Source organism: Sphingomonas adhaesiva, from assembly GCF_036946125.1.
Classification (GTDB): Bacteria; Pseudomonadota; Alphaproteobacteria; order Sphingomonadales; family Sphingomonadaceae; genus Sphingomonas; species Sphingomonas adhaesiva_A.
Genome location: NZ_JAQIJT010000002.1, coordinates 382,555 through 613,240 on the forward strand (window position 1 = coordinate 382,555; position 230,686 = coordinate 613,240).

Sequence of the window (230,686 nt, forward strand, 5' to 3'; positions counted from 1 at the left end):
GTCGCCGCGCGCCAGCGCGACCACCGACCATTCGAGCCCGGTCAGGCGGCCTTCGTCATCCGCGACCGCCGGCGGGGCGACCGGGAAGGTGGCGGTGTGGAGCGGGTCGCCGGAGAAATCGACATAGGCCATGGCAGGCTTCCTTGGACGGTGCGCGCGTCTCCGCCTCGCGATCCCATCCGGATCGCGACGACAGCGGCGCGGAATGACGGACGCAGCGACCCCGGGGCCGCGCGGCGCGGGCGAAGGGGTGACGGCGGTTCGGGGGGTAAGGCGGACGTGCGGGGCGCGCGGTCACCTGGTGTTGGATCGACGGACCGGATGGTGTTGCATGAACTCCCTCCCTTCGAGAGCGACGGGGCGCCGCGGCTTGGCGTCTCTTCTATACTGATCGGTATAGAAGCACCGGACGGTCGGCGTCAACGACTTTCTGTACCGCCCGGTAGATTATTTCACCGGCCCGGCCACATCGACAGGCTGGTGTCGACGATGCGCGTCAGGTCGGCCCGCGTCGCGCCCGACCCGGCCTGCACCGCCATGCCCTGGAGGATCGCGTAGAGATAGCTCGTCAGCCCGGCGACATCGACGTGCGCGGGAAGGTCGCCCTCGCGCTTGGCCTGTTCGAACCGCTCCACCAGTGCGGCCTGCGACGATGAGCGGCGCTGGATCACGTCGGCCTTGATCGACTCGGCCTCGGCGCCGCACGCGGTGGCGCTGATGACGCCCAGGCACCCCTTGGGATCGCAATTGCTCGTCTGCGCGTCGATCGCGCCGCGCATGAAATGCTCGGCGACGGCGCGTGCGGTGGGCTGCTTCAGCGCCTCGCGCGTATATTGCAGCTTCTCCGCCTCGTAGAGGTCGAGCGCCTTGTGGAACAGCGCCTCCTTGTTGCCGAAGGCGGCGTAGAGGCTGGGTTTGGTGATGCCCATCGCCTCGGTCAGATCGGCCATGGAGGCGCCGTCATACCCCTTGGCCCAGAACACCCCGAGTGCGGCGGTCAGCGCCCGATCGACACAGAATTCGCGCGGGCGGCCCTTGCTGGCGGTGGCGGTCGAGGTTTCCATAACGGTCGGTATATAATGGCGGTTCGCGTGCGGAGCAACTCGGCGTGACGCCGGCCTTAGTTCAAACGCCGGCCCTCATCCAAACGGGGTATGTTCATCTGGGGTTAACCGTTTAGTCCGGTCGACGCGGGGTTCGATGGGCGGAGCGGACCCGCGCGGAGCGTCCGCAGGTGGCATGGACGGGGACGACGACACGGCCGCATCGGGGTGGGGGCATGGTGGCGGTGCGCATTTCGCCGGGGACATGGTTGGGCGCGGCGTGCACGGCGTCGCTCGTGGCGGGGGGCACGGTGCTCCCGGTGCCGGCGTCGGCGCAACAGGTTCCCCCTGCCAATCAGGGACTGCCGACCCGCGAGGAGGTGACGCCCCCGCCCGCGGCGCCGGTCGCGCCGGAGCGTCCGCGGTTGCGCGTGGACGGCGATATCGAGCGATCCTCGTGTCCGCTGGCCGACCCGGCCTATGCCGCGGCGCGCGTGACGATCACCAACGCGACCTTCGTCAACCTCGGGCCCGTGTCGCCCGCCGATCTCGCCCCGGCCTACCGGGCGTATCTGGGCAGCGATCAGCCGGTCAGCGTGATCTGCGACATCCGCGACGCCGCGGCGACGGTGCTGCGCCGCAGGGGCTATCTGGCCGCCGTCCAGGTGCCGACGCAGACGATCCGGGACGGCACGGTCACCTTTCAGGTGCTCTATGCGAAGCTGGTGGCGGTGCGGGTGCGCGGCGATGCGGGACGGGCCGAGCGGCTGATCGCGGGATACCTCGACCGGCTGACGCGCGACCCCGTGTTCAATCGCTTCGATGCGGAGCGCTACCTCCTGCTGGCGCGCGACCTGCCCGGCTATGACGTGCGGCTGGCGCTGCGTCCGACCGGCAATGCCCCGGGCGAACTGATCGGCGACGTGACGGTGGTGCGCACGCCGTTCGAGGCCGATGTCAACCTCCAGAACTATGCCGCGCGCGATACGGGGCGCTTCGGCGGGCAGGTGCGGGGGCAATTCTACGGCCTGACCGGGATGGGCGATCGCACCACCGTGGCGTTCTACTCCACCGCCGACCTGAAGGAGCAGCAGATCCTTCAACTCGGTCATGATGTCCGGGTCGGGGGCGAGGGGCTGACGCTGAGCGGCCGGTTTACCTATGCCTGGACGCGGCCCGACATTCCCGCGGCGGCGGCGCTCACCGCGCGCACCCTGTTCGCGACAGCGGAGGCGAGCTATCCCTTCCTGCGCAGCCAGCGCGCCAACGTGCGCGGTGCGCTCGGCATCGACTACGTCAACCAGAAGGTCCGCTTCGCGGGGGCGCCGCTGAGCCGGGACCGGCTGCGCGTCGCGTATCTGCGCGTCGATGCCGATGCGGTGGACGTGCGCGACCGGCCGGCGCCGGGGTGGCGGCTGGCGGGGTCGGTGGAGGTGCGACGGGGGCTCGACATCTTCGCCGCCTCGCCGCGCGCGGTCGCCGGCGCGGTGGGGCCCAGTCGGCGCGACGGCGATCCGGAGGGGACGCTGATCCGCGCCGGCGCATTGGGAGAGGTGGCGCTGACGCCGAGGGTCACCTTCTCGCTGGCGCCGCGCGTGCAATATGCGTTCGATCCGCTCCTCAGCTTCGAGGAATATGCCGCCGGCACGTACACGATCGGGCGCGGCTACGACCCGGGCACGATCATCGGCGACAGCGGAGCGGGCGCGTCGGCGGAGCTGCGGGTGAACCGGGTCGCGCCCTTCGCGCGGACCGACCTGTCGCTGCAGCCGTTCACCTTCGTCGACAGCGCCTGGGTGTGGAACCGGAACACGCCGGGCAATCCGCAGCGCCTCACCTCGCTCGGCGGCGGCGTCAGGGCAAGCTTCGCCAGTCGCATACGGCTCGACATGACGCTGGCGGTGCCGACCAACCGCGCCGGCCTTCAGACGCAGCGGGGCGCCGCCCGCTTCCTGATGTCGCTCACCACCAAGCTCTATCCGTGGGGTTCGCGCTGATGTCCGTTCGTTCGACCATGCTGCGGCGCGGATCCGCCGGGACCCTCTGCTCCGTCGTCGCGCTGGCGACCGCGCTGGTCGCCGGGCCTGCGCAGGCGCAGCAATCGTACAATCTGGCCGGCAATCCGACCGTGACCTCGGGTACCGTCACCGTGGACCGCGGCATCACGATACCGGGGACGGAGGTCTATACGATCGGCTCCGCGACCGCGGTGATCGACATGGTGCCGGCGGATACGGCGACCGGCGGCGGCGTCATCAATTTCCAGAATGCGAACACCACCGCGCTCTACACCAGCACCCCGGGCGGGCCGGCCTTCACGGTGCTCAACCGGATCGTGCCGGCCGACCCCGCGCGGCCGATCGCGTTCAACGGCAATGTCGTCAGCCAGTTGCAGAGCGCCGCGGGGGCCGCGGCGCGGGGCGGCAGCGTCTGGTTCTACAGCCCCGGCGGCATCGTGCTGGGGGACGGCGCGGTGTTCGACGTCGGCAACCTGCTGTTGTCCACCGGCGATCCCGCGGGCGGCGGCACCACGATCGCATCGACCCGCTCGTTCAACCTGACCAGCACGGCCAACGGCGGCGGCATCGTCAACATCCTGTCGGGGGCCAGGATCAACGCGACGAACCCGGGCAGCTACGTGGCGCTGGTGGCGCCGATCGTGTTCCAGCGCGGCACGGTGAACGTGAACGGCGCCGCCGCCTATGTCGCGGCCGAGCAGGCGAGCCTGACGTTCGACCAGGGCCTGTTCGACATCAACGTGACGGTGGGGTCGAGCGCGGCGGGCGGCTTCCCGTTGCAGCATCTGGGCACCACCCGCTTCCAGAACGTGGCGACGCCCAGCCGCGCGTATCTGGTCTCCGTGCCGAAGAACGATGCGATCACCCTGGTCATCGGCGCATCGGCCGACATCGGTTTCGACGTGGCCACCACGGTGGGGGTGGAGAATGGCCTCATCGTGCTGGGGGCGGGGTTTCGTAATGTAGGGGGGACACCGGACGTCTCCGTTTCCAGCGGGTTCGCCAATCCGTCTGCGCAGGCGCCGGCGTACCTCGGGTTCGATGGAGGGGGCAGGTTCAACGCGGGCCTGGTCGCGCGCGCGCGCGACGACCTGTCCGCCGTGGTCAACGCGAGCACCTATTTCGGCAGCAATGTATCCCTGCGCGGCGGCGGCAGCGGGTCCGTGGTGCAGGCGGGCGCCAGCGGCGCCGGAACCGTCCTGACGATCCGGGGCAACCTGACGCTCGACGCGACGGCGCCCGGCATCAACTCCGCCGCGGCGCAAACGGCGGGCATCGCGTCGTTGACCGCGCTGGCCGGCGGCACGACGCAGATCGGTGGCAACGTACGCATAGATGCCGGGCAGCGCGGCAATTTCCTGATCGCCGGGGCGAACGGGGCCAGCACCGGCGGCAACGCGAGCATCGTGGCCCAGGCCGGCAACATCTCCATCGGTGGGAACGCCGATGTCCTTGCGACCGGGTTTTCGGCCAGCACCGCCACGGGCGGCGTCGCATCCGCCACCACCGGCGCCGGTTTCGCGCTGACGGTGGGGGGCAACCTGAACATCAACGCGTCGGCCACCGGGCTGGACGACACGGCGGCGATCGGAAACGCATCCGGCGGCAACGCGACCGGCGGGACGGCGAGCATCACCTCGGGCGGCAATCTGCAGGTCACGGGGCAGATCGGGGTTCTGGGCGACGCGTTCGGAGGACGCCGGCTGGGAGCGGGTGCCGGCAGCGGGGGCAGCGCGACGGGGGGCACCGCGACGATGACTGCGCTGGCCGGAGGTCGCATCGCGAGCGACACGATCCGCGTTTCCGCCTTCGCGGCGAGCGGTGGCACCGCGGGTGACGGTACCGGCGCCGCTGCGACGGGTGGCACCGCCTCGCTCTTCAGCGTCGGCACGACGGCGGCGGGCCGCCTCTTCGTCGTGGGCGACGCGACCAGCGGCGGCAGGACAGGCGGAACCGGCGATGTCGGCACCGCCGTCGCGGGAACGGCCGTGGCGGAGGCGAACGGCGGCGGCGTCCTGACCGTCGCGCAGGATACGCTCGTCTCCGCGGTCGGGACCGGGGGCAGCGTGACGGCGGGGATCGGGTCGGGCGGGGCCGGCCAGGGCACGACCGCGCGGCTGACCACGAGCACCAGTGGCGAGATGACCCTGGGTTCCACCACCGTCGTGGCCAGCGGTTCCGGCGGAGCGGGCGCGGGCGCAGGGGGCGCGGGCGGCCTGGCCACGGGGGGCCTGGCCACGCTTCAACAGGGCTCCAGGGGCACGATCGGCGTCAACGGCGTGGCCCGCGTGTCGGCAGACGGGTTCGGCGGGGCGTCGGCCGCTGCGGCGGGCGGCAGCGCGGCGGGCGGCGAGGTCAGCGTGGTCGCGAACGACAGCAGCCTCGCTATCGGCTTAAACGCGCAACTGTCGGCGCGGGGCGCGGGCGGGAGCGGGGTCGCCGGCGGCGCGGCGAACGGCGGGCGTGTCGCCTTCCTCGCCGGTAATGGGCAGGCGCTCGTCATCCTGACCGCGGCGCTGGATGCGTCGGCCATCGGCGGTCTGGGCGTCACGGGCGACGGCGGTGCGGCGACGGCCGGGACGGCGCAGCTGGGGACCAACGGCACCGGCTCGCTCACGCTGGGCGGCACGGCGGCGATCGCCGCGGGCGGCGTCGGCGGCGCGGGCGCGAACGGGGGATCGGGCACCGGCGGGACCAGCGTGCTGTACGCGCTGAAAGGAAGCCTGACCGTGGCCGGCGGTGTGCTGATGACGGCATCCGCATCGGGCGGTGAGGCCACGGGCGCCGGCACCGCCGGCTCGGGGACCGGCGGTCTGTCGTATATCACCGCCGATGCCGGCACGGTCCAGCTTTCGCGTGATGTCTCGCTGGCCGCGGTCGGCACCGGGGGGGCGGCGTCCGGCGCGGTCGGCAATGCCGGCGCGGCGATCGGCGGGCGGACCCAGCTGTCGGCCTTCGACAGCGGTCAGGGCGGCGGTGGCGGGATCACGGTCGGCGGTACCGCGACCATGAACGGGTCGGCGATTGCGGGAAGCCTGTCCGCCGTCGCCACCGGCAACGGCGGCGCGGCGAGCGCGGGTACGGCCGAAATCTATGCCACGACCGGCGCGATCACGGTCGGCGCGCTGGACCTGCGCGCGGGCGCCGCCGCCTCGATCGGAGCGGATCCTTCGGTGGCCAGCGCGACCGGCGGCGCGATCTTCCTGAACGCGAACGGTGCGGACATCGTGGCGGGCCGCGTGACGATGAACGCCGATGCCGGCGGGGGCACGATCGACGCGGGCGTCTCGACGCCGCGCGACGGGGGCGCCGCGACCGGCGGGCGGATATCGGTGACGGCCGCGACCGGGCGGCGGCTTGCCGTGGCGCAGACCCTGATCGCCAGCGCCACCGGCACCGGCGGCGAGACGCTGGACGGCGGCGATCGCATCGCGGGGGCGGGAACCGGCGGCTCGATCGGCATCAGCGCGAGCGGGACGATCACCGCCGCGGCGATCACGGCGGAGGCGAACGGCTTCGGCGGCAACGGCAGCGGCGCCACCCTGTCGGGTGGCCCGAACGCGGGCGGTCTGGGCACCGGAGGGTCGGTCGACGTGTCCACGACGGGGGGCTCGATCCGGTTCGCCGATCTTGCGGCGTCCAGCCGCGGGCAGGGCGGCGCCGGGGGGGCAGCGGGCGATGGCGGCAACGGGCTGGGCGGCTCGTCGATGCTGGGCGCCTATGCCGGCGGCACCGTCGTCGCGACCGGCACGACCACGATCGATGCGCAGGCCTTCGGCGGATCGGGCAGCCGGACCGGCATCGGCGCGGGCGGGCGCGGCGACGGGGGCGGCTCCAGCGCCGCGCCGGACGGCTCCGCGACCATCGTGGCGAGCGGCGGCACGATCGTCCTGGGCTCCGGCCTGTCATGGGTCAGGGCGAGCAGTTCGGGCGGCGCGGGGCATGGCGGCGCGACGGGCGGCGCGGCCGCCGGCGGCATCGCCGATGTCTCGGCGTTCGACGGCACCGTCGATGCGTCCGCCGGCCTCCTGAGGGTGTCGGCCAACGGGATCGGCGGAGACGGCATCACCGACGGCAGTGCGGGGGGCGCGGGCGTCGGCGGCGGCAGTTCGGTGGTCGGCGGAACCCGCGCCGCCTCGGCGGCGCAGGCCGGCCGGATCGTCCTGGGCGATGTGAGCTTCGCCGCGACCGGCATCGGCGGTGCGGGCGCAGCCGGCGCGCCGGGCCAGACCGGCGGGGCGGGCGGCGCGGGCAGCGGCGGGCGGATCGACCTGTTGGCGCAGGCGGGCAACGGCTTCGTCACCGCGACCGGCACGGCGACCATGCAGAACAGCGGCTTCGGCGGGGGTGGCGGGGCGGGCGGCGTCGCCGATGCCGGCGGCGTCGCGGGCCGCGGCGGTGCGGGCGGCGCGGGTACGGGCGGGGGAGGCAATGCGGGCACGGTCAGCCTGCCCGCGAGCAGCTTCGTCACCGGCGCCGCCACGCTGGGCAATCTGAGCGTCCAGTCGATCGGGTTCGGGGGCGCCGGGGGCCCGGCCGACCTTCCCGCGCTCGGCGGTGCGGGCGGTGCGGGCATCGGCGGCACCTACTCGGTGCTGTCGCGCGGCGCGCCGGTGACGCTGGCTTCGCTGTCGCTGCAGGGCATGGGCATCGGCGGCGACGGTGCGGGCGGAGCGGGCGGACGCGGCGAGGGCGGGCAGATGGCCGTGCTCGTCACCAATCGCTTTCAATCGACCGCCCGCGGCAGCCTGAGCGTCGGGCAGCTCCTCACCGATACCAGCGGCACCGCCGGCGCCGGCGGTGCCGCGACCGTTGCGGGGATCAGCAGCATCCAGGTCGGCAACGGCGACGCGCAGTTCGGCACCGTGAGCATCACCACCGCGGGCGATGCGCCGTCGGCGATCGGGCCGACCAACCTGAACGTCTCGGGCGGGACGCTGACGATCCGGTCGCTCAATATCGGCGCGGTCGGCGACATCGGCTTCTACACGACGGGGACCGGCCTGATCGACGTCGCCGGCGCGACGCTCGACGCCACCGGCTCGCTGCGATTCGGCGACGGCATCACGCCGTCGAACCTCATTCCGGGCGACATCGAGGTGGGCGATCTGTTCGCCTCGCTCGGCGGCGACGTCATCCTCGACGACGATCTGGCACTCGACGGCGACCTGGTGCTGGAGGTCCGCGGGCGCATCCAGACCGGCGCGATCGCGACGGCCGGGGATACCGACCTGACCGGCGGGGCCGGTATCGCGACCGGCAGTATCGGGGCGGGCGGCGGCATCTTCGCCTCCAGCGACGGCGATATCCGCACCGGGGCGCTGGCCTCGGCGAAGGAGATCGCGGTGAGCGGCGGCGGCAGCGTGAGCACCGGCGCCGTCACCCTCACCGCCTATACCGGCGGCACCGGCCCGTTCGGGGTCGAGATCGCGGCCGGGTCCGGCCTGGCGACCGGGGCGATCGATTCGATCCAGGGCATCGGCCTGATCGCCCGCACCGGCGACGTGGCGACGGGCCCGCTGGCGGCGCGGAGCGGCGATGCTGTCCTGCTGGCGGGCGGGTCGGTGGCGACCGGCGGCATCGCGACGACGACGAGCGGCAACGTCGTCATCGGCAACGCCAGCCAGTTCCGCGCCGATCCGGTCACCGGGGATCTCGACCCCGCGCCGATCCTCGCGGGCGTGCCGGTGCGCGTCGGGGGGGCGATCACGCTGTCGGGCGATGTGGAGACCGGCACGTTCCGGTCCGCCAGCACCGGGGCGACGACCGCGCGGGGGATCACCGCCGCCGACACGCTCTTCGTCGACACCGGCGCGGGGGCGACGCTGGGCGCGCTGACGGCGGGGCAGACCGCCTATGTCGGCGGCACGGGGGCGATCTCCGTGACCGGCGCCACGGTGACGCGCGGACCGCTGAGCGTGGATACCGCGGGCAACATCGCCATCGGCATTACGCGGGCGGGCGCGGACGTACGGCTGATCGCCACGGGCGGGCGGATCGACGCCAGCGGGCCGATCACCGCCGGGGCGAGCATCGCCTTGCTGGCGGACGGCGGGATCGCCAGCGGCGCCCTGAGCGGCGGGCGCGGCGACGGCGCGTTCGTCTATCTGGCGGGTGCCGGCAACCGCGCGCGGATCGGCGCCGATGGGGCGTTCCCCGCGGACTTCGCGACCGGCGCGGCGACCCCGGTGGCCGGGCCGGTCGCCGTCGGCGGCGCGATCAGCGGCGGCCTCGTCCGGACGGCGGTGGACGGGTCGAGCCGCTTCGACGGCGTCATCGACGGCGCGCGGCAGGTGCGATTGTCCAGTCGGGGTCTGACGCTCGGCGGGTCGGTGACGGCGCCGGCGATCGAGATGCTGTCGACCGACATCGCGCTGGCGCGCGGGATCACGGTGGGGGACGCCACGACGCAGTCGCTCGCGCTCGGCACGCTGAGCACCGCGGCACCGACCATTCTGGGCGGCACGGGCGGCGACGCCGCCGGCGGCTACGTGCTGGATGCGGCCGAACTGGCGCAGCTGCGCGGCGGCGCGATCAGCTTCGGGCAGACGACCTCCTATGGCGCGGGCGATCAGCCGCTGGTCCTGCGCGACCTCACGCTGGCGGGGGCCAACGCCGGACAGAACTCCAATCTGACCAGCGCGAACGGCGCCTTCACGATCACCGCGCCGGGCGACATCCGGCTGCTCGGCAACGTCCGGTTGAACAATGCCGCCGCTGGCAATGCGCTCGTCTTCGATGCGGCGGGTGCTTTCCGGCTGGTCACCGATACGGGATCGGTCGGCGTCTTCGATGCGGGCGATACGCTCGCCGGGCGGCTGGCGATCGGCGCCGCCCGGATCGCGTCGGGCGAGAGCCAGCTGCTCGCGACGATCGATGCCGGCAATGTCACGGCGGCGGCGGTCGGCGCGCCCGCCGCGCGCACGCGGGCGGAGGGGTTCATCCAGGCGGGACGGCTGGAGCTGAGCGCGCGCGACTCGATCGTGATCCAGAACAGCGGCACCAGCGCGCTGTCCGGCGGCTTCACCGCGGGATCGGGCGGGTTGCGGATCACCGGGCTGCGCGGCGGCGGGGCGAGCGGCGGGGCGGGCGGCGGCGGCACGGCGTTGATCGCCTATGGCCGGGTGCAGGGCGCGGGCGGGGCGTTCGTCACCAATGCCGGCACGCGCGGCGCGATCACCTTCGCCGGGGCCGATGCGCAGGGCGAGCCGCTGACCGCCTTCTCCGCCACGTCGGTGGTGAACGGGTGCGCCCTGCTGCCCACCGTCGCGTGCGGCGAAGGCACGACCGCGCCGCCTGTCGGCGAGGTCGCGGAGGTCACGATCGGCACCGACGTGCAGGGTGTCGCGAGCGGCCCGCTGTCGCTCTCGCTATCGCCGGCGCTGTCGCCCGCGCTGGCGCAGGCCAGTGCCGAGGACGGCGGCGTGGCGGCGGTGCCGGCGGTGCGGCTGACCACCATCATCGACGCCGCCGCGCTGAAGACGGACACGATCGTCACCGATCCGATCGGCAGCGGCGGCAATGCCAGCCTGTGGGAAGGCGGCGATGCCGATGGTGCCGCGAGCCGGCGCGACGAGGATGCGCCTCCGCGAACCACGCGCGGCGGGGAGGGCGGCCGATGAGCCTGCGTGGACGCCGTCCGCTGGCATCGGTGCTGGCCGCGCTGGCCGTCATCGTCACCGCCCTTGTCGCCGCGACCGGCGCGGGGATCGCGGTGCGCGACAGTTTCCGCATCGGCTCGGCCGGCGCGCTGTGCACCGCGCAGATCAGGCCGGGCGATCCGGTGCTGAAGAGCATGTTCGATCGCGGCTATGGTATCACCTGCCGCGATGCCGCGGCGGCGGTCGGCTCGCTGTACGCGCTGCGCGATGTCGCGGCCGACCGGCTGGCGGCGCTGATGGAAAGCCGGCCGGGCAAGCGGACGTGCGAGGCGGCCGCTTCCACGACCATTGCGGGCATCGGCACGGTATCGACGATCGCCTGCACCGGCACCGAGACGCGCGTGACCTACCGCGGCTATGCCGTGACGCGCGGGCGCACGACGTTCCTGGCGGAGGGGCTCGGCGGGTACGATTCCGCGCTGCGGCTGGGGTTGCGCACGCTGGTGGCGGATCGGCCGGTGCAGGGGACGGTGGAGGTAGCCACCACCGATGCGGGCGATCCGGCGGCCTTCGCCCGGGTTCAGGCCGGCACGCTGGATCCCGAGGCCGCGCTGGCGCAGGCCTATGAGCGCAGCAATGCGGGCAGCTTCGCCGAATCCGCCGAATTCTTCGAGGCGCTGGTCGAGCGCGGCGCGGGGACGGCGGCGGCGGCGGGGCGATCGGGCGAATATCTGATCGGACAGGGCATCCAGCAGTCGAACCTGGGCAATTTCGCCGCCGCCGACCGCTCGTTCAAGGCGGCCGAGGAGCGCGGCGCGGCCAGCGATCCCGTCGCCGGGCGGCTGTTGCGCAACTACCGCGCGATCCATCAGCTGAACCAGCGTCACGCGGCGGCGGCGCTGGCGGCACTCGATGCTCCCGTGGCGGCGGTCGCCGGCGAGGGGACGGACGGCGGCGTGTCCGGCGGCGTCATCAGCGCGTCGCTGGCCGAGCAGATCAACCGCCAGAACGAAGCGATGGAGCGGCTGGGCGGCGTCGACCGCCGCTTGCGGCCGGCGGAGCGCGCGGCGATCCTCGACGGGCAGGCGATGCAATTGCGCGGGATCGCGCTGCGGCTGCGCGGGCGGCTGCCCGAGGCATTGGCCAGCCTGGAGAAGGCCGGGCGGATGCTCGCCGCCGTGCGGCAGGGGCAGGTGGCCTCCGCTTCGTTCATGCGATCCGAAGGCTATGCCGAGATGGGGCTCATCGCCGAGGCGCGGCGCGACGATGCCGGTGCCGAGCGCGATTTCACCCAGGCGCTGCGTATCCTGGAGAGCGATTATCCGCAGTCCGCGGGCGCCCTGGCCGCCAAGGCACGGCTGGCGGCGTTCCTCGCCCGGCGGGGGCAGGATGAGCGATCGCTGGCGCTGTACGCGCAGGTCGTCGCGGAGAGCCAGCGGCTCCCCGGATCGGCGGCGTCGATGCGCAACCTGCTCGCCCCGTATTTCGCATTGCTGGCACCGCGTGCGAACGACGATCCGGCGGCGGCGGCGGCGATGTTCGCCGCGGCACAGATACTGGTGCGACCCGGCGTGGCGCAGACGCAGGCGGTGTTCGCGCGCGAGCTGTCGGCGGGCGACGATGCCGCGGCGGCGCTGTTCCGCCAGTCCGTGACCCTGTCGCGCGACGTGGCACGGATCAGCGGGGAGGTCGCCCGGCTCGCGGCGGACGATCCCGCGCCCGATACCCCCGCCGCCCGCGCGCTGGCGGCGGCGCGCGCGCGGCTGGCCACCGCCGAGGGCGAGCAGACGGCGGTGCAATCCCGCCTCGCGGCATATCCGCGCTACCGCGTGGTGGCGCCCGCGGCGCTGGAACTGACGGCGTTGCAGGCCGCGCTGACGCCGGGGGAGGCCTATTACCTGCTCCGGACGATCGGGGAGGATGTGTACGCCATGCTCATCACCCCGAAGGACGCGCGCGCGGCGAAGGTATCGACCACGGCGAAGGCGCTGGACGCCGATGTCGCGACGCTGCGCGCCAGCGTGGTGACGATGGAGAACGGCGTACCGCAGGTCTATCCGTTCGATCTGCCGCTGGCGCGAAGGCTGTATGTCGAGCTCTTCGCCCGCTTCGGCACCGCGCTGTCGGGGGTGAGGCACCTGATCGTCGAGCCGGACGGCGCGATGCTGCAACTGCCGGCCACCATCCTGGTCACCGAACAGGCCGGGGTGGATGCCTATACCGCGCGGATCGCGCGGCCGAAGGGCGACGCCTTCGACTTTCGCGGCGTGGCGTGGCTGGGGCGGGATCGCGACGTGACCACCTCCGTGTCGCCGCGCTCGTTCGTGGACGTGCGGGCGATCGCGCCGTCGCGCGGGAAGATGGCCTATCTCGGGCTGGGGCATAACGCGGTGCCCAACCGGACGGCGCAGCTGCTCCAGGCGTCGGCCCCGCCGCCCGCGGAATGCGACTGGCCGCTGGAGGTCTGGGAGCATCCGATCCAGCCGACCGAATTGCTGCTGGCCAGCCAGATCATGGGCGAGGGGCGCAGCGAGCTGCTGACCGACGCCGCCTTCACCGATACCGCCTTGAAGACGCGTACCGACCTCAACCAGTATCGCACGCTGCATTTCGCGACCCACGGACTGGTCACCGCCCCGCGTCCGCAATGTGCGGCACGCCCTGCGCTGGTCACGTCGTTCGGCGCAGCGGGATCGGACGGGTTGCTCACCTTCCGCGAAATCTACGACATGAAGCTCGACGCGGACCTGATCGTGCTGTCGGCCTGCGACACCGCGGGGATGGCGACCATCGACGCCACGCGCGAGGCGGGTATCACGACGGGGGGCAATTTCGCGCTCGACGGCCTGGTGCGCGCGTTCGTCGGGGCGGGCGCGCGAACGGTACTGGCGAGCCACTGGCCGATCCCGGACGATTATGACGCGACCAAACGGCTGATGCGCGCCTTCTTCACCGTCCCGCCGGGCACCCCGATCGCCGCCGCCCTGCGCGGCGGGCAGCGGGAGCTGATGGCGGAGGCGCAGACATCGCACCCGTTCTACTGGGCGGCGTTCGCGGTGATCGGCGACGGCGCGCGCCCGCTGGCGGCCCGCTGACGGGTGATGCGAGGCGTGCGGCGCGGCGCGCAACCCGGCCGCGGCTGAACCCGGTTAGCATGCGCCGGACGATCCCGCCCGCGTCTATCGGCGCGCGAGCCCCGCGCGGACCGCCTCGGCCAGGAAGCGCCCCTGCGCGGCGAAGGCGGCATCGGTTTCCGGGCAATCGGCAAAGGCCCAGAAAGCATGCGGCATCCCCTCATAGACCAGCAGCTCGACCGGGACGCCGGCCGCCCGCAAGGCGAGGTGGAAGCGCACCGTCTGGCTGAGCAGGATGTCGCGCGTGCTGGTCATCAGCAGCGTCGGCGGCCATCCCTCCAGCGCGTCGTGGATCGGCGACACCAGCGGATCGCGCCGATCCGCCGCGCCCAGATAGGGGGCGAGCGTCCGGGGGACCGATTGGCCGGGGAGCAGCGGCGGAAGATACCCCTCGATATCGCCGGGCAGCTCGGTGTCCGCGGAGCCGGAGAAGAAGCCCATCGCCGCCGGCAGCGGCAGCTTCTCGCGGCGCAGGCGCGCGATCAGTTGCGCGCACAGTCCCGCACCCGCGGACGTGCCGAAGATCGCGATCTGCGTCGCCGGCCGCGTCTCCAGCGCAGCGCGATAGGCCGCCAGCGCATCGTCGACCGCCGCGGGAAAGGGATGCTCCGGCGCGAGGCGATAGAGCAGGGCGACCACGGGCAGGTCGGTCATTTCGGCGATCGGCATGCTCTCCGCCAGCGAGCCCGAGTCGACCTGGAAGCCGCCGCCGTGAAAGTTGAGCAGCAGCGGCCCGTCCTGTGGCAGCGCACCGTCGCGCGAGACGATATGGGCGGGGACGCCCCCGAACACGCCCGGCGTCACCACCACCTTCTGCCCCGGCGCGCGGCGCTGCACCACCGCGCCCATCATCGCGCCGGCAAACGCCCGCATCTGCTCGATCGAAAGTTCCGGCCGCGGCTGGTCCAGCGAGGCGAGCAACGGCGCGAGCGCGGCGCGGGCTTCCGGACTGACCGTGGGGGCGAGCGGGGGTTGGGGGAAGGTGGCGTCCATGAGGGGGTGGTTCCTGACAGGCGATAATCGGCGCGGCGATGACTTGCGTCGGCTATGGTATCGATGTCAATAAGGTTGAAGGCCGATGCTGACGGGGGAAGCGATGCAGACTGACACGATCGACGGGGCGTCCTCCTTCCTTGCCGGACTCCCGGCGATGCGGGAGGACATGGCGCGGCAGGGGCGGGCGCTGCCGGCCCCGGCCGTGGCGGTGAGCGATCACGTGGCGGGCGGCGTGCCGGTGCGGCTCTACCGGCCGCCGACCGTCGATCGGGACGGCGCCGGCCCGCCGCTGCTCGTCTTCCTCCACGGAGGCGGCTGGGTGCTTGGGGACCTCGATACGCACGACGCCTGCTGCCGCTGGCTGTGCGTCGAATCGGGCTGGGCGATTCTGGCGGTCGGCTATCGGCTGGCGCCGGAGCATCCCTTCCCCGCGGCGCTCGACGACGCGACGACGGCATGGGGCTGGGCCACGGCCGAGGCGGCAGCGCTGGGCTGCGACCCGCGCCGGGTCGCGATCGGCGGGGAGAGTGCCGGCGCGAACCTTGCCGCCGCGATGACGCTCGGGCGGCGCGGCACCGCGGCGACCGCGCCGCTGGTCCAGCTGCTGGTGCATCCCCCCACCGACCTGTTGCTGGAACAGCCGAGCATCGACGCGGTCGACCTGCCGGGGCTGTCGCGCGCGATGCTCGACGCGTGCATCGCGGGCTATGTCGGCGGCCATTCGCGCGCCGATCCGCTCGTCTCGCCGCTGCGCGCCGCGGATCTGGCAGGGCTGCCGCCCGCGATCGTCGTCACGGTCGAGCACGATCCGCTGCGCGACGATGGCGAGCATTACGCGCTGGCGCTGGCGCGCGCGGGGAACGAGGTGAGCCTGCAGCGCCTCCCCGGGCTGCCGCACGGCTTCCTGTTCCTCCCCGCCACCGATCCCGCCGTCGCCGCCGCGTATCGCTTGATCGGCGAGCGGCTCGCGCGGTACGCGGCCGCGGCATGACGAAGGGCAGCCCTTTCGGCGCCGGCGGGGCGCCCCGGCCGACGATGGAAACGCTCGCGCAGCTCGCCGGCGTGTCCAAGATCACGGTCTCGCGCGCGCTGCGCGACAGCGACCTGGTCCGCCCCGAACTGCGCGAGAAGATCGCGGAGATCGCGCGGGCGGCCGGCTATCGCATGAACGGTGCGGCGCGCGCGCTGCGGACGCGGCGCAGCCGGACGGTCGCGCTGGTGATCGAGCGGCTGGTCGCGGGCGATCGTCCGATCTCCGATCCGCTGGTCCTGTCGATCATCGGCGGGCTGCTGGAGACGCTGACCCCCGCCGGGCAGGCGATGCTCGTCACCTCCAGCGACCATTTCCTCGACAGCCAGGTGGTCGATGCCGACGGCATCGTGATGGTGGGGCAGGGTGCAGGCGGCATGCGCGCGAAGACGATCGCCGCGTCCGGGTTGCCGATGGTGCTGTGGGGCGCGCCGCTGCCGGGCAGCGACCATGTCGTGATCGGCAGCGACAACCGGCTGGGCGGCAGCCTGAGCGCGGGTCATCTGGTCGACGGCGGGCGTCGGCACCTCGTCTTCCTCGGCGACGTGCAGCATCCGGAGGTCGCCGCACGGCTCGAGGGCGTGCGCGACGTGGTGGCGGCGACCCCGGCGACGATCGCCGCCGCGGTGCCGTGCGATTTCTCGCGGGTGGCGGGAGCGGCGGCGGTGACGCGGCTGCTCGACCAGGGCGTGCGGTTCGACGCGATCGTCGCGGCGAGCGACTTCATCGCGGCGGGTGCATGCGACGCGCTGATCGACCGCGGGCTCGGCGTGCCCGCGGATGTGGCGGTCGTCGGCTTCGACGACATCGCCGTGGCCGCCAACCACCGCCCCGCGCTGTCCTCGGTCCGTCAGGACTGGTCGCAGGCGGGGCGTGTGCTGGGCGAGGCGATCCTGGCGCTGATCGACCGGCCGGAGGCGTTCGTCGCGCCCGACATGCTGCCGGTGGAGCTGATCGTGCGGGAGAGCAGCCGCCCGGCCTGAGCGCGTCAGGCGGACAGATGCTCGCGGAAGAAGGCGCCCATCAGTTCATGCGTCTCGCGCGCCTCGGGCAGCGTCACGTCGACGTGATGCGCATGCCACATGCCGTCGAACAGCACGAAGCGCGCATCCACCCCGGCGGCCAGCAGACGGCGGTGCATGACCGCGACGCTGCTCGCGGCGAAGTCGCGCGTGCCCGAGATGAGCAACGACGGCGGGAAGGCGGCGAGCATCGACCTGTCCTCGCCGGGGAACACCAGGGGATCGGTCGCGGAGGTGCCGGCGAAATAGGGCAGGTCGTGCAGACGGTCGAGGTCCGCCGCGGCGGGCGTCCCGTTGAGGTGCGCGGCCGTGGCGAGCGAGTCGCCGCCGACATCGACGCCCGAGCCGTGGAGCATCGCGATCGCGCGCGGCGGGGCGAGGCCCTCCGCGACCAGCCGCGCGACGACCTGCGCCGTCAGCACGCCGCCCGCGGAACAGCCGTAGATGCCGATCGGCGCGTCGCCGTCGCGGCGCAGCGCCGCGACGACCGCCACCACATCGTCGACCGCGGCGGGAAAGAGGTGCTCGGGCGCGAGCCGATACTCGACCGCGAGCACGCGCATGCCGGCGGTCGCGGCGACGGGCACCGCTTCCAGCAGCGCACCGGCGCCCGCGCCCCACAGGAAGGCGCCGCCATGCAGGCACAGCAGCGTTCCCGGCCCCGGATTGGCGGGCGTCACCGCATGAACCGCGACCCCCGCGATCGTCCGCGCGGACACCGTGACGGGATAGAGGTGCCGTGCCTCCTCCAGCCGCGCGCTGTTGATCGCGTCGTAATGCGCGCGCTGTGCCGCGACGTCGCCGACCGGGGCGGGTGGCTGCGCCGACAGCCGCGCGAAGAAGGTGCGCGAGTCGTCGCTCACCCAATGTTCGTGCGGCGGTGCGGGCGGCGAAGAGGTGCTGGTATCGATCACATCACCTAAATGGCGCAGGTGTATACCGCTGTCCATAGGTTACGGATGGTCGGTTGACATCGATAACAAAAAAAGTCAGAGGTCGTGGCAGGGGTGGCGATCAGGGGCCGCCGACGTGGGAGGATGTTCGATGCAGGCGCGGTGGTGGGCGACGACGAGTTCGCTGGTGATGATGCTCGCCGTCCCGGCGCGGGCGCAGGAGGCTCCCGCCGCCGACGCCGCGACGCCCGCGGCCGACACCTCCGGCACCGCGCCCGCCGATGCCTTCGCCGCCGATGCCTTCGCCGCCGATGCCTTCGCCGATGTCGTCGTGACCGCGCGGCGTCGCGAGGAAAGCCTTCAGGCGGTGCCGGTCGCGGTCACCGCCTTCACCCCGGCCGCGCTGACGCAGAAGGCGATCACCGACCGCACCTCGCTCGCCGACAACACGCCGTCGCTGTTCACCATCAACGGCGGCTATCCGCGCGAATTCGCCTTCTTCGCGCTGCGCGGGCAGGGGCCGGCGTTCGGCTCCACCCCCGGCGTCATCAACTATTTCGCCGAAGTCCCCAACGCGACCAGCATCGACGGCCGCGTCGGCACCTATTACGACCTCGCCAACGTGCAGGTCGTGTCGGGTCCGCAGGGGACGCTGTTCGGCAAGAACGCCACCGGCGGCAACATCCTGTTCGAGCCGGCCAAGCCGCGCAACGCGTTCGAGGGCTATCTGCGCGCCGAATACGGCAATTACAACGACGCCCGCCTCGAAGGCGCGCTGAACGTCGCGGTCGTGCCGGACAAGGTGCTGCTGCGCGTCGCGGGCGAGGTGGGGCGCCGCGACGGCTATACCCGCGACGTCGGGCCGAACTTCGCGGGCAAGGATTACGACAACCTCGCCTATCAGAGCGTCCGCGTCGGGCTGACGATCCGGCCGTTCGACGGGGTCGAGAACTATACCGTCGCGCGCTACTACAATTCGGACAACAACGGCGGCGGCACCGTGCTGGGCGCGGTCAATCCCGCGTCGACGGCGCTGATCGGGGCATTCTACCCGACCATCGGGTCGCAGCTGTCGGCGCAGCAGGCGCGGGGACCGCGGCAGGTCAGCTACGACCTGAACCAGGCATCGAAGACCGACTACTGGCAGGTCGTCAACCAGACCGCGATCGACCTGTCGGACACGGCGAAGCTGCGCAACATCGTCAGCTATGCGCAGTTCCGCAGCAAATACACCTACGATTACGACGCGACCCCGCTGCCGCTCGCGGGGCAGGCGAGCCGTGCCATCCCGGTGCTCGCACCCAATACCTTCACCGAGGAACTGCAACTGCAGGGCACCGCCGCGGACAAGGCGATCAATTACTCGCTGGGCGGCTATCTCGATCGCCAGACGTGGAGCGGCCCGGCGGGGATCGAGGAATTCACCCTGTTCCCGGTCGGCACGCTGATCCCGCCCGTCCCCTTCTTCCAGGAACTGACCAGTCACAGCGAGGCGGTGTTCGGGCAGGCGACGGTCGACCTCGGCCTACTGGCGCCCGCGCTCAGCGGGCTCAGCGTCACCGGCGGGCTGCGCTACACCTGGGAGCACAGCTTCACGTCGACCACGCTGATCGCGCCGCCCGCCACGACGGGCACGTTCGACGACCAGTATCTCAGCTATACGGCGACGATCGACTATGACGTGACCGATGGCGTCCACGTCTATGTCACCTCGCGCGACGCGTACAAGTCGGGCGGCGTCAACGGTCCGGTGCCGGCGGGTTCGGCCTTCCGCACCTTCCCCGCGGAGAAGCTCTCCGACATCGAGGCGGGCCTGAAGGCGCAGTTCGACCTGGGGTCGATGAAGGGACGCTTCAACCTCGCGGCCTATCGCGGCAATTACGACAACATCCAGCGCACCACCGCGGAGGAGGTCGGCGGCGTCGTCCTGAACGTCACGCGCAGCGCGGCGAAGGGGCGCGTGCAGGGCGTCGAGGTCAATGCCGCGCTGATGCCGGTGACGGGCCTGACGCTGAACGGCAGCTATTCGTACATCGACGCGCGCTATACCCGCGTCGCGGACGCGAGCGCCGGCGCGATCCTGAACGGGGCACCCTTCCCCTATACGCCCAGGCACAAATATTCGCTCGGTGCGGCGTACGAGGCGCCGCTCGGCCGCGCGGGCGACCTGGTCGTCAACGCCAATTACGTGCGCCAGACGAGCGTATCGACCGCGCAGACCAACCAGGCGTTCTACCGCGAGCTGCCCGGCTACGGCCTGCTCAACGCGAACGTCGGGCTGAACAATGTCGGCGGGCGTCCGCTGAGCATCACCGCGTTCGGCACCAACCTGACCGATGTGGCGCGCCCGGTCGGTGTCATCGACCTGTATGCGGGCGGCGCGGGCGTGGTCGGGCTGACCTATACCGAGCCGCGGATGTACGGCGTGCGCGTCGGCTACCGCTTCGGCCAGTGATCGGGGCGATGCGCGCGCCGGGGAAGGCGGTGCCGACGCCGGTCGAGCGCTTCGGCCCGCTGTTCGAGCAGGTCCAGCTGCGCCGCCTGTTCGCGGACGGGAAGACGTTCGTCGACGCGGTGCCGCGCCGGCCCGCGCCCGACGTGATGGCGGCGTTCGCGGACCGGCCGATGGGCGACGACGACGACCTGCGCGCCTTCGTCGACGCGCATTTCGTCCTCCCCGCGCCCGCCATGGTGCACGAGGCGGTGCGCGAGACGGACCTGAGGCGCTACATCCGTTCGCTCTGGGCGGAGCTGATCCGGCCGCCGCATGCCGCCACGCCCGATGCGTCGCTGCTGGCGATCGCGGAGCCCTATGTCGTCCCCGGCGGGCGCTTCACCGAGCTCTATTACTGGGACAGCTATTTCACGATGCTGGGCCTCGTGCGCGACGGGCATGAGGGGGTGGCGCGCGCGATGCTGGAGACCTTCACGCAATTGATCGAGCGCTACGGCCATATCCCCAACGGGACGCGCAGCTACTATCTCAGCCGTTCGCAGCCGCCGCTGTATTTCATGATGCTGCGCCTGTTGCCGCAGGCCGATCCGGCGCGGCAGCGGCGGCATCTGGACGCGATGCTGGCGGAACATCGCTTCTGGATGCGCGGCGGGCGCGCGGTCGCCATGCCGGACGGGGCGTTGCTCAACCGCTTCTGGGACGATCGCGACACCCCGCGCGAGGAATCCTATGCCGAGGACGTCGCGACCGCCGCCGCCGCCGCCGCCCCGCCGGCGGAGGTCTTCCGCGCGCTGCGCGCGGGCGCGGAGAGCGGCTGGGACTTTTCCTCGCGGTGGCTCGCCGATGCGCGCGCGCTGGAGACGATCCGCACGCCGCAGATCGTGCCGGTCGACCTCAACGCCCTGCTCTACGGTCTGGAGACGACGATCGCGGAGCAGGCCGCGGCGCTGTGCGCCGATGCCATCGCCGCCGACTTTCGCGCGCTCGCCCGGGCGCGGCGGCGCGCGGTGCGGCGCTGGCTGTGGTCGCGCGCAGGTTGGTTCGGCGATTTCGACCTCGAGCACGCGCGCCTGTCGGGCCAGCCGACCGCGGCGACGCTCGCACCGCTCTTTACGGGGATGGCGACCGCGGGAGAGGCCGCGGCCATCGCGCGGACGGTCGGCGACTGCCTGTTGGGCGCGGGCGGGCTGCGAACGACGCTGATCGACACCGGGGAGCAATGGGACTGGCCCAACGGCTGGGCGCCGCTGCAATGGATCGCCTTTCAGGGCCTGCGCCGCTACGGCCATGCCGCGCTCGCCGATACGATCGCGACGCGCTGGATCGCGACGGTCGATGCCGAATTCCGGCACAGCGGCGCGATCCACGAGAAATACGACGTCGAGCGCGGCGGGCGCGGGCAGGGGGGTGAGTATGTGCCGCAGGTCGGCTTCGGCTGGACCAACGGCGTGACGGCCGCCTTCATCGACCTGGTCGGCGCGGGCGACAGGGAACGGGCGGGAGAGGCTGGATGCTGACGATGGGCGCCGCGCCGGTCGACGACACGATGGCGGCGGGCGGCGGGCGGTCGTCGCTCGCGGTCCGCACCTCCGCGCTCTACGCGGCGCTCTACCTCCATTACGGCTTCTTCCTGCTGATCCCGCTGTGGCTCTCGCACGAGGGCGCGACCCCGTCGGAAATCGGGACGCTGATGGCGATTCCGCTGCTCCTGCGCCTGCTGACCGTCGCGCCCTTCGCCGCCTGGGCGGGACGTCACGGCCGCGTCAGAACGGGCATCGCGGCGACCGCGCTGGCGGCGGCTGGCCTCGTCGCGCTGCTGTCGCAGGCGGATACCGCGGCGCAGCGCTTCGCGATCGTCGTCGTCTTCTCGATCGTGTGGGACCAGATCCCGGTGCTGGTCGATGCCTATGCCAGCATGGCGGTGCGCGCCCGCTCGCTCGACTTCGGCCGCCTGCGCGTCTGGGGCTCGATCGGCGTCGTCGTGTCCACCGCCGCGGCCGGCTGGACGGTGGGGCGGACCGGCATCGGCGCGGTGCCGCTGCTGATCGCCGGGTTCCTGCTGCTGACGCCGGCGGTGACGCTGTTGCTGCCGGGCGACCGCATGCTGGCGGCGACCGAGACAGAGGTGCGCGGCGGCTGGCGCGACCTGTTCGCCGACCGCGCGCTGATCGGGGCGATGGTGGCGGCGTCCTTCATCATGGGCAGCCACGGGGTCGTCAACAGCTTCGGCGCGATCCAATGGGCGGCGAACGGCGTGTCGACGACGCAGATCGGCTTCCTGAACGCGGCCGCGATCGCGTCGGAAATCCTGGCGTTCACGCTGGGCGGCGCGCTGCTGGGGAAGCGCGACCCGCGCATCCTGATCCTCCTGGCCGCCGCCGCGGCGGCGCTGCGCTGGTCGATCATGGCGACCGACCCGGCGCTGCCGGTCCTCTATCTCGCGCAATGCCTGCAGGGGCTTTCCTCGACCGGACCGCTGCTGGCCCCGATGATGATGATCGCCCGACGCGTGCCCGCCCATCTCGCCGCGAGCGCGCAGGGACTGAACGCGGTCTTCATCGGCGCCGTGCTCGCCGCCGTCACCGCCTCGTCCGGGTTCATCTGGTCCGGGGGGCCGGGGCGCGCCTATGCGGCGATGATCGTGGTAAGCCTGCTGGGATTGCCGCTGCTGTTCGCACGGGGCCGGAGGATCGCTCCTGCCGGACATTCGGCGCTATGACGGGTTCATGATCGCCACCGCCCTGCTCATCGCCGCGATCGCCTGCTTCCACGCCTTCCTGCGGGGTTACGGCGGTTCGCGCATCCGGCGACGCTTCGCCCGCCGTGCGGTGCGGCACTGGCTGTGGTTCGGGATGCCGGCGCTGCTGATGCTCGCATCGCTCGGCCGGATCGAGGCGCTCGCCGGCCTGCCGCCGGAATTCGTCCCCGCCCGCATCGCGCTCGCCCGGCTGATCGGCGGAACGCTCGCGCCCGGCGATCTGCTGCGGGTCACGGCCATCGGCGTGGTATCGGGCGGCGGCGTCCTCGCGCTGGTCGAGCGGCGACGCCGTCGTCCGCTCGGCGTGGGCGATATCGAGGCGGTGCTGCCGCGCACGCGCCGCGAGCTGCCGTGGGGCGTCCTCACCTCGATCAGCGCCGGCGTCAGCGAGGAGCTGTTCTTCCGCCTGCTGATCCCGCTCCTCGTCGCCGGGGTGCTGGGGTCGGCCGCGCTAGGCTTCGCCGTCGCGACCGTCCTGTTCGGCTGGGCACATCGGTATCAGGGGCGCATCGGCATGGTGGCGACCGCGTCGGCCGGGGCGTCGCTGGCGGCGGCGTACCTGCTGACCGGCGCCTTCTGGATCGCGGTCGCGCTGCACGTCGTGATCGACCTCAACGCGCTGGTCCTGCGCCCCGCCCTATCGGGGCGGCTGCGCGCCCAGGCCTAGCGCTCGGCGTCGGCGCGGCGCTGCGCCACGCGGCGCAGGATCGCTTCCTTCTCGATCCTGTCGGCGCTGCTCCAGCCTGCGATCTCGCCGATCGTGCGGTAGCAGCCCAGGCACCAGCCCGTCACCGCATCCATCGTGCACACCAGGTTACACGGCGATTCCGGGCCGCGGTCCGCACCGCTCATGACGTCAGTTTGACGCTCAGGAAGTCGGGAATCGGGCCGTTCCAGCCGCCGTCGGTATCCGGCGTTTCGTCGCGATCGTCGCGGTAGCGCGGCGCGTCGCGCCGGGGACCCTCGTCGCGGCGCGCACCTTGTCGGGGCGCGACGGCATCGCGGCGCGGTTCGTCGCGGCGCGTGCGCTCGGAGGCACGTCCCCGCCGCGGCTCCGCGGCGGCGCCCTGCCGCGGCGTCTCGGCCGCGGGGCGCGTGCGCTCGCGGCGGCGCGCGCCGCGCTCCTCGCGCGCAGGGGCGTCGGGCACCGCGTCCAGCCGGGCGATGGTCTGTCCGGTCAGCTTCTCGATATTCTCGATATTCTCGGCATCGTCGGGCCCGACCAGCGTATAGGCGACCCCGGTCGCCCCGCCGCGCCCGGTACGCCCGATGCGGTGGACGTAATCGTCCGGGTGCCACGGCGCGTCGAAGTTGAAGACGTGGCTCACGCCCTTGATGTCCAGCCCGCGCGCCGCGACGTCGCTGGCGACCAGGATATTGATGTCGCCCTTCTTGAACCGCTCCAGCTCGGCGAGGCGCTGCGGCTGCTCCATGTCGCCATGGATCTCGCCGCTGGCGAGGCCGTGGTTCTTCAGGCTCTTGTTGAGCTCGCGCACCGTCGTCTTGCGGTTGCAGAAGACGATCGCGGTGCGCACCTCCTCCTGCGACAGCAGGCGGCGCAGCGTCTCGCGCTTCTCGAACGCCGCGCCCTTCGTCGGGACCAGCCACTGCGTGATGTTGATGTTGGTCGAGGCCGGGCGCGCGACCTCGATCGTCTTGGGATTGCTCAGGAAGCGGTCGGCCAGCTTCTTGATCGGCGGCGGCATCGTCGCGCTGAACAGCAATGTCTGGCGCTGCGCGGGCAGCTTGATGCAGATCTCCTCGATATCGGGGATGAACCCCATGTCGAGCATCCGGTCCGCCTCGTCGATGACCAGCATCGAACAGTTCGTCAGCAGGATCTTGCCGCGCTGGAACAGGTCCATCAGCCGCCCCGGCGTCGCGATCAGCACGTCGACGCCCTTTTCCAGCGCCTTCACCTGGTCGCCCATCTGCACGCCGCCGATCAGCAGCGCCATGCTGAGCTTGTGATACTTGCCGTATTTCTCGAAATTCTCGGCCACCTGCGCGGCGAGTTCGCGCGTCGGCTCCAGGATCAGGCTGCGCGGCATGCGCGCGCGGCTGCGCCCGTGCGCCAGGATGTCGATCATCGGCAGCACGAAGCTGGCGGTCTTGCCCGTCCCCGTCTGCGCGATGCCGATGATGTCGCGCATCATCAGCACCGGCGGGATCGCGCTCGCCTGGATCGGCGTCGGCTCGGTATAGCCGGTGTCTCCGACGGCGCGGAGAAGTTCGTCGGAAAGGCCGAGGTCGGCGAAGCTCATGCAGATGTCCGGTTGGCGGGGGCGCGCGGCACCAGCCGCAATATCCCGTTTCTGCCTTGGCGCGCTCTGCGATCAGGCGCGCAAAGTCAAGAATTATGCGCTCGCCGCGGCGGAAATCAGCGTTTCGGGACCAATGTCCTGAACGCGGTGATCGCACAGCGCGCGCCCGAGCGGGTGCGGATCGAATCGCGGCGCGCGCACATCTTTCCGTCGCCGGTCGGCTTCAGGTACAGGCCGGAGTAGAAATCCAGCGTCGGGCAGTCCGCGTTCAGCTTCGCGCGCACGCGCTTCACCCCCTCCACCACCAGATCGACCTCGCCCTCGCGGTCCAGCATCGCGCCGGTGATGTCGGTCATCGTGACGCAGCGCGGGGCCTTGCGCTCCTGCCAGATCACGGGCGTGAAGCCGCGCGCCGGCGCCACCGCGCCGCGCGGCATCCGCGGGATGCGGATGATGAGGCGTTCGTGGATCGTCATCTGCGTCCAGCGCACGGCGGGCGGCGGCGGCGCGCGCTCCGGCGCACCCCCCGACACCGCCAGCGGGGCGGCCAGGGCGAGCAGCAGCGGGGGCAGGGAAGACAGGGTGACGGACATGACGATGGCATCCTTCCTGCCGCCGGGCGATTGAACAATCCATGAATTGTCGGCAGGACACCGCGATGACACCGGCGCTCTCCCGCCTCGCCGATCGCCTCGCCGCGCACCTTCCCGCCGCCGCGATCGTCACCGACCGCGAAACGATCGCCCCTTGGGAGACCGACTGGCGCCGGCGCTATCACGGCCACGCCCCGCTGATGCTCGCCCCGCGCGACGTCGCGCAGGTGCGGGCGATCGTCGCCCTGGCGCGCGAAGAGGGCGCGCCGCTGGTGCCGCAGGGCGGCAACAGCTCGATGGTTGGCGGCGCCACCCCGCCGGCGGACGGCAGCGCCGCGATCCTGTCGCTGCGCGCGCTGAACCGCATCCGCTCGCTCGACCCAGCCGCCGGGCTGGCGGTGGCGGAGGCGGGGGTGATCCTCGCGACGCTCCACGATGCGGCGCTGGCGCAGGGGCGGCGCTTTCCGCTGTCGCTGGGGGCGAAGGGATCGGCGACGATCGGCGGGCTCGTCTCGACCAACGCCGGCGGGGTGCAGGTGCTGCGCTTCGGCACGATGCGCGGGCTGGTCGCCGGGGTGGAGGCCGTGCTGCCCGACGGATCGCTCTACGACGGGCTGTCGGCGCTGCGGAAGGACAATCGCGGCTACGACCTGACGCAGCTGCTGATCGGGGCGGAGGGGACGCTCGGCATCGTCACCGCCGCGACGCTGCGGCTGGTGCCGGCGGTCGGCGCGCGGACGGTCGCCTGGGCGGGCGTCGCCTCGCCCGATGCCGCGATGGCGCTGCTCCACCGTTTTCAGGCGCGCGCGCCGGGGCTGGAGAGCTTCGAGCTGCTGCCCTCCGAATCGCTGGACGCGGTGCTGCGCTACCTGCCCGGTGCGCGCGCGCCGGTCGCGGGGGCGTATCCCTGGCACGTCCTGCTGGAGGTCACCGCCGCGCCGGGCGAGGCGGACCCCCACGCGCTGGTCGAGCAGCTGCTGGCGGACGGCTTCGCGGCGGGGGAGGCGGCGGACGCCACCATCGCGGCGAGCGAGGCACAGGCGGGGGCGTTCTGGCGCCTGCGCGAATCGATCTCCGATGCGGAGCGCGCCACCGGCCCGGCGGCGCAGCACGACATCTCGGTCCCGCCCGCGACCATGCCGCGCTTCATGATCGAGGCGGCGGCGGCGTGCGAGGCGCGCTTCCCCGGCACCCATGCCTCGGGCTTCGGGCATCTGGGCGACGGCAACGTGCATTTCCACGTCCGCGCCGCCCCCGGCACCGACCCCGCGCACTGGTATGCCGAACAGGTGCCCGTCGTCTCGCGCTTCGTCCACGATCTGGTCGTCGCCGCCGGGGGATCGATTTCCGCCGAGCACGGCATCGGCCAGATGAAGCTGCGCGAGCTGGAGCGGCTCGCCTCGCCCGCCCGGCTGGCGGCGCTGCGCGCGATCAAGCAGGCGTTCGATCCGGGGGAGCTGTTCAATCCGGGGAAGCTCGTGACGCTTGCGCCCGGCCACGCCACGCAATAGGCCCGGCGACCGTCCGGGCAGCGACAGGACGCGACGCGCCCGCCAGAGACACGATCCACCACGTCCGGTACGGAGATTACCATGGCCAGCGCGCCGCAGCTTCCGATTTTCTACAACGGCCTCGAGCCGCTTTCGAGCGAGACCCACGCCAATTACAAGGTGCGCCCCGCCAACACCGCGCCGTTCCTGGCGGGCCAGCATGCGATCCCGGTCACGGTCGAGGAATTCCCGCTGATCCAGCGCTACATGCCGATCGTCTTCTCGGCCGGTGACGATCCCGTGCCGATCGCGCTGATGGGCCTGAACGAGGGCGTCAACGTCTTCGTCGATGCCGGCGGCGCGCTGGTCGACGACAACGTCTACATCCCCGCCTATGTCCGCCGCTATCCCTACATGCTGGCGCGGCTGCGCCCGGATGCGGAGGAACTGTCGCTCTGCTTCGACCCCACCTCGCCCACGATCGGCGATTTCGAGGATGGCGAGCCGCTGTTCGCCGATGGCCAGCCCAGCGAGCTAACCCGCAACATCCTGCAATTCAACGAGAATTTCGAGCAGGCCGCGGCCCGCACCAACCAGTTCATGACCGAGATCCGCGAAATGGGTCTGTTGATGGACGGCGAGGTGACGATCCAGCAGGAGGGCAACGACCAGCCCTTCGTCTACCGCGGCTTCCAGATGGTGGACGAGGCGAAGCTGACCGACCTGCGCGGCGACCAGCTGCGCAAGATGTCGCAGTCGGGGATGCTGCCGCTGCTGTATGCGCACCTGTTCTCGCTGTCGCTGATGCGCGAGATTTTCGCGCGCCAGGTCCGCGCCGGCCAGATGCCCGCGCCGATGCCGATGTGATCCCGCGGGGGGGGGCATCGTCTCCTCCCCCGTACGCGTCACCCGGGGCGTGTTCGAGACATCTGCGAAATTCAGTTCCTTGTTCCCCGGCGAAGGCCGGGGTCCAGTTGGGGAACGGTGCTAATAGCCGGAAAGCCCACGCCAACTGGGCCCCGGCCTTCGCCGGGGATCGGCGAAATTGTCGAGCGATCCACGACTTTCGCAGAGGCCCGGTCAGGCCCGGGGTGACGAAGGGCGGGCCAGGCCACACCGTTCGCCGCCCCTTACCAACATTTCATCGTCGCGCGTGGACGGGGCCTTGCAACCCTTCGCGGGGTTCCTATGTTGGTGGCGTACGGTTTCGTGTCCCCCCTTTCGCGAGACCGTATGACACGCCTCTGGCGTGTCTCCTCCCTGAACCTCGGCCACCGCGTGCTTTCGCACGCGGTGGTTTTTTTGGTCGCTATTCCGCCGCCTGCTGGACGGGGGGAAGGCCGGCGAAGGCCTCGTCGGTCAGCGCGGCGATCATCGCGCGCACCAGCCGGATCACCGCGGCCATCCCCGGACCCGGCGCATCCAGCGCGCGGTCGAGGTACAGCGAGCGGTCGATCTCCAGCTGGATGCCGTGCACCCCGCGGCGCGGATCGGCATGGCGCTCCAGGATATGCCCGCCGGCATAGGGGGTGTTGATCGCATAGCCGATGCCGTGGGTGCGCGTCTCCTGCTCCAGCCGGCGGACGAAGCGCTGCGCCGCGGCGCGGCCGAAGCGGTCGCCGATCACCACGCGCGCCGCATTCCCCGCGATCGGCGGCATCGAATGCACGTCGAAGAGCACCGCCACCCCGAACCGCGCCCGCGTCCGCTCCAGCACGGCGGCGAGCGCGTCGTGATAGGGGCGGTGGTCGCTCGCGATCCGCTCCTCCACCTCGCCCCCGGCGAGCCGCCGCGACCACAAGTCGCCCGCCGCCGCGGTGCGCCTGGGGATCAGCCCCAGCCCGGCGCGCACCTTCGCGGTCAGCGGCAGCCCGCGCGCGCCGTCATCGATCAGCGGGTCGCGTTCATGCTCGCCGCGGTTCAGGTCGATCCAGGCGCGCGGCCGCGTCTGGATCAGCGCGGCCTCCCGTCCCCGTGCGGCCAGCGCGATCGCATCGACATGGCGGTCCTCCAGCGTGCGCAGGCTGGCCGGCGGCGCGCGCAGCGCGTCGTGCAGCGCGGGGGGGTAATCGCGCCCGGCGTGGGGAACCGACAGGACGACCGGGCTTTGCGGATCATCGGCACCGAGGAGGACGAACGAATCCGGCATCGTGCGCCAGCCTATGGGACGTATCGCGCAGGGGCAACCGCCCGCCGCACGACGGGCCGATGGCGGCTGTCTGGTTAACGTGTCGCTATGCTACGCTCGTTCACCATTTCCGCTGGTGGAAAGTTCAACGCAGGCAGGGCATAGGCATGGCGACGGGAGTAAGCGACGACATGATACGTATTCTGCTGGCCGAGGATGATTCCGTGATGCGCGAGTATCTGACGCGCGCGCTGGAGCGATCGGGCTATGCGGTCACCGCGGTGGATCGCGGCACCGCGGCGCTGCCGCTGATCGAGACGGAGCAGTTCGACCTGCTGCTGACCGACATCGTCATGCCGGAGATGGACGGCATCGAACTGGCGCAGAAGGCGCAGGAGATCGCGCCGGGGATGCGCGTGATGTTCATCACCGGCTTCGCCGCGGTGACGCTGAAGGCGGGCAGCGCGATGCCGCAGGCGCGCGTCCTGTCGAAGCCGTTCCACCTGCGCGACCTGGTGCTGGAGGTCGACCGCCTGTTCGACGTCGGCACCGCGAACGAGTTCATCTGAAAAAACGCGTCGCGGACGGCGGAATAGCGCTTGCGCCCCCCGCCAACCCCCGCTAGACGCGCCTCCTCCGGCGGGCGTGTAGCTCAGTGGTAGAGCACTGTGTTGACATCGCAGGGGTCGCAAGTTCAATCCTTGCCACGCCCACCACTTCCAAAAACCCCACCTTCCCATCCGGGCCGGTGGGGTTTTTTCGTCAGCCCGCATTCGCCTCGAACTGCGGCACGCCGTCCGGCACCGCGACCCACGCCACCTTCGACCGCGTGAACACGTGCAGCGCGGGCGCATAGGGGTCGGGATCGTCCAGCGTGCCTGCCTTCACCGCGGCGATGCCGGGGCTGGCGTCGATCAGCGACCGGATCGGGGAGCCGCAGGTGCCGCAGAACTCGCGCTGCACGCCCGCGCCGCTGGTCGTGTCGCGATCGGTGAAGCGCGACAGGGCGCCCTCCACCGTCATCGCCGCGATCGGCACGATCAGGTTGACCGAAAAGGTGCCGCCCGACTGCCGGCGGCACCGCGTGCAATGGCAGGCGGCGACCGTCATCGGCTCGCCCTCGATCCGGTAGCGCACGCCACCGCAATTGCATCCGCCCTCGATCATGCCCGCTCTCCTCGTTCGTTGACGCGAGCGGGCAGGGTGGGCGATCAGCGCGCCGGGGTCCAGCGCTGTGTCTGGCAGAAGAAGGCGATGCACCCCTTCACCGTCAGCGATCCGTCGCCCTCGCGCACCACGATCGACTTGTAGGTCTTGCCGTTGCGCGGATCGTAAATCTGCCCGCGCCAGTCCTTCCCCTTGTCCACGAAGCCCGACAGGATCGGCATGCCCAGGACCGGGCGCGAGCGCAGCGCCGGGTCGCTGTTGTTGACGTCGGTCTTGGGCGCGCCCGGCGTCGCCTTCAGGATCGTGACCAGCCGTCCGCAGACCGTCGCGCCACAGGGCCCCACCTGGATCACGCCCGATCCGTCGGCGGTGACATAGCGTCCCGCGATCGGCGTGGCGGCGCTGGCGGGAAGGGCCGCGAGACAGATCGCGAGCAGGGCGGCGGGGGCGAGGATATGACGCATGCCGGCAAGGATGCGGTGGCTGCGCCGGGCGCGCAAGCCGCTTCATTGTAAGCAATCGCGACAGCGCGGTTGAACTCGCCCGCCCGCTCCCGCATGCAGGCGCGTGATGACCGCCGGCACCCGTTCGCTCGAAGACAGTTTCGCCACCGTCCCCGTGCCGCAGGGCGCCGGCTTCTGGCGTCGCCTCGCCGCCTTCGTCGGCCCGGGATGGCTGGTGGCGGTCGGCTATATGGACCCGGGCAACTGGGCGACCGACATCGCGGGGGGCTCCGCCTTCGGCTATGCGCTGCTCAGCGTGGTGCTGCTGTCGAACCTGATGGCGATCATCCTGCAATCGCTGTCCGCGCGGCTGGGGATCGGCGCGGGGCTGGACCTGGCGCAGGCATGCCGCCGCCGCACCTCGCGCCCGGTGGCGATCGTGCTGTGGGTGCTGGCTGAGGTGGCGATCGTCGCCTGCGACCTGGCGGAGGTGCTGGGCACCGCGATCGCGCTCAAGCTGCTGTTCGGGCTGCCGCTGGTATGGGGTGTCGTCATCACCGGGCTGGACGTGTTCCTGATCCTCGCGCTCCAGCGGTTCGGCTTCCGCCGGCTGGAGGCGTTCATCGCCAGCCTGCTGCTCATCATCGCGGGATGTTTCGCGCTGGAGCTGTTCTGGGCCGGGCCCGACTGGGCGGCGGCGGCGGGGGGTCTGGTGCCGCGCGCGGAGATCGTGACGAACCCGGCGATGCTCTACATCGCGATCGGCATCCTGGGGGCGACCGTGATGCCGCACAACCTGTACCTGCATTCGTCGATCGTCCAGACCCGCGCCTATGGCAGCAGCGAGGCGCAGCGGCGCGACGCGCTGAAGCTGGCGACGATCGATTCGACCGTCGCGCTGGGGCTGGCCTTCTTCATCAACGCCGCGATCCTGGTGCTGGCGGCGGCGACGTTCCACACCGCGGGGCGCACCGACATCGCCGAGATCGAGGATGCGCACCGCCTGCTCGCGCCGATGCTGGGCGTGGGCGCAGCGAGCGCGGTGTTCGCGATCGCGCTGCTCGCCAGCGGGCAGAATTCGACCGTCACCGGCACGCTGGCGGGACAGATCGTGATGGAGGGGTTCCTCGACATCCGGCTGCCGGTGTGGCTGCGCCGGCTGGTGACGCGCGGGATCGCGATCGTCCCCGCTGTCCTCGTCGTCGCGGCGAGCGGCGATCGCGGCGCCACCGACCTGCTGGTGCTGAGCCAGGTGGTGCTCAGCCTGCAACTGCCCTTCGCGGTCATCCCGCTGGTCGCCTTCACCGCCAGTCGCGGGCTGATGGGCGCCTTCGCGGCGCCGCGATGGCTCGTCGTCCTGGCCTGGGCGATCACCGCGATCATCGTCGCGCTCAACGGCTATCTGATCCGCGGCTATATCGCCGGCTAGGTTCGGGTCGTCGCTGCGGGCGCGGCCCGTCGGCGGCGCGCGGGCGGCGATACGGCCCGTTCGGTGGCTATCGTCGCGGTCGATACCTGCTACACCATGCCGAGCGAGGTCGCGGCCGCGGCCCCCCGGAGAGAGAGATGACGAAGACGATCGTTGAGGATCCCTATTACTCGATCGTCGTCGATGCCCGCCAGCGCCTGGTGGTGACGACGCCGCGCGGATTATGGGACTTTGCGATCGCGGCGCGCTTCCTGGTCGCGCAGGTGGCGGCGCTCGACATATTGCCGCGATACGGCTGCCCGCTGGGGCAGCAGGTCACGTTGATCGACTGTTCGGAGTGGATCGTGCAACCGCAGCAGATCGCGACGATGATGGGCGGGATGCTCGCCGACCCCCGGCTGGCGTCGCGCCGGATCGCCATCCTGGCCCCCGCGCCGCTGCTGGCGATGCAAGCGCGTCGCGTGGCGGGCGGCCAGCGATTCTTCGCCGATCGTGCGGAGGCGCTGGCCTGGCTGCTGGCGCCGGAGGACGATCAGTCGCCCTGATATTTGATTTCCAGGAAGCGCCCGCGCGTCTCCAGCGCGTCCAGATCGCCCTGCGCCAGCCGCTCGCTCATCTCGCCCACTTCGCGTTCGATCACGCCCAGCCCGTCGACCAGCTGCTGGTCGGGCGTCTTGCCGTTGCGCGGGGTGGTGCGCAGGTCGGCGGGCACGCGCTGATAGTCGCGGACGAAATCGGGCAGCTGCTCGCCGACCAGCCGCCGCACCTCCGCCGCCGCGGGGCTGCTCTCGTCCAGCGCGGCCAGCTGAACGCCCAGCGTATCGAGCCGGCGGTCGAGCCGGTCGAGCACGTTCAGCGCCGGGGCGGGCAGCGCGGGCCGCTGCGCCTCCAGCCAGCGCGCCGTCTGCATCGGCAACGCCTTCAGCTCGGCGCGCGCGATCCGCTCGGGCGTGGGCACCGGCGTCGCGGGCGCGAATGCGATCAGCAGCGTGACCGCCAGCATCAGCAGCATCACCGCCAGCGCGCCGAACATGCCCAGCGGCATGACGACGCCGCCCACGATCGCCGCCACCAGCAGGATCGCGGCATTGGCGACCGCGATCGCCGCGACCCGCGCCTTCACCCCGCCCCGCCCGCGCCGGGGCTTGCGCGCCAGCGGGATGAGCGCGTCGCCGCGCCGTCGTGCCGCGGCGGCACGGGCGTGCGCGATCGTCTCGTCGACATCCGTCCCCATGCCCGTCACAGCGACTCCAGCCGGAACTGGTCGGCCGGGCCGGACACCGCATTCTGCGTCGCGCCCTCCGCGCGGGCGATATAGCCGCGCGACTTCTCCACCTCGTTGCCCAGCGTGTCGACCGTCGCCTTCATGCTGTCGAGCGCCTTCAGCTTGAACGTGTCGATTGCGTCCATCGTGTCGTAGATGTTCTGGAACGCGCGTTGCAGCGTCTCCAGCGGGATCGTCGCGGCGGCGGCCTGCTCGTGGATCTGCGCGGTGTTCTGGCGCAGCAGCTTGCCGGTCGAATCGATGATGTTCGCGGTCGTCGTGTTCAGCTGCGTGATCTGCTCCAGCACCAGCTTCTGGTTGGTCAGCGCCTGCGCCACCGTCACCGCGGTGCGCAGCGCGGCGACCGTCGTCGTGCTGGCGCGGTCGACGCCCTTCACCAGTTCGACGTTGTTCTTCTTGACCAGGTCCAGCGCCAGATAGCCCTGCACCGTCACCGCCATCTGCGTCAGCAGGTCCTGCGTGCGCTGGCGGGTGTAGAACAGCGCGGTCTCGCGGATCGCCTTGGCCTTGGCGGGGTCGCTGTGGTCCAGCTCGCTGGCCTTGTCCTCCAGCCGCGCGTCCATCGTGCGCGACAGATGGATCATCTGCTCCAGCCGCCCCATCGCGGTCCACAGGTTCGCGCGCTCGGTATCGATCGCGGCATTGTCCATCAGCAGCTCGTCCTTGCCCGACGACAGGCTCTTCAGGATCGAGGCGATATGCGTCTGGCTCGACTTGTAGCCGTCGAAGTAATTCCGCATCCTGTTGCCGAACGGCAGGATGCCGAACAGCTTCTGCGGCGCGGTCAGGTTGCCCTTCCGGCCGGGGTCCAGATCCTCGACCACGCGGCGCAGCTCGGCCAGGTCCTTGCCGACGCCCGTCTCCTGATCCATCGCCTTGACCGGGCGATCGAGGAAGCGGTTGGACTGGCCCGCGGCGTCGCGGATCTCCTTCTGCCCCATCGCGGTGATCGCATCGACGCGCTTGCCGAAATCGGGGCTGTTGACGTCCTGCGCGATCAGCTCGTCGACGAACTGGTCGACGCGCTTTTCCAGCTCGCTCTTCGTGCCGCTGTCGACCGGCACCAGCCCGGCGGCCTTTTCCGCGGCCAGCTGCGGCACGGGGGCGGGGGGCGTGAGCACCAGCGCCGGTTCTGCGGTCGCGGTCTCGGGAGTGGAGGCCATCGTCATCATCCTTCGGTTGCGAAGCGCACGTGCCCTGTTTCCACCACGCGCGTCCGCCGATCAACTGTGTTGCCGATGTAAGACGGCGCGGGCGCGAAGTCGAGAGCGACACGGATGTGTCATCAACCGTCGCTAGCGCGCCGATAACGTTCGATAACAAAGGGGAAAAATTCATGTCGCGCTTCATCCGCGGCAGCGTCGTCGCGCTGCTGTCGCTCGCCGTGTCCACGCCCGTGCTGGCGCAGGCGATGGTCCAGCCGCAGGGGCCGGCGGCGGGGGCCCCGGACGACATCATCGTCACCGCGCAGAAGACCGAGCAGCGGATCGAGGACGTGCCGCTCACCGTCAGCGCGGTGACCGGGCGCCGCATGGCCGACATCGGCGTCAACTCGCTGGCGGAGGTGGCGATGTACGTCCCCGGCCTGCGCATCCAGGAGCAGAGCGCGAACAACCCGGGCTTCGTCATCCGCGGCATCACCTCCGACAGCGGCTCGGCGCAGCAGGGCGCGCGCGTCACGCTCTATTACAACGGCGTCGACATCTCGCGCTCGCGCGGCGCGTATCAGGACCTCTACGACGTCGAGCGGGTCGAGGTGGTGAAGGGGCCGCAGGCGACGCTGTTCGGCACCGCCGCGGCGATCGGCGCGGTATCGATCATCTCCGCCAGGCCGCAGCCGGGTTTCTCGGACGCGATCCAGGCGTCCTACGGCAATTACGACCGCGCGCAGGTGTCGGGCTTCGTCAACGCCGGCAACGACACGATCGCTGCGCGCCTCGCCTTCGGCGTCAAGTACCGCGACGGCTATGTCCGCAACATCGCCGGCGATCCGAACGTCCCCAACCAGAACCAGGGCCGCGTCGACCAGGACGATCTCTACGGCCAGAAGCAGGCCGGCGCGCGGCTGTCGCTACGCTACGTGCCGACCGATGCGGTCACCGCCGACCTCGTCCTCACCTACGACGGCCAGCGCAACACCGGCACCCCGTTCAAGAGCCGCGCCTTCGCCCCCACCGGCGGGCAGACCGGCGACTTCGGCGATGCCGAACTGTCGGGCTCGCCGTTCAGCCGAGAGGTGCTGGGCCGCCGCAAGCTGGGGCTGACGCGCGACGTCTATGATGCGAACCTGACCGTCTCGGTCGATCTCGCGCCCGGCGTCACCTTCACCACCGTCAACGGCTATCGCCGCTTCGACAGCCTGGAGGTGTTCGACGCCGACGGCGGTCCCGCCTGGTATCTCGAATTCGCGGAGGACGCGCGCGGCGACCAGTGGAGCCACGAGGGCCGCTTCAATGTCGAGGGCGACCGCGCGCGCGCCGCGTTCGGCTGGAACGGCTTCTTCGAGAACGGCGTCCAGCGCGTGCCCTTCTCGACCGAGGAGGGGACGTATCTCGCCTGTTCCGTCTCCGCCGCCTTCGCGCCGATCCGCGCGGCGCTGAACGGTGCGGGCATCCCCACCGGCACCGCCTGCGTCGCCGCCAACGGCACCATTCCGGCGACGCGCGCCACCGCGATCCTGACGCGCGGCGCGGCGACGCAGCTGCCCTATGCCTCGGTCTTCGCCAACGACGGCCGCAACGCCGCCTATTCGGTCTTCGCGGATGCCACCTTCCTGCCGACCCCGCGCGTCGAGCTGACCGCGGGCGCGCGCGTCCTGATCGAGAAGCGCCGCTCGGGCTATGTCAACGACCAGCCCAATTCGCGCATCCTGGCGGGGCTGGGGATCGCCACCAGCCTGCTCGGCACCCCCAACACCAACAACGTCCGCTACGTCGCGCAGCAAAGCTATTCCGCGGTCCTGCCGCGCTTCAACGCGCTGTTCCGCATGACCGATGCGCTCAATCTCTACGCCACCGTGTCGAAGGGTCGCCGCTCGCCGGTGGTGCAGCTCGACGCGCAGACCGTCGCCGGCTCCGTCGTCCCGCGCCTCCAGCTGGTGCCGGAGGAGAACGTCTGGAACTACGAGGCCGGCATCAAGGTCGCGACCGCCACGCTGACCGGCGCCATCTCCGCCTTCTATCAGTCGTACAAGGGCTTCCAGGTGTCGGTGCAGAACGGCGACGGCACCAGCACGACGCGCAGCGCCGGCGCGGCGTCCAACCCCGGGGTTGAGCTGGAGGCGACGTGGCGCCCGGTCCGTGCGCTCCAGCTGTTCGGCGCCTTCGCCTTCATCGACGGCAAGATCGACCGCAACGCCGCGCTGGCCGCCACCTTCTCGGGCGCGCGCTTCCGGCTCCAGCCGAAATATACCGCCTCGGGCGGCGCGACGCTGCGGCTGCCGGTGGGGGAGGGGGCGACCTTCTACGCCACGCCGTCCGCCACCTATCAGAGCAAGGTGTTCTTCGAATTGCCCAACAGCGAGGCGATCAGCCAAAGCGGCTACACGCTCGTCAACCTGCGCGCGGGCGTCGAGCTGGCGCAGGGGCGCTACACGATCGGCGGCTTCGCGCGGAACCTGACGGACAGGCGCTACCTGCTCGACGCGGGCAACACCGGCGGCGGCTTCGGCGTGCCGACCTATATCGCGGGCGAGCCGCGCTTCTACGGCGTGGAGGTGTCGGCGCGGTACTGAACCAAGCCCACCACCGTCACCCCGGATCACGTCCGGGGTGACGGGCCAGCCCCCACGCTGCACCCGCGAACACGCCGCACTGGCGCGGCGCGCAACTTTCCGCTATGCGCGCCCCCGAACAGCGCCTGCGCCAACCGCGGGCCACCCTCAGGAACCCGTATGAACCTGCGCAACATCGCCATCATCGCGCACGTCGATCATGGCAAGACGACCCTCGTCGACCAGCTTTTCCGCCAGTCCGGCACGTTCCGCGACAACCAGCGCGTCGAGGAGCGCGCGATGGATTCGAACGATCTGGAAAAGGAGCGCGGGATCACGATCCTCGCCAAGCCGACCTCGATCGAGTGGGAAGGCACGCGGATCAACATCGTCGATACCCCCGGCCACGCCGATTTCGGCGGCGAGGTGGAGCGTATCCTCTCGATGGTCGACGGCGTGATCCTGCTGGTCGACGCGGCCGAGGGTGCGATGCCGCAGACGAAGTTCGTGACCGGCAAGGCGCTGGCGCTGGGGCTGCGCCCGATCGTCGTCGTCAACAAGGTCGATCGCTCCGACGCGCGCATCCAGGAGGTGCTCGACGAGGTGTTCGACCTGTTCGTCGCGCTGGAGGCCAATGACGAGCAGCTCGACTTCCCCGTCCTCTACGCCTCGGGCCGCAACGGCTACGCCTCGGAGGACATGGACCGGCGCGAGGGGACGCTGACGCCTTTGTTCCAGAAGATCGTCGACCACGTGCCGCCGCCGTCGCTCGATCAGGATGCGCCGTTCAGCTTCCTGGTCACGCTGCTCGACCGCGACAACTTCCTCGGCCGTATCCTGACCGGCCGCGTCCAGTCGGGCGTGGTGAAGCTCAACCAGCCGATCCACGCGCTCGACAACCAGGGCAATGTGATCGAAACCGGCCGCGCGTCGAAGCTGATGAGCTTCCGCGGGCTGGAGCGCGTGCCCGTCGAGGAAGCGCGCGCGGGCGACATCATTTCGCTCGCCGGCCTGACCGTCGCGACCGTTGCGAACACCATCGCCGATACCACGGTCAGCACGCCGATCCAGGCGCAGCCGATCGATCCGCCGACGCTGTCGATGCGTTTCGCGGTCAACGATTCGCCGATGGCGGGGCGTGAGGGCAGCAAGGTCACCAGCCGCATGATCCGCGACCGCCTGATGCGCGAGGCGGAGACCAACGTCGCGATCAAGGTGACCGAGGCCGCCGACCGCGACAGCTTCGAGGTCGCCGGCCGCGGCGAGCTTCAGCTGGGCGTCCTGATCGAGACGATGCGCCGCGAGGGCTTCGAGCTGGGCATCAGCCGCCCGCGCGTGCTGTTCGGCGAGGACGAGAACGGCAGGAAGACCGAGCCGTACGAAACCGTCATCATCGACGTGGACGAGGAGCATTCGGGCACGGTCGTCGAGAAGATGAACCTGCGCAAGGCGGAGATGACCGACATGCGCCCGTCGACCGGCGGCAAGACGCGCATCACCTTCTCCGCGCCGTCGCGCGGCATGATCGGCTACCACGGCGAGTTCCTCAGCGACACGCGCGGCACCGGCATCATGAACCGCCTGTTCGAGAAGTACGGCCCCCACAAGGGCAATATCGAGGGCCGCAAGAACGGCGTCCTCATCTCCAACGGCGCGGGCGAGGCGCAGGGCTATGCGCTCGGCCCGCTGGAGGATCGCGGTATCCTCTTCGTCGGCCACGGCGAGGCGCTGTACGAGGGCATGATTATCGGCGAGAACGCCAAGACGGATGACCTGGAGGTCAATCCGATGAAGGCGAAGCAGCTGACGAACTTCCGCGCCTCGGGCGGCAAGGACGATGCGATCCGCCTGACCCCGCCCAAGAAGATGACGCTGGAACAGGCGATCGCCTATATCGACGATGACGAAATGGTGGAGGTGACGCCCAAGTCGATCCGCCTGCGCAAGCGCCACCTCGACCCGCACGAGCGCAAGCGCGCGAGCCGCGCCAAGGCGGCGTAAGGCGAGGCGGCGACGCGGGCAGCTATGCTGCCCGCGAGCAATAGCCGGGCCGGCCGGCGGCGCCCCGGCGCCGTCCGACGACGCGGGCTTCGCCCGCGGCGGGCCTCCGTACGGCTGACGCCACCCCGGGGCCCGGCTTCTTCGTCAAGGCGCGCAAGGCAGCGGGACCCCGGACCAAGCCGAGACCCCTGCGAAACCCAGTTCCCCGGCGAAGGCGGGACCTTGGCAAGAGTCTCCACCGTGCTCCTGCGAAGGCAGGAGCCCAGGGTTGCCGGTCCCTACAGGCGTCGTTCTGCCTGACCCCGGGGCTCCTGCCTGCGCAGGAGCACGATCGGTACGCGGCGCTGTTGCATCCATCTTGCAAAGGCCCCGCCTTCGCCGGGGGCCAGCTGGGGGACGGTGGTAACAGACCGAAAAGCCACGCCAAATGGGCTCGGGTCTTCGCAGGGGAACGGCGACATTGTCGAGCGATCCACGACGTTCGCAGAGGTTTCGACCAAGTCCGCGGTGACGCGGCGCTGTCACCGCCCACGGCTCACCCCCGTCATGCCGGACCCGTTCCGGCATCCACCGCGCCGCAACCTTACAAGCCATTCATCGCGCCGGGCTGGACCCCGGAATCAGTGGGAGCTTGGCAAAAGTCTTCATTCCCCGGCGACGGCGGGACCTTTGCAAAAGGCTTCGTTCCCCGGCGACGGCGGGGCCTGCGCAAAACAGGTGCAACGGCATCGAGCCCACGCCGTGCTCCTGCGCAGGCAGGAGCCCATAGCCAAGCAGAACAACGCCTTATGGGACCTGCAACCCTGGGCTCCTGCCTGCGCAGGAGCACGGTGTAGCCTTTTGCAAAGGTCCCGAATCAATCCGGGTGACGATCCTTCGCAGGCTTACGAGCGGCCTTTGCCGAAGCCTCGCCGAATCCGGGCGACGCGCCTATGCACGGTCCCACGGTCCCACGGTCCCACGGTCCCACGGTCCCACGGTCCCACGGTCCCACGGTCCCACGGCCCCCGCCACGCCCGCCACGCCCGTCACCCCGGGCTTGACCCGGGGTCCCGCTTCTTCTCCATGGCGCGCAAGGTAGCGGGACCCCGGCCTTCGCGGGACCTTTGCAAGATGGATGTAGCAGCACCGCGTACCGGCCGTGCTCCTGCGCAGGCAGGAGCCCAGGGTTGCCGGTCCCTACAGGCGTCGTTCTGCCTGACCTTGGGCTCCTGCCTGCGCAGGAGCACGGTGGAGATTGTTGCGAAGGCCTCGATCAAGGCCGGGGCGACGATCCCTCACAGGTTCATGGGAGGCTCTTGCCCAAGCCCCGCCAAAACCGGGTGAAGCGCTGTTACGACCGCCCCGTCACCCCCGCCACAGCCGCCCGCCTAAGCCTCCCGCCACGACAGCGCGTCGTCCCGCGACGCCACATGGACCGCCGCCGCCGGGCGGGCGGGAACGGTCGCGGGCCATCGCGCCGTCACCAGCCGCTCGCGCGCGATCCAGGCGAGCGACACGCTGTCCGACTGGTTGCCCCCCAGGATGCGAAAATCCCCCGTCGCCTGATCCTCTCCGGCATAGAAGCCGACGTGCCCGAACGGGCTCGCCGCACCGCGCGGGCCCCCCGCGACCTCGCGCCAGAACACCATGATGGCGCCCGGCATCGGCGCTGTCGGGATACCGAACCGTTCGTAGGCGCGCGCGCGCAGCAGCCCGGCGGGCAGCGGTTCGTCGCGCAGCGTCGCGGCGATGCAATGCGCCGCGAACAGCCCGCACCAGGGCACGTCGTCGCCGGGATAATGCGCGTCCAGATCGTCGGCCCAGTCGAGGATGATCGGATTGCTCCCCGCTCCGGGGCGTTCCTTCGTCCCCAGCAGACGGCGCGCTTCCTGGAACCACACCAGCCCCGGGTCGTCGAATGCCGGCGCCGCACCCAGGAAGCCCAGCCGCTCCTGCGTCATCGGCCCCGCGATCCCGTCGACCGGGAGGCCGCTGTCGGCCTGGAACGCGCGCACCGCGGCGGCGGTCTGCGGGCCGAAGATCCCGTCGATCGGCCCGGTGCGATATCCCCGCGCCGCCAGCGCGGCCTGTATGTCCCTCATCGTCATCGTCGCTCTCCCCCGGTTCAGCCCTGTCTAGGGTGCGCTCGCGGAGGGCGTGTGTCGCGCCGTATCGCGTCCGTTTCGGATATAGGTCGCCGGCGCGAGGGGCTGTCCTACACCCGTGCGCTTCTGGTAACGGGGCGGCGCAATGACTGACCTGTCCCTCTTTGCCGTCGCGTGCTCGTCGCCGGTCGTCGCGCCGGGGGCGATTCCGGGCGTGACGTGGCGTCAACTTCGTCAACTTCCGGCGTTGGCGGGGGCGTTGGCGGTGGCGGGGCGATGACGCGACGGGCAGGGCAGGGCGTGCCGATCGATCTCATCTGCCTCGATGCCGACGACACCTTGTGGCACAACATGCGCTTCTTCGCCGCGGCGGAGGAGGCGTTCGCCGCGCTGGTCGCGCCCTATGCCGATGACGCGGCGGCGCGCGCGCGGATGCAGGCGATCGAGATCCGCAATTTGCGGCGCTACGGTTACGGCGCGAAGAGCTTCACGCTGTCGATGATCGAAACCGCGCTCGAACTCGCCGGCGACGCGCTGGCGGCGGCGGACGTGGCGCGCATCCTCGACATCGGGCGCACGCTGCTGGACCATCCGGTCGAGCTGCTCGACGGCGTCGGCGATACGCTGGAGGCGCTGGCGGGGCAGGGGCGGCTGGTGCTGGTGACGAAGGGCGACCTGCTGCATCAGGAGGTGAAGCTCGCCGCGTCGGGGCTGGGCGCGCTGTTCACCGGCGTGGAGATCGTCAGCGACAAGCGCGCCGATACCTTCGTCCGCGTGTTCCGCCGCTACGGCTGCGCGCCGGAGCGTGCGGTGATGGCGGGGGATTCGATGCGCTCCGACGTGCTCCCCGCGCTGGAGGCGGGGGCGTGGGGCGCCTACATCCCGCAGCCCGGCGCCTGGAGCCACGAGGTCGCCGCGGCCCCGACCGGGCACCCCCGCTTCCGCCAGCTGGCGCGGCTCGGCGACCTGCCGGCATGGATCGCACAGATCAAGGCGCCGGGTCGGCCACTGCGGACGTGAGCGCCCCTTGCCGTGCTCCTGCGACTATCGATCGCGCAGATCGGGTCGTCGGATCCGTCACCCCGGGATTGACCCGGAATCCCGCTTCCTCTTCCATAGGGCACGACAGCGGGACCCCGGCTCACGGCGAGACCTTCGTAAAACGGGCGCAACAGCGCCGGGCGCATGCCGTGCTCCTGCGCAGGCAGGAGCCCAGAGCCAAGCTGCACAACGCCTTATCGGACCTGCAACCCCGTGCTCCTGCCTGCGCAGGAGCACGGGGAGCCTTATGCAAAGGTCCCTTTCACGGCCGGGGAGACGTCGGCTCAGCCCGTCGCCCGCGCCTTCGCGATCGCCTCGCGCAGCCGGTCGATCGGCAGCGCACCCGTCAGCACCTGATCGCCGACCACCCAGCTCGGCGTGCCGTTGATCCCCAGCTTCGCCGCGGTTTCCATGTTCTCGCGGATCACGGCGTCGGCATCCGCCGGGACCTTCGCCACGTCGACCCCGCTCGCCTTTGCCGCCTGCGCGATCGTCGCGTCGCTGACCGGCCCGGCGGCATAGAGCGCATCGTGAAAGGCCTTGAACCTGCCCTGCGTCGCCGCCGCCAGCGCCGCGCGCGCCGCCACCCGGCTTTCCTCGGACAGCACGGGCAGCTCCTTGAACACGATGCGCAGGTTGCGGTCGCCCGCCACCAGCTGGTCGATCACCGGCAGGCTGGCGCGGCAGAAGCCACAGTTATAGTCGTAATATTCGACCAGGGTCACGTCGCCTTTGGGATTGCCGATCCAGGCGCCGGCATAGGGCTCGGTGATCGCACCGCGCGATGCCGCCACCGCCCTGGCGGCGTCCTTCTCCTGCAGTTTCTGCATGGCCTGCGGGATCAGTTCGGGGTTGGCGAGCACATAGTCGCGCACCACCCGTTCGACCCGCGCACGGTCCGCGCCGTTCAGGTCGCCGGGCGCCACCCGCCCCGCGATCCACATGCCGGCGGCGCCGAACAGCGCCCCCAGCACGACCATCCCCAGCAGGAGCGCGCGGTTCATCGCTTCTTCTTCCGGCTCTTGTCGACGTCGTTCTGGCTGGTCATCGCGATATCCTGTGCCCGAATCCAGTCGGCCGAGTTCCTGGGCAGCCCTGCCATGGCGAAGCGGGCACGGTCCACCGCGGTGCGATGATCGCCGGTCATGCTCGCCCGCTCCGCACTCGCGAGCGCAGCGCGCGCCTCGTCCCCGGTCAGTTCGTAGACGGTGCCCAGCTGGAACCAGGCGAACGGATTCTCGTCGTCGCGCTGGACCGCGGTGCGCAGCACGCGCTTGGCCTCGTCGTAGTTGCGCGCATCCTCGGTCGCGATCAGCGCATGGCCATAGGTGGTCGCGATCAGCGGGTCGGAGCGCGTCCCCTCGGTCGCGCGCTTCAGCGGGGCGAGCGCCAGCCTGGGCTTGCCCGCCTCCAGCAGGATCTGCCCCATGATCTCCTGGAAATACGGGTCCTCGGGCTTCGCCGCGACCAGCGCCTCCGCCTCGGCATCCGCCTTGTCGGGGTATCCGGCGCGGTGATAGGCATAGGCGCGGGCGTAGTGCGCATACAGCGACTGGTCGCTGTCGGGATATTTCTGGAGCGCCTGCGGCGGCGGCATCAGATAGCCGTCCAGCTTCGCCTTCACGCGGCGGAACCGTTCCTGCAGCGCGGCATCGGCGGGCTTGTCATAGGCCCTGGACGCCTGGACATCCGCGCTCAGCGTCGCGATGCGCGTGCCCGACAGCGGATGCGATTGCATGAAGGGGTCCATGTTCTTCATGCCGTAGCGATATTCCTGCTGCTGCAACTTCTTGAAGAAGCTCAGCATCCCCTTGCCGGTGATCCCGGCGGTATCGAGGTAGCGCACCGCGGAGGCATCCGCGGTCGCTTCCTGCACGCGGCTGAACGACAGATACTTGCCCATCGCCGCCTGTTGTCCGGCGGCCAGGATGCCCGCGCCCGCCTCGCCCCCGCCCGCCGCCATCGCGGCCAGCCCCAGCACCATCGAAAGCAGGTAGATGCCCATCGCGGGCTTCGTCCCCTGTTCGCTGGTGATGACATGGCCGTCGGCGATATGGCCCAGCTCGTGCGCGATGACGCCCTGCACCTCGTTGGCGTTGTCGGCGGCCTGGATCAGCCCGGAGTGGATGTAGACGATCTGCCCGCCCGCGACGAAGGCGTTGATCGAATCGTCGTTGATGAGCGCGAACTGCACGTCCGCCGGGCGCAGCCCCGCGGCGGTCACCAGCGGCGCGGACATGTCGCGCAACAGCGCCTCCGTCTCCGCATCGCGCAGGATCGACTGCGCCTGCGCCGGCTGCGCGGCGAGCAGGATCGCGGTGGCGGCGGCGGCGAACCAGCGGCGGGGTGCGGGAAGGCGAATCATGGCGGCGTCATACGCGTTGCGCGCCGGTCGCTGAACCGGGGGTGAAGTGCGGGACCGCAGCCGCCACCTCGCACCGGCTCGGGGCGCCGACGTGCCGCGCATCGGGGAGCGGTGGATGCGGGGACGAGCCCGGCACGACCGGGCGGCCATGGCGGGCGAGGGCCGAACGCGATCCGGGTTCCGCGGCGAGGCACGCGCCGGTCGCCGGGTTCCGCCCACCGCACCACGGCGCGGTGGGCGGAACCCGGAACGGCTGCGATCACCCGAAGGTGCGCTGCCACCAGCCGCGGCGCGGCGTCTCGCCGGATTCGGCGGCGGGGGCCTCCGCCGCGGCGGCAGGCTCCTCGGCCGTCGCGGCCTCCGCCTCCGGCTCGGGAGCAGGCGCGTCCGCGGCGACCGGCTCGGCCTTCTTGCGGCGCGGCGCGCGCTTGGGCTTGGGCGCGGACTCCGCCGTCTCGGGGGCGGGCAGGCCGTCGCTGACCGGCGCGGCATCGCCCGCCTCGACCACCGTCTCGGCCTTCTTGCGACGCGTGCGCTTGGGCTTGGCCGGGGCCTCCTCTGCCGCAGCCTCGGCCGGTGCCGGTGCCGGTGCCGGTGCCGGCTCCGGCGTCGCGACCTCGGCAGCGGGTGCCGCCGGGCGCGCGCGCGGGCGACGCCGCGTCTTGGGCGCAGGGGCCTCCGGCTCCGGCGCCACCTCCGCCTCGGCCTCGACGGCGCCCTCGACCGCGACGGGGGCCTCGACCTCGGCGTCCGCTGCCGGCTCGGCGGGTGCCTCGGCCTCGCCCGGCTCGCCCTCGCTCACCGGACGATCGCCGTCGCGACGACGACCGCGGCGGCCGCGGCGGCGGCGACGGCCGTTCTCGCGCTCCGCCTCGCCATCGGCGGCGACCGGCTCGGCCTCGCCATCCGCGACCTCGTCGGCGGTGTCGGCCGGCTCGGCCTCACCCTCGACCTCGTCGCCTTCGGCCTGCTCGGCGCCGTCCTCGGGGCGGTTGCGACCGCGACGACCGCGGCGGCGGCGGCGGCGGCGGCCGCCCCGGTCGCCCTCGTCACCCTCGTCGCGCGAGCGTTCGGGACGCGCCTCGGAAGCGGTCTCGTCGGCCGCTTCCTCCTCGGCCTCGTCCTCTTCCTCGACGTCGTCGATATCGTCCTCGATCTCCTCGATCGGGCGGTCGAACTTGGGCGCGTGCGCGGGCGGCGGGCCGCTGGCCTCGACCGACATGCGGGCGCCCTCCTCCTCGTCGCCGGGGACGATCTCGACCAGCACGCCGTAGCGATCCTCGATCTCGGCGATGTCGGCGCGCTTGCGGTTCAGGACATAGAACGCCGCCTCCTGGCTGCACCTGAGCGTCAGCAGCGAGCCGCGCCCGCGCGCCGCCTCGTCCTCGATCAGCCGCAGCGCGGACAGGCCGGACGACGACGCGGTCCGCACGAACCCGGTGCCCTCGCAATGCGGGCAGGGGCGCGTCGATGCCTCCAGCACGCCGGTGCGCAGCCGCTGGCGGCTCATCTCCATCAGCCCGAAGCTGGAGATGCGGCCCACCTGGATGCGCGCGCGGTCGTTCCTCAGCGCCTCCTTCATCGCCTTCTCGACCTTCCGGACATTGGAATTGTTGTCCATGTCGATGAAGTCGATGACGACCAGCCCCGCCATGTCGCGCAGCCGCAGCTGGCGCGCGATCTCCTGCGCCGCCTCCAGGTTGGTCGCGGTGGCGGTCTGCTCGATATTGTGCTCGCGGGTGGAGCGGCCCGAGTTGATGTCGATGCTGACCAGCGCCTCGGTCGGGTTGATGACCAGATAGCCGCCCGACTTCAGCTGGACGACCGGGTGGTACATCGCCGCCAGCTGATCCTCGACCCCGGCGCGCTGATACAGCGGCACCGGGTCGCTGTAATGCTTCACCTTCTTGGCGTGCGTCGGCATCAGCAGGCGCATGAAGTCCTTTGCCTGGCGATAGCCGTCGTCACCCTCGACGATCACCTCGTCGATGTCCTTGTTGTAGATGTCGCGGATCGCGCGCTTCAGCAGGTCGCTGTCGCCATAGACGAGCGCGGGCGCGCTCGACGTCAGCGTCTTCTCGCGGATCTCGTCCCACAGCCGCGCCAGATAGTCGAAGTCGCGCTTGATCTCGGTCTTCGTGCGTTGCAGCCCGGCGGTGCGCACGATGCAGCCCATCGACGAGGGCAGCGCCAGCTCCGCCATGATCGACTTCAGCCGCTTGCGGTCGCCCGCGTTGCTGATCTTCCGGCTGATCCCGCCGCCGTGCGAGGTGTTGGGCATCAGCACGCAGTAACGGCCCGCCAGCGACAGGTACGTCGTCAGCGCCGCGCCCTTGTTGCCGCGCTCTTCCTTCACGACCTGCACCAGCAGCACCTGACGGCGGCGGATGACGTCCTGGATCTTGTAGCGGCGGCGCAGGTTCATGCGGCGCTGGCGCAGATCCTCGACCTGATCGTCGTTGCCGCCCGACTTGCCGCGGCGCGCCGGCGGGGCGCCTTCCGCCGTTTCGCCGTTCCCGTCGTCCTCGTCTCCGTCGTGGTCGTCGTGATCGTGGTCGTCGGCGTCGTCGTCCTCGCCGATGTCGCCCTCGAACCCGTCCTCCCCGTCTTCGTCATCCAGCGCGTCCTGCTCGGCGCGCAGCGCGGCCTCTTCGGCGGCGTGCTCCGCCTCCTCGCGCAGCAGCGCGTCGCGATCCTCCTTGGGGATCTGGTAATAATCGGGGTGGATTTCGCTGAAGGCGAGGAAGCCGTGGCGATTGCCGCCGTAATCGACGAAGGCCGCCTGCAGCGACGGCTCGACGCGGGTCACCTTGGCGAGGTAGATATTGCCCTTGAGCTGCTTGCGCTCGGCACTTTCGAAATCAAACTCCTCGATCCGGTTTCCCTTGACGACGGCGACGCGGGTTTCCTCCCGGTGGCGTGCGTCGATCAGCATACGCGTGGTCATTGATTGGTCTCCGCGCGCCGCATCCGCCGACGAAGGGCGATGAGGCGCGGTGATAGGGCGCTGCCGGCCGCCCCGTGGGGCCGGCGGCGCGGATGGTGATGGGTGCTGCTGTCGCCGGCCGCGGAATGCCGCGAGCCCGGATCGTCCGGGGCATCAGCGGCCTGGCCACGACCGCGCTGCCGCCGGCGTGGGCCGGGCGGGACAGCGGTCGGGCGGAATACGGCATGGCGAGCGTCAACCTGATGGCCCGGCACCGGCGGAACTGCCGGGCGGGCGGTTATACCGTCGCAAGTTGCGCGCCAGGGCGCACGTCTGGTCCGGTAACCCGAGCAGGTAGCATCCCGCGCGCGCCGCTTCAACCGGCACGATTCGGCCGTCGCGGCACCGCATTGCCGGCTGCTCCCTGCGCCGTCACCCCGGGTTTGACTTGGGGTGACGAGGGGCGCGCTGCGACCGGACACCAATCCTCTGGTATCCCCCTTAACCATTTGTTAACCATGCGCGGTAACCATGTCACAGGCGGGCCGCGCTACGGGTCCGCGCGAACATGGCGGTCAGGGGCGGCATTCGGATGCAGCGGGGAAGCACGGACTCGACGATCGCGCGCACGCGGCCACGGCCGCGCGGCATGTCGTTCGCGTTCGTCATCGCGCTGCTCGCCACGCTGTCTCCCGCGCGCGCCGATACGGTCGAGCGCGTCGAGGTGGGCGAGGGCAATGTCGTCATCCGCTTCGACAGCGCGGTCACGCGTGCCTCGGGCTTTCTCCTTCCCGCGCCCGACCGGATCGCGATCGACGTCGACGGCATCACGCCCGGCGCGCGTATCCCCGGCAGCGGCGCGGTGGCGCAGGTGCGCCAGGGCCGCCGCGACAGCGGTACCCGCATCGTGCTCGACCTGGCGCAGCCGATGGTGATCGAGCAGGGCGAACTGCGCGACGAGGGCAGGTCGCTGGCACTCACGCTGCGCCCCACCGACAAGCGCGGCTTTACCGCCGCGGCGATGGCCGGCGCGCGCCGCTTCCTGCCGTGGAACTGGGGCAGGGACACCCCCGTCGCGACCGCCGCCAGCTACAAGGTCACGGTTCCCGTGCCGCCGCCCGCGCGCGCGGCGCCGCTGCCGAAGGTGCAGGGCGACGACGATCGCCCGCTGGTGGTGATCGATGCCGGGCACGGCGGCAACGATCCCGGCGCGATCAACCAGGCGACGGGGCTGCGCGAGAAGGACGTCACGCTCAGGATCGCGCGCGCCATCCGCGACAATCTGATCGCCGGCGGGCGCGTCCGCGTCGCGCTGACCCGCAACGACGACCGCTACATCCTCCACCGCGAGCGTTTCGGCATCGCGCGCCGGCTGAAGGCGGACCTGTTCATCTCGATCCATTGCGACAGCGTCGGCACCGGCCTCGCCAGCGGGGCCACCGCCTATACCCTGTCCGACGTCGCCTCCGACAAGGAAGCCGCGCTGCTCGCCGCGCGCGAGAACAAGTCGGACGTGATCGCCGGCGTCCGGCTCGATCGCAATCCCGACGTGTCCTCGATCCTGATCGACCTGACGCAGCGCGAGACGATGAACGCCTCCGCCGGCTTCGCCCGCCTGCTGGGACGCGAGGCGAAGCCGTTGATCCCCACCAAGCCCAACTTCCACCGCACCGCCTCGCTGCTGGTGCTCAAGGCGCCCGACATGCCCTCGATCCTGTTCGAGACCGGCTATATCTCGACGCCCGAGGACGCCGCCTTCCTCGACAGCAAGGCGGGCCGCGAGAAGATCGCCGAGAGCGTCCGCCGCGCGGTCGAGATCTATTTCGCGCGCCGGCTGGCGACGCGGTAAGCCTGCCCCCCGCTGAACCCTCCGTTCGGCCTGAGCGACGTCGAAGGCTATGCGCGACGGCGGCCGTGTTTCGACTTCGCTCGGCACGAACGAAGGTTTATCGGTACGAACGGAGCCGGGTTGCCACGGGCCTGCCCACCCTCTAACAGCCCGCCCGCGCCTTCGCCTCTTACGGGTTTCCGGCCCGGCGCCTCCCACCAGAGCCCGCAGTTTCAAGGAGATCGCGCGATGGCGTGGCTCATCCTCGGCATTGCCGTGGTTACCGAAATCGTCTGGGCGCTGAGCCTGAAATGGGCCGCGACGGCGGGCACCTGGCTCGCGTCCGCGGTCCCGATCACGCTCAGCTTCGTCAACATGGGGCTGCTCGCGCTCGCGATGCGCGGACTGCCCGCGGGGACGGCCTATGCGGTGTGGACCGGGCTGGGCGCGGTCGGGGTCACGATCTTCGGCATGATCCTGTTCGGCGAGAAGGTGAATTTGGTGCAGGGCGGCTTCATCGCGCTCATCATCATCGGCGTCGTCGGCACGAAGTTCTTCGCGCCCTCCCTCTGATCGTTGGCGCCTGACCTTTCCTGTGCCGCAGGACATGCTACACGCCAACCCGAGATGGCGTCCGAACCTTCAGAGCCGCGTCGCGTGACGCTGTGGAGCCGCTGGTGGGTGCGCTGGTCGACCTGTCTGGTCGCGCTCGCGCTGGTGGCGTTCGGCGTCTTCTGGCTGGTCTTCGCGCGCGACCTGCCCTCGGTCGACAAGCTCAAGGCGTATCAGCCGCCGCTGCCCACCAACGTGCGCGCGGGCGACGGCGCGCCGATCTATTCCTATGCGCGCGAACGCCGAGTCCAGCTCGCCTTCGCCGAATATCCCCCGCTGCTGGTGCGCGCGTTCCTGGCGGCGGAGGACAAGACCTTCTTCGAGCATCACGGCGTCGACTTCCCCGGCCTGGCGGGCGCGGTGATCGATTACGCGCGCAAGTTCGGCACCGGGCAGCGCGCCAAGGGCGGCTCGACCATCACCCAGCAGGTTGCCAAGAACCTGTTGATCGGCAACGAATATTCCCCCACCCGCAAGGTGCGCGAGGCGCTGCTGGCCTATAAGATCGAGCAGACGCTGACCAAGCAGCAGATCATCGAGCTGTACCTCAACCAGATCTTCCTCGGCCGCAACGCCTACGGGGTGGAGGCGGCGTCCCACGCCTATTTCGACAAGGAGCTCGACGAGCTCACGCTCGGCCAGCTCGCCTATCTCGCCATCCTGCCCAAGGGGCCGGCGAACTACGATCCGTTCCGCAGCACCCGGCGCGCGCTCGACCGCCGCAACTACGTCCTGCGCGAGATGGTCAGGAACGGCTTCGTGACGCAGGCGCAGGCGAGCGCCGCCGCCGCCGAGCCGATCGGCGCGATCGCGCGCCGCACGCCCAAGTTCGAGCGCGTCGGCGGCTATTTCGTCGAGGAGGTCCGCCGCCGGCTGATCGACAGGTTCGGCGAGAGCGCCGACGACGGCCCGAACAGCGTCTATGCCGGCGGGCTGTGGGTGCGTACCTCGCTCGACCGCAAGGTGCAGGCGGATGCGGCGGAGGCGCTGCGCAACGGCCTGCTGCGCTTCGACAGCGGGCGCGGCTGGTCGGGGCCGCTGCGCCATCTCGACCTGGAGGGCGACAACTGGCTGGCTCCGCTGCTCAATACCAACATCCAGCTCGACTATTCCGACTGGCGCGCGGGTATCGCGATCGCGCGGGAGGGCGATGCGTGGCGGCTGGGCTTCGCCGACGGCTCGACCGGCACGCTGCCGCGCTCGGCCGCGCAGATGCCGCAGCGCGGCACCGGCACCCCCGGCTTCGCCGCGATCAGGGCGGGCGACATCCTCGCGGTGGCGCCGTCCGGCGGCGCCTTCGCGCTGCGCTCGATCCCGCGCGTGTCGGGCGGGATGGTGGTGCAGGAGCCCGCCTCGGGCCGCATCCTGGCGATGCAGGGCGGGTTCGATGCCAGCGTGCAGTCGTTCAACCGCGCGACCCAGGCCAATCGCCAGCCCGGCTCGACGATCAAGCCGATCGTCTATTCCGCCGCGCTCGAACACGGCATGACCCCCGCCTCGATCATCGTCGACGGCCCGTTCTGCGTCTATCAGGGTGCGCGACTGGGGCAGAAGTGCTTCCGCAACTTCGGCAATTCGCGCGGCGCCGGGCCGCACACGATGCGCTGGGGCATCGAGCAGTCGCGCAATCTGATGACCGTGCGCGCCGCGGCGCAGACCGGCATGGGCAATGTCGTCCGCCTGATGAAGGCGATGCAGATCGGCGATTACGCGCCGTACCTCGCCTATGCGCTGGGCGCGGGCGAGACGACGGTGGAGAAGATGGTCAACGCGTACGGCGTGCTCGCCAACCAGGGCCGCTGGCACGATCCGTCGCTGATCGACTTCGTGCAGGACCGCGGCGGGCAGGTCATCTGGCCGGAGAACTGGCGCGCCTGCGACGGCTGCAACGCCCCCGACTGGAACGGGCAGGCGATGCCGCGCCCCGCCCCGCGCGGGCGCCAGGTGCTGGACGCGATGAGCGCGTATCAGATGGTCCACATCACCGAAGGCGTCATCCAGCGCGGCACCGCGACGCAGCTGCGCGACCTGAACCGTCCGATCTTCGGCAAGACCGGCACCAATTCGGGCCCCACCGACGTCTGGTTCATCGGCGGCACGCCGCAGATGGTGGCGGGGCTGTACCTGGGGTACGACAGCCCGCGCTCGCTCGGCGGCTATGCGCAGGGCGGGACGGTCGCGGTGCCGATCTTCAAGGAATGGGCGCAAAAGGCCTATGCCGGGCTGCCCGCGCTGCCGTTCCGCGCGCCGCCGGGGATCCGCATGGTCCGCATCGACCGCGCCTCGGGCAGGCCGGTCTACGGCACCTGGCCGACGATGGACGATCCCAGGCCCGCGGTGATCTGGGAAGCGTTCAAGCCGCAGAGCGAGGCGCGCCGCGCGCGCCGCACCGCGCCCACCGCCGCCCCCAGCGCCGCTCCGACCGCCGCCGCCACCCGCGCCGCCGGCAGCGACAGCGACTTCTTGCAGAAGCAGGGGGGCATCTACTAAGTCCGCCGATCATCGTCTTTCCGTCATCCCGGGCGCATCCGGGTCTGAGAGCCCGGCCGCGCCGGCATGACGACACCTGGAGAATGTTATGCGCGCCGAAGCGCAGGCCCATGCCGATACGATCAACGAGGCGCTGGCGCTGTTGCGCCGCTTCCTCGACTGGGACCGCGCGCTGCGTCGCCTCGACGAGCTGAACGCGCGCGTCGAGGACCAGTCGCTGTGGAACAACCCCAAGGCCGCGCAGGAGGTGATGCGCGAGCGCCGCCGCCTGGACGAGGCGATCACCGCCACCCGCGCGATCGAGCGCGACCTGAACGACACCGTCGAGCTGATCGAGCTGGCGGAGGCCGAGGGCGATCAGGAGATGGCGGCCGACGGCACCGCCGCGCTCGCCGAACTGGCGACGCGCGCGCAGGCCGACAAGGTGAAGGCGCTGCTGGCGGGCGAGGCCGACGCCAACGACAGCTATATCGAGATCAACGCCGGCGCCGGCGGGACCGAGAGCCAGGACTGGGCCGAGATGCTCCAGCGGATGTACACGCGCTGGGCCGAGCGTCGCGGGCTGAAGGTCGAACTGATCGACTATCACGCCGGCGAACAGGCCGGGATCAAGAGCGCGACGCTGCTGGTGAAGGGCGAGAACGCCTATGGCTATGCCAAGGTCGAGAGCGGCGTCCACCGCCTCGTCCGCATCAGCCCCTACGACAGCTCGGCGCGTCGCCACACCAGCTTCTCCAGCGTGTGGGTCTATCCGGTCATCGACGACAATATCGAGGTCGAGATCAACGAAAGCGACCTGCGCATCGACACCTATCGCGCGTCGGGCGCGGGTGGGCAGCACATCAACACCACCGATTCGGCGGTGCGCATCACCCATTTGCCGACCGGCATCGTGGTGCAGTGCCAGAACCAGCGCTCGCAGCACAAGAACAAGGCGGAGGCCTACAACCAGCTGCGCGCGCGCCTGTACGAGCGCGAGCTGGCCGAGCGCGAGGCCGCGGCCAATGCGGAGAACGCGACGAAGACCGACATCGGCTGGGGCCACCAGATCCGCAGCTACGTGCTCCAGCCGTATCAGCTGGTGAAGGACCTGCGCACCGGCCACACCTCCACCTCGCCGGGCGACGTGCTCGACGGCGATCTCGACGACTTCATGGCCGCGGCGCTGTCGCAGCGGGTGAGCGGCGAGACGGTCGAGGTGGAGGACGTCGACTGATGGGCGCGCGCGCGGGCCTCGTCGCGGCGATGGCGCTCGTGCTGGCGGCGTGCGACGGGTCGCAGCCGCTCATCAAGCCCAAGGCGAAGGAACCCGGCCCGTTCCCCGCCGCGGATCGTCCCGTCGCCAACATCGTCTCGTCGCGCTGGTCGACCGAGGAGGCGCGCGACCGGCTGGACGAGGCGGCGCGCGTCATGGACATGGCGGACATCCGCCCCGGCATGACCGTCGCGGACCTGGGCGCGGGCGAGGGCTATTACACCACGCGTCTGGCGGCGCGCGTCGGCAAGGACGGCCGCGTGCTGGCGGAGGACATCGTCCCCGCGGTACGCGACGCGCTGGCCGAACGCGTCGCGCGCGAGCGGCTGGAGAATGTCAGCGTCCGTCTGGGCCTTCCCGCCGACGCGCGGCTGCCCGCCAACAGCTTCGACCGCATCTTCATGGTCCATATGTATCACGAGATCGCGCAGCCCTACGAATTCCTCTGGCGGCTGCGCCCGGCGCTGCGCCCCGGCGGGCTGGTGGTCGTCGTCGATGCGGAGCGCTCCACCCAGAACCACGGCACCCCGCCCGCGCTCCTGCGCTGCGAATTCGCCGCGGTCGGCTACGCGCAGGTGTCGTTCCGCGAGATGCCCTCGGCCGGGGGCTATTTCGCCACCTTCCGCGCCGCCGGCGAACGCCCCGAACCCGCGGAGATCCGCGCCTGCCGGATGGAAGCGCAGCGGTAGTCGCGTGTCTGCCGTCCTTCCCGCGCCCCCACCGTCATTCCCGCGCCCCCACCGTCATTCCCGCGCCCCCACCGTCATTCCCGCGCCCCCACCGTCATTCCCGCGAAGGCGGGAATCCATAACCTCTGACGTTTCCCCTCTTGCGAAGACCTGCGCGTCTGGATCCCCGCCTCCGCGGGGATGACGGCAAAGGCGGACGATGCACCCGCCCACACCGTCACCCCGGCCCCGAGCCGGGGTCCCACTTCTCCCTCCACCGACGCAAACAAGCGGGATCCCGGGTCAAACCCGGGGTGACGGGCAAGGGGCGAGCCGCCGCCCCACCCACATCGTCACCCCGGACTTGTTCCGGGGTCCAGAGTTCCACGCGCTCACCGACGCGGAGGTGCGCGGAACCCTGGATGCCGGAACAAGTCCGGCATGACGGGAAGCGAGCCCGGAACCGCTCCCGCGCCTGTGCCGCGCGCAAAGCCCTGTCCTACAACCGTCCCCTCGTGCCATAACCCGCCCCGTTCTTTCGCATCGTCGTCATTCCGCACCACCATCGCCAACATCGGCGAGAAAACCGCGTTACATCAACACGCTACCCGCCACCCCACGACACCTTCCACCGCGCGAAACGCCGACATTCACCCGCTCGCGCCGACAAACCGCCACCTTCCGCCAACATCCGACACCCGCTATCCTCGCCCCCGTGCAGCAATATCTCGACCTCATGCGCCGCGTGCTCGATTCGGGTGCGCCCCAGATGGACCGCACCGGCACCGGCACGCTCAGCGTCTTCGGCCACCAGATGCGCTTCGATCTCGCGGACGGCTTCCCCGTCCTCACCACCAAGAAGCTGCATTTGCGCTCGATCATCGTCGAGCTGCTGTGGTTCCTGCGCGGCGACACCAACGTCCGCTGGCTGCAGGAGCGCCGCGTCAGCATCTGGGACGAATGGGCCGATGCGAACGGCGATCTCGGCCCCGTCTATGGCAAGCAGTGGCGCGACTGGGCGACCGCCGATGGCCGCCACCTCGACCAGATCGCGGAGCTGGTCGAGCAGATCCGCACCAATCCCGCCTCGCGCCGCCAGATCGTCACCGCCTGGAACCCCGGCGACCTGCACGCCATGGCGCTCGCGCCCTGCCATTGCCTGTTCCAGACCTATGTCGCGAACGGCCGCCTCTCGCTCCAGCTGTACCAGCGCTCCGCCGACATCTTCCTGGGCGTCCCCTTCAACATCGCCAGCTATGCGCTGCTGACGCACATGCTGGCGCAGCAATGCGGGCTGGAGCCGGGCGAGTTCATCTGGACCGGCGGCGACTGCCACCTCTATTCCAACCACCTGGAGCAGGCCCGCACCCAGCTGGAGCGTACCCCCGGCCCGCTCCCGCGGCTGGAGATCGCGCGGCATCCCCCCTCGCTCGATGCCTATGAGGCGGAGGACTTCGTGCTCCACGGCTACGAGGCGCAGCCCCATATCAAGGCCCCCGTCGCGGTGTGACGTTCATCCCGCGTTCAGCCGATCGATTACAGATGTAATCGAAAGCTGACGAGGGAGGCGATGATGCGGGATTACCTGTTGTTGATCGTGGTCGCGACGCTGTGCGCGCTGGCGCTCCAGGTCGTCCACGCGTAGCACGCTGGGCATGATCGTCCTCGTCCTCGCGCGTGCCGACAACGGCGTCATCGGCGTCGACGGCCGCCTGCCATGGCACCTGCCCGCCGATCTGAAGCGGTTCAGGGCGCTGACCATGGGCAAGCCGATGGTGATGGGGCGCAAGACCTTCGAGAGCTTCCCCGCGCCGCTCCCCGGCCGCCGCCACATCGTCCTCACCCGCGATACGAGCTGGAGCGCGCAAGGCGCTGAGATCGCACGTAGTCCAGACGAAGCGCTGGCGCTGGCGGGCATGGTTGGAGGCGGGGGGGAGGTCGCGGTGATCGGCGGGGCGGAGGTCTTCGCGCTGTTCCTCGACCGCGCCGACCGCATCGAACTGACCGAGGTCCATGTCGCGCCCGCCGGCGACGCGATCGTCCCCCCCATCACCGGCTGGCGCGAGATCGCGCGCGAGGCCCACTCCGCGGACGGCGACCGCCCCGCGCACGATTTCGTCACGCTGGTACGCTGACCGATTGCCCCGCCCGCCGCGCGCCCCTAGAGCCGTGCGCATGGAGCGGCTGGACGGCGGCTCGGCGGTGCCCGCGCATCTCGCGGGCGGGATCGTCGCGCTCGGCAATTTCGACGGTTTCCACCTCGGGCACCAGGCAGTGGTGCGCCGCGCGGTGGCGCGTGCCCGCCGCGAGGGGCGCCCGGCGCTCGTCGCCACCTTCGATCCGCACCCGGTGCGCTATTTCCGTCCCGACACGCCGCCGTTCCGCCTCACCACGCTCGACCAGCGCGAGCGTCTCTTCGCGGAGGCCGGGGCGGATGCCATGGTCGTCTTCGCCTTCGACGACGCCTTCGCGCATCTGACCGCCGAGGCCTTCGTCGCCGAGCGGCTCGTGGCGGCGCTCCGTGTCGGCGGCGTCGTCACCGGGGAGGACTTCACCTACGGCCTGAAGAAGGGCGGCAGCATCGCCACGCTGCGCGCCGCGGGGGAGCGCGACGGCTTTTCGGTCGATACCGTCGGCGCGGTCATGCTCGACGGCGCGCCGGTGTCCTCCACCCGCATCCGCGAGGCGCTGCGCGACGGCGATCCGCGCACCGCGTCGCGGCTGCTCACCCGGCCGTTCGCGATTCAGGGCCGCGTCCAGCACGGCGACAAGCTGGGCCGCACGATCGGTTATCCGACCGCGAACGTCGATATGGGTAATTACCTGCGCCCCGCCTATGGCATCTACGCGGTGCGCGCGCGCCTGGCCGACGGGCGGCAGCTGACCGGCGCCGCCAACCTCGGCATCCGCCCCACCTTCGATCCGCCCAAGGAGTTGCTGGAGCCGCATTTTTTCGATTTCAGCGGCGATCTCTACGATCAGCTGATCGAGGTGTCGCTGATCGACTATCTGCGGGCCGAGGCGAAGTTCGACGGGCTCGACGCGCTGGTGGAACAGATGGACCGCGATTGCGCGCGGGCACGCGAGTTGCTGGCGGAATAAGGTCGCGCTAAGGCCGGTCTTCCATGGCCGATGCATCCGATACGCCGCGCGACTGGCGCGATACCGTCTTCCTGCCGAAGACCGACTTCCCGATGAAGGCGGGGCTGCCGCAGAAGGAGCCTGCGATCCTCGCGCGGTGGCAGTCGCTCGACCTCTACCGCCGCCTGCGCGAGGCGCGCGCGGGGCGGGAGACGTTCATCCTCCACGACGGCCCGCCCTATGCCAATGGCGACATGCATATCGGCCATGCGCTCAACCATATCCTCAAGGACATGGTGGTCCGCACCCAGTCGCTGCTGGGCAAGGATGCGCCCTACGTCCCCGGCTGGGACTGCCACGGCCTGCCGATCGAGTGGAAGGTCGAGGAGGAGTATCGCAAGAAGAAGCGCAACAAGGACGAGGTGCCGGCGGAGGAATTCCGTGCCGAATGCCGCGCCTATGCGCAGAAGTGGGTCGATACCCAGCGCGCGCAGCTCCAGCGCCTCGGCATCAACGGCGACTGGGACAAGCCGTATCTGACGATGGACTTCGCGGCGGAGGCGACGATCGTCGCCGAGCTGATGAAGTTCGCCGAAAGCGGCCAGCTGTACCGCGGGGCCAAGCCCGTGATGTGGTCCCCGGTCGAGAAGACCGCACTGGCCGAGGCGGAGGTCGAGTACGAGGACGTGACCTCGACCCAGATCGACGTCGGGTTCGAGGTGATCCAATGCCCCGAATATCCGGGGCTCGCGGGCACGATCGCGGTCATCTGGACCACCACGCCCTGGACGATCCCGGTCAATCAGGCGCTCGCCTACGGCCCGGCGGTCGATTACCTCCAGTTCGAAAGCGGGGGCAAGCGCTACCTCGTCGCCGAGCCGCTGTTCCCCGCCTTCTCGAAGCGCACCGGGCTCAAGCTGGAGGGGATCGTCGCGCTGGTGAAGGGCCCCGTGCTGGAGGGGGCGACCGCGCGCCATCCGATGCATCATCTGGGCGGCTTCTTCGCCACCCCGCGCCCGTTCCTGGAGGGCGAGTTCGTCACGACGGACGCCGGCACCGGCCTCGTCCACATGGCGCCCGATCATGGCGAGGACGATTTCGACCTGTGCAAAAGGCACGGGATCGAGCCCGTCTTCGCGGTCGATGCGGCGGGCATGTACCGCGACGACTGGCTCTGGCTCGGCGGGCAGGGCAGCGTCATCAACAAGAAGTTCGTGGCGAGCGACGGCCCGATCTGCACCGACCTGCGCGAGGCCGGGATGCTGCTGGCGGCGTCGGACGACTTTCAGCACAGCTATCCCCATTCGTGGCGGTCGAAGGCGAAGGTCATCTTCCGCTGCACCCCGCAATGGTTCATCCCCGTCGACAAGGCCTTGGCTCCCTCTCCCCTCGTGGGAGAGGGAAGGGGCCCGCTCGCGCAAGCGAGTGGGAAGGGTGAGGGGGATGATATCGGCGCGCCGGGCTCCACTCCCCCTCACCCTTCCGCGGCTTCGCCGCTCCCTCCGTCTCCCACCGGGGGAGAGGGAGACACGCTGCGCCAACGCGCGCTCGCCGCCATCGCGGCGACCCGCTTCGTGCCGGAGAAGGGCCGCAACCGCATCGGCGCGATGGTCGAGGGGCGCCCCGACTGGGTGATCTCGCGCCAGCGTGCCTGGGGCGTGCCGATCACGCTGTTCGTCGATCGCCGTACCGGCCAGTATCTGGTCGACCCCGCGGTCAACGCGCGCATCGTCGCGGCGGTGGCCGAGAGGGGCGTCGACGCCTGGAGCGACGAGGCGACCGCCGCGCTGCTCGGTCCCGATCACGACCCCGCTGATTACGAGCGCGTCACCGACATTCTCGACGTGTGGTTCGATTCGGGCTGCACTCACGCCTTCGTCCTCGACAGCGGGCGCTGGCCGGAGCTGCGCTGGCCCGCGGACCTGTATCTGGAAGGGTCGGACCAGCATCGCGGCTGGTTCCAGTCGTCGCTGCTGGAGAGTTGCGGCACGCGCGGGCGCGCGCCGTACGACGCGGTGCTGACGCACGGCTTCACGATGGACGCCAAGGGCATGAAGATGTCCAAGTCGCTCGGCAACACCATCAACCCGCTGGACCTGATGCGCGACTATGGCGCGGACATCCTGCGGCTGTGGGCGCTGTCGGTCGACTTCACCGAGGACCATCGCATCGGCAAGGAGATCCTGGCCGGCGTCGCAGACCAGTATCGCAAGCTGCGCAACACGTTCCGCTACCTGCTCGGCGCGCTCGACCGTTTTGCGGAAGAGGAGCGGCTGCCGGTCGCGCAATGGCCCGAGCTGGAGCGCTACATGCTCCATCTCACCCACGCGCTCGATGCGCAGCTGAAGCGCGCGATCGCGGACTTCGACTTCAACGGCTACGTCCGGCTGCTGACCGATTTCGCCAACGAGGACCTGTCCGCCTTCTTCTTCGATATCCGCAAGGATTCGCTGTATTGCGACGCGCCGGCCGACGCCCGGCGTCGCGCCTACCGCACGATGCTCGACGTGCTGTTCCACGCCATGGTGCGCTGGGCCGCGCCCGTGCTGGTCTTCACCGCGGAGGAAGTGTGGCAGTCGCGCTTCCCGGACGCGGACGGCTCCGTCCACCTGCTCGAATGGCCCGAGCTGCCGGCCGAGACGGGGGAGGACGTGGCACCGCGCTGGGCCGAGGTGCGCGCCTTGCGCGAGCGCGTGACCGAGGCGATCGAGCCGCTGCGGCGTGAGAAGACCGTGCGCTCCAGCCTGGAGGCGGACGTCACCGTCCCCTACATGCCGCTCGGCGCCGACGAATTGGCGGAGGCGTTCATCGTCGCCAAGGTGACGCCCGCCGCGACGGTCGACGTCGCCCGGACCGACTTCCATAAATGCGGCCGCTGCTGGCGGCACCTGCCGGAGGTCGACGCCGACGACGGCCTGTGCGCGCGCTGCGAACAGGTGGTCGCGTGACGCGTCTGCGTGCCGGGCTGCTGATCGCGGGCGTGGTGTTCGTCGTCGATCAGCTGGTGAAGTGGATCGTCACCGGCCCGATGGGGATCGATTTCCTGGGCGCCTACAGGACGATCCTGCCGGTCTTCGACCTGCGCTACACCCGCAACGAGGGGGTGTCGCTCGGCATGCTGCGCGCGGAGACCGAGACGATGCGCTGGCTGCTGGTCGCCTTCACCGGGGCGATCGCGATCGGCGTCGCGGTGTGGATGACGCGCGAGGAGAAGCCGGTCGATCGCGCCGCGCTCGGCCTCGTGCTGGGCGGGGCGCTGGGCAATATCCTCGATCGGATCCGGCTGGGCTATGTCGTGGATTTCGCGGATCTCCACTTCGGCGAGTGGCGCCCGTTCCTCGTCTTCAACGTCGCCGATGCCGCTATTACCATCGGCGTGCTGATTCTGCTGGTGCGCGCGCTCCTGATCCGCGAGAAGCGCCCCGATCCTTCGGAGAATGTCCATGCGTAAGTCTGTCGTCGTGGTGGCCTCGATCACGGCGCTCGCCCTGCTGGCCGGTTGCGGGAAGCGCGGGTTCGACCGGGCGCGCCCCGACGAGTTCGCGGTGGCGCGCCAGGCGCCGCTCATCATCCCGCCCGATTTCGCGCTGGTCCCCCCGCAGCCGGGTGCGGCGCGGACGCAGGGCACCAACCCCCAGGCGCAGGCGCTCGACGCGCTGTTCGGCGGTACCGCACCGCGCAGTGGCGCGGAGGCGGGCGTGATCGACCAGGCCGGCGGCGCGTCGTCGGGTCAGCCCGGCATCCGCTCCGCGGTCGGCGACCCGCAGACCAACGTCATCGACAAGGGCCAGACGACGCGCGACATCGTCGCCGCGCCGCAGGGCGACGGGCAGAACGCGCGCGCCTCCACCGCCGCGCCGGCCGCGACCGCCACGCCGCAGCCGTAAGGCCGGCGTCACCCCGGGCACGACCCGGGGTCCCGCTTCTTCTCCGGTGTCGCGATGGAAGCGGGACCCCGGCTCCAGGCGCGACCTTAGCAAAATGGATGCAACAGCGCCGCGTACCGGCCGTGCTCCTGCGCAGGCAGGAGCCCAGGGTCAGGCAGAATAACGCCTGTAGGGACCGGCAACCCTGGGCTCCTGCCTGCGCAGGAGCACGGTGGAGACTTTTGCTGAGGTCTCGCTCAAGGCCGGGGTAACGGCTCGCTCGGTCCCGTCCAACCCCGCACATACACCTCGCGCTGCGCGAAGGGGATCGCGATCCCCGCTTCCCTGAACGCGACCCACAGCCGGTTCAGCACGTCCGACTTCACGTTGCCGACCCCGCTCTCCGGATCGCTGATCCACGCCAGTATCTCATGCTCGACGCCGTCCGTGCCGAACGCGGTCAGCCACACGTTGGGCTTCGGGCTGTCGAGCACGCGCGGCGAGTCGATCGCGGCCTTGAGCATCAGCGCCTGCGCCACCTTCAGGTCGCAATCGTACGGCACGCGCACCGGAATGCGGACCCGCACGTTGCGATCGGAATAGGACCAGTTCTCGACCTCGCGGGTCATCAGGTCCTCGTTCGGGATCAGATGCTCCTTGCCGTCGCGGGTGACCACCGACACCGCGCGCACGCCGATCTTGTTGACCCAGCCGAAGCTGGTGCCGACCGCGATGACGTCGCCCGGTTTGATCGATCGATCCATCAGCAGGATGATGCCCGCGATCAAATTGCCGATCGTCTTCTGCATCCCGAAGCCGACCGCCAGTCCGAACGCGCCGGAGAAGACGGCGAAGGCGGTGAGGTCGATCCCCAGCAGGTCGATCCCGAAGAAGAAGGCGACCACCACCGCGGCGATGCCGGCGATCTTCTGCGCCAGGATCTTCTGCGTCGGGTCGAGCGCGCGCGCGCCCTCGATCGAATGACCCAATACGCGATTGGCGAGGCGGACCAGCGCGATCAGCACGACGACGGTCACCAGCGTGCTGACCAGCGCCAGCAACGAGAGCCGCCGCGATCCGACCGTGACGCCGATCGCGTCCAGCGTGCGCGTGATCGGCTCCAGTCCGCCGACCGCGCGGCTGACCAACGTGACGAAGACGATCGCCTCGACCGTCCACGACGCCCAGCGCGGGATGCCGACGCCGCGCATCACATGGTGGACGGTCATGGCGGCGGCGGCACCGAGCGCGATGCCGATCGGCACCCCGGCCAGCGCGGACCAGGGATAGGCGACGAGCAGCAGCGCCAGCAGCAGCGCGGCGGTGCCGTGACGCAGGATCGCGCTCAGCCGCGGGCGCAGTACGCCCGCGGTGCGCCCGGCGTGCGCCTTCCACCAATCCGCCAGCCGCGGGCCGAGCGTCCGCGCGGCAGCCAGGCCGACCGCCAGCATCAGCAGGACGAGGCCCCCGGCCACCGCGGCCTCGATCGCATCGGCGCGATCGGGCACGGCGATGCCATACCGCGTCAGCCAGTCGGTCGCGACGGTCATCCGCGTGCGCGGCGGAAGGCGTCGAGCCCGCGCGCCAGATCCGCGATCAGGTCGTCGGGATCCTCCAGTCCGATCTGCAATCGCACCAGCGGGCCGGCGAACTTGGGCGTGGTGGCGCTGCGATAGCGGTGCGGATCGACCGGCAGCGCCAGGCTTTCGAACCCGCCCCAGCTGTAGCCGATGCCGAAACGGTCGAGCGAATCGATCAACGCGGCGCGCGCGCGCTCGTCGCCGCCCGCCAGCGCGAACGAAAACAGCCCGGACGATCCCGCGAAGTCGCGCCGCCATATGTCATGGCCGGGGCACGACGGCAGCGCGGGATGGCGTACCTCGGCGACGTCGGGCTGCTCGCCCAGCCAGCGCGCGATGTTCAGCGCGCTCGCTTCGTGCTGCTTCAGCCGCACCGCCATGGTACGCAGGCCCCGGCTGCCCAGCCACGCATCGTCGGGGCTGACGACCTGACCAAGTTGGAAACTGGTATCGCGCAGCGCCGCGAATCGACCCGGCGCGGCCGTGACCGAGCCGAGCATGACGTCGGAATGGCCGACGACATATTTGGTGCAGGCAAGCATCGTGTAATCGACGCCGTGCGCGATCGCCGGAAACAGCAGCGGCGTGGCCCAGGTGTTGTCCAGGATCGTGGCGATGCCGCGCTCGCGCGCGATGGCGGTGATGGCGGGGACGTCCTGTACCTCGAAGGTCAGGCTGCCGGGGCTTTCCATGAAGATCGCGCGCGTGGCGGGGCCGATCACCTCGGCGATACCGGCGCCGATCAGCGGATCGTAATAGCGCGTCGTGACGCCGAAGCGCCCGAGCAGCCCGTCCGCCATCGACCGCGTGGGATCATAGGCGCTGTCGACCAGCAGCAACTCGTCGCCGGGCGACAACACGGTCAGCAGCACCGCCGCGATCGCCGCGACCCCGCTGGGATAGAGGAAGGTGTTTTCCGCGCCCGGCTCCAGCTCGGTCAGGGCGTCGGCCAGACTCCACTGCGTCGGGGTACCGCGGCGACCGTAGAAGAGGCGGTGGTGCGTGTCGCGTCCCCCCGCCGCGCGCAGGTGCGCGACATCGTCGTACAGGATCGTCGAGGCGCGCCACACGGGCGTGTTGACGATCCCCTGCGTCCATTCGCGGCGTCGACCCGCGCCGACCACCTGCGTCGCGGGCTTGTCGGAGCGTTCGCTCATGCCGCCGCTCCCGTCGCCTTGGGGGTGGTGGGGTCCGTGCCCCATTCGGTCCAGCTGCCGTCGTAGACCGATGCGTCGCGGCCCAGCAGGTGCGCGCCGAACGCGAGCACGCTCGCGGTGATGCCGGAGCCGCACGTCATCGTCATCGGGCGGTCGAGGTCGACGCCCGCCGTGCGGAAGGCCTCCGCCAGCGCGTCGCCGCGCTTCCATGTCCCGTGGGGTTCGAACAGGCGACCATAGGGCAGGTTGCGGGCCCCGGGCATGTGGCCGGGGGCGACGCCTGCGCGCGGGTCCGCCTCCTCGCCGGTGAAGCGCGCGGCGGAGCGGGCGTCGACCAGTTGTTCGGCACCCCCATCCAGCGCCGATCGGACCTGCGCCATGTCACGCAGCCCGACGCCGACCTCGCGCGGGGTGGCGTGACGGGGACGGGGGGTGACGGCACCGCGGTCGAGCGGCAGGCCAGCTGCCTTCCACGCGGCCAGCCCGCCGTCCAGGATCGCGACATCGGTGAAGCCGAACGCACGCAGCATCACCCAGGCGCGCGCCGCGGTGCGGTGCGCTGCATCGTCGTAGAGGACGATCCGCGTCCCGTCGCCGAGCCCCAGCTTGCCCATGCGGCTGGCGAACTGCGCCGGCCCCGGCATGGTCGAGGGCAGCGGACTGGCGGTGTCGGAAAATGCCGCGAGGTCCATGAACACCGCGCCGGGGATGTGCCCGGCGGCGAACTCCGCCGCGGCATCGCGCACCGGCTCGCCGGCCAGCGAGACGTGGTAGCTGGCATCGGCGATGCGCAGGTCGGGGGCATCGGCATGGGCGGCGAGCCAGGCGGGGGTGACGAGCGGTTCCATCCCGCCTCCATAGCCGCCCCGCCGGGCGGTGGAACAGGTCGCATTTCCGCGTCGCCGCGCCTATGTGGCGCGGATGACCCCCAAGCATCTAGGCCAGTCGACGCCGCTTCCCGCCTCGCCCGAGCAGGCCGAGCTCGACTATGTCCCCAATCCGCGCCGCGACCAGCTGTACCTGGTGCGCTTCACCAGCCCGGAATTCACCTCGCTGTGTCCCGTCACCGGCCAGCCAGACTTCGCGCATCTGGTGATCGACTATGCGCCGGCGGAGACGATCGTCGAATCGAAATCGCTGAAGCTGTTCCTGGGCGCGTTCCGCAACCATGCGGCGTTCCACGAGGATTGCACCGTCGGCATCGGCGAGCGGCTGTTCCGCGAGATGACGCCGCGCTGGCTGCGTATCGGGGGCTATTGGTATCCGCGCGGCGGCATTCCGATCGATGTCTTCTGGCAGTCTGGCGCCGCGCCGGAGGGATTGTGGCTGCCGGATCAGGGCGTGGCGCCGTATCGCGGGCGGGGATGAGCCCGCGATCGTCACCCCGGCGCGCGGCCGGGGTGATGCATGTCAGGAAAACACCCGGTCGAAGATCGTGTCGACATGCTTGAAGTGATAGCCCAGATCGAATTTCTCGTCGATTTCCGATGGTGACAGCGCCGCGGTGACCTCGGGGTCGGCCTTCAGCAGTTCCTGCAGCGACAGCTGGCCGTCCGATTCCCACACCTTCATCGCGTTGCGCTGCACCAGCCGGTACGAATCCTCGCGGCTGACGCCGGCCTGGGTGAGTGCCAGCAGGACCCGCTGCGAGTGGACCAGCCCACCCATGCGGTCCAGGTTCTTCTGCATCCGCTCGGGATAGACGAGCAGCTTGTCGATCACGCCGGTGAGCCGCACCAGCGCGAAGTCGAGCGTGATCGTCGCGTCCGGCGCGATGTAGCGCTCGACCGAGGAGTGGCTGATGTCGCGCTCATGCCATAGCGCCACGTTCTCCAGCGCCGGCGTGACATAGCCGCGCACCATCCGCGCCAGCCCGGTCAGATTCTCGGTCAGCACCGGGTTGCGCTTGTGCGGCATCGCCGACGAACCCTTCTGTCCGGGCGAGAAATACTCCTCCGCCTCCAGCACCTCGGTGCGTTGCAGGTGTCGTACCTCGGTCGCGACGCGCTCGATCGAGCCCGCGATCACGCCCAGCGTGGCGAAGAACATCGCGTGACGGTCGCGCGGGATGACCTGTGTGGAAACCGGCTCGATCGCGAGGCCCAGCTTGGCGGCGACATGTTCCTCGACCCGCGGATCGACGTTGGCGAACGTGCCGACGGCGCCGGAGATCGCGCAGGTGGCGATGTCCTCGCGCGCGGCGGCGAGGCGGGTGCGGTGCCGGCGGAACTCGGCATGCGCCTGTGCCAGTTTCAGCCCGAACGTCACCGGCTCGGCGTGGATGCCGTGGCTGCGCCCGATCGTCGGCGTCAGTTTATGCTCCTTCGCACGGCGCTTCAGCACCACGAGCAACTGATCGATGTCGGCCAGCAGCAGGTCGGCGGCGCGCGCCAGCTGGACCGACAGCGTGGTGTCGAGCACGTCGGAGGAGGTCATGCCCTGATGCATGAAGCGCGCCTCGTCGCCGACCTGCTCGGCCACCCACGTCAGGAAGGCGATCACGTCATGCTTGGTCACCGCCTCGATGGCATCGATCGCGTCGACGTCGATCGCGGGGTTGGTCGCCCACCAGCGCCACAGCGCCTCGGCCGCGCTCTTGGGCACCACGCCGAGCTCGGCGAGCGCGTCGGTCGCATGTGCCTCGATCTCGAACCAGATGCGGTAGCGCGCCTCGGGGGTCCAGATCGCGGTCATGTCGGGACGGGCGTAGCGGGGGATCATGCGGGAGTGTTCCTGGGCGATTGCGCGGTCGGCCGCGCGGGTAGCAGCGCCGGCGCATCGGGGCAAATCGCCCGGAATTTGGGAACCGGGCGTAAGTCTGATACATTAGTTGCTCGAAGATCGCCGTTGCCACAAATCCGGCGGCGGCCCGCGATAGACGCAATGTCACGCGGACAATGGAGAGGATCAATGCTGAAGTACATCGCCGCAGTCGCGGTCATGACCGTCGCCGGCCCGCTTTACGCTCAGGGTAGCGCACAGGAAACGGATGCTTCCCACGCGCGTGCGGATGCTCCGCAGAAGGCCGCCACGCCGGACAAGGCGGTGCCGGCAACTACGACCCCGGGTACGCCCAGTGCCGTTCCGCCGGCGCAGACCTCCAAGTCGGCGGCGGCGACGACGGCCACGCCACCCGCGGCGCCGGTAAAGACGATCGAGGGTGTTCCGCAGACGCCGGCGCGTCAGGTGGCGGCGATCGTCAGCCGCGAGTTCGCAGCCTATGATGCGAATCGGTCGGGCCGGCTGGAAAAGGAAGAGTTCGCCAGGTGGATGGCGGCGTTGAAAGCGCATGCTCCTGCCAGCGAGCCTGGCGAATCGGTCAGCAAGCCGTGGACCGAGGCCGCATTCAAGCAGGCGAATACCAGCGGCTCGGGTGCGGTGTCGCGCGAGGAACTGACCGCGTTCTTTATCGGGGCGAAGTCCACCACCGCGGGCGGTTGACCGGCCCTAGATCAGGCCCTTCGCGCGCAGGCTGACCTGTCCGCCGACCCCGACGATGATATGGTCATGGACCGTTATGTTGAGTGGCGCGCCGGCGGCGATGATCGCGCGAGTGACGTCGATGTCGGCGCGGCTGGGCGACGGGTCGCCGGAGGGATGGTTGTGGACGAGGATGAGCGCGGCCGATCCCAGATCCAGTGCGCGGCGGATCACCTCGCGGACATGGACCGGCGCCTCGTCGATCGTGCCGCGCGACATGGTTTCGTCACGCATCAGCATGTTGCGCGTGTTGAGGTGGAGGACGTGGAACTCCTCGACCGTGTCATGTGCCAGCGCGGCATGCAGATAGTCGGCCAGCGCCTGCCAGTTGGCAAGCACGGGGGCGGCGCGCGCGCGCGCGCGGATCATGCGCAGCGACGCCGCGTGCACGATCTTGACAGCCGCCGTGCTGATCTCTCCCATGCCCGACACGCGCGCGAGCGCTTGAGGATCGGCGGCGAGCAATCCGCCGATCCCGCCGAATTCGTGCAGCAGCCGCTTGGCGAGGTCCTTCGTATCCTGCCGCGGCAATGCGACCGCGAGCAGATACTCGATCAGCTCATGGTCGTGCAGGCCCTCCGCGTCCGCAAACAGACGTGCGCGCAGCCGGGCGCGATGGCCCCTGGCGTCGGTGACGGGCGTATCGGCGTCGAGCATCGTGGATGATGCTAAAGCGACGCCCGGCCACCTGCAATTGCGCCCGGCGCGTGGCAGAGGCTATGCCACGTCCGTAATGACCATTTCTGGACGACGCGAGTGACGGCACCCGACGAGCGGCCACGGCGCGGCGTTCGGCGTCGGCGCGTGGCCGTGGCGGTATCGGTTCTGGCGCTCGCGGCGGCGGGGGGCGTGTGGCTGTCGCGCGTTCCCATCGCGACGCGGGTCATCGATCGCGAACTGGCACGTCGCGGGGTGCCGGCGCGGTATCATATCACCGACCTGGGGCTGGGGCGCCAACGGCTGACCGATGTCGTGATCGGCGATCCTGACGCACCCGATCTGGTGGCGGACTGGATCGAGACGGCGACCGAGATCGGACTCGCGGGGCCGCGCGTCGTCGCGATCCGGGCCGGCCATGTCCGTGCGCGCGCGAGATGGCGCGATGGCACGCTGTCGCTGGGGGCGATCGACCGGCTGATTCCGACCGCAACGGGCGGCGGGCCCTTCGAACTGCCGGCGATCGATGTGGACGTGGCCGATGCGCGGGTGCGGGTGGACGGCGACGGCGGCGTGGTGGGCCTGCGCCTGAGCGGTCGCGGGCGGCTGGACGACGGCTTTTCGGGCGATGTGGCCGCGGTAGCGGAGCGGTATGTCATGGGCGGCTGCACGATTCGTGCGGCGCGCGTGGCGCTCGACGTGATCGTCCGGCGCGGCGCGCCGACAATAGCGGGGCCGTTGGCGGCGCAGGAAGCGACCTGCGAGCAGGGAGTGCGGGTCGTCGCCCCGGCTGCGCGCGTGCGCGTCGCCCTGAACCCCGCGCTGAATGACTGGCGTGGCGAGGTGCGGGCACTTCAGGCGCAGTCGCTCGCCGCGGCGGGGGCGCGTTTGACGGGGCTCGGTGGAGACGTGTCGTTCGCGGGAACGGCCTCCGGCACGTCGGGGACGGGACATCTGTCGAGCGGCGCGATCGTGATACCGCAGGCGCGCGCACGCGGCGGGCTGGCGAATGGCCGCTTCGGCATCGATCGCAACGGCCTCGCGCTCGACGGCATCGTGTCCGCGCAGGGTGTCGCGCTAAATCCGGCGGGGCGGCGGCGGATGGCGGGCTTCGCGACCGCGGGGGAGGGGACGCCGCTGGCGCCCTTGATCCGACGCGCCGTCGGCGCGGCGTCGCTGGCGGCGGGCGACTTCTCGGTCGAGGCGCAGGTCCAGCGAAGCAGCGCGGGCATCGCGGTGCCGCGGGTGTCGGTCGGCGCGACGAATGGCGCACGGTTGGCGATGGCCGGCGCGCCGATCCGGTGGGGCGAGGTGACCTTCGGCGGGCAGTGGCAATTGGGCGGCGGTGGCCTGCCTGGCATCGACGCGGATCTGCGGCAGGATCGGTCGGGCGCCATCGGCGGCACCGCGCGAGTCGCACCCTATGCCGCCGATGGCGCACGGCTCGACCTCACGCCGATCCGCTTCGATTCGCGCGGGCTCGCGACGGGAGCGACGCTCAGCGGGCCGCTCGGCGACGGACGGGTCGAGCGGCTGACCGTGCCGGTCGCGGTACGCTGGCGCGGCGGACAGGTGTCGATCAATCCCGATTGCACGCCTGTTCGCTTGTATGCGCTGTCGGTGTCGGGCCTTCGGCTCGGGCCGGCGCAATTCCGGCTGTGTCCGCTCGGACAGGCATTGGTTATCGTGGCGAACGGTCGGGTGGGTGGCGGGGGGCGCCTCGACGCTACCGCCGTGGCAGGCGCGATCGGTGGGACCCCGCTCGGGGTCGCCAGCGCCGGCGGCACGGTGCGGCTGGCGACGCGCGACTTTGCGCTGGATGATGTGCGCGCCACGATCGGCGCGCCGGGCCGTGAGACGCGGATCGATGCGATGCAACTCGCGGGGCGGCTCACCCCGGCGGGGGTGGTCGGGACGTTCCGGGGTGCTGCGGGGCAGATCGCCAACGTTCCCCTCGTGATGAGCGAGGGGGCGGGCGACTGGGCGCTGGGCGCGCGCGGGCTGACGCTGTCGGGCGGACTGCGGGTCGCCGATGCCTGCGCGCCGCCGCGGTTTCAGTCGATGGCGGCGCGCGACGTGACGCTCGCGCTGCGGGATGGCGAGATCGCGGCGACCGGGCAGCTGCTGGAGCCGACCACCGTCACCCGCGTCGCCGATGTCGCGATCACCCACCGGCTGAGATCGGGCGCGGGCCATGCGCGGCTGGCGGTCCCCGGCATCACGTTCGGCGACAAGCTCCAGCCGGAACTGCTGACGCGGTTGACCTTCGGGGTGATCGCGGATGTGCGCGGCACCGTGAGCGGGCAGGGGGACATCCGCTGGGATTCGCAGGGCGTGACCAGCACCGGCACCTTCACCACCGCCAAAACCGATCTCGCCGCCGCGTTCGGTCCCGTCACGGGAATTGCCGGAACGATCCGGTTCACCGACCTGCTCGCGCTGGAAAGCGCCCCCGGGCAGGTCGCCACCATCGCCTCGATCAATCCGGGCGTGCCGGTGACCGACGGGCGCATCGTCTATCAGACGCTGCCGAACACGCGGGTGAAGGTGGAGAGCGGCATCTGGCCGTTCGCCGGCGGGACGCTGTCGCTGGACCCGACGCTGCTCGACTTCGGCGCCGCGGACGCGCGCCGTCTGACCTTCCACGTCACGGGAATGGACGCGGGCAAGTTCCTGCAACAGTTCGATTTCGAGAATCTCAACGCGACCGGCACGTTCGACGGCGTGCTGCCGATGATCTTCGACGCGAACGGCGGGCGAATCGAGGGCGGGCGGCTGTCCGCGCGGCCGGGCGGGGGCGGGATCGCCTATCTGGGCGAACTGACCGAGAAGGATCTGGGGGTCTGGGGCAATCTGGCGTTCCAGTCGCTGCGCTCGCTCACGTATCGCAACCTGGACATCGAAATGGACGGGCCGCTGGCGGGCGAGATGGTGACGGGGGTCCGGTTCGCCGGGATCAGCCAGGGCAAGGGGGCCAGGAGCAACTTCCTGCTGCGGCGGCTGACGCGATTGCCGATCGTGTTCAACATCACGATCCGCGCGCCCTTCCGCGGGCTGATCGATTCGGCGGCGTCCTTCTACGATCCGCAGCGGCTGGTCGCGCGCAACCTGCAGTCGCTGATCGACGAGCAGAACCGCCAGACCGCAGCGGAACCGCGCGACGTTCAGCCGCGCGCAAGCGACACTGTGCCACCAGCGAAACGGGATTGACGAACGTGATGGGCGACACGACCTCCAGCGACATGAGGAATATGCGGATCCTGGCGGCGCTGCCGCTGCTGTTCGGGGCGGGATGCGTCAACATCTCCGCGCCGGACAAGCCGATCCAGATCAATCTCAACATCAACGTGACGCAGGAAGTGGTCTATCGCCTCGACAACGAGGCGAAGTCGCTCATCAAGCAGAACCCGGGGATTTTCTGATGACTCGCAAGCATATCATGACGATCGCCGCCGCGGTGGTGCTGGCGGGTGTATCGGGTGCGGCGCTGGCGCAGCGCGACCCCGCCTATGCCGCGGCGCGGGCGGCGGGGCAGGTGGGCGAGCAGCCCGACGGCTATCTGGGTGTCGTCGGGGCGGGCAACGCGGACCTGCGCGCGCTCGTCAGCAACATCAATATCCAGCGCAAGGCCGCCTACACGCAAAAGGCGCAGGCTTCGGGCGCGACCGTCGAGCAACTCGCCTTCACCAGCGGCTGCAACCTGATCGCGCAGACAAAGCCGGGCGAGAAGTACAAGGCGCCCAGCGGTGCGTGGGAAACGCGCGGCAGCGGTCCGGCCGAGCGCGATTCGCGCTGCGTGTGACGCCGTGCGCGGCCGTGCCGGTGCCTGATGGCGGTCGTCCCGCGGGGGAGGGGCGCGGTCGATTGACGCAGGTCATGCGGGTGTCCGCAACGGTTGACACCCCTGATACCCCCCGCTAACCGGACGGCGCCTTGGCGGGGCTGCTCGCCGCCCGCGCGCATTCTCCCTTCGGTTCGAACGATCTCGGGATGAGGATGCGCACATGGCGGAGGACAGGCCCGGACAGGATTTCCACGACGCGGCGGACCCGCGGCTCGCTTCCCTCGATCGACGGCTGGAGCAGGCGCGCAGGGACGAGGCGGTTCGCACGGGGGGCGTGCACGAACAGGGTGATGCCGGCTATCAGCTGGGCAACCGCGTTCTTGCCGCGCTCATCGGAAGTCTTGTCGGTTCGGCGCTGATCGGCTGGCTCGTAGACCGCTGGTTCGGCACCTCGCCGTGGGGACTGATCGTGCTGCTGTTCCTGGGAATAGCGGTGGCGTTCAGGCAGATCATTCGCCTGACGACCAGGCGCCCGGACCAACCGGACGCTTGAACGCCAGGCATTTGACGTATTCGACGTAACCGGGGACCAACACGTGGCGGCAGAAGGCGGCAAGATCGATCCGATGCACCAGTTCCTGATCGAGCCGGTGCTCGGTCAGCGCTGGGTGGTGGCGGGGTACGACCTGTCCTTCACCAATTCCGCGCTGTGGATGGTCATCACCCTCGTCACGCTGTGGCTGTTCATGCTGGGGGGCATGAAGCGCGAGCTAGTCCCCGGTCGCTGGCAGGCCGCGGTGGAGGGGTTCACCGGCTTCGTCCAGAACATGCTGACGTCGAACATCGGGCCGGAGGGCAAGCGCTTCGTTCCGTACGTCTTCTCGCTGTTCATGTTCATCCTCTTCGCCAACATCCTGGGGCTGATGCCGGTCGGCATCGTGCCGGGCTGGCACCCGTTCACCGTCACCAGCCATCTGACCGTCACCGGCGTGCTGGCGATCATCAGCTTCTCGATCGTGCTGATCGTCGGCTTCGGGCGTCACGGCTTCCACTTCTTCAGCCTGTTCGTGCCGCACGGCACGCCGGTGGTGATGATCCCGCTGATCTTCGTCGTCGAGCTGATGAGCTTCCTGGTGCGGCCGTTCTCGCTGGGTCTGCGACTGTTCGTCGCGATGACCGCGGGGCACATCCTGCTCAAGGTGCTGGCGGCGTTCGTCATCAACGGCGTCAACCTGGGGCCGGGCTATGTCGCGATCGTGTCGCTGCCCAGCTTCGTGCTGATGATCGGCATCACGCTGCTGGAGCTGCTGGTCGCCGCGATCCAGGCCTATGTCTTTGCACTGCTGACCAGCGTCTATCTGAACGACGCGGTCAACCTGCACTGAGTTTTCGTTTCCAACCTAATGATTTCAACGGGAGTATTCAAAATGGACGCAGAAGCCGCCAAGCTGCTCGGTGCTGGTCTGGCCGCCATCGGCATGGGCATCGCCGCGCTGGGCGTGGGCAACGTGTTCGCCGCCTTCCTCGAGGGTGCGCTGCGCAATCCGGGTGCCGCCGACGGCCAGCAGGGTCGCCTGTTCATCGGTTTCGCGGGTGCGGAGCTTCTGGGCCTGCTCGCCTTCGTGACCATGATCATCCTGGTGTTCGTCGCGTAACCACGCCGACGAACCGGCCCCGCCCGGCGCGGGCGGGGCCCCTGACCTAGGATAGCGGACCACCATGCCTCAAATCAGTCAGATCGCCGCCACCTACGCGTCCCAGATCTTCTGGCTGCTCGTCACCTTCGGCATCCTGTACTTCGGGATCGGCAAGATGATGGTGCCCAAAGTTCAGGGCGTGATGGACCTGCGCGATGCACAGATCGCACAGGATCTCGCCACCGCGGAAACCGCGCGCGGCGAGGCGGACACGACCGAGGCGGCATGGACCGCGCAGATGGACGCCGCGCGCGCCGCCGCCCAGGCCGAAGTGGCCAAGGCGAAGGCGCAGGCGGCGGCCGCCGCGGAAGCGCAGATGCGCTCCGCCGATGCCGACCTCGCCGAGCGCGTGGCGCATCACGACATTGCGATCGCCAACGCGAAGGCCGCGGCGATGGTCAACGTGCAGACGATCGCGGCCGAGGCTGCGCAGGAGCTGGTGCAGCGCCTGTCCGGCGTCGCCGTCACCCCCGAATCCGCCAACGAGGCGGTGCGCAGGCAGCTCAATCATGGCTAATCCCGGCATGACCGCCACGGCGGCAGATGCGCAGGTCGCGCAGAACCTGGCCGACGCCACCACCGCGCAGCCGCTCGAGCCGCGCGACGTCGCGAACGGCAGCGGGCTGACCGGCGAGGTGCACGAGGGCGCCGCGCCGCACGCCGCGCCCTCCGCGCTCGGCTTCAACGACACCGGCTGGGTGGGGCTGGCGGCGCTGGTCGTGCTGCTCGGCATGGTGCTGATGAAGGTGCCGGCGGCGATCGGCGCGATGCTCGACAAGCGGATCGGCGAGATCCGCCGCCAGCTGGACGAGGCCGCACAGCTGCGTCGCGAGGCCGAGGCGCTGCGCGACGAGTATCTGGCGAAGGCGCGTTCGGCCGAGGCCGATGCGGCGGCGATGCGCGAGAATGCGCATCACGAGGCAGCCGCTATCGTCACCAAGGCGAAGGCGGACACGCAGACGCTGATGGATCGCCGCGCGAAGATGGCGGAGGACAAGATCGCCGCTGCCGAGCGCGCCGCGATCGCCGAGGTCCGCGTCCGCACGGCCGAGGCGGCCGCAGCCGCGGCGGCGGCGCTGATCGCGGAGCGTCACGATGCCGACAGCGACCGGGCATTGGTCGACCGCGCGATTGCGGGGGTCGGTCGCCTGAACTGAGCGAAGCGGCTTTCGCCCGCCTCCCCGGCCGGGAGGCGGGAGTGATCGAACCGCGCAATCACCTAGCCGGTGATCGCTCATCGTTTTCCGCCGATCCCGGAGGCGGGATGGCGTCTGGCCGGCGATGTCAGCCTGATCCTTCGTTCCGCGACCCTGTCTCGCCTGCACGGGACGGCGCCGCGGCTTGCTTCAGGTAACATAATGTTGCCTTCCGCTACGGCGGGATACTGAGCGGAACCAACGCCCGACCGACCGATTGGATGTGCGCCAGCCACGCATGATGCGATGGCGCGGGAGAGGACATCCGTCGTGTTGCACCGCATCGCCTTCGTCGCCGCCCTGAGTGTCGCCAGCGCTTGCTCCGGCGAGGATACCGCGACACCCGCGCCGACGCCCAGTGCCTCGACGCCGGCGCCGACTCCGTCCGCCACCTCCGGCGCCTTGCCCTTCGCTACCGCGGCGGTGGCCGATTTCGATCAGCCGTGGGCGATGACCTTCCTGCCCGATGGCCGCATGCTGGTGACGGAGAAGCGCGGCGACCTGCTGCTCGTATCGGCGGATGGACGCACCCGCCGCACCGTGGCGACGCTCCCCGTCGACGCGGCGGGACAGGGCGGGTTGATGGACGTCGTCCTGGCGCCCGATTTCGCGACGAGTGGGCGTGTGTACTTCAGCTATTCGGCCGCCGGAGAGGGCGGCAAGGGCGTCGTGCTGGCGCGCGGACGGCTCGACACGTCCACGGCGGGTGGCGAGCGGTTGCAGTCGATCGAGGCGCTGTGGCGCGCATCGCCGCTGGTCGACGGAAACGGCCATTATTCGGGGCGGATCGCCTTCTCCCCCGATGGACGATATCTGTTCTTCACCGCGGGCGATCGGCAGAAATTCACACCGGCACAGGACAAGGGCGGGACGCTGGGCAAGGTGTTGCGCCTGACCCCGGATGGTCAGCCCGCGCCCGGCAATCCGCTCGCCGCGCAAGGCTTCAAGCCCGAGGTGTGGAGCTACGGCCACCGCAACCTGCTCGGCATCGCATTCGATGCGCAGGGGAACCTGTGGGAGCAGGAGATGGGGCCCAAGGGCGGGGACGAGGTCAATCTGATCCTGCCGGGACGTAATTACGGCTGGCCGAACGTGTCCAACGGCTCGCATTACGACGGGCGCGACATTCCCGATCATGCTGCGGGCGACGGCTATGAAGCGCCCAAGGTCTGGTGGAATCCGGCGATTTCCCCCGCCGGGCTGATGATCTACTCGGGCAACCTGTTCCCGCAATGGAAGGGCGATGCGTTCATCGGCGGGCTGTCGTCGCAATCGTTGGTGCGCGTCGATGTGAACGGTACGTCCGCGACCAAGGGCGATCAATGGTCGATGGGCGCGCGCATCCGCGAGGTCGAGCAGGGGCCCGACGGCGCCATCTGGGTATTGGAGGACGGCGCCGATGGGTCGCAGGGACGGCTGCTGAAGCTAACGCCGCGCGGCTAGGCCGGTGGAACAGAGGTTCGGTTCTTCTCCCTAACCCCGGGCCGTTCGATTTCGCTCGGGGGAGCCTTGACCCGGGTCCCACATCTTTCGCACCGTGCCGAAGGTAAGCGGCATCCCGGCTTTAGCGGGACCTTTGCAAAAGTCTTCGTCCCCCGCGAAGGCCGGGGCCCAGTTGGGGGCCGGTTTCAGCATCTTACGAGCGTGCCGATGCTGGGCCCCGGCCTTCGCGGGACCTTTCAAAGGCTACACCGTGCTCCTGCGTAGGCAGGAGCTCAGGGTTGCAGGTCCAATAGAGCGTTTCTCTGCTGGGCCTTGGGCTCCTGCCTGCGCAGGAGCACGGCATGGGCTCGGTGCTGTTGCGCCCGTTTTGCAAAGGTCCCGCTCTAGCTTGGGATGACGATATCAAAGAGCCGAACTTCGGATTTTGGGGGACTAGGCGGCTGCGTCGTCGAGCGTCATCGCTGCCAGTCGTGCGCGGAAATCGTCGGGGATGCCGCCATCGGCGGGATGCGTCATGACGATCGTCGTGTCGCAGGTGGCGATCGCGCGATCCTTCTGGTGCATCACCGCCAATATGTCCCAGGAACGGGTGCCGATCCGGCCGACGCCGGTCGCGATCTCCACGTCCTCCGGATAGCTGCCTTCCGCGAGGTAATTGACCTCGTTGCGCGCCACGACCGCGCGGAAGCCATCGCCGCGGTTCAGGCGTCCGAGCGACCAGTTGAAGCGAACGCGCGCATCCTCGAAGAGCGCGGCGAAGGCGACGTTGTTGATATGACCCATCGCATCCAGATCCTGGAAGCGGGTCGGGATGACGATGCGGACCGGATATCGGTTCAGCGGCAGCCGGTCGGAGGTGGGGCGCGCCATGGGTCGGCCTGTGGTAGGAGGGCGGGGCGCATGGCCCCGCCCGATCGGGATCAACGCGGCGCCATGCGGATCGCGCCGTCGAGGCGCACGTCCTCGCCGTTGAAATAGCAGTTCTCGATCATCGTGAGCGCGAGGCTGGCGTATTCTTCCGGATTGCCCAGACGCTTCGGAAACGGCACCTGCGCACCCAGCGCGTCCTTCACGTTCTGCGGCGCGGCGGCCAGCAGCGGCGTGTTGAAGATGCCGGGCAGGATGGTGTTGACGCGGATCGCCTCGCTCATCAGGTCGCGCGCGATCGGCAGGGTCATGCCGACGACGCCGCCCTTCGACGCGGAATAGGCGGCCTGGCCGATCTGGCCGTCCTCCGCCGCGACCGATGCGGTGTTGACGATCGCGCCGCGGTCGCCGTCCTCGGTCGGGTCGAGCGTCATCATGCCGGCTGCCGACTTGGCGATGCAGCGGAACGTACCGACCAGGTTGATCTGGATAATCATGTTGAAGGCATCGAGCGGGAAGTGCTTGATGCTGCCGTCTTCCTTGCTGCGGCTGGCGGTCTTGATCGCGTTGCCGGTGCCGGCGCAATTCACCAGGATGCGCTCCTGACCGATCGCGGCGCGCGCCTTTTCGAAGCCGGCGTCGACCGACGCTTCGTCGGTCACGTTGACCTTGCAGAACACGCCGCCCAGTTCCTGCGCCAGCGCCTCGCCCTTTTCCTCGTTCAGGTCGAACAGCGCGACCTTCACGCCCTTGGCGGCGAGCACGCGCGCGGTCGCGGCGCCGAGGCCGGAGGCGCCGCCGGTGATGACGGCGGAAACGGTGTTGTCGAGCTTCATATTGTTCCTTTCCAGATAGAGAACCGTTCGTGCCGAGGAGCGGCTGAGCGCAGTCGAAGCCGCGTCTCGAAGCACCGCCCTTCGAGACGGCCCTTCGACAAGCTCAGTGCCTCCTCAGGACGAACGGGGTGAAAACCGGCCGCCGTCAGGCGTCGACGTTCTCGATGATCGTGACGTTGGCGACACCGCCGCCCTCGCACATCGTCTGGAGCCCGTACTTGCCGCCGCGACGGCGCAGTTCGTGGACCAGCGTCGCCATCAGCTTCGTGCCCGAGGCGCCGAGCGGGTGGCCGAGTGCGATCGCGCCGCCGTTGACGTTGAGCTTCGACGGATCGGCCTTGGTGTGGTGGAGCCACGCCATCGGCACCGACGCGAACGCTTCGTTCACCTCGTACAGGTCGATGTCGTCGATCGTCAGGCCCGCCTTCGCCAGCGCCTTGTCGGTCGCGAACAGCGGTTCCTCCAGCATGACGACGGGGTCGCCCGCGGTGACGGTGAGCGACTTGATCCTCGCCAGCGGCTTCAGATCGTACTTCTTGAGCGCTTCCTCGCTGACGATCAGCACGGCGGAGGCGCCGTCGCAGATCTGGCTGGAGGAGGCCGCGGTCAGCACGCCCTCTTCGGACAGCTTCTTCACGCCGGCCATGCCCTCTGCGGAGGCGTCGTAGCGGATGCCCTCGTCAGCGGTGTGATGTTCCTTGCCCTCGGGCGTCTCGACCTCGATCGGAACGATCTCGTCCTTGAACTTGCCGCCCTGCGTCGCGGCGACGGCCTTGCGGTGCGAGTTGAGCGAGAAGTCGTCGAGCTGTTCGCGGGTGAAGCCGTACTTCTTGGCGATCATCTCCGCACCGGCGAACTGGTTGAAGTTGATGCCAGGATACTTCTCCTCCAGCCCCGGCGACTTGTTCTTGCCCAGACCGGCATCGTAGAACAATTTGTAGGTCGAGCCCATCGGCACGCGGGTCATGCTCTCCACGCCCGCCGCGATCACCACGTCCTGCGTGCCCGACATCACCGCCTGCGCGGCGAACTGGATCGCCTGCTGCGAACTGCCGCACTGACGGTCGATCGTGACCGCTGGGACGCTCTGCGGCAGCTTCTTGGCGGCGAGGACGGCGTTGCGGCCGACCTGGCCGGCCTGTTCGCCGCCCTGGCTGACGCAGCCCATCACCACGTCCTCGACCGCTTCGCCCGGAATCCCCGAGCGCTCGATCACGGCGTCGAGCACCTGTGCCGCCAAATCGACCGGGTGCACGCCGGCGAGTTTGCCGCCGCGACGTCCACCAGCCGTGCGCACCGCTTCGACGATATAGGCTTCGGCCATCTTCCGACTCTCCATAACAACTGTTATCCCTGCCCTGATCGCGCAGATTGACGCGAACGGCAAGAGGCGGAGAGGCAAATGGATGTAGCAACGGCCATTCAGGCACGTCGATCGGTGCGCGGATACGTCGACAGGGAGGTGGAACCGGCGCTGTTGCGCGAGCTGGCGGTCGCGTCGGCGCGCGCGGCGACGGGCGGCAACATCCAGCCGTGGCATGTCGACATCGTCCACGGCGAGTCGATGCGGCGGCTTAAGGAGATCATGGCGGGCAAGATCGAGCGCCGCGAGAGCGAGACGCCCGGATACGACATCTATCCCAAGGAGATGGACGACCTGTATCGGCAACGCACCTTTGCGATCGGCGAGGAGATGTACGGCCGGCTGGGCATCCCACGCGAGGACAAGAAGGCGCGCGCGATCTGGTTCGCGCGCAATTTCCAGTTCTTCGGCGCGCCCGCGGCCTATTTCGTCACGGTGGATCGTCGCATGGGGCCGCCGCAATGGGCGGATCTGGGGATGTATCTGCAGAATCTGATGCTGCTGGCCGTCGAAAAGGGGCTGGCGACGTGCCCGCAGGAGTGCTGGGCGGTGTTTCCGGAGACGGTCGAGCGCTTCCTGGAGGTGCCGGCGGAGCGGATGTTGTTCTGCGGCGTGGCGATCGGTTACGAGGATACCGCGGACAAGGCCAATCTGACGCGGTCGGCGCGCGCGCCGGAAGAGGAGTGGCTGCGCGAAATGGCATGAAGGGGGCTGGGTGGAGGATCGCATCGGGGTCGGGCTGGTCGGTTACGGCTATGCCGGGCGGACGTTCCACGCAGCCCTGATCGCCGGGGTGACCGCGCTCGACCTGCGCGCGGTGGTGTCGCGTCGCGCGGACGAGGTCCGGCGCGACTGGCCGGCGGTGACGGTCCACGCCGACATCGACGCCATGCTGGCCGACCCGGCGATCGGGCTGGTCGTGGTGGCGACGCCGAACGACACGCATGCCCCGCTGGCGTGCGCGGCGCTCCGGGCGGGCAGGCATGTCGTCGTCGACAAGCCGTTCGCGCTGGATCTGGCACAGGCGCGCGCGGTGATCGAGGTCGCGGAGGCGGCAGGGCGGCAGCTGTTCGTCTTCCACAACCGGCGGTGGGACAGCGACTTCCTGACCATATCGGCGGCGATCGCGGAGGGCGTGATCGGCGAGGTGCGGCATTGGGAGTCGCATTTCGACCGCTTTCGCCCCGCGGTACGCGATCGCTGGCGCGAGCATGACGCGCCGGGGGCGGGGGTGTGGTTCGACCTGGGGCCGCACCTGATCGATCAGGCGCTGCTGCTCTTCGGTCTGCCCGACGGCGTGCTGGCGTCGCTGGCGCGACAGCGCGACGGCGCGGCGGTCGACGACTGGGCGCATGTCGTCCTTCTGTATGGCGAGCGCCGCGTCGTCCTGCATGCGGGGTCGCTGGTGGCCGGCGGCACGCACCGCTTCGTGGCGCACGGGACGCGCGGCAGCCTGGTCAAGCACGGCGCCGATCGACAGGAGGCGCAACTGGTCGCCGGGGCGCGCGCCGGCGGCGCGGGTTGGGGCGAGGACCCCGATCCGCTGATCGTCATCGATTCCGAGGGGGAGAAGCGGGAGCGCGCGGCGGTGCCGGGGGATCAACGCGCCTTCTACCGCGCCGTGGCGGGGGCGATCGCGGGACAGGCGACGAGCCCGGTCCATCCGGTCGAGGCGCTGGCGGTGATGGCGGTGCTGATCGCGGCACAGACATCGGCGCGCGAGGGGCGGGTGTGCGCGCCCGACCTGCTGGCGGACGAGCGGAACCGATGGGAGCAGCGCGGCGTCACGCCTTGACGCTGCGCTGCACAATGGCCAGCTGAGATTCCATAATCATACGAGGAAGAGCCATGGCCACCGCCATCGCCGACCGGACGCAGGTGCCGGTCGGCCTGATCCATGTGTCGCTCGCCGTCGGCGGTTTCGCGATCGGGACGACCGAATTCGCGACGATGAGCCTGCTGCCCGACCTGGCGCGCGACCTGAGGGTGGACGCGCCGACCGCGGGGCACGTCATCAGCGCCTATGCGCTGGGTGTGGTGGTCGGTGCGCCGGCGCTGGCGGTGCTGGGGGCGACGATGGCGCGGCGCACGCTGCTGATCGTGCTGATGGCGATGTTTGCGTTCGGCAATGCGATGTCCGCGCTGGCGCCGTCCTATGGCATGATGCTGCTCTTCCGGTTCCTGAGCGGGCTGCCGCATGGTGCGTATTTCGGGATCGCGACGCTGGTCGCGGCCTCGCTGGTGGATCAGGGGCGGCGGACGCAGGCGGTCGCGCGCGTGCTGCTGGGGCTGACGGTGGCAACGGTCGTCGGGGTTCCGGTCGCCAACCTGCTGGGGCAGTCGGTCGGCTGGCGTGCGTCGTTCCTGGTGGTGGCGGGGCTGGCGGCGTTGACCGCGACGCTGGTGGCGCTGTTCGCGCCGCGCGACCGCGCCGATTCGTCGGCAAGCCCGCTGCGCGAGCTGACCGCGCTGCGCCGGCCGCAGGTGTGGCTGACGCTGGGCATCGGCGCGATCGGGTTCGGCGGGCTGTTCGCGGTCTATACCTATCTGGCGGATACGATGCTGGCGGTGACGGGGGTGGGACCGCGGACGGTGCCGTTCGCGCTGATGCTGTTCGGCGTCGGGATGACCGCGGGCAACCTGATCGTGCCGAAGCTGGCGGACCGCGCGCTGCTGCCGACCGCGGCGGGGCTGCTGGCGTGGAGCGCGGTATCGCTGGCGCTGTGGCCGCTCGCCGCGCCGCATCTGGCGACCGTGATGGTGGCGATGGTCGCGATCGGCATGGGCGGCTCGCTGGGGACGGTGCTCCAGACGCGACTGATGGACGTGGCGGGCGATGCGCAGGGGCTGGCGGCGGCGCTGAACCATTCGGCGTTCAACACCGCCAACGCGCTGGGGCCTTGGCTGGGCGGGCTGGCGATCGCGGCGGGCTATGGCTGGACCTCGACCGGGTGGGTCGGGGCGGGGCTGGCGCTGGGCGGGCTGTCGATGCTGGCGGTGTCGTGGGGCCTGGAGCGGCGGGGGTGAATGGGTTCGCTCGAAGACGCGAAGCCGCGAAGATGTCCTTCTTGCCGCGATCGCGGCCTTCCTGTCGTGAGGGGGTATGGCGTGCTGCCGCGCGCGCGTCATCTTCGCGGCTTCGCGTGCATCATGCGGATGCTTCCGCGGGCGATTGACTCCCTTCGCAGGCGCGATAGAGCGGCGGGGTCGATGCCGGGCGACCGGCATGGGCAGGCGCGGGAGAGCGCGGGGCACCTTTCAGGCGCATCCGCCGCCGAAGGAGCAACCACCCCGGAATCTCTCAGGCACCAGGGACCGCGCCGGCCTGCTCGACACTCTGGAAAGCGGCGGGCCGTTCGCGGGTCGCCCACCGAAGGGGTAACCCGCCGATCGGCCGGGGAAAGCTCTCAGGTTCCGTGACAGAGGGGGAAACGGATCGCATCGTGCCGGGCAGCGTTGCCCGCGCGGATCGTATCCGCCCTCGTGCTGACGGAAGACCTGTGATGAGCGACGCGGCCACCGACCCCGACGACGGCTTCGAACCGATCGAGATCCTGACGCTGCCGCTGGACGCGTGGCACCGCGCGCGCGGCGGACGGATGGTCGAGTTCGCCGGCTATCACATGCCGGTCCAGTACGACGGCATCATGGCCGAGCATCTGTGGACGCGCGAGAGCGCCGGGCTGTTCGACGTCAGCCACATGGGGCAGCTGACCGTCACCGGCGAGGGCGTGGTGGCGGCGCTGGAGACGCTGATGCCCGCGGACATCGCCGGGCTGGCGATGAACCGTGCGCGCTATTCGCTGCTGCTGGACGACAACGGCGGCATCCTGGACGACCTGATGCTGACGCGGCAGTCGGAGGAGCAGGTCTATATGGTGGTCAACGGCGCCACCAAATACGACGACATCGCCCATATGATCGATCGTCTGCCCGACGACGTGACGCTGAACCTGATGGAGGACCATGCGCTGCTGGCGGTGCAGGGGCCGCAGGCGGTCGCAGCGGTCGCGCGCGTGATCCCCGGCGTCGAGGCGATGGTGTTCATGCAGGCGGGCGCGTTCGAGTGGAACGGGCATGCGCTGTGGATCAGCCGGTCGGGCTATACCGGCGAGGACGGCGTCGAGATTTCGGTGCCCGCGGACGCCGCGGAGGCGCTGGCGGACGCACTGGTCGCGCAGCCGGAGATCAGGCCGATCGGCCTTGGTGCGCGCGATTCGCTGCGGCTGGAGGCGGGGTTGCCGCTGTACGGCCACGACCTCGACCCCGAAACGACGCCGGTGATGGCGGATCTGGGCTTCGCGCTGTTCAAGCGGCGGCGCGAGGCGGCGGATTTCCCCGGCGCGGAGCGCATTCTGGCGGAACGCGAGCAGGGCGCGGTGTCGAAGCGCGTCGGCCTGCTGGTCGAAGGGCGGCAGCCGGTGCGCGAGGGCGCCAGCGTGGTGGACGGCGACGGCAGCACCGTGGGCCGCGTCACCTCCGGGGGATTCGCCCCCAGCGTCGGCGCACCGATCGCGATGGCCTATCTGCCCGCGGCGATGGCCGTGCCGGGCACCACCGTTCAGTTGGTGCAGCGCGGAAAGGTCCATCACGCGACCGTCACCGCGATGCCGTTCGTTCCCCACCGTTACTTCCGAGGAGTGAAGTGAGATGAGCCGCTATTTCACCGAGGATCATGAGTGGATCGACGTCGATGGCGACATCGGCACCGTCGGCATCAGCGATTATGCGCAGGGCCAGCTGGGCGACATCGTGTTCGTCGAAGTGCCCGAGGACGGCCGCCGCATCGCCAAGGGCGACGAAGCCGCGGTGGTGGAGTCGGTGAAGGCCGCCTCCGACGTCTATTCGCCGGTGTCTGGCACGGTGCTGGAGGGCAATGCCGCGCTGACCGACGAGCCGGCGCTGGTGAACAGCGATCCCGAGGGCGAGGGCTGGTTCTTCAAGATCACGCTGTCGGACACCGCCGAGCTGGAAGAGCTGATGGACGAGATCGCGTACGAGGCGTTCGTCGCGAAGCTGTAATCTGATCTACTCCCCTCCCTTCCAGGGAGGGGCTGGGGGTGGGTGGCGTGCTCGCGATACCGCGCCGGTCTCGCAACTGCCAACCGTACCACCAGGCATCGACCCACCCCCGGCCCCTCCCTTGAAAGGGAGGGGGGAGTTGATTTGTCATGCGCTACCTGCCTCTCACCTCCACCGACCGGACCGACATGCTTTCGGTCATCGGCGCGTCGTCGATCGACGACCTGTTCGTCGACGTGCCCGAGGCGGCGCGGCTCGACGGGCCGATCCGCGATTTGCCGATGCATGCCAGCGAGATGGCGGTGGAACGCCACATGACCGCGCTGGCGCGGCAGAACATGGTCGCGGGCGAGGTGCCGTTCTTCCTGGGGGCGGGCGCCTATCGCCATCACGTGCCCGCGAGCGTCGATCACCTGATCCAGCGCGGCGAGTTCCTGACCGCCTATACGCCCTACCAGCCCGAGATCGCGCAGGGCACGCTGCAGATGCTGTTCGAGTTCCAGACGCAGGTCGCGCGCCTGCTGGGGACCGACGTCGCGAACGCCAGCATGTACGACGGCTCCACTGCGTGCTGGGAGGCGATCGGCATGGCGCGGCGGATCACGCGGCGCGGCAAGGCGATCCTGTCGGGCGGGCTGCACCCGCATTACGTCTCGGTCGCGAAGACGATGGCGAAATACACCGGCGACGTGCTGGACACCGCGCTGCCGGTGCTGGACGCGGAGACGGATATCGACGCGCTGATCGCCAAGATCGACGGCGATACCTCGTGCGTGGTGGTGCAATATCCCGACATCCTGGGGCGTATCGCGGACCTGACGCCGCTGGCGGACGCGTGCCACGCCAGCAAGGCGCTGCTGATCGCGGTCGTGACCGAGCCGGTCGCGCTGGGCGCGATCCGCGCGCCCGGCGAGATGGACGCCGATATCGTCGTGGGCGAGGGGCAGTCGCTGGGCGTCGGCCTGCAGTTCGGCGGACCCTATGTCGGCCTGTTCGGCTGCAAGGAGAAATACGTCCGCCAGATGCCGGGGCGGCTGTGCGGCGAGACGGTCGACGCCAACGGGCAGCGCGGCTTCGTGCTGACGCTCTCCACCCGCGAGCAGCATATCCGGCGCGAGAAGGCGACCAGCAACATCTGCACCAATTCCGGGCTGTGCGCGCTGGCCTTCTCGATCCACATGACGCTGCTGGGCGAGGCGGGGCTGCGGCGGCTGGCGGCGATCAACCACGCCGGCGCGTGCCGCGCGGCGGACCGGCTGGCGAAGGTGCCGGGGGTGACGGTCGTCAACGACACCTTCTTCAACGAGTTCACGCTCGACCTGGGGCGCGAGGCGCGGCCGATCGTGCGCGATCTGGCGGATCGCGGCGTGCTGGCGGGCGTGTCGCTGGGGCGGCTGTACCCGGGCGAAGATGCCCTTGCGAACGGGCTGGTGGTCGCGGTGACCGAAACGACGACGCAGGACGATGTGGAGGCGCTGGCGACCGCGCTTCAGGAGGCACTGGCATGAGCATCAACGCAAGCGGCTGGAAGCCGACCGCGCCCGTGAAGGGCGAGAACGGCGTACCGACGTTCACCGGCAACAAGGCCTTGATGCTGGAAGAGCCGCTGATCTTCGAGATCGGCTCGACCGAGACGACGGGCGTGGACTTCGCCGAGGGCGATGTCGCGGGCTCGCGGCTGGGCGACCTGACGCGCAAGGCGCCGATCGGGCTGCCGGGGCTGTCGGAGCAGGAGACGGTGCGGCATTACACGCGCCTCAGCCGGCAGAATTACGCGATCGACCTGGGGCTGTTCCCGCTGGGATCGTGCACCATGAAGCACAACCCGCGCCTGAACGAGAAGATGGCGCGGCTGCCCGGCTTCGCGGACGTCCACCCGCTCCAGCCGGTGCACACGGTGCAGGGCGCGCTGGGCGTCATCAACGAGCTGGCGGTGTGGCTCATCACGCTGACCGGCATGTACGGCGTCGCGATGAGCCCGAAGGCCGGCGCGCACGGCGAGTTGTGCGGCATCCTGGCGATCAAGGCGGCGCTGGAGAAGCGCGGGGAGGGCCACCGCAAGGTCGTGCTGGTGCCGGAGAGCGCGCATGGCACGAACCCGGCGACGGCGGCGTTCGCGGGCTTCGCGGTCGAGGACATCCCCGCCACGCCGGACGGGCGCGTCGATACGGCGGCGCTCAAGGCGCGGCTGGGACCGGACGTCGCCGCGGTGATGATTACCAATCCGAACACCTGCGGGCTGTTCGAGCGCGATTTGAAGGAGATCAGCGACGCGGTCCATGCCGCGGGCGGCTACGTCTATTGCGACGGGGCGAACTTCAACGCGATCGTCGGGCGCGTGCGGCCGGGTGACCTGGGCGTCGATGCGATGCACATCAACCTGCACAAGACCTTCTCCACCCCGCATGGCGGCGGCGGTCCGGGATCGGGGCCGGTGGTGCTGTCGGAGGCGCTGGCGCCGTTCGGCCCGCTGCCCTTCACCGCGCGGATGGCCGATGGCCATATCCAGCTGATCGAGGAAGAGACCGCGGGCGACGATCATCCCGACACGTTCGGGCGGATGGTCGCGTTCCACGGCCAGATGGGAATGTTCACCCGCGCGCTGACCTATATCCTGAGCCACGGTGCGGACGGCCTGAAGCAGGTCGCCGAGGATGCGGTGCTGAACGCCAATTACGTGCTGCGCTCGCTGGAGGACGTACTCGACGCGCCGTTCGCGGGCGCCGGGCCGTGCATGCACGAGGCGATCTTCTCCGATAAGGGGTTCGCCGCGGGCTTCTCGACGATCGACGCGGCCAAGGCGCTGATCGACGAGGGCTTCCACCCGATGACCATGTATTTCCCGCTGGTGGTGCATGGGGCGATGCTGGTGGAGCCGACCGAGACCGAGAGCCGGGCCGCGCTGGACCAGTTCATCGGTGCGCTGCGTTCGGTGGCGGAGCGGGCCAAGGCGGGCGATCCGTCGCTCAAGACCGCACCGCACTTCGCCCCGCGCGCCCGGCTGGACGAGACGCTGGCGGCGCGCAAGCCGGTGCTGACGTGGAAGCCGCCGGTCGCGCCGCAGGCGGAGGCGGCCGAGTAGTACTTTGCCTTGTCCCCATCCCGGCGAAGGCGGGACCTTTGCAAAAGTCTCCACCGTGCTCCTGTAAAGTCAGGAGCACGGCCGGACCTGGCGCTGTTGCATCCCTTTTGCAAAGGTTCCGTCTTCGCCGGGGTGGAGCCTCAGGGGTTCAGACCAGTCCCTGCGCGGTCGCCTGGAGCGTTTCCTCGCGGCGGCGGACGTGTTCACGCCAGACGATATAGAGCCCGGACAGGATGATGACCGGCGCGCCGATCCAGGTCGCGGGCGCGGGCAGGCGGTCGAACAGCAGCCAGCCGAGCAGCGTCGCCCACATCAGCGAGGTATAGTCCATCGGCACGACGGTGGAGACCGGACCGTAGGTCAGCGACGCGGTCATCGCGAGCTGCGCCACCCCGCCCAGCAGCCCGACCGCGATCAGCGTCGCCCACATCGCCGCGGTGTGCGCCTGCGCCGTCATCGCATAGGCGATGCCGAGCGGAACGAGCGACAGCGTGGAGAACCAGAACACGGTCGTCAGCGTCTTCTCGGTGCGGCCGATGGTGCGCAGCAGGATCGAGACGGTCGCGGTGCCGCCCGCTGCGGTCAGCCCGGTCAGCACGCCCAGCAGCGGGATATGATGCCCGGAGCCGAACGGCTGCGTCACGATCAGGACGCCGGCGAACCCGGTCGCGACCGCGGCCCAGCGTCGCCAGCCGGTCGGCTCCTTCAGCACCAGCGCGCCCAGGACGGTCGCGAAGATCGGCATCGAGAAGCCGATCGTCGTCGCCTCCGCCAGCGGCAGCAGGATGAGCGTGGTGAAGGTGAGCGCCATCGCGGTCAGCCCGATGACGGTGCGCAGGGTATGGGCGCCGAACCGTTGCGTCCGCAGGCTGGCGAAGCCGGGCCCCGCGGCGACGATCGCGGCGACCAGGATCGCGGCGCCCGCCTGTCGCCAGAACAGGATCTCGGCCAGATGCGCGCCGCCCTGTTGCGCCAGCTTGATCGTGGCGCTCATCATCGCGAGCAGCGCGACCGAGGTCAGCCGCAGCGCGACGGCGAGGAGGATGCGATCCTGGGACACGCCCTTGCCCTTGCCGCACCCGGGGCGCGGGCGAAACCCCCGTGACGATGGACGACCATGCGCGGGGGATGTAGGGCGCTGCGCCATGAAACACGCTCTTCCCGTCACCCGCGAGGCCGATTTCTCCGCCTGGTATCAGTCCGTCATCACCGAGGCCGATCTGGCCGAGGAATCCGGCGTGCGCGGGTGCATGGTGATCCGGCCGTGGGGCTATGGCATCTGGGAGCGTATCCAGCGGCTGCTCGACGATCGTATCAAGGCGACGGGGCACGAGAATTGCTATTTCCCGCTGTTCATCCCGCTCAGCTATTTCGAGCAGGAGGCCGATCACGTCGAGGGGTTCGCCAAGGAGATGGCGGTCGTCACCCATCACCGGCTGGTCGCCGACGGGAAGGGCGGGCTGATCCCCGACCCCGCCGCGAAGCTGGAAGAACCGCTGGTCGTGCGCCCGACCAGCGAGACGGTGATCGGGCACGCCTTCGCGCGCTGGGTACAATCGTGGCGCGACCTGCCGGTGCTCATCAACCAATGGGCCAATGTCGTGCGGTGGGAGATGCGGACGCGCATGTTCCTGCGCACCGCGGAATTTCTCTGGCAGGAGGGGCATACCGCGCACGCCACGGCCGATGAAGCGCGCGAGGAAACGCTCAAGATGCTGGAGGTCTATCGCAGCTTCGCCGAGGACTGCATCGCGCTGCCGGTGGTGGCGGGCGAGAAGCCGGAGAACGAGCGCTTCCCCGGCGCGGTCGGCACCTGGTCGATCGAGGCGATGATGCAGGACGGCAAGGCGCTTCAGGCAGGCACCAGCCACTTTCTGGGGACGAACTTCGCCAAGGCGCAGAACATCCGCTTCCAGAATGCCAGCGGCGAGCTGGAGCTGGCGCAGACCACCAGCTGGGGCGTGTCGACGCGGATGATCGGCGGGCTCATCATGGTGCACGGCGACGACGACGGGCTGCGCGTGCCGCCCCGCGTCGCGCCGTGGCAGGTGGTGATCGTGCCGATGCTGCGCGACGCGCCGGAGGATGCGGCGCTGGTTGATTATTGCAAGACGCTGCAACAGGCGCTGGCGGCGCAGACCGCATTCGGCGAGCCGGTGCGCGCGCTGCTCGACCTGAAGGCGGTGAAGAGCACCAACAAGCGCTGGGGCTGGGTCAAGAAGGGCGCGCCGGTCGTGATCGAGGTCGGCGGGCGCGACATGGCGGCGGGCAACGTCTCCGTCATCCGCCGCGACCGGCTGTACCGCGCCGATGGGAAGCTCGACAGCGTCGGTACCGGAAAGGAGGCGTTCGCGAGCGGCGTCGGGGCGCTGCTGGAGGACATTCAGCAGGCGCTCTTCGCCGAGGCGAAGGCGCGGCTCGACGCCAATATCGCCCCCGCGATGCAGTGGGCGGAGGTGGAGAAGCATTTCGCGGAAGGGGTGAAGAACCCCGGCTGGCTGGAGGTGCAATGGTCGCGCCCGACCGGACCCGCGCTCGACCGGGTTGTGGAACGGCTGAAGTCGCTGAAGCTGACGCTGCGCAACGCGCCGATGGGGCAGGCGGCGGCGGATGGCGCCTGCATCTTCACCGGCGACGCGGCGGTCGAGCGCGTGCTGGTCGGGCGATCGTATTGAGGGCGCCGTCACCCCGGGTCAAACCGAGACCTCTGCGAAAGTCGTGGATCGCTTGACAATTTCGCCTTTCCCCGGCGAAGGCGGGACCTTTGCAAAAAGGGCTACACCGTGCTCCTGCGTAGGCAGGAGCCCAGGGTTGCAGGTCCCATAAGGCGTTGTTCTGCTGGGCCCTGTGCTCCTGCCTGCGCAGGAGCACGGCGTGGGGTCGATGCTGTTGCGCCCGTTTTGCAAAGGTCCCGCGCAGGCCGGGGCCCAGTTGGCGTGGCTTTTCTGTCTGTTATCGCCGTCCCCCAGCTGGGCCCCGGCCTTCGCCGGGGAACGAGGAACTGAGTTTCGCAGAGGTTTCGGTCAAACCCGGGGTGCCGTGCCTCTACAACCCGAACCGCGCCGTCACCATGACCGTTCGCGGCGTGCCGGGCATGTTGAGCAGCGGCGAGGTGCCGTGGCCCGACACGATGTAGCGGCGATCGAACAGGTTGTAGCCGTTCACCTGTAGCCGGACCGGGCCGATGTCGGCCCATGCCAGCGCATCGGCGGTGACGAAGCCGGGCAGCACCGTGGTATTGGCCGGATCGGCCCAGCGGTCGCCGACGTAATTGCCGCCCGCGCCGATGCCGAAGCGCTGCGCGATCGTCTGTGTCACGAACAGGTTCGCCTGATGTTGGGGCGTCAGCGTGGCGCGCTTGCCCACCAGCGACGGCGTGGCAGAGGCGACGACGGTCGCATCGAGATGGGAATAGCCCGCGATCGCCTTCGTCCCGGTGGTCAGGTCGAGCTGTGCCGAGAGCTCGACGCCGCGGGTGCGCTGGGTGCCGATCGGCTGGATCCGGTTCGTGGTGGGATCGGTGCCCTTGATCCCGGTGCGCTTCAGGACGAAGCCCGCGGCCTGCACGTTCAGCCGCCCACCCAGCAGCGTATATTTCGCGCCGATCTCGCGGTTGACGGTTTCCTCCGGGGCGATGTCGGTGTTGTTGGCGGCGAGGCCGAACTGCTCGGCGGAGGGCTGGAAGCTGCGGCTCCACGACGCGTAATAGGATTGCGCGTCGTCCGGCTGGAAGACGAGCCCGGCGCGCGGGCTCCAGTTGCGGTCGGTGCGGGCCAGCGGCGTCTGGCCGGGCAGGCGCTGCTCGGTGCGCTGGCGATAGTCGTCGTAGCGCAGGCCGACCAGCGCCTTCACGCCATGGCCGAGGTCCGCCATGTCCTGAACGTAGAGGCCGGTGGTATCCAGCCGGTTGAGCTGGCTGGCCGACAGAATGGTGAAGGTGGCGTTGTCGACCACGGGGTTCACGGGGCGCACCAGCGCGGTGGTCGCCACGATGCGCGTGGCGATCGTCCGGGCGTCCTTCACCTGCCGCGCGATCTCGATCCCGTACAGCACGGTATGGCGCATGCCGGCGAGGCGGAGCGTCTGGGTCAGCTCCGCCTGGTTCGACCAGCCTTCCTCGTCGCGGTCGATCCCGCCGTGGCTGAGCGTCACGGTGCCCGCGGCCGCATTCACCGCGCTCGGCTGCGTATTGCGGCGGCGCAGGCCGTAGTCGTAGCGGCGGAAGCCGTTGCGGAAGCTGAGATCGGCGGAGAAGCGGTGGAGGAAGGTCACCGCCTGCGACAGCACCTCGGAGCGGACCGCATCGGCATCGCGGGCGTTGGCGGCGCCGTAATAGGTCGACGGATCGACGTTCACGGGGCGGCCGTTGACCGCCGGTATGCCGAAGTCGTTGACGCGGCGGTCGACCAGATAGTCGGCCTGGATCAGCAGCGACGTGTCCTTGCCGCGGCCGAAGACGAACGAGGGGGCGAGTGCGGTGCGGCGCAGCACGCCCTGGGCGCGGAAGCTGTCGCTTTCCTGATGCGCCCCGGTGACGCGAACGCCGATCCCGCTGTCGGCATCCAGCCGGCCGAGGTCGAACTCGCCGCGATAATTGTCGTAGGAGCCGGCGGACAGGGTGACGCTGGTCACGTCGCCATCGGGCTTGCGGGTGACGCGATTGATGAGCCCGCCCGACGAACCGCGGCCATAGAGGACCGCGGCGGGCCCCTTGATGACCTCGATCCGCTCCACGTTGGACAGGTCGCGGAAGTAGAGGCCGTCGTCGCGGAAGCCGTCGACGAACTGGTCGGCGATCGCACTGAAGCCGCGGATCGTCACCTGATCGCGCTGGCCGTCGCCCGAGGAGAAGCCGACGCCGGGGACGTTCTTCAGCGCGTCCTGTACCGACAGCGCACGCTGATCGCGCAGCACCTCGGCCGTGACGACCGCGATCGACTGCGGCACGTCGCGCAAGGGGGCGGGCACCTTCGCCAGCGCGGTGTCCTGCGGCACGTAACCGTCGCGGTCGCGCAGGCCGGTGACGACGATGTCGGTCTGCGCCGGTTCGGGCTCCGCCGCGGAGGCGGAAGGCGCAGGATTCCCGGCCGCGGCCACCAGGGCCGCAGCGATGACGAACGATGACATTGATCCCCCAACGAACGATGCTGTTGAGAGTCGTTATCAGGGGAAACAGATTGTTGCAATCATTGCCGTGACGGTAACGAAATAAAAAGCCGCCGCCCGGCATCCCGGGCGGCGGCTATTTTCGCTAAAGCCCTGAACGGGCGGGCGATTACTCGCCCGCGTCGTTCAGATACTCACCCGCATCGGCGTCGGTGCCGGTGCCCGACGGCACCACCGCCGCGAGCGGATCGCTGCCGGTGCCGGCGTCGTCGCGGGGCGAGCGCGCTTCCTCGGCGGCACGCACCGCGGGTGCGCTGCCGCTCAGGATCATCGCTTCCTGCAACTTGCGCTGCTGGACGCGAAGCGCGGCGTCACGCGACGAGGCGGCGACGCGCAGCCGGTTCATGCCCGCACCCGTACCCGCCGGGATCAGGCGCCCGACGATGACGTTCTCCTTCAGGCCCATCAGCGTGTCCTGCTTGCCCTGGACCGCCGCCTCGGTGAGGACGCGGGTGGTCTCCTGGAACGACGCCGCCGAGATGAAGCTGCGGGTCTGCAGCGACGCCTTGGTGATGCCGAGCAGGACCGGCTTGCCCTGTGCGCGCGCCTGGTTCTTCTCCAGCTTGTCGTTGGTCGCGTCCATCTCCTCGCGATCGACCTGCTCGCCCTTGAGCAACGTGGTGTCGCCGCCTTCGGTGATCTCGACCTTCTGCAGCATCTGACGGACGATCGTCTCGATGTGCTTGTCGTTGATCTTCACGCCCTGGAGACGATAGACTTCCTGGATTTCGCTGACGAGATATTCGGCCAGCGGCTCGATCCCCATCGTCTCCAGGATGTCGTGCGGGTTGGGCGACCCGCCGATCAGATTGTCGCCACGCTTGACGTAGTCGCCCTCCTGAACGTCGATGACCTTCGACTTGGGCACCAGATACTCGACGACCTCGCCGCCATCCTCGGGCTGGATGCCGATCTTGCGCTTCGCCTTGTAATCCTTGCCGAACACCACGCGGCCCGAGACCTTCGCGATGATCGCCGCCTCCTTCGGGATGCGGGCCTCGAACAGCTCCGCCACGCGCGGCAGACCGCCCGTGATGTCGCGGGTCTTGGCGCTTTCGCGCGCGACACGCGCCAGCACGTCGCCGGCCTGGACGGTGGCATTGTCCTCCACCGACAGCACCGCGCCCGGCGCCAGCAGGTAACGCGCGGTCTCGCCCGACCCCTCGTCAAGCAGGGTCATGCGCGGACGCAGATCCTCCTTCGACTTGGTGGTGACGCGGTATTCGGTCACCACGCGCTGCGCGATGCCGGTCGCCTCGTCGACCTGCTCGGTGAGCGTCTTGCCCTCGATCAGGTCCTGGAACTTCACGATGCCGCCCGTCTCGGTAATGACGGGCATGGTGAACGGATCCCACTCCGCCATGCGGTCGCCCTTGCTGATGATGTGGCCATCATCGAACATGACGTACGCGCCGTACGGGATCTTGTGGACCGCGAGCTCGCGCCCGTCCATGTCGACGATCGCGATCTCGCCCGAGCGGCTGAGCACCACGCGGCGACCGCGCTGGTCCTCGATCAGGCGCAGGTCGCGGAACTCGACGGTGCCGTCGACCGGCGCCTCCAGGTTCGACTGTTCGTTCAGCTGCGCCGCGCCGCCGATGTGGAAGGTCCGCATCGTCAGCTGCGTGCCCGGCTCGCCGATCGACTGCGCCGCGATGACGCCCACGGCCTCGCCGATGTTCACCGGCGTACCGCGGGCGAGGTCGCGCCCGTAGCACTTGCCGCACACGCCTACCTTGCTCTCGCACACCAGCGGCGAGCGGATCTTCATCGCCGGGATACCCAGCGCCTCGATCTGCGCGACCATCGGCTCGTCGAGCAGCGTGCCCGTCGGGATGACGACCTCGCCGGTCTTCGCATCGACCACGTCCTCCGCGGTGGTGCGGCCCAGGATGCGCTCGCCGAGCGACGCGATGGTCGAGCCGCCCTGGACGATCGCCTTCATCTCCAGCGCGCGCTCGGTCCCGCAGTCCAGCTCCACGATGGTGCAGTCCTGCGACACGTCGACCAGACGCCGGGTCAGATAACCCGAGTTCGCCGTCTTCAACGCCGTATCCGCCAGGCCCTTGCGCGCGCCGTGGGTGGAGTTGAAGTATTCGAGGACGGTCAGACCCTCCTTGAAGTTCGAGATGATCGGCGTCTCGATGATCTCGCCCGACGGCTTCGCCATCAGCCCGCGCATACCCGCCAGCTGCTTGATCTGGGCGGGGCTGCCGCGCGCGCCCGAGTGGGCCATCATGTAGATCGAGTTGATGTCCTTCTCGCGGCCCTTCATCGGGCCGTCTTCGTAATAACGGACCGCCTTGATCTCGTTCATCATGGAGTTCGCGACCTGGTCGCCGCAACGGCTCCAGGCGTCGATCACCTTGTTGTACTTCTCCTGCTGCGTAATCAGGCCGTCCTGATACTGCTGCTCGAAGTCCTTCACCTGCTCGCGCGTCTCGTCGACCAGCTTGTCCTTGTCCGGCGCGATCAGCATGTCGTCCTTGCCGAACGAGATGCCGGCGCGGAACGCGTGACGGAAGCCGAGCGCCATGATCGCGTCGGCGAACAGCACGGTCTCCTTCTGCCCGGTGTGGCGATACACCTCGTCGATGACCTCGCCGACGTCCTTCTTGGTCAGGACGCGGTTGACGGTGTCGAACGGCACCTTGTGGCTCTTGGGCAGGCACTCGCCCAGCAGCATGCGGCCCGGGGTCGTCTCATAGCGCTTGAGATACTGGTTGCCGTCCTCGTCGGTCTGCGGAACGCGGCTGACGATCTTGGTGTGCAGCGTGACGGCCCCGGCGAAGAGCGCCTGGTGCACCTCCTCCATGTCCGCCAGCAGCATGCCCTCGCCCGGCTCGTTCTCCTTCTGGAGCGAGAGATAATACAGGCCCAGCACCATGTCCTGCGACGGCACGATGATCGGCTTGCCGTTCGCGGGGCTCAGGATGTTGTTGGTCGACATCATCAGGACGCGCGCTTCCAGCTGCGCCTCCAGCGACAGGGGCACGTGGACGGCCATCTGGTCGCCGTCGAAGTCGGCGTTGAACGCGGAGCAGACCAGCGGGTGGAGCTGGATCGCCTTGCCCTCGATCAGCACCGGCTCGAACGCCTGGATGCCCAGGCGGTGGAGCGTCGGCGCGCGGTTGAGCATGACCGGGTGCTCGCGGATCACCTCGTCCAGGATGTCCCAGACTTCCTTGCGCTCCTTTTCGACCCACTTCTTCGCCTGCTTCAGGGTCATCGACAGACCCTTGGCGTCGAGGCGCGCGTAGATGAACGGCTTGAACAGCTCGAGCGCCATCTTCTTGGGCAGGCCGCACTGGTGCAGCTTCAGCTCCGGACCCGTCACGATAACCGAACGGCCCGAATAGTCGACGCGCTTGCCGAGCAGGTTCTGGCGGAAGCGGCCCTGCTTGCCCTTCAGCATGTCGGACAGCGACTTCAGCGGACGCTTGTTGGCACCCGTGATCGTGCGGCCGCGACGGCCGTTGTCGAACAGCGCGTCGACCGCCTCCTGCAACATGCGCTTCTCGTTGCGGACGATGATGTCCGGCGCACGCAGTTCCATCAGCCGCTTCAGGCGGTTGTTGCGGTTGATGACGCGGCGGTACAGATCGTTCAGATCCGACGTCGCGAAGCGGCCACCGTCCAGCGGCACCAGCGGGCGCAGCTCGGGCGGGATGACCGGCACGACCTCGAGGATCATCCACTCCGGACGGTTGCCCGATTCCAGGAAGGACTCGACGACCTTGAGGCGCTTGATGATCTTCTTGGGCTTCAGCTCCGACTTGGTCGTCGCCAGCTCCTCGAGCAGCGTGACCTTCTCGCCCTCCAGGTCGAGGTTCTCGAGCATGATGCGCACGGCCTCGGCGCCGATGCCGGCGGAGAAGGCGTCCTCACCATATTCGTCCTGCGCCTCGAGCAGCTCGTCCTCGGTGAGCAGCTGATACTTCTCCAGCGGGGTCAGGCCCGGCTCGATGACGATATACGCCTCGAAGTACAGCACGCGCTCCAGCTGCTTGAGCTGCATGTCGAGCAGCAGGCCGATGCGGCTCGGCAGCGACTTCAGGAACCAGATGTGCGCGACCGGGGCGGCGAGCTCGATATGGCCCATCCGCTCGCGGCGGACCTTCGAGACGGTGACCTCGACGCCGCACTTCTCGCAGACGATGCCCTTGTACTTCATGCGCTTGTACTTGCCGCACAGGCACTCGTAGTCCTTGATCGGACCGAAGATGCGCGCGCAGAACAGGCCGTCACGCTCGGGCTTGAACGTGCGATAGTTGATCGTCTCGGGCTTCTTGATCTCGCCGAAGGACCAGCTGCGGATCTTGTCCGGCGACGCGATCCCGATCTGGATCTGGTCGAAGGTCTCCGGCTTCGCGAGCGGATTGGCGAAATTGGTCAGTTCGTTCATTTCTATGTCCCTGCCTCATCTCCCCTCCCTGGAAGGGAGGGGCCGGGGGTGGGTGGGTGGCTCACGCAAGCGATCCGCGTGCGGCCACCCACCCCTCGATCCCCTCCCTTGAAGGGAGGGGAGGGTAGACTGATTTACTCCGCGGCCTCGGCCATGCCGTCGCCATCGAGCTCTTCCATCGACTTCAGGTCGACGTTGAGCCCCAGCGAGCGCATTTCCTTGACGAGCACATTGAAGCTCTCCGGGATGCCGGCCTCGAACGTGTCGTCGCCCTTGACGATCGCCTCGTAGACCTTGGTGCGGCCGACGACGTCGTCGGACTTCACCGTCAGCATCTCCTGGAGCGTGTACGCCGCGCCATAAGCCTGGAGCGCCCAGACCTCCATCTCGCCGAAGCGCTGGCCGCCGAACTGCGCCTTGCCGCCCAGCGGCTGCTGGGTGACGAGCGAGTAGGGCCCGATCGAACGCGCGTGAATCTTGTCGTCCACCAGGTGGTGCAGCTTGAGCATGTAGATGATGCCCACGGTCACCTTGCGGTCGAACTTGTCGCCGGTGCGCCCGTCGTACAGGTCCGACTGGCCCGACGGGTCGAGGCCCGCCAGCTCCAGCATGTCCGCCACGTCCTTCTCGACCGCGCCGTCGAACACCGGGGTGCCCATCGGGACGCCGGGCATCAGGTTCTGCGCCAGCTCCACGATCTCGTCGGCGTTACGCGAGTCGATGTCGTCGAGGTAGTGCTCGCCGTAGACCGCGCGCAGGCGCTCCTTGACCGCGTCGGGCATCTCGCCCCCCGTGGCGTCCGGGTTCGCCTCGCGCCAATCCTCGAGCGCGTGCTTGATCTGCTGACCCAGGCCGCGTGCGGCCCAGCCCAGATGCGTCTCGAAGATCTGCCCGACGTTCATGCGGCTCGGCACGCCCAAAGGATTGAGCACGAGGTCGACCGGCGTCCCGTCCGCGAGGAAGGGCATGTCCTCCTGCGGCAGGATGCGGCTGATGACGCCCTTGTTGCCGTGACGGCCGGCCATCTTGTCGCCCGGCTGCAGCTTGCGCTTCACCGCGACGAAGACCTTGACCATCTTGAGCACGCCCGGCGGCAGCTCGTCGCCGCGCTCCAGCTTCTCGCGGCGGTCCTCGAACTTGTCCTTGATGCGCTTCGCGGCCTCGTCATACTGGCCCTTCACGGCTTCTAGGTTCGCCTGAACGGCATCGTCCTGGACCGCGAACTTCCACCATTCGTGACGATCGACGCTGTCGAGCACCTCCATGTCGATGGCGCTGCCCTTCTTGACGCCCTTGGGCGCCGCGGTCGCGACCTGACCCAGCAGCATCTCGCGCAGGCGGCTCCACGTCGCGCGGTTGAGGATCGTGCGCTCGTCGTCCGAATCCTTCTTCAGGCGCTCGATCTCCTCGCGCTCGATCGCCATCGCGCGCTCGTCCTTGTCGATGCCGTGGCGGTTGAAGACGCGCACGTCGACGATCGTCCCGGCGACGCCCGGCGGCAGGCGCAGCGACGTGTCGCGCACGTCGGACGCCTTCTCGCCGAAGATGGCGCGCAGCAGCTTCTCCTCGGGCGTCATCGGGCTTTCGCCCTTCGGCGTGATCTTGCCGACCAGGATGTCGCCCGGCTCCACCTCGGCGCCGATATAGACGATGCCCGCCTCGTCGAGGTTGCGCAGCGCTTCCTCGCCGACGTTGGGGATGTCGCGGGTGATGTCCTCCGGCCCCAGCTTCGTGTCGCGGGCCATCACCTCGAACTCGTCGATGTGGATCGACGTGAACACGTCGTCCTTCACGATCCGCTCGGAGATGAGGATCGAGTCCTCGTAATTGTACCCGTTCCAGGGCATGAACGCGACGAGCGCGTTGCGGCCCAGCGCCAGCTCGCCGAATTCGGTCGAGGGACCGTCGGCGATCACGTCGCCCACGTTCACGACGTCGCCCACCTTCACCAGCGGACGCTGGTTGATGCAGGTCGACTGGTTCGAACGCTGGAACTTCATCAGCGTGTAGATGTCGACGCCGGACTTGCCCGCGTCCACCTCACCCGTGGCGCGCACGACGATGCGGCTGGCGTCGACCTGGTCGACGATGCCGGCACGACGCGCCGAGATCGCGGCGCCCGAATCGCGCGCCACCGTCTCTTCCATCCCGGTGCCGACGAACGGCGCCTCGGCCCGGACGAGCGGCACCGCCTGGCGCTGCATGTTCGAGCCCATCAGCGCGCGGTTCGCGTCGTCGTTCTCCAGGAACGGGATGAGCGACGCCGCGACCGACACCAGCTGCTTCGGCGACACGTCCATCAGCGTGATCGTCTCGGGCAGCGCCATCAGGAACTCGCCCGCCTGACGCGCCGACACCAGCTCCTCGGCGAAGCTGCCGTCCTCGTTCAGCTCGGCCGAGGCCTGCGCGATCGTGTGCTTGGCCTCCTCCATCGCGGACAGATAGACGACGTCGTTGGTCACCTTGCCGTCGATGATCTTGCGGTACGGCGTCTCGATGAAGCCGTACTTGTTGACCCGGCTGAAGCTGGCCAGCGAGTTGATGAGACCGATGTTCGGGCCTTCCGGCGTCTCGATCGGGCAGATGCGGCCATAGTGCGTCGGGTGGACGTCGCGGACCTCGAAGCCCGCACGCTCGCGCGTCAGACCGCCCGGCCCGAGCGCCGAGACGCGACGCTTGTGCGTCACTTCGGACAGCGGGTTGGTCTGGTCCATGAACTGCGACAGCTGCGACGAGCCGAAGAACTCGCGCACCGCGGCGACCGCGGGCTTCGCGTTGATGAGGTCGTTCGGCATCACCGTCGACACGTCGACCGAGGACATGCGCTCCTTGACCGCACGCTCCATGCGCAGCAGCCCCACGCGATACTGGTTCTCCAGCAGCTCGCCGACCGAGCGCACGCGGCGGTTGCCGAGGTTGTCGATGTCGTCGATCTCGCCCTTGCCGTCCTTCAGGTCGACGAGCGTCTTGACGACCGCGAGGATATCCTCGGTACGCAGCGTCGTCACCGTGTCCTCGGCGTCGAGGTCGAGGCGCATGTTGAGCTTCACGCGGCCGACCGCGGACAGGTCGTAGCGGTCCGGATCGAAGAACAGGCCGGCGAACAGCGACTCCGCCGTCTCCAGCGTCGGCGGCTCGCCGGGGCGCATGACGCGGTAGATGTCGCTGAGCGCCTGCTCGCGCTCCTCGGCCTTGTCCGCCTTCAGCGTGTTGCGGATCCACGGCCCCGTCGTGACATGGTCGATGTCGAGCAGCTCGATGCGGTCGATGCCCGCCTTGTCGAGCTTCTCGAGATTATCGGGGCCGATCTCGTCGCCGGCCTCGACATAGATTTCGCCGGTGCCCGCGTTGATGAGGTCGTAGGCGCTGTAGCGGCCGTAGATCTCCTCGGTCGGGATCAGCAGCGTCTGCAGCCCGTCCTTGCCCGCCTTGTTGGCGGCGCGCGGGGTGATCTTCTGACCGGCGGCGAACACCACCTCGCCCGACGATGCGTCGATCAGGTCGAACGTCGGCTTCACGCCGCGCCAGTTCTCGGCCGCGAACGGAATCTGCCAGCCGCCCTCACCACGGACGAACGTCACGCGGTTGTAGAACTGGTTCAGGATTTCCTCGCTGTTCAGCCCGAGCGCATACAGCAGCGCAGTCACCGGCAGCTTGCGCTTGCGGTCGATGCGGACGTTGACGATGTCCTTGGCGTCGAATTCGAAGTCGAGCCAGGAGCCGCGATACGGAATGACGCGCGCCGCGAAGAGATACTTGCCCGAGGCATGGGTCTTGCCGCGGTCGTGGTCGAACAGGACGCCCGGCGAGCGGTGCATCTGGCTGACGATGACGCGCTCGGTACCGTTGATGAAGAAGGTGCCGTTCTCGGTCATGAGCGGCATGTCGCCCATGTAGACGTCCTGCTCCTTGATATCGAGGACCGAGCGGGTCTCCGTCTCCGGATCCACCTCGAACACGATCAGGCGCAGCGTGACGCGCATCGGTGCGGCATAGGTGATGCCGCGCTGGCGGCATTCCTCGACGTCGAACTTCGGAGGCTCCAGCTCGTAGTTGACGAAGTCGAGCTCCGCGGTGCCGGCGAAATCGCGGATCGGGAAGACGCTGCGCAGCGTCTTTTCCAGGCCGGAGACATAGCCGATCGACGGGTCGGAGCGCAGGAACTGCTCGTAGCTCTCGCGCTGGACCTCGATCAGGTTCGGCATCTGCACCACTTCGTGGATGTTGCCGAACACCTTGCGGATGCGACGCTTGCGCGTGCCCGCCATCTTGTCGGAGCGCGCGGAGCCCGCGTCGATCGGATTGGTCGCCATAAAAGCTTGTGCCTCGTCAGCCAGTATTCACGGGCGCATGGAGACAGGAACGGAAAAAGGCCGCACGTCTGATCCCGAACGATGCGGGAGACGGCAGCCTTCAGCGTCCTGTCCTCCCCAACCCCCATACGTACGGCGCGCTGCGCGACGGCGCGTCATGTCCCGAGGCTGTGGAAAGTTCCGCGGATATAGGCCCAGCCCGGCACAGCGTCAACCATCTCCCCCGCTTTACGGCGACGTGGCGGCGGGGGTAGGGCGGGCGGATGCTGCGTTTCCTGCTGTCCGCCGCGGTCCTGGCCGCCGTTCCCGCCGCTGTACAGGCGCAGGAGGTGTTCGTCGGCGTGATGGCGCACGGGGTAAATACCCCGCTGACGTTCGATACCGGGGAGCGCGGGACCGACATCCAGCTGGGCATACGCGGCAAGCCGGTCGCGAACGCCGGGGTGGCCTCGCTGCGGCCCTATGCCTTCGTGTCGAAGAACCTGCGTGGCAACACCAGCTTCGCGGCGGCCGGCGTGGCGCTGACGGTCGGGCTGCCGGGGTTCTTCGTGCGGCCGGGCGTCGGCATCGCGGTGCACGATGCGCCGTCGTACCGGGTCGGCGCCAACGGCTTTCGTACCGATTACGGCAGCCGGGTGCTGTTCGAGCCGGAGCTGGGGGTGGGGTTCACGCTGCTGCCGCGCGTCACCGCCGAGGTGAACTGGACGCATCTGAGCCATGCGCAGCTGTTCGGCGCGCAGAATCCGGGGCTCGACATGATCGGGACGCGGCTGACCCTCCGTCTGCCGTGACGCGGTACGGGGACGGTTGACGTTCAGATTGGACCGGGTAGCGCGGGGGGCATGCGTTCGCGTTTCCTTGCCTGGCCGCTCGGCGGCCTGATCCTGGCGGCGACTCCGGTCGTCGCGCAGCAGGCCGCGCCGGTGGCCACCGCCACGACCCTGCCGCCCGAGGCGGGCGCGGTGCCGCCGCCGATCAGCGTCGCGCCGGTGCTGCCGACACCGGCGCCGACGGTCGCGGTGCCGGCCGCGACGCCGCGCGCGGTGCCCGGGCCGCGTCCGACGGCGACGCCGACGCCACGCGCCGCGGAGACGCCGCGGCCGGCCGAAACGCCGCGTGCCCGGCCGACGGTGGCCGTGACCCCCACGCCATCGCCGAGCCCGACCCCGGTGGAGGTGCCTTCACCGACGCCGACGCCGGTGGCGACGGTGCCGGTCGCGGTGCCGACCCCAGCGCCGATCCCGCCGGCCGCGGAGGAGCCGCGTGCGAACACCTGGCTGTTCCCGGGGGCCCTGGTGCTGGTGCTGGCAGTCGTGGCCGGCGTATCGCTGGCGCGCCGCCGCAAACGCGCCGACGACGTGCCGGTCGAGGAAGAGGTGGTGCCGATAGCGCCGCCGGTATCGCCGCCGCCGGCCGTGGCCGTGGAACCGCGCGCGTGGCTGGCGTTCGAGCTGCGCCCGCGCCGGGCGGGCGTCAACCTGCTGACCGCGACGCTCGACGCGCAGCTGACGGTCCGCAACGAGGGCGACGCCGTGGCGGACGACGTGCGCATCGAGATACGGCTGCTGAGCGCGCGAGACGGGCAGGACGACGAACTGGCGGCGGTCTTCGCCGAGCCGGGCGGCAGGCCGGCCGCCGCGCCGTTCGCGCTGGCACCGGGCGAGGAGCGCGTGGTCGATGTGCTGGCGACGCTGTCGCGCGAGGCGATCAACGTGCTGAGCGCGGGCGGACGTCCGATGTTCGTGCCGGTCGCGGCGGTCAGCGTGCGCTATGCCAGCGGCGCGGTGCGCGGCCAGACCGCGGGGGCGTTCGCGATCGGCGTCGAGCGCGAGGGGGCGGCGAAGCTGCTGCCGTTCTGGCTCGACGGGCCGGGGCGGATGTTCGACTCGGTCGCGGCGCGCCCGCATGGCGCGACGGTGCGACGCTGAGACTCGCGGAAGTTGACAAAGTTGACGCCACGTGGGGGCTCGGAAGGGGGCCCGCACGGGGTGGCCGGGGCCGGGCGGGGGCTGTGAGGCGCGACGGTGAGATAGAGCGTCGCGGAGGATGGCAGGTTCGGGGCGTGTAGGACAGGGGTGATGTGGCGCTGGTTGTCCGGGGCTGGGTCATGCGCCGCGTCGCTGTGGCAGGAGTCGGTCGATACGGTAGATCGGCTTCTGCGCAGGCAGGGGCTGAGGGTTGTTGCGCGTGGCGGTCGTTGTCCTGCTTGGCTCCGGGTTCCGACAGTCGCGAGCCTTTTGCAAAAGGCTACACCGTGCTCCTGCGCAGGCAGGAGCCCAGCGTTGCACGTCCCATAAGGCGTTGTTCCACTTGGTCCTGGGCTCCTGCCTGCGCAGGAGCACGGCATGGGCTCGGTGCTGCTGCACCCGTTTGTGCAACGGTCTCGCTATCGCTGGAACACGAGCAGGAATGGCGAGGTGGTGGCCGCTGGTCTTATCGCCGGGGGGATGATGTGCATCGCTGCGTCGGGGTCTGCGGATCTAGGATCGCGCGGGAATGACGGGTGGGGTGGATTGCGGACGCGAAAAGGGGCGGCTCCCGGTGTGGGAACCGCCCCTCTTTCTGTCGCTGGCCGTCATGGGAGAGCGGAAGGTGAACGATGCCCCGCATCGTTCAGATCATGCCGGGGGCATGATCGACCTTCCGCTCCCATGACGTCGGACGGGTGGCGGGGCCACCCGCCGGCCGGCCTTGCGGGAGTGCGGCGGGCTGGCCCGCCGTCTCTCCCGCTGCGGCTTACTTCAGCTCGACGGTCGCGCCGGCTTCTTCCAGCTGCTTCTTGACCTTCTCGGCCTCGTCCTTGCTCACGCCTTCCTTGACGGGCTTCGGCGCGCCCTCGACCAGGGCCTTCGCCTCGGTCAGGCCCAGGCCGGTGATCGCGCGGACTTCCTTGATGACGTTGATCTTCTTGCCACCGTCGCCGGTCAGGATCACGTCGAACTCGGTCTTCTCTTCCGCCGCCGGCGCACCAGCGCCGCCGCCGGCTGCCGGAGCCGCCGCCACCGCCGCAGCGGCCGAGACGCCCCACTTCTCTTCGAGCAGCTTCGAGAGCTCGGCGGCCTCGAGGACGGTCAGTTCGCTCAGCTGGTCAACCAGCGCGTTCAGGTCTGCCATGATCTTACTTCCTATCTAGACGGGGACAGGGCCCCCATTCAAAAACCAGTGGATGCCGCCCGAAATCAGGCCGCCTCCTTCTCCGCATACGCTGCCAGCACGCGCGCGATCTGCGCGGCCGGGGCCTGCGTGATGGTCGCCAGCTTCGTGGCGGGCGCCACGATCAGGCCGACGATCTTCGCACGCAGCTCGTCCAGCGACGGCAGCGTGGCCAGGGCCTGCACGCCCGCCACGTCGAGCGGGGTCGAGCCCATCGCGCCGCCGACGATCTCGAACTTGTCGGTCGTCTTGGCGAATTCGGCGGCCACCTTCGCGGCCGCGACCGGGTCGGTCGAGGTCGCGAGGCCGACCGGGCCGGTCAGCATGTCGCTGATCGAGCCGTAGTCGGTGCCGTCGAGCGCGATCCTGGCAAGCTTGTTCTTGGAGACCTTGTAGACGGCGCCGGCGTCCCGCATCCGGTTGCGCAAGTCGGTCGACTGCGCCACCGTCATCCCCAGGTTGCGGGTGACGACCACCACGCCGACCTCGGAGAAGGTACGGTTGAGCTCGGCGACGGCCGCGGTCTTCTGACTACGATCCATGCCATTCTCCACACAAAGGGAAGTGCCGCGCGACATGCGCGACCCTTCCGGGTACGAACCGCGACGCTCGCACGCCGCGATACTGTCCAGCGATGGGGAATGGGGGTGCACGGGCCGTTGCAGCAGGTGCATGGCCGAATACATCATCCTGTCCCCGTCTCGGCGGGAAATTAAGGCACCGCTGGCGCCACCCACTGTCTCGGACGGTGTGCCGGACGCAAAGGCCCGGCGACCGCGCGCTCATAGCGGATTTCCGCCGCGGGTCAAGACGGTGGGGCGGGGCGGTGGCGGGCTGTCGCGAAGCTGACATGTTAGTGTCGCGCGATCGTCGTCATACCTTCATCGCGCTGCCTTTTGTCGCCGCCAATGGCGTGCCCGACACCGTTTGCGGGGGAAGAGCACGTGACCGATTTCGATTATCAGGCCGCCAGGGACCATGACGGCGACGTCGACGCCAATCCGTCGACCACCGTCACGCTGGGCGAGCTCGTCGAGCAGCGCTACTCGCGCCGCCAGCTGATGGGCGGGATGAGCGCCATGACGACGGCGGCGTTCGGGGGCGCGCTGTTGACCGGATGCGCCGAGGACGATGCGTTTCAGGAGACGGTCAGCGTCGCGGACGGCACGACGGTACAGGCGCAGGGCGGGCGCGTGGTGACGCTGACCTCCACCGCGAGCAGCAACGCGACCTCCACCACCTGGACGCAGGTGAGCGGGCCGACCGTCGCGCTGACGATCAGCGGCACCTCGGTCAGCTTCGTCGCACCCAACGTCGCGACCGCGACCGACATCGTGCTGCAGTTCACCGCATCCGGCCCGCTGGGGTCCAGGAGCGCGCGCTCGACGGTGACGGTCAGCCCGGCGACGCTGGCGTTCACCGCGGTGGCGAAGAACAGGAACGACATCGTGACGGTGCCGAGCGGCTATACCGCGAGCATCCTGTACCGCGCGGGCGACCCGCTGGCGGCGGGCGTCCCGGCCTATGCCAACGACGGCACCGATACCAATTTCGCGCAGCGCGCGGGCGACAACCACGACGGCATGAGCTTCTTCGGTCTGGCCGCCAGCGGCAACACGCCCGACGCGGGCAGCAACACGCGCGGCGTGCTGGCGATCAACCACGAATATATCAATCCGCAATATCTGCACGTCGGCGCGCCGACGCAGACCCCGGACGCGAGCGGCGTGTCGCGCCGTCCCGAGGGCGAGGCGACGAAGGAGATCGACGCACACGGCGTGTCGGTGGTCGAGGTGTCGCGCGCCGGGAACACGGGGGCGTGGAGCTATGTCGCGAACAGCGCGCTGAACCGCCGCGTGACGCCGAGCACCCCGGTGGTCTTCAACGGACCCGTCCGCGGCGATGCGACGCTGCGCACCGCCTATTCGAACGACGGCACGACCGGGCGCGGCACGATCAACAATTGCGCGAACGGCGCGATGCCCTGGGGCAATTACGCGACGTGCGAGGAAAACTGGGCGGGCTATTTCGCGCGGTCGTCGACCGATGCGGGCGTGCGCACCGCGGCCGGCAATGCCAAGCAGGTGACGTCGCTGTCGCGCTACGGCGTGGGCACCAGCAGCCGCTACGGCTGGGAGACGGTCGCCGCGGCGACCGCGGGCAGCACGATCTTCTCGCGCTGGAACGCCTCCGCCATCGCCGCCAACCCGGCCGACGGCAGCGCCGATTTCCGCAACGAGCCCTTCACCTTCGGCTGGGTGGTCGAGATCGATCCGTACAATCCGTCCGCGACGCCGCGCAAGCGCACCGCGCTGGGCCGCATGGCGCATGAGGGCGTGATGGCGGGCCGGATGATCGCGGGCGTGAGGCCGGCGTTCTACATGGGCGACGACGGGCGCAACGAATATATCTACAAGTTCGTCTCCGCGACCGCCTGGTCCGCGGCGGATGCGACGCCGGCCGATCGTCTGGCCACGGGCGACAAATATCTCGACACCGGCACGCTGTACGTGGCGAAGTTCAGCGCCGACGGCACCGGCCAGTGGCTGCCGCTGGTGTTCGGACAGAACGGGCTGGACGCGAACAACACGCGCTATCCCTTCGCCAGCCAGGCCGACGTGCTGGTCAACGCGCGCCTCGCCGCGGACGCGCTGGGCGCGACGCCGATGGATCGCCCGGAATGGACCGCGGTGAACCCGGTCAACGGCGAGATGTATTGCACGCTGACCAACAATTCGAACCGCCGCGGCGTGGCCTCGGGCAGCAGCACGCGCGCGATCGATCCGGCCAATCCGCGCGCCTATGTCGACACCCGCACCGACGGCGGCACCAACACCGGCAACGCCAACGGCCATGTCGTCCGCCTGCGCGAGGCCAACGACTCCACCGAGTCGCTGACCTTCGGCTGGGACGTCTATGCCTTCGGCGCGCGGGCGACCGCGGACGCGGCCAACGTCAACCTGTCCGGGCTGGACGACACCAACGACTTCTCGTCGCCGGACGGGCTGTGGTTCGGGCTGCCCACCAATGCGGGCGGTCAGGCCGCGCCGCTGCTGTTCGTGCAGACCGACGACGGCGCCTATACCGACGTCACGAACTGCATGATGCTGATCGGCATGCCGGGGCGCGTCGGCGACGGCACCACGAAGACCGTGACCAGCTCGTTCGGCGGCACGGCCACCACGACCGCGCGGATCGGCGCGGCGCCGGGCGCGAAGCTGAAGCGCTTCCTGGTCGGACCGAAGGAATGCGAGGTCACCGGCATCACCTCCACCGCGGACGGCCGGACGATCTTCATCAACATCCAGCACCCGGGCGAGGACGGCAATTTCGCCAACATCACCTCGAACTGGCCGCAGACGCAGGCGACCGGAACCGGCACCGGCCGCCCGCGCTCGGCGACGGTGGTGGTGACGAAGAACGACGGGGGCGTGGTGGGGCTGTAAGGACCCTTGCGGCACTGGGGGTGGGGCGTCCTCCCCCCCTTCCGTTCGTGCTGAGGAGGCATCGAGCGAAGTCGAGAGGCCGTCTCGAAGCACAAGCGTCACGCGTTCCCTTCGAGACGGGTCCTCGACAAGCTCGGCCCCTCCTCAGGGCGAACGGAGGTGATGGCAGGTGAGGGACCGGGACGCGGCAGACTAGCGCCGCCGGGTCAGCAGCGTGTCGAGGGCCTGCAGGAAGGTAGAGCGGTCCTTCGCGGAGAACGGGGCGGGGCCGCCGAGCTGGTCGCCGCCCGCGCGCAGGTCGGCCATGATCGCGCGGGTCGCGATCGCGCCGCCGATCGAGGCGGTGGTGAAGGGCTTGCCGGTCGGGGCGAGCACGTCCGCGCCCGCCTTCAGGCAGCGGTCCGCCAGCAGGATGTCGGCGGTGACGACCAATGCGCCCGGCCCCGCGGCCTCGGCGATCCAGTCGTCCGCGGCGTCGAACCCGGCATCCACCACCACGCGCGTCACCAGCGGATGCTGCGGCACGCGCAGCCAGGCGTTGCTGACGATCGTCACCGGCACCGACAGGCGCCAGGCGACCTTGTAGATCTCGTCCTTGACCGGGCAGGCGTCGGCATCGACCAGGATGCGGCGCGTGCCGGGCGCGGCCGTCATCGACGCGGGCGCGGGGTGCGCTGCGCGGTATAGGGCCGGCGCTGCTGCACGGGCGCGCGGGTGGGCGCGGGGGCGCCGTCGAGCGGCTCGATGCGCACGCCGCTCTCGTCCTCGCCGTCCGCATTGGCGGTGGCGCGCACCGCCGCGGCGAAGCGCTGGGCGAGCGCGCGCGGGACCTGGAACTGCGTCTCGCCCTGTCCGATGCGGATCGCGCCGATCTCGGCCTTGGTCACGTGACCGCGGCGGCACAGCAGCGGCAGGATCCAGCGCGCATCGGCGTTCTGGCGACGGCCGATGTTCATGCGGAACCAGACGACGTCGTCGAAGCCGGGGCGATGCCCCTTCTGCTCGGCGGGCGCGCGCTCGATCATCTCCTCGGGCGCGGGCAGCGAGGCGCGCTGCGCGGCGACGAGCGCGGCGGCGATCTCCTCGGGCGTGCGCTGCGCCAGCAGCTCGGCTGCCAGCGCGCGGTCGTCGTCGTCGACCTCGACGGGGGCGAGCAGGCGTTCGAGCAGGCGCTCGCGGTCCTTGGCGCGGATCGCCTCGACCGAGGGGACCTCGCCCCATTCGGCGGCGATGCGCGCCCCGCGCAGCATCCCCTCGACCCGGCGGCGGCGCGGATAGGGGACGATCAGCACCGCGGTGCCCTTCTTCCCCGCGCGCCCGGTGCGGCCGGAGCGGTGCTGGAGCACCTCCGCATCGCGCGGGATCTCGACATGGATGACGAGGCTGAGCGTGGGCAGATCGATGCCGCGCGCGGCGACGTCGGTCGCGACGCAGACGCGCGCGCGGCGGTCGCGCAGCGCCTGGAGCGCGTGGTTGCGCTCGTTCTGCGAATGCTCGCCCGACAAGGCGACCGCCGCGAACCCGCGCTCGACCAGGCCGGCGTGGAGGTGGCGGACATTGTCGCGCGTGGCGCAGAACAGGATCGCGGTTTCCGCCTCGTAGAAGCGCAGCAGGTTGATGACGGCGTGCTCGATATCGGACGGCGAGACGGTGATCGCACGGTAGGTGATGTCGCCGTGGCCGCGCTGCTCGCTGACGGTCGAGATGCGCAGCGCGTCGCGCTGGTACTTCTTCGCCAGCGCGACGATCGTCCGGGGCAGGGTGGCGGAGAGCAGGAGCGTGCGGCGCTCGTTCGGGGTCTGGTCGAGCAGCGCCTCCAGATCGTCGCGGAAGCCCATGTCGAGCATCTCGTCCGCCTCGTCCAGCACCGCGGCGCGGATCTGCGACAGGTTCAGCGCCCCGCGCTCGGCATGGTCGCGCAGACGGCCCGGCGTGCCGACGACGATATGCACGCCCTGGTTGAGCGTGCGGCGCTCGCGGCTGGCATCCATGCCGCCGACGCAGGTGGCGATGCGCGCATCGGCGTAGAGCCAGGCGAGCTCCTTGGCGACCTGAAGCGCCAGTTCGCGCGTGGGGGCGATGACCAGCGCCAGCGGCGCGCCCGGCGGGGGCAGCGTCTCGCCCTGTGCCAGCAGCTGTTCGGCGATGGCGAGGCCGAAGGCGACGGTCTTGCCGGACCCGGTCTGCGCGGAAACGAGCAGGTCGCGGCCATGCGCCGCCTCCGCGGTGACCTCCGCCTGGACGGGGGTGAGCGCGGCATAGCCACGCGTCTCAAGGGCGCGCGACAGCGCGGCGGGAAGGTTCGTGATCTCCATGAAGCGTCCTTTATGGGGTAAAGGGCGCGAAAAAGCCAGAGGGAAGCGGTAGTGGTGACGATTGCGGTCACCTTGTTCCACGTCCTGCGCCGGGAAGCGGCGACGTTACCAGCGGTAGTTGAAGCTGATGCTGATGCGGGCGTCCTTGGCGGCGCTGGGCATCACCTCGTGGCGCAGCCAGCTTTCCCAGAGGAAGACGGTGCCGGGGTGCGGTTCCATGTAGACGAAGGTGCCGTCGCGCTGCGGCGCGGCCATCATCATCGGCAGGCGCGGATCCTCCAGCTTGAGCGCGCCCGAACCGGGGGGCACCGCGACGTAGAAGGTGCCCGAGACGGTGCTGTGCGGGTGGAGATGCCCGGAATGGGTGCCGCCGGACTTCATGACATTGACCCACAGGCTGTCGAGCCGGAGCCTTTTGCCCGCCAGATCCATCCCGACGTCGCGCGCGAAGGCGGCGACGTGGCGGTCGAGATGGCGCTTCAGGTCGGCGAAGGCGGGGTCGCGCAGCGGCAGATCGTCCAGCGAGGCGTAGCTGGTGTAGCCGCGGTAGCCGTTTTCCCTCGACCAGCGGCGCCCGGCGGCGTCCTCCGCGGCGAGGGACAGGCAGGAATCGTGGAGGTCGGCGAGCAGATCGGGGGCGTCGATCGCCGCGTCGTAGAACATCGTGGGGAAGAGCGGGCGGGTCGGCATGGGTGGGGACTCGGTTCGGGACGTCATGGGCGTGGTGTGTTCCGGCAAATGCGGGACGTTTGCAAAAGGGATGCAACAGTGCCACGTACCGGCCGTGCTCCTGCGCAGGCAGGAGCCCAGGGCCCAGCAGAACAACGCCTTATGGGACCTGCAACTCTCGGCTCCTGCCTTCGCAGGAGCATGGTGTAGCCTTTTGCAAAGGTCCCGCAAATGCCGGAACCCAGGGCCCAGCAGAGCAACGATCCCGGCGTCTCGCAACCCCGGTGCTCCTGCATGCGCAGGAGCACGGTGGATCACCCCAGCCGCAGCGCGATGTCGTTCATGAACCGAGTGTCGTCCCCCGCCGCCAGCCGGTCGGCCTCCGCGGCGATCGCGCCGAGCAGGTCGGAGAGCGGGTCCATTTCGGCCTTGGCGTAATTGCCGAGCACATGGCCTGTGACGCGGTCCTTGTGGCCCGGGTGGCCGATCCCGATCCGCACGCGGCGGAAGTCCGCGCCGAGATGCTGGTCGATCGAGCGCAGGCCGTTGTGCCCCGCGGTGCCGCCGCCCTGCTTGACCTTCACCTTCATGGGGGCGAGGTCGAGCTCGTCGTGGAAGACGGTGAGCGCGTCGAGACCGAGCTTGTAGAAGCGCATCGCCTCGCCGACCGAGCGGCCGCTGTCGTTCATGAACGTGGCGGGCTTCAGCAGCAGGACCTTGTGGGGGCCGATGCGGCCCTCCTGCAACCAGCCCTGGAATTTCTTTACGGGCGCGGCGAAGTCGTGAACCGCGGCGATCGTGTCGAGCGCCATGAAGCCGACGTTATGCCGGTGCATCGCATATTGCGCGCCCGGATTGCCCAGGCCGACCCAGAGTTGCATCGTGCGTCTTTCCAGTGTTGCACTTACGACATCGAGACCAGCGCGACGCCGGTCCGTGCCGAGCGAAGGCGGAGCACAGCCGTCAGCGCATGGCCTTCGACTTCGCTCAGGCCGAACGGAAGGTGTATCCGGTGCGGCAGCCTTCGATCGACTTCGCTCAGGCCGAACGGCAGGATGTGCCGGATGCGCGCGCTCGTGCTCTCGACCCGAAAACGAAAGGGCAGGGGAGCGTCGCCGCTGCCCTGCCCCCGAACGAAACCGCCGTGGCGGCCGGCGATTACTCGCCCTTGTCCTCGCCCTCGGCGTCGTCGGCAGCCGCCTCGGCTTCCGCGGCTGCTTCGGCCGATGCGGCCTCCGCCAGCGCGGCTTCCTCGGCGGCCTGCTCCTGCGCCTCGGCGAGCATCGCCGAGGGGGCGACCAGCGTGGCGACGGTGAAGTCCGGATCCTCGATCGTCAGCGTCGCGCCCTTGGGCACGCGCACGTCGCCGATGTGGATCGTGTCGCCCACGTCCTTGCCCTTGACCGAGACGGTGATCTGGCTGGGGATGTCGGCGGCGTCGACGGTCACTTCCAGTTCGGTCGCGACCAGCGTCAGCACGGCGCCCTTCTTCACGCCGGGCGATTCTTCCTCGTCGACGATCACGACCGGGACCGGCACGGTGACGGTCTCGTGCGCGGCGATGCGCAGGAAGTCGACGTGCAGCGGACGGTCGGTGACCGGGTGGAAGGCCACGTCCTTGGCCAGCGTGCGCTTGCCGTCGACCATGATGACCGAGTTCATGAAGTGACCGGTCATCAGCGCCTTCACCAGCGCCTTCTCCTCGAGGTGGATCGAGGTCGGCTCCTTGTTCTGGCCGTAGATCACGGCGGGGACGCGGCCGTCGCGACGCAGTGCACGGGAGGCTCCCTTGCCAACCCGGTCACGCGTTTCGGCTGCGAGCGTGATGGTGTCGCTCATTGATATGCTCCGAAATACGGGTGATGTTCGTCTTCCCGACACGCCTCCAGGGATGACCATGGCGGGAAGCGGGCGCGCTTAGCGGGGGACGGGGGAAAAGGCAAGGTGGGCCAGGCAGGTCGTCATCCCCGCGAAGGCGGGAAGCCGGATACGCTGAGGTCCGAGAAGGAAGCGCGATGGCAGCGCGTCTGGATCCCCGCCTACGCGGGGATGACGATTCAATAACGGACCCGCACCGCCTTCAGCCTGTACGCGCCGAGCTGCTGCTGGACGCTCTGCGTGCCGGCCAGATGGCCTGCGCCCACCGCGATGAAGACGGTGCCGGGGCGCTTCATGCGCTCGGCGATCCACGCCGCCCACTTCCGGTTGCGGTTGACCAGCAGCGCCTGCGCCACCTCGGGCGAATCCTTGAGCGAGTCGTTCATCTCGCTCGCGACGCCGTCGGGATTGCCCGCGGCCCAGGCATCGACCAGCTTGCGGAAGGTGGTATCGGCGGTGGGCAGTTCGTCGAGCGTGCTCTCCAGCAGCCTGACCTGCGCCGGTTGCGAGATGGCGTCGAAGATGCCCAGCTGCCCCTCGAACGTCTCCAGCCCGACGATCGGCTTGCCGGCCTGGCGCGCGGCGTCGGACAGCACCTTTTCCGGGCCGTTGGCGGGGTCGTAGCCCAGCTTCTGCACCGGCAGCAGCGACAGCGTGATCGCGGCGAACCACGGGCGCATCCGATCATAGGCGGCCGGCGGCAGCCCGCCGTCCGCCATCGCCTTCTGAAACGCCGGGCGGTAATTGGGCGGCAGCTGCTCGGTCAGCGGGGTGCCGGCGGGAGCGAATGCCTTGGACGCGACGACGCGCTGCTGGGTCTGCGCGTCGGGCTCGACCATCTCCAGCACCAGCGTCTGCGAGCGGTCGAACGCCGTCTTCACCGCCTCGTCGAACCAGGACAGGCCGGGGCGCAGCACGTGGATCGTGCCGAAGAGATAGATGGTGGTGTCCCTGTCCTTCACCACCCACAGCGCCGGGTCGGCGTCGGGGGAGGCCGCCGCCTTCGGCCGGGCACAGGCGGGGAGGGGCAGCGCGAGAAGCAGCGCGAGCGGGGCGGCGAACCAGCGAGTCATGACGGGCAGCCCTAGCGCGCCCCTTGCGGGAAGGCGAGGGTTCGGCCAGAGGTCGCCGCCGTATGGACCAGCCCCTTTCCTTTCAGGCGATGATCCTGCGGCTCCACCAATATTGGTCGGAGCGCGGGTGCGCGATCCTGCAACCCTATGACATGGAGATGGGGGCGGGGACGTTCCACACCGCCACCACGCTGCGCGCGCTGGGGCCGGACGCGTGGAACGCGGCCTATGTCCAGCCGTGCCGCCGCCCGACCGACGGCCGCTATGGCGAAAACCCCAACCGGCTCCAGCATTACTATCAGTATCAGGTGATCCTGAAGCCCAGCCCGCCCGACCTGCAGGATCTGTATCTGGGCAGCCTGGCGGCGATCGGGGTGGACATGAGCATCCACGACATCCGCTTCGTCGAGGACGATTGGGAAAGCCCGACGCTGGGCGCCTGGGGACTGGGCTGGGAGGTCTGGTGCGACGGGATGGAGGTGACGCAGTTCACCTATTTCCAGCAGATGGGCGGGTTCGACATGAAGCCGGTCGCTGGCGAGCTGACCTACGGGCTGGAGCGGCTGGCGATGTACATCCAGAACGTCGACAATGTGTACGACCTGCGCTTCAACGATGCCGGCGTGAGCTATGGCGACGTGTTCCTGGAGAACGAGCGCCAGATGTCGACGTGGAACTTCGAGGTGGCGGATACCGAGACGCTGTTCGACCAGTTCCGCAAGGCGGCGGCGGAGTGCGAGAACTGCCTGGCCGCCAAGCTGCCGATCCCGGCATACGAGCAGGCGATCAAGGCGAGCCACACGTTCAACCTGCTCCAGGCGCGCGGGGTGATCTCCGTCGCGGAGCGGCAGGCGTATATCGGGCGCGTGCGCGATCTCGCGAAGGCGGCGTGCGCGGCGCATATGGAGAAGCACGGGTGGGCGGAGCAGCTCAAGGTTCCGACGACGTGAAGCGTCGTTGGAATAGCTGCGGAGGGGGCGTGATGAGGTTCACGCGAAGCCGCGAAGACGCGAAGGTTTATGGTTCGCGCAGAGCACGCGGAGGACGCAGAGGTGTTGTGCCTTGCCGCGTCAGCGGCTCTCGAACATCTCGCGTTGGCGTGACCCGGTGCGCTACCGCGCACGAAGCCTCTCTGCGTCCTCTGCGCGCTCCGCGCGAACATCATCTTCGCGGCTTCGCGTCTTCGCGTGAATCCCAATACACGGCCGATATCGCATGACCGACTTCCTGCTCGAACTCCGCTCCGAGGAAATTCCGGCGCGCATGCAGACCAAGGCGCGCGAGGATCTGGCGCGGCTCTTCGCGGGCGAGCTGGCCAGGGCCGGGCTCGCCGCGGCGGAGACGGTGAGCTATGCCACGCCGCGGCGCCTCGCGCTGATCCTGCGCGGGCTGCCGGAGGCGACCGAGGCGGTCAGCGAGGAAGTGAAGGGCCCCAAGACGAGCGCGCCGCCGCAGGCGCTGGAGGGGTTCCTGCGCAAGACCGGGCTGACGCGCGAGCAGCTGGTCGAGCGCGACGGCGTGTTCTTCGCGGTGAGCGAGAAGCCGGGGCGGGCGACCGCCGACGTGCTGGCCGACGCGATTCCGGCGGTGATCCGGGCGTTTCCGTGGCCCAAGTCGATGCGCTGGGGCGCCGCGTCGGCCTCGACCGAGAGCCTGCGCTGGGTGCGGCCGTTGCAGGGCATCGTCGCGCTGTTCGGCGAGACTGTGGTGCCGGCGAGCATCGCGGGCGTCGAGAGCGGTGCGGCGACGGTGGGGCACCGCTTCCACCATCCGGGCGCCATCACGATCGGCTCCGCGGCGGATTATGTCGAGAAGCTGCGCGCGTGCCACGTGATCGTCGACCAGGCCGAGCGCGAGTCGATCATCGCGCTGGGCGCGACGATGCTGACCGCGAAGGCGGGGCTGACGTTGGTGCGCGACGAGGGGCTGCTGGCGGAGAATGCCGGGCTGACCGAATATCCCATTCCGCTGCTGGGCCGCTTCGACGCGGCGTATCTGGACGTGCCGCCCGAGGTGATCCAGCTGACCGCGCGCGTGAACCAGAAGTATTTCGTCTGCCGCGACGCGGAGGGGAAGCTGGCCAATGCGTTCGTGTGCACCGCGAACATCGACGCGGCGGACGGCGGCGCGAAGATCGTCGAGGGCAACCGCAAGGTGCTCGCCGCGCGGCTTTCCGATGCGCGCTTCTTCTACGACACCGACCTGAAGGTCCCGCTGGAAGAGCAGGCGAAGAAGCTGGACCGGATCGTGTTCCACGAGAAGCTGGGTACGGTCGCGGACAAGGTGGAGCGGGTCGCGAAGCTGGCGCGGTGGCTGGTGGAGAGCGGTGTCGTCTCTCCCCTCCCCGCAAGGGAGGGGCCGGGGGTGGGTAATGAGACCCACCACGGTTCCGCGAAGATCACACCCACCCCCGACCACTCCCTTCCAGGGAGGGGAGAGCTGGCGGATCAGGCCGGGCGTGCCGCACGGCTCGCCAAGGCCGATCTCGTCACCGGCATGGTCGGCGAGTTCCCGGAATTGCAGGGGCTGATCGGGGGCTATTACGCCGCCGCGCAGCGCGAGGATGCCGCGGTCGCCGAGGCGATCCGCGATCACTACAAGCCGGTGGGGGCGGGCGACGACGTGCCGACCGCGCCGGTGACGGTCGCGGTGGCGCTGGCGGACAAGCTGGACAGCCTCCAGCAGTTCTTTGCGATCGGGCAGGCGCCGACCGGGTCCAAGGATCCGTTCGCGCTGCGGCGGTCTGCGCTGGGTGTCATCCGGCTGCTGACCGAGAACGGGCTGCGGTATCGCGTTCCCGGTGAACTGCTCGACTTCTTCGCCGACCGCCTCAAGGTCCAGCAGCGCGAGGCGGGGGTGCGGCACGATCTGATCGATGCGGTGTTTGCGCTGGGCGGCGAGGACGATCTGGTGCGACTGCTCTCGCGAGTGAAGGCGTTGCAGTCGTTCGTCACCACCGACGATGGGGCGAACCTGCTCGCGGGGTACAAGCGCGCGGCGAATATCCTGAAGAAGGAAGGCCGGGTGGCGCCCTCCACGACCGATCGTCACCCCGGCCTTGAGCCGGGGTCCCGCTTCTTGGACGCGGAGGATAGCGGGACCCCGGGTCAAGCCCGGGGTGACGAGACGACGGCGTATGCGCCGGAGCCCGCCGAGGCGGCGCTGGTCGCGGCGCTCGATATCGCCGAGCCGGCCGCCGCGCAGGCGGTCGCGCGGGAGGATTTCGAGGGTGCGATGGCGGCGCTCGCCACATTGCGCGCGCCGATCGACCGCTTCTTCGACGACGTGACCGTCAACGACGCCGATCCCGCCAAGCGCGCCGCGCGGCTCGCGTTGCTGGCGCGGGTGCGCGAGGCGGTGCATGGCGTCGCGGACTTCTCGCGGATCGAGGGGTAAAGCCGGGCTGTCCCGACCCTGCCGCAGAATCGTGTTGCAATCCGCGCCCCGACCGTGTGTTGCGGTGCACAACGATACGATAGGACAGGAGACGTGACGATGGCGACCGCGGCACAGGCAGGGACCGACACGCGATACGTCTATCGCTTCGGCGGTGGCGTCTCCGACGGCGGCAAGGGCGACAGGAACCTGCTGGGCGGCAAGGGCGCGAACCTGGCCGAGATGGCGTCGATCGACTTGCCGGTGCCGCCGGGCTTCACCATCTCCACCGCGATGTGCGCGCGCTATTACGAGGAGGGGGAGCGCTTTCCCGAGTCGCTGAAGGCCGAGGTCGCGGACGGCATCGCGCATATCGAGCAGGTGACCGGCAAGCGCTTCGGCGATGCGGCCGATCCGCTGCTCGTCTCGGTCCGCTCGGGCGCGCGCGTGTCGATGCCCGGCATGATGGACACGGTGCTGAACCTGGGCCTCAACGACGAGACGGTCGAGGGGCTGGCGGCGGCGAGCGGGGACGAGCGCTTCGCATGGGACAGCTATCGCCGCTTCATCCAGATGTATGCCGACGTGGTGCTGGAGCTGGACCATGGCGCGTTCGAGGAAGCGCTGGAGATCGCGAAGGAAGACCGCGGCTTCACGCTGGACACCGAACTGTCGGCGGCGGACCTGAAGGAGCTGGTCGCCGAGTACAAGAAGCTGGTCGAGGCGGAGTGGAACAGGCCGTTCCCGCAGGACGTGCACGATCAGTTGTGGGGTGCGGTGGGCGCGGTGTTCGGATCGTGGCAGTCGGAGCGCGCCAAGGTGTACCGCCGGCTGAACGACATTCCCGGCGACTGGGGCACCGCGGTCAACGTGCAGGCGATGGTCTTCGGCAACATGGGCGATACGTCGGCCACCGGCGTCGCCTTCACGCGCGACCCGTCGAAGGGCGACCGCGCCTATTACGGCGAGTTCCTCATCAACGCGCAGGGCGAGGACGTGGTGGCGGGCATCCGCACCCCGCAATATCTGACGAAGACGGCGCGCGAGGAGGCGGGCGCGAAGCCGGCGTCGATGGAAGAGGCGATGCCCGAGGTGTACGGCGAGCTGGCCGCGGTGTTCGACCGGCTGGAGACGCACTACCGCGACATGCAGGACATCGAGTTCACGGTCGAGCGCGGCAAATTGTGGATGCTCCAGACGCGCTCGGGCAAGCGCACCGCGAAGGCGGCGCTGAAGATCGCGGTGGAGATGGCGGACGAGGGGCTCATCACGCGCGAGGAAGCGATCGCGCGGGTCGAGCCGCAGGCGCTCGACCAGCTGCTCCACCCGACGCTGGACCCGAACGCGCCGCGCGACGTGCTGACCAAGGGGCTGCCCGCGTCGCCGGGGGCCGCGAGCGGCGCGACGGTGTTCGACGCCGATACCGCCGAGCGCTGGGCCTCGGACGGCAAGGCGGTGATCCTGGTGCGCACCGAAACCTCGCCCGAGGACATCCACGGCATGCATGCGGCCAAGGGTATCCTGACCGCGCGCGGCGGGATGACCAGCCACGCCGCCGTGGTGGCGCGCGGCATGGGGCGGCCGTGCGTATCGGGCGCGGGCACGCTGTCGATCGACGCCAAGGCCAAGGTCGCGCGCGTCGGTGGGCGCGAGGTGCGCGAGGGCGACATCCTGACCATCGACGGCGCTACCGGCGAGGTGATGGTGGGCGAGGTCGCGACGATCCAGCCCGAGCTGGCGGGCGATTTCGGCACGCTGATGACATGGGCCGACGAGGTCCGCCGGCTGAAGGTGCGCGCCAATGCGGAGACCCCGCTCGACTGCCGCACCGCGCGCGACTTCGGCGCGGAGGGCGTCGGGCTGTGCCGGACCGAGCACATGTTCTTCGACGCGGCGCGGATCACCGCGGTGCGCCAGATGATCCTGGCGGAGGACGAGGCCGGGCGGCGCGCGGCGCTGGAGAAACTGCTGCCCGAGCAGCGCGCCGACTTCACCGCGATCTTCGAGGTGATGGCGGGGCTGCCGGTCACCGTCCGGCTGCTCGACCCGCCGCTCCACGAATTCCTGCCGCACGAGGAGAACGAGTTCGCCGAGGTCGCCGCCGCGGCGGGGATCGCGGTCGACCAGTTGAAGCGCCGCGCGGCCGAGCTGCACGAGTTCAACCCGATGCTGGGGCATCGCGGCTGCCGGCTGGGCGTGACGTACCCGGAAATCTACGAGATGCAGGCGCGCGCGATCTTCGAGGCGGCGATCGATGTCGCGGAGAAGAGCGGGGAAGCGCCGATCCCGGAGGTGATGATCCCGCTGGTCGCGACCAGGCGCGAGCTGGACCTGATGAAGGCGGTGGTCGATGCCGCGGCGAAGGACGTCTTCGCCGAGCGCGGGCGCACGGTCGACTATCTGGTCGGCACGATGATCGAGCTGCCGCGCGCGGCGCTGCGCGCGGGCGAGATCGCGGAGGCCGGCGAGTTCTTCTCCTTCGGCACCAACGACCTGACGCAGACGACGCTGGGGGTCAGCCGCGACGATGCCGCGCGCTTCCTGGGCGCGTATGTCGAGAAGGGCATCTACGCCAAGGACCCGTTCGTCAGCCTGGACGTCGAGGGCGTGGGCGAGCTGGTGAAGCTGGCCGCCGAGCGTGGGCGCGCGACGCGCCCCGACATCAAGCTGGGCATCTGCGGCGAGCATGGCGGCGATCCGGCGTCGATCGCCTTTTGCGAAAGCGTGGGGCTGGATTACGTCTCCGCCTCGCCCTACCGTGTGCCGATCGCCCGGCTGGCGGCCGCCCAGGCGGCGCTGAAGGCCAGGGGGTAGGAGGAGCGGCGGGATGAGACCTTGGGCGCGGTATCTGACGGGCATCGCGCTGGGGCTCATCGCCGGGATCGGTTATGCCACCTGGACCGTGCGCACCGGCGCGATGGGATCGGGCGTGCGGATCGGCGCGTGGGAGACGGGGACCGATCTGGGCACCGCCGACCAGAGCGCGCGGACCCGCGCGGTGGTGGCGCGGCGCGGTCTGCTCGCGCTGCCGGCGCGCGAGGCGCGTTACTATACCGCGAGCACCGACGATGCCGGGCGCCCGCTGGACGGCACATGCCGCTATCGCATCACCGGCGGGGCGCTGCCGGCGAAATGGTGGAGCCTGACGCTCTACGACCGCGACGGCTATCTGGCGGGTGACGGACCCTATTCGATCGGCAGCGCGGCGCTGTCGCCGGCGGAGGCGCAGCGCTGGACGGTGCTGATCGCGCCGGAGCGTCAGCCCGGGCGCTGGCTGCCGAGTGCGGGGCTCGACCGTTTCGAGCTGACGCTCCGCACGTACCTGCCCGCGGACGAAGGGCGGACCAGCCCGGCGCGCGATCAATTGCCCAGCATCCGGCGGGAGGCGTGCGCATGATCCGCGATCGTCTGCGCCCGTGGCTCCGCTCGTGGATGGGGCCGGCGCTGCTGGCGCTGGTGGTCGCGCTGGTCGCCTGTCAGGCGACGCTGCGGCGGACGCCCGACGTGCTGATGGCGGCAGCCGAGCGGCGGCTGGCGAAGGCGGGCGGGGTCAACGCCTTCGCGCACACCCCGCTGGCGACCAGCCGCTCGCGCGCGGTGGTGCGGCCGAGCCCGGATCTGGCCTATTCGGCCTGCGTGGTCGACCTGTCGAAGGGGCCGGTGACGGTCGACGTGGCCCCGGTGCCGGCGCGCTACTGGTCGCTGTCGGTGTTCGACGCGCGCACCGACGTGGCGTTCGTGCGCAACAATCTGGAGGCACAGGGACAGCCGATCCGGGTCGCGCTGGTGACGCCGGGGCAGGCGGCGCCTGCCGGGTATGAGCCGGTGGCGGTGCGGGGCGGACACGGCGTCGCGCTGATCCGCATCCTGGTCGACGACCGCGCGCAATTTCCCGCGATCGATGCGGCCCGGCGCCTGTCGCGCTGTGCAGCGGTTGCCGGCCGGCGCGCAGGCTGATCGCGGCGGAGCGAACCGCGCCGAATTTGTCGAAAGGGCTTAAATCTTTAGAGAAAGGCGCTGCGGGGCGTAAGGCGACCAGCCGTTTTTAACTTAGGTTGCCTTTGGTTACAGCCTATTAACGTTCATATTCTATTGGTGCCCGCTCATCACATGAGAAGCGATGGCATGGATAACCTTCGGATCATCAAGAAGCTGGGTGCTTGTTTCGCGATCCTGTTCCTCGTCCTGATGGGCGTCGGCGCGACAAGCCTTCACAATCAAGGAAATCTTGGTGATGCCGCCCAGGAATTGGGGGTGGATCGACGCGAGAAGCTGGAGGCCGCTGCCGCGGTCAACGCCGCCGCGTCCAACTACCGGGTCGCGGAGGCTTCGCACATCCTGGCCAAGGACGAGGCGGTCACCGCGCAGGCGGAAGCGGAGCTTCGCAAGCAGCGCGGGATCATCAAGGATCGCCTCACGTATCTCGATCAGCACGTCAGTATACCTGCGGTGCGCGCCCAATTCGAAGAGCTGAAGAAGCTGTACGCCGAATATGAGCGCGCTTCCGAAGCCATGCTGAACCTGTCGCGCAACAACGAGGATCAGGAGGCGCTGGAGCAATTTCGCGCCAATCGCATCCGCTTCGGCGAACTGAGTGCGGCTGCGACCGACGTGCAGAAGCGTCAGGCCCAGGTCATGGCCGAAGGCGCCTCCGATGCCGCCGCCACCGCCGAGACGGGCCGCAACGTCACGATCGTCGCGCTGGTCGTCGCTGCCGCGGGCATGCTCGCCATGCTGCTGCTGCTGGTCCGCGGAATCGCGACGCCGCTGGGGCTGATGACCAATGCCTTGGCGCAGCTGGCGAACGGCAAGCTCGACGCGGAGGTTCCGGTCCGCGAGCGTGCGGATGAGATCGGCGACCTTGCCGGTGCGATGAAGAAACTGCGCGACCAGCTGCTCGCGGCGGAACGTGCCAAGGAAGAGCAGACGACGCTGATCGTCGAGAGCATCGGATCGGGCCTTTCGGCGCTGGCCAGGGGAGACCTGACCGCCCGGATCGATGCCGATCTGACGGGCGCCTTCGCCACGCTGAAGAGCGATTTCAACAACGCCATGACCTCGGTCGCCACCACGCTGAAGGCGGTAACGGCCAGCGCGGAAGGGATCATGAACGGATCGAGCGACATCCGTCAGGCCTCCAACGACCTGTCGCAGCGCACCGAGCAGCAGGCGGCCTCGCTGGAGCAGACCGCTGCGGCCATGCACGAGATCACGACGACCGTGCAGGGCACCGCCGAAAGTGCGGCCCGCGCCAACGCCGCCGTCAAGGAAGCGCACATCGAGACGCAGAAGTCGGGCGATGTCGTCACCCGGGCGGTCGAGGCGATGCATGGCATCGAGCGATCGTCGACCGAGATCAGCGAGATCATCGGGGTCATCGACGGTATCGCATTTCAGACCAATCTGCTGGCGCTCAATGCCGGCGTCGAGGCTGCGCGCGCCGGTGACGCAGGCAAGGGCTTCGCGGTGGTGGCCAGCGAAGTGCGCGCACTGGCGCAACGTTCCGCCGATGCCGCCAAGGATGTGAAGACGCGCATCACCGTGTCCTCCGAACAGGTGGCGCTAGGCGTCGAACTGGTCGGTGAAGCGGGACAGGCGCTGTTTCGCATCAACGGTCGCATCGGCGAGATCAGCGGACTGGTGGCGCAGATCGCCGACTCGGCCGAGCAGCAGGCGACCGGCCTTCAGCAGGTCAACACCGCCGTCGGTGAAATGGACAACGTCACGCAGCAGAACGCCGCGATGGTCGAGGAGGCCACGGCCGCCGCCCGATCGCTGGCCGACGAGGCGCAGACGATGACGGTGGAGGTGTCCCGCTTCACGCTCGGCAACACCGGAACGGTGCCGAACCGCGAATCTCGCCCGGCCGGCGGATCGCCGGTGCACCAGCTTCAGGCGCGTGCCGCCGCCGTCGGCAAGCGCGGTCCCGGCGTGGTGGCGTCGCGCGGCAATACCGCTCTCGCGGTCGCCAGTGACGATTGGTCGGAATTCTAGGGCCCGTCCGGCAGCCCGCACAACCGTCCATCAAGAAAAGGCTTGCGTGTCCGATGACGCTTTCTGCTTTCCGCCGACGCGCGTGGCGGCTCTCCGCGATGCTCGTCGCGTCGTTGCCGATGATCGTCGCGTCCTTCCCGTCGGTCGCCCAGGAGCGGACGGACACGCGGGGATATTGCGCCGCCCGTCCCGGTATGGGGACGACCCCCTGCACGATCGCGCCGGGGCGGCTCTCGGTCGAGATCGCCGGCGTCGATTGGGAGCGCGACCGCAGTGCCGGACAGCGCACGGACTCGCTGCTGTTCGGTGATGCCGCGCTTCGATTGGGTGTGACCGACACGGTCGAGGTGTTGGCGCAAGCCACTCCCTTCGGCGTCTCCCATACGCGCGACGCCGATGGGAACCGATCGACCGGACGGGGGTCCGGCGACGTGACCCTCGGCACCAAGGTCAACCTGAAGAACCCGGACGGCAGCGGCTTCTCGTTGTCGGTGCTGGCCTTCGGCACCTTGCCCGTCGGCAGCAAGACGTTCGGAGCAGGCGATTGGGCCGCGGGGCTGCTGGTGCCGATGTCCCTTTCCGCCACCGACACGATCAGCCTTCAGCTCACCCCGGAATTCGACCTGGCGGCGGATAGTGACGGCGTCGGGCGACACCCGGCGTACAATCTCATCGCCGGTGCCGGCTTCTCGGTCGCGGATGGCGTATCGATCACCCACGAGCTGGCGGTCGGTCGCGACATGGATCCCGACGGCGAGAGCACGCAGGCCTTCTACTCGACGTCTCTGGCCTGGATGCCTCGCGACGATCTGCAACTCGACGCCGGCACCGTGATCGGCCTCAACGACGCTGCGCCGGATGTGCGTTTCTATGTGGGTATAGCCCGTCTCTTCTAGGTGACGTGCCCTCCATCGTCGCCGGATCATGGCGACGGCGGGGTGTATCACGCCGACGAGATGGGCGGTGCGGCGGGCGCAGCGCGTGGCGAGGCGACGGACCTGCCGGCGGCGACCGACGCATCCCGCGATCCGGTTGCGATGCCGACTGCAATGGGTGAGGGGGCCTTCTGGACCATGGTTCTGACCGCGGCCAACCAGAGGAAATCAAGAGGGCAAAACGAACGGCCTCAGAATCTGGCAGGAGAAGCCGTGCATTTTCAAGTTGGTGACCCCTACGGGAGAAATCGCCATGGTATCGAAAGATAAGAAATTCAGACATTTAGGTCGTGCGTCCCCAAAGCCTTTATACCAGGGGCCGCGACCAATTTTTATACCTGCTCACCGTCCGCACCCCGACGTCGTCGAGGTATGTTCGGTATAGGCCCTCATCGCCTGTCAGTCAGCCCGTACGATGGTTTGTCGCCGAACGACTTAGGTTCGGGACTCGTTGATCAGAGCCAGAAGATGACTGTGGCGGCAAGGGCGACGCTCATATCGTTGTGGCCAAGGCCATTGCTCTTGCGTCGGGCACCACGTTCCTCCGGTCGACCAATCGTCGCACAGGTGGCGTCGAACCTAGGCGACGAGCCATCGACCCGCCGGCGGGCTGTTTTGGCCTATCACCCGTCGGACGGCCTGCGGAGCAGATGGAAGAACAGCTTCTCGGGCGTGTCGATCTGCTCGATCGCCATCTCTCGCGGGATGATGATGCGGACCTTCTCACCTTCCCCCCGGGTATCGCCGAGTTGATGCTCTTGACCTCGATGCGGATCGGCACCTCACCGCTGGGTAGGAAGAAGGACTCGAAATCGGCGGCGGCAGCTCGAGCGAGGTCTTCGCCAGTGACAATCGGCGGAAAGGTGGGAGGGGGATTGCGCAGGATGCTCATTCGACGATCTCGTTATGGGCGGTAGGGATCGAAGCTGAAATATGCGCCATCGACGAACGTTAAAGGCGTTCTTTCCCTGATGGCCGAGGCGTAATCACTGACCCCGCCGGTCAATGTGTTTCATGAGCGTGCTTCCCCCGTGTTGAGAAAACATCATGTACGAAGGTCCATGGCCAGGCAGCTGTGTGCTGCGTTACTTGGGAAGTTCTGAAGCCTGGGCCTGAAAATAGTTTCGAGATGTCCTGAGTTATCCCGCGCCGTACCGCCTGTACGCCAGGCAAGCCGCTGTCGAATTCGTCGTAGCTGGCAAGGGTCAGTCGACTTCGTGGCGCAGTGGCTGTGCCGGGAGTTGACCATGACAGGGCAAAACGAGATGAAATCACGTCGCAGCCGTTCCGATCTCCCCGGCCTGGCTCAGCCGTGCGCGAAAATCGGCGAGCCACGCCTGCACCATCGCCGAATACGGCGCTGGCACCCGCGATGCGATCGCGGCCGGTCCACACCTTTTGCAGGGCGGACGGGCGATCCCGCTCCACCGGGCGCTCGCGGCCGAGGGCGGGAAAGGGCCGCGCACCGCGTTCGGCCTGTCCGCCGACCGGCGACGTGCATGGATCGTGGTTATCGACGGCCGGCAAAAAGGCTATAGCATGGGTGCGGACAATAACGCGCTGGTCGCGCTGTTCCGCAGCCTTGGCGCCAGCGATGCGATGAGCTTCGACGGCGGGGGTTCCTCGACGCTCGCGGTCGCCGAGGGGACGGGCGCAGCCGTCCTCAACCGGCCGATGCATACCGCTGTGCCGGGGCGGGAACGCCCGGTCGCCAACGCGCTGCTGGTCTTCGCCGCGCCGCTTTCCGCGACGAAACGATGACCCACTCCACCGGCCGTCAGCGCTCCTTCAGCCGGTAAAAGGCGATGACCCCTGTGCCGCTCTTGGGACTGCCGTCTTCCCTTCTCGGCATATGAGTCAGCGCGCCGGTTCGGGTTGGCTGGCAGCCCAGCCCCTCACTTCGCGGCGCCGCGCAGAGTTTCATCTGCCTCGCTCTTCTTCAAGAGCGAGGCCCTGGCAGGTCATTTGGGAAGTCACCTCAACCTACAATGTCGCTCGCCGCTTTGAGCCCCGGCGTGGGTCCTCGCCTTACGAAGCGATCTGTAAAGCATGGACAGACGACCCAAGCCGGTTCCTCTCAAACCCGCACGATCAGTCGCCGGGACCCAAGAATTAGTACCGGATCGTCAGCCCCATGAACGCCCGCGTCGCGCGGGGATCCAGGCCGGCGAGGCGCCGTGCCTGGACGTCACGGGTCAGCGGCTGCGCGACCTCGGCATAGCCCGAGACGTGGCCCGACAGAGCGAAACGCACACCGCCGCCCGCCGAGGACAGCGAATTGGTGCGCGATTCCCCTGGCAGCACTACCTCGTTCGACACGGTGCCGACATCGTAGAAGCCATAGAATTGCGTCCCCAGCTGCGCCGCGGCGATGCCGGTATAGTATTGCAGCTCGACGCGGCCCGCGATTCCCTTGTCGCCGATGATCTCGGACGGATCGTAGGCTGTGCCGATCATCGCGCCACCAACGCCGAATTGCTCGGAGGAGAAGAGCGAGCCGCCGAACGACGTCTGCGCCTTCACCACGCCGTACAGCGCGAGCCCGCGGCCAATCGCATCGAGGTTTTGGCGACGTGACAGTTCCACGGTCAGCTTGTGGAAGCCGTTTTGCGCGCGCGGGCGCGACGGGTTGGAGCGGTTCTCGCTCAGGCTGCCGAGCACCGACAGGCCCTGGCTGTATTCTGCCACCAGCAGGTTCTGCCCGCCGGCGCGATCCGCGATGTCGTAGCTGGCGTTCAGGCGCAGCGCGCGGATGCGGTCGTGCGACGAGGGCGTCAGCGACGGCGCGTCGTTGATGACCGAGCGGCTGTCGAGATAGTGAAACGCCAGCCCGACGCGCAGCGTCTGCGCGCGCGAGCGCAGCAGCGGATAGCCCAGTCGTGCCCCCAAAGTGGTGCCGTCCGCGCGGGCGTTCAGCGGTTTCAGCACGAAGCCGGGGCGCGAATGGCTGTAGCCTGCGCTGGTGCTCAGCAGCAGGCCGTCGCCGCCCAGCGGCACGTCGACCTGGCCGCTGACATATTGCAGCTCAGAGGTCGGCGCGGCGCCGGCATAATTGAGCGCGATCCGCTCCCCCAGGCCCAGCGCGTCGTTGGTGGCGACGCCGGTATAATATTGGATCGGGCCGATGTAGCGGCTGCCGTGATTGTCCATCCCCGCATAGGCGTCGACCGGCTTCTGCGTGGTGACGACCTTGACGAGCGACCCGCCCGGCACGTCGGGCGCGGGCGAGAGAACCGCGCGCGCCTCTGCCCCGGCGAGGTCGTTCATCAGCAGCAGATTGCGTTCCAGCACCTTGCCGCGCAGCGGGCGCGAGGCGGTGAGCGCATCGGCATAGCGGCGCAGGACACGGCTGGCCTTACCCTGCACCTCGACCTTGCTGACGAAACCCTCGACCACCTGCAGCCGCAGCACGCCGTCCTCGACGCGCTGCGCGGGCACGATCACGCGCGACAGCACGTAATCGTCACCGCGATAGCGCGCGGTGATCGCATCGGCGAGGCGGAAGGCGTCCGCCAGCGTGATCTCGCGGTTCAGCAGTGGGCGGATCAGGTCGTCGAACGCGCCCGCGGGATAGACGGTGCTGCCCTCGACACGGATGGCGCGCACGGTCAGCCGGACGTTGGCGGCGGCCTCCGGTGCGATCGTCTCCGGGATGTCGGGCGTGACGATCTCGGGGGCGGTCCGCGGCTGCGGCGGCGGGGCCAGCTGTTGCTGGACGCGACCGGGATCGACCTGCGCTGGCGGCGGGACGACCTGGGCGGCGGCCTCGGTGGCGAGCAACAGGGTGCCCGTCAGGCAGGCGGCATGAGCAAGGCGCTTCACTTGCGCGACTCCAGCTTGAGCGAGGAAACGAAGGAATTGGCGTAGTCGTTCGCACCCTGCACGCTGCGATCCTGGATCGTCAGCGTCGCGTTGGCGTCGCCGACGGTCATCGGCACCGCGGGCGCGACCGGCACGAAGGCGGTGGCGACGCCGGTGCTGATAGCGACCTCTCCGGTTGTCGACGGCGTCGCCACCGGCGTGGCGGCGAGCGCCTGGAGCGGCTGTGTCGCGACCAGTGCCTGCAACGGTACGGGGGCTGGCGCGGGCGTGACCGTCATCGTGCCGGGACGATAGGTGACGACATAGTTCGCCAGCTGGCTGCCCGCGACGTTGATGGCGTCGCTGCCCGCGGGCGATTGCATCGTGGCATCCGTCGACAGCGTCGGCGCAAGGCCGGTCGAGGCGACCGTGTCCCCGCCGACGAAGCCGCTGTAGCTGGCGGTCAGTACCGGCATCGGATCGCCCGACATCCGCGTCTTGTCGTCCGCGCGCACCAGCAGCGCAGCGGGCAGGATCGTCCCCGCCGCGCTCGCGACGCTGCCGGTAGGCAGCGCGTAATTGGCGAGCGACGTGCCGTTGCCGGCGACATAATCGCTCGCCGACAGGAGCACGGAGACGGGCAGCGACCGGCCCGCATTGGCGGCGGCGAAGGTGCCCACGGTCTGCGCGATGCCGATCGACTCGCCGGCAACGACGCCCTGGATGCGGTAGCTGGCCGAGGTCAGCGCCGCGGTCGCGGTGCAATCATAGGTCTTCGACACCGAGCCGGCGACCAGCGCGACCGACAGGCGGGCGGGGTCGATCACGACCGACAGCCCGCCGGGCTGGCCGGCGAGCGCGTAATTGCCCGCGTCCGCGCCGTTCAGCGCATAGCCGCTTGCGGTGACCGCACGCGTGCCGACATCCTTGCTTGCGGCGTTCCCGGTACCGGCGGTGACGCCGACCGCATCGCCATCCACCACGCCCGACAGCACACCGCCCGACAGCGCGACCGCGGTGGTACCGTCATAGGCGCGCGCCTGTGCGGCGACGCCGTCGAGCGTCAGCTGACGCGCGGAAACGGTCGCGGTCAGGCCGCCGGGCTGTCCGGTCAGCACATAATTGCCCGCGTCCGCGCCGTTGAGCGCGAAGCCGGTGACGGTCACCGCCTTGGCAACGCCGATGTTGCGGTCGCCGAGGCTGCCGAGGCCGGTGACCAAGCCGACGGCGTCGGGGCCGATCACGCCGGACAGCGTGCCGCCGGTCAGCGCGACGTTGGTCGTGCTGTCATAGCTGCGGTCGAGCGCGGTGACGCTGACCGCCTTCGCAGCGATGTCGACCGACAGCGTGCTGGGTACGCCGCCCAGCGCGTAGTTCGCTGCATCCGCGCCATCGAGCGCAAAGCCCGTGACGCTGACGATCTTGCCGGTGCCGATGTCACGGTCCGCCATGCTACCGGTGCCCTGCACCAGCGAGACCGCGTCGCCGCCCAAGAGGCCCGTGACGCTGCCATCCGTCAACGCCACCGCAGTCGTCCCGTCATAGCTGCGGTCGATGGCAGTGACACCCGAGAGCGATACCGCGCGCTGCGCGATCGTCACTGACAGGCCGCTCGGCTGACCGGCGAGCGCGTAATTGCCCGCATCCGCGCCATTTAGCGCAAAGCCGCTCGCGCTGACCGCTTGCGTGCCGGCGTTGCGGCTGGCGGCGGTCCCGGTGCCATTGGCAACGCTCACCGCGTCGCCGTTGAGGACGCCGGACAATGCGCCACCCGACAACGTCACGGCGGTGGTGCCGGCATAGGCGCGCGCCTGTGTCGTGACGCCGCTCAGCGTCAATTGGCGGGCGGTGACCGTCGCGGTCAGACCGCTCGGCTGCGCGGAAAGCACGTAATTGCCTGCGTCCACACCGTTGAGTGCGAAGCCGGTAACGGCGACCGCCTTCGCGATGCCGACGTTGCGGTCGGCGAGGCTGCCGGTGCCGCTGACGAGGCCGACGACATCCGAACCGATCACGCCGGACAGCGTGCCGCCGGTCAGCGCGACGTTGGTCGTGCCGTCATAGCTGCGGTCGATCGCGGCGACGCCAGTCAGGTTCAGCATCTTGGCGGCGATATTCACTGACAGTGTGTTGGGTACGTCGCCCAGCGCATAGTTCGCCGCATCCGCGCCATTGAGCGCAAAGCCCGTGACGCTCACCGTTTTGCCGGTGCCGATGTTGCGGTCCGCCATGCTGCCGGTGCCCTGCACCAGCGACACCGTATCACCGCCCAGCACGCCCGTGACGCTGCCATTCGTCAGCGCCACCGCGGTGGTGCCGTCATAGCTGCGGTCGATGGCAGTGACACCCGAGAGCGATGCCGCGCGCTGCGCGATCGCCACCGACAGGCCGTTCGGCTGGCCGATCAGCGCGTAATTGCCCACGTCCGCACCATTCAGCGTAAAGCCGCTCGCGGTGACCGCCTGGGTGCCAGCGTTGCGGCTGGCGGAAGTGCCGACGCCGACGCCGACCGCGTCGGACCCGATCACCCCCGACAGCGTGCCGCCCGACAGCGCAACCGCGGTGGTGCCGTCATAGGCGCGTGCCTGGGTGATGACGCCGGTAAGTGCGAGTTGCTTCGCGGTGATGGTGGCGGTCAGCCCGAAGCCGGTGAGCGACACCGCCTTGGCGACGCCGACGTTGCGGTCGGCTAGCGTGCCGGTGCCGGCCGTCATGCCGACCGCATCGCTGCCGATCACCCCCGACAGCGTCCCTCCGGTCAGCGCCACCGCCGTCGTGCCGTCGTAGCTGCGGTTTACCGCGCTCACGCCTGACAGCGTCACCGCCAGCGGCGTGATCGTCGCGGACAGGCCGGCCGGCAGCAACGCGAGCACGTAATTGCCCGCATCCGCGCCGTTGAGGGCGAAACCGCTCGCCGACACCGAGTGCGTGCCCGCATTACGGCTGGCCGAGGTGCCGGTGCCGCCCGCCACACCCACCGCATCGGACCCGATCACGCCAGATAGCGTGCCGCCGGTCAGCGCGATCGCGGTCGTTCCGTCATAGGCGCGCCCCTGCGCCACCACACCGCCCAGCGCCAGCTGCTTGGCGGCGACGGTCGCGGTGAGGCCGCTGGGCTGCGTGAGCGTGTAATTGCCCGCCGCCGTGCCGGTCAGCGTGAAGTTCGACAACGACACCGCCTTCGCGACGCCCACGTTGCGGTCGGCGAGCGTGCCGGTGCCGGCATTGACCCCGATCGTGTCGCCGCTCAGCACGCCCGACAGCGTGCCGCCGGTCAGCGAAACCGCGGTGGTCCCATCGTAAATGCGGTCGACCGCCGCCAGTCCTGCCAGCGTCAGCGGGCGAGGCGTGATCGTGCCGATCGTCGCGGAGGTCGATCCCGTCGGCAACACATAGTTTGACAGCGACGTGCCCGCGCCCGCGGTGAAGTCGCCCGCCGACAGCGCCGCGGTGACGCTGAGCCCGGTGCCTACGTTCGCGGTGCCATAGGTACCCGATGTCGCGCCGATCGAGATGCTCTCGCTGCCGTAGAGGCCGGTCAGCTGGAAGTTGCCCTGCGCCAACGTGGCCGAGGTGGTGCGGTCGTACTGCTTGGCGACCGACCCGGTCAGCGCCAGCGTCAGCACCTTCGGCGTCACCGTCACCGTACCGTTGACGAGGTTGATCGCATACCCCAGCGGCGAGGCGAGCGTGCCCTGTCCAATCGTCAGCGCTTAGCTGCCGCCGACCGCGTCACCCGCGTGGTAGCTGGTGCTGGTGGCCGCCGCCCCGGACAGCGCGGTGGCGCGCGTATCGCCGTCGATGAAGCCGGTGACGGTGGGGGTGACGTTGCCCGCGGCATCGCCATAGCCGACCGTGGTGTTGCCGGTGACGGTCAGGACCGGCACGACGCTGTAGAGCAACAGGTCGTCGCTCGCCGACAGGCTGGAGGGCGGGTTGGTGACGAGCGTGCGGCCGTAGAATTTGCCGTCCGCGGTGAGGCCGCCCAGCGTGTTGTTTCGCGGATCGGCGGAATAGACCAGGAAGCGTCCCGCGCCGGGTGACAGCGCCGCGGCGCCGCCGTTGTTGACGAACGCGCCGCCGGTGGCCAGCAGGATCGAGGTGTTGGCGCCGGTGGCGGTGATCGCGCCGTTCAGCGTCAGCGCGCCGCCCGCGGAGCCCAGGTTGCGGACGTCGACGGTGCCCGCATTGATGGTGCCAAGCGCAATGTCGCCGGCGCCATTGTTGGTCTTGTCGGTGCTGGCCGCCAGGGTGATCGAGACCGCGCCCGCGGTGGCGATCGACGTGCCGGTAAGCGTGATCGCGGCATTGCCGCCATCGCGATATGCATCGACGACGCCATGGGCCAAGCTGTTGTTTGCGAGCAGCGTCAGTGCGCCGGCACCCAGTCCGATGTTAGCATTGGCGACGATGCTGCGCCCCGCCTCCAGCGTCAAATTGCCGGTCGCGTTGGCCGAGGTGGCAATCGCATCGTTGATGGTGATGTCGTTGCTTGCCTGCAGGATCAGCAAGGTGCCGTTGTTCAGCGACCGTTCGATCAGCGACGGTGCGATCGTCAGCTGCGACTGCGCCGCGCGCGCATAGGTCCAGCCGGTCGGATCCGCGAAGCCCAGAGTGACCCGGCCCGACCCCTCCGCGTTGAAGTTCATCAGCAGCATGCCGGCCGCGGCCAGCTTATAGCCGAGCCCGGAGAACGACAGCAGTGACGCATCGCCGTAGAAGCTGTTGCGCAGGCTCATCGTGCTTGTCAGCGGCGTGGTGCCGTCGTGATAGGTGATCGCTCCCTGGCCGCCGCTCGCAAAGGAGCTGCTGATGATGTATCGGTTGTTGGGCAGCAGGATGGCGCCGTTGGCACCCAGCGCATCGCCCGCCCCGGCACCGACCAGCGAATTGGTCGCATCCAGCGTGCCGGTGAAGGCGGCGCCCGCCGCCAGCTCGGTCACGGCGCCGGCGGTGCCGACGGCGTTGATATTAACGAACAGCGTCTTGCCGTTGGTCAGTTCGTAGGTGTTGTAGGTGCCGCCATAGCCGACCTGGTCGCCGGCCACGGTGCCGACGGCGCTGTTTCCGGCGGACACCGCCCCCACCAGCCCGGTCGTGCCGTTCATCAGCGTGGTGGCACCCAGCGTCCCCGACCAATTTGGGCTGAAGATCGCGATGCGGCCATCGGCCAGCACCTTGTAGCTATCTGATCCCAACCGATCGCCGTTGTACCTGAGGCTGTAATTTTCCTGCGTCAGGTCGGACGGGGTGTAGAGCGTGCTGGCGGTCGAGCCGATCAGGCTGTTGGCAGCGCCGACCTGCCCGGCGAAGACGCCGCCCCCCGCGAAGGTGCCATCGCTCTTGCCCAGCGTGACCGAGCCGGTGCGATTGTGCCAATTGTTGTTGATCAGCAGGAATCGGTCGTTGCCGATCAGATCGACCGGGGCCGACGCACCTTCCGGAATGCTGCCGACCTGATCGCCGCCGACCCAGTAGCGCTGACCGACGGTGTTGCCGTAGCGACTTTTGCTGCTGACGTAGCGGGTCGCCGCCTGCGTGCCGACCAGGCTGTTCGCGGCCGAGATCGAGCCGGTCGTCGAGGCGGTGCCGTCGACCAGTGCGCCGGTGGTGCCGTTGATGAATGTGATCGCGCCGCGCTGCTGCGACCACTTCGGGCTGGCGAGCAGGACGTTGCCGTTGCCCAGCACGGTGACGCCGCCGCTGCCGACATAGTCTCCGCCGAACATGTCGGGGGTGCCGTTGACGCAGCTGGGGCAATAGATCGCATTGCCCTCCGCGCCGGTCGTGCCGACCAGGCTGTTGCTGCTGCTGATCGTGCCGGTGATCGTTCCGCCCGCCGCGACGAAGGTCACCGCGCCGCGCGTCTTGTTCCAATTGGGGCTGAGGATCAGATAGGCGCCGTTAGGCAGCGCGGTGACCGCGTTACCGACGTTGTCGCCACCCAGCGGGCTCGTTTCATATGGGGTGGTGCCGACCAGGCTGTTGGCCGAGGATACGGTCGCGGCCATGCCCGCGGTGCCGCTGACGCGGGTGACCGCGCCCTTGCCGCTGCCCCATTCGCGCGCCGTGGCGATGACGTCGCTGGTCCCCGCCAGCTTGACGATGCCGAGGCCGACTTTGTCGCCCGCGCTGCCGCCTACCAGGCCGTTGCTCGCCGACACCGTGTCGCCGCTCGATCCGTTGCTGCCGGTCAGCGTATGGCCGGTAGTGCCGTCCAGCACCGTCACCGCCCCGCGCGAGCCGTTCCAGCTGCTGCTGGCGACGACATAGTTTCCGTTCGCCAGCGCGGTCACCGCGCCGACGGCATCGCCGCCGGAGATGCTTTGGGTGTGGATGCTGTTATAGCCGGTCGCCGTGCCGGCGGTCGTGCCGGTCAGGCTGTTCGACGCACTGATCACGCCCGACAGCGCGGTCGTGCCGCTGGCATAGAAAGTGGTGGCGCCACGATTGGTCGACCAGTTCGGTCTGGAGATGACGAAGCCGTGGTTGGCGAGTTCGGTGACGCCGCCGCTGCCGACATTGTCGCCGCCATACCAGTCGCGCTTGCCGGTAAAATCGGTGAAGTAGGTTTCGGATCCGCTGCTGGTATCGCCGGTCCCCTTCGTTGCGCCGACCAGGCTGTTGCTGGCGGACACCACGCCGGTCAGCCCGGCTGCGCCGCTGGCGTAGGTGACCGCGCCACGGCCGTGACCCCAATTCGCGGCGATTACGACGAGGTCGCCGTTCGACAATTGGGTGATGCGCGCTGCCGACCTGATCGCCGTTATAGAAGTCGTAAATGGGTGCCGGACCACCCTGAGCGTATTGATCGGTCGCGGTGTAGGTGAAACCGGCGTTGCCGACCAGGCTGTTGCCGCTGCCCAGCACGCCCAGCGCCGGCAGCCCGGTAGTGGCCGAAACGTAGGTCAGCGCACCGCCCTTGCGGGCCCAAAAGGGGCTACGGACGACGACGTCGCCGTTGGCCAGAGTGACGACATCTTCGCTGCCGACCGAATCGCCGCGCCGCCCGTTGCCGTTGGTGGCGGCGGTGATCGTGCCGACCAGGCTGTTCGTGCCCGACACCGCGCCGACGACCCCGGTCGTGGCATTGATGAAGGTCAGCGCGCCGCGCCCGCCGCCCCAATTGGGGCTACGCACCAGCACGTTGCCGCTGGCCAGCACGTCGAACGTCGTGTTCGATACAGCATCCTTCGACCCGACCAGGTCGCCCGCGCTTGACCCGACCAGGCTGTTGGTCGCGCCCAGGATGCCGCTGGCCATGCCGTTCGACGCGACCCAGGTCAGCGCCAGGTCTCATTTGCCACTCCGATCGTGGGTCGCAATACGCAGCTGGTCCCTATGTCGACCATCTGACGGCGATGGGTGCGGTACCCTCGATGAGCCGTGCCGGCAATTGTTACGACAATGCCCCGATGGAGAGCTTCTTCCACACCCTCAAGGTCGAACTGGTCCATCAGTGCCGACGGACGACGCAGGCCGAGGTGAGGCAGGCGCCGTTCGGATACATCGGGGGCTACTACCACCGGCACCGCATACATTCGGCCATCGGGTATCTCACGCCCGACCAAGCAGAGCAGCGCATGATCGGCTAACCCAGCGTGTCCGCCGAAACGGGGGGCAAAGATGACAGTGGCAGCTGGGGCGACGGTTGAGGGAAGGGGAGTGGGTAGGGGGAGTGGCGCGTGGCGATGCTGTTGCGACGCCAGCGCGAAGCGGCGAACGATGATCGCTACGCATCTGGACATGACGGAATATTGTTTTGCCGCCCGCACCCCGGCTGGCACGCAGACGGGAATGGTGCGCGCGCCGTACCGGCACGACATCGACATCCTGGGGGACCGACCATCATGCCCATCGCCCTGTTCCGCCGTCGCGGCATTGCGCCCCGGATCGGCACTATGTTGCTCGGTACCCTGCTGGCGATGGCGGCGCCCGCCATGGCCGACCCGGGCGACCGGATCGACGGATCGCCGGTGGTCGAACGGCTCGACCTGGCACGCCTCCCCGCGGGCAAGACGCGGCTATGGGTGCGGATCGACGACAATGACGTCGGACAGGGCTATTTCGTGCCGGTCGTGGTCATCAAGGGCGCGAAGCCCGGTCCGCGCTTCCTGCTGACCGCCGGCATCCATGGCGACGAATTGAACGGGATCGGCGTGATCCAGCAATTGGTCGAGGATATCGATCCGGCGACGCTGTCGGGCACGCTGATCGCGGTGCCGGGGTTGAACGCGCCCGGCCTGCGCAACTCGACGCGCGCCTTCACCGGCGGCCACAACGGCGGGGGCGACAATCTCAACCGCCTGATCCCACGCGATATCCATGCGCATGGCGACGAGGGCAACGCGGCGAAGCGCTATGCCGGACGGCTCTGGTCGCGGATCATCGTCGGCAATGCCGATTTCGCGATCGACCTGCATACCCAGTCACGCGGCGGCACCTATCCCGCCTACGTCTTCGTCGCGACGCCCGCCGCCAGGCGGATCGCCGACCTGCTGCGCCCCGACAGCGTCTATATCCAGACTGGGATCGACGGGGCGGTGGAGGATATGCTGGTCGCCAACGACATCCCCGCCGTCACCTATGAACTGGGCGGCGCAGAGGTGTTCGACGGCGCGATGATCGAACGGGGCCTGCGCGGGATACGCAACGTCATGGTCGATCGCGGGATGCTGCCCGGTCGGCCCGACCTGCGCGATCCGGCGCCGTTCCTCGGCAACCTCGTCACCAATGTCGACAGCCCGCGCGGCGGTTGGGCGCAGGTGCGGGTGAAGCTGAACCAATTCGTGAAGAAGGGCGATGTGCTGGCGGTCGTCACTGATCCGTTCGGCCGCCCGGTCGCCACGCTTACCGCGCCGCTCGACGCACGGGTCGCAGGGTTGGGTACCGATCCGCGGACGCAGCCCGGCGACATGGTCGTGCGCCTGCTGTCGTGGGATGCCAGCCTGCCATGTCTGCGCACTGGTTGCCCCCCAGCACCGCCCAAGCGCGATGCGAACGGGAAATAGTCGCCCCCTCTACATTCCATCTGCGCATGAACAGATGAGGCCATTGCGTTTGTCGCCTCGTCCGAATTGGCCGATAGGACAGGCCGGTGACATCGCAGGCGGGTGATCAATTTCGCCGGTTGATGCCGCCTGCGAATATAGGAGTCCGCTTATGACCGATCCGCTGATGAACCTGTACAACCGGGCGCCGATCGCGGTCGACCATGGCGAGGGCGTGTGGCTGACCGATACCGAGGGGCGGCGCTACATCGACTGCGTGGCCGGTATCGCCACCGACGCGCTTGGCCATGCGCATCCCAAACTGGTCGCGGCACTGACCGAACAAGCGCAAAAACTGTGGCACGTCTCCAACATCTTTCGCATCCCGGGGCAGGAGGCGCTGGCGCAGCGGCTGGTCGACGCATCGTTCGCCGATGTCGTGTTCTTCGCCAATACCGGCACCGAAGCCGTCGAATGCGCGATCAAGACCGCGCGCCGTCATCATCACGTGGACGGACAGCCCGAGCGGATCGACGTGATCGGCTTTGCGGGGTCGTTCCACGGCCGCACCTATGCCGCGATCAACGCGTCGGGCAATGCGGGATATATGGAGGGCTGCGGCCCGCGCCTGCCCGGTTTCGTGCAACTGTCGCTCGACGATGCGACGGCGATTGAGGAAACGATTGCGCGGCCAACCACGGCGGCGGTGATCGTCGAGCCGGTGCAGGGCGAGGGGGGCGCGCGGGCGCTGTCGGGCGACTGGCTGCGGCGGCTGCGCGACCTGACGCGACAGCACGGCGTGCTGCTGATCCATGACGAGGTGCAGAGCGGTATGGGGCGGACGGGCAAGCTATTCGCGCACCAGTGGTTCGACGGCGCCGAACCCGACATCATGGCGCTGGCGAAGGCATTGGGATCGGGCTTCCCGGTCGGCGCCTGCCTTGCCACTCATCATGCGGCCAGCGGTATGACGCCCGGCATCCACGGCACGACCTTTGGCGGGAATCCGCTGGCGATGGCGGTCGGCATCGCCGCGTTCGACACGATCGCCGATGACGCCACGCTTGCCAATGCGCGCGCCGCCAGCGCCGATTTCTTTGACCGGCTGGAGGGGTTGCGCAGCCGTTTTCCCGACGTGATCGCCGAGTTGCGCGGCAAGGGGCTGCTGATCGGTCTGAAGATGATCCCCAACAACCGCGCGTTCATGGGCGTGGCACGCGACCACGGGCTGCTGGTCGCGGGCGGCGGCGAGAATTGCGTGCGACTGCTGCCGTCGTTGCTCATCACGGCGGCGGAAGTGGCCGAGGCGGTGACGCGGCTGGAGGCGGCGTGTGTCGCGGCGCAGGCCACGCTGGCGCAGGCGGCGTGATGTCGGTGTTCACGTCGACCTGCCCGGCGACGGGCGGGACGGTCTGGTCCGGCCCCGTCGCCACCGCCGACGATGTCGCGGCGGCGGTCGCGCGGGCGCGGGCGGCGTTTCGCGGGTGGCGTGCGACCGCGCTCGACGAACGAGTTGCGTTGGTCCGCGCCTATGCCGGCGTGCTGAAGGAACGCAGTGACGCTTTGGCAGAACTGATCGCGCGCGAAACCGGCAAGCCGCTGTGGGAAACCAGACAGGAAGTCGGCGCGATGATCGGCAAGGTCGAATTGTCGATCGCTGCTCAGGCCGATCGCGCGGGCGAGAGATCGAGCGCGATGCCGTTCGGCGCGTCGGTGCTGCGGCATCGCCCGCATGGCGTGATGGCGGTGCTGGGGCCGTACAATTTTCCCGGCCATCTGCCCAACGGTCATATCGTGCCCGCGCTGCTCGCGGGGAACGCCGTGGTGTTCAAACCATCGGAACTGACCCCGGCGGTGGGTGCGGCGATGGTCGATGCATGGGGCGCGGCCGGAGCGCCCGACGGCGTGGTGCAAGTGGTGCAAGGCGCGCGCGACACCGGCGCGGCGCTGGTCGATGCCGAGATCGACGGATTGTTGTTCACCGGATCGGCGGCGACCGGCGCGCATTTCCGGCGGCGCTTCGCCGAGCGGCCCGACGTCATCCTCGCACTCGAACTCGGCGGCAACAACCCGCTGGTCGTGTGGGACGGCGATGTCGAGGAAGCGGCAGCAATCGTCGTGCAATCGGCCTATGTCACGACCGGACAGCGTTGTTCGTGCGCGCGACGGCTGATCGTTCCGAGCGGCGCATATGGCGATGCGGTGGTCGATGCCGTCGCGGCGCTTATCCCCCGCCTGCCGATCGGGCGCTGGGACGACCACCCCGAACCCTATATGGGGCCGCTGATTTCCGACCGTGCTGCGCAGACCGCGCGCGGACAGGTCGACCGGCTGATGACGATGGGCGGGCGTGCGATCGTGCCGCTGGGCGCGGTCGAGGGGCGTACGGCGGCATTCGTCACCCCCGCGCTGCTCGACATGACCGGCATCACCGCGCCCGATGACGAGATTTTCGCGCCGGTTCTGCAAATCCACCGGGTGGCGTCGTTCGACGATGCGATCGCGGCGGCCAACGACACCCGCTTCGGCCTTTCCGCCGGGCTGGTCACTGCCGACGATACGCTGTGGCAGCGCTTCGTGGTCGAGGCACGCGCAGGCGTGGTCAACCGCAACCGTCCGACGACCGGGGCGGCAGGTGCACAGCCGTTCGGCGGGATCGGCGATTCGGGCAACCACCGGCCGAGCGCCTTCTACGCCGCCGATTACTGCGCCTATCCGATGGCCAGTTTCGAAGCCGACGGCGCGGCCGGCAATTGGGATGCGCTGCGCCCGTTGCTGGATGTTGAAGGTATCGCCCGGTCGTGACGATGGTGTTGCGTGCGGCGGGTCGGCATGATCTGTCCGCCCTCTATGCAATGGCGCAGAGCACCGGGGGCGGGTTCGTCAACCTGCCGCCCGATCGGGACAAGCTGCGCGATCGGCTGGACGCTGCCGATACCGCCTTCGGCTGCGATCGGGACGTGGTCGGCGACGATCGCTTCCTGTTCGTGCTGGAGGACGGCGTCGAGGTGCAGGGCACCTGCCAGATATTCTCGCAGATTGGCGGGACGACGCCCTTCTACAGCTATCGCATCGACCGCCGGTCCGAGGCGTGCGCGGGGCTGGACCGCGCGATCGAGACCGACACGCTGACGATCTGCACCGATCATACCGGATGCAGCGAGGTCGGCGGGCTGTTTCTGCGCAGCGACGCGCGCGCCGCCGGGGCCGGCACGCTGCTGGCGCGCAGCCGCTATCTGTTCATGGCGATGCACCGCGCACGCTTCGCCGACCGGACCATTGCCGAACTGCGTGGCGTGGTCGACGCCGATGGCGGTGCGCCGTTCTGGGACGGGATCGCCGCGCGCTTCTTCGGCATCGGCTTTGCCGAGGCCGATGCGTTCAACGCCGCGCACGGCACCCATGTCCTAGCCGCACTGATGCCACAGACGCCGGTGCTGCTGGCGATGCTGCCGGACGCCGCGCGCGACGTGGTCGGCGTGCCGCACCCGTCGGGCCGCGCAGCACTGCGGCTGCTGGAGAAGGAAGGCTTTCGCCACGACCGCTATATCGACCTGTTCGATGGCGGCCCGACCGTGACCGCCGCCACGGACGAGATCGCGACGATCCGCCACGCGCGCACCGCTCCCTTGCGGGCGATCGGTGCGATCGGTGCGATCGGTACGCCCGGCATCGTCGCCAGCGGCCGATTGGCGGCGTTCCGATGCTGCTTCGGCACCGTCGCGCCGCAGGATGACGGGGTCGCGATCGATCCCGTCGCCGCCACTGCCCTCGGCGTCGCGATCGGCGACACCGTCACCTACGCCCCGCGCTGACCCGGAGCCATGTCCATGCCCACCGTTTCGACCGACGCGATCCGCACCCGTTTTTCCGCCGCGATGTCGGCGATGTATCGTGACGAGGTGCCGCTCTACGGTGACCTGCTGTCGATCGTCGCCGACGTGAACGACCGCGTGCTGGCCGACCGGCCGGCATTGCAGGCCGAGCTGCGCGCAGCGGGCGAACTCGACCGGCTGGGCGTCGAACGGCACGGTGCGATCCGGCTGGCGACGGCGGCGGAACTGGCGATGATGCGGCGCGCCTTTGCGGTGATGGGGATGTGGCCGGTCGGCTATTACGACCTGTCGGTGGCGGGCGTGCCGGTGCATTCGACCGCGTTTCGGGCGGTCGACGACGCAGCGCTTGCCGCCAATCCGTTCCGCGTCTTTACCTCGCTGCTGCGGCTCGATCTGATCGAGGACGCCGCGCTCCGGGCCGAGGCGGCGGCGATCCTGGCCGAACGCCGCATCTTCACCGACATGGGCGTGCGCCTGATCGAACGCGCCGAGGCGCAAGGGGGGCTGGACGACGACGAAGCCGATCGGTTCGTCGCCGAACTGCTTGAAACCTTTCGCTGGCACGGCGACGCACGGGTCGACGCCGCAACCTATGACCGGTTGAACGCCGCGCACCGGCTGATCGCCGACATCGTGTCGTTCCGGGGGCCGCATATCAACCACCTGACCCCGCGCACGCTCGACATCGACGCCGCGCAGGCAGAGATGCAGGCACGCGGCATCAAGGCGAAGGCGGTGATCGAAGGGCCACCGCCGCGCGCCGTCCCGATCCTGCTGCGCCAGACCAGCTTCAAGGCGATCGAGGAGGACGTGACCTTTCCCGGCGACCAAGCGGGCCAGCACACCGCCCGCTTCGGCGAGATCGAACAGCGTGGCGCCGCGCTGACGCCCAAGGGCCGCGCGCTGTACGACCGGCTGCTGGAGCAGGCGCGCGGCGGATCGCAGGGCAGCCATGCCGAGCGGCTGGCGGCAGCGTTCGCCGCGTTTCCCGATACGATGGAGGCGATGCGGACGGCGGGCCTCGCCTATTTCCGCTACACCCTGACCGACGCCGACGGTGCCGCGATCACCGGCGGCGATCTCGACGACTGGATCGCTGCCGGCCATGTCCGCGCGACGCCGATCATCTACGAGGATTTCCTGCCGGTCAGCGCAGCGGGCATCTTTCAGTCGAACCTCGGCAGCGACGAACAGCGCAGTTATGGCGCATCGGCGGCACAGGCGGCGTTCGAGGCGGCGCTGGGTGCAGCGGTTGCCGACGAATTCGCGCTCTATGCCGGTCTGGAAGCACGCTCGATCGCACAGGTCCGCACCGCGCTGCGCCGGGCGGCGGCATAGATGACCGACGCCGCACGCCTGTTCGCCGCCCTGTCGACCGCGGGGTTCGCGGGCGAATGGGACGACGGCATCGGCGCGCGGCGGGTCGCGTCGACCGACAATTCGATCTACCAGGTGCTGCCCGCCGCGATCGTCTATCCGCGCACCGGGGGCGACGTGACCACATTGGTGCGGGCGCTGCGGACATCGGGGGTGGCGCTGTCGCTGACCGCGCGGGGCGGCAATACCGGGACCAACGGGCAATCGCTGAACGACGGGGTCATCGTCGATTTCGGCAGGCACCTGCGCGGCATCCGCGACTTCGATCCCGTGGCCGGGACGGTGGTGGTCGAACCGGGCGTGGTGCTCGACCAGCTGAACGCGTTCCTGGGTGCGCATGGCCGCTTCTTTCCGCCGATGGTATCGACCGCCAGCCGCGCGACGATCGGCGGCATGGTCGCGACCGATGCGTCGGGAAAGGGGTCGCGCCGTTGGGGCAAGACGTCGGACTATCTCGTCGCGATCGACCTGACGTTGTCCGACGGCACGCCGTGGCGCGCCGAGCCGATGACGTTGGCACAGGCGCAGGCGATCGCGCGCGGCACCGGCATCGTCGCCGATATCCACCGCGAGGTGCTGCGCATCGTCACCACGCGCGCCGATGATATCGCCGCGACTTTTCCGGACATGAACCGGGGGCTGACCGGCTATAATCTGCAAAAGACCTATGACGCGGCAACTGACCGCTTCTTCCTCGGCTATCTGCTGGCCGGATCGGAAGGGACGCTCGCGCTGACCCGTTCGATCACGCTGCGGGTCGAACCCAAGCCGGCGAAGCGTGCGCTGTCGGTGATTCGCTACGACGCGTTCGACACGGCGATGCGCGACGTACAGCGCCTGATCGCCGCCGATCCGGTCGCGATCGAGATCATCGACGACAAGGTGCTGGGCGTCGCCCGCTCCGACATCATCTGGACCAGCGTCGAGGCGCTGCTGGGCGGCGCGACCGACATAGCCGTCGCGGCGATGAACTTCGTCGAATTCATCGGCGATGACGAAGCGACCATCGAGGACGGCCTCGCCCGCCTCACCGCCATCGCGCCGGCGGGCGATTGCCAGGTGGTGCGCGACGCAGGCCAGATCGGGCAGCTCTGGACCCTGCGCGAGAAATCGGTGGGATTGCTGGCAAGACTGGGCGGCAATCGACAGGGGCTGCCTTTCGTGGAGGATACCGCCGTCCCGCCCGACCGGCTGGCCGACTATGTCGCCGAGTTTCGTGCGTTGCTCGACGGACACGGCCTGCAATACGGCATGTTCGGCCATGCCGATGTCGGCTGCCTCCACGTCCGCCCGTTCCTCGACCTGCGCGATCGCGAACAGGCGGCGCTGATCCGGCCGATCTCCGACGCGGTCGCCGCACTGACCAAACGCTATGGCGGGCTGATGTGGGGCGAACATGGTCGCGGCTATCGCGGCGAATATTCGCCGTTGTTCTTCGGCAGCCTCTATCCCGAACTGGTCGCGTTGAAGGCGGTGTTCGATCCCGACAACCGCCTCAATCCCGGCAAGCTCGCCGCCCCGGCGGGGCACCGCGTCGACCGGATCGATGGCGTAAGCCTGCGCGCCGATGCCGATCGGCGGATCGCGGACGGTCACGCGCAGGACTTCGACCGGGCGGTGGCGTGTAACGGCAATGGCGCGTGCTTCGCGTGGGACGCGCTCGATGTGATGTGCCCGTCGTACAAGGCGACGCGTGACCGGGCGCAGTCGCCCAAAGGCCGCGCAGCGCTGTTGCGGGACTGGGCACGGCTCGATTCGATCGCCGACCCGACCCCGGCCGAGGCGGCGGAGCGCGACGCGATCGAACGCGATACCGCGCGGTCACTGGCGACCTGCCTGTCATGCAAGGCGTGTACGACGCTGTGCCCGGTCAAGGTCGACATCCCGACGATGAAATCGCGGTTCGCCGAACGGACCGCCCGGCGTCGGCCGTTCAGGCACCATGTCGTCGCGCGGATGGAGGCGATGCTGGCGATCGGCCGGCGGATGCCTGCGCTCGCCAACGCCGTGCTGCGTACCGGGATGGCGCGCACGGTCCTCGCCCGGATCGGCTATGTCGACCTGCCGGGATTCGCACCCGCCGCCACGCGGCCGCCGGTCGCGACGCCCCGCGCAATAGGTCGCCTGTCACCTCAGCAGCGCGCGAAAACGGTGGTGCTGGTCGAGGACAGCTTCACCGCCAGCTTCGACGGCAACGTCCTGTCTGCCGCCGCCCGCGTGCTCACCGTCTGCGGCTTCACCGTGCTGCGACTGCCGGCGCGCACCAATGGCAAGGCGCTGCACCTGATCGGGATGCGCGACCGTTTCGCCCGCATCGCCCGCGCACGGATGGCGGAGGCACGGGCGCTGACCGATCCCGGCGTGCGGCTAGTCGGGCTCGACACCGCGACCGCGCTGATGTTCGCGCAGGAATTTACCGAGGTGACCGGCGGAGCGGTCGACGTCGCCGGCCTGGAAACCGTGCTGGCCGACGCCGACCCGGTCGGCACGCGCGGTGGCGGTCTCTACCGTCTGCTCGGCCATTGCACGGAACAGGCGCTGCGCCCGCAGGCTTTGGTGCAATGGGCAACGGTGCTGGCGCGTTTTGGGATCGAGGCTGTGCCCACCAAGACCGGCTGTTGTGGCATGGCCGGGCTATTCGGGCACGAGGTCGCCAACCAGACACTGTCGCAGGACATCTTTGCGCTCAGCTGGCAGGCAGCGACGCAGGACGACGCGATGCTCGCGACCGGGTTCTCCTGCCGCTGCCAGACGAAGCGGATGACGGGCAGGCGGCCGATGCATCCGATCGAGTTGATCGACCGGCAGCTGCGCGGTTAACGCCGCAACCGCGTCGCCAGCACCACCGCCGATGTCGTCCGGTCGATACCGGGCAGCATCCCGATCGCGTCGATCACGTCGTTTAACCGTTTCAGGCTTGGCGCCTCGACCATCGCAATCAGGTCGTATTCGCCCGCGATTGCGTACAGGCTGGTGAGTTCGGGGATCGCTACCAGCGCGTCGTGCGTCTCGGCGATCAGCTTGGGCCGCGAGGTCATCATGACATGCGCGTGGACCATGCTGCGATCGTGCGCGTCGCCAAGGCGCACGGTATAGCCGTCGATCGTCCCGTCCTGTTCCATCCGGGCGATCCCGGCATAGACATGCGCGCGCGACACGCCGAGCAGGCTCGCCAATTCGGACACCGCCGTCCGCGAATCCTGTCGCAGCAGGGCAAGCAGTCTGGAATCCAGTTCGCGTCTGCTGGCGCTATCGACCGTCATCGGCTTCCCCCGCGTAAATCGCTGTACGGGCAGCCTTATCGCTCGAAACCGTGCCGCGATACATACCCTCGCTGTTCATCGCAAAGGCGACGTGGCCGTCCCCGTCCATCGCGATCAGCCCGCCATCGCCGCCGATCTCGCCCACTTCGGCGATGGTGTCGCGCGCCGCGTCGCCGACATCCTGGTTGCGCCATGCGATGCGGTCGCACAATTGCCGCCCCGCGCTCTGGCGGATGAAATATTCGCCGGTGCCGGTGGCCGACATCGCGCAATCCTTGTCGATCGCATAGGTGCCCGCGCCGATGATCGGCGAATCCCCGATCCGGCCCCAGCGCTTGCCCGTCAGCCCGCCAGTCGAGGTCGCCGCCGCCAGATGCCCGCGCTGGTCGCGCGCCACCGCCCCGACCGTCCCGAAACGATGCGTCGGGTCGAGCGCGGCGTGCGCCTCATCGCGCTTCCATTCCTGATATTCGCGCCAGCGCTTCTCGGTGCGGAAATAGGACGGGTCGACCTGCTCCACCCCCTGTTCGCGCGCGAACTGGTCGGCACCGGCCCCGGTCAGCAGGACATGGCGGCTATGCTCCATCACCGCGCGCGCGAGCACGATCGGATTCTTCGTCGCGCTGACCCCGGCGACCGCCCCGGCCCGCAGCGTCGCTCCGTCCATGATCGCCGCGTCGAGCTGGTTCCTGCCCTCGGCATCGAACACCGCACCGCGCCCGGCGTTGAAGTTCGGATCGTCCTCCAGCACGCGCACCGCCGCCTGCACCGCGTCGAGGCTGGAGCCGCCTTTCGCCAGTACCGCCGACCCCGCCGTCAACGCCGCCGACAGCCCGCTGCGATACGCGCGCTCCTGGTCAGGGGTCAGCGAACCCTTGGGGATAACCCCCGCTCCGCCATGAATCGCCAGCGACCAGCGCCCGCCGGGTGGCAGCAGTGCATCGATCAGCTTGCCATCGACCACCGACGCGGTGCCGGCAAAGGCGGGGGTCGGGATCTTCAGCGTGTTCAGATCGATCGTCCCGCCCGGCGCTATGCCCGTCACGCGGATGTTCGCCCAGTCGAGCGGCTTGCCCGGCGTCAGCACCGGCACACTGTCCGGCTGCACCAACCATGTATGCGTGTTCGCCGGGCCATGATAGGTCGCCCAGCCATTGGGATCGACGCACAGCGCGCCCTTCTCGTCGACGCCCAACCCGATCGCGGTCCTGTCCCCGCCCGCCCGCGCCTTCGCGACGAAGGCGATCAGCCGTCCCAGCCGGTCGCGTTCGTTGAAATGTGTGTCGGTGACGATATGCGCCATGCGCGGCATGTGCAGGAAATCGTCGACCAGCGTCACCGCGACGGATGACGGGTCGGACAGCGCGCGGAACGAATCGATGCTACCCCCGTCCATCGCACCATAGGCGGTGCCGCCGAGGATCGCGAGGCCGGCGCTGGTCCCGGCGATCGGCTTGCCCTTGGCGACATGTGCGTCGAGCGCGCGCGCGACCGGCGTGCCCTTCCAGAACCGGACATATTTCGCCTGGTCGCCCCCCGCCAGGAAGATGCCGTCGGCCTTGGCAATCGCCGCCAGCACCACCGGGTCGGTCGATGCCTTGCGATCGGTGAAGAGGATCGTCGCGACGGAGGCGACCCCTTTCATCTCGGCGAACATCTCCTTGCCGCCCTCACCATCGCCCGATGCGCGCAGGATCAGGATATGGCCGTATCCCGCCTTTTTGGCGAACCACGCGAACGCTTGCTTGTCCCAGTCGCCGCCGCCCATCAGCATCAACCCCTGCGCCGTTGGCCCCATCCGTGCCGCTGCCGGATTGCCGGTCACAAATTGCTGAAAGCCGCGCGCCGCCGTCACTTGCTGCGCGATCGCGACCGGACTCCCCGTGGTGACGCCGCCCAAGACGATCGCCGCGCCCAATATCCATCCCCGCATCACCACCCCTTCGCGCAAGTTAATCAGTCATCTGATCAGATTGCTATTTTTATATTTCATTCTGATGCCTGTCTATGGCATTGTGATTTCAACACGGGGTGGAAATCGGGAGTGAAAGAATGCGGGGGAAGCGGGGCGCGCTGTTGCTGGCGGGGGCCGGATTGACGGCGATGACGGGGAGCGCATGGGCGCAACAGGTGCCGGCGGCGGTGCCGACCGAAGCGTCGGTGGCGAACCAGAATGACGAGATCGTCGTGCTGGGATCGCGCATCCCGCGCGTGCAGAAGGAAGGCCCGGCGCCGATCACCGTCGTCACCGCCGAAGACATCTTGAAGGGCGGGTTCCTGAGCGTTCCCGACGTGTTGCGCGGCCTGACCCAGAATGGCGGCGAAACGCAGGGCCAGCAGAGCGCATCGGGCGCCAGCTTCAGCCCCGGCGCGCAGCAGGTCGACCTGCGCGGGCTCGGCCCCAACCACACGCTGGTGCTGGTCAACGGCCGCCGCATCGCCGATTTCCCGCTGCCGTTTCAGGGCAACAGCAACTTCACCGATATCTCGAACATACCCGTAGGGCTGATCGAACGGGTCGAGGTCCTGAGCGGCAGCGCGTCGGCGATCTACGGATCGGACGCGATCGCCGGCGTCGTCAATTTCCAGCTGAAGACCAAGCCCGACGGCACGCGCATCGACCTGCGGTATAGCGATACGCAACATGGCGGTGGTGCCGCCTATCGTCTGACCGGGACTACCGGCTGGGAAACCGGCGGGTTCCACGGCGTGTTCGGCATCGAATTCCTGAACCAGCGCCCACTCTGGCAATATCAGCGCAAGCGGCAGGATTCGACCGCCGATAATCCGACCACGGCGACCCCGCTAGCGCAGCGGACATTCCTGCGCGCGGACGAGGATGCGAACTATATCGACCCGGGCCAAGCGACATGCGCGTCGCTGTCGTCGCTGAATCGCGGCACGATCTATTACGCCGATCGCCGCCGCTATGGCCGGTTCTGCGGCAGCAACGAATCGGTCGCCTATGGCACGATGATTTCGGAACGCCAGTCGGTCAGCGCGTACAGCGCATTGGGCTACGACCTCGGCAACGGCACCGAACTCTTCGCCGACCTGCAATTCAGCTATTCTAAGCTGAAGCTGTTCCGTCGGATGAAGAGCTGGTATTACGTCTCGCCCGACGGGAATGAGGAAGGCACCTTCTTCAACCCCAATCTGTCGCCCAACGACACCGACAGTGGGCTGCAGCTCGACAACTGGACCCGCCAGTTCACACCCGAGGAAATCGGCGGTTTTGACAACGGTATGACCCGCAACCGTTCGATCACCTTCAACATCACCCCCGGCATTCGCGGCCATTTCGGTGACGGCGACAAGTGGAATTACGAGGTCGCGTTCAACCACGCGCAATATACCTCGCGCGTCACCTTCCCCGAAATCATCATTTCGAAATCGAACGCCCTCTTCCTTGGGCAGCAGCAGGGCGTCGATCCGGAGAGCGGCTATGCGATTTTCAACGCCGATCCCCGCCGCCTCTACAAGCCGCTGACGCCGGAGGAATATCGCTCGATCTCGGCCGACGCGCTCTACAAGCCGCGGTCGTGGACCGACACGGTGTCGGGCACGATCAACACCACCAACCTGATCCAGCTGCCCGCAGGGCCGGTCGGCTTCGCCTTCGTCGCGGAGGCGGGCAAGCAGGGCTATGCACTCAACCCCGATCCGCTGACGCTGACCAACTATTATGTCGGGCTGGTCGATTCGGATGGCGAGGGATCGCGCAGCCGCTGGGGTGTGGGCTATGAATTCCGCGTGCCGGTGCTGTCGTTCCTGCAACTCAGCACTGCCGGCCGCTACGATCGGTTCCATGTCGACGGCAACAGCTTCGGCCGCTTCACCTACAATCTGGGTGGCGAACTGCGTCCCACCAGGCGACTGCTGATCCGCGGCGCGTACGGCACCGGCTTCCGCGCGCCCGACCTGAACTATGTCTTCCGCGGCCCTGGCAATACCCATCCCTCGGCCACCGACTATTATCTGTGCCGGACCGAGGAGCCGAACGAGACGATCGGCGACTGCACCTATTCCGATCAGACGATCATCGCTCGCAAACAGGGCAATCGCCAGTTGCAGCCCGAAACCTCGACCTCGCTGAACGCGGGCGTGGTGTGGCAGCCGTCGAGCCGGATCGACCTGTCGGTCGACTATTTTCGGGTGAAGATGAAGGATCAGGTGCTCGACATCAGCATCGATTCGGTATTGCGCAACGAATCCAACTGCCGCGCGGGCGGCAATCTGGACCCGTCGTCGCCGACCTGTACCGACGCGATCGCCCGCGTTATCCGCTACACCAGTGGTGCGCTGGCCGGACAGCTACAGGCGGTGCGGGTCAACCCGATCAACGTCGCCGAGGAAACCACCGACGGCATCGATATCGCCGCCAACCTGCGGCTGCCGACCGCCGCGATCGGCGAATTCGCGCTGTCGGCGGGCTATACCTATGTGTTCAACCACACCGTCCGCCAGTATCCGGGCGATCCAACGATCAACAAGTTCGCGGTCGACAGCAATTTTGACATCCCGCGTGACAAGGGCACGGCGAGCCTCACCTGGTCGCTGGGTGACTTCTCGACCACGCTCACCGGGCTGCGTCTGGGCAAGCTGCCCAATTATGATCAGGATGCCTTCATCAAGGCCAGCTATCTGTTCAATCTGTCGGCGCGTTACGACCTGAACGACCGGCTTCGCATGACGGGCACCGTCACCAACCTGTTCGATCAGGCGCCGATCTTTGACCGGACCTATGCGTCCTATCCCTATTACGACATCTCGTGGTTCGACGGCGTCGGGCGCGGCTTCGCGCTGCAACTGACGTACAAGATGGGCGGGCGGCCGCTATAGGCGGCGAACCCATTCCGTTCGTGCTGAGTAGCCGTCTCAGACTTCGCTCAGCCCCTACCCAGCACGAACGGGGTGTCCGCGTTTCCTCCTTCCGCCGCGGCTTCGTCGAGGAGCCAGCGGCGGAAGCGGTCGAACAGCGGCGACTGGCCCTTCGCGCGCGGCCAGACCAGATAATAGGCCTCGGGTCCGCTCAGCGGCATCGCCACGGGCGACACCAGCGCGCCCGACGCCAGTTCGGGGTGGATCAGGAACGACGGAATGAGCGCTACGCCCATCCCCGCCGCCGCCGCATGGGCCAGCATGAGGAAATGTTCAAACACCGGCCCTTCGTGCAGCCGCGCATCGGGCAGGCCCGCCGCCGCGAACCAGCGCGCCCAAGCATCGGGCCGGGTTTCGAGCATCAGCAGCGAATGCCGCGACAGCTCCTCCGCATTCGTCACCGGATGACGCGTCAGCCAGTCGGGCGAGCATACCGGCACCACCTCTTCGTTGAACAGCAATGCATGGTCCCCTCCCGCCCAATTGGGCAGCCCGAAATGGATCGCCGCGTCGAAGCGTTCCTCGGCGAAATCGAACGGTCGCGACCGGGCGGCGAAGTTGACCAGCAATTCGGGATGGCGCGCGCTCAGCCCCGGCAGGCGCGGCGCCAGCCAGCGCATCCCGAAACTGGGCAGCGTCGCGATGGTCAGCGCGCGGTCGTCCGCCGGCGTCAGCAATCGTCGCGTTGCGCTGCGCACGCGCTCGATCGCCGGCCCCACAGCCTCGGCATAGGCGATCGCCGCCGGAGTCGGCGTCACGCGCCGCCCGCGCCGTTCGAACAATTCGGTGCCCAGCCAGTCCTCGAGCAAGGCGATTTGCCGGCTGATCGCGCTCTGGGTCAGCGCCATCCGCTTGGCGGCGCGCGAAAAACTGCTCGTCTCCACCGCCGCCAGAAAGCTTGCCAGCGCCGGCAACGGCGGTAATTCGCGGCGATGTACATCGTGATGATCGTTGCTCATAAGCGCCGTCGCGCACCCCGTTTGGAAAGAGTCAGAGACACCCCATAGGGCGAGACGCGCCACGGAAAGCCAAAATTCAGGCGCTGTGCGTTCGGCCCGTCACACGAGCATAAATATGGGTCGGTCTCGGCGTTCGCCGGAAACGAAGCGCTCGAAGAGAAGCTCGTGCTTGATGGGGTCGATGCTGGTGATGCCGAGCACGAAACAGACGCAGCTGTTCTCCGCCGATCCGCGGCCCTAACATAGGATGCCGCGTCGCTGGCTTTCCGCGACAATACTGTTCACGGTCAGGAAATAGGGCGTTTACCCGTTCGCTATACCGGCGGACGGTGAAGCTGGCGTAAATCCTGGATTTCCGCGCCTCGATGCGAGGATGGTGACCCCTACGGGAATCGAACCCGTGTTTCAGCCGTGAAAGGGCCGCGTCCTAACCGCTAGACGAAGGGGCCGTCGGGCGTGGAGGGGCCTTGGCGGAAAGGGGGCGCGGGGTCAAGCCCGTCAATTCGCCCAGGCCGCATCGTCGAGGTGCAGCTCGGCGGCGGGGCGGCTGCCCCAGTCGTCGAGCCTGGCGCGCCCGGCGAGCCACAGGCGGCGGGTGGGGCCGGCGGCGAGGAGGGCATGGCCGAGCGGCGTGTCGGCGGCGCGGAAGGCCATCGCCTTCAGGCTGCGTCCGTCGTCGCCCGCCACGATCGCGCGGACATGGCCGTTGCCGACCACGTCGACCTTGATCGCGCGCACCGGCCCGATCGCGATCCGCGGTGACGGCCAGCCGGTGCCGTAGGGACCGCCCGCCTCCAGCGCGGTCACGAGGTCGGGGGTGACGCCGCCGGGCGCGAGTACCGAATCGACGAGCAAGGCGCGGCCCGCCATCGCCGCGTCGACGGCGGCGGCCAGGCGCTGGTCGAGGAACTCGGCGAACGCCGCCACCCGATCCGCCGCGATGGTCAGCCCCGCGGCCATGGCGTGGCCGCCGCCGGCGACGAGCAATCCCTGCTCCCTGGCCGCAAGCACCGCGGCGCCCAGGTCGACGCCGGTGATCGATCGGCCGGATCCTTTGCCCACGCCATGTTCGTCGAGCGCGATGACGATCGCGGGGCGGCCCAGCTTCTCCTTCAGGCGTCCCGCGACGATCCCGATGACGCCGGGGTGCCAGCCATCGCCCGCGACGACGCAGACCGCGCGGCGGTCGCAGAGCATCGCCTCGGCGCCCTCCTGGACCATCGCCTCGATCGCGCGGCGTTCCTCGTTGAGGCGGTCCAGTTCGGCGGCAAGGACGCGGGCCTCCGCAGGATCGTCGGTGGTGAGCAGGCGGACGCCCAGATCGGCGCGCCCGACGCGTCCGCCGGCGTTGATGCGGGGACCGAGCGCGAAGCCGAGATCGCTGGCGGCCGGCGCGCGGGTGAGGCGTGCGGCATCCGCGAGGGCCGCAAGGCCGACGTTGCCCCGGCGCGCCATCACCTTCAGCCCCTGCGCGACGAAGGCACGGTTGAGGCCGCGGAGCTGGGCGACGTCCGCGACCGTGCCGAGCGCGACCAGATCGAGCAGGTCGAGCAGCTTCGGCTCGGGGCGGGCGGCGAACCAGTCGCGGCGGCGCAGCTCGCGCACCAGCGCGGCGCCCAGGAGGAAGGCGACACCGACCGCCGCGAGATGCCCGTGCGCGGCGGCATCGGCCCGTTCGTCGAGGCGGTTGGGGTTCACCACCGCATGCGCGCGCGGCAGCCGGGTCGCGCATTGGTGGTGATCGACGACGATCACGTCGACACGCGCGCCGTCGAGCGCGTCGAACGCCTGCGCACCGCAATCGACGGTGACGATCAGCGTCGCGCCTTCCGCCGCCAGCCGCTCCATCGCCGGGGCATTGGGGCCGTAGCCCTCGGTCATTCGATCGGGGATGTAGGGGCGCGCATCGTGCCCCAGCGCGCGCAGCAGCAGGACGAGGAGGGCACAGGATGTCGCGCCGTCGACGTCATAATCGCCGAAGATCGCGATCTGCTCGCGACGCTCGACCGCATCGGCCAGCCGCGCGGCGGCGGCATCCATGTCGCGGAAGATCGAGGGGTCGGGCATGAAGCCGCGGATCGACGGCGCGCGGTGCGCCTCGATCGCGTCACGCGGGCAGCCGCGCGCGAGCAGCAATTGCGTGACCAGGTCGTCGGGGACGAAACCGCCTCGCTGATCGTCCGCCAGCGCGCGCCAGCGCCAGGGCTGACCCAGGATCGAACGGTCGATATCGAGGACGTGGCGCATGGCCGGTTCCATAATCGTGCGCATCCGCCGCGTCACCATCGCGCACGGTCATGACGAATAAAGTGCGATGTGATGTTGTAACATCGGCGCGCGTCGCCTAACTGGAGGCGCGATGGCCGATACCGCTTCCTCCTCCGACAGTCCGAATCGGCTCGATCGCTGGGCGATGTGGGTGTCGGCGGCGTGCGTCGTCCATTGCCTGGCGACGACGATGGCGGTCGCGGCGCTGTCTGCGGCGGGCGGGCTGCTGGGAAGTCCGCTGGTCCACGAGGTCGGGCTGGTGATCGCGATCCTGCTGGGCGCGGTGGCGTTCGGGCGCGGGATCGCGACGCACGGGCGCGCGCTGCCGATCGCGCTGGGGACGATCGGGCTGGGGTTGATGGCATCGGCGCTGCTGGTGTCGCACGAGGCGCATCATCTGGCGGAGACGGGGCTGACGATCCTGGGCGTATCGGTGCTGGCGCTGGGGCACGCGATCAATCGGCGCGCGCGCGGCTGACATCGGGGCCGGGTTGCCGTCGCCGGACCGGCACCTTAACTTTCCCCGATGGGGAATCACGGGCATCACGAACCGGAGGGCGAGGCGCTGCTGACCGCGGCGCAGGCGGCGCTGGAGCGATCGGGCGAGCAGTGGACCGCGATGCGCGGCAACGTGTTCGCCGCGCTGACGGCGTTCGACAAGCCGGCATCGGCCTATGACATCGCGGAGGCGATGTCCGCGACGCAGGGGCGGCGGATCGCGGCCAACAGCATCTATCGTATCCTCGACCTCTTCGTGACCGCCAATCTGGCGCAGCGGGTGGAAAGCGCGAACGCCTATGTCGTCAACGCGCACCCCGGGTGCCGGCACGATTGCATCTTTCTGATCTGCGACGGGTGCGGACGCACCACGCATCTCGATGACGACCGGCTGACCGCGGCGTTGCGCGAAACCGCCGGCACCGCGGGGTTCGCGCCCGAGCGGCCGGTCATCGAGGTGCGCGGTCGATGCGCCGAGTGTCGCGACGCCGCGGCGGCTTGATCGAAGTGACGCCGCCAATCCGCTTGTCGTGACATGAGAGGCTGCGCCAGGTATCGTCGCGCCGGAGCCGCGATATTGGGGCGCCGGGCCGATAACCCGGAGGCCGTTTGGACGTAAGCTCGGGGTCGCGTCTCCACAGTATGCGTGATCGCATACGGCGCGCGTAACATTCGACATGCTGATCCGGGTCAGCTATCCGGGTCGGATGGCAAACGCCCCCGATACTCCGCTGCTCGATACCGTCGCGACGCCCGCGGACCTGCGCCGCCTGAAGCCCGAGGACCTGCGCCAGCTCGCCGACGAGTTGCGGCAGGAGACGATCTCCGCCGTCGGGACGACCGGCGGGCACCTTGGCTCCGGGCTCGGCGTGGTCGAGCTGACGACCGCGATCCACTATGTCTTCGACACGCCGCGCGACCGGCTGATCTGGGACGTGGGGCACCAATGCTACCCGCACAAGATCCTGACCGGGCGGCGCGATCGTATCCGCACGCTGCGGCAGGGCGGGGGGCTGAGCGGGTTCACGAAGCGCAGCGAGAGCGAATACGACCCGTTCGGCGCGGCGCACAGCTCGACCTCGATCTCCGCGGCGCTGGGGTTCGCGACCGCCAACAAGCTGTCGGGGGCACCGGGCAAGGCGATCGCGGTGATCGGCGACGGCGCGATGTCCGCGGGCATGGCCTATGAAGCGATGAACAACGCGGAGGCCGCGGGCAACCGGCTGGTCGTGATCCTGAACGACAACGACATGTCGATCGCACCGCCGGTGGGCGGGCTGTCGGCCTATCTGTCGCGCATCGTGTCCAGCCGCGAGTTCCTGGGCGTGCGCGAGCTGATGAAGAAGTTCGCGCGCCGCCTGCCGCGCCCGTTCCATTCCGCCGCGCGCAAGACCGACGAGTTCGCGCGCGGAATGACGATGGGCGGCACGCTGTTCGAGGAGCTGGGCTTCTATTACGTCGGGCCGATCGACGGTCACAACCTGGACCATCTGATCCCGGTGCTGGAGAATGTCCGCGACGCGGAGGAGGGCCCGATCCTCGTCCATGTCGTGACGAAGAAGGGCAAGGGCTATGCCCCCGCCGAGGCGTCGGCGGACAAGTACCACGGCGTGCAGAAATTCGACGTCATCACCGGCGCGCAGGCGAAGGCGCCGCCGGGGCCGCCCGCGTACCAGAACGTCTTCGGCGAGGCGCTGGCGAAGGCGGCGGAGGCGGATCCGCGCATCTGTGCGATCACCGCGGCGATGCCGTCGGGCACGGGCCTGGACAGGTTCGCGACCGCGCATCCCGACCGCTTCTTCGATGTCGGCATCGCGGAGCAGCATGCGGTGACCTTCGCCGCGGGGCTGGCCGCGCAGGGGATGCGGCCATTCTGCGCCATCTATTCGACCTTCCTGCAGCGCGCCTACGACCAGGTGGTGCACGATGTCGCGATCCAGAACCTGCCGGTGCGCTTCGCGATCGACCGCGCCGGGCTGGTCGGGGCGGACGGCGCGACGCATGCGGGCAGCTTCGACGTCACGTATCTGGCGACGCTGCCCAATTTCGTCGTGATGGCGCCGTCGGACGAGGCCGAGCTGGTGCATATGGTCCACACCTGCGTCGAGCATGATTCCGGGCCGATCGCGGTGCGCTATCCGCGCGGCGGCGGCACCGGGGTGGCGCTGCCCGAGACGCCGGAACGGCTGGAGATCGGCAAGGGCCGCCTGGTGCGCGAGGGCAAGACGGTCGCGATCCTGTCGCTCGGCACCCGGCTGGAGGAGGCGCTGAAGGCGGCCGACGCGCTGGATGCCAGGGGATTGTCGACCAGCGTCGCCGACCTGCGCTTCGCCAAGCCGCTGGACGAGGCGCTGATCCGCCGCCTGCTGACCACGCACGAGGTGGCGATCACGATCGAGGAGAATGCGATCGGTGGGCTGGGTGCGCACGTGCTGACGATGGCGTCGGACGCGGGGCTGACCGATGCGGGGCTGAAGATCCGCACGATGCGCCTGCCCGACCTGTTCCAGGATCAGGACAAGCCCGAGGTGCAATATGCCGACGCGCGGCTGGATGCCGAAGCGATCGTCGATACGGTGCTGACCGCGCTGCGCTACAACGAGGCCGGCGCCGTCCAGCGCGCGTGAGCCGCGCGAGGTGACGGGTTGGGAGAAGGTCGGAGCCCTCACCGCGCTATATGCGGTGGGGATGCTGTACGCCAATCACGCGATGCTGCGCCGGGTGAAGGGTGCGGTGGCGGTGCGCGCGGCATGGACCGCGGCTGATTTCGATGCGGTGTTCGACGATACCGACACGCGCGTGGCGCCTGCGGTGCGCGCGGTGCTGGCGCCGTGGTATGGCGAGGGGGTGGTGCCGCGCCCCGAGGATACGCTGAAACGCTTCCTGAAGATGGATCGCGGCGACGTGGATGACACGGTCGCGGCGCTGCGCGCGCGGCTGGAGTTGCCCGAGGAGGTGGCGCCGACGCCCGATCTGCCGGATGTCGCGGCGCTGGTGCGGTATGTCGATGTCCTCGTCACCCCGGCCTCGAGCCGGGGTCCCGCTGCCGTCCCGCCGCCGCGAGGGAGGTAAGCGGGACCCCGGCTCAAGGCGGGACCTTTGCAAAACGGGTCAACAGCACCCAGCCCACGCCGTGCTCCTGCGCAGGCAGGAGCCCAGGGCCCAGCAGAACAACGCTTTATGGGACCTGCAACCCTGGGCTCCTGCCTTCGCAGGAGCACGGTACAGCCTTTTGCAAAGGTCCCGCTCAAAGCCGGGGTGGCGGTGGGTGCAGCCTATATCCGCATTTCACTCCTGCTACGCCCCGGCGTCGCCAGGATCGCCCGGGCGTCGCCCGGTGATCTCACCTCGCCATGCGGGCCACCCGCGGCGGCGATGACGCGATCGAGCAGTTCCAGCCCCTCCGGCCAGCGACCCAGTCCGCTGGCGGCGTTCAGATGGCCGTGGGGGCCGTGGTCGATGAAATGGCTGCCCCAGTCGACCGCGAGGCTGTGCGCGCGCTCGATCGTGATCCACGGATCGTCGGTCGAGGCGACGACGATCGAGGGGAAGGGCAGGGGTTGCTTGGGCACGCCGGCGAACGGCGCCAGTTCCGCGGCTACACCCTCCCGGTCCACGTCGGCCGGCGCGACCAGCAGCGCGCCGGCCACCGGCCAGCCGTAGGGCTGCGGGCTGAACGATGCCCACCAGGCGGTCGCGATGCAGCCCAGGCTGTGCGCCACCAGGATGACCGGCGCGCGCGCGGCGGACACCGCCTGATCGATCTTCGTCACCCAGCTGTTGCGGTGCGGGCGGTCCCACATGCCCAGGTCGATGCGTGCCGTATCGGGACGGCTCGCCTCCCATAACGACTGCCAATGCGCCGGTCCCGAGCCGCCGAGCCCGGGGATGGTCAGGACGGTCGGTTGAACCGACAGGTCGAACGCGGCATGTCCCATGACGTACCTCCTGTTCGTGGTTTCCCCTGGCCCGGACGGGGGCGGGGGCGAGGCCGCGGCTCACAGTCTAGGGGTCGGTCACGCCGCGGCCTCTGATCCCGGATGTATATCCCACCCAACGGGTGGACAATCGTGCGGCGCAGCAATTGACGCGAGATGTGCCCCGCGAAAGACGAACCGAAATTGTTGCGATTCCGGCGCGTTGTGGCGATAGCGCTGTCATGGCGAAGCAGCGTGTCGATCAGATGCTGGTGGATCGCGGGCTGGCCGAATCGCGCACCCGTGCGCAGGCGCTGGTGATGGCCGGGCTGGTCTTCGCGGGCGGGCGCAAGATCGACAAGCCGGGGCAGGCGATCGCGGACGACGCGGCGCTGGAGGTGCGCGGGCGCGATCATCCCTGGGTGTCGCGCGGCGGCATCAAGCTGGCGCACGGGCTCGATCACTTCGCGTGGGACGTGAGCGGCGCGGTGGCGATCGACGTGGGATCGTCGACCGGCGGGTTCACCGACGTGCTGCTGACGCGCGGGGCGAAGCGCGTCTATGCGGTCGACAGCGGTACCAACCAGTTGGCGTGGAAGCTGCGCCAGGACGATCGCGTGGTCGTGCACGAACGGACCAGCGCGCGCATCCTGACCGCATCGCACGTGCCCGAGCCCGTCGACCTGGTGGTGTGCGATGCCAGCTTCATCGGCCTCGCCAAGGTGCTGGAGGTCCCCTTGTCCTTCGTCCGCGCGGGCGGGCGTGCGATGGCGCTCATCAAGCCGCAGTTCGAGGCCGGGCGCGCCGAAGTGGGAAAGGGCGGCGTCGTGCGCGACGACGCGGTGCGCGCGCGCGTCTGCGACGACGTGGCGGCGTGGTTCGCCGGTGCGGGGTGGCGCGTGGCGGGTGTCGTCGAAAGCCCGATCACGGGTCCTGAGGGAAATGTCGAATATCTGATCGCCGTGCACCGGGATTGAAACAGGCGTCCGTCATGCCGGCTGCGACGTTTGCGTGCGTCGCGGCGTTGCGGCATGACGGCAACATGGATCACGGGGATTGATGACATTGGGCACGGTGGCGTCGAAGGGGCAGTTGCGGATGTCGTTTCTCCGGTGGGCCGCCGTATCGGTGCCGCTGGTGCTGCTGCTGGGGTTCGTGTCGGGGCGCGTCGTGCCGTCGGGCAGCGAGAACGGCTGGTATGTCGCGCTGGCCAAGCCGGAGCTGACCCCGCCGGGCATCGTCTTCCCGATCGTCTGGTCGGCGCTGTACATCATGCTGGGGCTGGCGCTGGCGCTGATCCTGTCGGCGCGCGGCGCGCGGCTGCGCGGGCTGGCGGTCGCGCTGTTTGCGGCGCAGCTGGCGTGCAATCTTGCCTGGACGCCGCTGTTCTTCGGCGCGCACAAGGTGCAGGCGGCGCTGCTGCTGCTGGTCGCGATCCTGGGGCTGACCATCCTGACGACCTTCGTCTTCGGGCAGATCCGGCGCACCGCGGCATGGCTTCTGGTGCCGTACATGGTGTGGATCAGCTTCGCGGGGGTGCTGACGTGGCGGATCGGGCAGCTCAATCCCGATGCGGAACGGCTTGTGCGCCCGGCCGCGGCGTCCCAGATGCTGACGTGACGCGAACTTCTGCGAAGGACTGAGTGATGCAATCCGAGAACCATCTGTTCGGCGACATGGCCAAGCTGCTGAACGGCGCCGCGGGGACGCTGGCCGGCGTCGGTCGCGAGGCGGAGGCGAGCGCGCGGGCGCGGGCGCGCGAATGGATCGGCGGGCTGGATTTCGTCGCGCGCGACGAGTTCGAGGCGGTGAAGGCCATCGCGATCGCCGCGCGCGAGGATGCGGAGGCGCTGCGCACCAGGGTCGAGGCGCTGGAGGCGGCGCTCGCGGCGAAGGGTGCGGATGCGAACGTGGGCTGACGCGCGCACGCATTTCGTGCGATAGAGACGAACATGCTCGATCATGCCGATACCGATGCGGAGCCGGACGCCCCGCTGGACATGCTGGAATCCTATTTCATGGCGCACGGCTGGCCGTGCGAACGCCATGACGAGGAAATCACCGCATCGGTCAAGGGCAGCTGGACCGAGTACGAACTGCGCGCGCTGTGGCGTGAGGAGGACGGCGTCCTCCAGTTGCTCGCCTTCCCCGATGTGAAGGTGGCGGACAATCGCCGCGGCCGCATCTACGAGACGCTGTCGCTCATCAACGAGCAGTTGTGGACCGGGCATTTCGAATTGTGGTCGTCGAGCGGTATCCTGCTGTACCGCAACGCGACCGTAATCGAGCAGCGCGACGGCGAGGCGACCATGTCGCTCGCCACCGCGGAGCTGCTGGTCGAATCCGCGCTCGACGAGTGCGAGCGCTTCTATCCCGTGTTCCAGTTCGTGCTGTGGGGGGGCAAGACCCCGGCCGAGGCGATCGCCGCGGCGATGGTGGAAACGCAGGGCGAGGCCTGATCGCGCATGCGGATGTGGATGATCGGCTGCGGCAACATGGGATCGGCCATGTTGCGGCGCTGGGTGGACAGCGGCGTGTTGCGCGGCGGGGACGTCGACGTCGTCAACCGCCGCGACCGTGCGCTGCCCCATGGCGTGCGGCAGGCGCGCGACCTGCCCCCGACGCCCGTGCCGGACGTCGTCGTCCTGGGGATCAAGCCGCAGCAGCTGGGCGAGGTCGCCGAGCGCTACGCGTGGCGCGTCGCGGAGGCCCCGCTGCTGGTGTCGATGCTGGCCGGGGCGGACCCCGCGGCGCTGTCCGCTGCCTTTCCGGGGCCGGTGGCGGTCCAGACGATGCCCAACCTGCCGGTCGAGCTGGGGCGGGGCGTCGTGGCGATCCACGCGCCCGACGCGCCTGCCGACGCACGCGCGACGGTCGACCGGCTGATGGTGCCGCTGGGGCTGGTCGAGTGGTTCGACGACGCGGCGCGATTCGCCGCGGCGGGGGCGCTTTCGGGAACGGGACCGGCGTTCCTGTTCCGCATGATCGATGCCCTGGCCGCCGGCGGCGTCGCGCTGGGCCTGTCGCGGGCGGAGGCGGATGCGATCGCGCTGGCCACGGTCGAGGGCGCCGCGGCGATGGCGGCGGCGAGCGAGCACTCGCCCGCGGCGCTGGCCGATGCGGTGGCGAGCCCCGGCGGGATGACGCGCGCCGGCCTCAACGTGCTGGACGAGGACCGCGCGCTGGCGGCGTTGTTCGAGCGCACGCTGCAAGCGGTGGCCCGGCGCGGCGCGGAGATGGCGGCGACCCGATAATCGATACCGTCATCCCGGCTCAAGGCGCGACCTTCGCAACAGGCTACACCGTGCTCCTGCGAAGGCAGGAGCCCAGAGTTGCAGGTCCCATAAGGCGTTGTTCTGCTGGGCCCTGGGCTCCTGCCTGCGCAGGAGCACGGCGTGGGCTCGGTGCTGTTGCACCTGTTTTGCAATGGCCCCGCTCACGGCCGTGGTGACGGAGCGCGTCCGACCCCGCCCCGGCATCACCCGCCGTTGCGCAGCGCCTCCACTCGCGGCATTTCGTCCGCCGGGATCAGTCCCTCCAGCACCGACCAGAATCCGCTGACCGCCCCCTGACCGGCACGCAGATAGGCCGCCGACAGCCGCTCGCGCAGCGCATCGTACAGTCCCGCCTCCAGCTCGACCCCCGCCGGGGTCAGCCGCAGCAGCCGCTGCCGCCGGTCGCGCTCGCCCGGACGCGTTTCCACCAGTTCGCGGTCGATCAGCTCGTTGAGCACGCGCCCCAGCGACTGTTTCGTGATCGCCAGCAACGCCAGCAGGTCGCTGACCGGCATGTCGGGCTTGCGCGCGATGAAATACAGGGCACGGTGGTGCGCGCGCCCCAGTCCCTGCCGCGCCAGCCCGCGATCGATCGAGCGCGTGATGTGGCTGTTGCCGAAATACAGCAGCTCGATGCCGCGGCGGATCTCGGATTCGCGCAGGAATTGCGGTGAGGCGGAGGGGGTTGTGGCAGCCATGTTGACCGGCTTTGCCATCCGCCCTAGGCCTCCGCAACCCGGCAATGGGCATGCCGCCCGCTCCGCCGTGCATCCTTGGAGGTCCCGTGACTTTCGCGTTCGAACCGCATCCGTCCCCCGTCCCCGCCAACGAGCGGGAAGCGCGGCTGGTAGATCCGGGGTTCGGCCGCGTCTTCACCGACCATATGGCGATCCTCCACTGGTCGGAGGCGGAGGGCTGGCACGACGGCCGCATCACGCAGCGCGTGCCGCTGACGATGGACCCCGCCTCCTCGGTGCTTCATTACGCGCAGGAGATTTTCGAGGGGCTGAAGGCGTACCGGCTGGAGGACGGCGGGCTCGCGCTGTTCCGCCCGGAGGCGAACGCGCGCCGGTTGCAGGAGTCCGCCCGCCGGCTCGCCATGCCCGAATTGCCCGAGGACCTGTTCCTCGAATCGGTCGAGCAACTGGTGCTGGCCGAGCGCGACTGGATGCCGACGCTGGAGGGCGGGTCGCTGTACCTGCGCCCGTTCATGATCGCATCGGAGGCGTTCCTGGGCGTGAAGCCGTCGGCGGAGTATCTCTACATGGTGCTCGCCTCGTCGGTCGGCGCCTATTGGAAGGGCGGGGCGCGCGCCGTGTCGCTGTGGGTCAGCCACGATTACACGCGCGCGGCGCCCGGCGGCACCGGGGCGGCCAAGTGCGGCGGCAATTACGCGACCAGCCTGATCGCGCAGCAGGAGGCGATCCGCCGCGGCTGCGACCAGGTCGTCTTCCTCGACGCGGCGGAGCGCCGCTGGATCGAGGAACTGGGCGGCATGAACATCTTCTTCGTCTTCGACGACGGCTCGATCCAGACGCCGCCGCTGACCGGCACGATCCTGCCCGGGATCACGCGCGATTCGATCCTGCGGCTGGCGCGCGACGAGGGGCTGGTGGTGCGCGAGGAGCCTTATGCGATCGAGCAGTGGCGGGCCGATGCGGCGAGCGGCCGCCTGGTCGAGAGCTTCGCCTGCGGCACCGCCGCGGTGGTGACCCCGATCGGTCGCGTCGCCGGTCCGGACTATGAGTTCACGATCGGCAGCGGCGCCACGGGTCAAACGACCGCGCGCTTCCTCGACCGCCTGAGCGCGATCCAGCGCGGCCGGATCGCCGATCCGTACGGCTGGCTGCGTCGTATCGGTTGAACCTTTCCCCGCGCGCGGCTAAGCGCGCAGGCCTGCTGGGGCGTCGCCAAGCGGTAAGGCAACGGTTTTTGGTACCGTCATACGCAGGTTCGAATCCTGCCGCCCCAGCCAATTCGCACCTAAGGACTTGATCTCGCTGGCTTCTCGCTCGTGAGACGGAACGATTGTGCCATCGACTGTGCCAATCGTCTGTCCGGAAGGTCGGATGCTCCGTGGCCTCGGTCCAGCATGTCTATCGCCGCGGCGCCATGTTCTGGTGGCGGCGCTGTCTCCCTTTGTTCTCGTTCAAGAAACTTGATATACGTCTATCCCTGCGCACGGCCGATCGGCAGGTGGCGCGGGAACGAGGCGCCGCGCTGACCGCTGCGACGCGGGAGGTGGTAAGAATGTTGGAGCAGCGCGTGAGGGCGGCCGACGCGCGTCCGACCGAGGACGAACTCCAGGCAATCGCACGGCAGGCGTACGCGGAGAAGCTGGCGCAATTCTGCGATGATCAAAGAGCTTACCCGCATCATGCGGTCGATCACGAGCGCGCCAACCGAACGTGGGCCGACTACTACGACCGGCTCGTCCGCAACGGCGGCCATGCAGCAATGCTGGATGGCGAGGAACAGGCGTGGCGGATGATGGGCTGGGATGCGCAGCGCGTGGCCAACCTGCGCGTCGCGATCGCGCACGTCGAAGAGGGAAATCCGCCGATCTCACGGCGCTTCGTCGATCATTACCTTCGCGAATTCGGATACGAGCCGCATGATGGCCTGCGCCGCATGGTCGAGCGGGCACTCCATCCGGCCTATCGCGACGCTTGTCTTGAGGCCGAGCGACGCCGACGGAGCGCGATCGAGCCGGCATCGGCATCGCCTTACGCGGAGCCTGCTCAGGCCAGTGCGACCGCCACGGCCGGAAACCGATCATCGGCCGACCAAGGTGCGTATTTCAGCGACTTTATCGAGGCGGCGATCGCCGCCTTGGTCGCCAATGAACGATGGGATGGAAAATCTGGACGTCAGGCGCGCAGTACCATCGCCCTGTTCGAACTGCTGATCGGTCGCAAGAAGCTGGGGGCTTATCATCAGGACGATCTGACCGCGTTTATGAAAAAGCTCCGGTTCGTGCCCAAGCAGTACGACATGACGAGGGCCGAAAGCCGTGAAAGCATCCTCAACCATGTGGCAGCGGGGGAGACGGCGGCGGAGAAGGCTGATGGCAAACCCATTGTCGGCGAACGCTCAAATCGGACGCGAAACCGACACCTATCGAGCCTTGCGGCGATCGTTCGCTGGGGCATTACAAACAAGAAGGGCAAGCCTGACATCACGTTCGACAAGCAGTTCGCGATCGTATCCAAGCGCAAGCGCGCTCGATCGGAACGTCCGGCGACCTCCAAGGACGATGTGGCAACGCTATTCGCCATGCCGACGTGGACGGGCTCGCAGCCTCATCGCGGCGGCACTGGCGCGGCTATCTTGAGAGCACGCGTTACGCCTGGTGATGCGATCGTCCATGATGCGTTCTATTGGGTGCCGCTTCTCCTCTACTATACCGGTGCCCGGCGGGAGGAAATCTGTAAATTGTGCCCGGGTGACGTGAAGCTGGAACCCATTCCGCATATCTTCATCGACTTTACGGATTTCGGTCGCATCAAGAACGACCAATCGGTTCGCCCTGTGCCATTGCATCGAGAATTGGTTCGTCTGGGTTTCCTTCAGTTCGTTGAGGAATGCCGGAAGCGGGAATATCCGGTCCTTTTTCCCGAGCTGACGCCGACCAACGACGTGCAGAAGTTCGGCGACATCTATTACAAGAACGTATGGGCTAATCTGAAGCGGGCTGCAAAACTCGCTGACGACGCGACAAATCACGGTATGCGGCATCGTTTTTCGACGGACCTGAAGGCGAAGAAGGTCTTCAGTGAGTTCCGCCGCGACGTGATGGGACAGGGCGGCCTCGACATCAACGAGGAACGGTATAGCGATACGGCGGCGATGGAGATCCTGAAGGGGATTATCGAGGAATTGCCATCCGTCACGGACGCACTCCAACCGGGCAAGGCGATCGTGCCGCCTAGGGTAATCCGCCGCCCGAAGCCGAGCATGCGTCGTAAGTAAGGCCGTAACTTTGCGGTTGGAAATTGACGGCGCGGGTGTGCGCGTTAGGCATCCGTATGGCTTTCGGCGTCTTCATCCACCGGTCGGACTCAATCTACGATGACACGCCGGCCGAGCGCTATCAGTTCCCGCCTCAATATCTCAGCCGGGTCCGCGCCTGCATCGGCGACTGGATCGTCTATTACGAGCCGCGCAAGGTGCCCGGCACGCGCGGGTATTTCGCCGTGGCAAAGGTCGAGCAGGTGATTGCCGACCCAAGCGCTCCCGGCATGTACCTCGCGCTGATCGAACTCGGCAGTTACCTCGACTTCTCGAACCCGGTTCCCTTCGCCGACGGTGATGGGGCCGTGATCGAACGCGGCGTGCTCAACGAGGCTGGGCGTATATCGGGTCGGGCTCAGGCGGCTGTGCGAGGGCTGTCCGCGTCCGACTTCGCCCGCATCGTCGACCTTGGTCTGGCGGAGGATAATGTGCTGTTGCCGCGGGTCGGTGCCTCCGAAGCGCCGTCGGCGGTTCGAGAGGAGCGAATACCGTTCGGCTTCGACGAGACGCGCGAGCGTGTAAGCATGCTCGTTTCCCGCGTCGTGCGTGACCGTGTTTTCCGCCGCATCGTGCTGCGCGCATATGACGAGCGATGCGCGGTCACGGGGCTCAAGCTAATCAACGGCGGCGGGCGGGCCGAGGTCGAGGCCGCGCACATTCGGCCGGTCGAGGCGGACGGGCCGGATATCGTGAGCAATGGCCTGGCTCTTTCCGGCACGGCGCATTGGATGTTCGATCGCGGGCTCATCAGCCTGGCTGACGACGCCAGCATCCTCGTCTCTCGTCAGGCGAACGATCCGGACAGCATCCGCTCGGTCATCAATCCGAGCGGGCGAGCGATCTTGCCAGGCCGCCCCGGCGACCGGCCGCATCCGCATTTCCTGCGCTGGCACCGGGAGAACTGCTTCAAGCTGTGAAGGTGCTAACGACCGGAAATTCGGAAGGAAGGTCGGTTCAGCAGCCGACGATGCGTTGGCGCGACCAAGGGGGAGGAAATTCAGGCGCAACAGCGCAATTTGGCGGGGGCGCCCAATTGCGGTGCGCCGCCGGTGCCTGATCGACCGCGGCGGGTCCTCCAACCTGACGGTTTCCGGAAGGCGGTTCGAGGGGGGTATTGTGTGGTCCGCGGGGCGGGTCGACAATCAGGGGCATGTCGACGTCCGGGTCCATCGGTGAAGAGCCTGCGGTGTTCGCGCACCACGTGCGTGCGCTTCTCGCCCGGCAGCGGCGCGAGGACGAGGAAGCGATTGCCGGGTCCCTGAAGCGGACGGGCTTCCGCGCGCAGGGCGACGATCGCGCAGCCCGAGGACCGCAGCGCCGCCAGTTCACGTCCCACCGCGAGCGGACGGTGGACTTCCATGCCGCCAGCCCGCTGACCCGCCGCGACCGGCAGACGGGCGGGTTTCGGGTGCCACACTTCGACGTGAAGGCGGTCGTGGCGATCCACCCGCCGTCCCGGAACGGCGTCGCACATTCGCGATGCGGCGGCGGGGGAATGAGTGCCGCGGCACACTTCGACTATGTGACCGATGGGGCCAGGATCGGGCTCGCGACTCACATCGACTATATCCGGCGGGAAACCGGCGTCGCTGATCCAGCGGGCGAAATGCTGCTCGACATGCTGGACGAGCAGGAGATGCGGGCGGATCTGAACCAGCTCGCCTGCTACACCAACATTCCCGGCGGCTGGGACCGGGCACGCAGCCTGTTCGAGGCGGCCGAGCGCGCCGCGCCGCCGCCGAAGTCGCATCTGCTTCAGGCATCGACCGCGCAGGTCACCAGTTTCGAGTATCAGCTGAAGTTCGGCGGTGCCCCGACCTGGTTCCGCGAGATGACCCAGCGATTGCAGGCGGAAGCGGCCGAGGTCGAGCGGGAGGCGATCGAGCGTGGGCGGCCCGAGCGACATCGCACGGTCACCATCGCCGAGGTGTCCGGCGAGGAAGCCTATGAGCGTCTCGACTGGTTCGAACGCAGGCGGTTCGCTCGCGATCTCGTAACGTGGAAGCAGGGCCGGACCCAACGATCGCAGCACCGGTTCGTCGGCGAACTGCCCAACGGTCTTTCGGCGGTCGATCGCCACGAGATACTGTCGCGCTTCTGCGGCACGTTGGCGGATGACGGCTGGATGGTGGTCGGCGCGATCCACCAACCCGACCGCCACAACGACCGCCGGAACTTCCACATCCACGTCGATGGCGTCGACCGCCCGGCTCGATGGCTCGACGATCCTGGCTGTTGGGACTTCGAATATGTCGAACGACGCAACGGAAAGGTCACGCATCCGAAGCGTCAGAAGAAGGTCCGCTATGAAGCGCCGCCCGCCGGCCTTTTGCGTGACCGGTTCATCACGATCGTCAATGAGGTGGTCGGCGATCGGCCGGATGTCGTGCGGTATCTGCACGGGACCTATGCCGACAATGATATCGGGCTGACCCCGCTCGACCATATGGGGAACCGCGCGATTGGTCTGGAGTCGCGCGGGATCGAAACGGAGGTTGGATCGCGCAATGCCCGCCGCATCTTCACCGATGAGGCCGCGGCGTGCGAGAAGCGGGCCGCCGAAGCGGAAGCGGCGCTCGTCAGCGAACTCGCGCTGATCCGCACCATCGTCGCGAACGATCTCACTGCCATGGCGGCGGTCGAACGCTACGAACGACTGGAACGGCGGCTGATCCGGCGGCGGCTTCAGCGCGAACTCGCCGACGTCGTCATCACGATGGCGCGGTCACGGGCGGAGACGGTGGCGCATACGCTGACCCCAACGCCCGGCCGCCCGGTGACACCGCGCAAGGGAGACGACCAACTGCTCGCCGATGCTCGGGCGCACCTTGCATGGGTCGAGCGGAACAGCCCTACGCCGGACGAGCGGGAAGCGGCGCGACGGGTGGAGGAGGCGCTCGCCGCAAGGGCAGCGGACCAGTGGGCGATCATCCTGTCGGCGACGGTACATCTCGGGCCTGCGCCGGCCATGGACGCAGTCGTCTACGTTCCGCGCCATCAGGCGCCTGCGGCGGCGGCCACGGCTTCGCGGTTCGATGGTCCGAAGCGGGATCGCCTGCATGCCTGGCTGCGCAAACACGCCGCTGATGGGGCTCTTCTGATCTTCGACAACGGCGACGCGCGGCTCGGCCACAGCGTTCCAAAAGCGATCGACACGCTGATGCGGCAGTTCGCCGATGAACCGAGCTTCCAGCGGCTGCTGCTAATGGAGCGGCACCGGCGGGCTGATCGCGAGATGCTGTCGGGCGTCGCTCTTTCGGGTGGAACAGGACGCGCGTCTTCGGGATCGGTGAAACCGCGCGCAGTCGCGCATGCGTCGCCATTGAGCCCGTCGTCCACCACGACGGTTCAAACCCTGCCGATCCCGAAGCCAGGAAAAGCGGAGCCCTCGCCCACGGTCTTGGCCACCACTTCTTTCTCGCCCGCCGCGTCTCGCACGGTCGCGCCAAGCGCGCATATCGCGGCACGACAAGCGGATCGGAAACCTGACATTTCCGGATCGCCTCCTGACAAGCAGCCGAACCGGGTCGCACCGAGCGGGCCGGATCGGGCGGCTTCGACTGCGACGAAGGACGCCTCTACCGACCGCGCGCCACCCGCGCCGGATACGGCCGAGAAGTCGAAGGTCAGTATCTTCGATCAGGCATCATCGTTGCAGACAGCGGACGCGAAGAGAGTGGCGCCGAAGGGGCCGACAAGCTCTGCGCCACCGATCAGTCTGCCTACCAAGGGCCCGAACGCTAGCCCGTCGCGCGCATCCGGGAAGGCCCGCCGGGGCCGGCGGAAGGAAGATTGGGGAACGCCTGCGGCTGTGCCGTGAAGGCGAAAATGAAGGTGCGGGAGGTGGCGTGCAGCCCGCCACCTCCCGCATAATCCCAAGGACTTTCTTGTGTATATCATGACCAAGGAGCGGGCGCTGGCGCAGATGCGTGCGCTGACCGCGACGCAGGCGCTCGCCACGCTGGTGGGCTGGCAATCCGACCCGGCGACCCGGCTGCTGCTGCGCCCGCCGTTCAGCGAATGGTTCTACGCCGCCTCCGCCGATCTCCTGCTGGTCCCATCGATCGAACCGACGCGCGGCGATCTCGCCATCGTCGACAGGGGCATGCGCGAAGCGAGGTGCGACGCGCTGGTCGTCAAGGCATCGAGCGAAGGCCGGCGCACGCTCTACATCGCCTATGGCCAGTGGGGTCGGCAGGAGAACGTCTGGTGCCATGGCCGGCGGCTCTGGCTGTCGCCGCGTGGCGAGGCGTGACTGGTTCCCGACCCGCATGACAGCGAGGATCCGCAGCTGTCGATGCAGTTGACCGAGCGCCGGCTGCAGGTCGCGTCGCATCCGCCCGCGCGGGACGACCAGGAGGCGATCGACGGCCTCGACCGGGCCGACGCCTTCCTCGCGCAGGTATGGGGGAACCGCTGATGCCCGCGCTCCCGTGGATCAGCCCGGCTGATGCCGACGACATGCTGTTCGACGATCCGCTGGGATCGTCGCTCGGCTTCGGCTTCGCGCTCCTGCGGCCCAAGGCGAAGGGCAAGCGCAACACCACCGCCGACCTCGCCCGCGCCAAGCTCCAGCCGAGCAGGCCCGACGACGCAGCCTGGGGGCCGGACGGGCTGTGGCCGATCACCTGCACGACCAGCCGGCTGGTGCCCGCGCCCGGTGTCGCGCTCGAGCCGGACGCGCTGGAGAGCGTGTTCGAAGGCTATGACGCCAGGGTCAAGCCGCACCAGAAGCTGCTGGCCGCAGTGCTGACGATGCGCTTCGACCACGGCTGGCAGGCGGCGGACATCCTGTCGGCCGTCGGCATGTATGCGCTGCAGCACCTTGCGCTCGAACGCCGGCTGACCAGCCTTACCGTCGTCCATATGCCGGGTGACGAACTGTCGGCGCGCCGCCCGCACGCCCACTGCGTGGCACTGGCTCGGGTCCACCGCGCCAGCGGATGGGGGGAGCTCCACCGCGATCTCGTCGCCAAGGACGCGCAGGCGACCTTCCAGGCCGAGTGGGAGACGTTTCGCGACGAATGGGCGCCGCGCTTCGCGCCAGGCTGAGCAGGCCGCCAAGCACCCGCGACACACGTCGCGGGTGCCTCCGGCCGGGGTGGGCCGGTGCCCGCCTAGAGGGGAATGAACCGATGGAAGTGTCCCCGATGGTGGGGACGAAAATCGGGAAGAACCAGATGACCAACACCGCCGCCGCCCGCGCTCACCTCGCCGCTGTCTCGACTATGCTCCTGGGCAACCGCACCCTCCGGCCGTCCGCGGCGCTGCTCGCCGGCCACCGCCTCGATCAGCTCGCGCGGCTCCGGCTGGGGCAGATGGCCTGCGATGCGCAGGCCGACCTCGTACACCTCACCTTCGAGGAGCAGGCGGGCGAGACCGTGATGACCGACATCTCGATCTTCGTGCCGCGCGGCCGGATCTGCTTTTCACACCCCGGCTGCAAGCTGTGGCTGTCGCCGACCGGCGCGCGCGCGCTGCTGCTGCCGCATCCGCATGTGCGTGGCAGCTTCCGCCTCGCGCCGGGCGAGATCATCCACCTGCCCTTCAAGCCCGCTCACGCCGACGTCGAGCAGGGCATCGCCCGCGCCGAGGCGCGCCTGCGCCGGCTGGTCGAGCGCGGCGTCGATGTCGCGGGCCGCGTCGTCATCAACGACTGGCCGATCTGGCAGTGAGGCGAGCCCGCGTGAGCGGGCCAGCCAATACCCCTCGGCGATCTCCGCCCAGCGTGCCCGCTGTTCGGCCGAGGTGCCGAACGCCACCAGCATCAACGAATGGGGCGTGTGCTGCGACCGGCCGCGGATGTCGGCGAACCGCAGCCGGCCTAGCAGGAAGAAGATGTCCGCCTCGGCGGTCAAGGTCTCGTGGAACCAGCGGGAATCGGTGCGCACGGGGACGAGGCAGACGACGCTGGCGACATTCCCCCGCCACCATTGGTCGTGCGCCCGTTTCAGCCAGAGCTGCGTCTTGGAAAAGGGTGGATTGACAAAGGCGAGACCGCCGGACCAGTCGTCGACGAACCCGTCGCCGCCTTCCTCAAGGAGGATGCGGCGCTTCGCGACCACGGGGCTCAGCGCATGACCGCACGGGTCGAGATCGATCGCGCCGAACGCATCGTTGATCCTGGCCAGGAACTCGGGCGGGGTGAAGCGGACGTCACGGTCGGCCTTGTCGCCTTCGCCCCAATGGGCACGCTCCATGGCGCGGCGCCGGACTTTCGGCGCCAGCACGGTCAACAGGCGGAGCAGGCTGGCGACCGATCCGCCGCCGCGCTCGAGGCTGGCGAGCGTCGTGCGCGACATGCGCGCACGCGAAGCCGCCTTCTCCAGCGTCCAGCCACGCCGAAGCCGGCTGGCGCGCAGTTTTTCGCCAAGGGTCTTGCCCGGTGCGAGGCCGGTCAGCCGAAAGTCGAGCGCGGTCATCACCGCGACAAGGGTCTCGACCGAACCGACGCCTCGTTCGAGCCGCTTGATCTTCTGGAGCGGCACGCCGATGCGCGCCGCGAGCGTGGATTGCGACACGCCCGACGACCTGCGGGCTTCGACGAGCGCCGCGATCAACATCAGATACCAAAAGGGTTCATATACTGGTCAATATGAGCAGCCGTATGCGCTGGGTCAATACTTAGCGGGAACGTCAGTTCAGCCGCGCCAATACTTGCGATTGGATGCCCGAATATGCCGAGAAATATCGGTAAAGGTAAAAATCTCTTTAACATGTCAGGGTTATCCGACATCGCGTCGCAAAGATTTGCGTTGCCGACAGGCTGGCAGATCGCCTAACCTATGCCCGCTCACCAGCAGGTGGGCCGAGGCGTGGAAACCTCGTCGGAAAGTAGCCGTATGCCCGGTCGAACCAGTTTCGGCCGGGGAGCGGGCGTGCATGTCCAGGGCTCTCGGGCCTAAAGACGTCCGCGCCTGTCTTTCCGCAGGTTTCCAATCCCCGGCTTTCGGGCCGGCACCGCCTCGTAAACAGGGGCGGTGCCGCCGGCTGGAGTAGCCGACCGGCACCGACGCGAACGGGGGTTCGAGCGTTGGGTGCAAAGGGACGGAAGTGCGGAAACCGCACACGCATAACGAACATATCGGTGATCTCGGCGGGGCTGCTGCTGGCCGCCTGCGGTGGCGGCGGAGGCGTCAACTCGGGCGGCTCGACCGCGCCGCCGACAGCGACTCCCGCTCCAACACCCGCACCCAGTCCGGCTCCCACGCCGACCTCGTCCGCCGACAGCGCCGAATATAAGGCCTCGGGCGCCGTGGTGATTGCCAGGGCGGCCTACGCCTATGACCGCGGCATCACCGGCAAGGGCGTGACGATCGCGGTGCTCGACACCGGCATCAATCGCTCAACGCCAGAGTTTGCCGGGCGCATCTCGGCCGACAGCACCGGCTTCGAACAGCGCGTCGCGCGGTGCGGCACCTGCCCCGCGGAGACGCTCGCGCCGTTTGCGATCGATGACAAGCTGGGCCACGGCACGACCGTCGCCTCGGTCGCGCTGGCGGCGCGCAACGGATCGGGGCCGCAAGGCGTCGCGCCCGAGGCGACGCTGCTGGCGCTCAAGATCGTCGGTGCCGACTTGTCGGGCCAGACCGCCGGCAGCACCGGGCCGATCCCCGAGAGCGGCAGCGCCAACGCGATGCTGATCGCACCGGCGATCCGCTATGCGGTCGAGAAAGGCGCGTTCGTCAGCGTGCTGTCGCTCAACGGCTTCGGCACGGGGCAGCTGGCGCAGGACCAGCGCGCCGCGATGGATCAGGTACGCCTCGCCGACCGGCTGCTGGTCAATTCGGTCGACAATACGACAGGCCAGGACAGCTTCACCGGCCAGTTCGCGGAGAACTTCGTCGGCACCGACCGCGCCAACAAGGATTGGTTCCTGTTCGCCATCGGGGTCGACCAGAACGGCAATCCGCGCAGCGCCAACGGCAATGCCGGGCCGCTCGCCGACCGGATGCTCGCGGCCGGCGGCAACAACGTCCAGGTCGTCGACAAGGACGGCAACGTGGTCAGCGTCACCGGCAACAGCTTCGCGGCACCCGCAGTCGCCGGGGCTGCCGCGCTGCTCAAGCAATATTGGCCGCAGCTCGGCGGCAAGGCGATCAGCCGCATCCTGCTCGACACCGCAACCGATGCCGGGGCGCCGGGGGTGGATGCGGTGTTCGGCGCGGGCATCCTCAACGTCGAGAAGGCGATGCAGGCGCGGGCGCCCGCCTCTTCGTTCGCGGCGGCCGATGCGGTGCTGACGCGCTTTTCCTCGCTGACGACGTCTGCGCCGTTCGGTGGGGCGGCTGCGGCGGCAGCGCTGACCGGGCAGGTCGGCGGCATGACGGTGTTCGACCGCTACGGTCGCGACTATGGGATGGTAGCCTCGACCGGGGTGCGGGCTCGCGGGTCGGGCCTACTGGCTGGTGCGATGGTCGGTCAGACGGATGTGCCATGGCGTGCGGCGCAGGCCGAGGCAGCGCGCTTCGGCTTCGCGACCAACGTCGGCGCCTATTCAGGGCTTCGTCCCGCCGTGCCGGCCGTCGTCTCCTTCGCGCCTGCCGCCGGGCAGCAGGTCACGCTTGGCACCAACGTCGTCATCGGCGGCGGTAACGGTCTGGCGGGTTCGCCGCTCCGCGGTATCGCGTCGATGCCGGTCGGCAGCATGTCGGCATGGTCCGGCGGGGGCTGGTCGGCGTCATTCTCGAGCGGCACGTCCCGGGACGGGCGCCTTCGGCAACAGGTCATCGGCTTCGCCATGCCGCTGGGGTTCGGCCTCGAACTGTCCGATCTTGTCGAACGGAATCAGGTGCTCGGCATGCGCGCCGACGCGACGCTTGGGCTGACCGGTGCGCGGACCACGCTCGCCACGCTGATCTATCGCCAGTCGCTGGCAGGCGTCGACCTGACCGCCCGCGCCACAGCTTCCTCGACCCGGGCGTCGGGGGGCTCGGACCTGCTGCGCTTCGACGGCCCGCTGGTCGGCAGCGCCTTCGCACTGGAAGGCGCTCGTGACCTGCTCGGCGGCCGCGCTACGCTCGGGTTGTCCTCGCCGCTTCGGGTCGAGCGCGCCCGCGCGATGCTGCTCGCGCCGGTGTCGTTCGATCTCGTCAGCGGTGCGTTGGTGACGCGCACGGTGGCGGTCGACCTTGCCCCGGATGCTCGCGAACTGGATCTCGAACTCGGCTGGGCGACCGCGCTGTCGCCAACGTCCTCGCTGCGGTTCGGCGTCGCGCGTGCCTTCGATGCGGGCCACGTCGCGGGCGCGTCCGACACCGCCGGCTTCGTCACCATCGCCATCCGCTGAACGAAACCAGGAGCAGGAACCATGAAGAAGACGCTCGCCGCCGCGGCCATCGTGATCGCCGCCGCCACCGCCGCTGGCACGCCGGCTGCGGCGACACCTCAGGCCGTCAATGGCGTGGAAACGCCGACATTTCCGCTCGACGTGGCCGGGGTCAGGCTCGGCATGTCGGCGAGCGAGGCACGCGCCGCGCTGGTGAAGGCCGGCTATGCGATGCCCGCGACCAACGGCGTGAGCTATGGCCCCAGCTTCGCGGCCCGTGTCCGTGCGGAGGCGGCGCAGCGTCGCACCGGCGCCGCCACGTCACCGGCGATGAGCGACCGGGTAATGACGCAGCTGCAGGGCGTCGGCCCGAACCGCGAGACGATCACCGTCGTCCTGACCGCCGCGCCCGCCGGCGGTTCGACCGTCACCAGCGTCTTTCTGACAATGCCGCAGGGCGTGATGAAGGGCGACGCCTTCCTTCGCCAGGTCACCGCAAAATACGGCAAGCCCGATGGCAGCCGCGACCAGGGCATGACGCTCGCCTGGTGCAGCGCGCCGCTGAAATCCGTCTGCGGCACGATCACGCCGTTCCAGCGTCGGCCTGAGGCGCTGCCGAACCTGAAGGCGTCGGTCACCTACAACGACAATACGATCCGGCTGCAGGACGGCACCGAGCAAGACCGCGAGCGCGAACGGGCCTTCGCCGCGGCGGTCGACCGCGCCGCGCCGAAGACCGATCGCGCGGCGTTCTGAGGGCGCGCGGTCATGATCGCCGTCATCGGAGCCGTCGCGATCGTCGCGCTGCTGATGCTGGTCGGCGTGCTCAACGCCACCGGCTTCTTCCGCGCGCTGCCGCTGATCCTGCTGCTGTGCGCGCTGTCGTTCGTCGCTGCGATGGTCGCGAAGGTGAACCTCGGCCCGGAGTGGACGGCGTGGGCCGGCGTCGGCGTCCCGGCCGCGCTGCTACTGTGGGCGGCGTGGCGGCCGGGATCGTCGAGGGCTAAGCTGTGGATCATGAGCGGCGCATCGTTCGCGATGAACAGCGTCAAATGGCTGGCGCTGATCGCCTGCGCGCTAACGCTGCCGGCCAACGGCTTTCATCTCGATGTTTGGCTGACGCGGGGATGGCCATGGGCGGTGTTGGGGACCCTCGCCTTGGGCGCGCAGGTGCTGGTAGACCGGGTTACCATCCGATCGATCGCGAAGGAGCCGGGCGCTGCCGAACGGATGAAAGCGCTATAGATCGAAGATGTTGGACCGGGGCGGAATTCAGTAAGGATAGCTATGTCGATGATCATCGCGACACTGTTGCTGACAGCGGCAGATCCATGCTCTGGCTCGACAACCCGCGACGTCGAGCAATGCCTGGTCGCCGACCTCGATCGCGCCGATGCCGTGCTTAACCGCTATTACACCGCGGCCGTCGCGCGTCTCACCCGAGACCGGGAACTGACGGCGCTTGCCAAGCTTCGCACATCCGAACGGGCGTGGATCGCCTATCGGGATACCGAATGCGACGCCGTCTATGAGAACTGGAAGGGTGGAACGATCCGTGGCGCCATGTCGCTTAGCTGTCGGACCGCTCTGACGAAGGCCCGGACGATGGCGATCTGGCAAAACTGGCTGACCTACGCCGACAGCACTACGCCGATTCTGCCGAAGCCGCAGGGCGAACGCTAATCGCCTATACGACTGGTGGTTGTCGGGTTTGGTGGAAACGAGCCCGACCGCTTTCGGTTGACAACTTAAGGTAACCAGACCTCCGTTCATGCGCGGGCAAAAGCGTAGAACGGCAGTCGTTGGTCGCATTCCACCGCCGGGATAAGGTCCGGTCGGACCGAGGCCGGTTGATCCTGAGCGGGTTTTCACCATCTTGCACCTTCGAGGGGCGCAGCGTCGCTCGCTCGCGATAGAGAAGATGATGGTATGCACCTGAATGTGTCGTTGAGTTATGGAAAGGGCGGGACGGGTGACATGTTTCAGATCGATTCGGTGCAGGACGCCGACACTGGACGACATCTGACCACGGCGCAGAAGATCGACGTTGGCAGGCACTTCCAAGATCGCGCAGACCTCGCCGATTATCTGCGCGAGGAGTTCGGCTCTGACAGCACGTTCGAAATCATCGGCGAGGATGGCGGGACGGAGTAGGCCCACCCTACTTGAAGAGGGGCGGAGGAGAAGGGGCCGCCCACTCCGCTCACCGAGCCATTCGACGAGTAGCTTACAGCAACTGCCCCCCCCAGCGAACCGGCTAGCCGAAGATCAAGATTTCGGAGCGGCCGACTGCGGCGGCTATTATAGTCGTCAGACTGAGGTAGCCGTGCGATGTCGGAGAGGGAGGACAAAAGCCCGCCTCCATTCAACGAGTTAGCACAATCCGTTTCAAGTCGGGAGTTCGAGACGTTGTCGCCGGAAGAGCTCATTCAAGTGATGGCGCACGCCTATCTGGTCTTCGGCCGCTTCAACGGTCTGCCGCTGATGAAGTTGGCGGGCGACGATCACGAAGAGACTAGGCGGTCGCTTCGCGTCTTAATCGATTGCGGCCTCGCCACGATCGTGTTCGGCGACATCCACCCCAATCCGTTCATTCGCGCCCTGCCGGACGAACCGAAGGAGGAAACGCTGCGCAAGTTGGACGAGTGCGGCTTCGTCCAAGGCAACTTCTATCCGACGCGCGCGTACCTCGACACCGTCGTGACGCCAGGGCAGTATCCGGGCCGCCCCTACACGTACGAACTCGCACGCGGAGAGCCCCAGCTCGGGCACCGCGCGTTCGAACTGCGAATTCTGGAGGACTACCGCAACGACCCCCGGTTTGAATACAGCACCAACGACATCCAGGGGCAGATCTACGCGCACGACGACGCTGGAGTCCGGAGCGAAGAGAATGTTTATCTCCGGTTCGGCTTCGCCTTCGGCGAGGACCGCGCGATGTTCGTCGCCGCCATGCTGTGGGATCTCTCGCAGCTATCGCCGGAGGCCCAGCAGCGCTGGCGGATGAGGGAGGTCGACGTGCCGACCTCCCTCCACCCTGACCACCACCGCGCGGTCATGGGCCACTTCCCGGAGCGGCTGTCGCTCTACGAAGCCTTCATCATGGAGCTGGAGACGATAAACCGGATTGCCGCCGCCATCGGCCGGCCGGGCCTGTTCCGCCACGACCATTCGCGCGACCGGCCTCGGGAGTTTGGTTCGCTTCTCCGTCCCACCGTCAAGGAGTTCAACGACTTCGTGGCGACTCTCGACAAGATGATCTCGGACAATATCGACCTCGCCTTCTTCGGCGACGACGTTGCGCGCGAACGCCGAATTGACGTCGAGGGCGGAGGCTTCCGCCTCGAGCGTAAGGGCTCCCTGCAGCTGCTCGAGGAATGGCTCCGGCAGAAGTTCCGGCCGCGAGAACCCGCGCCGATGGACGATATGCTCGCGACGTTCCGAAAGGTGCGCAAGCTTCGCAACAAGCCCGCGCACGTCGGCGTGGGCAACGCGTTCGATCCAGATATCGCCCTCAAGCAGCGCGATCTGATGGAGCAGGCCTACACGGCGCTGCGCACACTGCGACTCATCCTCATGAACCACCCGCTGGCCCGGGAGGTCGAGATCGACAGCCATCTGCGCGAGGGACTGATCTGGACGCCGTAGCCCACTGGGATGGCGATTTAGCCTAGCGGCCGTCATGCGATCTCGTCCGCGTATGGTGGGAAGCGGCCCGTCCGCTTTTGGGCGGTGGCCGCAAAAAGCAGACAGCCGTTCATTCGGCGGGGGCAGCGGCTTCAAACGTCCGCGGATGGTGGAAAGCGGAACGGCCGTTTAAGCGCACGAGAATGTGTATCCGGCCGTTCGTTCATTCACCGTCCGACGGCAGCTACGCGCCCCGATCTCGGTCATTCGCTGACTAAAATCACATCTCAGAAGCGGATATTCACCAGTAGGAAACGCCAGCGCGATGCCCCGCTTGATCTACAGCTTGATTAGCTGTCGGCGCAGGACTTGGCCTTCAAGCCCGAGATTGGCGAGCTCGGCTTTGAGATCGATCACGAAGTCGCTGTCCTGCCGCCGCGCCACCCAGCGCGGATGGTCGTCGATCAGGCTTTCGACCCCGCGCTTCCCGGTCCTGCCGATACGCTGACTAGCGCTGCGGATCGGCATCGTCACTCCTTGGTATGTCGGCGCGTCGGCGACGACGCCGTTGTGAGACTCTAGCGGTTGCCGCAGACGACGAGCTCGTCGAACAGCGGACAGCCGTTTTTGCACCTGGGTCGGTGGGAACAGTTGCCGCAGCGGTCGGACGCGAAATAGCGCCGGAACGAGCGGACATTCTCCGAGCCGTGCCAGATATCGAGCAGTGACGTCTCGTCGCTGAGCGTGTCGCCCTCGACCAGCCCGCTTTGGAACGAGCAGGGATAGACCCTCATGTCTTCGGACACGTAGAGCGAGAATCGGCCCGCATCGCAGGCATCGACCAGCGCATCATTGGCCTGGGTACGGGCGAACACCCCGCTCACGCAGCAGGCATCGAACCCGATCCTGAGCTTCGCGTCGGGCGCTGTCGCAAGCGCGAAGAATTCATCGAGCCGGTCGCTATGCCGAAGCATCTTTTCCTCGAACACCTTTCGCCCCGAAGGCTTGTAGTTGAGAAAAATTAGGGCATTGATCGGCGCGAGAAAGACAGGTGGATCGCTGAGCCAGTCGATTGCGGTGTCGACGCTGTCGCGGTCGATGATGAAGTGGACGTTGGTCTTGATACCGTGGTCGGCGAGCAGGCGGATGGTCTCGGCGGTCTCGACATACGGCGGGTAGGCGGAGACCGCCACCGCGCCGCAGGTGCGGCGCGTCGCCGCCAATATGTCGTCGGTCAGCCCGCGCCCGTTGGTCGTGTAGTTGGGGACGATCCCTTTCGCCCAGGTATAGTCGAGGATTTCGACAAAGTCGGGATGCTGGTTGGGATTGCCGCCGCCAAGCGCGACTTGGAAGGTGCCCATGTCGGCCGCCTGGTCGATGACCCGCTTGTAATCGGCGAGCGCCATGTGCGACCCATGCCGGGTCGAGCTTTTGTAGCAGAACACGCAGCCCTTGTCGCACCAGTTGGTGATCGAAATATCCATCAGCTCGGGGCCGTGCGGCGACCAGAATGGTTCCCGCTGGCCTGGTTCGGGGACGCGCGCGAAGAAGCCGGTGCGCGCGTTGAAGAAGGTAGCATAGCTGAGATCTTTGTAGCGATTGACGCGCAAGCGCGCCTCACCAATAGTTGTCATAGGCATTGATGAAGAACCTTTCGGACTCAATTTCGAAAATCTCGGTGCACAGCGTCATCTCGGCCAGATTGTTCTCGCTACTGAAATGGCCGATCGTGACCGTCTGGCCGTCTTCTATGCCCTTCTTCATGCGATCGAGCACGTCCGGCGTAAAATCTTGCCGGTCCTCGAGACCATCGACTTCCTCGACCCGCGTGAGCACGGTGCCGCGGTCGATTTGAGTCTTGAGCTCGTCGAACATGCCGTTGAACAGCGGCGCAACCGGGCTGTCGGGACCGACGCCGGCCGCCGTCAGGAAATCGTCTCGCGACAACATTTCACGGGCGATATAGACGAAGGAGGTCGACGAGCTATTCGACACGAAGTCCATCTTAATCTTCATAACTGCTCTCCAGCTCCCTTACGCAATCGATGACCGTGTCCCGGACGTTGTCGTCATAGGCTTCTTCGAGGACGCCTCCGGGTGCCTTAATCTTGAGGATATGCGTCTTTTCGAGCTCAGTCGGTTCGAGATAGATCTCATGGGCGATTTCGAGGTAGGCCGCGAGCGTCGGATACTCCACGCAATAATATTGATCGTATTGCGCGCGCAGGTCGGTCGACCAAACGAAGAGCTGGTTGTAGACTCCCGTGAACAGTTGCGCTGCGAGCCCCGCCGGCTTGATCTGCAAGGCATCGAGAAACTCGCCGAGCGGCGGAATCCGGCGCAACGGCAAGACTAAATCCTTTTTGGTCATGCTGGGACTCCGGCGGGTTCTGCGATGTCCGCCAATAGCGTTTGCACCGCCGCGGTTTTGGCCGGCCGGACGAGCGCCAGGGCTTCGACGCAATTGGCGGCGTCCCCTGCTTCCTGGAACAAAGTGGAGGCGCTCTCGCGTTCGAGCCAGCCAGCATGTGCGGCGGCATGTAGGAAGAACGCAAGCCAATGGGGGGCGTATCGCACCAATCCTCGGCCGCCTTCGTCTTTCCCGACGTCCGTCACCAGCTCGTCGATACTTTGCCGCCAGGCGTGGGGGTCGTAATCGCGATGGCCGCCGAAGATCGCACGGATGAACTTGGCGTGCTCCTCCTCGTCAAGGCCGTTCAAATGATCGATGAGGATCGAGATGTTCAATAACTCGGCTGCGTCGCGCCGGTACAGCAGAAACAGCGCAATGCGGCGGCGGCGCCGGGTCGCGCCGGCGTCCGCCAGGATGGCCTTGACGCGCGCGACGTCTTCGCTCGTCTGCACCGCGGGGGGCAGAAGGTGGACGTTGAGGCTGAAATGCTCGGTGAAGTTCGTCGCGTTTTCGCAGGCCGCGATGGCGGCTGGGTTGTTCGCCCTGCGCGCGAGCAAATAGGCATAGCGGTAGACGCCTTCGTAGACCGGACGGCTGGACAAGCGGGCCAGTATTTCGGTCAGCGCCTGGGCCTGGTCGGCAGCAGCTCGATCGACCAGTCGATAGGCTATTACGAAGTCCCTGAGCTCGTCATAAGTGAAGGAGATGGCGAGGTCGCCGGCTGCGGCGAGGCCGTCGCTTTCGACTTCCCGGCGGAGGATGACGTCGTCCTCGACGAAGCGCCGGACGATCTCTTGTTCCTCAAGCGTAAAATCGCGCACCGACAGCTTGGAAAAATCGTCCGCGGCGAGCATCGCCGCTACGATTTTGAACAGAGTGGGCAAGGCCTTAGCTTGGTGCTGCTGCGGAAAGGAGTCGATCTTCTTGCGCAGATAGTCGGCAAAGAGGTCGCCTTTGTAAATGTCGGTCACATACCCGATATCGCTGCCCTCATAGCGTTCGCAGAAGATTCGCAGCAGCAAGAGATCGTTCTCGAGGAACGCCTTGGCTTGCCCCTGCAGCGACCCTTTGATGCTGAAATGCGCAAGATAGGCCTTCAACAGCCGCGCCTTACTGAGTTCGGTCATTTTCGACCGCAAGTCGTTCACGCGGTGGATATGGGCCGCGAACGGTTCGTTGAGCATCGTCGCGAAGCGCTCGTCGAAGAATTCGCTGCGGCAGGTGATAACGAGCTTGATCCAATCATATTGGCAAACCGCACCGCAGAAGGCCTTCAGCTCTTCGTTGAAGGAGGTGAGGTTGGTTACTTCGTTGATACCGTCAATCAGGATCACGAACGGCTTTTGCACGTCGTGTGCGACTTGGTCGAACAGCGTCAGATAATCGTGTAGCTTGGTGCCGTCTGGCGCATAGCGGTTGTGAGCTATATAATCGAACAGCCGCTTGCCCGGCGCGAAGCCGTTCAGCTGGCGCGCCGGTATGAACAGGCAAGGAATCTCGAAGAGCCGAAACTGATTCTCGACCAAGTCGCACACGAAGTTGGTCTTTCCTTGACCGGCCATGCTGGTGACGAGGAAGATCTTGTTGCGAATGAGGTCGATCAGCACGCGCGCTTCGTTCAAACGCGATGTCAGCCCGCTGGCAGCACCCTCCAGCTGGAGCCGTGCGATCATCCAGCCCGCCGAGTCTGGGGCCGCTGGCTTGTAGGGCGCCTCACCTTCGCCACGATACCACGACAGAGGGCGGACCTTGGCGAGCTCGACGTCGATCGAATCGCTCGCCCGGTCGAGCCATGCGCTGAGCTCGGCGAAGCTCGCCGGCGCGGCGCTGAGCAGGCTTGCGTCGACGTCCGACACCAGTTCGGGCTGGCCTGCTATTCTCAAGCTGGCATTGAGACGATCGTAGGAGAAACGGCGGAGCTTATCCTGGATCTTGCGGTAGAAGAACAACGGATTGGCGAAAAGCCTCATTTCTTCTTTGGTGGAGTGTGTCTCCACGAAGATCGCTGGAATGTATTTTCGTGACGTCTTTTCTACCTCGATCTTCTCGGTCGAAAAGGCGAGAAATTTGTCGAGTTGCTCACGGAAATTTGCATTGCTGTCGCGCTTAGCCCAGCTCGCGGCGAGATACTGATCGATGGCCTCTAGCTTGCTCGTCTCGAGGTGCCGGATGCGCGCCAGGATATCGCGCCAATCGACGATGTGCTGGGCCGGGTCGAACGGGATGGCAAGCGCGCCGATCGCCAACTCGAGTCGCTTCGCCGTGTACGACGACTGCTTCTCGGTCAACGCGACGACGTAGAGGTGATCGAACGTGTTATCCAGGCGATGCTGGTGAAACTTCTCGAGTGTCTTTTCAACCTTACCGCTCGATCCGTCGGTGGTCACCTGGAACGCGATCCTGTTCGTCGTGCACCCCAAGTCCACGGCCGGGAAGTTGGCTCGGACGTTGTTCAGGTTCTGCAAGTCGGGACAATCGAACACCAGTTTTATGACCGGTATGAGGAAATCCTCGGCAACCGAGTTGATGTCGAAGCGTCCGACCGCGTTGAGCGCCCTGATCTCGTGCTCGAGGCGCCCGACATATTTAGCGATGTTGTTGAGGTGATCGTCTCGGTTCATCGGACCACCAGTCGCCGCGAGCGCCGAGCCTTCAGGTTGCCGTCTGAGCCGCCCTGACGCTGCTCGGTGTGCCGGTCGGAATGTGACATTAATTCTCCCCTACGCGCCTAACTATCGAGAACGTTACGGTGCGGCGCAAGCAGGCGAACGAATCCTAGGCTGCGTCGTTCTCGGAGCGGCTGGCGCCGCGCCGCTGGAGGGCGATTGTCGGGAGGCGGCCTTGCACACACGGCGTCGAAGAGGTCGGCTCGGAATTCATACGATCGGACGATGGCCGGACGAAGGTCCGCTTGTCGGCTTTCCGTTTTATGTGCGGTCAGTCTGCAAGCGACCAAGATGCGACGTTGGTGTGCTGCAACTGAAACGGCAGCTTTGCTCAAAAGCCGACGTCCACCACTTCACCAACCAATCGTTGCATTACACCGAAGATGGCCGGAGGCCGCCGCTCGGCTTCCCATCCAAAACCTTCTAACGCAGCCGGCTGAACCGCGCCGGGTTTGCCGGAGGCCGTTGGATGTGAGTCACGCCGCCATAGGGATGATGTCCGCGGCAGCATAGTATTGCTCTTCGGCTTCGGCGGGCGGGATGTTGCCGATAGGCTCGAGCAGCCGGCGATGATTGAACCAGTCCACCCATTCCAGCGTGGCGTACTCGACCGCCTCGAAGCTGCGCCAAGGGCCGCGGTGGTGGATCACCTCGGCCTTGTAGAGGCCGTTGATGGTTTCCGCCAAAGCGTTGTCGTAGCTGTCGCCGACGCTTCCGACCGACGGCTCGATGCCCGCTTCGGCCAGGCGCTCGGTGTACTTGATGGACACGTACTGGCTGCCGCGGTCGGAATGGTGGACGAGGCCGCCACCCCGCATCGGTCGTCGGTCATGTAGCGCCTGCTCGAGCGCATCCAGGACGAAGCCGGCATGTGCGCTCCGGCTGGCGCGCCAGCCAACGATCCGGCGAGCGTAGGTGTCGATGACGAAGGCGACGTAGACAAAGCCCGCCCAAGTCGCGACGTAGGTGAAGTCCGACACCCAGAGCATGTTCGGCGCCGGTGCACGGAACTGCCGGTTGACCCGGTCTAGCGGGCATGGCGCCGTCCGGTCGCTGACGGTGGTGCGGACCGGCTTGCCGCGGATCACGCCGGCCAGACCCATCGCCCGCATCAGGCGGGCAACGGTGCAGCGGGCGACGTCGAACCCTTCGCGCCGCAGCTGCCGCCAGACCTTGCGCACGCCGTAGACGCGAAAGTTCTGCTCGAACGCGCGGCGCACCTCCGGCCCAAGCGCATCGTCACGCTGAGCCCGAGCCGACCTTCTGGTCGGCTCAATCCTGCTCGCTACATGGGCATGGTAGGTGGATGGGGCGATCGGCAGGACCCGGCAGATCGGCTCGACCCCGTACACCTCGCGATGCGCGTCGATGAACGACACCATCACTTCGCTCGGCGGTCGAGCTCCGCCATCGCAAAATACGCCGACGCCTTGCGCAGGATCTCGTTGGCTTGGCGCAGTTCGCGGTTCTCCCGCTCCAGTGCCTTCATTCGGTCGACGACGTCGCTCGGCACCCCGGCGCGCATCCCGCTATCGACCTCGGCCTTCTTTACCCACTCGTGCAGCGTCTGCCCCGCACACCCGATCTTCGCCGCGATCGACACCACCGCGGCCCAACGCGACGCGTGATCCTTCTCATGGTCCAGCACCATCCGCACTGCACGCGCGCGCACCTCAGGAGAAAACTTGTTCGTCGTCTTGCTCGTCATAGCCCCTTCCTCTCAGGAGTTGGGGCCTCCGGCAAACCCGGCGCGGTTCAGACCGCCATCTCCCAAAAGACCGACGACCGTCTCAAGGGCCGTACGCGGATGGTCATAGCCGCAACGGTCGGTCAGGCGACCCGCGATATAATTGTATTCAAGGGTAGAGTAAGTCTGCACGCATTTCGCAAGTTCTGGCGCTTCCGCAGCAGCCAGACACAAAAGCGTGAAACGAGCCCCTGCATCCACATCGCTGATGAGGTCATCAAAATGCTCGATATCCAGCGGAAAGCCGCGCGTGGGGTTGATCGCTAGATCACAGATCAAAAGGAAGAGACCGACAACCGGGTCGTCGTAGCGCTCCGGCCATTGCGCGCCCGTCAGCTTGAGGAACAGCTCGAAGGCATCCCCATAGAGTGGAGCGAAATAGCCGTCCTCACGATAGGTTTGAAGCAGTTCGGGGCCGCCGGCAGACGCCAGAAACTGGATCTGACAGAAGCGGGCCTGCCCCTCAAAGATGTGGCGCAGACCGATCTCCGCGTAGGGTGGCCGCCGGCCATAGGGAAAGCCTTCGCTGCCCTCGGCATGCAGCCGACGAATTTCCGCATCCCAGCCCTCGGGATCGGGGAACTGGCCGTCAGCGAAGTCGCATGAGCCGTTGATGGCGCTGACGGTTTCGCCATAGGCCTTCAGATAGCTGTGCCCCACACCAAGGAAGAAGGGCGAGCGCTCATGCTCCAACACCGACTTGGGAAAGAAGGCGAGCTGTTTGTAGTAATTTATATCCAGAGCGTTGTTGACAGCGACATTACCAGCAACGAGCCCTGGATCGAGGGCCGGCGTGCCGTCGATTAGTGCGCGATCTGCCCATGCCTTGACCGGCTTTACGGCTCCGACCTCGCGCGCAAAATCCGCGAGGAAGCCCATGCTGCCATAGACCTGTGCGGGGTAGGCCAGACTTAGAATCAGGCCTGCTGTCGAACCAACGTGCTGCCACCAGTGGATCGTTTCATGCAGATAGGTGGAATAGGCTTGATACAGTTCGGCCGTGTCATAGCGGTCTGTTTTCTGCCGGGTAATGGCATCGACCAGTTCGTGTGTACGGGGACTCAAGCGCAGCACGAAATGCTCCGTCGTGTAGGTCCCAAGCGCGTTAATGGTCGCCTCGAATACCGTCTGATCGCTGGCGGGATTGAGGAGGGCCGGGTCCAAATCGTAGAACCGAAGCATTGGTTTCAACCCTTAGTCGTAAAGATGGTGGCGGGATATTCGTAGAAGAAGTCCCGCCACCGATCTCAGCACTCGCGGTCGATCAGACGAGATCGGAGGCAATCGGACGGAACAGCTCAATTGGGCCCAGCACATGGCCGTCCGGGAGATAGCTTGCGCCGCTGAACCCGGTGATCCGGCGCTCCATGCGCGGAAGATCGTTGATCGTCATCGGCCCGTTTCGCGCGGTGTCGACAAGGTGTCGAAAGATCTTCTCCTCGATACCGATGAAAGTGCCTGGGCTCTGATCGAGCCTGAAGGGATCGTTCGGAACGACGACCAACTTTCCGTCTTCGAACTTGAAGGGCAGAACGCCCTCGGGATCGGTCGGGAAATAGCCTCCGACAAACCGAAGCCCCATCAGCGTCGGCAGCAGACATTCCCACAGAATGATCGGGAAACTCAGGTCATCAGCGATCGTCGTACCGGTCGCGAGCGCGGCCGAGAGGACTGGCTGGCGGACCTTCGCGAGGCTAGGTGCATAATGGAGGGAACGGACCGCGGCCGCGAACCCGCCGCTTTCATCGAAAAAGGGACGCTCGCCTGGGGTCTGGGGATCCTCTGCGGAGAGAGTCGTGAAGATGGCGGGGCTATGGGTGTGGACTGCCCATCGCATCGCAACAATGTAACCTTTAACGCTCATCGCGTTTCCGAACCGATCGAGAACGCGTACCCGGCTGAACTGATTGCGCCACATCGCAAATTTCTTAGCCTTGAAACCGACCGCCTCGATCGTGCCCTTCGCCTCTGCCAGCGATACTTGGCCTGTCGGCTCAACGCAGAAATAGTCGGGGGCATCTCCCTCGGTGCCGGGACTGCATTCGACGCACACACCGTTCGCCCATGAAAGCGCGCCGTGATTGCGGACGTCATCGATCCGTGCGACGTGAAAGATGTCGAGATGCTCGGCCAGGAACCACCGACAGAAGGCCTCGCCGAGCTCATTCGAATTGTTCTGCTTCTTTGTCTTGTTGGCGCCCAGGCCGTTTGGTTGGAACCGAAAAGCGGTGCATGGCTCCAGATACCGTACGTGCTCGAACTGGGCGAGGTCAGGGTTCGGCGGAGCCCTGTCATAACTCTGCAGATAATAATAATGATACAAGTCGGCTAGATCGACCATGATTTCGGTCACTAGACTTCCCGGCTTTGCTGGATTTTCAAGTGAGGCCGGCAGGACCGGAAACTTGTTGAGCGCCACTCTCACCGATTTTTGCATGCGTCCCCCTCAAACCATTCCCCGGCCGACGTCGGACGCAGGCATCACGTGCATTGCTCCATTGTGCTTGCGGTATCCGAGTGGTTCAATAGCCTCATTACTACGCTCAATGCGATTTGCGATAGCAGTGACGCTTGGGACCGCCTTGCTGCCTTCCATTCCCTACATCACGCTTTCGGGCAGGCCGGCTTGCGGTTCAAACTCCAACTGATGCGCTACGACCAATAGGCGTTCGCTTGGGGGAGCGGGTTCTAAGCTGACCAACAAGGAGCGTTGCGTAATTTCCGAAGACGTCGCGACACGTTAGCCGGTTCGCTTTTCTGCGCCGGGCAAATTGCCCATACGGGATCGAGACGAGGTAAGGGGCGAGGGCAATGGCAAACGATTCCGTCGAGGATCAAAACGATCAGGGAGGGACCAGTGGCTCGGCTGCGATTTTTGACGCCTTGAACCACGCGTGGGATCACGGTGAGTCGATCAAGGGGGCATTCCCTTCGCTCACGCTGGACCTGCCGCAAATTCCGCGCATGGAACTGCCGGTCCTCGCCGTGCCTGCCGCCGCCGGATTGTCCGAAGCCATCCAGCGCTGGCAGACGGCGATCGCGCCCTTGACCAAGATCGGTGAAGAGTTTCGCCACCGCTATGCCGAGATCATGAAGCCCTTCGCCGGGCTGAGTGAGCCTTTGCGCCGTCTTCAGATCATTGATGCGCAATGCGGCCGCCTCGAAGCGCTCGGCTGGTTGCCACACGCCAATTCGCCGCTAGATCTCGTCGCCGACCACCCGGAAGATCCCGCTGGGGTCAATGCCGCGATCCACCAACATTATGCGATCCACTGGCTCGATATCGCGCGTGCGCTGTGCGCCGACATCGATGCCAGCGCATTGGATGACGAGGCAAAGGCGACCTTCACCGAAGCGGTCGCAGCCCATGGCGCGGGTTTGTATCGTTGCGCACCGCGCCTGCTGTTTCCCGAGATCGAGCGGGTGTCGCGTAAGGAAATTCATGGCGGCGCACTCGACAAAATGGCGAGTCAGCAGCGCCTGATGGAAGCGATCGGCAGTCTGACCCCCGCCGAAATGTCATCGACCGGTGTCGCCGGCCTGCGCTTCTATAAGAAGCTCACCAAGCATCTCTACATGCATATGAAGGATGAAGCGGCGGTAGGGATCGCATCCGCCGATCCTGTGCCCAATCGGCATGCCTCACTGCACGGGATCGTTTCCTATTCCTCCCCGCAAAGCAGCATCAACGCAATCCTAGTAGCCGACTATCTCCTGCGCGCGATATCGACGATCAAGCAGCTCGCGGCCGAGGATGCGGCGGCCGCGCGTGGCCACGCCGTCGCGTCGAGCTGAGGCGCAGCCATGGATCTTGATCGATACCAGGACGCCGCGTGGAGCGAGATATCCTGGTATGTCGAGCGGCTCCGGGCCGAAGGCGTGGACGCGCTGTGGCGTTCGCGCGTCGTGCTCGGTGCCGCCGGGCTCGACGCCATCCTTGAGGATCAGGGCGCGAAGTTGCGCGACTTCATGAGGGGCGCCTCCTACGAAAAGGGCACGAGCGCTGGCGCGGCATAATAATCCGGTCGAGCGACACGGCTTCCTGATTGCCGCGACCTATTTGGCACGCTGCGCCGCTGCATGGCTCGACGTCGCATGTCGCTACGGCGTGTCCGCCGGTTATGGTCCGGAACCCCGCTTTCTGCTCGGGCAGGCGGCTGCTGCGGCCATCGAGCTTCGCGTTGAATGACGCTATGGCGGAAGGTGAATCAATCTCGCGGTAGATGCAGCTTCATCCTTCTATAAGGGAAGTGTCGCTTCGTTTGTGCAAGTCGCCTGTCGGTCTGCGCATAGGTCGAGGGTGCGCCCTAGCTCGCGTCAGAATCCGGTGGTCGCGCGTCGATCAGCGCGAGTCGCCGATGAACCAGTATGCGCAATTGTTCGAGCGCAGCGTGCCCGGATGGTAATTTGACGAATTGCAGCATGGCGGCATGATCGGTGAGATCTGCACCGCGAAATATCCAATAGTTGATGTGCCGGACGACCAGCTCGCGCAGGAACTGTCCGAGATCGTGGAGATCGTCGCCCGAGACACCGGCATGGACGTAATTGTTCCGCAGCCGGGCGATATGCGCCAGCTTCCACCTCGATAAGGCTGGCTCGCGCTCGCCAAACAGCGCGCGTTCGATCACTTTGTCGTTCGAGCCATTCTTGGCGTCCGCTTCGACATAGAGCTGTTCGAGCGCCGACCAGTAGCGCAACAGTCTGAGACTGCCGTCCCGGCTGACCAGACCATCCTGCAGCAGCATGACGGCGCGCACCAGAACCTCGCGCAACGGATGTGTATCGAGCGAAGCAAGTGCCTTTCTCGCCCAGGGCACGACCTTGAGGATGCGCTTCATCTTCGGAGGGAAGTGCTCCCAGGCGTCCTCGTCATAATCGGGATTGTACCAAATGCGGTTATCGCCTTGGAACACCATTCCGCGAAATACGAACTGGGTCGGACCCGGCCATAATTTGCCCTCGGTCCAGTTGCGTCCGCCCCAATGGGTGTGGCGCTGCCAGGACTCGTAGAGATTGAGCAGTCCCAGCATGAGCTGCAACGCGTCCATCATGCGATCGACCGCACGATTCTCGTCGCGCTCATCGCAGCTCAAGATCACATAGCCATAGCCTTCCGGCTGTTCCGGAAAGATATAGCCGACCCCGCTCAGCAGGTAATCCTCGCGCCGCATCCAGGCCGGCAAGGCGACTGTGGTGCGCAACGTGACGCCGCGCCAGTTCAGACTGAACCCCTTGCTATGGGCCATGTCTCGCGCCCGAAACTTGCTCCATAGCGAGTAGCGTTCGAGCGACACCGCAAGCGTCTGCCGGTGGAGCGCCGAAGCCTGTTCGATCAATGCCGCAGCCGTCATCGTCTGTGCGTGGCGGCAGGCGCGCAGGGCCTTGGAAAACAGGCCAATCGCTTCGGATCGGCTGACTGTCGGTTTGACCGAGAACGCATCGGGCAAAATTTCATAGAGCTCGTTGAAGTCGTAATGCCGATAGCTCAGCGTCCCTGCCTCAATTGTCGTGCCCGCTTCGAATGCGCGAAGCAGTTCATCGAGCATCTCGTCGGAAACCCATTTTTTCGATCGAGTGATCTTCATCGGACGTGCTTCATCAATCCTCTCGACGAGCCTGCTTCGCCGGAAAAATCTATACAACAGGCAGATCGCCATATTGGCAGACGCAACCATTTGGATAAAGTCTCTCAGGACGCTTGCGGCTTAGCAGCGCAGGCTTGGGCCAAATCGGATCAATTTGAGAATTTTAGACCTGCGGAATGGACGCACGCATGCATCTATTCCCGGGGTGGTGGCTGGAGATACGTATAGATTCACTAGGTTATCGTTATTATTGCTCTATAGTATAATCAATAAAGTGTTCTCGTCCGTTTGCCGCGAACAGCATTCCTTTATATAACTGGAATTTGTCTTAGTTTATTAACTGGTTTCTGGACAGTCGTTCGCGTCAGGCACTTAAAACGATTCCTAAATATTCCACTCTCGCTCGATAGTATATGCCTCGTTCCATTACTTCTTGGTAGCAAGTGTTCAAAATTTTTCCCGACCGTCATCTTAGCTCGGGCGCAAAAATATGACTGCCTGCTAGCGGCTCCTCTGCCGTCGTTCCGAGACACCGATAGAGCGAAGGTTGAACGTCGGCATCTGACCAGAGCCGACGTTCGCCGCGGCGCCGGTTAACGGCTAAAATGTCCCAATTTTCTCCATTCCCGCGACCCAGCAGATCGGTTGCGAAGCGATGAACAAATGTCCGGAGCTGGGAAGCGGGAATGGCCGTTTGAATGTCCGAGTATGGGTCGTCTCCGCCTCGCCTCCTTACAGCATAGCCAGCGGCTCGGATGTGCGAGGTGGTGCGAACAGGGAATCGAGCTGCTTGAGGTCGGCGTCGGAAAGGTCGACGTCCAACGCCGCGCGGTTCTCGCGGACATGGTCCACTGATCCAGCCTTAGGAATGGGGATGACGCCCTCCCTCGAAAGGAGCCAAGCGAGCGCAAGCTGTGCAGGCGTAGCGTTACGTTTCGCAGCGAGTTCAGCGAGACCGGGGTGGGAAACCAGTCGGCCCTGTTCGACGGGGCTATAGGCCATGATCGGCATGCGGCGTCGCGCCAGCCAAGGAATCAGGTCATATTCGGGACCGCGCCGCGTCAGATTATAGAGGATCTGGTCGGTCTGGCAGCTATCGCCACCGCTGGCGATCAGTTCCTCCATATCGGCAATGTCGAGATTGCTGACGCCCCAGCGCAGGATCTTGCCTGCCGCGACGAGCCGCTCCATCGCCTCGACCGTCTCGGTCAGCGGCACATTGCCGCGCCAGTGCAGCAGGTAGAGGTCGAGCCGATCGGTGCCGAGCCGTTCGAGGCTCGCCTCGCACGCGCGGGGCAGCCGGTCGCGTGAAGCGTTCTGCGGATAGGCCTTGCTGACAAGGAACACATCGTCGCGCGCACCCGCGATGGCTTCGCCGACGAGGCGTTCGGACTCGCCGTCGGCATACATCTCGGCGGTGTCGATCAGCGTGAGGCCGAGTGATAGCCCCTCGCGCAACGAAGCGATCTCCTGCGATCGCCGGCCATCATCCTCCGCCATCATCCAAGTGCCTTGGCCGAGCGCAGGGACGGTTGTGCCGTCGGGAAAGCGAATTGTCTTCATGCGGCAAGGAACGCCTGACGTCGTCGATCGGATCACCTCGCGGGGCTGGCTGGAACGCTTAATCGGGCGTTTTCGAATGCGTCAGCTGACTCCCAGCCTGCACGCCGCCGATTGTGCGTCCCCGGGCGAATCAGAGCACCAAAACAGGTGTGAAGACACCGTTTGCGGACTGTGCCAATTCACTGTAGCAACGGGCTGTGCAGACGGTTTCTGCATGTCAGTAAAATCAAGCACTTAACTGTGCTTTGTCTGGGGCGTAGAATCCTGCCGCCCCAGCCAGTTCCTCGCTAAGTAATTGGCGTCGCTAGTTAACACCACTCCCGTGACGCCCCGGTCTGCAGGCGGCTGTGCCATGGGGCTGGTCCCTCTTGCAGCCGGCGAGCAACCGGAAGGTCGGCACGTCGTTGCATCGTCGACACCAGTCCGAAGCTGCGGCGCCGTGATGTCGCCACCCGAGGAGACGTCGAATGCCTGATCTGCCGACCCGCGTGCTCCTCGACAACGACGGCACCGATGCGGAGCGGCCGCCGGTGCTGCCGTTCCTCCACATGTGGACCCAGCAGGACGGCACCAGCCGGATCGACCTGTCGTGCATGACGGGTTTCGGCATGAAGAGCGTCGGCGGCGGCGCAGACCCGCAGTGGTTGCGACCGTTTCCCGGCAGCGTGGAGGCGATCAATTTCGCCGTCCTGCCGGTCGGCTGGACGGGGGAGTGGCATGAGAGCCCGAAGCCGCAATGGGTCATACCGCTGCGCGGGCGATGGTTCATCGAGACGATGGATGGCACCCGCGTCGAAATGGGGCCGGGCGATATCCACTTCGGGCAGGATCAGGAAACCACCGGCGAAAAGGGGCACCGCTCCGGCCAGATCGGCGACGAGCCGTGCTTCCAGATCATGATCCAGTTCGCGACCTCCCCCGCGGCCCAGACGCGCGATCCGTTCGGGGCATGACGGGGCCCCCGTCGCTCACCCCGGCGCGGCTGCGGTCGCCCGGCCCGCCCGTCGCGGCCGGGGTCGACGCGCCGGTCATCCATCGCGGGGAGGCGCGCGCCGTGCTGGGGACGGCGCGGCTTACGACGCTCTACGATCAGGCGAGCTGGAGCGAGGGACCCGTGTGGTGGCCGCGCGAGCGGACGCTGGTGTGGAGCGATATCGTCGGACGCCGCGTGCTGGGTCGGCGCGAGGACGGCGCGGTCGATGTCCTGCTCGACGCGACACCGTTCATCAACGGCAATGCCGTGCTGCCCGACGGCGCGCTGGCGCATTGCGAGCACGGGCGGCGCGCGATCAGCCGGTCGGAGGGCGCAGGCGTGGCGACTCCCATCGTGACGGCCGCCGAGGGAAGGCGGCTGAACGCGCCCAACGACCTGATCATCGCGGCGGACGGGGCGATCTGGTTCAGCGATCCGACGTTCGGACTCGAAAATCCGCAACAGGGCGTGCCGGGCACGACCGAGAGCGGGCGGACCGCGATCTGCCGCATCGGCGTGGATGGCGTGGCGCGGCGAATGGTCGACATGGCGCAGCCCAACGGACTCGCCTTCTCCCCCGGCGGTGATATCCTCTACGCCTCGCAGACGCCCGAGCATGGGGAGGGCGAGATCGCGATCTTCGCCTTCGACTGGGATGGCGCGCGCCTGTCGAACCGGCGGCGCTTCGCCACGGTACCGGAGGGGATTCCGGACGGCTTCACCGTCGATGCGCGCGGCTGGCTGTGGAGCAGCTCGGGCGCCGGGGTGGAAGTGTTCGACGACGCGGGGCGCCACCTCGCCACCGTGCCGACGCCGGGGCTTTGCAGCAATTGCACGTTCGACGCCGATCAGGCGCGGCTGTTCGTGACCGGCGGCGCGCATCTTTGGATGCTGCCGCTGGCGTGACGGGCGGGTGTCAGCGGCGTTCCCATTCGGCCTCGCGCTCCAGCGACAGGCGATCGCGCCCGGCGGTCAGCAATGCCTGCTCGCGACCGTCCTCGGCGAAACGTACCGCGACGTCCTGCGCCGCGACGTCGCCGTCGATCGTGCGATCCTCGGGCGAGGCGACATGCCCGACGTAGCGCAGGCTGAGGTCGTAATGCCCCGACCAGAAGAACGGCACGTCGTCATATCCGTCCGACACCTGCCCCAGCAGATGCCGCGCGAGCCATTGTCCCATGCGTTGCGCGACGACCCAATGCTCGACGCGGATCGGGTGGCCCAGGCGACGGTCGGGGGCGCTCGCGATGTCGCCGATCGCATGGATCGCCGGGTCGGACGTGCGCAGGCGATCGTCCACCGTCACACCGCCGCCATCGGCCTTGTCCGCCAGCGCAAGTCCGGCGGCCTCGGCAAGGGCCAGGCGTGGCGCGACGCCCGTACCGGCGACGACCAGGTCGCCCTCGACATGCGTGCCGTCGTCCAGCATCGCGACCTTTCCGTCCCACCGCGCGATGCGGCGACCGGGGTGGAAGGTCACGCCCTTCTCCCCGTGCAGTTCGCGGATCATCGCGCCGATCTCGGCGCCGGCGGTCTTCTCTAGGGGCAGATCGGTATCGGAGACGACCGCTACCTCCAGCCCGCGCCCGATCAGCGAGGCGGCGACTTCCAGCCCGATGTAGCTCGATCCGACGACGATCGCGCGCCTTGCCTGCACGCTCGCCGCGATCAGGCGATCGGCATCGCTCACCGTGCGCACGACATGGACATCGTCCCGGTTCGAACCGTAGAAATCGGGCCGAACCGGCTCCGCGCCGGTGGCGAGGACGAGCGTTTCGTAGGGGAGCGAGGTGCCGTCGTCGAGCGTCACCGTCCTGTCGTCGCGCGTGATGGCGGCGACGGTCACGCCGGTGCGCAGGGTCACGCCGTCCGGCGCGGGCAACGCCATCTCCTTGCGCCCGGCCTTGCCGGCGAGATACTGCTTAGAGCAGAAGGTGCGATCGTAGGGCTCGTCGGCTTCGTCGCCGATCAACGTCACCGACGTGCCCGCACCGTGCCGCGCCAACATCTCGGCGCAGGCATGACCCGCAGCCCCCGCACCGACGATGACGACCCGTCGGATCGCCCGTGCCGATTGCTCCTGCACCCGATCGTCCACGGGATGTGCCGTCGCGACGTGGACGTGGCCGTCCTGTTCCGTCACCGAGAAGCGTTCCAGGGGCGCGAAGGCGGGAGCGCCGACCGCCTCGCCGCTTTCCACGTCGAACCGCGCGTGATGCCATGGGCAACGGATCGTTCCGTCGACGACGATGCCGTCCGCCAGCGGCGCTTTCAGATGGGTGCATTGGCCAGACAAGGCGCAGACGCGACCGCGGTGACGCACCAGCACGATGTCGGTGCCGTCGACCTGACCCGCGACAATCAGCCCTTCGGTCAATTCGGTGGCGGCGATGCCGTCCGCCAGATCACGTGTCGCCATCGCCGCCACCTTCCCGTCGAGACGCCTCGTCAGCCCGCGCGCTGCAGGTCGGTCGCGGCCAGATGCTCGCCGATGAACCACACCTGCGGTTCGCCCGTGCGGATGATGTCGCTCACCAGCAGGTCGTTGGTGCCGTCGTCGCCCGATTCGTCCGCGGCCTTCGCGCCTTCGTGCGCTTCCTCCAGCACGATCCGGTGCGCTTCCAGCAACCGCGCCAGCATCGTCGGAGCGTCCTCACGCCCGCGCGGGGGGCGCGGGATCTTGGTCATCTCGGCCACGTCGTGTGGCGTGGCGATGCTGATCCCGCCCAACGACTGGATCCGCTCGGCGACCATATCGACGAGTTCGGCCTGCTTTTCGTAATGTGTGTCGAGCAGCAGGTGCAACTGGTAGAAGGTCGCGCCCGACATCTGCCAGTGATGCTTCTTATACAGGTCGCGCAGCATCATCGTGTCGGCGAGCACCTGATTGAGGATCGCGACGCTCTGCTTGCGCGCGTTGTCGGACAGACCCAGCGGCAGGTCCTTCAACGTGCCGAACGGCTGTATCTCGCGATATTCGATCTCGTACTGCGGCTGTGCCTGATCTTTCTTCGCCACGGTCTTACTCCGGCATGATGCGAACGAGCGCCCCTAGCGTCTGCACGGGCGCGTAAGTTCCACCACCGGACCGAAAAACGTTATTTTCATCAATGATCAAAATTAATTCCTCGATTGCCGCACGTTAAGGGAACGGCGGCGGTTCTGCATCGTCCAGCATGGGCTTCAGCTGGATGAGATCGCGTGACCCCACCGACATTGCTATTTCTACATGCGCTGGGCATGAGCGGCGCCGAATGGGACCCGGTGCGCGATGCCCTGCCGGACGTGCCGTGTCTTGCGCTCGACCTGCCCGGCTTCGGCGCGCGGGCCGGCGACGGCCATGCCGACGTCGCCGCGATGGTCGACGACGTGGTCGCGACGATCCGCGATCACCGGCTGACCGCGTGTGTCCTCGTCGGGCATAGCATGGGCGGCAAGATCGCGACATTGGTCGCCGCGCGCGCCGAAGCGGGCGAGGAGGGGCTGTCGGGGGTCATCGGCGTCGTTCTGGTCGCCGCCTCGCCGCCGTCCCCGGAGCCGATCGACGATGCCCGCCGCAAGGAGATGGTCGGCTGGACCGCCGATGGCTCGATCGGCCGCAGCGACGCCGAAGCCTTCGTCGATGCCAATACGGCAACGCCACTGCCCGCGCCCGCGCGGGAGCGGGCCATCGCCGACGTCATGCGGTGCGACCGCGAGGCATGGCTCGCCTGGCTGGAGCGCGGTGCCGACGAGGACTGGAGCCACCGCGCCGGTCGCATCGCCCTACCGGCGCTGATCGTCGCGGGGGTGGAGGACGGAGATCTGGGGGAGGCGGCGCAGCGCCGTCTGAACCTGCCGCACTATTCCAACGGCACCGTTCGGATCGTTGCCGATGCCGCGCATCTGATCCCCTACGAACAGCCCGCCGCGCTCGCCGCGCTGATCGCGGAGCATGTCGCCGCGGTGTCTGCCGCGGCGCTGCCGGAGGGCTTCGCCCGCCTGCTCGCGTCTGACCGCGTCAGCGCGCGCGCGCGGGCGGCGCTGCTGGCGCGCACCCGCCCCTTGTCCGACGCGGCATCCGGCTGGTCGGTCGCGCAGCTGGAGGCGGTCTGCGCGCTGATCGCGCAGGTACTGCCCGAGGTCGGCGCCAACCGGGCGCTCGCCCGCCGTGTCGGCATGGCGGTGCATGGCGGCGGAGACGGCTGGCGCTTCGCCGACCTGCCGCCCGATGCCGAGGCATGGGCGCGGGGACTGGCGACGTTGGACGCCCTGACCGGCGGGTTTGCGGCGCTGCCGGCGGGGGATCGGACCGGCTGGCTGACCCGCGTCGATGCGGGGGAAGCGGGAGTCGACGACGATGTCGGCTGCCTGTCGCCGGCGCAGATGACGCTCTGGTTCCAGGATGCCCGGGCCGAAATCGTGCGGCAATGGATCGCGACGCCCGCCGCGATGGCGGCGATCGGCTATGACGGCTTTGCGGTCGGCGGCGATGGCCCGCGCAAGCAGGGCTACACACGTACCGCCGCCGATGATCTGGAGCGCTGGCAGCGTGATGCGCAGGTGGCCGCATGAGCCGCGCGCCGTTCGCCGATCATGATGTGGTCGACGCCGTCGTGGTCGGCACCGGCGCGGGTGGCGCGCCGCTGCTGGCGCGTCTGGCGGAGGCAGGGCTGTCCGTCGTCGCGCTGGAGGCCGGTCGCGCGTTCCGTCCGCACGAGCATGTCGCCGACGAACTGGCGGCCGACATCTACTGGATGGAAGAGCGGCTGAGCGGCGGGGACGACCCGACCGCTTTCGGTTCGAACAACTCGGGCATGGGCGTCGGCGGATCGACGCTGCACTGGGGCGCCTTCTGCCCCCGCCCCGACGAGCGCGACCTGCGGTTGAGGACGCTGACCGGCGAAGGTGCCGACTGGCCGATCCCCCATGCCGAACTGATCGAGTACATCCGCCGGGTCGAGGCGGACACCGGCGTATCCGGTCCCGCGCATTATCCGTGGGACGATACGCGCCGCTACGCCTATCCCCCGGTCGCGCGCAATGCGCCCGCCGATGCGATGGCGCGCGGTTGCGCAGCAGTCGGGATCACTGCGACCGACGCGCCCGCCGCCCTCGTGTCCCGCGACCGCGACCAGCCGGACTGGGGTCAGCGGCAGGCCTGCGTCAATTGCGGCACCTGTCACCAGGGATGCCGCAACGCCGCCAAGACCAGCATGGACACGACCTATCTGCCGCGTGCAGTCGCCCACGGCGCCGAGGTGCGGGCCGGGGCGCGCGTCGTGTCCTTCGAATTCGATGGCGCGGGCCGGATCGCGGCGGTGGTCTATCGCCGGCATGGAGAGGAGCGGCGCCAGCGCTGCCGCGCGGTGTTCCTGTGTGCGGGCGGGGTCGAAACGCCGCGACTGCTGCTCAATCTCGGAATCGCCAATTCCAGCGGTCAGGTCGGGCGCAACTTCATGGCGCATGTCGCGACGCAGGTGTGGGGCAGTTTCGACGCGACGATGCGGATGAACCGCGGCTACCCCTCGTCGCTCATCACCGAAGACCTGATGCGCCCCGAAGGCGCGGACTTCGCAGGCGGCTATCTGATCCAGAGCCTGGGCGTGCTGCCGGTCACGCTCGCGACGGGGCTGGCGCGCGGCGCGGGGCTGTGGGGCGAGCGGTTGCAGCAGCGCCTGCGCAACTACAACCGGATGGGCGGGATCGGGATCAACGGCGACTGCCTGCCGCATCCCGACAATCGCCTGACGCTGTCGGACGAGGTGGACGGGTTCGGTCAGCGCAAGGCGCGGATCGACTTCAGCTATCACGCCAACGAGCGCGCGATGGACGGCCATGCGCGCCGCACGATGACCGCGATCTGGGAAGCGGCGGGCGCGCGCGACATCTTCGCGGTCGATCGCTCCGCGCACACGATCGGCACCTGCCGGATGGGAGATGACGGCGACACGGCGGTCGTCGACGCCGATGGCCGCAGCTTCGACATCCCCAACCTGCTGATCTGCGACAATTCGGTCTTCCCCAGCGCGCTGGCGGCCAATCCCGCGCTGACCATCATGGCGCTGTCGCTGCGGACGGCAGACCGCTTTCTGGCGGCGGGGCGGTAGATGGCCGACCCCCGTCGCCTGCCGGCTCATGGAGTTTGCGATGCCCTTTCTGCCGCTTGACGGTCACGTCGCCATCGTCACGGGGGCCAGCTCCGGGATCGGCCTGGAGGTGGCCGACGCGCTCGCCGCCGCAGGCGCGGCGGTGGTCGTGAATTACCATTCCGATGCCGATGCCGCGGAGGAGCTGGTGAAGCGGATTTGCGACCGCGATGGGCGCGCCATCGCGGTCGGCGCCGATGTTTCGGACGAGGATGCGGTCGTGCGCCTGTTCGACGAAGCGGCGAGCGCGTTCGGGCGCATCGACGTGCTGGTCGCCAATTCGGGACTGCAAAAGGATGCCGCGATCGCGGACATGACGCTGGCCGACTGGAATACCGTCATCGACGTCAACCTCACCGGGCAGTTCCTCTGCGCGCGCGAGGCGGTGCGCCGCTTCCGCGCGCAGCCCGACGACGCACGGCCGGCACGCAGCAAGGGATGCATCGTGACGATGAGTTCGGTGCACGAGGTGATCCCCTGGGCCGGGCACATCAATTACGCCGCCTCCAAGGGCGGCAGCCGGATGCTGACGCGATCGCTGGCGCAGGAGGTGGCCGCCGACGGCATCCGCGTGAACGCCGTCGCGCCGGGTGCCATCCGCACGCCGATCAACAAGGAGGCGTGGGAGACGCCGGAGGCGCTCGAACAGCTTTTGCGGCTGATCCCCTATGGCCGGATCGGCGAGCCCGACGACGTGGCCCGCGCGGTCGTGTGGCTGGCGTCTGACGACGCCGATTACGTCACCGGCACCACGCTGTTCGTCGACGGGGGCATGACGCTCTATCCCGAATTCCGCGAAAATGGCTGAGCCGCTGGACGCGAGCGGGGTCGCGCCGCTGCGCTCGATCGGCGACCACGGGATCATCGGCGACCTCGAAACCGCGGCGCTCGTGGCGCGGGACGCGACGATAGACTATCTCTGCTGGCCGTCGCTCGACAGCCCGACGATCTTCGCGGATCTGCTCGATCCGGGATGCGGGGGCGCGTTCACGCTGCAACCGCAGCTGGACGCGCCCGAGCATCTGCAACTCTACGTGCCCGACACCAACGTGCTGCTGACCCGCTGGATGGCCGAGGGCGGGAGCGCGGAGGTCGTCGACCTGCTTCCGCTACCCGACGCGCGGGCGCACCCGGAAGGCGCGGCCCGCTGCCTGATCCGCCGTGTCTGCGTGACGCGCGGCACGATCCGCTTCAGCGTCGGCTGCACGCCCCGGTTCGACTATGCCCGCGAGGTGCCGGCCGTCGATGCCTCGGGCGAGGGGGTTCGCTTCGTCGGGCGCGACCTGACCCTGCGGATGTTCGCCTCCGTCCCGCTGGAGACGGAGGCAGGCGCGGTCGTCGCGGACTTCACCCTGAGGGATGGGGAGAGCGCCTGGTTCGTGCTGGGGGACGACAGCCTGCCGCGCCCCTCCGATGCGGCGATCGAGGCCGATGTCGCGGCGACGACCGCCGCCTGGCGTCGCTGGACCAGCAGATCGCTCTATCGCGGGCGCTGGCGCGAGGCGATGACGCGCTCGGCGCTGGCGCTGAAGCTGCTGACCTCGGCGCGGCACGGGTCGATCGCGGCGGCGGCGACCTTCGGCCTGCCGGAGGCGACCGGGGCGGAGCGGAACTGGGACTATCGCGCCACCTGGATCCGCGATGCGTCCTTCACCGTCTACGCCTTCCTGCGGCTGGGCTTCATCGACGAGGCCGAGCATTTCAACCGATGGGCCGGCGCTCGCGTGATGGCCGCCAGCCCCGACGCGCCGATCCGCATCATGTACGCCATCGACGGCAGCGAAGCCGCCGACGAGGAGGAGCTGCCGCATCTGGCGGGCTATGCCGGCAGCCGCCCGGTGCGGATCGGCAACGCCGCCCATGCCCAGACCCAGCTCGACATTTTCGGCGAACTGCTCGACAGCGTCTATCTGTCCAACAAGTACGGCACCGCCATCAGCCACGAGGGCTGGCAGCATGTCCGCGGGATCGTCGATTACGTCATCGACCATTGGCACGAGGCCGATGCGGGCATCTGGGAAATCCGCGGCGCGCATCGGCATTTCCTCCATTCGCGGCTGATGTGCTGGGTTGCGCTGGACCGCGCGATCCGGCTGGCGTTGCAACGCTCGCTGCCGGCCCCGCTCGTCGCATGGGCCGAAAGCCGCGACGCGATCGCCGAGGACATATGGGCAAACTTCCGCCACCCGGAGCACGGCTATTTCGTGCAGGAACGCGGCGGCACGGCGCTCGACGCGGCGCTGCTGATGATGCCGCTGGTCCGGTTCGTCTCCTCGACCGACCCGGTCTGGCTGAAGACACTGGATGCGATCGGGGCCGATCTGCGCGACGACGGGCTCGTCTATCGCTACCGCAACGCCGATGGGCTGGAGGGCGGCGAGGGTGCCTTCACGACCTGCACCTTCTGGTATGCAGAGTGCCTCGCGCGTGCCGGGCGGATGGACGAGGCGCAACTGATGCTCGGCAAGGGCATGGCCTATGCCAACGGGCTCGGCCTGTTCTCGGAGGAAGTCGATCGACGCGGGCATCCGCTCGGCAATTTCCCGCAGGCGCTGACGCATCTGGCCTTCATCAGCGCGGCCTATTTCATCGATCGCAAGCTCGACCCGACCTACCGCCCGCATTGGGCACCCTGATGCGATCGGAACCCTACGCCGCGCCCGCGCGTCTGCCCACGCTTCCACCCGGAGACATGATATGAGCCTCGCATCCGCCTTCGGCTTCGGCCCCAGGGTCCGCTACGCCATCGTTGGCCTCGGCGACATCGCGCAGGAAGCGCTGATGCCCGGCGTCTCGCATACCGGCAATTCGACGATCACGGCGCTGGTGTCCGACGATCCGGAGAAGCTGCGCGCGCTGGGAGAGCGCTACGGCGTCGAACATCTGTATCCCTACGAGCGTTTCGGCGAGCTGCTGGCCTCGGGCGAGATCGACGCGGTCTATATCGCGACGCCCAACTGGCGGCATGCCGAGTTCGCGATCCCCGCGCTGAATGCCGGCATCCACGTCCTGTGCGAGAAGCCGCTGGAGATCTCGGCGGCGAAATGCCGCGAGATCATCGCCGCCTCCGAGACGTCGGGTGCAAAGCTGATGACCGCCTATCGCCTGCATTTCGAGCCCGCGACGCTCGACGCGATCCGCCGCATCCGCGACGGCGAACTGGGCGAGCTGATCGCGTTTTCGTCCTGCTTCGCGCAGATGGTGGATCCGGCGAATCACCGCGCGACCAGCGGGATCGAGGCGGGGCCGCTGTTCGACATGGCGCCCTATCCGATCAACGCCATCCGTTATCTCTTCGGCGCCGAGCCGGTGGAGGTCGTCTCCGCCATCGGCACGCGGCATCCCGCCGCGGGCGTCGGCGACTTCGACGACACCCTCGCGGTGACGCTGCGGATGCCGGGCGATCGCTTCGCGCAATTCACGGTCAGCTACTTCGCCAACGACATCGACACGCTGGTCGTCGCGGGGACGAAGGGGGCGATCCAGATGAGTCCCTGCTACGGCTTCCAGAACGGGCTGGAACAGCGCCGGCAGGTGGGCAGCGACAAGGCGCACGAGGCGTTCAGGGCGACCGACCAGTTCGGCGGCGAGCTGCGCTATTTCTCCGATGCCATTCTCAACGACACGTCGGTCGAGCCCGACGGCGAGGAAGGGCTGGCCGACCTCGTCGTGATCGAGGCGATCGTCGAGGCGCTGACGACCAAGGGTCGGGTTGCGATCGAGCGGGTCGAGCGAGCGCGCCGGATCGATCCGACCGCGCAGGAGCAGAAGCTGCGCCCGGTATCCGCGCCCGAGCCGGTCAATGCGTCGAGCCCGTCACGCGATTGATGCGGCGTATCGACGTGTCATGTCCCGGGCGATTTGCGACACACCTGCATCGGGAGTAACGGCGGGCGTGCCGGTCATGGCGACGCCGGGGGGATCGGATGATGGAGCCGGCGGTCGAACATCTGGCGGGTGGCCAACGGACGGGCTTTCCGTATCGCCATGCCGCTCGCCTGCTCAACGCCTATCAGTTCCGCATCGGCACGATGGGGTGGCGGGCCTTCGATGGCCAGAACGTCGCGATGCTCCTGTTTTTCATGATCTATCGCGCGGCGCTGCGCGACCCGGATAATTACAGGATCAGCGTCAACGCCATCGCGACATCTCTGCGGCAATCGACGGAAACGCTGCGCCGCGCGGCGCGCCTGCTCGTCGCCCGGGAATTGTGTCGACCCGCCGCACGCGGCATCGAACGGGCTCCCGGCTTCCTCGATCATCCGCTGACGCTGGAGATCGGGGGGCACGTCGAACAAATCTTCGAAGGCATCCTGTCCGATTATCGTCGCAGCGGGCTTACGCTGCCGACAGGTATCGGGGAGCGCAGCACCCCCGAGCGCGTCGCCGCCGCTCTCGATGCCTATCTGTCCGTGCTGGAGCTGACGGAAAGCCGCATCATCCAGCCCGTCGTGCTGCACGTCACCGGCGCAGTGACCGTGCTCAACGCAGCGCACCTCGTCGAGGATGTGGAACTGGGTCTGCTCTACGGACAGGACGATACCGTACCACCAGCCGTGCTTCGCCGGCCCGCCACCGCACAGCAGGTGGCGGCGGAAAGCGGATTGGCACCGACGACCGTGTGGCGCCACCTGTCCGCCGCGTGCGACGCGGGGATCCTGCGTCGGGTGGCGGACGGGTATCTCTTGGCCGACAGGTTGATGTCGCACCCGGTGACCAGCGCGCGCTCGCGCGAGAAGATCGAATATCTCCACCGCGTGCTCCACGATCTGGCGAAGGGGCGCTACGCGGTCTTGCCGACCCGATGACGGCCCGCCCTCTCGTCCCGATCCGGGACAAAGGGTCGTTCATTCCATTTTGAGCAACGCGGCCATGGCGACGTCGTCGCGCGTGAATTAGCTCCGTCGGCAGGAACAGGGAATTTCATTTCATCATCCGACCACGTCGGCCGGTCCACGCGTCCCCGCGGCCAGGGGGCGTGGAGCCGCCGCACGGGGTCCTGCCGCACCGGCGCGCGACACGTCGTCGCGCGCGTCGCCCGATCTTGCGTCATCGTCCGGTCGCCCGTGTCTCGCACGCGGGCGGATCGATGCCGCACGCCGTCTCATCACCACGAGCGTCAGGCCGGAACCTGCGCCGCTATCGATCAAAGGGGAACGCCATCATGTCCACGACATCCGCGACCGGCACGAACGACGCCGACAACCTCGACCTGCGCTTCGCCGCCGCGGCGATGACGGTCGATGCCGGCGCAGGCGACGATTACGTCCTGGGATCGCGCTTCGACGATTATATCGACGGCGGCGCCGGCAGCGACCGGCTGTCGGGCGGCGCGGGCGAGGACACCATCCGCGGCGGCCAGGGGAGCGACCGGGTGAGCGGCGGCGTCGGCAGCGACACCTTCCTGTTCCTCGCCGGCGATCTGATGGCGGAGCGCGGGCAGGCCGACCAGGTCGTCGACTTCACCGGCGCGGGCACGTCGGGCACCGGCGATCAGGACGTGCTCCGTTTCGAGGGGTTCGGTGCGGGCTCCACGCTCTCCTTCGTGCAATATGGCGCGAATCGGGTGCAGGTGAACGGCGCGTGGACGCTGGTCGAGAACCAGGCGATGCAATACTATCGCGTGATCGACCCGACCAATGCCGCCAACAACGGCTATATTCTGGTGCAGACGAGCGGCGGGACGCAGCGGCTGACCGCGGCCGACTATCTCTTCGTCATCCCCCAGGCGACCAACAGCGCCCCGACCGCGATCACGCTCGACAACAATGCGATCGTCGAGAATGCCGGATCGGGCACGATCGTCGGCAAGCTGGCCGCGACCGATGCGGATGCGAACGACACGGTTGCCTTCTCGCTGACCGGCGATGCCGGCGGCGCCTTCGCGATCGGCGCCGACGGTGCCACGATCGTCGCCACGCGCAGCTTCGATTACGAAGGCGGGCCGCGCTCGTTCGACCTGACCGTGCGCGCGACCGACAAGGCCGGCGCCACCTTCGACAAGGTCGTGACGATCGCGGTCACCGACGCCAACGATGCCCCCAGCGCCATCACGCTCAGCCGCACGACGGTGGCGGAGAACAAGGAAGAGGGAACGTTCGTCGGCTACCTCTCGGCGACCGATGCGGACGCGAACGACATCGTATCCTTCTCCCTGGTCGACGACGCGGGCGGCGCCTTTGCTCTCGGGACCAACAAGGCGGGCTTTATGCTCAACACCACGCGCGCCTTCGACTATGAAGCCGGGCCCAAGAGCTATGACGTGACGGTGCGCGCCACCGACAAGGCGGGCGCCACCTTCGACAAGGTCCTGACGATCGCGGTCGGGGACGTGGACGAGGCACCCGTCGCCGGTGCGCTGTCGACCCGCACCGTCGCGAACGCCGATGGCACCACGTCGCTGGAACTGTCGCTGACGGCGAAGGACCTCGATTCGACGGCCGTCCAGGCGATCGTCGACTGGGGCGGGACGAAGGAGACGGTGACCCTGACCGCAGCGGGCGACGGCACGTTCGGCGGCACCGTATCGCGCGTCATGACCCCGGGCGTGACCGCGGTGAGCGTGACGATGACCGATGGCGTGAACACGACGGCGTCGCAGACGGTCAGCGTGAATGTCGGTGCCAAGGATGCCGAAACCAGCAAGCTCGAGCGAATTGGCGCGAGTTCGGGGGGCGGGACCTATATTCTTAATATCTCGCCAGACGGAACGAAGGTACTATTCTCGTCTCCCTCCCCAAACTATGTTTCCGGCGATGACAACGGCGCTTACGACGTGTTTGTCAAGGATCTGATCAGTGGTGTCGTGACAGCGGTCAGCTCCGATGCACAGGGGAAACTTGGAAATCGGGATTCCACGGGCGGTCAGTTTTCCAGCGACGGTAGCAAGGTTCTCTTTGGCAGCGAAGCGTCAAATTTCTCAGACGATCATAAAGGAAATTTTATCGATTTCTTCGTGAAGGACCTTAAAACCGGAAGGGTGTCACTGGTTTCTTCAGATGACAAGGGGCAGTCGGGCAATGCGGATGCTGATCAAGCCGTCATGTCTCCGGATGGAAAAAAGGTTGTCTTTTCAAGCTACGCGAGCAACCTCGTTTCAGATGATAAAAACTCGGTCATAGACATATTTATAAAAGACCTTGAGACTGAAACAATCAAACTTGTTACGTCAAGCTCTGATGGCGTTCACGCGAACAGTGTCAGTAACGACTGGATTTTGCGAATTTCGGAAGATGGAAGCAGGGTCATTTTTGATTCCTACGCGGACACGCTGGTCGCAGGTGACGAGAACAGGGGCTGGGATATTTTTGCGAAGGACGTTGCTACTGGTGAAACGGTTGCCGTGAGTGTAGGTCCGGATGGAAAGCCGGCCGGGGGTACCCGCGCATCAATCTCAAACGACGGAAACCTGGTCGTCTTTCAAACCAATGCCAGGCTTGTCGAAAGCGATACCAACAATTTCTCTGACACGTATGTTCGCGATCTCAGGGCAGGCCAGACATATCTGGTATCGACCAATCAAACGGGTCAGGTAGCAGATCGAGGCGGTATAAGCGGTGTTATCTCACCGGACGGCAACAAGGTCGCCTTCATCTCCGGGTCGACGAACATGGGGGTGGATAATCGGTACGGCCAGATTTTCATCAAGGATCTGAGAGGCGGAGATGTTTCCGTTGTAAGCGTATCGAACGGTGGTGAACTTGCTAAGAGCGTAGCCGATATCATCGGTTTTTCGAGCGACAGCTCGAAGCTGATCTTCACAAGCTCGGCAAATAATATCGCGCCGGGAACCAGAACCGGGATACTCAGCATATTCGTCAAGGACCTGGCAACGGGTCAGGTGACGCTGGTCAGCGGCGCGGATGATGGTGCCGCAGCCACGTCCAGCGCCATTGGTCGTGCTTATCTATCGGCGGACAACAGTCATATTGCTTTCATGAGCACCGCGCGTAATCTGGTGCCGGGGGACACCAATAACGTGATGGATGTGTTCGTCAGGTCGTTGCCGACGGGCGCTACCGTGACGGGGACGGACGGCGCCGACGTCCTCGTCGGAACCAAGTTGAGCGACACGCTGACCGGCGGCGCGGGTGCGGACGTGCTGCGCGGCGGTGCGGGGGCGGATCGCTTCGTCTTCGAAATCGGGCACGGTGTCGACCGGATCGAGGACTTCGGGATCGCCACGGCCGACGTCGTGGTGCTCAAGGGGTTCGGCCCCGCGCTGGACAGTTTCGCCGAAGTGATGGCGGCCGCGACGCAGGTCGGTGCCGACACCGTGATCGCGACCGGCGCGGGCAGCAGCATCACGCTGCTGGGCGTCGCTCGCGCCGATCTGAAGGCGGACGACTTCTACTTCGGTTGATGTCGCGTGAGGTGCGGGAGGCGGCGGACGGCATGGCCCGGTCGCCTCCTCCCGCCCCGCTGGCGGGCATCGATCGATGGCCGACCCGGGCTTCGGCGATGGTAGCGGACATGGCGTGATGGACGATGAAAGCACCTTCGAGGTTGTCAGATGTATCGCGCCGCACACGGCGGACAGATGGGGCATCCGCTGCGTCCGCACCGGCAAGTGGCTGCCCGTCACCTTCGGCGACGAAGCGATGGCGCGCGCATCGTCAGACCCGAAGCACCCGACCACGGGAACACCAGCGTCCGCGGTCGTGGCGTAACCTCCCGCTATGGATGACCGTGAAGGCCGGGTTCGGGTCGATGTCCCGCCCCGCACGCGGCGCGTGCGTGGTCGTCCGACCTTCGTCGTTCGCGCCGGCCGTCATGCGATGATCCCCCGCTCCGCGTCCGTGCGATTTACGGGGCCGGATGGGCCCCGCCTCGCGCGTCCGATCCTTGCGGCAGCCTGATGTGCAGCTCCGCCCTCGGGAAATCGACCGCATAGCCCGGGAACAGGTTGAGCAGGTCGCTGCCCAGGATGATCGACGGCCTCGTCGCGCCGTCGTCGGCGACGGAGAGGGGGACGTTCGACAGGGTGATGCGGCCGACGCCGACCTTGTCGAACCGCGCGGTGCGGATCGCCTGTCCGCCGGCCGCCGCGCCGCGGATCTCGCCGCCGTTGCTGATCCGCGGATCGGTGTCGGCCCAGCCCAGCAGGCGGAAGGCCGCGGCGTTGACGATGGTCGCGGCGGCGCCCGAATCGACCAGCGCGGGAACGGATACGCCGTTCAGCGTCATCGGCACGGTGACGAAGCCCTCCGCCGTCCGCTGTCCGGCGATCGTCGCGAACCCGGCGGGCGCCGGGCCGGAGGCGGTGCGGGCGATGCGCCGTGCGGTGCGGTCGACCACCAGCCGGGCATCGGTGAAGCGTTCCATGCCGATGATGCCGCGCGCATCGGTAACGCCGCTGTTGCTCAGCTCCACGACCGCGACGTAGCGCGCGTCGAACAGCGCATTGCCGATCCGGTCGACCGGATACAGCCGGCTCTGGCTCGCGCCCGTCGCGCCTTCGACTCGAATGCCGTCCGCCATCGGCTTCAGCCCCAGCTCCGCGGCCAGCCCCGCCGCCATCAGGCTGGTCTGCGCGGCGGTGTCGACCACCATCGGGAAGGGGCCCTTGCCGTTGATCCGGACCGTCATCACCGGCCGGCCCCGGGTGTCGTGGAGCAGCGGAGCCTCGGCGGTGGCGATCGCGGTCGCCGGTTCGGCCGGCGGGGGGGCGGGGCGCGTGGGCGGCGTCGCGGCGGCGGCCTGTAGCAGGAGGAGGGCGGCGATAACGGGCATGGACGATCTTCCTGATGGTCGGGCGGGTCAGCGGATGGGGCGGGCGTACACGTCCCACGTCTCGACGGGGGCGAGACCGAGTGCGCGGATCTGCGGCGCGATGCTCTTCAGGTCGCCGACGACCACCCAGGTCAGGCCGTCGGGGCGGAAGATGCGGCGCGCGAGCGCATTCGCGCGCTCGAGCGTCACCGCGGCCAGCCGCCGGTTCGTCGAGGCCGCGCGGTCGAGGGGCAGGCCGTAGGTGCCGGCAGTCGCCAGCGCGTTCAGCACCGCGCCGTTGCCGGAAAATTGCTGGGCGGCGGCCCGGGTCATCGCGTCGCGCTGCCCGTCGAGCTCGGCCTGCGTCAGGGGGCGGGTGGTGGTGACTTCGACGAATTCGCGGGCCAGTTCGGCAAGGCTCTGCGCGGTGCGATCGGCCTGGACCATGCCGCTCGCGACGAACAGCCGCTGCCCGCGCGGCGCATCGTCGATGCCGCCGCCGAAGCCGTAGCTCCAGCCCTTGTCCGCGCGCAGGTTCCGGTTCAGCCGTCCGGCGCCGATGCCGGTGACCATGGCATCGACCAGCGCCTCGGTCGCGGCATCGTCGGCGGCGAAGGGCGGGACGACGCCGCCGACCGTGATGCTGCTCTGCGCCGCGCCGGGGGCATCGACCAGGATGATGCGCGGGGCGGCATATGCCGGCGGGGACGGCGGGGCCGGGTCCGGCGTTGCGACCGGGGCGGCGCGCCAGCCGGCGAAGGCGCGTTCGGCCAGCGCCTTCGCTTGGTCGGGCGCGACGTCGCCGACCATGTAGAGCGTCGCGCGGCCCGGCACGAAAATGCGCGCGTGGACATCGAGCAGCGCCTGGCGCGGGATGTCGCGCGGGTCCTGCCGGGTGGCGATGTGGCCGCGCGCGTCGGCATCGCCCAGGATCGCGCGCCGCAGGATCGCGACACCCGCAGCGCTCGGGTTGCGCTCATAGCCGTCGAACGCCTGCGTGGCCGCGGCGTTCGCCGCATCGACGACCGCCGCGGGATAGGCGGGGCGCCGCACCATGTCCGCGATCGTCGCCAGCGAGTCCGCGACCCGGTCGGCCGGCACGCTCCAGCGCAGGCTGCCGCTCCACACGTCCGATTGCGCCGCGACGTCGAGGTCGGCGGCGGCCGGGCGCGGTGTGGCGGGATCGGCGGCGGGCAGCAGCGCGACGGCGCGGGCGGCAAGTCCCCGGCGGTCGGCACGGGCGTCGAGCGGGACCTGCAGCATCATGTCGACCATGCCGACGCCCGGTCGGCGCGCGACGACCAATGTCATGCCGTTCGCCAGCGTGCTGCGGGTGACGGCGGGGAAGGGGATCGTCGGGTCGGCGGGACCGGGTTCGGGCATGCGGCTTCGGTCGACGTCGGCGGGGAGCGGCGCCGCAACCGGCGTCGGCAGGGTCACCAGTTCGTAGAACGGGCGCGCGAGCCAGCGGGCGGCCACCGTGCGAACCTCGGCCGGCGACGCGGCGATGATCCAGTCGCGCTGGCGCAGCATGAAGCCCGGGTCGCCTCGCGCGACCTCGCCATCGGCCAGCCAGGTGCCGACCGTCGCGTTCTGTTCCAGCCCGCGCAGCAGCAGCGTGTCGGTGGCGGCGACGATCCGGCGCAGACGGTCGGCATCGGGGCCGCGCGCCGCATAGTCGGCCAGGGCCCGGTCGAGCGCCTTGCCCGCCATATCGGGTGAGACGCCCGGCGCGACCGCCATCGTCACCGACAGCACGCTGCCGAGTTCGCCGTCGTTGATGGTCGCGGAGACGCCGGTCGCGACCTTCTGTTCGGTCACGAGCGCGCGGACCAGCGGCGACTCCTTCGCCCCGGCCATCGCGCGGGCGGCCAGCAGCAGCAGCGTGCGTTCGCGCGGATCGCCGTTCGCGACCGGCCAGTTGCGGTCGATCGTCGCCTGCGCGAAATTGCCGTACAGCACGTCGCGCCGCGTCTCGGTCAGTGCGGGCGTCCATTGCAGCGGCCGGCTGATCGGCTCCCCCGGCCGGATGGCGCCGAAATAGCGCGCCACCTTGTCGCGGGCGGTGGCGACGTCGATGTCGCCCGACAGCACCAGCACCGCGTTGCCCGCGCCGTAATGGCTGCGGAACCATTGCTTCACGTCGTCCAGCGTCGCGCTTTCGATATCGGCGGTCGATCCGATCGTCGGGTGCGCATAGGGGTGGCCGGCGGGATAGAAGGCGCCGAGGAAATGCCGCCACGCCCGCTCCTCCGGCCGCAGTTCGCCCTGGTGCTTCTCGTTCAGTACGATGCGGCGCTGTTCGTCGAGCAGCGCCTGGGTGATGCCGCCGTCGAGATAGCCCATGCGGTCCGATTCCAGCCACAGGATGGTATCGAGCGCGTTGGACGGGACGGTCTGGTAATAGGCGGTGGAATCGGTCTTCGTGATGCCGTTGGCCCCGACCGCGCCGATGCGTTGCAGGACGGACAGATATTCCTGCGGGCGGTGCGCGGTGCTCTGGAACATCAGATGTTCGAACAGATGCGCGAAACCCGTCCTGCCCGGCGGCTCGTCGCGCGATCCGGTCTTGTACCACACCCCGACGAAGACCGACGGGCTGCTGCGATCGGTATGCACCAGGACGGTCAGGCCGTTCGGCAGGGTGAAGCGGTCGTAAGCGATCCGCGGGGCCGCGACACGGGCGGCCGCGGGGGTCTGCGCGGTAGCGGCGACCGCCAGCGGCACCTGCGTCAGCAGCAGCGTCGGCAGGAGGAGGCGGCGAGCGGTCACGAGCAGTCCGTTCTGACAGGTCGGTTCTGGCATGTGCCGGTGACAAGACCATGGTTTGCTTGCATCAGCCTTGCAGCCGCGATGCGGCCGGTGCATCCCCGCCGTGCCGGCAGCAAGGTTCGTGCAAGCCTGCACCCCTAACGTCGCTCCTTCGATCGGGACGGGGTCGCGAGGAGCCGCCGCCGGCTCGCCGGTGACGCCGGTCGTGCGGATGGTCGCGACCGTGTTCCGGATCGGGCATGACTCCCGGGGAGTCGCGCAGATCGCGGGGGTCGGAGCGGGAACACGAATGGATCATCGCGTCGGCGATCCGCTCCACGGGCGGCTCGACACATTGGAGGGAACGGGGCGGGCCGCGCTGCTGGCGGCTGCGCGCCGCGTCGCCCGGGGCGCCGCGCTGCGCGCCGCCGCGCTCGCCTCCGTCGCCGCGCCGCTGATGATCCTGCTGGCGGCCTTCGTACGGCCGGTCGACGCCGTGGCGGCGGTACTGGTCAGCGTGGCGGTTCCCCCGATCGTGTTCGCCGCGGTGTGGGCGCGGCGGATGGCGGGCGTCCGTATCTCGCGCGCGACGGCGCTGGGCTGGCTCGATCGGTCCGCCGGGCTCAAGGATCGCGCGCGCACCGCGGCCGAATTTCTGGACGACGCGCAGCCGGACGCGTTCCGCGCCGCGGCGATCGACGAAGCGCGGCCGTGGCTGGAGCGGGCCGAGCCGGCGATGCCTTCCGCCATGCACGCGCCGGTCCGGCCCGCGTGGTGGTGGGCCTTGCCGCTGGCGGCCATCGGAATGCTGGTCGCCGCGCTGCTGATCGATCGCGGATCGTCCGATGGCCGTGATGCGCCGGGGCGATCGCCGCTGCGCCAGATCGCGACCGCGCTGGGCGTGCGGACGGAGCCGCGGGCCGACAGGCCGACCGAGACCGCGTCGACCGCATCGCGCGGCGCGCGCGGGCCATCGGACGGGACGGCAGCGGCGACGGGTGCGGTCGGCGCCCGGGCAGGGCGGGCGGGGGCGGCCGGGGGAGATCGTCGCTCGGGCGGGGCGGACGGTTCGCCATCGCGCGATGCGGCTTCCGGCGCTGCATCGCCCGGCGGTTCCGACGCGTCGGCATCGGCGAGCGGGCCGGCCGGCGCGGCGGGCGATGCCGGTTCGGCGAAGACCGGCGGAGCGACGGCGGCCGGGCAACCCGCGAGAGCGGACGACGCGCGCGCGCAGCGTACCGCCGAGGCGGCCAAGGGATCGTCCGCCGCCGCAACGGCGACGCGGGCTCAGCCCCCGCAGGGCGGGGCGAGCGCTGCTGCCGCCGCATCGACGCAATCGCCCGGCGCGCCGCCGGCCGCGCAGAAGGCGGGCGGCACCGACCCGCAGCAGCAGAGCGGATCGCGCAATCGGTCGTCGTCGGGCCAGCAATCGGGCGGTCCGGGCAGCGCGGGCAACACCAATTCCAGCCAGGGCTCGAACCGCGGGACCGGGCAGGAAGGGCTGAAGCGCGCGCGCGGTTCCTCCTCGCTGCTGCTGGCGGTGCCGATGGAGGATCGCGTGATCGGCACGATCAATGCCGGCAGCGTCGCGGCGTCCACGCGCCGCGCACCGCCGCGCAGCATGGCGGCGGGGACGGTCGCGGCGCAGTCGCGCGGGGCCGGCGCGCCGCAGGTGGGGCGCATCCTGCACCGGCCGCGGACGGTGCAGGAGGACCGCATGCTGGAAGGCTATTTCCGCCGTGCAGGGGTGGGCCGGTGACGCGCGGCGCCGCTCCCCCGTTCGAGACGCTGTTCGACCCCGCGTTCCTCGACCGCGTCCAGGCCCTCAGCCTGCGCATCGCGGCCGCGCAGAAGGGCGGCCGCCTGGCCGACCAGCGCACGGCGGCGCGGGGGCAGGGGTCCGATTTCGCCGATTTCAAACCCTATGTCGCCGGCGACGACCTGCGCGCGATCGACTGGAACATCTATTCGCGACTGGGCAAGGCGTTCGTCCGCGTGTTCGAGGAGCGGCAGGACCTGCCGGTCTATCTGCTGCTGGACGTATCGCGCAGCATGTTCGTCGAGCACCCCCCGCGCATCGTGCCGGCGATGCAGGTCGTCGTGGCGCTGGCCGCGATCGCGCTCAGGCAGCATGACGCCGTCAGCCTGCTCACGATCGCCGACGACATGACGACCGTGCTGAAGAGCGTGTCGGGCAAGGGCGCGCTGGTGCGTGTCGCGCGGACGCTGGCCGACCAGGCGCCGGCGGGGCGCAGCGCGCTGGCCGGTGCGCTGACCCGGCTGGCCGCGATGCGGTTGCGCCGCGGTCTGGTCGTCGTCGTGTCCGACTTCTTCGACGACGACGGCGTGGACGGCGTCACCCGCGCGCTGGAGGCGCTGCCGCACCGGGTGCTACTGGTGCAGATGACGCGCGCCCAGGACGCCGATCCGGCGCTGCTGCCCGACCTGTCGGGCGAGCTCGTGATCGACGACGGCGAGCAGGCGGAGGGCGTCGCCGTTTCGGTGACGCCGGAGCTGCTCGACCGCTACCGCGCCGCCTATCGCGCGTTCGCCGACGCGCTGGCCGATTGTGCCGCGCGGATCGACGCGACGCTGATCCGGGTCGATGCCGACGGCGATGTCGTCGACCAGCTCGCCCCCGTACTGGCGGGCGGGGGCGTCAGGCTGTGACCTTCACGCAATTCGGCTGGCCGGCGGCACTCGCCGGGGCGGTCGCGCTGGCGGGGCTGCTGTATTGGCTCCAGCGACTGCGCGCGCGCCGGCGGGTCGTCGCGCTGCCGACCGCGATGCTGTGGATGCAGGCGGCGCGGGCGGCGCCGGTGCGCGTGCTGGGCGGGCGGTTCCGCTACTGGCTGGCCTATCTGCTGACGCTCGCGATCGCCTTGCTGCTGTGGTTCGCCGCGGCGCATCCGCAGGTCGCGGCGACCGAGGGCGGTTTCAGGCGCTTCTACCTCGACAGTTCCGCCGTCCTGAGCGGCGGCGACGACCTGGCCCGGGCCAAGCGCGCGCTGCTCGCGGACGTTCGCGCGACGCCCGCTGCCCGACGCGAGGTGTTTTCGGCCGAGGGGCGGCTGCTCGCGCCCGGGGAGAGTGCGTCGCTGCTGTCGGGCCGGCTCGACCGGGTGACGGCGGCGGCGCGGCCGTCGACCTTTGCGGACTGGCAGGCACGCCACCGCGACGGGATCGAAACCCGTTATTACGGCGCATGGGCTGCGGCGCGCGATGTGCCCGGCCGCACCGCGCTCAGCTACGGCTATCTGGCCGATCCGGTGCCGGGCAACCGCGGGATCGTCGCGCTGGGCGTGTCGCCCGCTGCCTCGGGGGCGTGGCGCGATGCCGACGTGCTGGTGACGCTGGCGGCTGCCGGCGCCGCGCGCGCGACCGCCGCCGATCTGCGCTGGACGCTGGACGGCGCCGCGTTCGCGCCCGGCGAGGTGACCGCGCTCGGCGGGGGGCGATATGTGCTGCGCGATGTCGCTGCGACCGGGGCGGTGCTGCGCGCTACGCTCGATAGCGGCGACGGCTTCCCCGCCGACGACGTCGCCGCCGTCCGCCTGCCCGATCGCCGGCCGCTGCGCGTCGCGCTGCTGGCGGGCACCCCTGGCGCGGTGCGTGCGGCGGTGCAGGCGAACGATTCCTTCGCCGTGGTGCCGGTGACCCGGGCGCAGGTCGTCGTGGGCAATGCGCAGGCGGTCGGCGGCAGCGAGCGGCCGGCGCTGATCCTGACGCCCGCCGGTGCCGACGCGACATTCGTCTTCGCCGGCCCCGGCGAGGCGGAGAACGGCGATCTCGCCGACCGGCTCGACGAGCTGGGTCTGGCGCAGGTCGATGCCGGTGCGCTGGCGACGGCGCTCGACCGGCCGATCGGCGTCGACGTGCGCGATGCGCCACGCCGGTCGATTGCGGTCTGGGGGGCGCTCTTCGACCCCGCCGCGCCCTTTGCGCGCGGGGCGGCGATGCCCGCCTTCGTCGCGCAGGGGCTGCACTGGCTGGGGAGAAGCGATGGCTGGCGCCCTTATGCCAAGGCGGGCGCGCCGCTGCCCGACCAGTCCGCGCTCTATGGCCTGGCGGGGGCGCCACGCACCGACGATACGCCGACATCGCTCATCGATCGGGCGACCACGCGCGCGGTCGCCGATGCCGGAGCGCAACCGGCGGTGACGGGCGTCGCCGGACGGTTGCCGCCCGACCTTCCGTTCCTGCTGCTGCTGGTCGCCGCCGGACTGCTGCTCGGCGCCGAATGGTGGCTGTTCCACGGTGGCCGGATGCCGTGAGCGACACGCCGTGACCCTGACCTTCCTCTATCCCCAGGCGGGCTGGCTGGCGTTGTTGCTGCCATTGCTGTGGTGGCCGCGCGCGGCGCGGCGGCGCCGGCGGCAGCTCGCGCTGCGCGTCGCAGTCTTCGCCTGCCTGATCCTCGCCGCGATGCAGCCGAGCGTCGTGCGGCGCGCGGGGGGCGGGGTCGCCGTCTTCGTGCTCGACCAGCGGCCGGTGCTCGGCGCGGAGGGACAGGCGGCGGCGCGCCGGGCGCTCGAGCGGGTACGCGCGACCGTGCCGGGCGATGCGCGGCAGGTGCTGGTGCAGCTGGGCGGCGCGACCGTGGCGGACGGCTTCGCGGCGCGGCAGGTCGTGACCGACGGCTCCCTCACGACCGCGCTCGATGCCGCGCGCGACGCGATCCCGATCGGCACCGGCGGCAGTGTGACGCTGATCGGCGATGCGCGGTCGACCGACCGGCATTGGAACGACGACATCGCGGCGCTGGTGGGTCGCGGCATTCCGGTCAACACGATCGCGCTGTCGGGCGCGACGCCGCGTGCCTTCATCGGCGCGGTGCGCGTGTCCAGTCCCCGCGTCGGCGAAGCCGTCCAGGTCGAGGTGACGGTCGAAGGGGACGGGGGCACGCACCGCCTCAGCGTGTCGGGCGACGGGCGGACGCTGGCGACCAGCGCCCCGTTCCGGGCCGATGGCGCGACCCGCGTCGCGCTCGCGGTTCCGGCGACGCGCGCCGGATTCCTGCCGCTACGCGTCACGCTCGACGGGCGCGGCGGCATCGACACGGTCGCGGCGATCCAGGATCCGCTGCGGCTGCTCTACCTCGGCGGGCGGCAGGCGGGTGCGGCACCGCGGTTGCGGGCGCTGCTCGGGCCGGGCTTCGCGGTCGACGCGCGCGCGCCGGCCGACCTCGCGACACGCATCGATCCGGCGTGGTGGCCGCTCGTGCTGCTCGACGATGCGCCGGCAGCCGTCTTTCCCGCCACGGCGCAGCGCCGCCTGACCGGCGCGGTGGCGCGTGACGGCACCGGGCTGGTGGCGGCGGGCGGATTGTCGGCGTTCGGGCCGGGCGGCTATGCCGCGACCCCGCTCGGCGCGGCGCTGCCGGTCGCCCCGCGCGGCGAGGAGAAGCAGATCCGCCCCAGTGTGGCGCTGGCGATCGTGATCGATTCCTCGGGATCGATGCAGGGCGACCGGATGGAGCTGGCCAAGCAGGTCGCGCGCCAGACCGTGCGCAAGCTGACCGCCAACGACTGGGTCGGCGTCGTCGAATTCTATGGCGCGCGGCAATGGTCGGTGCCGATCCATCACGCGACCGACATCCCCGATGTCGAACGCGCGATCGGCCGGATGCAGGCGCAGGGCGCGAGCGTGCTGTTCCCGGCGTTGCAGGAGGCGCTGTACGGACTGAAGGACGTCGATGCCCGCTACAAGCACATCCTCGTCATCTCCGACGGCGGGGTGGTCGAGGACCGCTATCAGCAATTGATCCGCCATATCGCCGAGAACCGCATCAACGTCTCCACCGTCGCGGTCGGCGGGCAGGTCGACGACGAGAAGAGCATGGCGGACTGGGCGCGGATCGGGCGCGGACGCTTCTATTCGGTGCCGGACGAATTCAGCCTGGTCGAGCTCGATTTCCGACAGCCCGAAACCAGGCCCGAGCCCGGCTATCGCAGCGCGCCCGCGCCGGTGCGGGCGGCGGAATCGCGCTGGTGGGACGGGCTGCGGATGACCGCGCTGCCGCCCGTATCGGGCTATGCGCGGACGACCGCGCGGCCCGAGGCGGAGACGCTGCTGCGCACCGATGCGGGCGATCCGCTGCTGTCGACATGGCCGGTCGGCGCGGGGCGGGTCACCGCGCTGACGACCGAACCGCTGGGCGCGGGAACGGCGTCCTGGCGCGACTGGCCGGACTATGGCCGCTGGCTGGCCCGGGTGCTGAGCCTGACCGCCCGCGCGCGTCCGGACCTGGCGGTCACGCTCGACCGCCGCTTCGATCGCCTGCACATCTCGGTGCAGCGGCTGGGGCGTACAACGGATGGCGGGGCGGTCCCCGCGATCACGCTGGTCGACGGTGCCGGACGGCCGATGCGCCGGATCGACGCGATCGAGGAGCGCGCGCCCGGCCTGTTCGTCGCGGACCTGACGCTGCCGAATGCGGCGACCGCGCGTGTCGAGGTCCGCGACGGGGACCGGACCGCGCGCGCCGCCGATCCGGCCGCGTCCGACGTCCGGCCGCAGGCGGCGATGCCGCGCGCGTTCGCGCTGCCGCTCGCGCAGGTGTCGGCACGCTCCGGCGGCTGGCACCGCGACGACGCATCCGCCGCACCGGGCGCGATCCAGGCAGCGAGCGGCTGGCGCGCGAGCGATGCATGGCCGTGGCTCGCGCTGCTGGCGCTCGGCCTCTATCTCTTCGAACTCGGCTATCGCCGCTGGCCGAGCCGTCGATCCGCAGGACTGCCATGAATCGCCTCCCCCGTCTTCGTCGCCGTCGTGCGCTGCTGCTGGCGCTCTGCTGCTCGTCGGGCCTTGCCGCGCCCGTCGCCGCCGGTGCGCAGGTCGCGGCGCAGGCGACGCTGCCGGTCGCGGCGCTGAGCGAGGCCGAGCGACTGGACGCCGCCGGTCGCCTGACCGAGTCGCTGCAGCTCTATCGTCGCGCACTCGACGAAGCGCGCGATCCCGCCCTTCGGCGCCGGATCGCGGTGCGGATCGCGATCGCCCAGGCGATCCTGCGCCCTGACAGCCTCGCAACCTTCGCCGCCGACGCGTCGGCTGCCGACAAGCGCCATCTCGCCGATGTGCTGGCGTTGCTCGGCCGCCCCGGCGCGGCGTTCGCGCTGGCGGGACCGGGGGGCGGGATCGTCGACCGGCTGGCGCGCGCGCAATGGGCGCTCGCCGCCGGCGACGCGGCCGAGGCGCGGGGCGCGGCCGAACAGGCATTCGCGGCGGCCGCGACCGCGGACGACAAGCGCTATGCGCTGGCGCTGCTGGTCGAGGCGTACCGGGCGGGCGGCGCGCTCGCCGACATCCTCCCCTTCCTCGACGCGCGCGCTGAGGACGAGGCGGTGGCCGCGGCGCGCGTCGATGTCCTGCTCGAACTGGGGCGCACGCAGCCGGCGATCGCGGCGATCGAGCGATCGAGCCGTCCCGACATCCGCCGCCGCCTGACCGGCGTGCTCGACCTTGCCGGCGACGCGGCGGCGAGCGCGGCCGAATACCGCCGCCTGATCGCCGCCGACCCGCACCAGCCCGACCTCTATGCCCGGCTCGCCGCGCTCTACCTTACGGAAGGGGACGAGGCTCGCGCGGTCGAGACGTTCCGGACCTTCTTCGCCGCCAACCGCGGCCGCGCGGACCTGTTGACCACAGGCGCGCAGGCGATGATCGCGATGGGCCTCCAGGATCAGGCGGTGGCGATGCTCGGCGGGGGGGCGGGCGATCCCGCCGCTGCCGCGGCGACGCACCTGTTCCTGTTCGAAACCTGGCTCGATCGCGGCGATCTCGCCAAGGCGACCGCGGAATTGCAGGCGGTCCAGCAGGGCGACACCGCCGGGCTGCTGACGCAGGAGATCGCCGACGGATACGAACGGCTCGGGCGGCCGGCGGACGCGCTGGCGCTGCTGCGCCGGCGGGAGGCGAGCGGTCGTCCGCTCGGCTACGACGCCCGCGTTCGCATCGCCGAGCTCGCCGAGGCGACCGGCGACACCGCCGATGCGCTGGCCCGCTGGCGCGCCTTGTGGGCGGAAACCACGCTGCCGGCGCGGCGCAGCTACCTCGAACGCCAGATCGTCGCGCTCGCCAGGCGGACGGGGCGGATCGAGCCGCTGGCGCAGGACCTGGCGGCACGACTGGACGCGGGCACGCTGCGTCCGGGCGAGGTCGATCTGCTGGTCGCGCTGCGGCTGGGGCAGGACCGGCCGGAGGACGCGGCGGACGTGGTCCGCCGCTACGCCGCACGCAGCGGTGACGGCGAGCGCGTGGTGCTGGGCCGGCTGGCGCAGCTTTACGGGCGGATCCGCGACTATGGCCGGCTGGAGGCGACGCTCCGCCGCCTGATCGCGGTCGATCCGGCCAACCGCGACGGCAATGTCCGGCAGCTGATCCTGACGGTGCTGCGGCATGACGATACGACGATGTCGCCGGCGCAGCGGCAGGCCGAACTCGACGGGCTGATGGCGCAGCTGTCCGATACCGGCGGGGCGGGGACGGCGGCGTTCAAGGCGACCGTCTATGCGCAGGCCAGCCTCGATGCGCAGGCGCTGGCGGCGCTGCGCGCCGCGCAGGCGGCACGGCCCGACGATCCCGACGCGCTGTCGCGCCTCGCCGCCGAGCTGAAGCGCCAGCGCCGTCTGGCCGAAGCGGTCGCGCTGGTTCGCGACGCCGCCGATCGGGCGACGACGGTGACCGCCTTCGCCGGCGCGATCGATACGGCGATCGACGTCGTGTCCGGCGTCCCCGCCGACGAACCGGGGGCGCAGGGCGTGCTCGGCTGGGCCGAGCGCCGCGTGCTGGAACGGATCGCCACCGACGGGGCCGATGCCCGCATGCTGGGGCTGCTCGCCGATATCGCCGCGGCCGATGCCGATTACGACCTGCAACTGCGCGCGGTCGAGGCGCGGGTGCCCGGCGCCGGGGAACAGCGCGCCTATGTGCTGCGCGAACTCGTCACGCTCGCGGGCGGCGGCGCGACCGATGGCGGCGGCCCCGCGATCATCGGCGATGCCCGGCGCAAGCTCGTCTACGCCCGCCGGCTGCTCGCGCTCGGCAAGTCGTTTCCGCCCGATCTCTATGCGGATCTGGCGACGACCTTCCTTGCGCAGGGTGACGAGGCGGCGGCCGAGCAGGCCTTCGCGATGATGAGCGGCCTTGGCGGGCTGGTGAACGTCGATGCGGCGAAGGGCGATGCCTATGCCGCCGCCGGACGCCCGGCGCAGGCGCTGACGAACTTCGCCCGGGCGCTGCTGGTGGATCAGGCGAACCTCGACCTGCTGGCGCGGACCGCGATACTGTACGAGCGCGCCGGCACCCCGGCACCTGCGTCGCGCCTGTACTGGCGCGGCCTGCGCACGCTGATCGCGCGCCAGCCAGTAACGCCGGTGGCGGCGCGGGACGAACGCGGGCTCGACGTCCGGCGCTATTATCCGACGCTGGTCGAGGGGCTGCTGCTGAGCTGGCCTGAGGATGATGCCGCCGCCGCCGCCGCGATGCGCGCGGAGCTCGCGCGGCGTTTCGCGGCCCAGGTCGCGACGCTCGACCCCGCCCGACCGGGTGCGCTCGCCGACCATCCGCGCCTCGCGCTCGTCGTCGATCTGGGGCACCGGGTCGTCGATGCGCGCCGCGGCGATGCGGCGATCGCCGGGTGGGACGCGACGCTCGACCGCCTGTTCGCGGGCGACTCCGACTACGCCCGCGCCGCATCGCTGCGTCGCCACCTGACCGGAACGGGGGCGGATGCGGTGCCCGCCGGGGCGGGCTGGCCGATCGCGGCCCTCGGGGTACAGGCGGCGGACCTCGACAACGGCGAGCTCGAACTCGTGCTGGCGATGGCCCGGTCCGACATGGCCGGCGTGCGGACGCTGCTGGCCAAGGCGCTGGCGGAGGAGGAGGCGTCGCGCGCCGGCGCGGCGCGTGAGGCGGCCGGACCCTATCGCCAGTCGAGCTATCTGCGGCTGGTGGCCGACGCGATGGACCGGCTGGAACCCGAGCAGGTCCGCGATCTGGTGGTCGCGCCGCTGCGGGCGTCGGCGGCGCGCGAGGGAATCCTGTTCGACCTGTTCCGCGCCGACGCCGACCGCTATGCCCGTCTTCAGACGATCGCGGGCGCGCCGCTGCTCGCCCCGGATGAGTTGGTGCGGCTGACGATCGAGCAGGGCAGCCGTCCGCTGGCGATCAGCCTGCGCGTGTCGCGGCGCACCGCCGGCGGCGGAGCCGACTGGCTCGACCAGTTCTCCGTCGACCAGCTCCTGTCGCTCTACGACGGTCTGGCCACGCGCCTCGCGCGCGGCGACGGCGATTCGATGCTGAGCGACCTCGCGCTGGCCGCGGTCCTGCGCCGGCCGCTGGCATCCGCCGAGCAGCAGCGCCTGTCGGCGATCCTCGACCGCGACATCGCCGTGGTACGCGATCCGAAGGCGCGCAGCGGTGCGCCGCTCGCCGCGCGGCTGCTGCGCTTCTACGCGCAGCCCGGCAATCGCGATCTGCTGATCCGCGCCGCCCGCGCGGTCGCCGGCCGCTATCCCGACAGCGCGGCGCTGCCGGTCGTGCTCGAACGCTGGTATGCCGACGACAAGCCGCAGGCGCTGGTCGCGCTGGCGCAGCTGGGCGAGGCGCTGACGGCGAACGGCCAGTCGACGCGGTGGATCGGCACCGCGATCGACCGTCACTTCGCGGACGTGGAGCGCGACCGGATCGCGGCATTCCTGGCCGATCCGCATCCCGATCCGCGGACGGCGGCGACGCTGTACCAGCGGTTCGCGATCGATGATCTCGACGCGCCGGCCGACCGGCGGCTGGCGCTGACCCGCAAGATGGTGGCGCTCGATCCCGCCGACCCGGTCTATCGCAATCGCCTGCTGGTCCAATATGCGCAGATGCAGGACTGGGCCGCACTGGCGCCGGTCCTGCGCGATTATGTCGCGACCCATCGCGACGATCGCGATGCGGCGACGATGCTGGCCATCGTCTATCGCCTGCTCGATCGCCCCGATGAATCGGCCGCGACCGCCACTGCGGCCGGGGGCGACCCCGACGATGCCGAGACGCTGATCCGCCTGCTCAACCGCGCCAGCGCCGCCGGGGCGCGCGGGGGGGCGAGCATCGCGGGACTGTTCGCTCCGATCTACGACGCCTATCGCCGGCGCGATGCGCGGCGTCCGGCGATCGTCGCGGTCGAGGCGCGGCGCGGCAGGGCGGGCGGTGTGGCCGAGAATGCGGCGGGCACGGCATTGGGGCCGCTGCTGCCGGCGGCTGCCCGCGATCCGAAGGCCGCCCCCCTCGTGCTGCGTGCGATGTGGCGCGAGTCCGCGCCGGTCGCGACCGAAGGCGATGCCGGTCGCGTCCGCCGCGCGCTGGTGGCGACGCTGGCGGCGGCGGTCCGCGAGCAGGGGGTGGGCGCTGCACTCATCGCCCGCCCCGACATGGCGGCGGAGCTGCAACGCTACCCCGCCGCGATGGCTCTGGACGAGCAGGCGCGGCAGACGACGCTGTACGACATCGGCGCTTACGGTCCCGCCATCGGCAGCGATGGCGCGGCGCGGCTGCGGGGGATGCTGGACGCCGTGCGTACCGGCCCCGCGGACGCGGATCTGGTGCGGCGCGTCGTCGCGCTGGCCGACCGCCGTGCCACCGCGCTGGCGCCGGACGATCTGGCGGCGCTGGGTGCCCGGCTGCGGGCGACCCCGGTCGCCTCGCCCGACGCCCGGGTGGCGATGGCGCGCGTCCACGCGCGCAGCGGCGACCTGACGACGGCGGCGGACCTGCTGACGGCGGCGATGTTCCAGATGCTCTATCCGGCGGATCCGCTCGATACGGTCGACGATCTGGCGACGGCGATGCGCGACGTCGTCGCGGCACTGTCGTTGTGGCCGGACGCCTCGGCGCGGCGGGACCTCCACGCGCGGCTTGCGCGAATCCTCGAAACGCGGAAGCTGGGTCCGGACGGCGGGGACCTGCCGCCGCTGCCGCCGCTGGTGGGGGACGCATCGGCCGCGCGGCCGGACGGGAACACCGGGGGATGAGGTGAGCGGGATGGTGCGGCGCATCTGGAACTGGCGCAAGTCGATGTTCGCGCAGATCGCGCTGCTGACGCTCCTGTTCCTCGGCTGGGGGCTGTACAGCTTCGTCATCCGGCCGATCGCCGACATGCCGATCGCCACGCAGCGATCCCCCGAGCAGGCGACCACCGATCGCCTGCGCAGCGTGCTCCACGCCTTCGTGCTGGCGGAGCGCGAGACGCCGGGCAAGCCGCCCGCGCTCGCGACCGACCCGCTGATCCGCGCGATCGAGGCGCGCAATCCCGGCTTTCGCTATTACGTCCGTGCCGACGACCGGGCGTTCGGCAACGGCGATCCGGTCTATTTCCGCCAATTCGGCTTCGACCGGCTGGCACAGGTCCACCGCACCATCGCCGACCCCGCGATCTGCAGCCAGGCGAGCAAGCTGGTGCCCCGTGACGGGCACACCGACTATGCCGATTTCTACATGTGCGACCGGCTGAGCTATTTCGAATATCGCGGGCTGGAACGTCCGGTGATCGTCAACGAGGAACAGCCGCTGGGGGCGATGGGGGGATGGCTGGCGGCGTTCAGCGGCAATTTCCTGCTCGCGGCCGGCGGCGTCTTCCTGATCTTCGCGCTGATCTTCACGCTGCACGTCCTGTCGCTGCGCCGTGTCGCGAAGCTCGCCCAATCGATCGATCCGCAGCGGCTGGACGCAAAGCTGCCGGAAAAGGGGGTGGCGAACGAAATCCTGCCGCTGGTTCGGGCCGTCAACCATCTGATCGGTCAGGTCGACGCCGCACAGCGCCGCGCGACCTTCTTCCTGTCCGCCGCCGCGCACGAGCTGCGCACGCCGCTGACCGTGCTGCGCACCCGCCTGGAACTGATGGAGGAGGGCGCGGAGAAGGACAAGCTGATCGGTGACGTCCGCCGGCTGACGCGCCTCGTCAACCAGTTGCTGACGCTGATGAGCATCAGCAACCGGCGCGACATCACCGGGTTCGCCGACTTGGTCCTCATCGGCCGCAAGGTGACGCAGGATCTCTCGCTCCTCGCCGATCGCACCGGCGTGACGCTGCGCTTCGACAGCGCGGTTCCCGTCTTCGAGATACCGGGCGATGCCGAGCTGATCGGATCGGCGATCGCCAACCTCGTCGACAACGCCATTTCGTTCGCACCCGAGGGGACCAGCGTCGACGTCGGCTTGAGCGCCGACGGGACGATCACCGTGCGCGATCATGGTCCGGGGCTGGGCTCGGTCGATCCGGACACGCTGTTCGAACCCTTCATTCGGCCGGTGTCGAATCGCCGCGGCTACGGCCTGGGGCTTGCGATCGTCAGCGCGATCGTCCGGCTGCACGGCGGACGGGTCGCCGCGGCGAATGCTCCGGACGGAGGTGCGGTATTCACCGTAACGTTCTCCGATCAAACAATAAATGTCTCAGCCGACGCGACCCGTTTGATATAGGATGTCGCGGCCGCGGCGATCCTTGATAGAATAATCCTGCCCCGCAAGGTTGGTGCAAGGCTTTCCTTTCACGCTGGTCCCGCCGCGGTCTGGGACGGTCGTGGGACGGATAGCGCGAGGCAATCGCCATCCAATCCTCCGCCGCCGGCCTTCGCAGAATCCATTGGGGGGATTGGTGATGAAGAAGTCGGGATTGTTGGGCGCCTGTTCGATCGGGACCCTGCTCGCGTTCGGCCAGGCTGCGGTGGCGCAGACCCAGGCGCAGGTACCAGCTCCGGCTCAGGCGCAGACGTCCACCGACCCACAGGCCGATTCGCCGGCGCCGGTGGCGTCGCCCGACAATAACGTTCCGGTCCCGGCGAACAGCGACGCCGCCGAGGACGCCCGCGTCCGCGAGAATGTCGAGCAGGCCGCAACCCCGGCGCCCGACCTCGAACGCGACGTCCGGCAGCGGCGGAACCCGGTCATCCGCAAGGCGGAGGGCAACGACGACATCCTCGTTACCGGCAGCCGCCTGCGCGACGGCGACAAGACCAGCCGGCTGATCGTCATCGACGCCAAGGACATCCGCGACCGCGGCGTTACCTCGGTCGAGGAACTGGTGCGCACGCTGCCGCAGAACGTCGCGACGATCGGCGCGATCACCAACAGCCGCGGTCGCGGGCCGCTCAATTCGAACGGCGGCGTGACCGGGCAGAACATCGTCTCCGACGTCGGCGCGCTCGGCCTGGCGGCGGCCAACCTGGGCGGCGTCGGGGCGGGCAACACGCTGGTGCTCGTCAACGGTCGGCGTATCGCCGGGGCGGCGGGCGTCGAGCAGGGTTACGTCAACCTGAACGGTATTCCGTTGACCGCCATCGAGCGGGTGGAGATCAGCACCGGCGGCCAGGCCGCGATCTACGGCGCCGACGCGATGGGCGGCGTCATCAACTTCATCCTGAAGAAGAATTATGTCGGTACCACGCTGACCGCGTCGCACCGCGAGACCAGCTCGGGCGCGCGCGACACGCGCATTAGCGCCTATACCGGCCGTGCCTGGGGCAGCGGCAGCATCGCCGCGACGCTCGAATGGGGACGGATCGATCCGGTCGTCAACGCCAAGACCGGCTATGTCACGAACAACTATGCGCCGTTCTTCAACAACAATCCGACGTACGACCGCCGGACGTTCAGCGCGGGGACGCAGCCGGGCACCGCGGTCGTGCCGGGGTTCTTCGATCCCGCGACCAACCAGTTCGTCCCCGACAGCGGGCTCACCGTGCGTCCGGGCTTCGTCGGCGCACCGACGCGCGCCGATCTGATCCCGACGACGCTGAGCTCCAGCCGCGATTACGTCGCCGAATTCGGTGGCCCGCGCACGCGCACGCTCAGCGGGACGCTGAATTTCGAGCAGAAGCTCACCGACCGGCTGAGCATCTTCGCGACCGGCCTGTATACGCGCTCGAAGAACGCTCAGGCGAACGCGATCTTCGGCGGCCTGCCGGTCAACCTCGCGCCGGGGCAGTTCTACAACCCGTTCCCGGCCTTCACCTTCGGATCGTTCGCCTATGCGAGCACCGTCAATTACTTTCCCGGCAGCGAGATCGCCGATGGCTCGCTCGTCCCGGCCGACGTGGAGAACACGTCATCCAGCTGGACCATCAACGGCGGCCTCAGCTACGATTTCGGCCGGCGGGCGAAGCTGCAGCTGATCTACACCCGGTCGCGGACGACGACGGAGGGCTCCGGGACGCAGCTCGGCAACCTCGTCAGCTTCCAGCGGACCGTCACCAACGGCGTCGTGAGCTATCCGTGCTACAACTTCCAGCTCGCCAACAACCGTATCCCCGCGAACCAGCGCGCTGAATACCAGGCGGCCTTCGACCGCCAGTGCGCGGCGCTGACGAGCAGCGATCCCAATATCGCCTTCAATCCCTGGCGCAGCAATGCCGCGGGCGGCGGCGCGAACATCGACACCTTCCTCTTTCCCTATGTCGTCGACGATCTCGGCAGTTCGCTCAGCAACATCGAGGGGCGTCTGACGGGCGAGCTGCACGACCTGCCGGGCGGCGCGATCACCTACGCCGCCGGCTCGGAATATTCGCGTACCGGGCTTCGCAACGTAGCGATCAGCAACATCGCCGGCCCCGATCCGTCGACGACGCGCTACGCCTTCTTCGGCGAGGTCAACCTGCCGATCCTGGGGCGCGACTATACGCTGCCGTTCGCCAGGCGGCTGCTGTTCAATCTGGCGGCGCGTCACGACGTTTCGAGCACCCTGGGCGCGATCGGTACGGTCAATCGCGTTCCGGTCAGCGAGGGCGGCGAGATCATCTACGGCAAGAACACTTTCGCGCGCACCACCCCGTCGTGGGGGGTGCTGTGGTCGCCGACCAATACCATCGACGTCCGCGTGAAACTGACCCGCGGCTTCAAGGCGCCGCCGCCCACTCAGCTGTTCTCGGTCCAGGGCACGACGACGTTCCAGACGCAGATCGCGAACGACCCGTTGTTCACCTGCTCGCCGACGACCGACCGGACGTGCCGTGTCTTCGGCACGAACCGAACCTACACCGTGCCGGCATCGCTCGCGCCGAACCCGGACCTGCGGCCCGAGACGTCGCGTCAGCAGATCTACAGCATCTCATGGCAGCCGACGGGGCCGCTCGCGGGGCTGAATCTCGCCGTCACCTACAACCGCAACCGGATCCGCAACCAGTTCGCCACGTCCCGCGAGCTGTTCTTCTTCCTGCCGGCGGCGGAGGTGCTGAAGCTCCCCCTATTCTATCCGCGCGACCCCGTGACGAACAGAATCCAGCGGTTCAACAACGTCCGGTACAACGTCCTGGGTTCGGACTATGAATCGCTGACCTACGAGGCGAGCTATCTGTTCGCGACCGGAATCGGCACGTTCCAGCCGCGCCTGACCTATGTCGACAACATCCGTGCGCGGTCGATCGGGCTGGACGACAGCCAGGTCATCGACCAGCGCGGGCGCATCCTGGGCGTCGACAAGTACAAGATCGTCGGATCGGTGCAGTGGAACTGGGACAAGCTCAGCACGAACGTGTTCGTCTATCACACCCCGAGCTATCTGAACGACTATCTGTCGATCTATGCCGGCGGCGTGCAGCTCAACCCCGACCTCATCACCCGGGTGGCCCCGCTGACGACGGTCGACCTGTCGATGTCGTGGATCGTCTCCAACGGCCTGACGCTCCAGTTCGCGGGACGCAACATCCTGAAGGCGCGGGCGCCCTTCACCGTCGTGGATTCGCTGCCCTACGACACCGCCCGCTACGACGTGCAGGGACGCAGTCTGATGTTCTCGACACGCTTTTCGTTCTGACGCCGGACGGATAAGATACGATGCGATGCGATTGCTGCTGGTAGAGGATGACGGCGACGTCGCGGAGACCCTGACCGCTTACCTGGAGCGGCAGGGCTTCGTGGTCGACCGCGCCGAAACGCTGGCCGTCGCGCAGGATGTCATCCTGGACAACGAGTTCGATCTGGTCCTGCTCGACCGCCTGTTGCCCGACGGCGACGGCGTCGCGCTGATCGGCTATGCCCAGGCGCACAAGCGGCCGCAGCGGTTCCTGCTGCTGTCGGCGCTCGCGGGCATCGACGACAAGGTGACGGGGCTGGAGCTCGGCGCGAGCGACTATATCGCCAAGCCGTTCGAACCGCGCGAGCTCGTCGCCCGCATCCGCGCGGCGCTGCGCCACGGCATCAACGCGGAGCGCGAGGTGCGGCGGTTCGGCCCGATCCTGCACGACGTCGACGGGGGCGGCTTCTTCGTCAACGACGCGCCGATGTCGCTGCGCCGGTCGGAAGCGCTGGTGCTCGCCGCGCTGATGACGCGACAGGGCGCGCTGGTCCGCCGGGAAACGCTGGAATCGCGCGTCTATGGCTATGACAAGTTCGTGAACGGCAACTCGCTGGAATCGATCATCTCGCGGCTGCGCAAGGCGCTGGCGACCAAGACCGATGCGGTGAAGGTCCTGTCGGTGCGCGGTGTCGGCTATCAGCTGGTCGAAAGCCCGCCGTCCTGATCCCCGCGCCGATCCGCCTGCTGCAAGGCCCATGCAAGCCGGACGCGGCAACATGGGCGCCATATTTCCTCACCAGAGTGTTCCGCCCATGCAGATGACCGATCAGGCGCAGGCCGCACGCGCCCAGGCGGACGCCTTTCGCACCACCTTCCGCCGCATCCGCGACCAAGTGCGACGGATGATGGTGGGGCAGGAGGACGTGATCGACGGCGTGCTGACCGCGCTGATGGCGGGCGGGCATGTCCTGCTCGAAGGCGTTCCGGGGCTCGGCAAGACGATGCTCATCAGCTCGATCAGTCGGGCGGTCGACCTGCCGTTCTCGCGGATTCAGTTCACCCCGGACATGATGCCCGCGGACATCATCGGCACGACCATGCTGACCGAGGCGGCGGGCGGCGGCCACGAGCTGACGTTCCAGCAGGGGCCGATCGTGGCGAACCTGGTCCTCGCCGACGAGATCAACCGCGCGACGCCCAAGACCCAGTCGGCATTGCTCGAGGTCATGCAGGAACGCCAGGTCACCGTCGGACGCCGCACGATCCGCATGCCCGAGCCCTTCTGCGTGATGGCGACGCAGAATCCGGTCGATCAGGAGGGCACCTACCCGCTGCCCGAGGCGCAGCTCGACCGCTTCCTGTTCAAGCTGATCGTCGGCTATCCGAGCGAGGCGGACTATCACGCGATCATCGACCGCACGACGAGCGGCGTCGATGTCGCCATCGATGCCGTCACCAACGCCGAAGACCTGCGCGCACTGCGCGACATCGTCCGCCAGGTGCCCGTGCCCGAGGTGGCCAAGAGCTACGCGATCCGCCTCGTCATGGCGACGCAGCCCGGAAGTGCCTATGCGCCGGAGGCGGTGAACCGCAGCGTCGCGCTCGGGGCGTCGCCGCGCGGCGTGCAGAGCCTGATCCTCGCCGCGAAGGTGCAGGCGCTGCTCGACGATCGCTTCTCCGTCGCCTGCGACGACATCGCCCGGATCGCGCGCCCCGTCCTGCGCCACCGCGTCATCGTCAACTATCAGGCGCAGGCCCGCGGGGAGGGGATCGAACAGCTGCTCGACCTCATTCTGGACCGGGTCGACCTTCAGGACAGCCGGGCGGCGTGAAG

Annotated in this window: 170 protein-coding genes, 3 tRNA genes, 4 pseudogenes, 2 riboswitches and 1 other annotated feature (1 of these 180 cut by a window edge); of the genes and pseudogenes, 112 read left to right on the forward strand and 65 right to left on the reverse strand. The window is 68.8% G+C overall.

Features of this window, described 5'->3' with window-relative positions:
- A protein-coding gene (locus PGN23_RS08260; RefSeq protein WP_335302413.1) for a hypothetical protein crosses the window boundary here: on the reverse strand, window positions 1-132 show its 5' end (the start). It extends 270 nt beyond the left edge of the window; only the first 132 of its 402 coding nucleotides appear in the window; it begins with the start codon at window positions 130-132; its stop codon lies off the left edge, out of view.
- 320 nt (window positions 133-452) lie between these two features.
- Entirely contained in the window at window positions 453-1,064 is a 612-nt protein-coding gene (locus PGN23_RS08265) for a TetR/AcrR family transcriptional regulator (RefSeq protein WP_335302414.1), read from the reverse strand.
- A 215-nt stretch (window positions 1,065-1,279) separates the two neighbouring features.
- Between PGN23_RS08265 and PGN23_RS08270 the strand changes: the two genes are divergently transcribed.
- The 3 genes from PGN23_RS08270 to PGN23_RS08280 are packed head-to-tail and all read left to right on the forward strand — an operon-like array spanning window position 1,280 to window position 13,757.
- Entirely contained in the window at window positions 1,280-3,040 is a 1,761-nt protein-coding gene (locus tag PGN23_RS08270) for a ShlB/FhaC/HecB family hemolysin secretion/activation protein (protein WP_335302415.1), read from the forward strand.
- A complete protein-coding gene (locus PGN23_RS08275; RefSeq protein WP_335302416.1) occupies window positions 3,040-10,683 on the forward strand; it encodes a hypothetical protein in 7,644 nt (2,547 codons plus the stop codon). The genes PGN23_RS08270 and PGN23_RS08275 overlap by 1 nt, the downstream gene beginning before the upstream one ends.
- Window positions 10,680-13,757 carry a CHAT domain-containing protein gene (locus tag PGN23_RS08280; RefSeq protein WP_335302417.1) on the forward strand — a complete coding sequence of 1,026 codons (3,078 nt, stop codon included), beginning with the start codon at window positions 10,680-10,682 and terminating at the stop codon, window positions 13,755-13,757. Before PGN23_RS08275 ends, PGN23_RS08280 begins: the two co-directional genes overlap by 4 nt.
- A gap of 84 nt (window positions 13,758-13,841) precedes the next feature.
- Here the strand turns inward: PGN23_RS08280 and PGN23_RS08285 are convergent, their stop codons facing one another.
- Window positions 13,842-14,789 (reverse strand): alpha/beta hydrolase, encoded by a 948-nt coding sequence (locus PGN23_RS08285; protein ID WP_335302418.1) that lies wholly within the window; start codon window positions 14,787-14,789, stop codon window positions 13,842-13,844.
- Between the two features lie 103 nt (window positions 14,790-14,892).
- On the opposite strand from PGN23_RS08285, the gene PGN23_RS08290 reads away from it, so the two are divergent.
- Window positions 14,893-15,783 carry an alpha/beta hydrolase gene (locus PGN23_RS08290; protein ID WP_335302419.1) on the forward strand — a complete coding sequence of 297 codons (891 nt, stop codon included), beginning with the start codon at window positions 14,893-14,895 and terminating at the stop codon, window positions 15,781-15,783.
- Window positions 15,780-16,805 (forward strand): substrate-binding domain-containing protein, encoded by a 1,026-nt coding sequence (locus PGN23_RS08295; protein WP_335302420.1) that lies wholly within the window; start codon window positions 15,780-15,782, stop codon window positions 16,803-16,805. The genes PGN23_RS08290 and PGN23_RS08295 overlap by 4 nt, the downstream gene beginning before the upstream one ends.
- A 5-nt stretch (window positions 16,806-16,810) precedes the next feature.
- Here the strand turns inward: PGN23_RS08295 and PGN23_RS08300 are convergent, their stop codons facing one another.
- Window positions 16,811-17,707, reverse strand: a complete 897-nt coding sequence (locus PGN23_RS08300; protein ID WP_335302421.1) for an alpha/beta hydrolase — start codon at window positions 17,705-17,707, stop codon at window positions 16,811-16,813.
- 181 nt (window positions 17,708-17,888) lie between these two features.
- Between PGN23_RS08300 and PGN23_RS08305 the strand changes: the two genes are divergently transcribed.
- Genes PGN23_RS08305 through PGN23_RS08320 form a run of 4 tightly spaced genes read left to right on the forward strand, consistent with a single transcriptional unit; the run spans window position 17,889 to window position 23,617 of the window.
- On the forward strand, window positions 17,889-20,192 hold the full coding sequence (locus PGN23_RS08305; protein ID WP_335302422.1) for a TonB-dependent receptor: 2,304 nt from the start codon (window positions 17,889-17,891) through the stop codon (window positions 20,190-20,192).
- 8 nt (window positions 20,193-20,200) lie between these two features.
- On the forward strand, window positions 20,201-21,709 hold the full coding sequence (gene treF / locus PGN23_RS08310) for an alpha,alpha-trehalase TreF (RefSeq protein ID WP_335302423.1): 1,509 nt from the start codon (window positions 20,201-20,203) through the stop codon (window positions 21,707-21,709).
- A complete protein-coding gene (locus PGN23_RS08315; protein ID WP_335302424.1) occupies window positions 21,703-22,911 on the forward strand; it encodes an MFS transporter in 1,209 nt (402 codons plus the stop codon). Before treF ends, PGN23_RS08315 begins: the two co-directional genes overlap by 7 nt.
- A 7-nt stretch (window positions 22,912-22,918) precedes the next feature.
- Window positions 22,919-23,617 carry a CPBP family intramembrane glutamic endopeptidase gene (locus PGN23_RS08320; RefSeq protein WP_335302425.1) on the forward strand — a complete coding sequence of 233 codons (699 nt, stop codon included), beginning with the start codon at window positions 22,919-22,921 and terminating at the stop codon, window positions 23,615-23,617.
- On the opposite strand, the gene PGN23_RS08325 is transcribed toward PGN23_RS08320, so the two are convergent.
- The 3 genes from PGN23_RS08325 to PGN23_RS08335 form a co-directional block, all read right to left on the reverse strand.
- Window positions 23,614-23,802 carry a DUF1289 domain-containing protein gene (locus PGN23_RS08325; RefSeq protein WP_335302426.1) on the reverse strand — a complete coding sequence of 63 codons (189 nt, stop codon included), beginning with the start codon at window positions 23,800-23,802 and terminating at the stop codon, window positions 23,614-23,616. The genes PGN23_RS08320 and PGN23_RS08325 overlap by 4 nt on opposite strands.
- Window positions 23,799-25,214 (reverse strand): DEAD/DEAH box helicase, encoded by a 1,416-nt coding sequence (locus PGN23_RS08330; RefSeq protein ID WP_335302427.1) that lies wholly within the window; start codon window positions 25,212-25,214, stop codon window positions 23,799-23,801. The genes PGN23_RS08325 and PGN23_RS08330 overlap by 4 nt, the downstream gene beginning before the upstream one ends.
- Window positions 25,215-25,330: 116 nt before the next feature.
- Window positions 25,331-25,807: a hypothetical protein gene (locus tag PGN23_RS08335; protein WP_335302428.1), complete on the reverse strand. Its 477-nt coding sequence runs from the start codon at window positions 25,805-25,807 to the stop codon at window positions 25,331-25,333.
- A 65-nt stretch (window positions 25,808-25,872) separates the two neighbouring features.
- Between PGN23_RS08335 and PGN23_RS08340 the strand changes: the two genes are divergently transcribed.
- On the forward strand, window positions 25,873-27,318 hold the full coding sequence (locus PGN23_RS08340) for an FAD-binding oxidoreductase (protein WP_335302429.1): 1,446 nt from the start codon (window positions 25,873-25,875) through the stop codon (window positions 27,316-27,318).
- Window positions 27,319-27,399: 81 nt separating this feature from the next.
- A complete protein-coding gene (locus PGN23_RS08345) occupies window positions 27,400-28,164 on the forward strand; it encodes a SapC family protein (protein ID WP_335302430.1) in 765 nt (254 codons plus the stop codon).
- 442 nt (window positions 28,165-28,606) lie between these two features.
- Here PGN23_RS08345 and PGN23_RS08350 read toward each other — a convergent pair whose 3' ends face one another.
- Window positions 28,607-29,446 (reverse strand): N-formylglutamate amidohydrolase, encoded by an 840-nt coding sequence (locus tag PGN23_RS08350; protein WP_335302431.1) that lies wholly within the window; start codon window positions 29,444-29,446, stop codon window positions 28,607-28,609.
- 170 nt (window positions 29,447-29,616) lie between these two features.
- Here PGN23_RS08350 and cpdR point away from each other — a divergent pair, with 170 nt between their 5' ends.
- Together cpdR and PGN23_RS08360 are read left to right on the forward strand one after the other, a co-directional pair.
- Entirely contained in the window at window positions 29,617-29,994 is a 378-nt protein-coding gene (cpdR, locus tag PGN23_RS08355; RefSeq protein WP_335304552.1) for a cell cycle two-component system response regulator CpdR, read from the forward strand.
- Window positions 29,995-30,066: 72 nt separating this feature from the next.
- Window positions 30,067-30,141, forward strand: a tRNA-Val gene (locus PGN23_RS08360).
- A 46-nt stretch (window positions 30,142-30,187) separates the two neighbouring features.
- Here the strand turns inward: PGN23_RS08360 and PGN23_RS08365 are convergent.
- Complete coding sequence (locus PGN23_RS08365) at window positions 30,188-30,592, reverse strand: GFA family protein (protein WP_335302432.1); 405 nt, start codon at window positions 30,590-30,592, stop codon at window positions 30,188-30,190.
- Between the two features lie 44 nt (window positions 30,593-30,636).
- Window positions 30,637-31,056: a DUF2147 domain-containing protein gene (locus PGN23_RS08370; protein ID WP_335302433.1), complete on the reverse strand. Its 420-nt coding sequence runs from the start codon at window positions 31,054-31,056 to the stop codon at window positions 30,637-30,639.
- 106 nt (window positions 31,057-31,162) lie between these two features.
- On the opposite strand from PGN23_RS08370, the gene PGN23_RS08375 reads away from it, so the two are divergent.
- Both PGN23_RS08375 and PGN23_RS08380 read left to right on the forward strand, forming a co-directional pair.
- On the forward strand, window positions 31,163-32,464 hold the full coding sequence (locus PGN23_RS08375) for an Nramp family divalent metal transporter (protein WP_335302434.1): 1,302 nt from the start codon (window positions 31,163-31,165) through the stop codon (window positions 32,462-32,464).
- A gap of 137 nt (window positions 32,465-32,601) precedes the next feature.
- The gene (locus PGN23_RS08380) at window positions 32,602-33,009 is read left to right on the forward strand and encodes a hypothetical protein (protein ID WP_335302435.1); all 408 of its coding nucleotides are present in this window, start codon (window positions 32,602-32,604) and stop codon (window positions 33,007-33,009) included.
- Here the strand turns inward: PGN23_RS08380 and PGN23_RS08385 are convergent.
- Both PGN23_RS08385 and PGN23_RS08390 read right to left on the reverse strand, forming a co-directional pair.
- The gene (locus tag PGN23_RS08385) at window positions 32,997-33,698 is read right to left on the reverse strand and encodes a hypothetical protein (protein WP_335302436.1); all 702 of its coding nucleotides are present in this window, start codon (window positions 33,696-33,698) and stop codon (window positions 32,997-32,999) included. The two genes, PGN23_RS08380 and PGN23_RS08385, sit on opposite strands and share 13 nt — an antisense overlap.
- Before the next feature lie 5 nt (window positions 33,699-33,703).
- Window positions 33,704-34,912 carry a toxic anion resistance protein gene (locus tag PGN23_RS08390; RefSeq protein ID WP_335302437.1) on the reverse strand — a complete coding sequence of 403 codons (1,209 nt, stop codon included), beginning with the start codon at window positions 34,910-34,912 and terminating at the stop codon, window positions 33,704-33,706.
- A gap of 173 nt (window positions 34,913-35,085) precedes the next feature.
- On the opposite strand from PGN23_RS08390, the gene PGN23_RS08395 reads away from it, so the two are divergent.
- Together PGN23_RS08395 and typA are read left to right on the forward strand one after the other, a co-directional pair.
- Window positions 35,086-37,482, forward strand: coding sequence for a TonB-dependent receptor (locus tag PGN23_RS08395; RefSeq protein WP_335302438.1), 2,397 nt, complete (start codon window positions 35,086-35,088; stop codon window positions 37,480-37,482).
- Between the two features lie 159 nt (window positions 37,483-37,641).
- Window positions 37,642-39,462, forward strand: a complete 1,821-nt coding sequence (typA, locus tag PGN23_RS08400) for a translational GTPase TypA (protein WP_335302439.1) — start codon at window positions 37,642-37,644, stop codon at window positions 39,460-39,462.
- 1,370 nt (window positions 39,463-40,832) lie between these two features.
- Here typA and PGN23_RS08405 read toward each other — a convergent pair.
- Window positions 40,833-41,552 carry an NlpC/P60 family protein gene (locus PGN23_RS08405; RefSeq protein WP_335302440.1) on the reverse strand — a complete coding sequence of 240 codons (720 nt, stop codon included), beginning with the start codon at window positions 41,550-41,552 and terminating at the stop codon, window positions 40,833-40,835.
- Between the two features lie 273 nt (window positions 41,553-41,825).
- On the opposite strand from PGN23_RS08405, the gene PGN23_RS08410 reads away from it, so the two are divergent.
- On the forward strand, window positions 41,826-42,569 hold the full coding sequence (locus tag PGN23_RS08410) for an HAD family hydrolase (RefSeq protein WP_335302441.1): 744 nt from the start codon (window positions 41,826-41,828) through the stop codon (window positions 42,567-42,569).
- Window positions 42,570-42,874: 305 nt separating this feature from the next.
- Here the strand turns inward: PGN23_RS08410 and PGN23_RS08415 are convergent, their stop codons facing one another.
- The 3 genes from PGN23_RS08415 to PGN23_RS08425 form a co-directional block, all read right to left on the reverse strand.
- Entirely contained in the window at window positions 42,875-43,594 is a 720-nt protein-coding gene (locus tag PGN23_RS08415; RefSeq protein ID WP_335302442.1) for a DsbA family protein, read from the reverse strand.
- A complete protein-coding gene (locus PGN23_RS08420) occupies window positions 43,591-44,955 on the reverse strand; it encodes a M48 family metalloprotease (protein ID WP_335302443.1) in 1,365 nt (454 codons plus the stop codon). The genes PGN23_RS08415 and PGN23_RS08420 overlap by 4 nt, the downstream gene beginning before the upstream one ends.
- A 259-nt stretch (window positions 44,956-45,214) precedes the next feature.
- The gene (locus PGN23_RS08425) at window positions 45,215-47,890 is read right to left on the reverse strand and encodes an Rne/Rng family ribonuclease (RefSeq protein ID WP_335304553.1); all 2,676 of its coding nucleotides are present in this window, start codon (window positions 47,888-47,890) and stop codon (window positions 45,215-45,217) included.
- A 640-nt stretch (window positions 47,891-48,530) separates the two neighbouring features.
- Here PGN23_RS08425 and PGN23_RS08430 point away from each other — a divergent pair.
- The 11 genes from PGN23_RS08430 (at window position 48,531) to PGN23_RS08480 (ending at window position 61,702) form a co-directional block, all read left to right on the forward strand.
- Window positions 48,531-49,730 (forward strand): N-acetylmuramoyl-L-alanine amidase, encoded by a 1,200-nt coding sequence (locus PGN23_RS08430; protein WP_335302444.1) that lies wholly within the window; start codon window positions 48,531-48,533, stop codon window positions 49,728-49,730.
- A 228-nt stretch (window positions 49,731-49,958) separates the two neighbouring features.
- Window positions 49,959-50,282 carry a DMT family transporter gene (locus tag PGN23_RS08435; protein WP_335302445.1) on the forward strand — a complete coding sequence of 108 codons (324 nt, stop codon included), beginning with the start codon at window positions 49,959-49,961 and terminating at the stop codon, window positions 50,280-50,282.
- 54 nt (window positions 50,283-50,336) lie between these two features.
- Window positions 50,337-52,811, forward strand: coding sequence for a penicillin-binding protein 1A (locus PGN23_RS08440; RefSeq protein ID WP_443019753.1), 2,475 nt, complete (start codon window positions 50,337-50,339; stop codon window positions 52,809-52,811).
- An 88-nt stretch (window positions 52,812-52,899) separates the two neighbouring features.
- Window positions 52,900-54,027, forward strand: a complete 1,128-nt coding sequence (gene prfB, locus PGN23_RS08445; protein ID WP_335302447.1) for a peptide chain release factor 2 — start codon at window positions 52,900-52,902, stop codon at window positions 54,025-54,027.
- On the forward strand, window positions 54,027-54,755 hold the full coding sequence (locus tag PGN23_RS08450; RefSeq protein ID WP_335302448.1) for a class I SAM-dependent methyltransferase: 729 nt from the start codon (window positions 54,027-54,029) through the stop codon (window positions 54,753-54,755). The genes prfB and PGN23_RS08450 overlap by 1 nt, the downstream gene beginning before the upstream one ends.
- A 694-nt stretch (window positions 54,756-55,449) precedes the next feature.
- The gene (locus PGN23_RS08455; protein ID WP_335302449.1) at window positions 55,450-56,244 is read left to right on the forward strand and encodes a thymidylate synthase; all 795 of its coding nucleotides are present in this window, start codon (window positions 55,450-55,452) and stop codon (window positions 56,242-56,244) included.
- A 145-nt stretch (window positions 56,245-56,389) separates the two neighbouring features.
- Window positions 56,390-56,869 (forward strand): dihydrofolate reductase, encoded by a 480-nt coding sequence (locus tag PGN23_RS08460; protein ID WP_335302450.1) that lies wholly within the window; start codon window positions 56,390-56,392, stop codon window positions 56,867-56,869.
- A 40-nt stretch (window positions 56,870-56,909) separates the two neighbouring features.
- Window positions 56,910-57,836 carry a bifunctional riboflavin kinase/FAD synthetase gene (locus PGN23_RS08465; RefSeq protein ID WP_335302451.1) on the forward strand — a complete coding sequence of 309 codons (927 nt, stop codon included), beginning with the start codon at window positions 56,910-56,912 and terminating at the stop codon, window positions 57,834-57,836.
- Window positions 57,837-57,859: 23 nt separating this feature from the next.
- A complete protein-coding gene (gene ileS / locus PGN23_RS08470; protein WP_335302452.1) occupies window positions 57,860-60,763 on the forward strand; it encodes an isoleucine--tRNA ligase in 2,904 nt (967 codons plus the stop codon).
- Complete coding sequence (gene lspA, locus PGN23_RS08475) at window positions 60,760-61,266, forward strand: signal peptidase II (RefSeq protein ID WP_335302453.1); 507 nt, start codon at window positions 60,760-60,762, stop codon at window positions 61,264-61,266. The genes ileS and lspA overlap by 4 nt, the downstream gene beginning before the upstream one ends.
- Window positions 61,259-61,702, forward strand: coding sequence for a DUF3035 domain-containing protein (locus tag PGN23_RS08480; protein ID WP_335302454.1), 444 nt, complete (start codon window positions 61,259-61,261; stop codon window positions 61,700-61,702). The genes lspA and PGN23_RS08480 overlap by 8 nt, the downstream gene beginning before the upstream one ends.
- Before the next feature lie 236 nt (window positions 61,703-61,938).
- On the opposite strand, the gene PGN23_RS08485 is transcribed toward PGN23_RS08480, so the two are convergent.
- The 3 genes from PGN23_RS08485 to PGN23_RS08495 are packed head-to-tail and all read right to left on the reverse strand — an operon-like array spanning window position 61,939 to window position 65,266.
- A complete protein-coding gene (locus PGN23_RS08485; protein WP_335302455.1) occupies window positions 61,939-63,231 on the reverse strand; it encodes a mechanosensitive ion channel family protein in 1,293 nt (430 codons plus the stop codon).
- A complete protein-coding gene (gene metC, locus PGN23_RS08490; protein ID WP_335302456.1) occupies window positions 63,228-64,418 on the reverse strand; it encodes a cystathionine beta-lyase in 1,191 nt (396 codons plus the stop codon). The genes PGN23_RS08485 and metC overlap by 4 nt, the downstream gene beginning before the upstream one ends.
- On the reverse strand, window positions 64,415-65,266 hold the full coding sequence (locus PGN23_RS08495; protein WP_335302457.1) for a sulfurtransferase: 852 nt from the start codon (window positions 65,264-65,266) through the stop codon (window positions 64,415-64,417). The genes metC and PGN23_RS08495 overlap by 4 nt, the downstream gene beginning before the upstream one ends.
- Window positions 65,267-65,339: 73 nt before the next feature.
- Here PGN23_RS08495 and queF point away from each other — a divergent pair, with 73 nt between their 5' ends.
- Window positions 65,340-65,786 (forward strand): preQ(1) synthase, encoded by a 447-nt coding sequence (queF, locus tag PGN23_RS08500; protein ID WP_335302458.1) that lies wholly within the window; start codon window positions 65,340-65,342, stop codon window positions 65,784-65,786.
- A gap of 42 nt (window positions 65,787-65,828) precedes the next feature.
- Here queF and purB read toward each other — a convergent pair whose 3' ends face one another.
- Entirely contained in the window at window positions 65,829-67,139 is a 1,311-nt protein-coding gene (gene purB / locus PGN23_RS08505; RefSeq protein ID WP_335302459.1) for an adenylosuccinate lyase, read from the reverse strand.
- A 189-nt stretch (window positions 67,140-67,328) separates the two neighbouring features.
- Here purB and PGN23_RS08510 point away from each other — a divergent pair, with 189 nt between their 5' ends.
- The gene (locus tag PGN23_RS08510) at window positions 67,329-67,859 is read left to right on the forward strand and encodes an EF-hand domain-containing protein (protein WP_335302460.1); all 531 of its coding nucleotides are present in this window, start codon (window positions 67,329-67,331) and stop codon (window positions 67,857-67,859) included.
- A 6-nt stretch (window positions 67,860-67,865) separates the two neighbouring features.
- Here the strand turns inward: PGN23_RS08510 and radC are convergent, their stop codons facing one another.
- The gene (radC, locus tag PGN23_RS08515) at window positions 67,866-68,555 is read right to left on the reverse strand and encodes a RadC family protein (RefSeq protein ID WP_335302461.1); all 690 of its coding nucleotides are present in this window, start codon (window positions 68,553-68,555) and stop codon (window positions 67,866-67,868) included.
- A 153-nt stretch (window positions 68,556-68,708) separates the two neighbouring features.
- Between radC and PGN23_RS08520 the strand changes: the two genes are divergently transcribed.
- The 9 genes from PGN23_RS08520 to PGN23_RS08560 all read left to right on the forward strand — a co-directional run bounded on the left by PGN23_RS08520 (window position 68,709) and on the right by PGN23_RS08560 (window position 76,675).
- A complete protein-coding gene (locus PGN23_RS08520; RefSeq protein WP_335302462.1) occupies window positions 68,709-71,765 on the forward strand; it encodes a YdbH domain-containing protein in 3,057 nt (1,018 codons plus the stop codon).
- A gap of 8 nt (window positions 71,766-71,773) precedes the next feature.
- Window positions 71,774-71,977, forward strand: a complete 204-nt coding sequence (locus PGN23_RS08525; protein WP_335302463.1) for a YnbE family lipoprotein — start codon at window positions 71,774-71,776, stop codon at window positions 71,975-71,977.
- On the forward strand, window positions 71,977-72,357 hold the full coding sequence (locus PGN23_RS08530; protein WP_335302464.1) for a YdbL family protein: 381 nt from the start codon (window positions 71,977-71,979) through the stop codon (window positions 72,355-72,357). Before PGN23_RS08525 ends, PGN23_RS08530 begins: the two co-directional genes overlap by 1 nt.
- 202 nt (window positions 72,358-72,559) lie before the next feature.
- Complete coding sequence (locus PGN23_RS08535) at window positions 72,560-72,892, forward strand: AtpZ/AtpI family protein (RefSeq protein ID WP_335302465.1); 333 nt, start codon at window positions 72,560-72,562, stop codon at window positions 72,890-72,892.
- 43 nt (window positions 72,893-72,935) lie between these two features.
- Entirely contained in the window at window positions 72,936-73,724 is a 789-nt protein-coding gene (locus PGN23_RS08540; protein ID WP_335302466.1) for a F0F1 ATP synthase subunit A, read from the forward strand.
- A gap of 42 nt (window positions 73,725-73,766) precedes the next feature.
- The gene (locus PGN23_RS08545) at window positions 73,767-73,994 is read left to right on the forward strand and encodes a F0F1 ATP synthase subunit C (RefSeq protein WP_335302467.1); all 228 of its coding nucleotides are present in this window, start codon (window positions 73,767-73,769) and stop codon (window positions 73,992-73,994) included.
- A 64-nt stretch (window positions 73,995-74,058) separates the two neighbouring features.
- Entirely contained in the window at window positions 74,059-74,553 is a 495-nt protein-coding gene (locus PGN23_RS08550; RefSeq protein ID WP_335302468.1) for a F0F1 ATP synthase subunit B family protein, read from the forward strand.
- The gene (locus PGN23_RS08555; protein WP_335302469.1) at window positions 74,546-75,193 is read left to right on the forward strand and encodes a F0F1 ATP synthase subunit B family protein; all 648 of its coding nucleotides are present in this window, start codon (window positions 74,546-74,548) and stop codon (window positions 75,191-75,193) included. The genes PGN23_RS08550 and PGN23_RS08555 overlap by 8 nt, the downstream gene beginning before the upstream one ends.
- Window positions 75,194-75,478: 285 nt before the next feature.
- Window positions 75,479-76,675, forward strand: coding sequence for a PQQ-dependent sugar dehydrogenase (locus PGN23_RS08560; protein ID WP_443019754.1), 1,197 nt, complete (start codon window positions 75,479-75,481; stop codon window positions 76,673-76,675).
- A 432-nt stretch (window positions 76,676-77,107) separates the two neighbouring features.
- Here PGN23_RS08560 and PGN23_RS08565 read toward each other — a convergent pair whose 3' ends face one another.
- From PGN23_RS08565 to PGN23_RS08575, 3 genes are all read right to left on the reverse strand, one after another.
- Window positions 77,108-77,545, reverse strand: coding sequence for an acyl-CoA thioesterase (locus PGN23_RS08565; protein WP_335302470.1), 438 nt, complete (start codon window positions 77,543-77,545; stop codon window positions 77,108-77,110).
- Window positions 77,546-77,595: 50 nt separating this feature from the next.
- Entirely contained in the window at window positions 77,596-78,378 is a 783-nt protein-coding gene (locus PGN23_RS08570) for an SDR family NAD(P)-dependent oxidoreductase (RefSeq protein ID WP_335302471.1), read from the reverse strand.
- A gap of 145 nt (window positions 78,379-78,523) precedes the next feature.
- The gene (locus PGN23_RS08575; RefSeq protein ID WP_335302472.1) at window positions 78,524-79,702 is read right to left on the reverse strand and encodes an acetyl-CoA C-acetyltransferase; all 1,179 of its coding nucleotides are present in this window, start codon (window positions 79,700-79,702) and stop codon (window positions 78,524-78,526) included.
- A gap of 114 nt (window positions 79,703-79,816) precedes the next feature.
- On the opposite strand from PGN23_RS08575, the gene PGN23_RS08580 reads away from it, so the two are divergent.
- The 7 genes from PGN23_RS08580 (at window position 79,817) to gcvPB (ending at window position 87,845) form a co-directional block, all read left to right on the forward strand.
- Window positions 79,817-80,446 carry a nitroreductase gene (locus PGN23_RS08580; RefSeq protein WP_335302473.1) on the forward strand — a complete coding sequence of 210 codons (630 nt, stop codon included), beginning with the start codon at window positions 79,817-79,819 and terminating at the stop codon, window positions 80,444-80,446.
- A 10-nt stretch (window positions 80,447-80,456) separates the two neighbouring features.
- Complete coding sequence (locus tag PGN23_RS08585) at window positions 80,457-81,536, forward strand: oxidoreductase (protein WP_335302474.1); 1,080 nt, start codon at window positions 80,457-80,459, stop codon at window positions 81,534-81,536.
- Between the two features lie 53 nt (window positions 81,537-81,589).
- Window positions 81,590-82,768, forward strand: a complete 1,179-nt coding sequence (locus PGN23_RS08590) for an MFS transporter (protein WP_335302475.1) — start codon at window positions 81,590-81,592, stop codon at window positions 82,766-82,768.
- A gap of 200 nt (window positions 82,769-82,968) precedes the next feature.
- Window positions 82,969-83,069, forward strand: a riboswitch (glycine riboswitch).
- Between the two features lies 1 nt (window position 83,070).
- Window positions 83,071-83,174: riboswitch (glycine riboswitch) on the forward strand.
- Between the two features lie 70 nt (window positions 83,175-83,244).
- Entirely contained in the window at window positions 83,245-84,390 is a 1,146-nt protein-coding gene (gcvT, locus tag PGN23_RS08595) for a glycine cleavage system aminomethyltransferase GcvT (protein ID WP_335302476.1), read from the forward strand.
- A 1-nt stretch (window position 84,391) separates the two neighbouring features.
- Window positions 84,392-84,763, forward strand: a complete 372-nt coding sequence (gcvH, locus tag PGN23_RS08600; protein ID WP_335302477.1) for a glycine cleavage system protein GcvH — start codon at window positions 84,392-84,394, stop codon at window positions 84,761-84,763.
- A gap of 149 nt (window positions 84,764-84,912) precedes the next feature.
- Window positions 84,913-86,271: an aminomethyl-transferring glycine dehydrogenase subunit GcvPA gene (gene gcvPA / locus PGN23_RS08605; protein ID WP_335302478.1), complete on the forward strand. Its 1,359-nt coding sequence runs from the start codon at window positions 84,913-84,915 to the stop codon at window positions 86,269-86,271.
- Entirely contained in the window at window positions 86,268-87,845 is a 1,578-nt protein-coding gene (gcvPB, locus tag PGN23_RS08610) for an aminomethyl-transferring glycine dehydrogenase subunit GcvPB (protein ID WP_335302479.1), read from the forward strand. Before gcvPA ends, gcvPB begins: the two co-directional genes overlap by 4 nt.
- Before the next feature lie 148 nt (window positions 87,846-87,993).
- On the opposite strand, the gene PGN23_RS08615 is transcribed toward gcvPB, so the two are convergent.
- Window positions 87,994-88,905, reverse strand: coding sequence for a DMT family transporter (locus PGN23_RS08615; protein WP_335302480.1), 912 nt, complete (start codon window positions 88,903-88,905; stop codon window positions 87,994-87,996).
- 85 nt (window positions 88,906-88,990) lie between these two features.
- Here PGN23_RS08615 and proS point away from each other — a divergent pair, with 85 nt between their 5' ends.
- A complete protein-coding gene (proS, locus tag PGN23_RS08620) occupies window positions 88,991-90,520 on the forward strand; it encodes a proline--tRNA ligase (RefSeq protein WP_335302481.1) in 1,530 nt (509 codons plus the stop codon).
- Between the two features lie 370 nt (window positions 90,521-90,890).
- Here the strand turns inward: proS and PGN23_RS08625 are convergent, their stop codons facing one another.
- The 3 genes from PGN23_RS08625 to rpoB all read right to left on the reverse strand — a co-directional run bounded on the left by PGN23_RS08625 (window position 90,891) and on the right by rpoB (window position 101,729).
- Window positions 90,891-92,942 (reverse strand): TonB-dependent receptor, encoded by a 2,052-nt coding sequence (locus tag PGN23_RS08625; RefSeq protein WP_335302482.1) that lies wholly within the window; start codon window positions 92,940-92,942, stop codon window positions 90,891-90,893.
- Between the two features lie 178 nt (window positions 92,943-93,120).
- Complete coding sequence (rpoC, locus tag PGN23_RS08630) at window positions 93,121-97,416, reverse strand: DNA-directed RNA polymerase subunit beta' (protein WP_335302483.1); 4,296 nt, start codon at window positions 97,414-97,416, stop codon at window positions 93,121-93,123.
- A 134-nt stretch (window positions 97,417-97,550) separates the two neighbouring features.
- On the reverse strand, window positions 97,551-101,729 hold the full coding sequence (gene rpoB, locus PGN23_RS08635) for a DNA-directed RNA polymerase subunit beta (RefSeq protein WP_335302484.1): 4,179 nt from the start codon (window positions 101,727-101,729) through the stop codon (window positions 97,551-97,553).
- A 263-nt stretch (window positions 101,730-101,992) separates the two neighbouring features.
- On the opposite strand from rpoB, the gene PGN23_RS08640 reads away from it, so the two are divergent.
- Window positions 101,993-102,520: an acyloxyacyl hydrolase gene (locus PGN23_RS08640; protein ID WP_335302485.1), complete on the forward strand. Its 528-nt coding sequence runs from the start codon at window positions 101,993-101,995 to the stop codon at window positions 102,518-102,520.
- Window positions 102,521-102,571: 51 nt separating this feature from the next.
- On the forward strand, window positions 102,572-103,657 hold the full coding sequence (locus PGN23_RS08645; RefSeq protein WP_335302486.1) for a hypothetical protein: 1,086 nt from the start codon (window positions 102,572-102,574) through the stop codon (window positions 103,655-103,657).
- A gap of 808 nt (window positions 103,658-104,465) precedes the next feature.
- Here the strand turns inward: PGN23_RS08645 and rplL are convergent.
- Complete coding sequence (gene rplL / locus PGN23_RS08650; protein WP_058756378.1) at window positions 104,466-104,843, reverse strand: 50S ribosomal protein L7/L12; 378 nt, start codon at window positions 104,841-104,843, stop codon at window positions 104,466-104,468.
- A 65-nt stretch (window positions 104,844-104,908) separates the two neighbouring features.
- Window positions 104,909-105,424 (reverse strand): 50S ribosomal protein L10, encoded by a 516-nt coding sequence (gene rplJ / locus PGN23_RS08655; protein ID WP_335304555.1) that lies wholly within the window; start codon window positions 105,422-105,424, stop codon window positions 104,909-104,911.
- Window positions 105,425-105,826: 402 nt separating this feature from the next.
- Here rplJ and PGN23_RS08660 point away from each other — a divergent pair, with 402 nt between their 5' ends.
- On the forward strand, window positions 105,827-108,328 hold the full coding sequence (locus tag PGN23_RS08660) for a PhoX family protein (RefSeq protein WP_335302487.1): 2,502 nt from the start codon (window positions 105,827-105,829) through the stop codon (window positions 108,326-108,328).
- Between the two features lie 192 nt (window positions 108,329-108,520).
- Here the strand turns inward: PGN23_RS08660 and PGN23_RS08665 are convergent, their stop codons facing one another.
- From PGN23_RS08665 to PGN23_RS08690, 6 genes are all read right to left on the reverse strand, one after another.
- Window positions 108,521-108,982: a YaiI/YqxD family protein gene (locus PGN23_RS08665; RefSeq protein ID WP_335302488.1), complete on the reverse strand. Its 462-nt coding sequence runs from the start codon at window positions 108,980-108,982 to the stop codon at window positions 108,521-108,523.
- Window positions 108,979-110,643 carry a DEAD/DEAH box helicase gene (locus PGN23_RS08670; RefSeq protein ID WP_335302489.1) on the reverse strand — a complete coding sequence of 555 codons (1,665 nt, stop codon included), beginning with the start codon at window positions 110,641-110,643 and terminating at the stop codon, window positions 108,979-108,981. Before PGN23_RS08670 ends, PGN23_RS08665 begins: the two co-directional genes overlap by 4 nt.
- Before the next feature lie 105 nt (window positions 110,644-110,748).
- Entirely contained in the window at window positions 110,749-111,333 is a 585-nt protein-coding gene (locus tag PGN23_RS08675; protein ID WP_335302490.1) for a TIGR02466 family protein, read from the reverse strand.
- Between the two features lie 293 nt (window positions 111,334-111,626).
- Window positions 111,627-112,193 (reverse strand): aminoacyl-tRNA hydrolase, encoded by a 567-nt coding sequence (gene pth / locus PGN23_RS08680; protein ID WP_335302491.1) that lies wholly within the window; start codon window positions 112,191-112,193, stop codon window positions 111,627-111,629.
- Between the two features lie 277 nt (window positions 112,194-112,470).
- Window positions 112,471-113,151: a 50S ribosomal protein L25/general stress protein Ctc gene (locus tag PGN23_RS08685; RefSeq protein WP_335302492.1), complete on the reverse strand. Its 681-nt coding sequence runs from the start codon at window positions 113,149-113,151 to the stop codon at window positions 112,471-112,473.
- A 218-nt stretch (window positions 113,152-113,369) separates the two neighbouring features.
- Window positions 113,370-114,263, reverse strand: a complete 894-nt coding sequence (locus tag PGN23_RS08690; RefSeq protein ID WP_335302493.1) for a TraB/GumN family protein — start codon at window positions 114,261-114,263, stop codon at window positions 113,370-113,372.
- A gap of 62 nt (window positions 114,264-114,325) precedes the next feature.
- Between PGN23_RS08690 and PGN23_RS08695 the strand changes: the two genes are divergently transcribed.
- From PGN23_RS08695 to PGN23_RS08735, 9 genes are all read left to right on the forward strand, one after another.
- Window positions 114,326-115,213 (forward strand): glycine--tRNA ligase subunit alpha, encoded by an 888-nt coding sequence (locus PGN23_RS08695; RefSeq protein WP_335302494.1) that lies wholly within the window; start codon window positions 114,326-114,328, stop codon window positions 115,211-115,213.
- A gap of 265 nt (window positions 115,214-115,478) precedes the next feature.
- Entirely contained in the window at window positions 115,479-117,659 is a 2,181-nt protein-coding gene (gene glyS / locus PGN23_RS08700) for a glycine--tRNA ligase subunit beta (protein WP_335302495.1), read from the forward strand.
- A 99-nt stretch (window positions 117,660-117,758) separates the two neighbouring features.
- Window positions 117,759-120,452: a pyruvate, phosphate dikinase gene (gene ppdK / locus PGN23_RS08705; protein ID WP_335304556.1), complete on the forward strand. Its 2,694-nt coding sequence runs from the start codon at window positions 117,759-117,761 to the stop codon at window positions 120,450-120,452.
- A 13-nt stretch (window positions 120,453-120,465) separates the two neighbouring features.
- Window positions 120,466-121,035: a DUF1214 domain-containing protein gene (locus PGN23_RS08710; protein ID WP_335302496.1), complete on the forward strand. Its 570-nt coding sequence runs from the start codon at window positions 120,466-120,468 to the stop codon at window positions 121,033-121,035.
- Window positions 121,032-121,595 carry a DUF1254 domain-containing protein gene (locus PGN23_RS08715; RefSeq protein WP_335302497.1) on the forward strand — a complete coding sequence of 188 codons (564 nt, stop codon included), beginning with the start codon at window positions 121,032-121,034 and terminating at the stop codon, window positions 121,593-121,595. Before PGN23_RS08710 ends, PGN23_RS08715 begins: the two co-directional genes overlap by 4 nt.
- A 168-nt stretch (window positions 121,596-121,763) precedes the next feature.
- Entirely contained in the window at window positions 121,764-123,632 is a 1,869-nt protein-coding gene (locus PGN23_RS08720; RefSeq protein WP_335302498.1) for a methyl-accepting chemotaxis protein, read from the forward strand.
- A 53-nt stretch (window positions 123,633-123,685) separates the two neighbouring features.
- Window positions 123,686-124,528, forward strand: coding sequence for a transporter (locus PGN23_RS08725; protein ID WP_335302499.1), 843 nt, complete (start codon window positions 123,686-123,688; stop codon window positions 124,526-124,528).
- A 42-nt stretch (window positions 124,529-124,570) separates the two neighbouring features.
- Window positions 124,571-124,837, forward strand: a complete 267-nt coding sequence (locus PGN23_RS08730) for a hypothetical protein (protein WP_335302500.1) — start codon at window positions 124,571-124,573, stop codon at window positions 124,835-124,837.
- Between the two features lie 1,074 nt (window positions 124,838-125,911).
- Entirely contained in the window at window positions 125,912-126,328 is a 417-nt protein-coding gene (locus PGN23_RS08735; protein WP_335304557.1) for a phosphodiester glycosidase family protein, read from the forward strand.
- A 351-nt stretch (window positions 126,329-126,679) separates the two neighbouring features.
- On the opposite strand, the gene PGN23_RS08740 is transcribed toward PGN23_RS08735, so the two are convergent.
- The 5 genes and pseudogenes from PGN23_RS08740 to PGN23_RS08755 form a co-directional block, all read right to left on the reverse strand.
- A complete protein-coding gene (locus PGN23_RS08740) occupies window positions 126,680-128,389 on the reverse strand; it encodes a ShlB/FhaC/HecB family hemolysin secretion/activation protein (protein WP_335302501.1) in 1,710 nt (569 codons plus the stop codon).
- Window positions 128,386-132,012 (reverse strand): beta strand repeat-containing protein, encoded by a 3,627-nt coding sequence (locus PGN23_RS08745; protein WP_335302502.1) that lies wholly within the window; start codon window positions 132,010-132,012, stop codon window positions 128,386-128,388. The genes PGN23_RS08740 and PGN23_RS08745 overlap by 4 nt, the downstream gene beginning before the upstream one ends.
- Window positions 132,013-132,081: 69 nt before the next feature.
- Window positions 132,082-135,009 carry a beta strand repeat-containing protein gene (locus PGN23_RS08750; protein ID WP_335302503.1) on the reverse strand — a complete coding sequence of 976 codons (2,928 nt, stop codon included), beginning with the start codon at window positions 135,007-135,009 and terminating at the stop codon, window positions 132,082-132,084.
- Window positions 135,010-135,027: 18 nt separating this feature from the next.
- Window positions 135,028-135,165 (reverse strand): annotated as a pseudogene (locus PGN23_RS18435) (hypothetical protein); the annotation flags it as partial.
- Between the two features lie 52 nt (window positions 135,166-135,217).
- Window positions 135,218-135,631, reverse strand: a pseudogene (locus tag PGN23_RS08755) (hypothetical protein); the annotation flags it as partial.
- A gap of 11 nt (window positions 135,632-135,642) precedes the next feature.
- Here PGN23_RS08755 and PGN23_RS08760 point away from each other — a divergent pair.
- The 7 genes and pseudogenes from PGN23_RS08760 to PGN23_RS08790 form a co-directional block, all read left to right on the forward strand.
- Window positions 135,643-135,963, forward strand: a pseudogene (locus tag PGN23_RS08760) (IS3 family transposase); the annotation flags it as partial.
- Window positions 135,964-136,218: 255 nt separating this feature from the next.
- The gene (locus PGN23_RS08765) at window positions 136,219-137,379 is read left to right on the forward strand and encodes a succinylglutamate desuccinylase/aspartoacylase family protein (RefSeq protein ID WP_335302504.1); all 1,161 of its coding nucleotides are present in this window, start codon (window positions 136,219-136,221) and stop codon (window positions 137,377-137,379) included.
- A 151-nt stretch (window positions 137,380-137,530) separates the two neighbouring features.
- Complete coding sequence (locus tag PGN23_RS08770) at window positions 137,531-138,727, forward strand: aspartate aminotransferase family protein (RefSeq protein ID WP_335302505.1); 1,197 nt, start codon at window positions 137,531-137,533, stop codon at window positions 138,725-138,727.
- On the forward strand, window positions 138,727-140,163 hold the full coding sequence (astD, locus tag PGN23_RS08775) for a succinylglutamate-semialdehyde dehydrogenase (protein ID WP_335302506.1): 1,437 nt from the start codon (window positions 138,727-138,729) through the stop codon (window positions 140,161-140,163). Before PGN23_RS08770 ends, astD begins: the two co-directional genes overlap by 1 nt.
- 2 nt (window positions 140,164-140,165) lie before the next feature.
- Window positions 140,166-141,173: an arginine N-succinyltransferase gene (locus tag PGN23_RS08780; protein ID WP_335304558.1), complete on the forward strand. Its 1,008-nt coding sequence runs from the start codon at window positions 140,166-140,168 to the stop codon at window positions 141,171-141,173.
- A 15-nt stretch (window positions 141,174-141,188) separates the two neighbouring features.
- A complete protein-coding gene (gene hglS, locus PGN23_RS08785) occupies window positions 141,189-142,532 on the forward strand; it encodes a 2-oxoadipate dioxygenase/decarboxylase HglS (protein ID WP_335302507.1) in 1,344 nt (447 codons plus the stop codon).
- Window positions 142,533-145,391 carry an FAD-binding and (Fe-S)-binding domain-containing protein gene (locus PGN23_RS08790; RefSeq protein WP_335302508.1) on the forward strand — a complete coding sequence of 953 codons (2,859 nt, stop codon included), beginning with the start codon at window positions 142,533-142,535 and terminating at the stop codon, window positions 145,389-145,391.
- On the opposite strand, the gene PGN23_RS08795 is transcribed toward PGN23_RS08790, so the two are convergent.
- Both PGN23_RS08795 and PGN23_RS08800 read right to left on the reverse strand, forming a co-directional pair.
- On the reverse strand, window positions 145,388-145,834 hold the full coding sequence (locus PGN23_RS08795; protein ID WP_335302509.1) for an Lrp/AsnC family transcriptional regulator: 447 nt from the start codon (window positions 145,832-145,834) through the stop codon (window positions 145,388-145,390). The genes PGN23_RS08790 and PGN23_RS08795 overlap by 4 nt on opposite strands.
- Window positions 145,821-147,767, reverse strand: coding sequence for an isoaspartyl peptidase/L-asparaginase (locus PGN23_RS08800; protein WP_335304559.1), 1,947 nt, complete (start codon window positions 147,765-147,767; stop codon window positions 145,821-145,823). Before PGN23_RS08800 ends, PGN23_RS08795 begins: the two co-directional genes overlap by 14 nt.
- Window positions 147,768-147,886: 119 nt before the next feature.
- On the opposite strand from PGN23_RS08800, the gene PGN23_RS08805 reads away from it, so the two are divergent.
- A complete protein-coding gene (locus tag PGN23_RS08805) occupies window positions 147,887-150,676 on the forward strand; it encodes a TonB-dependent receptor domain-containing protein (protein ID WP_335302510.1) in 2,790 nt (929 codons plus the stop codon).
- Between the two features lie 47 nt (window positions 150,677-150,723).
- Here the strand turns inward: PGN23_RS08805 and PGN23_RS08810 are convergent, their stop codons facing one another.
- From PGN23_RS08810 to recJ, 4 genes and pseudogenes are all read right to left on the reverse strand, one after another.
- The gene (locus PGN23_RS08810) at window positions 150,724-151,674 is read right to left on the reverse strand and encodes a LysR substrate-binding domain-containing protein (protein WP_335302511.1); all 951 of its coding nucleotides are present in this window, start codon (window positions 151,672-151,674) and stop codon (window positions 150,724-150,726) included.
- 117 nt (window positions 151,675-151,791) lie between these two features.
- A pseudogene (locus PGN23_RS08815) lies at window positions 151,792-151,974 on the reverse strand (hypothetical protein); the annotation flags it as partial.
- Between the two features lie 74 nt (window positions 151,975-152,048).
- Window positions 152,049-152,123: transfer RNA gene (locus tag PGN23_RS08820), tRNA-Glu, on the reverse strand.
- Window positions 152,124-152,172: 49 nt separating this feature from the next.
- Window positions 152,173-153,921: a single-stranded-DNA-specific exonuclease RecJ gene (gene recJ / locus PGN23_RS08825; protein WP_335302512.1), complete on the reverse strand. Its 1,749-nt coding sequence runs from the start codon at window positions 153,919-153,921 to the stop codon at window positions 152,173-152,175.
- 112 nt (window positions 153,922-154,033) lie between these two features.
- On the opposite strand from recJ, the gene PGN23_RS08830 reads away from it, so the two are divergent.
- The 4 genes from PGN23_RS08830 (at window position 154,034) to PGN23_RS08845 (ending at window position 157,512) form a co-directional block, all read left to right on the forward strand.
- Window positions 154,034-154,420 carry a MerC domain-containing protein gene (locus PGN23_RS08830; RefSeq protein ID WP_335302513.1) on the forward strand — a complete coding sequence of 129 codons (387 nt, stop codon included), beginning with the start codon at window positions 154,034-154,036 and terminating at the stop codon, window positions 154,418-154,420.
- Between the two features lie 48 nt (window positions 154,421-154,468).
- Window positions 154,469-154,942 carry a Fur family transcriptional regulator gene (locus tag PGN23_RS08835; RefSeq protein WP_335302514.1) on the forward strand — a complete coding sequence of 158 codons (474 nt, stop codon included), beginning with the start codon at window positions 154,469-154,471 and terminating at the stop codon, window positions 154,940-154,942.
- A 205-nt stretch (window positions 154,943-155,147) separates the two neighbouring features.
- Window positions 155,148-157,067, forward strand: coding sequence for a 1-deoxy-D-xylulose-5-phosphate synthase (gene dxs / locus PGN23_RS08840; RefSeq protein ID WP_335302515.1), 1,920 nt, complete (start codon window positions 155,148-155,150; stop codon window positions 157,065-157,067).
- Window positions 157,068-157,077: 10 nt separating this feature from the next.
- Entirely contained in the window at window positions 157,078-157,512 is a 435-nt protein-coding gene (locus PGN23_RS08845) for a hypothetical protein (protein WP_335302516.1), read from the forward strand.
- Between the two features lie 203 nt (window positions 157,513-157,715).
- Here the strand turns inward: PGN23_RS08845 and PGN23_RS08850 are convergent, their stop codons facing one another.
- On the reverse strand, window positions 157,716-158,378 hold the full coding sequence (locus PGN23_RS08850) for an RBBP9/YdeN family alpha/beta hydrolase (protein WP_335302517.1): 663 nt from the start codon (window positions 158,376-158,378) through the stop codon (window positions 157,716-157,718).
- A 221-nt stretch (window positions 158,379-158,599) separates the two neighbouring features.
- On the opposite strand from PGN23_RS08850, the gene PGN23_RS08855 reads away from it, so the two are divergent.
- The 5 genes from PGN23_RS08855 to PGN23_RS08875 all read left to right on the forward strand — a co-directional run bounded on the left by PGN23_RS08855 (window position 158,600) and on the right by PGN23_RS08875 (window position 161,611).
- The gene (locus PGN23_RS08855) at window positions 158,600-159,334 is read left to right on the forward strand and encodes a TlyA family RNA methyltransferase (protein ID WP_335302518.1); all 735 of its coding nucleotides are present in this window, start codon (window positions 158,600-158,602) and stop codon (window positions 159,332-159,334) included.
- Window positions 159,335-159,455: 121 nt separating this feature from the next.
- Entirely contained in the window at window positions 159,456-159,977 is a 522-nt protein-coding gene (locus PGN23_RS08860; RefSeq protein WP_335302519.1) for a TspO/MBR family protein, read from the forward strand.
- A 26-nt stretch (window positions 159,978-160,003) separates the two neighbouring features.
- Window positions 160,004-160,276 carry an accessory factor UbiK family protein gene (locus tag PGN23_RS08865; protein WP_335302520.1) on the forward strand — a complete coding sequence of 91 codons (273 nt, stop codon included), beginning with the start codon at window positions 160,004-160,006 and terminating at the stop codon, window positions 160,274-160,276.
- A 33-nt stretch (window positions 160,277-160,309) separates the two neighbouring features.
- Window positions 160,310-160,816, forward strand: a complete 507-nt coding sequence (locus tag PGN23_RS08870; RefSeq protein WP_335302521.1) for a YbjN domain-containing protein — start codon at window positions 160,310-160,312, stop codon at window positions 160,814-160,816.
- 18 nt (window positions 160,817-160,834) lie between these two features.
- Complete coding sequence (locus tag PGN23_RS08875; RefSeq protein ID WP_335304560.1) at window positions 160,835-161,611, forward strand: pyrroline-5-carboxylate reductase family protein; 777 nt, start codon at window positions 160,835-160,837, stop codon at window positions 161,609-161,611.
- Window positions 161,612-161,835: 224 nt separating this feature from the next.
- Here PGN23_RS08875 and PGN23_RS08880 read toward each other — a convergent pair whose 3' ends face one another.
- Entirely contained in the window at window positions 161,836-162,330 is a 495-nt protein-coding gene (locus tag PGN23_RS08880) for a MarR family transcriptional regulator (protein ID WP_335302522.1), read from the reverse strand.
- A gap of 44 nt (window positions 162,331-162,374) precedes the next feature.
- Between PGN23_RS08880 and PGN23_RS08885 the strand changes: the two genes are divergently transcribed.
- The 8 genes from PGN23_RS08885 to PGN23_RS08920 all read left to right on the forward strand — a co-directional run bounded on the left by PGN23_RS08885 (window position 162,375) and on the right by PGN23_RS08920 (window position 170,698).
- Window positions 162,375-163,496, forward strand: coding sequence for a branched-chain amino acid aminotransferase (locus PGN23_RS08885; RefSeq protein WP_443019755.1), 1,122 nt, complete (start codon window positions 162,375-162,377; stop codon window positions 163,494-163,496).
- Between the two features lie 36 nt (window positions 163,497-163,532).
- Window positions 163,533-163,607, forward strand: a tRNA-Gln gene (locus PGN23_RS08890).
- Window positions 163,608-163,708: 101 nt separating this feature from the next.
- Entirely contained in the window at window positions 163,709-165,604 is a 1,896-nt protein-coding gene (locus tag PGN23_RS08895) for a DUF6538 domain-containing protein (protein WP_335302524.1), read from the forward strand.
- A gap of 56 nt (window positions 165,605-165,660) precedes the next feature.
- Window positions 165,661-166,563, forward strand: a complete 903-nt coding sequence (locus PGN23_RS08900) for an HNH endonuclease (protein ID WP_335302525.1) — start codon at window positions 165,661-165,663, stop codon at window positions 166,561-166,563.
- A 233-nt stretch (window positions 166,564-166,796) separates the two neighbouring features.
- Window positions 166,797-169,466: a hypothetical protein gene (locus tag PGN23_RS08905; RefSeq protein ID WP_335302526.1), complete on the forward strand. Its 2,670-nt coding sequence runs from the start codon at window positions 166,797-166,799 to the stop codon at window positions 169,464-169,466.
- A gap of 78 nt (window positions 169,467-169,544) precedes the next feature.
- Window positions 169,545-169,901 carry a hypothetical protein gene (locus PGN23_RS08910; RefSeq protein WP_335302527.1) on the forward strand — a complete coding sequence of 119 codons (357 nt, stop codon included), beginning with the start codon at window positions 169,545-169,547 and terminating at the stop codon, window positions 169,899-169,901.
- 42 nt (window positions 169,902-169,943) lie between these two features.
- On the forward strand, window positions 169,944-170,066 hold the full coding sequence (locus PGN23_RS08915; protein WP_335302528.1) for a hypothetical protein: 123 nt from the start codon (window positions 169,944-169,946) through the stop codon (window positions 170,064-170,066).
- Window positions 170,066-170,698: a hypothetical protein gene (locus PGN23_RS08920; RefSeq protein WP_335302529.1), complete on the forward strand. Its 633-nt coding sequence runs from the start codon at window positions 170,066-170,068 to the stop codon at window positions 170,696-170,698. The genes PGN23_RS08915 and PGN23_RS08920 overlap by 1 nt, the downstream gene beginning before the upstream one ends.
- Before the next feature lie 65 nt (window positions 170,699-170,763).
- On the opposite strand, the gene PGN23_RS08925 is transcribed toward PGN23_RS08920, so the two are convergent.
- Both PGN23_RS08925 and PGN23_RS08930 read right to left on the reverse strand, forming a co-directional pair.
- Complete coding sequence (locus PGN23_RS08925; protein WP_335302530.1) at window positions 170,764-170,997, reverse strand: hypothetical protein; 234 nt, start codon at window positions 170,995-170,997, stop codon at window positions 170,764-170,766.
- A gap of 78 nt (window positions 170,998-171,075) precedes the next feature.
- Complete coding sequence (locus tag PGN23_RS08930; RefSeq protein ID WP_335302531.1) at window positions 171,076-172,209, reverse strand: DNA N-6-adenine-methyltransferase; 1,134 nt, start codon at window positions 172,207-172,209, stop codon at window positions 171,076-171,078.
- 524 nt (window positions 172,210-172,733) lie between these two features.
- Between PGN23_RS08930 and PGN23_RS08935 the strand changes: the two genes are divergently transcribed.
- From PGN23_RS08935 to PGN23_RS08960, 6 genes are all read left to right on the forward strand, one after another.
- The gene (locus PGN23_RS08935) at window positions 172,734-174,935 is read left to right on the forward strand and encodes a S8 family serine peptidase (protein WP_335302532.1); all 2,202 of its coding nucleotides are present in this window, start codon (window positions 172,734-172,736) and stop codon (window positions 174,933-174,935) included.
- 21 nt (window positions 174,936-174,956) lie between these two features.
- Complete coding sequence (locus PGN23_RS08940; protein ID WP_335302533.1) at window positions 174,957-175,670, forward strand: hypothetical protein; 714 nt, start codon at window positions 174,957-174,959, stop codon at window positions 175,668-175,670.
- Window positions 175,671-175,682: 12 nt separating this feature from the next.
- Window positions 175,683-176,159 (forward strand): hypothetical protein, encoded by a 477-nt coding sequence (locus PGN23_RS08945; RefSeq protein ID WP_335302534.1) that lies wholly within the window; start codon window positions 175,683-175,685, stop codon window positions 176,157-176,159.
- Between the two features lie 42 nt (window positions 176,160-176,201).
- Window positions 176,202-176,597, forward strand: a complete 396-nt coding sequence (locus PGN23_RS08950; RefSeq protein ID WP_335302535.1) for a lysozyme inhibitor LprI family protein — start codon at window positions 176,202-176,204, stop codon at window positions 176,595-176,597.
- Between the two features lie 294 nt (window positions 176,598-176,891).
- The gene (locus PGN23_RS08955; RefSeq protein WP_156340075.1) at window positions 176,892-177,068 is read left to right on the forward strand and encodes a hypothetical protein; all 177 of its coding nucleotides are present in this window, start codon (window positions 176,892-176,894) and stop codon (window positions 177,066-177,068) included.
- Window positions 177,069-177,350: 282 nt separating this feature from the next.
- A complete protein-coding gene (locus PGN23_RS08960) occupies window positions 177,351-178,562 on the forward strand; it encodes a hypothetical protein (RefSeq protein WP_335302536.1) in 1,212 nt (403 codons plus the stop codon).
- A 318-nt stretch (window positions 178,563-178,880) separates the two neighbouring features.
- Here PGN23_RS08960 and PGN23_RS08965 read toward each other — a convergent pair whose 3' ends face one another.
- From PGN23_RS08965 to PGN23_RS09000, 8 genes are all read right to left on the reverse strand, one after another.
- A complete protein-coding gene (locus tag PGN23_RS08965) occupies window positions 178,881-179,069 on the reverse strand; it encodes a hypothetical protein (protein WP_335302537.1) in 189 nt (62 codons plus the stop codon).
- Window positions 179,070-179,119: 50 nt separating this feature from the next.
- Window positions 179,120-180,151, reverse strand: a complete 1,032-nt coding sequence (locus PGN23_RS08970; protein WP_335302538.1) for a radical SAM/SPASM domain-containing protein — start codon at window positions 180,149-180,151, stop codon at window positions 179,120-179,122.
- A 7-nt stretch (window positions 180,152-180,158) separates the two neighbouring features.
- A complete protein-coding gene (locus tag PGN23_RS08975; protein ID WP_335302539.1) occupies window positions 180,159-180,545 on the reverse strand; it encodes a hypothetical protein in 387 nt (128 codons plus the stop codon).
- Window position 180,546: 1 nt separating this feature from the next.
- On the reverse strand, window positions 180,547-180,912 hold the full coding sequence (locus tag PGN23_RS08980) for a hypothetical protein (RefSeq protein ID WP_335302540.1): 366 nt from the start codon (window positions 180,910-180,912) through the stop codon (window positions 180,547-180,549).
- On the reverse strand, window positions 180,909-183,575 hold the full coding sequence (locus PGN23_RS08985; protein WP_335302541.1) for an SMEK domain-containing protein: 2,667 nt from the start codon (window positions 183,573-183,575) through the stop codon (window positions 180,909-180,911). The genes PGN23_RS08980 and PGN23_RS08985 overlap by 4 nt, the downstream gene beginning before the upstream one ends.
- Window positions 183,576-184,096: 521 nt before the next feature.
- A protein-coding gene (locus PGN23_RS08990; protein ID WP_335302179.1) for an IS3 family transposase occupies window positions 184,097-185,328 on the reverse strand; the annotation gives its coding sequence in 2 pieces (ribosomal slippage) (window positions 184,097-185,037 and window positions 185,037-185,328; 1,233 coding nt in all).
- Window positions 184,928-185,044, reverse strand: a sequence feature (AL1L pseudoknot). It overlaps the preceding gene by 117 nt.
- Before the next feature lie 12 nt (window positions 185,329-185,340).
- Window positions 185,341-186,549 carry a hypothetical protein gene (locus PGN23_RS08995; RefSeq protein ID WP_335302542.1) on the reverse strand — a complete coding sequence of 403 codons (1,209 nt, stop codon included), beginning with the start codon at window positions 186,547-186,549 and terminating at the stop codon, window positions 185,341-185,343.
- Window positions 186,550-186,631: 82 nt separating this feature from the next.
- Window positions 186,632-187,786 carry a hypothetical protein gene (locus PGN23_RS09000; protein WP_335302543.1) on the reverse strand — a complete coding sequence of 385 codons (1,155 nt, stop codon included), beginning with the start codon at window positions 187,784-187,786 and terminating at the stop codon, window positions 186,632-186,634.
- A gap of 392 nt (window positions 187,787-188,178) precedes the next feature.
- Between PGN23_RS09000 and PGN23_RS09005 the strand changes: the two genes are divergently transcribed.
- Window positions 188,179-189,162 carry a hypothetical protein gene (locus tag PGN23_RS09005; protein ID WP_335302544.1) on the forward strand — a complete coding sequence of 328 codons (984 nt, stop codon included), beginning with the start codon at window positions 188,179-188,181 and terminating at the stop codon, window positions 189,160-189,162.
- Between the two features lie 9 nt (window positions 189,163-189,171).
- Window positions 189,172-189,384, forward strand: a complete 213-nt coding sequence (locus tag PGN23_RS09010; RefSeq protein ID WP_335302545.1) for a hypothetical protein — start codon at window positions 189,172-189,174, stop codon at window positions 189,382-189,384.
- Between the two features lie 290 nt (window positions 189,385-189,674).
- On the opposite strand, the gene PGN23_RS09015 is transcribed toward PGN23_RS09010, so the two are convergent.
- The gene (locus PGN23_RS09015; RefSeq protein ID WP_335302546.1) at window positions 189,675-190,955 is read right to left on the reverse strand and encodes a hypothetical protein; all 1,281 of its coding nucleotides are present in this window, start codon (window positions 190,953-190,955) and stop codon (window positions 189,675-189,677) included.
- Between the two features lie 732 nt (window positions 190,956-191,687).
- Entirely contained in the window at window positions 191,688-192,518 is an 831-nt protein-coding gene (locus PGN23_RS09020; RefSeq protein ID WP_335302547.1) for an aldo/keto reductase, read from the reverse strand.
- Window positions 192,519-192,985: 467 nt separating this feature from the next.
- On the opposite strand from PGN23_RS09020, the gene PGN23_RS09025 reads away from it, so the two are divergent.
- Both PGN23_RS09025 and PGN23_RS09030 read left to right on the forward strand, forming a co-directional pair.
- Window positions 192,986-193,471, forward strand: coding sequence for a hypothetical protein (locus tag PGN23_RS09025; RefSeq protein WP_335302548.1), 486 nt, complete (start codon window positions 192,986-192,988; stop codon window positions 193,469-193,471).
- Entirely contained in the window at window positions 193,468-194,397 is a 930-nt protein-coding gene (locus PGN23_RS09030; protein WP_335302549.1) for an SMP-30/gluconolactonase/LRE family protein, read from the forward strand. Before PGN23_RS09025 ends, PGN23_RS09030 begins: the two co-directional genes overlap by 4 nt.
- A 10-nt stretch (window positions 194,398-194,407) precedes the next feature.
- Here PGN23_RS09030 and PGN23_RS09035 read toward each other — a convergent pair whose 3' ends face one another.
- Both PGN23_RS09035 and PGN23_RS09040 read right to left on the reverse strand, forming a co-directional pair.
- Window positions 194,408-195,910 (reverse strand): FAD-dependent oxidoreductase, encoded by a 1,503-nt coding sequence (locus PGN23_RS09035; protein WP_335302550.1) that lies wholly within the window; start codon window positions 195,908-195,910, stop codon window positions 194,408-194,410.
- 29 nt (window positions 195,911-195,939) lie between these two features.
- Window positions 195,940-196,509, reverse strand: a complete 570-nt coding sequence (locus PGN23_RS09040; RefSeq protein ID WP_335302551.1) for a Dps family protein — start codon at window positions 196,507-196,509, stop codon at window positions 195,940-195,942.
- Window positions 196,510-196,692: 183 nt separating this feature from the next.
- On the opposite strand from PGN23_RS09040, the gene PGN23_RS09045 reads away from it, so the two are divergent.
- From PGN23_RS09045 to PGN23_RS09080, 8 genes are all read left to right on the forward strand, one after another.
- Window positions 196,693-198,045: an alpha/beta hydrolase gene (locus PGN23_RS09045; RefSeq protein WP_335302552.1), complete on the forward strand. Its 1,353-nt coding sequence runs from the start codon at window positions 196,693-196,695 to the stop codon at window positions 198,043-198,045.
- Complete coding sequence (locus PGN23_RS09050) at window positions 198,042-199,580, forward strand: GMC family oxidoreductase (RefSeq protein WP_335302553.1); 1,539 nt, start codon at window positions 198,042-198,044, stop codon at window positions 199,578-199,580. The genes PGN23_RS09045 and PGN23_RS09050 overlap by 4 nt, the downstream gene beginning before the upstream one ends.
- A 40-nt stretch (window positions 199,581-199,620) precedes the next feature.
- Window positions 199,621-200,427, forward strand: coding sequence for an SDR family oxidoreductase (locus PGN23_RS09055; protein WP_335302554.1), 807 nt, complete (start codon window positions 199,621-199,623; stop codon window positions 200,425-200,427).
- Entirely contained in the window at window positions 200,420-202,255 is a 1,836-nt protein-coding gene (locus tag PGN23_RS09060) for a glycoside hydrolase family 15 protein (RefSeq protein WP_335302555.1), read from the forward strand. Before PGN23_RS09055 ends, PGN23_RS09060 begins: the two co-directional genes overlap by 8 nt.
- A 61-nt stretch (window positions 202,256-202,316) precedes the next feature.
- Window positions 202,317-203,447: a Gfo/Idh/MocA family protein gene (locus PGN23_RS09065; protein ID WP_335302556.1), complete on the forward strand. Its 1,131-nt coding sequence runs from the start codon at window positions 202,317-202,319 to the stop codon at window positions 203,445-203,447.
- Between the two features lie 98 nt (window positions 203,448-203,545).
- The gene (locus PGN23_RS09070; RefSeq protein WP_335302557.1) at window positions 203,546-204,427 is read left to right on the forward strand and encodes a hypothetical protein; all 882 of its coding nucleotides are present in this window, start codon (window positions 203,546-203,548) and stop codon (window positions 204,425-204,427) included.
- A gap of 356 nt (window positions 204,428-204,783) precedes the next feature.
- Window positions 204,784-207,981 carry a cadherin domain-containing protein gene (locus tag PGN23_RS09075; RefSeq protein WP_335302558.1) on the forward strand — a complete coding sequence of 1,066 codons (3,198 nt, stop codon included), beginning with the start codon at window positions 204,784-204,786 and terminating at the stop codon, window positions 207,979-207,981.
- Between the two features lie 76 nt (window positions 207,982-208,057).
- Complete coding sequence (locus PGN23_RS09080; protein ID WP_335302559.1) at window positions 208,058-208,288, forward strand: hypothetical protein; 231 nt, start codon at window positions 208,058-208,060, stop codon at window positions 208,286-208,288.
- Window positions 208,289-208,424: 136 nt separating this feature from the next.
- On the opposite strand, the gene PGN23_RS09085 is transcribed toward PGN23_RS09080, so the two are convergent.
- Window positions 208,425-209,351, reverse strand: coding sequence for a retroviral-like aspartic protease family protein (locus PGN23_RS09085; protein WP_335302560.1), 927 nt, complete (start codon window positions 209,349-209,351; stop codon window positions 208,425-208,427).
- A 27-nt stretch (window positions 209,352-209,378) separates the two neighbouring features.
- Window positions 209,379-212,102 (reverse strand): M16 family metallopeptidase, encoded by a 2,724-nt coding sequence (locus PGN23_RS09090; RefSeq protein WP_335302561.1) that lies wholly within the window; start codon window positions 212,100-212,102, stop codon window positions 209,379-209,381.
- A 289-nt stretch (window positions 212,103-212,391) separates the two neighbouring features.
- Between PGN23_RS09090 and PGN23_RS09095 the strand changes: the two genes are divergently transcribed.
- From PGN23_RS09095 to PGN23_RS09135, 9 genes are all read left to right on the forward strand, one after another.
- Window positions 212,392-213,840: a hypothetical protein gene (locus PGN23_RS09095; RefSeq protein ID WP_335302562.1), complete on the forward strand. Its 1,449-nt coding sequence runs from the start codon at window positions 212,392-212,394 to the stop codon at window positions 213,838-213,840.
- Window positions 213,837-214,751, forward strand: a complete 915-nt coding sequence (locus PGN23_RS09100; RefSeq protein WP_335302563.1) for a DUF58 domain-containing protein — start codon at window positions 213,837-213,839, stop codon at window positions 214,749-214,751. Before PGN23_RS09095 ends, PGN23_RS09100 begins: the two co-directional genes overlap by 4 nt.
- Window positions 214,748-216,355, forward strand: a complete 1,608-nt coding sequence (locus PGN23_RS09105; protein WP_335302564.1) for a hypothetical protein — start codon at window positions 214,748-214,750, stop codon at window positions 216,353-216,355. Before PGN23_RS09100 ends, PGN23_RS09105 begins: the two co-directional genes overlap by 4 nt.
- A 10-nt stretch (window positions 216,356-216,365) precedes the next feature.
- Window positions 216,366-218,825 carry a vWA domain-containing protein gene (locus PGN23_RS09110; RefSeq protein ID WP_335302565.1) on the forward strand — a complete coding sequence of 820 codons (2,460 nt, stop codon included), beginning with the start codon at window positions 216,366-216,368 and terminating at the stop codon, window positions 218,823-218,825.
- Window positions 218,822-224,095, forward strand: coding sequence for a hypothetical protein (locus tag PGN23_RS09115; protein WP_335302566.1), 5,274 nt, complete (start codon window positions 218,822-218,824; stop codon window positions 224,093-224,095). The genes PGN23_RS09110 and PGN23_RS09115 overlap by 4 nt, the downstream gene beginning before the upstream one ends.
- 10 nt (window positions 224,096-224,105) lie before the next feature.
- The gene (locus PGN23_RS09120) at window positions 224,106-225,542 is read left to right on the forward strand and encodes a sensor histidine kinase (protein ID WP_335302567.1); all 1,437 of its coding nucleotides are present in this window, start codon (window positions 224,106-224,108) and stop codon (window positions 225,540-225,542) included.
- Window positions 225,543-225,720: 178 nt separating this feature from the next.
- On the forward strand, window positions 225,721-228,870 hold the full coding sequence (locus PGN23_RS09125) for a TonB-dependent receptor domain-containing protein (protein ID WP_335302568.1): 3,150 nt from the start codon (window positions 225,721-225,723) through the stop codon (window positions 228,868-228,870).
- Between the two features lie 25 nt (window positions 228,871-228,895).
- The gene (locus tag PGN23_RS09130; RefSeq protein WP_335302569.1) at window positions 228,896-229,576 is read left to right on the forward strand and encodes a response regulator transcription factor; all 681 of its coding nucleotides are present in this window, start codon (window positions 228,896-228,898) and stop codon (window positions 229,574-229,576) included.
- A gap of 88 nt (window positions 229,577-229,664) precedes the next feature.
- Window positions 229,665-230,684: an AAA family ATPase gene (locus tag PGN23_RS09135; protein ID WP_335302570.1), complete on the forward strand. Its 1,020-nt coding sequence runs from the start codon at window positions 229,665-229,667 to the stop codon at window positions 230,682-230,684.
- Window positions 230,685-230,686 lie beyond the last annotated feature (2 nt).

Excerpts from the sequence above, each read along its gene's own strand:
- PGN23_RS08315 (WP_335302424.1), top strand. The coding sequence starts at position 21,703 with ATGCTGACGATGGGCGCCGCGCCGGTCGACGACACGATGGCGGCGGGC.
- PGN23_RS08795 (WP_335302509.1), bottom strand. The coding sequence starts at position 145,834 with ATGACGGTCGATAGCGCCAGCAGACGCGAACTGGATTCCAGACTGCTT.
- PGN23_RS08960 (WP_335302536.1), top strand. The coding sequence starts at position 177,351 with ATGGCGCACGCCTATCTGGTCTTCGGCCGCTTCAACGGTCTGCCGCTG.
- cpdR (WP_335304552.1), top strand. The coding sequence starts at position 29,617 with ATGATACGTATTCTGCTGGCCGAGGATGATTCCGTGATGCGCGAGTAT.
- PGN23_RS08570 (WP_335302471.1), bottom strand. The coding sequence starts at position 78,378 with ATGAAGCTCGACAACACCGTTTCCGCCGTCATCACCGGCGGCGCCTCC.
- PGN23_RS08285 (WP_335302418.1), bottom strand. The coding sequence starts at position 14,789 with ATGGACGCCACCTTCCCCCAACCCCCGCTCGCCCCCACGGTCAGTCCG.
- PGN23_RS09095 (WP_335302562.1), top strand. The coding sequence starts at position 212,392 with ATGGATCATCGCGTCGGCGATCCGCTCCACGGGCGGCTCGACACATTG.
- PGN23_RS08420 (WP_335302443.1), bottom strand. The coding sequence starts at position 44,955 with ATGATTCGCCTTCCCGCACCCCGCCGCTGGTTCGCCGCCGCCGCCACC.
- PGN23_RS08345 (WP_335302430.1), top strand. The coding sequence starts at position 27,400 with ATGGCCAGCGCGCCGCAGCTTCCGATTTTCTACAACGGCCTCGAGCCG.
- PGN23_RS08965 (WP_335302537.1), bottom strand. The coding sequence starts at position 179,069 with ATGCCGATCCGCAGCGCTAGTCAGCGTATCGGCAGGACCGGGAAGCGC.
- PGN23_RS08330 (WP_335302427.1), bottom strand. The coding sequence starts at position 25,214 with ATGAGCTTCGCCGACCTCGGCCTTTCCGACGAACTTCTCCGCGCCGTC.
- PGN23_RS08440 (WP_443019753.1), top strand. The coding sequence starts at position 50,337 with ATGGCGTCCGAACCTTCAGAGCCGCGTCGCGTGACGCTGTGGAGCCGC.
- PGN23_RS08380 (WP_335302435.1), top strand. The coding sequence starts at position 32,602 with ATGACGAAGACGATCGTTGAGGATCCCTATTACTCGATCGTCGTCGAT.
- PGN23_RS09115 (WP_335302566.1), top strand. The coding sequence starts at position 218,822 with ATGAATCGCCTCCCCCGTCTTCGTCGCCGTCGTGCGCTGCTGCTGGCG.
- PGN23_RS08810 (WP_335302511.1), bottom strand. The coding sequence starts at position 151,674 with ATGAGCAACGATCATCACGATGTACATCGCCGCGAATTACCGCCGTTG.
- PGN23_RS08555 (WP_335302469.1), top strand. The coding sequence starts at position 74,546 with ATGGCTAATCCCGGCATGACCGCCACGGCGGCAGATGCGCAGGTCGCG.
- PGN23_RS08640 (WP_335302485.1), top strand. The coding sequence starts at position 101,993 with ATGCTGCGTTTCCTGCTGTCCGCCGCGGTCCTGGCCGCCGTTCCCGCC.
- PGN23_RS08530 (WP_335302464.1), top strand. The coding sequence starts at position 71,977 with ATGACTCGCAAGCATATCATGACGATCGCCGCCGCGGTGGTGCTGGCG.
- ppdK (WP_335304556.1), top strand. The coding sequence starts at position 117,759 with ATGGCGACCGCGGCACAGGCAGGGACCGACACGCGATACGTCTATCGC.
- PGN23_RS08465 (WP_335302451.1), top strand. The coding sequence starts at position 56,910 with ATGGAGCGGCTGGACGGCGGCTCGGCGGTGCCCGCGCATCTCGCGGGC.
- proS (WP_335302481.1), top strand. The coding sequence starts at position 88,991 with ATGAAACACGCTCTTCCCGTCACCCGCGAGGCCGATTTCTCCGCCTGG.
- PGN23_RS08835 (WP_335302514.1), top strand. The coding sequence starts at position 154,469 with ATGGGGAATCACGGGCATCACGAACCGGAGGGCGAGGCGCTGCTGACC.
- PGN23_RS08525 (WP_335302463.1), top strand. The coding sequence starts at position 71,774 with ATGGGCGACACGACCTCCAGCGACATGAGGAATATGCGGATCCTGGCG.
- PGN23_RS08485 (WP_335302455.1), bottom strand. The coding sequence starts at position 63,231 with ATGACCGTCGCGACCGACTGGCTGACGCGGTATGGCATCGCCGTGCCC.
- PGN23_RS09135 (WP_335302570.1), top strand. The coding sequence starts at position 229,665 with ATGCAGATGACCGATCAGGCGCAGGCCGCACGCGCCCAGGCGGACGCC.
- PGN23_RS08320 (WP_335302425.1), top strand. The coding sequence starts at position 22,919 with ATGATCGCCACCGCCCTGCTCATCGCCGCGATCGCCTGCTTCCACGCC.
- prfB (WP_335302447.1), top strand. The coding sequence starts at position 52,900 with ATGCGCGCCGAAGCGCAGGCCCATGCCGATACGATCAACGAGGCGCTG.
- rpoB (WP_335302484.1), bottom strand. The coding sequence starts at position 101,729 with ATGGCGACCAATCCGATCGACGCGGGCTCCGCGCGCTCCGACAAGATG.
- PGN23_RS08905 (WP_335302526.1), top strand. The coding sequence starts at position 166,797 with ATGTCGACGTCCGGGTCCATCGGTGAAGAGCCTGCGGTGTTCGCGCAC.
- PGN23_RS09020 (WP_335302547.1), bottom strand. The coding sequence starts at position 192,518 with ATGAAGACAATTCGCTTTCCCGACGGCACAACCGTCCCTGCGCTCGGC.
- PGN23_RS08305 (WP_335302422.1), top strand. The coding sequence starts at position 17,889 with ATGCAGGCGCGGTGGTGGGCGACGACGAGTTCGCTGGTGATGATGCTC.
- dxs (WP_335302515.1), top strand. The coding sequence starts at position 155,148 with ATGGCAAACGCCCCCGATACTCCGCTGCTCGATACCGTCGCGACGCCC.
- PGN23_RS08390 (WP_335302437.1), bottom strand. The coding sequence starts at position 34,912 with ATGGCCTCCACTCCCGAGACCGCGACCGCAGAACCGGCGCTGGTGCTC.
- PGN23_RS09075 (WP_335302558.1), top strand. The coding sequence starts at position 204,784 with ATGTCCACGACATCCGCGACCGGCACGAACGACGCCGACAACCTCGAC.
- PGN23_RS08995 (WP_335302542.1), bottom strand. The coding sequence starts at position 186,549 with ATGCTTCGGTTCTACGATTTGGACCCGGCCCTCCTCAATCCCGCCAGC.
- PGN23_RS09080 (WP_335302559.1), top strand. The coding sequence starts at position 208,058 with ATGGCCGACCCGGGCTTCGGCGATGGTAGCGGACATGGCGTGATGGAC.
- PGN23_RS08830 (WP_335302513.1), top strand. The coding sequence starts at position 154,034 with ATGGCCGATACCGCTTCCTCCTCCGACAGTCCGAATCGGCTCGATCGC.
- PGN23_RS08805 (WP_335302510.1), top strand. The coding sequence starts at position 147,887 with ATGCGGGGGAAGCGGGGCGCGCTGTTGCTGGCGGGGGCCGGATTGACG.
- PGN23_RS08725 (WP_335302499.1), top strand. The coding sequence starts at position 123,686 with ATGACGCTTTCTGCTTTCCGCCGACGCGCGTGGCGGCTCTCCGCGATG.
- PGN23_RS08710 (WP_335302496.1), top strand. The coding sequence starts at position 120,466 with ATGAGACCTTGGGCGCGGTATCTGACGGGCATCGCGCTGGGGCTCATC.
- PGN23_RS08790 (WP_335302508.1), top strand. The coding sequence starts at position 142,533 with ATGACCGACGCCGCACGCCTGTTCGCCGCCCTGTCGACCGCGGGGTTC.
- PGN23_RS08430 (WP_335302444.1), top strand. The coding sequence starts at position 48,531 with ATGTCGTTCGCGTTCGTCATCGCGCTGCTCGCCACGCTGTCTCCCGCG.
- PGN23_RS08770 (WP_335302505.1), top strand. The coding sequence starts at position 137,531 with ATGACCGATCCGCTGATGAACCTGTACAACCGGGCGCCGATCGCGGTC.
- PGN23_RS08295 (WP_335302420.1), top strand. The coding sequence starts at position 15,780 with ATGACGAAGGGCAGCCCTTTCGGCGCCGGCGGGGCGCCCCGGCCGACG.
- PGN23_RS08670 (WP_335302489.1), bottom strand. The coding sequence starts at position 110,643 with ATGGAGATCACGAACCTTCCCGCCGCGCTGTCGCGCGCCCTTGAGACG.
- gcvPA (WP_335302478.1), top strand. The coding sequence starts at position 84,913 with ATGCGCTACCTGCCTCTCACCTCCACCGACCGGACCGACATGCTTTCG.
- PGN23_RS08690 (WP_335302493.1), bottom strand. The coding sequence starts at position 114,263 with ATGACTCGCTGGTTCGCCGCCCCGCTCGCGCTGCTTCTCGCGCTGCCC.
- PGN23_RS09035 (WP_335302550.1), bottom strand. The coding sequence starts at position 195,910 with ATGGCGACACGTGATCTGGCGGACGGCATCGCCGCCACCGAATTGACC.
- PGN23_RS08510 (WP_335302460.1), top strand. The coding sequence starts at position 67,329 with ATGCTGAAGTACATCGCCGCAGTCGCGGTCATGACCGTCGCCGGCCCG.
- PGN23_RS08325 (WP_335302426.1), bottom strand. The coding sequence starts at position 23,802 with ATGAGCGGTGCGGACCGCGGCCCGGAATCGCCGTGTAACCTGGTGTGC.
- PGN23_RS09070 (WP_335302557.1), top strand. The coding sequence starts at position 203,546 with ATGATGGAGCCGGCGGTCGAACATCTGGCGGGTGGCCAACGGACGGGC.
- ileS (WP_335302452.1), top strand. The coding sequence starts at position 57,860 with ATGGCCGATGCATCCGATACGCCGCGCGACTGGCGCGATACCGTCTTC.
- PGN23_RS09055 (WP_335302554.1), top strand. The coding sequence starts at position 199,621 with ATGCCCTTTCTGCCGCTTGACGGTCACGTCGCCATCGTCACGGGGGCC.
- PGN23_RS08945 (WP_335302534.1), top strand. The coding sequence starts at position 175,683 with ATGATCGCCGTCATCGGAGCCGTCGCGATCGTCGCGCTGCTGATGCTG.
- PGN23_RS09025 (WP_335302548.1), top strand. The coding sequence starts at position 192,986 with ATGCCTGATCTGCCGACCCGCGTGCTCCTCGACAACGACGGCACCGAT.
- PGN23_RS08920 (WP_335302529.1), top strand. The coding sequence starts at position 170,066 with ATGCCCGCGCTCCCGTGGATCAGCCCGGCTGATGCCGACGACATGCTG.
- PGN23_RS08565 (WP_335302470.1), bottom strand. The coding sequence starts at position 77,545 with ATGGCGCGCCCCACCTCCGACCGGCTGCCGCTGAACCGATATCCGGTC.
- PGN23_RS08590 (WP_335302475.1), top strand. The coding sequence starts at position 81,590 with ATGGCCACCGCCATCGCCGACCGGACGCAGGTGCCGGTCGGCCTGATC.
- pth (WP_335302491.1), bottom strand. The coding sequence starts at position 112,193 with ATGCAACTCTGGGTCGGCCTGGGCAATCCGGGCGCGCAATATGCGATG.
- rplJ (WP_335304555.1), bottom strand. The coding sequence starts at position 105,424 with ATGGATCGTAGTCAGAAGACCGCGGCCGTCGCCGAGCTCAACCGTACC.
- hglS (WP_335302507.1), top strand. The coding sequence starts at position 141,189 with ATGCCCACCGTTTCGACCGACGCGATCCGCACCCGTTTTTCCGCCGCG.
- gcvH (WP_335302477.1), top strand. The coding sequence starts at position 84,392 with ATGAGCCGCTATTTCACCGAGGATCATGAGTGGATCGACGTCGATGGC.
- PGN23_RS08335 (WP_335302428.1), bottom strand. The coding sequence starts at position 25,807 with ATGTCCGTCACCCTGTCTTCCCTGCCCCCGCTGCTGCTCGCCCTGGCC.
- recJ (WP_335302512.1), bottom strand. The coding sequence starts at position 153,921 with ATGCGCCACGTCCTCGATATCGACCGTTCGATCCTGGGTCAGCCCTGG.
- PGN23_RS08405 (WP_335302440.1), bottom strand. The coding sequence starts at position 41,552 with ATGACGATGAGGGACATACAGGCCGCGCTGGCGGCGCGGGGATATCGC.
- gcvT (WP_335302476.1), top strand. The coding sequence starts at position 83,245 with ATGAGCGACGCGGCCACCGACCCCGACGACGGCTTCGAACCGATCGAG.
- typA (WP_335302439.1), top strand. The coding sequence starts at position 37,642 with ATGAACCTGCGCAACATCGCCATCATCGCGCACGTCGATCATGGCAAG.
- gcvPB (WP_335302479.1), top strand. The coding sequence starts at position 86,268 with ATGAGCATCAACGCAAGCGGCTGGAAGCCGACCGCGCCCGTGAAGGGC.
- PGN23_RS08450 (WP_335302448.1), top strand. The coding sequence starts at position 54,027 with ATGGGCGCGCGCGCGGGCCTCGTCGCGGCGATGGCGCTCGTGCTGGCG.
- PGN23_RS08940 (WP_335302533.1), top strand. The coding sequence starts at position 174,957 with ATGAAGAAGACGCTCGCCGCCGCGGCCATCGTGATCGCCGCCGCCACC.
- astD (WP_335302506.1), top strand. The coding sequence starts at position 138,727 with ATGTCGGTGTTCACGTCGACCTGCCCGGCGACGGGCGGGACGGTCTGG.
- PGN23_RS08875 (WP_335304560.1), top strand. The coding sequence starts at position 160,835 with ATGATCGGCTGCGGCAACATGGGATCGGCCATGTTGCGGCGCTGGGTG.
- PGN23_RS09030 (WP_335302549.1), top strand. The coding sequence starts at position 193,468 with ATGACGGGGCCCCCGTCGCTCACCCCGGCGCGGCTGCGGTCGCCCGGC.
- glyS (WP_335302495.1), top strand. The coding sequence starts at position 115,479 with ATGACCGACTTCCTGCTCGAACTCCGCTCCGAGGAAATTCCGGCGCGC.
- metC (WP_335302456.1), bottom strand. The coding sequence starts at position 64,418 with ATGAGCGAACGCTCCGACAAGCCCGCGACGCAGGTGGTCGGCGCGGGT.
- PGN23_RS08985 (WP_335302541.1), bottom strand. The coding sequence starts at position 183,575 with ATGAACCGAGACGATCACCTCAACAACATCGCTAAATATGTCGGGCGC.
- PGN23_RS08955 (WP_156340075.1), top strand. The coding sequence starts at position 176,892 with ATGTTTCAGATCGATTCGGTGCAGGACGCCGACACTGGACGACATCTG.
- PGN23_RS08980 (WP_335302540.1), bottom strand. The coding sequence starts at position 180,912 with ATGACCAAAAAGGATTTAGTCTTGCCGTTGCGCCGGATTCCGCCGCTC.
- PGN23_RS08645 (WP_335302486.1), top strand. The coding sequence starts at position 102,572 with ATGCGTTCGCGTTTCCTTGCCTGGCCGCTCGGCGGCCTGATCCTGGCG.
- PGN23_RS08350 (WP_335302431.1), bottom strand. The coding sequence starts at position 29,446 with ATGCCGGATTCGTTCGTCCTCCTCGGTGCCGATGATCCGCAAAGCCCG.
- PGN23_RS08365 (WP_335302432.1), bottom strand. The coding sequence starts at position 30,592 with ATGATCGAGGGCGGATGCAATTGCGGTGGCGTGCGCTACCGGATCGAG.
- PGN23_RS08870 (WP_335302521.1), top strand. The coding sequence starts at position 160,310 with ATGCTCGATCATGCCGATACCGATGCGGAGCCGGACGCCCCGCTGGAC.
- PGN23_RS08435 (WP_335302445.1), top strand. The coding sequence starts at position 49,959 with ATGGCGTGGCTCATCCTCGGCATTGCCGTGGTTACCGAAATCGTCTGG.
- PGN23_RS08780 (WP_335304558.1), top strand. The coding sequence starts at position 140,166 with ATGGTGTTGCGTGCGGCGGGTCGGCATGATCTGTCCGCCCTCTATGCA.
- PGN23_RS08715 (WP_335302497.1), top strand. The coding sequence starts at position 121,032 with ATGATCCGCGATCGTCTGCGCCCGTGGCTCCGCTCGTGGATGGGGCCG.
- PGN23_RS08885 (WP_443019755.1), top strand. The coding sequence starts at position 162,375 with ATGGGCATGCCGCCCGCTCCGCCGTGCATCCTTGGAGGTCCCGTGACT.
- PGN23_RS08880 (WP_335302522.1), bottom strand. The coding sequence starts at position 162,330 with ATGGCTGCCACAACCCCCTCCGCCTCACCGCAATTCCTGCGCGAATCC.
- PGN23_RS08975 (WP_335302539.1), bottom strand. The coding sequence starts at position 180,545 with ATGGACTTCGTGTCGAATAGCTCGTCGACCTCCTTCGTCTATATCGCC.
- rplL (WP_058756378.1), bottom strand. The coding sequence starts at position 104,843 with ATGGCAGACCTGAACGCGCTGGTTGACCAGCTGAGCGAACTGACCGTC.
- PGN23_RS08375 (WP_335302434.1), top strand. The coding sequence starts at position 31,163 with ATGACCGCCGGCACCCGTTCGCTCGAAGACAGTTTCGCCACCGTCCCC.
- PGN23_RS08415 (WP_335302442.1), bottom strand. The coding sequence starts at position 43,594 with ATGAACCGCGCGCTCCTGCTGGGGATGGTCGTGCTGGGGGCGCTGTTC.
- PGN23_RS08560 (WP_443019754.1), top strand. The coding sequence starts at position 75,479 with ATGGCGCGGGAGAGGACATCCGTCGTGTTGCACCGCATCGCCTTCGTC.
- PGN23_RS08265 (WP_335302414.1), bottom strand. The coding sequence starts at position 1,064 with ATGGAAACCTCGACCGCCACCGCCAGCAAGGGCCGCCCGCGCGAATTC.
- PGN23_RS08425 (WP_335304553.1), bottom strand. The coding sequence starts at position 47,890 with ATGCTGATCGACGCACGCCACCGGGAGGAAACCCGCGTCGCCGTCGTC.
- PGN23_RS08275 (WP_335302416.1), top strand. The coding sequence starts at position 3,040 with ATGTCCGTTCGTTCGACCATGCTGCGGCGCGGATCCGCCGGGACCCTC.
- PGN23_RS09050 (WP_335302553.1), top strand. The coding sequence starts at position 198,042 with ATGAGCCGCGCGCCGTTCGCCGATCATGATGTGGTCGACGCCGTCGTG.
- PGN23_RS08575 (WP_335302472.1), bottom strand. The coding sequence starts at position 79,702 with ATGGCCGAAGCCTATATCGTCGAAGCGGTGCGCACGGCTGGTGGACGT.
- PGN23_RS08695 (WP_335302494.1), top strand. The coding sequence starts at position 114,326 with ATGGACCAGCCCCTTTCCTTTCAGGCGATGATCCTGCGGCTCCACCAA.
- PGN23_RS08545 (WP_335302467.1), top strand. The coding sequence starts at position 73,767 with ATGGACGCAGAAGCCGCCAAGCTGCTCGGTGCTGGTCTGGCCGCCATC.
- rpoC (WP_335302483.1), bottom strand. The coding sequence starts at position 97,416 with ATGAACGAACTGACCAATTTCGCCAATCCGCTCGCGAAGCCGGAGACC.
- PGN23_RS08460 (WP_335302450.1), top strand. The coding sequence starts at position 56,390 with ATGATCGTCCTCGTCCTCGCGCGTGCCGACAACGGCGTCATCGGCGTC.
- PGN23_RS09005 (WP_335302544.1), top strand. The coding sequence starts at position 188,179 with ATGGCAAACGATTCCGTCGAGGATCAAAACGATCAGGGAGGGACCAGT.
- PGN23_RS08765 (WP_335302504.1), top strand. The coding sequence starts at position 136,219 with ATGCCCATCGCCCTGTTCCGCCGTCGCGGCATTGCGCCCCGGATCGGC.
- PGN23_RS08550 (WP_335302468.1), top strand. The coding sequence starts at position 74,059 with ATGCCTCAAATCAGTCAGATCGCCGCCACCTACGCGTCCCAGATCTTC.
- PGN23_RS08385 (WP_335302436.1), bottom strand. The coding sequence starts at position 33,698 with ATGGGGACGGATGTCGACGAGACGATCGCGCACGCCCGTGCCGCCGCG.
- PGN23_RS08290 (WP_335302419.1), top strand. The coding sequence starts at position 14,893 with ATGCAGACTGACACGATCGACGGGGCGTCCTCCTTCCTTGCCGGACTC.
- PGN23_RS09015 (WP_335302546.1), bottom strand. The coding sequence starts at position 190,955 with ATGAAGATCACTCGATCGAAAAAATGGGTTTCCGACGAGATGCTCGAT.
- PGN23_RS08800 (WP_335304559.1), bottom strand. The coding sequence starts at position 147,767 with ATGCGGGGATGGATATTGGGCGCGGCGATCGTCTTGGGCGGCGTCACC.
- treF (WP_335302423.1), top strand. The coding sequence starts at position 20,201 with ATGCGCGCGCCGGGGAAGGCGGTGCCGACGCCGGTCGAGCGCTTCGGC.
- PGN23_RS08495 (WP_335302457.1), bottom strand. The coding sequence starts at position 65,266 with ATGGAACCGCTCGTCACCCCCGCCTGGCTCGCCGCCCATGCCGATGCC.
- PGN23_RS08720 (WP_335302498.1), top strand. The coding sequence starts at position 121,764 with ATGGATAACCTTCGGATCATCAAGAAGCTGGGTGCTTGTTTCGCGATC.
- PGN23_RS08535 (WP_335302465.1), top strand. The coding sequence starts at position 72,560 with ATGGCGGAGGACAGGCCCGGACAGGATTTCCACGACGCGGCGGACCCG.
- PGN23_RS09120 (WP_335302567.1), top strand. The coding sequence starts at position 224,106 with ATGGTGCGGCGCATCTGGAACTGGCGCAAGTCGATGTTCGCGCAGATC.
- PGN23_RS08280 (WP_335302417.1), top strand. The coding sequence starts at position 10,680 with ATGAGCCTGCGTGGACGCCGTCCGCTGGCATCGGTGCTGGCCGCGCTG.
- PGN23_RS08865 (WP_335302520.1), top strand. The coding sequence starts at position 160,004 with ATGCAATCCGAGAACCATCTGTTCGGCGACATGGCCAAGCTGCTGAAC.
- PGN23_RS08685 (WP_335302492.1), bottom strand. The coding sequence starts at position 113,151 with ATGAGCGACACCATCACGCTCGCAGCCGAAACGCGTGACCGGGTTGGC.
- PGN23_RS08930 (WP_335302531.1), bottom strand. The coding sequence starts at position 172,209 with ATGTTGATCGCGGCGCTCGTCGAAGCCCGCAGGTCGTCGGGCGTGTCG.
- PGN23_RS08340 (WP_335302429.1), top strand. The coding sequence starts at position 25,873 with ATGACACCGGCGCTCTCCCGCCTCGCCGATCGCCTCGCCGCGCACCTT.
- PGN23_RS08910 (WP_335302527.1), top strand. The coding sequence starts at position 169,545 with ATGACCAAGGAGCGGGCGCTGGCGCAGATGCGTGCGCTGACCGCGACG.
- queF (WP_335302458.1), top strand. The coding sequence starts at position 65,340 with ATGACCCCCAAGCATCTAGGCCAGTCGACGCCGCTTCCCGCCTCGCCC.
- PGN23_RS09010 (WP_335302545.1), top strand. The coding sequence starts at position 189,172 with ATGGATCTTGATCGATACCAGGACGCCGCGTGGAGCGAGATATCCTGG.
- PGN23_RS08860 (WP_335302519.1), top strand. The coding sequence starts at position 159,456 with ATGTCGTTTCTCCGGTGGGCCGCCGTATCGGTGCCGCTGGTGCTGCTG.
- PGN23_RS08270 (WP_335302415.1), top strand. The coding sequence starts at position 1,280 with ATGGTGGCGGTGCGCATTTCGCCGGGGACATGGTTGGGCGCGGCGTGC.
- PGN23_RS08950 (WP_335302535.1), top strand. The coding sequence starts at position 176,202 with ATGTCGATGATCATCGCGACACTGTTGCTGACAGCGGCAGATCCATGC.
- PGN23_RS08665 (WP_335302488.1), bottom strand. The coding sequence starts at position 108,982 with ATGACGGCCGCGCCCGGCACGCGCCGCATCCTGGTCGATGCCGACGCC.
- PGN23_RS08675 (WP_335302490.1), bottom strand. The coding sequence starts at position 111,333 with ATGCCGACCCGCCCGCTCTTCCCCACGATGTTCTACGACGCGGCGATC.
- PGN23_RS09125 (WP_335302568.1), top strand. The coding sequence starts at position 225,721 with ATGAAGAAGTCGGGATTGTTGGGCGCCTGTTCGATCGGGACCCTGCTC.
- PGN23_RS09085 (WP_335302560.1), bottom strand. The coding sequence starts at position 209,351 with ATGCCCGTTATCGCCGCCCTCCTCCTGCTACAGGCCGCCGCCGCGACG.
- PGN23_RS08850 (WP_335302517.1), bottom strand. The coding sequence starts at position 158,378 with ATGGGACATGCCGCGTTCGACCTGTCGGTTCAACCGACCGTCCTGACC.
- PGN23_RS08855 (WP_335302518.1), top strand. The coding sequence starts at position 158,600 with ATGGCGAAGCAGCGTGTCGATCAGATGCTGGTGGATCGCGGGCTGGCC.
- PGN23_RS08915 (WP_335302528.1), top strand. The coding sequence starts at position 169,944 with ATGCAGTTGACCGAGCGCCGGCTGCAGGTCGCGTCGCATCCGCCCGCG.
- PGN23_RS08410 (WP_335302441.1), top strand. The coding sequence starts at position 41,826 with ATGACGCGACGGGCAGGGCAGGGCGTGCCGATCGATCTCATCTGCCTC.
- PGN23_RS09130 (WP_335302569.1), top strand. The coding sequence starts at position 228,896 with ATGCGATTGCTGCTGGTAGAGGATGACGGCGACGTCGCGGAGACCCTG.
- PGN23_RS09065 (WP_335302556.1), top strand. The coding sequence starts at position 202,317 with ATGAGCCTCGCATCCGCCTTCGGCTTCGGCCCCAGGGTCCGCTACGCC.
- PGN23_RS08480 (WP_335302454.1), top strand. The coding sequence starts at position 61,259 with ATGCGTAAGTCTGTCGTCGTGGTGGCCTCGATCACGGCGCTCGCCCTG.
- PGN23_RS08395 (WP_335302438.1), top strand. The coding sequence starts at position 35,086 with ATGTCGCGCTTCATCCGCGGCAGCGTCGTCGCGCTGCTGTCGCTCGCC.
- purB (WP_335302459.1), bottom strand. The coding sequence starts at position 67,139 with ATGATCCCCCGCTACGCCCGTCCCGACATGACCGCGATCTGGACCCCC.
- PGN23_RS08370 (WP_335302433.1), bottom strand. The coding sequence starts at position 31,056 with ATGCGTCATATCCTCGCCCCCGCCGCCCTGCTCGCGATCTGTCTCGCG.
- PGN23_RS09060 (WP_335302555.1), top strand. The coding sequence starts at position 200,420 with ATGGCTGAGCCGCTGGACGCGAGCGGGGTCGCGCCGCTGCGCTCGATC.
- radC (WP_335302461.1), bottom strand. The coding sequence starts at position 68,555 with ATGCTCGACGCCGATACGCCCGTCACCGACGCCAGGGGCCATCGCGCC.
- PGN23_RS08900 (WP_335302525.1), top strand. The coding sequence starts at position 165,661 with ATGGCTTTCGGCGTCTTCATCCACCGGTCGGACTCAATCTACGATGAC.